The sequence below is a fragment of the Herbaspirillum sp. NPDC087042 genome, from assembly GCF_044745245.1.
GTDB lineage: Bacteria > Pseudomonadota > Gammaproteobacteria > Burkholderiales > Burkholderiaceae_D > Herbaspirillum.
Map to the genome: position 1 here is coordinate 501,341 of NZ_JBIUZW010000001.1, position 230,174 is coordinate 731,514.

Annotated in this window: 206 protein-coding genes, 2 tRNA genes, 1 pseudogene and 1 riboswitch (1 of these 210 cut by a window edge); of the genes and pseudogenes, 80 read left to right on the forward strand and 129 right to left on the reverse strand. The window is 64.3% G+C overall.

The window, feature by feature from the left end; all coding sequences use genetic code 11:
• The 6 genes from tig to ACIPHN_RS02255 all read right to left on the reverse strand — a co-directional run.
• Positions 1–1,082, reverse strand: a 1,082-nt coding sequence (gene tig, locus ACIPHN_RS02230; protein WP_400432094.1) for a trigger factor, incomplete at its 3' end; no start/stop codon positions are given.
• Between the two features lie 293 nt (positions 1,083–1,375).
• Positions 1,376–1,873: a CreA family protein gene (locus ACIPHN_RS02235; RefSeq protein WP_400432097.1), complete on the reverse strand. Its 498-nt coding sequence runs from the start codon at positions 1,871–1,873 to the stop codon at positions 1,376–1,378.
• Positions 1,874–2,030: 157 nt separating this feature from the next.
• The gene (locus ACIPHN_RS02240) at positions 2,031–3,341 is read right to left on the reverse strand and encodes an MFS transporter (RefSeq protein WP_400432100.1); all 1,311 of its coding nucleotides are present in this window, start codon (positions 3,339–3,341) and stop codon (positions 2,031–2,033) included.
• Positions 3,342–3,478: 137 nt separating this feature from the next.
• On the reverse strand, positions 3,479–4,897 hold the full coding sequence (pyk, locus tag ACIPHN_RS02245) for a pyruvate kinase (protein WP_400432103.1): 1,419 nt from the start codon (positions 4,895–4,897) through the stop codon (positions 3,479–3,481).
• Positions 4,881–6,221 carry a glycerate kinase gene (locus ACIPHN_RS02250; protein WP_400432106.1) on the reverse strand — a complete coding sequence of 447 codons (1,341 nt, stop codon included), beginning with the start codon at positions 6,219–6,221 and terminating at the stop codon, positions 4,881–4,883. The genes pyk and ACIPHN_RS02250 overlap by 17 nt, the downstream gene beginning before the upstream one ends.
• A 142-nt stretch (positions 6,222–6,363) precedes the next feature.
• Positions 6,364–7,455, reverse strand: coding sequence for a tartrate dehydrogenase (locus tag ACIPHN_RS02255; RefSeq protein ID WP_400432109.1), 1,092 nt, complete (start codon positions 7,453–7,455; stop codon positions 6,364–6,366).
• 110 nt (positions 7,456–7,565) lie between these two features.
• Here ACIPHN_RS02255 and ACIPHN_RS02260 point away from each other — a divergent pair, with 110 nt between their 5' ends.
• On the forward strand, positions 7,566–8,546 hold the full coding sequence (locus ACIPHN_RS02260) for a LysR family transcriptional regulator (protein WP_400432112.1): 981 nt from the start codon (positions 7,566–7,568) through the stop codon (positions 8,544–8,546).
• Between the two features lie 19 nt (positions 8,547–8,565).
• Here the strand turns inward: ACIPHN_RS02260 and ACIPHN_RS02265 are convergent, their stop codons facing one another.
• Positions 8,566–8,760, reverse strand: a complete 195-nt coding sequence (locus ACIPHN_RS02265; RefSeq protein ID WP_198980860.1) for a DUF1653 domain-containing protein — start codon at positions 8,758–8,760, stop codon at positions 8,566–8,568.
• A gap of 212 nt (positions 8,761–8,972) precedes the next feature.
• Here ACIPHN_RS02265 and ACIPHN_RS02270 point away from each other — a divergent pair.
• The 4 genes from ACIPHN_RS02270 (at position 8,973) to ACIPHN_RS02285 (ending at position 14,742) form a co-directional block, all read left to right on the forward strand.
• Positions 8,973–9,059: transfer RNA gene (locus tag ACIPHN_RS02270), tRNA-Leu, on the forward strand.
• 718 nt (positions 9,060–9,777) lie between these two features.
• Positions 9,778–11,961 (forward strand): type I secretion system permease/ATPase, encoded by a 2,184-nt coding sequence (locus tag ACIPHN_RS02275; RefSeq protein ID WP_400432115.1) that lies wholly within the window; start codon positions 9,778–9,780, stop codon positions 11,959–11,961.
• Positions 11,958–13,301 (forward strand): HlyD family type I secretion periplasmic adaptor subunit, encoded by a 1,344-nt coding sequence (locus ACIPHN_RS02280; protein WP_400432118.1) that lies wholly within the window; start codon positions 11,958–11,960, stop codon positions 13,299–13,301. The genes ACIPHN_RS02275 and ACIPHN_RS02280 overlap by 4 nt, the downstream gene beginning before the upstream one ends.
• On the forward strand, positions 13,291–14,742 hold the full coding sequence (locus tag ACIPHN_RS02285) for a TolC family protein (protein WP_400432121.1): 1,452 nt from the start codon (positions 13,291–13,293) through the stop codon (positions 14,740–14,742). Before ACIPHN_RS02280 ends, ACIPHN_RS02285 begins: the two co-directional genes overlap by 11 nt.
• A gap of 107 nt (positions 14,743–14,849) precedes the next feature.
• On the opposite strand, the gene ACIPHN_RS02290 is transcribed toward ACIPHN_RS02285, so the two are convergent.
• Positions 14,850–15,416 carry a hypothetical protein gene (locus ACIPHN_RS02290; protein ID WP_400432123.1) on the reverse strand — a complete coding sequence of 189 codons (567 nt, stop codon included), beginning with the start codon at positions 15,414–15,416 and terminating at the stop codon, positions 14,850–14,852.
• A gap of 28 nt (positions 15,417–15,444) precedes the next feature.
• Here ACIPHN_RS02290 and ACIPHN_RS02295 point away from each other — a divergent pair, with 28 nt between their 5' ends.
• Positions 15,445–16,956 carry a calcium-binding protein gene (locus ACIPHN_RS02295; RefSeq protein WP_400432126.1) on the forward strand — a complete coding sequence of 504 codons (1,512 nt, stop codon included), beginning with the start codon at positions 15,445–15,447 and terminating at the stop codon, positions 16,954–16,956.
• Here the strand turns inward: ACIPHN_RS02295 and ACIPHN_RS02300 are convergent.
• Positions 16,946–17,458 (reverse strand): hypothetical protein, encoded by a 513-nt coding sequence (locus ACIPHN_RS02300; RefSeq protein WP_400432129.1) that lies wholly within the window; start codon positions 17,456–17,458, stop codon positions 16,946–16,948. The two genes, ACIPHN_RS02295 and ACIPHN_RS02300, sit on opposite strands and share 11 nt — an antisense overlap.
• On the opposite strand from ACIPHN_RS02300, the gene ACIPHN_RS02305 reads away from it, so the two are divergent.
• The 3 genes from ACIPHN_RS02305 to hpnC all read left to right on the forward strand — a co-directional run bounded on the left by ACIPHN_RS02305 (position 17,406) and on the right by hpnC (position 20,582).
• Entirely contained in the window at positions 17,406–19,226 is a 1,821-nt protein-coding gene (locus ACIPHN_RS02305) for a calcium-binding protein (RefSeq protein ID WP_400432132.1), read from the forward strand. The genes ACIPHN_RS02300 and ACIPHN_RS02305 overlap by 53 nt on opposite strands.
• Positions 19,227–19,462: 236 nt before the next feature.
• On the forward strand, positions 19,463–19,747 hold the full coding sequence (locus ACIPHN_RS02310) for a hypothetical protein (protein WP_400432135.1): 285 nt from the start codon (positions 19,463–19,465) through the stop codon (positions 19,745–19,747).
• Between the two features lie 25 nt (positions 19,748–19,772).
• On the forward strand, positions 19,773–20,582 hold the full coding sequence (gene hpnC / locus ACIPHN_RS02315; protein WP_400432138.1) for a squalene synthase HpnC: 810 nt from the start codon (positions 19,773–19,775) through the stop codon (positions 20,580–20,582).
• Between the two features lie 54 nt (positions 20,583–20,636).
• Here the strand turns inward: hpnC and ACIPHN_RS02320 are convergent, their stop codons facing one another.
• Positions 20,637–21,473: an HDOD domain-containing protein gene (locus tag ACIPHN_RS02320; RefSeq protein ID WP_400432141.1), complete on the reverse strand. Its 837-nt coding sequence runs from the start codon at positions 21,471–21,473 to the stop codon at positions 20,637–20,639.
• A gap of 295 nt (positions 21,474–21,768) precedes the next feature.
• Here ACIPHN_RS02320 and hpnD point away from each other — a divergent pair, with 295 nt between their 5' ends.
• From hpnD to ACIPHN_RS02335, 3 genes are all read left to right on the forward strand, one after another.
• Complete coding sequence (gene hpnD / locus ACIPHN_RS02325; RefSeq protein ID WP_400432144.1) at positions 21,769–22,602, forward strand: presqualene diphosphate synthase HpnD; 834 nt, start codon at positions 21,769–21,771, stop codon at positions 22,600–22,602.
• Between the two features lie 40 nt (positions 22,603–22,642).
• A complete protein-coding gene (hpnE, locus tag ACIPHN_RS02330; RefSeq protein ID WP_400432147.1) occupies positions 22,643–23,986 on the forward strand; it encodes a hydroxysqualene dehydroxylase HpnE in 1,344 nt (447 codons plus the stop codon).
• A gap of 209 nt (positions 23,987–24,195) precedes the next feature.
• Positions 24,196–25,338 (forward strand): L-lactate dehydrogenase, encoded by a 1,143-nt coding sequence (locus ACIPHN_RS02335; protein WP_400432150.1) that lies wholly within the window; start codon positions 24,196–24,198, stop codon positions 25,336–25,338.
• 92 nt (positions 25,339–25,430) lie between these two features.
• On the opposite strand, the gene ACIPHN_RS02340 is transcribed toward ACIPHN_RS02335, so the two are convergent.
• The 4 genes from ACIPHN_RS02340 to ACIPHN_RS02355 form a co-directional block, all read right to left on the reverse strand.
• A complete protein-coding gene (locus ACIPHN_RS02340) occupies positions 25,431–26,102 on the reverse strand; it encodes an ankyrin repeat domain-containing protein (protein WP_400432153.1) in 672 nt (223 codons plus the stop codon).
• The gene (locus ACIPHN_RS02345; protein ID WP_400432156.1) at positions 26,099–26,878 is read right to left on the reverse strand and encodes a TatD family hydrolase; all 780 of its coding nucleotides are present in this window, start codon (positions 26,876–26,878) and stop codon (positions 26,099–26,101) included. The genes ACIPHN_RS02340 and ACIPHN_RS02345 overlap by 4 nt, the downstream gene beginning before the upstream one ends.
• Before the next feature lie 79 nt (positions 26,879–26,957).
• Positions 26,958–27,506: a response regulator transcription factor gene (locus tag ACIPHN_RS02350; RefSeq protein ID WP_400432159.1), complete on the reverse strand. Its 549-nt coding sequence runs from the start codon at positions 27,504–27,506 to the stop codon at positions 26,958–26,960.
• Between the two features lie 67 nt (positions 27,507–27,573).
• Entirely contained in the window at positions 27,574–28,887 is a 1,314-nt protein-coding gene (locus ACIPHN_RS02355; protein ID WP_400432161.1) for an ATP-binding protein, read from the reverse strand.
• A gap of 217 nt (positions 28,888–29,104) precedes the next feature.
• On the opposite strand from ACIPHN_RS02355, the gene ACIPHN_RS02360 reads away from it, so the two are divergent.
• Entirely contained in the window at positions 29,105–31,321 is a 2,217-nt protein-coding gene (locus ACIPHN_RS02360) for a TonB-dependent receptor (protein ID WP_400432164.1), read from the forward strand.
• Positions 31,322–31,434: 113 nt separating this feature from the next.
• Here ACIPHN_RS02360 and ACIPHN_RS02365 read toward each other — a convergent pair whose 3' ends face one another.
• The 3 genes from ACIPHN_RS02365 to mltG form a co-directional block, all read right to left on the reverse strand.
• Positions 31,435–32,472 (reverse strand): DNA polymerase III subunit delta', encoded by a 1,038-nt coding sequence (locus ACIPHN_RS02365; RefSeq protein WP_400432167.1) that lies wholly within the window; start codon positions 32,470–32,472, stop codon positions 31,435–31,437.
• 13 nt (positions 32,473–32,485) lie between these two features.
• Positions 32,486–33,094, reverse strand: a complete 609-nt coding sequence (gene tmk / locus ACIPHN_RS02370) for a dTMP kinase (RefSeq protein ID WP_400432170.1) — start codon at positions 33,092–33,094, stop codon at positions 32,486–32,488.
• Between the two features lie 66 nt (positions 33,095–33,160).
• Positions 33,161–34,141, reverse strand: a complete 981-nt coding sequence (gene mltG / locus ACIPHN_RS02375) for an endolytic transglycosylase MltG (protein ID WP_400432172.1) — start codon at positions 34,139–34,141, stop codon at positions 33,161–33,163.
• Positions 34,142–34,285: 144 nt separating this feature from the next.
• Here mltG and ACIPHN_RS02380 point away from each other — a divergent pair, with 144 nt between their 5' ends.
• From ACIPHN_RS02380 to ACIPHN_RS02390, 3 genes are read left to right on the forward strand one after another with little or no spacing between them, the layout of a single operon-like run.
• Positions 34,286–35,350: a YgfZ/GcvT domain-containing protein gene (locus ACIPHN_RS02380; protein WP_400432175.1), complete on the forward strand. Its 1,065-nt coding sequence runs from the start codon at positions 34,286–34,288 to the stop codon at positions 35,348–35,350.
• 32 nt (positions 35,351–35,382) lie between these two features.
• A complete protein-coding gene (locus tag ACIPHN_RS02385; protein WP_400432178.1) occupies positions 35,383–35,682 on the forward strand; it encodes a DUF4936 family protein in 300 nt (99 codons plus the stop codon).
• A complete protein-coding gene (locus tag ACIPHN_RS02390; RefSeq protein ID WP_400432181.1) occupies positions 35,673–36,521 on the forward strand; it encodes an NRDE family protein in 849 nt (282 codons plus the stop codon). The genes ACIPHN_RS02385 and ACIPHN_RS02390 overlap by 10 nt, the downstream gene beginning before the upstream one ends.
• Before the next feature lie 227 nt (positions 36,522–36,748).
• Here ACIPHN_RS02390 and ACIPHN_RS02395 read toward each other — a convergent pair whose 3' ends face one another.
• The gene (locus ACIPHN_RS02395; RefSeq protein WP_400432184.1) at positions 36,749–37,447 is read right to left on the reverse strand and encodes a type 1 glutamine amidotransferase domain-containing protein; all 699 of its coding nucleotides are present in this window, start codon (positions 37,445–37,447) and stop codon (positions 36,749–36,751) included.
• Positions 37,448–37,595: 148 nt separating this feature from the next.
• Here ACIPHN_RS02395 and ACIPHN_RS02400 point away from each other — a divergent pair.
• Positions 37,596–38,500 (forward strand): annotated as a pseudogene (locus ACIPHN_RS02400) (LysR family transcriptional regulator).
• Between the two features lie 83 nt (positions 38,501–38,583).
• Here ACIPHN_RS02400 and ACIPHN_RS02405 read toward each other — a convergent pair.
• A complete protein-coding gene (locus ACIPHN_RS02405; RefSeq protein ID WP_400432187.1) occupies positions 38,584–39,909 on the reverse strand; it encodes a dicarboxylate/amino acid:cation symporter in 1,326 nt (441 codons plus the stop codon).
• Between the two features lie 278 nt (positions 39,910–40,187).
• Here ACIPHN_RS02405 and ACIPHN_RS02410 point away from each other — a divergent pair, with 278 nt between their 5' ends.
• The gene (locus ACIPHN_RS02410) at positions 40,188–41,765 is read left to right on the forward strand and encodes a methyl-accepting chemotaxis protein (RefSeq protein ID WP_400432189.1); all 1,578 of its coding nucleotides are present in this window, start codon (positions 40,188–40,190) and stop codon (positions 41,763–41,765) included.
• Between the two features lie 57 nt (positions 41,766–41,822).
• Here the strand turns inward: ACIPHN_RS02410 and ACIPHN_RS02415 are convergent, their stop codons facing one another.
• The 4 genes from ACIPHN_RS02415 to ACIPHN_RS02430 all read right to left on the reverse strand — a co-directional run bounded on the left by ACIPHN_RS02415 (position 41,823) and on the right by ACIPHN_RS02430 (position 43,972).
• Complete coding sequence (locus ACIPHN_RS02415) at positions 41,823–42,242, reverse strand: GNAT family N-acetyltransferase (protein WP_400432192.1); 420 nt, start codon at positions 42,240–42,242, stop codon at positions 41,823–41,825.
• Between the two features lie 43 nt (positions 42,243–42,285).
• Positions 42,286–42,720 (reverse strand): PaaI family thioesterase, encoded by a 435-nt coding sequence (locus ACIPHN_RS02420; RefSeq protein WP_400432194.1) that lies wholly within the window; start codon positions 42,718–42,720, stop codon positions 42,286–42,288.
• A 10-nt stretch (positions 42,721–42,730) separates the two neighbouring features.
• On the reverse strand, positions 42,731–43,033 hold the full coding sequence (locus ACIPHN_RS02425) for a Dabb family protein (protein ID WP_198980825.1): 303 nt from the start codon (positions 43,031–43,033) through the stop codon (positions 42,731–42,733).
• Positions 43,034–43,111: 78 nt separating this feature from the next.
• A complete protein-coding gene (locus ACIPHN_RS02430; protein WP_400432197.1) occupies positions 43,112–43,972 on the reverse strand; it encodes a LysR substrate-binding domain-containing protein in 861 nt (286 codons plus the stop codon).
• Positions 43,973–44,162: 190 nt separating this feature from the next.
• On the opposite strand from ACIPHN_RS02430, the gene phnD reads away from it, so the two are divergent.
• The 5 genes from phnD to phnX are packed head-to-tail and all read left to right on the forward strand — an operon-like array spanning position 44,163 to position 48,722.
• Positions 44,163–45,038, forward strand: a complete 876-nt coding sequence (phnD, locus tag ACIPHN_RS02435; protein ID WP_400432200.1) for a phosphonate ABC transporter substrate-binding protein — start codon at positions 44,163–44,165, stop codon at positions 45,036–45,038.
• Positions 45,035–45,850, forward strand: a complete 816-nt coding sequence (gene phnC, locus ACIPHN_RS02440) for a phosphonate ABC transporter ATP-binding protein (protein ID WP_400432202.1) — start codon at positions 45,035–45,037, stop codon at positions 45,848–45,850. Before phnD ends, phnC begins: the two co-directional genes overlap by 4 nt.
• Positions 45,847–46,689, forward strand: a complete 843-nt coding sequence (gene phnE / locus ACIPHN_RS02445) for a phosphonate ABC transporter, permease protein PhnE (protein ID WP_400432204.1) — start codon at positions 45,847–45,849, stop codon at positions 46,687–46,689. The genes phnC and phnE overlap by 4 nt, the downstream gene beginning before the upstream one ends.
• Positions 46,690–46,734: 45 nt before the next feature.
• Entirely contained in the window at positions 46,735–47,844 is a 1,110-nt protein-coding gene (psrA, locus tag ACIPHN_RS02450; protein WP_400432207.1) for an iron-containing alcohol dehydrogenase PsrA, read from the forward strand.
• Positions 47,845–47,894: 50 nt separating this feature from the next.
• A complete protein-coding gene (gene phnX, locus ACIPHN_RS02455) occupies positions 47,895–48,722 on the forward strand; it encodes a phosphonoacetaldehyde hydrolase (protein ID WP_400432210.1) in 828 nt (275 codons plus the stop codon).
• Between the two features lie 20 nt (positions 48,723–48,742).
• Here the strand turns inward: phnX and ACIPHN_RS02460 are convergent, their stop codons facing one another.
• A complete protein-coding gene (locus ACIPHN_RS02460) occupies positions 48,743–51,226 on the reverse strand; it encodes a DUF3141 domain-containing protein (RefSeq protein ID WP_400432212.1) in 2,484 nt (827 codons plus the stop codon).
• Between the two features lie 139 nt (positions 51,227–51,365).
• On the opposite strand from ACIPHN_RS02460, the gene ACIPHN_RS02465 reads away from it, so the two are divergent.
• A complete protein-coding gene (locus tag ACIPHN_RS02465; protein WP_400432215.1) occupies positions 51,366–52,238 on the forward strand; it encodes an HDOD domain-containing protein in 873 nt (290 codons plus the stop codon).
• A gap of 7 nt (positions 52,239–52,245) precedes the next feature.
• Here ACIPHN_RS02465 and ACIPHN_RS02470 read toward each other — a convergent pair whose 3' ends face one another.
• From ACIPHN_RS02470 to urtA, 8 genes are all read right to left on the reverse strand, one after another.
• The gene (locus tag ACIPHN_RS02470) at positions 52,246–52,542 is read right to left on the reverse strand and encodes an FmdB family zinc ribbon protein (protein ID WP_400432218.1); all 297 of its coding nucleotides are present in this window, start codon (positions 52,540–52,542) and stop codon (positions 52,246–52,248) included.
• A gap of 80 nt (positions 52,543–52,622) precedes the next feature.
• Complete coding sequence (fmdA, locus tag ACIPHN_RS02475; RefSeq protein WP_400432220.1) at positions 52,623–53,801, reverse strand: formamidase; 1,179 nt, start codon at positions 53,799–53,801, stop codon at positions 52,623–52,625.
• Between the two features lie 58 nt (positions 53,802–53,859).
• The gene (locus tag ACIPHN_RS02480) at positions 53,860–54,891 is read right to left on the reverse strand and encodes an aliphatic amidase (protein WP_400432223.1); all 1,032 of its coding nucleotides are present in this window, start codon (positions 54,889–54,891) and stop codon (positions 53,860–53,862) included.
• A gap of 29 nt (positions 54,892–54,920) precedes the next feature.
• Positions 54,921–55,610, reverse strand: coding sequence for an urea ABC transporter ATP-binding subunit UrtE (urtE, locus tag ACIPHN_RS02485; RefSeq protein ID WP_400432226.1), 690 nt, complete (start codon positions 55,608–55,610; stop codon positions 54,921–54,923).
• A gap of 38 nt (positions 55,611–55,648) precedes the next feature.
• The gene (gene urtD, locus ACIPHN_RS02490; protein WP_400432229.1) at positions 55,649–56,416 is read right to left on the reverse strand and encodes an urea ABC transporter ATP-binding protein UrtD; all 768 of its coding nucleotides are present in this window, start codon (positions 56,414–56,416) and stop codon (positions 55,649–55,651) included.
• Positions 56,413–57,621: an urea ABC transporter permease subunit UrtC gene (urtC, locus tag ACIPHN_RS02495; protein ID WP_400433163.1), complete on the reverse strand. Its 1,209-nt coding sequence runs from the start codon at positions 57,619–57,621 to the stop codon at positions 56,413–56,415. The genes urtD and urtC overlap by 4 nt, the downstream gene beginning before the upstream one ends.
• Positions 57,622–57,664: 43 nt before the next feature.
• Positions 57,665–58,582 carry an urea ABC transporter permease subunit UrtB gene (urtB, locus tag ACIPHN_RS02500; RefSeq protein ID WP_400432232.1) on the reverse strand — a complete coding sequence of 306 codons (918 nt, stop codon included), beginning with the start codon at positions 58,580–58,582 and terminating at the stop codon, positions 57,665–57,667.
• 263 nt (positions 58,583–58,845) lie between these two features.
• A complete protein-coding gene (urtA, locus tag ACIPHN_RS02505) occupies positions 58,846–60,102 on the reverse strand; it encodes an urea ABC transporter substrate-binding protein (protein ID WP_400432235.1) in 1,257 nt (418 codons plus the stop codon).
• A gap of 476 nt (positions 60,103–60,578) precedes the next feature.
• On the opposite strand from urtA, the gene ACIPHN_RS02510 reads away from it, so the two are divergent.
• The 3 genes from ACIPHN_RS02510 to ACIPHN_RS02520 all read left to right on the forward strand — a co-directional run bounded on the left by ACIPHN_RS02510 (position 60,579) and on the right by ACIPHN_RS02520 (position 65,280).
• A complete protein-coding gene (locus ACIPHN_RS02510; protein ID WP_400432238.1) occupies positions 60,579–64,010 on the forward strand; it encodes an ATP-binding protein in 3,432 nt (1,143 codons plus the stop codon).
• Positions 63,988–64,980: a response regulator gene (locus tag ACIPHN_RS02515; RefSeq protein WP_400432241.1), complete on the forward strand. Its 993-nt coding sequence runs from the start codon at positions 63,988–63,990 to the stop codon at positions 64,978–64,980. The genes ACIPHN_RS02510 and ACIPHN_RS02515 overlap by 23 nt, the downstream gene beginning before the upstream one ends.
• A 102-nt stretch (positions 64,981–65,082) precedes the next feature.
• Entirely contained in the window at positions 65,083–65,280 is a 198-nt protein-coding gene (locus tag ACIPHN_RS02520; RefSeq protein WP_400432244.1) for a hypothetical protein, read from the forward strand.
• A gap of 48 nt (positions 65,281–65,328) precedes the next feature.
• Here the strand turns inward: ACIPHN_RS02520 and ACIPHN_RS02525 are convergent, their stop codons facing one another.
• The 26 genes from ACIPHN_RS02525 to ACIPHN_RS02650 all read right to left on the reverse strand — a co-directional run bounded on the left by ACIPHN_RS02525 (position 65,329) and on the right by ACIPHN_RS02650 (position 93,228).
• Complete coding sequence (locus ACIPHN_RS02525; protein ID WP_400432246.1) at positions 65,329–66,807, reverse strand: cobyric acid synthase; 1,479 nt, start codon at positions 66,805–66,807, stop codon at positions 65,329–65,331.
• A complete protein-coding gene (gene cobD / locus ACIPHN_RS02530; protein WP_400432248.1) occupies positions 66,800–67,810 on the reverse strand; it encodes a threonine-phosphate decarboxylase CobD in 1,011 nt (336 codons plus the stop codon). The genes ACIPHN_RS02525 and cobD overlap by 8 nt, the downstream gene beginning before the upstream one ends.
• Positions 67,803–68,750 carry an adenosylcobinamide-phosphate synthase CbiB gene (gene cbiB / locus ACIPHN_RS02535; RefSeq protein ID WP_400432251.1) on the reverse strand — a complete coding sequence of 316 codons (948 nt, stop codon included), beginning with the start codon at positions 68,748–68,750 and terminating at the stop codon, positions 67,803–67,805. Before cbiB ends, cobD begins: the two co-directional genes overlap by 8 nt.
• On the reverse strand, positions 68,744–69,349 hold the full coding sequence (cobU, locus tag ACIPHN_RS02540) for a bifunctional adenosylcobinamide kinase/adenosylcobinamide-phosphate guanylyltransferase (RefSeq protein ID WP_400432254.1): 606 nt from the start codon (positions 69,347–69,349) through the stop codon (positions 68,744–68,746). Before cobU ends, cbiB begins: the two co-directional genes overlap by 7 nt.
• Complete coding sequence (gene bluB / locus ACIPHN_RS02545; protein WP_400432257.1) at positions 69,346–70,017, reverse strand: 5,6-dimethylbenzimidazole synthase; 672 nt, start codon at positions 70,015–70,017, stop codon at positions 69,346–69,348. Before bluB ends, cobU begins: the two co-directional genes overlap by 4 nt.
• Positions 70,014–71,348, reverse strand: coding sequence for a cobyrinate a,c-diamide synthase (locus ACIPHN_RS02550; protein ID WP_400432260.1), 1,335 nt, complete (start codon positions 71,346–71,348; stop codon positions 70,014–70,016). Before ACIPHN_RS02550 ends, bluB begins: the two co-directional genes overlap by 4 nt.
• Positions 71,348–71,950 (reverse strand): cob(I)yrinic acid a,c-diamide adenosyltransferase, encoded by a 603-nt coding sequence (gene cobO / locus ACIPHN_RS02555; RefSeq protein ID WP_400432262.1) that lies wholly within the window; start codon positions 71,948–71,950, stop codon positions 71,348–71,350. Before cobO ends, ACIPHN_RS02550 begins: the two co-directional genes overlap by 1 nt.
• A gap of 22 nt (positions 71,951–71,972) precedes the next feature.
• Positions 71,973–73,106, reverse strand: a complete 1,134-nt coding sequence (locus ACIPHN_RS02560; RefSeq protein ID WP_400432265.1) for a CobW family GTP-binding protein — start codon at positions 73,104–73,106, stop codon at positions 71,973–71,975.
• 2 nt (positions 73,107–73,108) lie between these two features.
• On the reverse strand, positions 73,109–74,674 hold the full coding sequence (cobJ, locus tag ACIPHN_RS02565) for a precorrin-3B C(17)-methyltransferase (RefSeq protein ID WP_400432267.1): 1,566 nt from the start codon (positions 74,672–74,674) through the stop codon (positions 73,109–73,111).
• 178 nt (positions 74,675–74,852) lie between these two features.
• Positions 74,853–75,668, reverse strand: a complete 816-nt coding sequence (locus tag ACIPHN_RS02570) for a cobalamin biosynthesis protein (protein ID WP_400432269.1) — start codon at positions 75,666–75,668, stop codon at positions 74,853–74,855.
• A complete protein-coding gene (cobM, locus tag ACIPHN_RS02575) occupies positions 75,665–76,441 on the reverse strand; it encodes a precorrin-4 C(11)-methyltransferase (RefSeq protein WP_400432272.1) in 777 nt (258 codons plus the stop codon). The genes ACIPHN_RS02570 and cobM overlap by 4 nt, the downstream gene beginning before the upstream one ends.
• Entirely contained in the window at positions 76,438–77,205 is a 768-nt protein-coding gene (gene cobI / locus ACIPHN_RS02580) for a precorrin-2 C(20)-methyltransferase (protein WP_400432275.1), read from the reverse strand. The genes cobM and cobI overlap by 4 nt, the downstream gene beginning before the upstream one ends.
• Entirely contained in the window at positions 77,202–78,392 is a 1,191-nt protein-coding gene (gene cbiD / locus ACIPHN_RS02585; RefSeq protein WP_400432278.1) for a cobalt-precorrin-5B (C(1))-methyltransferase CbiD, read from the reverse strand. Before cbiD ends, cobI begins: the two co-directional genes overlap by 4 nt.
• The gene (locus ACIPHN_RS02590) at positions 78,392–79,987 is read right to left on the reverse strand and encodes a precorrin-8X methylmutase (protein ID WP_400432280.1); all 1,596 of its coding nucleotides are present in this window, start codon (positions 79,985–79,987) and stop codon (positions 78,392–78,394) included. The genes cbiD and ACIPHN_RS02590 overlap by 1 nt, the downstream gene beginning before the upstream one ends.
• Entirely contained in the window at positions 79,984–80,793 is an 810-nt protein-coding gene (locus ACIPHN_RS02595; protein WP_400432283.1) for a cobalt-precorrin-7 (C(5))-methyltransferase, read from the reverse strand. The genes ACIPHN_RS02590 and ACIPHN_RS02595 overlap by 4 nt, the downstream gene beginning before the upstream one ends.
• Positions 80,721–82,724, reverse strand: a complete 2,004-nt coding sequence (locus ACIPHN_RS02600) for a putative cobaltochelatase (RefSeq protein WP_400432286.1) — start codon at positions 82,722–82,724, stop codon at positions 80,721–80,723. Before ACIPHN_RS02600 ends, ACIPHN_RS02595 begins: the two co-directional genes overlap by 73 nt.
• The gene (locus tag ACIPHN_RS02605; protein ID WP_400432289.1) at positions 82,721–86,896 is read right to left on the reverse strand and encodes a cobaltochelatase subunit CobN; all 4,176 of its coding nucleotides are present in this window, start codon (positions 86,894–86,896) and stop codon (positions 82,721–82,723) included. Before ACIPHN_RS02605 ends, ACIPHN_RS02600 begins: the two co-directional genes overlap by 4 nt.
• The gene (locus ACIPHN_RS02610) at positions 86,889–87,230 is read right to left on the reverse strand and encodes a (2Fe-2S) ferredoxin domain-containing protein (RefSeq protein WP_400432292.1); all 342 of its coding nucleotides are present in this window, start codon (positions 87,228–87,230) and stop codon (positions 86,889–86,891) included. Before ACIPHN_RS02610 ends, ACIPHN_RS02605 begins: the two co-directional genes overlap by 8 nt.
• Before the next feature lie 35 nt (positions 87,231–87,265).
• On the reverse strand, positions 87,266–88,018 hold the full coding sequence (locus tag ACIPHN_RS02615; RefSeq protein ID WP_400432295.1) for a CbtA family protein: 753 nt from the start codon (positions 88,016–88,018) through the stop codon (positions 87,266–87,268).
• 11 nt (positions 88,019–88,029) lie between these two features.
• Positions 88,030–88,236: a CbtB domain-containing protein gene (locus ACIPHN_RS02620; RefSeq protein ID WP_400432298.1), complete on the reverse strand. Its 207-nt coding sequence runs from the start codon at positions 88,234–88,236 to the stop codon at positions 88,030–88,032.
• A 140-nt stretch (positions 88,237–88,376) separates the two neighbouring features.
• A riboswitch (cobalamin riboswitch) is annotated at positions 88,377–88,606 on the reverse strand.
• Between the two features lie 112 nt (positions 88,607–88,718).
• Positions 88,719–89,231, reverse strand: coding sequence for a hypothetical protein (locus tag ACIPHN_RS02625; protein WP_400432301.1), 513 nt, complete (start codon positions 89,229–89,231; stop codon positions 88,719–88,721).
• Positions 89,232–89,380: 149 nt separating this feature from the next.
• The gene (locus tag ACIPHN_RS02630) at positions 89,381–90,109 is read right to left on the reverse strand and encodes a hypothetical protein (RefSeq protein ID WP_400432304.1); all 729 of its coding nucleotides are present in this window, start codon (positions 90,107–90,109) and stop codon (positions 89,381–89,383) included.
• Between the two features lie 210 nt (positions 90,110–90,319).
• On the reverse strand, positions 90,320–90,472 hold the full coding sequence (locus ACIPHN_RS02635; protein ID WP_400432307.1) for a hypothetical protein: 153 nt from the start codon (positions 90,470–90,472) through the stop codon (positions 90,320–90,322).
• Between the two features lie 54 nt (positions 90,473–90,526).
• Entirely contained in the window at positions 90,527–90,811 is a 285-nt protein-coding gene (locus ACIPHN_RS02640) for a hypothetical protein (protein ID WP_400432310.1), read from the reverse strand.
• 176 nt (positions 90,812–90,987) lie between these two features.
• Complete coding sequence (gene pgm / locus ACIPHN_RS02645; RefSeq protein ID WP_400432313.1) at positions 90,988–92,637, reverse strand: phosphoglucomutase (alpha-D-glucose-1,6-bisphosphate-dependent); 1,650 nt, start codon at positions 92,635–92,637, stop codon at positions 90,988–90,990.
• A gap of 339 nt (positions 92,638–92,976) precedes the next feature.
• Positions 92,977–93,228 carry a GlsB/YeaQ/YmgE family stress response membrane protein gene (locus ACIPHN_RS02650; protein ID WP_198980782.1) on the reverse strand — a complete coding sequence of 84 codons (252 nt, stop codon included), beginning with the start codon at positions 93,226–93,228 and terminating at the stop codon, positions 92,977–92,979.
• A 380-nt stretch (positions 93,229–93,608) separates the two neighbouring features.
• On the opposite strand from ACIPHN_RS02650, the gene ACIPHN_RS02655 reads away from it, so the two are divergent.
• From ACIPHN_RS02655 to ACIPHN_RS02665, 3 genes are all read left to right on the forward strand, one after another.
• Complete coding sequence (locus ACIPHN_RS02655) at positions 93,609–93,974, forward strand: hypothetical protein (protein ID WP_400432316.1); 366 nt, start codon at positions 93,609–93,611, stop codon at positions 93,972–93,974.
• A 79-nt stretch (positions 93,975–94,053) separates the two neighbouring features.
• Complete coding sequence (galU, locus tag ACIPHN_RS02660) at positions 94,054–95,067, forward strand: UTP--glucose-1-phosphate uridylyltransferase GalU (protein WP_400432319.1); 1,014 nt, start codon at positions 94,054–94,056, stop codon at positions 95,065–95,067.
• 348 nt (positions 95,068–95,415) lie between these two features.
• Entirely contained in the window at positions 95,416–95,877 is a 462-nt protein-coding gene (locus ACIPHN_RS02665; RefSeq protein WP_400432322.1) for a hypothetical protein, read from the forward strand.
• Between the two features lie 75 nt (positions 95,878–95,952).
• On the opposite strand, the gene ACIPHN_RS02670 is transcribed toward ACIPHN_RS02665, so the two are convergent.
• Complete coding sequence (locus ACIPHN_RS02670) at positions 95,953–97,104, reverse strand: branched-chain amino acid ABC transporter substrate-binding protein (RefSeq protein ID WP_400432325.1); 1,152 nt, start codon at positions 97,102–97,104, stop codon at positions 95,953–95,955.
• A gap of 90 nt (positions 97,105–97,194) precedes the next feature.
• Complete coding sequence (locus ACIPHN_RS02675; RefSeq protein ID WP_400432328.1) at positions 97,195–98,049, reverse strand: MOSC domain-containing protein; 855 nt, start codon at positions 98,047–98,049, stop codon at positions 97,195–97,197.
• A 147-nt stretch (positions 98,050–98,196) separates the two neighbouring features.
• On the opposite strand from ACIPHN_RS02675, the gene ACIPHN_RS02680 reads away from it, so the two are divergent.
• Positions 98,197–98,643: a CopD family protein gene (locus ACIPHN_RS02680; protein WP_400432330.1), complete on the forward strand. Its 447-nt coding sequence runs from the start codon at positions 98,197–98,199 to the stop codon at positions 98,641–98,643.
• 31 nt (positions 98,644–98,674) lie between these two features.
• Positions 98,675–99,469 (forward strand): 2-keto-4-pentenoate hydratase, encoded by a 795-nt coding sequence (locus ACIPHN_RS02685; RefSeq protein WP_400432333.1) that lies wholly within the window; start codon positions 98,675–98,677, stop codon positions 99,467–99,469.
• 71 nt (positions 99,470–99,540) lie between these two features.
• Here the strand turns inward: ACIPHN_RS02685 and ACIPHN_RS02690 are convergent, their stop codons facing one another.
• From ACIPHN_RS02690 to dctP, 14 genes are all read right to left on the reverse strand, one after another.
• Positions 99,541–100,020, reverse strand: a complete 480-nt coding sequence (locus tag ACIPHN_RS02690) for an acyl-CoA thioesterase (protein WP_400432336.1) — start codon at positions 100,018–100,020, stop codon at positions 99,541–99,543.
• Positions 100,021–100,204: 184 nt separating this feature from the next.
• Positions 100,205–101,137 carry a 2-hydroxyacid dehydrogenase gene (locus tag ACIPHN_RS02695; RefSeq protein WP_400432339.1) on the reverse strand — a complete coding sequence of 311 codons (933 nt, stop codon included), beginning with the start codon at positions 101,135–101,137 and terminating at the stop codon, positions 100,205–100,207.
• A gap of 179 nt (positions 101,138–101,316) precedes the next feature.
• Positions 101,317–101,559 (reverse strand): hypothetical protein, encoded by a 243-nt coding sequence (locus ACIPHN_RS02700; RefSeq protein ID WP_400432342.1) that lies wholly within the window; start codon positions 101,557–101,559, stop codon positions 101,317–101,319.
• 50 nt (positions 101,560–101,609) lie between these two features.
• A complete protein-coding gene (locus tag ACIPHN_RS02705; protein ID WP_400432345.1) occupies positions 101,610–101,858 on the reverse strand; it encodes a DUF6139 family protein in 249 nt (82 codons plus the stop codon).
• Positions 101,859–102,083: 225 nt separating this feature from the next.
• Positions 102,084–103,028, reverse strand: coding sequence for an ACP S-malonyltransferase (locus ACIPHN_RS02710; RefSeq protein ID WP_400432348.1), 945 nt, complete (start codon positions 103,026–103,028; stop codon positions 102,084–102,086).
• A complete protein-coding gene (gene mdcB / locus ACIPHN_RS02715; RefSeq protein WP_400432351.1) occupies positions 103,025–103,960 on the reverse strand; it encodes a triphosphoribosyl-dephospho-CoA synthase MdcB in 936 nt (311 codons plus the stop codon). Before mdcB ends, ACIPHN_RS02710 begins: the two co-directional genes overlap by 4 nt.
• Entirely contained in the window at positions 103,948–104,655 is a 708-nt protein-coding gene (mdcG, locus tag ACIPHN_RS02720; protein WP_400432353.1) for a malonate decarboxylase holo-[acyl-carrier-protein] synthase, read from the reverse strand. The genes mdcB and mdcG overlap by 13 nt, the downstream gene beginning before the upstream one ends.
• On the reverse strand, positions 104,655–105,410 hold the full coding sequence (gene mdcE, locus ACIPHN_RS02725) for a biotin-independent malonate decarboxylase subunit gamma (protein ID WP_400432356.1): 756 nt from the start codon (positions 105,408–105,410) through the stop codon (positions 104,655–104,657). Before mdcE ends, mdcG begins: the two co-directional genes overlap by 1 nt.
• A gap of 9 nt (positions 105,411–105,419) precedes the next feature.
• Positions 105,420–106,316: a biotin-independent malonate decarboxylase subunit beta gene (locus ACIPHN_RS02730; protein WP_400432359.1), complete on the reverse strand. Its 897-nt coding sequence runs from the start codon at positions 106,314–106,316 to the stop codon at positions 105,420–105,422.
• Positions 106,313–106,627 carry a malonate decarboxylase acyl carrier protein gene (gene mdcC, locus ACIPHN_RS02735; protein ID WP_400432362.1) on the reverse strand — a complete coding sequence of 105 codons (315 nt, stop codon included), beginning with the start codon at positions 106,625–106,627 and terminating at the stop codon, positions 106,313–106,315. Before mdcC ends, ACIPHN_RS02730 begins: the two co-directional genes overlap by 4 nt.
• A 39-nt stretch (positions 106,628–106,666) precedes the next feature.
• Positions 106,667–108,334, reverse strand: coding sequence for a malonate decarboxylase subunit alpha (mdcA, locus tag ACIPHN_RS02740; protein WP_400432365.1), 1,668 nt, complete (start codon positions 108,332–108,334; stop codon positions 106,667–106,669).
• Positions 108,335–109,684, reverse strand: a complete 1,350-nt coding sequence (locus tag ACIPHN_RS02745) for a TRAP transporter large permease (RefSeq protein ID WP_198983455.1) — start codon at positions 109,682–109,684, stop codon at positions 108,335–108,337.
• The gene (locus ACIPHN_RS02750) at positions 109,681–110,262 is read right to left on the reverse strand and encodes a TRAP transporter small permease (RefSeq protein WP_400432369.1); all 582 of its coding nucleotides are present in this window, start codon (positions 110,260–110,262) and stop codon (positions 109,681–109,683) included. The genes ACIPHN_RS02745 and ACIPHN_RS02750 overlap by 4 nt, the downstream gene beginning before the upstream one ends.
• Positions 110,259–111,281, reverse strand: coding sequence for a TRAP transporter substrate-binding protein DctP (gene dctP, locus ACIPHN_RS02755; protein WP_400432372.1), 1,023 nt, complete (start codon positions 111,279–111,281; stop codon positions 110,259–110,261). Before dctP ends, ACIPHN_RS02750 begins: the two co-directional genes overlap by 4 nt.
• A 151-nt stretch (positions 111,282–111,432) precedes the next feature.
• Here dctP and ACIPHN_RS02760 point away from each other — a divergent pair, with 151 nt between their 5' ends.
• A complete protein-coding gene (locus tag ACIPHN_RS02760) occupies positions 111,433–112,101 on the forward strand; it encodes a GntR family transcriptional regulator (RefSeq protein WP_400432375.1) in 669 nt (222 codons plus the stop codon).
• A gap of 18 nt (positions 112,102–112,119) precedes the next feature.
• On the opposite strand, the gene ACIPHN_RS02765 is transcribed toward ACIPHN_RS02760, so the two are convergent.
• From ACIPHN_RS02765 to ACIPHN_RS02785, 5 genes are all read right to left on the reverse strand, one after another.
• Positions 112,120–113,016, reverse strand: a complete 897-nt coding sequence (locus ACIPHN_RS02765) for a LysR substrate-binding domain-containing protein (protein ID WP_400432378.1) — start codon at positions 113,014–113,016, stop codon at positions 112,120–112,122.
• 70 nt (positions 113,017–113,086) lie between these two features.
• A complete protein-coding gene (locus ACIPHN_RS02770; protein ID WP_400432380.1) occupies positions 113,087–113,986 on the reverse strand; it encodes a pseudouridine synthase in 900 nt (299 codons plus the stop codon).
• Positions 113,983–115,320, reverse strand: coding sequence for a type II toxin-antitoxin system HipA family toxin (locus tag ACIPHN_RS02775; RefSeq protein ID WP_400432383.1), 1,338 nt, complete (start codon positions 115,318–115,320; stop codon positions 113,983–113,985). The genes ACIPHN_RS02770 and ACIPHN_RS02775 overlap by 4 nt, the downstream gene beginning before the upstream one ends.
• The gene (locus ACIPHN_RS02780; RefSeq protein WP_400432386.1) at positions 115,317–115,619 is read right to left on the reverse strand and encodes a helix-turn-helix domain-containing protein; all 303 of its coding nucleotides are present in this window, start codon (positions 115,617–115,619) and stop codon (positions 115,317–115,319) included. The genes ACIPHN_RS02775 and ACIPHN_RS02780 overlap by 4 nt, the downstream gene beginning before the upstream one ends.
• A gap of 231 nt (positions 115,620–115,850) precedes the next feature.
• On the reverse strand, positions 115,851–116,042 hold the full coding sequence (locus ACIPHN_RS02785; protein ID WP_400432389.1) for a YjfB family protein: 192 nt from the start codon (positions 116,040–116,042) through the stop codon (positions 115,851–115,853).
• Positions 116,043–116,274: 232 nt separating this feature from the next.
• On the opposite strand from ACIPHN_RS02785, the gene ACIPHN_RS02790 reads away from it, so the two are divergent.
• A complete protein-coding gene (locus ACIPHN_RS02790) occupies positions 116,275–116,652 on the forward strand; it encodes a type II toxin-antitoxin system RelE/ParE family toxin (RefSeq protein WP_400432392.1) in 378 nt (125 codons plus the stop codon).
• Complete coding sequence (locus ACIPHN_RS02795; RefSeq protein WP_400432395.1) at positions 116,633–116,968, forward strand: helix-turn-helix domain-containing protein; 336 nt, start codon at positions 116,633–116,635, stop codon at positions 116,966–116,968. Before ACIPHN_RS02790 ends, ACIPHN_RS02795 begins: the two co-directional genes overlap by 20 nt.
• A gap of 99 nt (positions 116,969–117,067) precedes the next feature.
• Here the strand turns inward: ACIPHN_RS02795 and ACIPHN_RS02800 are convergent, their stop codons facing one another.
• The 9 genes from ACIPHN_RS02800 to ACIPHN_RS02840 all read right to left on the reverse strand — a co-directional run bounded on the left by ACIPHN_RS02800 (position 117,068) and on the right by ACIPHN_RS02840 (position 124,844).
• Positions 117,068–117,256, reverse strand: coding sequence for a hypothetical protein (locus tag ACIPHN_RS02800; RefSeq protein WP_400432398.1), 189 nt, complete (start codon positions 117,254–117,256; stop codon positions 117,068–117,070).
• A 258-nt stretch (positions 117,257–117,514) separates the two neighbouring features.
• Positions 117,515–118,399 (reverse strand): anti-sigma factor family protein, encoded by an 885-nt coding sequence (locus tag ACIPHN_RS02805; RefSeq protein WP_400432401.1) that lies wholly within the window; start codon positions 118,397–118,399, stop codon positions 117,515–117,517.
• Positions 118,396–118,953 carry an RNA polymerase sigma factor gene (locus ACIPHN_RS02810; protein ID WP_400432404.1) on the reverse strand — a complete coding sequence of 186 codons (558 nt, stop codon included), beginning with the start codon at positions 118,951–118,953 and terminating at the stop codon, positions 118,396–118,398. Before ACIPHN_RS02810 ends, ACIPHN_RS02805 begins: the two co-directional genes overlap by 4 nt.
• Positions 118,954–118,977: 24 nt before the next feature.
• Positions 118,978–119,349 (reverse strand): hypothetical protein, encoded by a 372-nt coding sequence (locus ACIPHN_RS02815; protein ID WP_400432407.1) that lies wholly within the window; start codon positions 119,347–119,349, stop codon positions 118,978–118,980.
• A 99-nt stretch (positions 119,350–119,448) separates the two neighbouring features.
• On the reverse strand, positions 119,449–119,904 hold the full coding sequence (locus tag ACIPHN_RS02820; RefSeq protein WP_400432410.1) for a group 1 truncated hemoglobin: 456 nt from the start codon (positions 119,902–119,904) through the stop codon (positions 119,449–119,451).
• A 10-nt stretch (positions 119,905–119,914) separates the two neighbouring features.
• Positions 119,915–120,922 carry a DUF3034 family protein gene (locus ACIPHN_RS02825; protein WP_400432413.1) on the reverse strand — a complete coding sequence of 336 codons (1,008 nt, stop codon included), beginning with the start codon at positions 120,920–120,922 and terminating at the stop codon, positions 119,915–119,917.
• Between the two features lie 40 nt (positions 120,923–120,962).
• Positions 120,963–123,353 (reverse strand): putative bifunctional diguanylate cyclase/phosphodiesterase, encoded by a 2,391-nt coding sequence (locus ACIPHN_RS02830; protein WP_400432416.1) that lies wholly within the window; start codon positions 123,351–123,353, stop codon positions 120,963–120,965.
• Positions 123,354–123,386: 33 nt separating this feature from the next.
• Positions 123,387–124,016, reverse strand: a complete 630-nt coding sequence (locus ACIPHN_RS02835; RefSeq protein ID WP_400432419.1) for a methylamine utilization protein — start codon at positions 124,014–124,016, stop codon at positions 123,387–123,389.
• 201 nt (positions 124,017–124,217) lie between these two features.
• Positions 124,218–124,844, reverse strand: a complete 627-nt coding sequence (locus ACIPHN_RS02840) for a TetR/AcrR family transcriptional regulator (RefSeq protein WP_198983437.1) — start codon at positions 124,842–124,844, stop codon at positions 124,218–124,220.
• A gap of 242 nt (positions 124,845–125,086) precedes the next feature.
• On the opposite strand from ACIPHN_RS02840, the gene ACIPHN_RS02845 reads away from it, so the two are divergent.
• The 3 genes from ACIPHN_RS02845 (at position 125,087) to ACIPHN_RS02855 (ending at position 129,551) form a co-directional block, all read left to right on the forward strand.
• Entirely contained in the window at positions 125,087–126,604 is a 1,518-nt protein-coding gene (locus tag ACIPHN_RS02845; RefSeq protein ID WP_400432422.1) for an efflux transporter outer membrane subunit, read from the forward strand.
• Positions 126,605–126,735: 131 nt separating this feature from the next.
• Entirely contained in the window at positions 126,736–127,953 is a 1,218-nt protein-coding gene (locus ACIPHN_RS02850) for an HlyD family efflux transporter periplasmic adaptor subunit (protein WP_400432424.1), read from the forward strand.
• A gap of 32 nt (positions 127,954–127,985) precedes the next feature.
• Positions 127,986–129,551: a DHA2 family efflux MFS transporter permease subunit gene (locus tag ACIPHN_RS02855; protein ID WP_400432427.1), complete on the forward strand. Its 1,566-nt coding sequence runs from the start codon at positions 127,986–127,988 to the stop codon at positions 129,549–129,551.
• Between the two features lie 15 nt (positions 129,552–129,566).
• On the opposite strand, the gene ACIPHN_RS02860 is transcribed toward ACIPHN_RS02855, so the two are convergent.
• Positions 129,567–130,484, reverse strand: a complete 918-nt coding sequence (locus ACIPHN_RS02860) for a LysR family transcriptional regulator (protein WP_400432430.1) — start codon at positions 130,482–130,484, stop codon at positions 129,567–129,569.
• Positions 130,485–130,608: 124 nt separating this feature from the next.
• On the opposite strand from ACIPHN_RS02860, the gene ACIPHN_RS02865 reads away from it, so the two are divergent.
• Together ACIPHN_RS02865 and ACIPHN_RS02870 are read left to right on the forward strand one after the other, a co-directional pair.
• Positions 130,609–131,598, forward strand: a complete 990-nt coding sequence (locus ACIPHN_RS02865; RefSeq protein ID WP_400432433.1) for an aldo/keto reductase — start codon at positions 130,609–130,611, stop codon at positions 131,596–131,598.
• A 44-nt stretch (positions 131,599–131,642) separates the two neighbouring features.
• Positions 131,643–132,566 carry a Gfo/Idh/MocA family protein gene (locus ACIPHN_RS02870; protein WP_400432436.1) on the forward strand — a complete coding sequence of 308 codons (924 nt, stop codon included), beginning with the start codon at positions 131,643–131,645 and terminating at the stop codon, positions 132,564–132,566.
• A gap of 63 nt (positions 132,567–132,629) precedes the next feature.
• On the opposite strand, the gene fghA is transcribed toward ACIPHN_RS02870, so the two are convergent.
• Together fghA and ACIPHN_RS02880 are read right to left on the reverse strand one after the other, a co-directional pair.
• Entirely contained in the window at positions 132,630–133,478 is an 849-nt protein-coding gene (gene fghA / locus ACIPHN_RS02875; protein ID WP_400432439.1) for an S-formylglutathione hydrolase, read from the reverse strand.
• Between the two features lie 10 nt (positions 133,479–133,488).
• Positions 133,489–134,595: an S-(hydroxymethyl)glutathione dehydrogenase/class III alcohol dehydrogenase gene (locus ACIPHN_RS02880; protein WP_400432442.1), complete on the reverse strand. Its 1,107-nt coding sequence runs from the start codon at positions 134,593–134,595 to the stop codon at positions 133,489–133,491.
• Between the two features lie 571 nt (positions 134,596–135,166).
• Here ACIPHN_RS02880 and ACIPHN_RS02885 point away from each other — a divergent pair.
• On the forward strand, positions 135,167–138,382 hold the full coding sequence (locus ACIPHN_RS02885) for an EAL domain-containing protein (protein WP_400432445.1): 3,216 nt from the start codon (positions 135,167–135,169) through the stop codon (positions 138,380–138,382).
• On the opposite strand, the gene ACIPHN_RS02890 is transcribed toward ACIPHN_RS02885, so the two are convergent.
• Complete coding sequence (locus tag ACIPHN_RS02890; RefSeq protein WP_400432448.1) at positions 138,369–139,637, reverse strand: MFS transporter; 1,269 nt, start codon at positions 139,635–139,637, stop codon at positions 138,369–138,371. The genes ACIPHN_RS02885 and ACIPHN_RS02890 overlap by 14 nt on opposite strands.
• A 158-nt stretch (positions 139,638–139,795) precedes the next feature.
• On the opposite strand from ACIPHN_RS02890, the gene ACIPHN_RS02895 reads away from it, so the two are divergent.
• Complete coding sequence (locus ACIPHN_RS02895) at positions 139,796–140,845, forward strand: NADP(H)-dependent aldo-keto reductase (RefSeq protein WP_400432451.1); 1,050 nt, start codon at positions 139,796–139,798, stop codon at positions 140,843–140,845.
• 69 nt (positions 140,846–140,914) lie between these two features.
• Here ACIPHN_RS02895 and ACIPHN_RS02900 read toward each other — a convergent pair whose 3' ends face one another.
• The 7 genes from ACIPHN_RS02900 to ACIPHN_RS02930 all read right to left on the reverse strand — a co-directional run bounded on the left by ACIPHN_RS02900 (position 140,915) and on the right by ACIPHN_RS02930 (position 147,683).
• Positions 140,915–141,922, reverse strand: coding sequence for a bile acid:sodium symporter family protein (locus ACIPHN_RS02900; RefSeq protein WP_400432454.1), 1,008 nt, complete (start codon positions 141,920–141,922; stop codon positions 140,915–140,917).
• A 124-nt stretch (positions 141,923–142,046) separates the two neighbouring features.
• A complete protein-coding gene (locus ACIPHN_RS02905; RefSeq protein WP_400432457.1) occupies positions 142,047–142,385 on the reverse strand; it encodes a zinc ribbon domain-containing protein YjdM in 339 nt (112 codons plus the stop codon).
• A 169-nt stretch (positions 142,386–142,554) separates the two neighbouring features.
• Positions 142,555–143,892: a 4Fe-4S binding protein gene (locus ACIPHN_RS02910; protein WP_400433166.1), complete on the reverse strand. Its 1,338-nt coding sequence runs from the start codon at positions 143,890–143,892 to the stop codon at positions 142,555–142,557.
• A 58-nt stretch (positions 143,893–143,950) separates the two neighbouring features.
• Positions 143,951–144,823 (reverse strand): FTR1 family protein, encoded by an 873-nt coding sequence (locus ACIPHN_RS02915; protein WP_400432460.1) that lies wholly within the window; start codon positions 144,821–144,823, stop codon positions 143,951–143,953.
• Between the two features lie 40 nt (positions 144,824–144,863).
• Positions 144,864–145,217: a cupredoxin domain-containing protein gene (locus tag ACIPHN_RS02920; RefSeq protein WP_400432463.1), complete on the reverse strand. Its 354-nt coding sequence runs from the start codon at positions 145,215–145,217 to the stop codon at positions 144,864–144,866.
• A gap of 82 nt (positions 145,218–145,299) precedes the next feature.
• A complete protein-coding gene (locus ACIPHN_RS02925) occupies positions 145,300–145,845 on the reverse strand; it encodes an iron transporter (protein WP_400432466.1) in 546 nt (181 codons plus the stop codon).
• 173 nt (positions 145,846–146,018) lie between these two features.
• Positions 146,019–147,683, reverse strand: a complete 1,665-nt coding sequence (locus ACIPHN_RS02930) for a methyl-accepting chemotaxis protein (RefSeq protein ID WP_400432469.1) — start codon at positions 147,681–147,683, stop codon at positions 146,019–146,021.
• 585 nt (positions 147,684–148,268) lie between these two features.
• On the opposite strand from ACIPHN_RS02930, the gene ACIPHN_RS02935 reads away from it, so the two are divergent.
• Both ACIPHN_RS02935 and ACIPHN_RS02940 read left to right on the forward strand, forming a co-directional pair.
• Positions 148,269–148,679: a response regulator gene (locus ACIPHN_RS02935; RefSeq protein ID WP_400432472.1), complete on the forward strand. Its 411-nt coding sequence runs from the start codon at positions 148,269–148,271 to the stop codon at positions 148,677–148,679.
• Between the two features lie 194 nt (positions 148,680–148,873).
• Complete coding sequence (locus ACIPHN_RS02940) at positions 148,874–150,631, forward strand: methyl-accepting chemotaxis protein (protein ID WP_400432474.1); 1,758 nt, start codon at positions 148,874–148,876, stop codon at positions 150,629–150,631.
• 131 nt (positions 150,632–150,762) lie between these two features.
• Here the strand turns inward: ACIPHN_RS02940 and ACIPHN_RS02945 are convergent, their stop codons facing one another.
• The 12 genes from ACIPHN_RS02945 to ACIPHN_RS03000 form a co-directional block, all read right to left on the reverse strand.
• Complete coding sequence (locus ACIPHN_RS02945; protein ID WP_400432477.1) at positions 150,763–151,722, reverse strand: collagen-binding domain-containing protein; 960 nt, start codon at positions 151,720–151,722, stop codon at positions 150,763–150,765.
• A 129-nt stretch (positions 151,723–151,851) separates the two neighbouring features.
• On the reverse strand, positions 151,852–152,676 hold the full coding sequence (locus ACIPHN_RS02950; protein ID WP_400432480.1) for a sterol desaturase family protein: 825 nt from the start codon (positions 152,674–152,676) through the stop codon (positions 151,852–151,854).
• Positions 152,677–152,740: 64 nt separating this feature from the next.
• Complete coding sequence (locus ACIPHN_RS02955) at positions 152,741–153,484, reverse strand: DUF642 domain-containing protein (protein WP_400432483.1); 744 nt, start codon at positions 153,482–153,484, stop codon at positions 152,741–152,743.
• Positions 153,485–153,808: 324 nt separating this feature from the next.
• On the reverse strand, positions 153,809–154,600 hold the full coding sequence (locus ACIPHN_RS02960; protein WP_400432486.1) for a serine protease: 792 nt from the start codon (positions 154,598–154,600) through the stop codon (positions 153,809–153,811).
• A 30-nt stretch (positions 154,601–154,630) separates the two neighbouring features.
• Positions 154,631–155,878 carry a hypothetical protein gene (locus ACIPHN_RS02965; RefSeq protein ID WP_400432489.1) on the reverse strand — a complete coding sequence of 416 codons (1,248 nt, stop codon included), beginning with the start codon at positions 155,876–155,878 and terminating at the stop codon, positions 154,631–154,633.
• Positions 155,879–155,892: 14 nt separating this feature from the next.
• Positions 155,893–157,446, reverse strand: coding sequence for an MBOAT family O-acyltransferase (locus ACIPHN_RS02970; protein ID WP_400432491.1), 1,554 nt, complete (start codon positions 157,444–157,446; stop codon positions 155,893–155,895).
• Positions 157,447–157,449: 3 nt separating this feature from the next.
• Positions 157,450–158,553 carry an acyltransferase family protein gene (locus ACIPHN_RS02975; RefSeq protein ID WP_400432494.1) on the reverse strand — a complete coding sequence of 368 codons (1,104 nt, stop codon included), beginning with the start codon at positions 158,551–158,553 and terminating at the stop codon, positions 157,450–157,452.
• On the reverse strand, positions 158,550–159,809 hold the full coding sequence (locus ACIPHN_RS02980; RefSeq protein ID WP_400432497.1) for a pyridoxal-dependent decarboxylase, exosortase A system-associated: 1,260 nt from the start codon (positions 159,807–159,809) through the stop codon (positions 158,550–158,552). Before ACIPHN_RS02980 ends, ACIPHN_RS02975 begins: the two co-directional genes overlap by 4 nt.
• A complete protein-coding gene (locus ACIPHN_RS02985) occupies positions 159,799–161,400 on the reverse strand; it encodes an acyl-CoA ligase (AMP-forming), exosortase A system-associated (protein ID WP_400432500.1) in 1,602 nt (533 codons plus the stop codon). Before ACIPHN_RS02985 ends, ACIPHN_RS02980 begins: the two co-directional genes overlap by 11 nt.
• A complete protein-coding gene (prsR, locus tag ACIPHN_RS02990; protein ID WP_400432503.1) occupies positions 161,397–162,749 on the reverse strand; it encodes a PEP-CTERM-box response regulator transcription factor in 1,353 nt (450 codons plus the stop codon). Before prsR ends, ACIPHN_RS02985 begins: the two co-directional genes overlap by 4 nt.
• Positions 162,730–164,847 (reverse strand): XrtA/PEP-CTERM system histidine kinase PrsK, encoded by a 2,118-nt coding sequence (gene prsK, locus ACIPHN_RS02995; RefSeq protein WP_400432506.1) that lies wholly within the window; start codon positions 164,845–164,847, stop codon positions 162,730–162,732. The genes prsR and prsK overlap by 20 nt, the downstream gene beginning before the upstream one ends.
• 10 nt (positions 164,848–164,857) lie before the next feature.
• The gene (locus ACIPHN_RS03000; protein ID WP_400432509.1) at positions 164,858–166,243 is read right to left on the reverse strand and encodes a TIGR03013 family XrtA/PEP-CTERM system glycosyltransferase; all 1,386 of its coding nucleotides are present in this window, start codon (positions 166,241–166,243) and stop codon (positions 164,858–164,860) included.
• A 560-nt stretch (positions 166,244–166,803) separates the two neighbouring features.
• On the opposite strand from ACIPHN_RS03000, the gene ACIPHN_RS03005 reads away from it, so the two are divergent.
• The 32 genes from ACIPHN_RS03005 (at position 166,804) to ACIPHN_RS03160 (ending at position 205,801) form a co-directional block, all read left to right on the forward strand.
• Positions 166,804–167,427: a PEP-CTERM sorting domain-containing protein gene (locus tag ACIPHN_RS03005; RefSeq protein WP_400432512.1), complete on the forward strand. Its 624-nt coding sequence runs from the start codon at positions 166,804–166,806 to the stop codon at positions 167,425–167,427.
• A 197-nt stretch (positions 167,428–167,624) separates the two neighbouring features.
• A complete protein-coding gene (locus ACIPHN_RS03010; protein ID WP_400432515.1) occupies positions 167,625–168,257 on the forward strand; it encodes a YdcF family protein in 633 nt (210 codons plus the stop codon).
• Between the two features lie 23 nt (positions 168,258–168,280).
• Positions 168,281–169,720 carry a right-handed parallel beta-helix repeat-containing protein gene (locus ACIPHN_RS03015; RefSeq protein WP_400432518.1) on the forward strand — a complete coding sequence of 480 codons (1,440 nt, stop codon included), beginning with the start codon at positions 168,281–168,283 and terminating at the stop codon, positions 169,718–169,720.
• 101 nt (positions 169,721–169,821) lie between these two features.
• Positions 169,822–171,102 (forward strand): nucleotide sugar dehydrogenase, encoded by a 1,281-nt coding sequence (locus ACIPHN_RS03020; protein WP_400432520.1) that lies wholly within the window; start codon positions 169,822–169,824, stop codon positions 171,100–171,102.
• 27 nt (positions 171,103–171,129) lie between these two features.
• Entirely contained in the window at positions 171,130–172,164 is a 1,035-nt protein-coding gene (locus ACIPHN_RS03025) for an SDR family oxidoreductase (protein WP_400432523.1), read from the forward strand.
• 24 nt (positions 172,165–172,188) lie between these two features.
• Complete coding sequence (locus ACIPHN_RS03030; RefSeq protein WP_400432526.1) at positions 172,189–173,304, forward strand: GNAT family N-acetyltransferase; 1,116 nt, start codon at positions 172,189–172,191, stop codon at positions 173,302–173,304.
• Positions 173,305–173,693: 389 nt separating this feature from the next.
• Positions 173,694–175,214 carry an XrtA system polysaccharide chain length determinant gene (locus ACIPHN_RS03035; protein WP_400432528.1) on the forward strand — a complete coding sequence of 507 codons (1,521 nt, stop codon included), beginning with the start codon at positions 173,694–173,696 and terminating at the stop codon, positions 175,212–175,214.
• 64 nt (positions 175,215–175,278) lie between these two features.
• Complete coding sequence (locus tag ACIPHN_RS03040) at positions 175,279–176,331, forward strand: XrtA-associated tyrosine autokinase (RefSeq protein ID WP_400432530.1); 1,053 nt, start codon at positions 175,279–175,281, stop codon at positions 176,329–176,331.
• On the forward strand, positions 176,315–177,859 hold the full coding sequence (locus tag ACIPHN_RS03045; protein WP_400432532.1) for a TIGR03016 family PEP-CTERM system-associated outer membrane protein: 1,545 nt from the start codon (positions 176,315–176,317) through the stop codon (positions 177,857–177,859). Before ACIPHN_RS03040 ends, ACIPHN_RS03045 begins: the two co-directional genes overlap by 17 nt.
• A 16-nt stretch (positions 177,860–177,875) precedes the next feature.
• Positions 177,876–178,883, forward strand: coding sequence for an XrtA/PEP-CTERM system-associated ATPase (locus ACIPHN_RS03050; RefSeq protein WP_400432534.1), 1,008 nt, complete (start codon positions 177,876–177,878; stop codon positions 178,881–178,883).
• Positions 178,880–180,034, forward strand: a complete 1,155-nt coding sequence (wecB, locus tag ACIPHN_RS03055) for a non-hydrolyzing UDP-N-acetylglucosamine 2-epimerase (protein ID WP_400432537.1) — start codon at positions 178,880–178,882, stop codon at positions 180,032–180,034. Before ACIPHN_RS03050 ends, wecB begins: the two co-directional genes overlap by 4 nt.
• A gap of 11 nt (positions 180,035–180,045) precedes the next feature.
• Positions 180,046–180,891: an XrtA system polysaccharide deacetylase gene (locus tag ACIPHN_RS03060; protein WP_400432539.1), complete on the forward strand. Its 846-nt coding sequence runs from the start codon at positions 180,046–180,048 to the stop codon at positions 180,889–180,891.
• Positions 180,888–181,973, forward strand: coding sequence for a FemAB family XrtA/PEP-CTERM system-associated protein (locus ACIPHN_RS03065; protein WP_400432541.1), 1,086 nt, complete (start codon positions 180,888–180,890; stop codon positions 181,971–181,973). Before ACIPHN_RS03060 ends, ACIPHN_RS03065 begins: the two co-directional genes overlap by 4 nt.
• 3 nt (positions 181,974–181,976) lie before the next feature.
• Positions 181,977–183,209: a TIGR03087 family PEP-CTERM/XrtA system glycosyltransferase gene (locus ACIPHN_RS03070; RefSeq protein ID WP_400432543.1), complete on the forward strand. Its 1,233-nt coding sequence runs from the start codon at positions 181,977–181,979 to the stop codon at positions 183,207–183,209.
• Positions 183,210–183,216: 7 nt separating this feature from the next.
• Complete coding sequence (gene xrtA / locus ACIPHN_RS03075; protein WP_400432546.1) at positions 183,217–184,782, forward strand: exosortase A; 1,566 nt, start codon at positions 183,217–183,219, stop codon at positions 184,780–184,782.
• Positions 184,783–184,807: 25 nt separating this feature from the next.
• The gene (locus ACIPHN_RS03080) at positions 184,808–185,947 is read left to right on the forward strand and encodes a TIGR03088 family PEP-CTERM/XrtA system glycosyltransferase (RefSeq protein WP_400432549.1); all 1,140 of its coding nucleotides are present in this window, start codon (positions 184,808–184,810) and stop codon (positions 185,945–185,947) included.
• 13 nt (positions 185,948–185,960) lie between these two features.
• Complete coding sequence (locus ACIPHN_RS03085) at positions 185,961–187,898, forward strand: XrtA/PEP-CTERM system amidotransferase (protein ID WP_400432552.1); 1,938 nt, start codon at positions 185,961–185,963, stop codon at positions 187,896–187,898.
• Positions 187,899–187,920: 22 nt separating this feature from the next.
• Entirely contained in the window at positions 187,921–189,123 is a 1,203-nt protein-coding gene (locus ACIPHN_RS03090) for a TIGR04063 family PEP-CTERM/XrtA system glycosyltransferase (protein ID WP_400432555.1), read from the forward strand.
• Positions 189,124–189,128: 5 nt separating this feature from the next.
• Positions 189,129–190,304 carry a glycosyltransferase family 4 protein gene (locus tag ACIPHN_RS03095; RefSeq protein ID WP_400433169.1) on the forward strand — a complete coding sequence of 392 codons (1,176 nt, stop codon included), beginning with the start codon at positions 189,129–189,131 and terminating at the stop codon, positions 190,302–190,304.
• 120 nt (positions 190,305–190,424) lie between these two features.
• Positions 190,425–191,423 carry a polysaccharide deacetylase family protein gene (locus ACIPHN_RS03100; RefSeq protein ID WP_400432557.1) on the forward strand — a complete coding sequence of 333 codons (999 nt, stop codon included), beginning with the start codon at positions 190,425–190,427 and terminating at the stop codon, positions 191,421–191,423.
• Between the two features lie 40 nt (positions 191,424–191,463).
• The gene (locus tag ACIPHN_RS03105) at positions 191,464–192,750 is read left to right on the forward strand and encodes a glycosyltransferase (protein ID WP_400432559.1); all 1,287 of its coding nucleotides are present in this window, start codon (positions 191,464–191,466) and stop codon (positions 192,748–192,750) included.
• 9 nt (positions 192,751–192,759) lie between these two features.
• Positions 192,760–194,262 carry a lipopolysaccharide biosynthesis protein gene (locus ACIPHN_RS03110; protein WP_400432562.1) on the forward strand — a complete coding sequence of 501 codons (1,503 nt, stop codon included), beginning with the start codon at positions 192,760–192,762 and terminating at the stop codon, positions 194,260–194,262.
• Positions 194,259–195,446: a carboxylate--amine ligase gene (locus tag ACIPHN_RS03115; protein ID WP_400432565.1), complete on the forward strand. Its 1,188-nt coding sequence runs from the start codon at positions 194,259–194,261 to the stop codon at positions 195,444–195,446. The genes ACIPHN_RS03110 and ACIPHN_RS03115 overlap by 4 nt, the downstream gene beginning before the upstream one ends.
• Positions 195,446–196,642 carry a DegT/DnrJ/EryC1/StrS family aminotransferase gene (locus ACIPHN_RS03120; RefSeq protein ID WP_400432567.1) on the forward strand — a complete coding sequence of 399 codons (1,197 nt, stop codon included), beginning with the start codon at positions 195,446–195,448 and terminating at the stop codon, positions 196,640–196,642. Before ACIPHN_RS03115 ends, ACIPHN_RS03120 begins: the two co-directional genes overlap by 1 nt.
• Positions 196,643–196,644: 2 nt before the next feature.
• On the forward strand, positions 196,645–197,793 hold the full coding sequence (locus ACIPHN_RS03125) for a hypothetical protein (protein WP_400432570.1): 1,149 nt from the start codon (positions 196,645–196,647) through the stop codon (positions 197,791–197,793).
• A 6-nt stretch (positions 197,794–197,799) separates the two neighbouring features.
• Complete coding sequence (locus ACIPHN_RS03130; RefSeq protein ID WP_400432573.1) at positions 197,800–198,747, forward strand: hypothetical protein; 948 nt, start codon at positions 197,800–197,802, stop codon at positions 198,745–198,747.
• 281 nt (positions 198,748–199,028) lie between these two features.
• On the forward strand, positions 199,029–201,803 hold the full coding sequence (prsT, locus tag ACIPHN_RS03135) for an XrtA/PEP-CTERM system TPR-repeat protein PrsT (protein WP_400432576.1): 2,775 nt from the start codon (positions 199,029–199,031) through the stop codon (positions 201,801–201,803).
• A gap of 10 nt (positions 201,804–201,813) precedes the next feature.
• Positions 201,814–202,068, forward strand: a complete 255-nt coding sequence (locus tag ACIPHN_RS03140; RefSeq protein ID WP_400432578.1) for an acyl carrier protein — start codon at positions 201,814–201,816, stop codon at positions 202,066–202,068.
• Positions 202,065–202,910: a hydrolase 2, exosortase A system-associated gene (locus ACIPHN_RS03145; RefSeq protein ID WP_400432581.1), complete on the forward strand. Its 846-nt coding sequence runs from the start codon at positions 202,065–202,067 to the stop codon at positions 202,908–202,910. The genes ACIPHN_RS03140 and ACIPHN_RS03145 overlap by 4 nt, the downstream gene beginning before the upstream one ends.
• 3 nt (positions 202,911–202,913) lie before the next feature.
• A complete protein-coding gene (locus ACIPHN_RS03150) occupies positions 202,914–203,798 on the forward strand; it encodes a hydrolase 1, exosortase A system-associated (protein ID WP_400432584.1) in 885 nt (294 codons plus the stop codon).
• 87 nt (positions 203,799–203,885) lie between these two features.
• Complete coding sequence (locus ACIPHN_RS03155; RefSeq protein WP_400432587.1) at positions 203,886–204,707, forward strand: GyrI-like domain-containing protein; 822 nt, start codon at positions 203,886–203,888, stop codon at positions 204,705–204,707.
• 80 nt (positions 204,708–204,787) lie between these two features.
• Positions 204,788–205,801, forward strand: a complete 1,014-nt coding sequence (locus tag ACIPHN_RS03160; protein WP_400432589.1) for an alpha/beta hydrolase family protein — start codon at positions 204,788–204,790, stop codon at positions 205,799–205,801.
• A 64-nt stretch (positions 205,802–205,865) separates the two neighbouring features.
• Here ACIPHN_RS03160 and ACIPHN_RS03165 read toward each other — a convergent pair whose 3' ends face one another.
• From ACIPHN_RS03165 to ACIPHN_RS03175, 3 genes are all read right to left on the reverse strand, one after another.
• The gene (locus ACIPHN_RS03165) at positions 205,866–206,546 is read right to left on the reverse strand and encodes a choice-of-anchor E domain-containing protein (RefSeq protein WP_400432591.1); all 681 of its coding nucleotides are present in this window, start codon (positions 206,544–206,546) and stop codon (positions 205,866–205,868) included.
• 309 nt (positions 206,547–206,855) lie between these two features.
• Positions 206,856–207,554, reverse strand: a complete 699-nt coding sequence (locus tag ACIPHN_RS03170; protein WP_400432594.1) for a PEP-CTERM sorting domain-containing protein — start codon at positions 207,552–207,554, stop codon at positions 206,856–206,858.
• 144 nt (positions 207,555–207,698) lie between these two features.
• A complete protein-coding gene (locus tag ACIPHN_RS03175) occupies positions 207,699–208,340 on the reverse strand; it encodes a choice-of-anchor E domain-containing protein (protein WP_400432597.1) in 642 nt (213 codons plus the stop codon).
• Between the two features lie 244 nt (positions 208,341–208,584).
• Between ACIPHN_RS03175 and ACIPHN_RS03180 the strand changes: the two genes are divergently transcribed.
• Positions 208,585–210,669 (forward strand): hypothetical protein, encoded by a 2,085-nt coding sequence (locus tag ACIPHN_RS03180; protein ID WP_400432600.1) that lies wholly within the window; start codon positions 208,585–208,587, stop codon positions 210,667–210,669.
• Between the two features lie 83 nt (positions 210,670–210,752).
• On the opposite strand, the gene ACIPHN_RS03185 is transcribed toward ACIPHN_RS03180, so the two are convergent.
• The 4 genes from ACIPHN_RS03185 to ACIPHN_RS03200 form a co-directional block, all read right to left on the reverse strand.
• Positions 210,753–211,373, reverse strand: a complete 621-nt coding sequence (locus tag ACIPHN_RS03185) for an XrtA/PEP-CTERM system exopolysaccharide export protein (RefSeq protein ID WP_400432603.1) — start codon at positions 211,371–211,373, stop codon at positions 210,753–210,755.
• 324 nt (positions 211,374–211,697) lie between these two features.
• Positions 211,698–211,774: transfer RNA gene (locus ACIPHN_RS03190), tRNA-Arg, on the reverse strand.
• Positions 211,775–211,845: 71 nt separating this feature from the next.
• Positions 211,846–212,865, reverse strand: a complete 1,020-nt coding sequence (locus ACIPHN_RS03195) for a hypothetical protein (protein ID WP_400432606.1) — start codon at positions 212,863–212,865, stop codon at positions 211,846–211,848.
• A complete protein-coding gene (locus ACIPHN_RS03200; RefSeq protein WP_400432609.1) occupies positions 212,862–214,178 on the reverse strand; it encodes a putative O-glycosylation ligase, exosortase A system-associated in 1,317 nt (438 codons plus the stop codon). Before ACIPHN_RS03200 ends, ACIPHN_RS03195 begins: the two co-directional genes overlap by 4 nt.
• Before the next feature lie 267 nt (positions 214,179–214,445).
• Here ACIPHN_RS03200 and ACIPHN_RS03205 point away from each other — a divergent pair, with 267 nt between their 5' ends.
• The 3 genes from ACIPHN_RS03205 to ACIPHN_RS03215 all read left to right on the forward strand — a co-directional run bounded on the left by ACIPHN_RS03205 (position 214,446) and on the right by ACIPHN_RS03215 (position 217,767).
• Entirely contained in the window at positions 214,446–215,138 is a 693-nt protein-coding gene (locus tag ACIPHN_RS03205; protein WP_400432612.1) for a sensor histidine kinase, read from the forward strand.
• An 86-nt stretch (positions 215,139–215,224) separates the two neighbouring features.
• Positions 215,225–215,878, forward strand: coding sequence for a response regulator (locus ACIPHN_RS03210; RefSeq protein WP_400432615.1), 654 nt, complete (start codon positions 215,225–215,227; stop codon positions 215,876–215,878).
• A gap of 269 nt (positions 215,879–216,147) precedes the next feature.
• Positions 216,148–217,767, forward strand: coding sequence for a GGDEF domain-containing protein (locus ACIPHN_RS03215; RefSeq protein ID WP_400432618.1), 1,620 nt, complete (start codon positions 216,148–216,150; stop codon positions 217,765–217,767).
• On the opposite strand, the gene pnuC is transcribed toward ACIPHN_RS03215, so the two are convergent.
• The 11 genes from pnuC to ACIPHN_RS03270 all read right to left on the reverse strand — a co-directional run.
• Positions 217,768–218,352: a nicotinamide riboside transporter PnuC gene (gene pnuC, locus ACIPHN_RS03220; protein ID WP_400432621.1), complete on the reverse strand. Its 585-nt coding sequence runs from the start codon at positions 218,350–218,352 to the stop codon at positions 217,768–217,770.
• Between the two features lie 42 nt (positions 218,353–218,394).
• A complete protein-coding gene (gene ftsB, locus ACIPHN_RS03225) occupies positions 218,395–218,781 on the reverse strand; it encodes a cell division protein FtsB (RefSeq protein WP_400432624.1) in 387 nt (128 codons plus the stop codon).
• A gap of 58 nt (positions 218,782–218,839) precedes the next feature.
• Positions 218,840–220,123: a phosphopyruvate hydratase gene (gene eno / locus ACIPHN_RS03230; RefSeq protein ID WP_102662077.1), complete on the reverse strand. Its 1,284-nt coding sequence runs from the start codon at positions 220,121–220,123 to the stop codon at positions 218,840–218,842.
• A gap of 124 nt (positions 220,124–220,247) precedes the next feature.
• Positions 220,248–221,099 (reverse strand): 3-deoxy-8-phosphooctulonate synthase, encoded by an 852-nt coding sequence (gene kdsA, locus ACIPHN_RS03235; RefSeq protein WP_400432627.1) that lies wholly within the window; start codon positions 221,097–221,099, stop codon positions 220,248–220,250.
• Complete coding sequence (locus tag ACIPHN_RS03240) at positions 221,096–222,766, reverse strand: CTP synthase (protein WP_400432630.1); 1,671 nt, start codon at positions 222,764–222,766, stop codon at positions 221,096–221,098. Before ACIPHN_RS03240 ends, kdsA begins: the two co-directional genes overlap by 4 nt.
• A gap of 184 nt (positions 222,767–222,950) precedes the next feature.
• Entirely contained in the window at positions 222,951–223,763 is an 813-nt protein-coding gene (locus ACIPHN_RS03245; RefSeq protein WP_400432633.1) for an alpha/beta fold hydrolase, read from the reverse strand.
• A gap of 127 nt (positions 223,764–223,890) precedes the next feature.
• The gene (locus ACIPHN_RS03250) at positions 223,891–226,380 is read right to left on the reverse strand and encodes a DNA internalization-related competence protein ComEC/Rec2 (protein ID WP_400432635.1); all 2,490 of its coding nucleotides are present in this window, start codon (positions 226,378–226,380) and stop codon (positions 223,891–223,893) included.
• Complete coding sequence (locus ACIPHN_RS03255) at positions 226,380–227,186, reverse strand: TatD family hydrolase (protein ID WP_400433172.1); 807 nt, start codon at positions 227,184–227,186, stop codon at positions 226,380–226,382. The genes ACIPHN_RS03250 and ACIPHN_RS03255 overlap by 1 nt, the downstream gene beginning before the upstream one ends.
• 293 nt (positions 227,187–227,479) lie before the next feature.
• A complete protein-coding gene (gene argE / locus ACIPHN_RS03260; RefSeq protein ID WP_400432638.1) occupies positions 227,480–228,652 on the reverse strand; it encodes an acetylornithine deacetylase in 1,173 nt (390 codons plus the stop codon).
• Between the two features lie 83 nt (positions 228,653–228,735).
• Complete coding sequence (lolD, locus tag ACIPHN_RS03265; RefSeq protein WP_400432641.1) at positions 228,736–229,431, reverse strand: lipoprotein-releasing ABC transporter ATP-binding protein LolD; 696 nt, start codon at positions 229,429–229,431, stop codon at positions 228,736–228,738.
• A gap of 4 nt (positions 229,432–229,435) precedes the next feature.
• On the reverse strand, positions 229,436–230,174 hold the 3' portion of the coding sequence (locus tag ACIPHN_RS03270) for a lipoprotein-releasing ABC transporter permease subunit (RefSeq protein WP_400432644.1). Its footprint extends 527 nt past the window's final position; the window shows 739 of its 1,266 coding nt (coding positions 528–1,266); its start codon lies off the right edge, out of view — the gene reads right to left on this strand; the stop codon is at positions 229,436–229,438.

Here is a 230,174-nt window from a genome sequence, read left to right on the forward strand (position 1 = left end):
CGCACGCGGCGCTCGGCCTGGGCGGTGAACAGTTCCTTGGGCAGTTGCATGCCCTTGGGGTCCATGCCGCGCTGTGCCATGTCCTGGCGAGCCATTTCGGCCAGGCGCTCGACGTCCTGCTCGATCAGGGCCTTGGGGACTTCCAGGTCGGATGCCTTGATCAGGGCATTCATGACGCTGTCCTTGGTCTTGGCCTTGGTGCGGGCGGTGACTTCGCGCTCCAGGTTCTTCTTGATGTCTTCGCGCATCTTGGCCAGATCGCCGTCTTCGATGCCCAGGGACTGAGCGAAGACTGCATCGACTTCAGGCATGTGCGCCCATTCGATCTTCTTGACGGTGATGGTGAACTCGGCGGTCTTGCCGGCCACATCCTTGCCGTGGTAATCCTCGGGGAAAGCCAGCGGGAAGGACTTGGACTCGCCCACCTTCAGGCCGATGGTCGCAGCTTCGAATTCCGGCAGCATGCGGCCTTCGCCCAATACGAACGGGAAGGCATCCGCCTTGCCGCCCTGGAATTCCACGCCGTCGATCTTGCCGACGAAGTCGACGGTCACGCGGTCGCCGTTCTGGGCCGACTGGTCAGCACCGCCGTCGCCGTGCGCGCCTTGCTCGCCCTTGACGTGGTAGTGCACGCGCTGCTTGCGCAGGATGTCGATGGTCTTGTCGATTTCAGCGTCGGAGACCGAGGCAACGGTCTTCTCGACGTCGGCACCGGCCAGCTCGCCCACGGCGACTTCCGGATAGATTTCGAAGGTCGCGTCGAAGGCCAGTTGACCTTCACCGGCTTCTTCGCTGGTCTTGGGTTCGATACGGGGGAAGCCTGCCACGCGCAGGTCGTTCTCGACGGCGGCGTCATTGAATGCGCGGCCGACCTTGTCGTTCAAGACTTCGGTTTCGACCTGGTAGCCGAACTGGGCGGCAACCATCTTCATCGGCACTTTACCCGGACGGAAACCCGGTGCCTTGGCGGTACGGGCGCGCACCTTCAGGCGCTTTTCCACTTCAGCCTGAACATCGGCCAGCGGGAAAGTCAGGGTCATACGACGTTCGAGTTTGCTCAGGGTTTCGACTGCAGTTGCCATTTAAATCGTCCAAATGTTAAGAATTCCGTAAGCCGGAGCATTTTTCCTGCGTCCCAATCAGACCTGATTGATGGATTGCAGACGTCAAGCGCCCTGCCCGGCCGCGCTAAAGCTCGCTATTCTATACGCAAAAAGCGCCGATAGTCCAAAATTGGCCTTGCCGCATTGCAAACAGCCGCAAAAGCCTGCAGAAGGCCGCCCAGCCAGGCCTGGCGCGGGCTGCGGGGGATTCAGCCCGCCCCCTTGATTGCCCGTCAGCAAAAGCAAACCGAAAAGAATTTAGTGAATTTCATTCATTTGACGGGAATCGGCGTGGCCGCGGACATGGGCACAGCTGTCACGGCGTTCATCGGGCTGCCATCGATGAGCTTGTCGGAATAGGTCAGGTAGACCAGGGTATTGCGTTTGGCATCGACCACCCGCACCACATGCAGGCGCTTGAAGAGGATAGACATGCGCTCGCTGAAGACGTCCTCCTGGACCGGCAGCTTTTCCTTGAACTGCACCGTGGGCGCCACCTGGCGGCAGGCGATGGAGGCCTCGGACTTGTCCTCGGCCAGCCCCACCGTGCCCTTGACGCCACCGGTACGCGCGCGGGAGACATAACAGGTCACCCCGGCGACCTTGGGATCGTCATAGGCCTCGATGACCACGCGGTCGTTCTTGCCCAGCCAGCGGAAGGCCGTACTGACCTCGGCCAGGTTCTCGGCCGCTGCCGCCTGCGGGAAAGTGGCGGCGACCGCGCTGGCCGCCAATATCGCGCCAACCAGGGCGCGTGCTGTATGAATCATGGGATACCTGTTGAGATAGAGGCGAATGATGAGCTGCCGGATGGGGTTGGGCGCATCGCACCGGGAAGTCCGGTGCCGCCACCTCCCCCTCCATTCGCGCAATTATCCAGTACCTTGGATGAATTGGCACCTCTTCAACAGCTACCCTGTCGCCCGATCAATGACCGTGGCTGGCCTTGACCACCCCGTCGTGGCGGCGCGTCTGGCGGCTCAGCATCAGGGTCACGACTGCGGACAGTGCCAGCGATGCGGCCACCACGTACAAGCCGGCCGTATAGCTGCCCGTCGTGTTCTTGAGCCAGCCGATGGCAAACGGCCCCACGAAACCGCCCAGGTTGCCCAGCGAGTTGATCATCGCAATGCCGGCAGCTGCGCCCGCACCGGAGAGGAAGGTGCTGGGCATGGCCCACAGGGGTGCCTTGGCCGAACTGATCCCCACGTTCACGATGACCAGCGACAGCACCACGAACAGCGCGGTCGAGGCATTGCCCGCCAGGAGGAAGCCGGCGCATGCCAACACGCAAGGCAAGACCACATGCCAGGTACGCTCGCCGGTACGGTCCGAATGACGCGCCCAAAGAACCATGGCGACCACCGCCACGACGCTTGGCACACCCGCCAGCAAACCGGTCTCAAACGGGCTGAAACCGAATTCGCGGATCATCAGCGGCGCCCACAGGCCCAGGGTGTAGAGGCCAGCGGAGGTACCGAAATAGATCAGCGCCAGGGCCAGGACGCGCAGGTCTTTCAATGCGCTCCAGGCGCTGGCCGTATGCCCATGACCGCCCTTCTTGGCATCGGACTCGACCTTCAGGCGCGCGATCAGCCACTCTCGCTCATCCTGCTGCAACCATTCGGCCTGCTCCGGCTTGTCGGTCATGTACTTCAACACCACGAAACCCAGGACGATGGCCGGTGCTGCCTCGATGATGTAGAGCATCTGCCAGTCCGCCAGACCAAAGACGCCTGGCAATTGCATGATGGCGCCCGACAGGGGCGAGCCCAGCGCAACGGAAATGGGGGCGGCGGCCATGAACCAGGCTGCCGCGACTGCCCGCTGCTTGGCCGGGAACCACAGCGACAGGTAGAGGATGATGCCCGGGAAGAAGCCCGCCTCCGCCACGCCCAGCATGAAGCGCAGGACATAGAAGCTGTTCGGACCGACGGCAAAGGCCGAAATGGCCGAGATCAGCCCCCAGGTCACCATCACCCGCGCGATCCAGATGCGCGCGCCGACCTTGTGCAGGATCAGGTTGGATGGCACTTCAAAGAGGAAATAGCCGATGAAGAACAGCCCTCCTCCCAGGCCGAAAGCGGTCGGCGACAGGCCCAGCTCCTTGTTCATCGTGATGGCGGCGAAGCCAACATTGACCCGGTCAAGAAAGCTGATGAAATAAAGCAGCATCACGAATGGGATGATGCGCCACATGAGTTTGCGGGAAACGCGTGTTTCGATATCGGTTGTCATTGTCTCCTCCTTCGAGCTTGAGTCCGGTTGCTAAATGGTGTTGTTCTGCCGGGGTTGTTCTGCCCTCTGGCCCCTTGCAAGGCGGCCGACGGCTTCTGTTCTGGTCCGGTACTGCCGTTTGACTGCCTGAGCCTGGCTCAGGCGATTTGTGCGAGTCGCAGCAAATTCGTTGTTCCTGGCGCGCCAAAAGGCATGCCAGCTGAAATGACCACCGTCTGGCCGCTGCTGCCAAAACCTTCGTCGCGGACGGTCCTGCAGGCCAGTTCACTGACCTCACCCGCATCCACGATCTCGTGACAGAGCACCGCATGCACGCCCCAGACAAGCGCCAGGCGCCGTGCGATATCGCGGCTGGGGGTCATGCCGAGGATAGGGGTGCCCGGACGCTCCCGCGCCATGCGCAGCGCCGAATAGCCGGAGGTCGTATAGGCCACCGTGGCCGCCGCGCTGAGCAGCGCCGCCACATGGCGCATGGCATAGCCGATGGCGTCGGAGAACTCGGCACGTGGCGCCGAATGCGATACGGCAATCGCTTCGCGGTAGTAAGGGTCGGCCTCGGTCCGGCCGATGATGAGGTCCATCGTACGCACGGCCTCGACCGGCCAGGCACCGCTGGCCGACTCGGCCGACAGCATCACGGCATCGGCACCGTCATAGATGGCCGTGGCAACGTCGGAGGCTTCAGCGCGCGTGGGGACCGGTGCGGTGACCATGGATTCCAGCATCTGCGTGGCCACGATCACCGGCTTTCCGGCCTTGCGGCAGGCACGTACGATGCGCTTTTGCAGCGCCGGCACCTGCTCGGCAGGGAGCTCCACGCCGAGGTCGCCGCGCGCCACCATCACGGCATCGGAGGCATCGACAATATCGTCCAGCAGCGCGATGGCGGCGGGCTTTTCAAGCTTGGCCACGATGGCCGCACGCTCCCCCACAATGGCGCGCACCTCGCGGATGTCTTCAGGCCGCTGCACGAAGGACAAGGCGACCCAGTCGATCCCCAGTTCCAGCCCGAAGTCGAGGTCGCGGCGGTCCTTGGCGGTCATGGCCGAGACGGGCAGCACCACGTCCGGCACATTCACACCCTTGCGTTCAGACAGCAACCCGCCTATCTCGACGATCGTCTCGGCGAAGTCCGCCCCGCAGCGCTGAACCCTGAGCCGAATGCGGCCATCGTCGAGCAGCAGGCAGGTACCCGGCTTCAGGGCGGCGAAGATTTCCGGATGCGGCAGCGCGACCCGCTTGACCGTTCCCGGCGTTGCCGCATCCAGGTCCAGGCCAAATGCCGCCCCTTCGTCTAGTCGTACCGGGCCTGCGGGAAACGTGGCGATACGCAGCTTCGGCCCCTGCAGATCGAGCAGCACGCCAATGGGCCGCTGCACTTCCGCTTCGATATCCCGGATCAACTGAAGACGTTTGCGATGGTCTTCATGGCTGCCATGGCTGAAATTCAGGCGGAACACATCGACGCCCGCTTCGAACAGCGCCTTGATGGTCGAGCGGTCGCTGCTGGCGGGGCCGAGGGTGGCGACGATCTTGGCGTTACGCAGACGGCGCATGGGGTTCTCCATTTCCTGTTGGTTGTTTGTTCTCGGAGGCGCCGATATAGATGGCGCGGAAGTCATTCACATTGGTCATCGTCGGGCCGGTGATGACGGAGTCACCCAGCACCTGGAAGAAGCCATGGGCGTCGTTGTTTTCCAGGCAGGTCATCGGCGGGCGGCCCTTGATACGCGCCCGCTCCAGGGTGTCCGGACGCAGCAGGGCGCCGGCGATTTCTTCCCGGCCATCGACGCCGTCGGTGTCACCGGCGAGCGCATGGACGCGTTTCTCGCCGTTCAAGGCGATGCCCAGGGAGAGGAGGAATTCCACGTTGCGTCCACCGCGCCCCGTGCCACGCACGGTCACGGTCGTTTCACCGCCGGAGAGGATGACGCAGGGCGCGCTGAATGGCTTGTCGCCCCGCGCCACCTGGCGCGCGATGGCGGCCATCACCTTGCCCACATCGCGGGCTTCGCCTTCCACTGCGTCGGAAAGGATGTGCGCCGGCACATCCAGCCTGGCCGCATAGTCAGCGGCGGCTTCCAGCGCCATCTGCGGCGTGGCGATCAGGTGCGTTTGCACCCGGGCCAGGCGCGGGTCGCCGGGCTTGGGGGTCTCGGTATGGCTATCCGAGAGAATGGCATGCGCCTGGGGTGGCAAGTCGATACCGTAGCGCGCCACGATCGCCAGCGCATCGGCACAGCTGGTCGGGTCGGCCACTGTGGGTCCGGATGCGATGTCATGGACGCCATCGGCAGGCACATCGGAAATGAGCAGGTTCACGACCCGCGCCGGGTAGCAGGCGGCGGCGAGCCGTCCGCCCTTGATCGCGGAAAGATGCCGGCGCACGCAATTCATCTCGGAAATGGAGGCGCCGCAATCCAGCAGCGCCTGGTTGATACGCTGCTTGTCGGCCAGCGTCAAACCGGCCATCGGCAAAGGCAGCAAAGCGGAACCGCCCCCTGAGATGAGGCACACCACCAGATCGTCTTCGGTGAGACCACGCACCATGTCCATGATGCGCGTGGCTGCCACCAGGCCATTCTCGTCAGGCACAGGGTGGGCCGCCTCGACAATCTCGATACGCTCGCACGGCACGGCATAGCCGTAGCGCGTCACGACCAGCCCCTCGATCCTGCCCGGCCAGTGGTCTTCGAACGCCCGCGCCATGGCGGCCGAGGCCTTGCCGGCGCCGATCACGATCAGGCGCCCGCGCGGCGGCTCAGGCAGGAATTGGGGAATGCGTGCAGCCGGCTGTGCGATGGCAATCGCTGCATCGAACATGCCCTTCAACAGGGCGTCGATGTCGAGCCGGTCCGACGGTGATTTTGCAATGGGCATTGCGTCTCCAGCAACGGCAGGGTTGATTACCCCGTCTTCGTCTATGTTTTTTTAGTGCGCAGCATCCCGACCAGCGCCCGAAACGGCGCTGGTGGAGAGCTGTGGTCTTGAATGCGGCCCCAGTGGGCCGCCAAGGAAGGGCTTAAGCCGCCTTCTGGGTGTTTGCCGCCTTGGTGACGAAGGCACAGACGGCATCGGTCACCTGGACCGTCGTAGCCTTGCCGCCCAGATCGCCGGTATGCAGCGACGGGTCTGCGGTCACGGCTTCCACGGCCTGCATCACCTGCGCGGCAGCTTCATGTTCGCCCAGGTGTTCCAGCATCATCACGACGGACCAGAAGGTGCCCACCGGATTGGCCAGACCCTTGCCCATGATGTCGAAGGCCGAACCGTGGATAGGCTCGAACATCGAGGGATAACGACGCTCGGGATCAATGTTGCCCGTGGGCGCGATGCCCAGGCTGCCTGCCAGGGCGGCGGCCAGGTCGGACAGGATGTCGGCATGCAAGTTGGTGGCGACGATGGTATCCAGCGTGGCCGGACGGTTGACCATGCGCGCGGTGGCGGCATCGACCAGTTCCTTGTCCCATTTCACGTCCGGGAATTCCTTGGAAATCTGGACGGCAATTTCATCCCACATCACCATCGCATGACGCTGGGCATTGCTCTTGGTGATCACGGTCAGCAGCTTGCGGGGGCGCGACTGGGCCAGCTTGAAGGCGAAGCGCATGATGCGCTCAACGCCGGCGCGGGTCATCATCGACACGTCCGTAGCAGCTTCAATCGGGTGCCCCTGGTGGACACGGCCGCCGACACCGGCGTATTCGCCTTCCGAGTTCTCGCGCACGATGACCCAGTTCAGGTCTTCCTGCTTGCAGCGCTTCAGGGGCGCATCGATGCCCGGCAGGATGCGGGTCGGGCGCACATTGGCGTATTGGTCGAAGCCCTGGCAGATCTTCAGGCGCAGGCCCCACAGCGTGATGTGGTCAGGGATGTGCGGGTCGCCAGCGGAGCCGAACAGGATGGCGTCCTTGTTGCGCAGCGCATCCAGGCCATCGGCCGGCATCATGGCGCCGGTCTTGCGGTAGTAGTCGCCACCCCAATCGAAATTCTCGAACTCGAACTTGAATTTACTGCTGGTGGCCGCCAGTGCTTCCAGCACCCGCTGGCCGGCAGGAACGACTTCCTTGCCGATGCCGTCACCCGGGATCGTTGCGATGCGATAAGTATTCATGTCTCCGCCTTTCAGAAAAATGTTGTGGTGGAGGCGTACTCTACGCAGTTTTTTTTACAAAAACCGGTGCTAAACTCAAAGCATCCTTAACTTGAATTCAACTATCGATCATGCAGGACGTCGTCCTTCCTTCCGATTTGCGCTTTTTCTCGGTCCTTGCCATGGCGGGCAGCCTCTCCGCTGCCGCGCGCGAACTGGGCCTGACGACCGCAGCGGTCAGCAAGCACCTGACCCAGATGGAGAGCCGTGCCGGCGTGCCGCTGATCAATCGCACGACGCGTCGCATGATGCTGACCCCGGAAGGTGAGCTCTACCTGGAGCACGCACGGCGCATCCTGGATGAAATCGACGAGCTGTCGGAGCTGCTGGGTAGCTCCAAGCGCCGCCCGGAAGGTTTGCTGCGCGTCAATGCCACGCTGGGCTTCGGGCGCAGCCACGTCGCCCCCATCATCTCGAAATTCGTCGCCGAATATCCGCAGGTGTCGGTACAGCTGCAGCTATCGGTCACGCCTCCGCCACTCACCGAAGACAGCTTCGATGTCTGCATCCGTTTTGGTGAGCCGCCCGACACCCGTGTCGTGGCCCGACGCCTGGCCTCGAACTCCCGGCTGCTCTGCGCCACGCCCGAGTACCTGGCGCGGCGGGGCATGCCGGTGACACCTCACGACCTGACCAAACACAATTGCGTGGGTATCCGCCAGGGCGACGAAGCCTATGGGGTATGGCGTCTGACTGCGGGGAGTGGTACGGCTCCCAAGACGGAGACCGTCAAGATTCGCGGCAACCTGACCACCAATGATGGCGAGATTGCCGTGAAGTGGGCCCTGGAGGGACATGGCATCCTGATGCGCGCGGAATGGGATGTCCGCCCCTATCTGCGGGATGGCCGCCTGGTCCAGGTCCTGCCTGGCTGGCAGACGCCCAATGCAGACATCTATGCCGTCTATTCGCAACGTCACCAGATGTCCAACCGGATACGGGCCTTTGTCGATTTCATTGCGGCGCAGCTGGCGGACATCTCTCCCGAGGCGACCGACAGCACACCGGCCGCTACGCGCCGGACGGGGCGTGGGCACAAGACCCGGGGCTAGGCAGCCGGTCTGGCTGGCCTCAGTCGTCGATCTTCTCGAAGCGCGGCACCTGCCTGCCGTCGACCTCGACCATCTCGAAGAAGACCGCACGCGGGCGCAGCCACAGGCGGCCATCGGCGGCGCGATAGACGATCATGGGCGTAAGGTCGGCCTCCAGGATGGCCTCGTCGACATAGTCATAGATGCCGCCCTTGTAGTGTCGATAGCGTGTCATGCAACCCCGATGTGTAGTGTGTGAAATGATCAAGGCCGCATGGTACTACCGATGCCGGGACACAGGAAAATAGCCCTGCAGAAAAACGCAGACACGGGCAACGGCTTGCAGTACAATTGCGGGCTTTGACAAAATGCTACCTGCATCGGTAGCGGCAACTCTGTAGCGTACCCGCTTCCAGACTGCTATCGCACCGATGCCCGACACCTTCAGCGAGGATGGCGAAATTGGTAGACGCACCAGGTTTAGGTCCTGACGCCAGCAATGGTGTGGGGGTTCGAGTCCCCCTCCTCGCACCAGACAATCCGTTTTAAATCAATCACTTATTGAAACAGGACTGTCATTGATCCGCAATTCGTCGGGAGGTGTTGGCACGACAGTGCCACTGCCCTGACGATATGCCCCTTCCAGACGGCCCACGCACCGACGGCCGGCGCGTCCCGGCAAGCTTCCTGGTATCGCCCCCCCCCTGAATGACGTGGGTGGGTGCAGTTTCTACCTTCAGGATGCAAGCACGACGCTGGGCGCATGAAGTTTTTTCTGCGCCGCCTATCTGCGCATTCGTTCACATAGAACGCTTCACCTCTCCCTCCCGCTACCTGTCACACCTTGCCAGCTAGCGATCCAGACGGCATCTCACGAACAAATCTTCACTTCCCGGCAAAACCAGCTTGCAGCGGCAAGCTCCCGGCCCCGGGCGGCCACCCCCATGGTGCAATTGCCCCCGTCTCCCGGCTTCGGTTCAATGACCGCGGGAAGAAACGGATTGGCTTCTGAACGAGACAAAAAGCGCCACTTGAAGCGCCCTCCTCGTCAAGGCCGATGCGTCGCAATGCTCAGGGAGTTTTTCATCGCTACCTCCATCCTCACCAAGGCGTCGCTCGGGCCAGTGCTGGCCGTGCGCCAGGCCTGTGCTCGCCTGCGTCTAACGCTGCGGGCAGCATGCTGAGGATGACGGGCCGGCAGCCGTTCCTTGTTCTCTCTTCCTACCCCTCTCCTCCACACAATCGGGAAAGTATGAGACCAGCTGACAAGGACACCGACCAGACAGACGTAGATAGCGGCCTGCTCTGCCTGATGATGATGGCCAGATTGCATGGCGTGGCCGCCGATGCCATGCAACTGCAACACCGCTACGGGAGCGCGCACTTCGGCGTGCAAACCATCCTGCTGGCGGCGCGCTCGCTGGGCATGAAGGCCAGATGCATCCGCCAGAAACCCACGCGACTGGAGCGCACTCCCTTGCCGGCCATCGGCATCGATCGCAGCGGGCGCTTCTTCATGCTCGCCAAGATCGATCAGGCCGGGAGCGATGCCCCCAGGGAATGGCGCATCCTGATCCAGCAAGCGGGACAGCCGCCGCAGGTCATGTCGCGTCAGGACTTCGCCTCCTTCTGGTCCGGACAGGTGATCCTGGTGACCAGCAAGGCCAGCTATGCCGGCGAGTCCTCGCGCTTCGACTTCACCTGGTTCATCCCGGCGGTGGTCAAGTACCGCAAGGTACTGGGTGAGGTCTTGCTGATCTCGCTGGTGCTGCAGATCATCGGGCTGATCACGCCGATGTTCTTCCAGGTCGTGATGGACAAGGTGCTGGTCAATCACGCCATGATGACCCTCGATGTGATCGCCATCGGCCTGATCGTGGCCACCGTGTTCGAGGCGCTGCTCTCGGGTATCCGCACCGCCATTTTCGCCAATGCCAGCAGCAAGATCGACGTCGAGCTGGGCTCGCGGCTCTTCGCCCACCTGCTCAGCCTGCCGTTGAGCTACTTCCAGGCACGCCGCGCAGGCGACTCCATCGCCCGGGTGCGCGAGCTGGAGAACATCCGCAGCTTCCTCACCAGCAATGCCATGACCCTGGTGCTGGATATCCTCTTCTCCTTCATCTTCCTGGCCGTGATGCTCTGGTACAGCGTCCCCCTGACCCTGATCGTGCTGGCCTCCATCCCGGTCTATCTGATGCTGTCGTTGATCTTTACGCCCGTGCTGCGCCAGCGCCTCAACGACAAGTTCAACAAGAGCGCCGAAAACCAGTCCTTCCTGGTCGAGACCCTGACCGGCATGGACACCGTCAAGGCCATGGCCGTGGAGCCGCGCTGGCAGCAGAAGTGGGACCAGCAACTGGCCGCCTATGTCGCCGCCGGCCTGACCACCACCAACATCAGCCTGGTGGCCAGCGGCGGCGTCACCCTGGTCAGCAAGCTGGTGACGGCAGGCATCATGTGGCTGGGTGCGCTGCAAGTGGTCAAGAACGAGATGTCGGTGGGCGAGCTGGTGGCCTTCGACATGCTGGCAGGCCAGGTGGCGGCCCCCATCCTGCGTCTGGCGCAACTGTGGAACGACTTCCAGCAAGTCGGCATTTCCATGAGCCGGCTGGCCGATGTGCTCGATGCCCGCACCGAAGTGGCCGGCAACCGTACCCGCCTGCCGCGCGTACGGGGCGCGATCGGCTTCGAGCGGGTGTCCTTCCGCTATCGACCGGACACCCCGGAAGTGATCCGCGACCTGACGCTGCAGATCCAGCCCGGCGAGATCATCGGCATCGTCGGCCGCTCGGGCTCAGGCAAGAGCACTCTGACCAAGCTGGTGCAACGGCTCTATCTGTGCGAGTCCGGGCGCGTCACCGTGGATGGCCAGGATCTCGCCATCATCGATACCGCTTCCCTGCGCCAGCAGATCGGTGTGGTGCTGCAGGAAAACACCCTCTTCTCGCGCTCGATCCGGGACAACATCGCCCTGGCCGACCCGGCCCTGCCCATCGAACCCATCATCGCCGCGGCCAAGCTGGCGGGCGCCCACGATTTCATCTGCGAACTGCCCGAAGGCTATGACACCCTGGTCGGTGAACAAGGCAGCGGCCTTTCCGGCGGCCAGCGCCAGCGCATCGCGATTGCCCGGGCATTGATCGGCAACCCCGGTGTGCTCATCTTCGACGAAGCCACCAGCGCCCTGGACTACGAATCGGAAAAGATCATCCAGGACAACATGCGCCAGATCTGCGCCGGCCGCACCGTGCTCATCATCGCCCACCGTCTTTCGGCGGTGCGCGACGCCGATCGCATCATCGTCATGGAGCGCGGTCGCGTGGCCGAAAGCGGTCGCCATGAGGAACTGCTCAAGCTGCCCGGCGGCATCTACGCGCACCTGCATCGACTGCAGGCCGGCCATGCGGGCGAACAAGCACTGCCGGAGGCATCATGAGTCTGCATCATCGTTCCATGGCCTGGATGGATCTGTGGCGCCGCTACCTGAAGGTGTTCCTGCACGCCTGGGGGAGTCGCAAGACGCTCAGGAGCGACTATTTCAACAAGGAGGAAGCCGAATTCCTGCCGGCCGCACTGTCGCTGCAAGAGGCGCCGGCGTCGCGTAGCCTGCGCTGGACTGCGCGCATCCTGGTGGCCATCGTGGTGTTTGCGCTGGCCTGGTCCCTGATCGGGCGCATGGACATCGTGGTCGGTGCCGCTGGCAAGATCATCGTGTCGTCGCACACCAAGACCATCGCCTCGGTGGATGTGGCCAGCGTCAAGACCATCCTGGTATCGGAGGGGCAATCGGTGAAGGCCGGCGATGTGCTGGTCGAACTGGATGCCAGCAGCAGCGACGCCGAACGCGACAAGGCCAGCGACGCCGTGGCCCAGGCGCGTCTGCAAGCCGCGCGCGCGGCCGCCATGATGCAGGCGCTGGACACCCTGCGTCCACCGGAACTGCCTCCGGTTGCCGACGTGTCGCCGGCACAGTGGCAATCGGTACGCAGCCAGTTGCTGGGCCAGTTCGAAGACCTGCGCGCCAGGCTGGGCCGCTTTGACGACGAGATCCTGCGCTACCGCAGCGCCCTGCAACTGGCCGCCCTGCGTGCCAGCGACTACCACGTGCTCATGGAAGACCATACCGTCTCGCGCCACGCCTGGATGGAGAAGGAACAGGCCAGGGTCGATCTGCAAGGACAGCTGGCCGATGCCCGCAACCAGCGCATCGGACTGATCGCACAAAGCCGCAAGGAGGCGCATGACAGCCGCGTCGAGGCCGAGAAGATCATCGAGGGCGCACAACAGGACCAGCGTCGCGCCACCGAACACAGCCGGCTGCTCAAGCTGGTCTCGCCGGTTGACGGGACGGTGCAGCAGTTGACGGTACACACCGTGGGTGGCGTGGTTCCGGCCGCCCAGCCACTGATGCAGATCGTGCCGCAAGACAGCGAAGTCGAGGTGGAGGCCATGCTGGAAAACAAGGACGTGGGATTCGTCGAGATCGGCCAGCAGGCCGAGGTCAAGATCGATGCCTTCGACTACAGCAAGTACGGCACCGTCCCCGCCAGGGTCGTCCACGTCTCGCGCGATGCCATCCAGGACGAGAAGAAGGGGCTGATCTATTCGGCCCGCATCGTGTTGAACAAGAACAGTCTCCAGGTCGATGGCAGGCAGGTAGCGCTGTCGCCCGGATTGTCGGTGAATGTCGAAATCAAGACCGGTAGCCGGCGCGTGATCGAGTATGTGCTCTCGCCGCTGATCCGGCACCAGAAGGAGGCCTTGCATGAGCGTTAAACGTCCGTCCCGCCAGCACTGTGGCGCCATCCTGCTGTACCTGGTCGCATCATGCGCGACGGCAGCCGGTCCCGGCAGGATTCTGGACGATCCCCTGCTGGCCCGTCCGCCGGAGCTGATCGATGGCAAGCTGCTGCCCGGTGACGAGCAGGTCCTGCCTTGCCAGCCAGCACCGGTGGCCGCGCTCAAGACCCTCTCGCTGGCCGAGGCAGTGGACCTGGCCTTGTGCCATCAGCCGCAGGTCCAGGTGGCCTGGGCCAATATCAAGATACAGGCAGCCCAGGTGGGCGAAGCGCGCGCAGCCAGCCTGCCCACCATCAATGCCAGTGTGGGCCGCCAGGATGCCAGCAGCCGCTCCGACCTGGGCAGCAGCCACAATGCCGTCAACACGCTCTACGCCACGCTGACCTGGCGCCTGCTGGATTTTGGCGGGCGCAGCGCCAACCAGCGCGCCGCCGATGCCCTGTTGCAGGCGGCCTCGGCCAGTCACGATGCCAGCGTGCAGAAAACCTTGTCCAAAGTGGTGGGCCAGTACTTCGAGGCGCTCAGTGCCCGCGCCAGCCAGCAGGCCCGTGAAAAAGCCGAAGCGCTGGCACGCCAGATGCTCGAGATCGCCATCCGGCGCGAGCGGCGTGGCGTGGGCTCGCAACCGGAGACCCTGCAGGCCCGCACCTTCCTGGCCAGGGCTGAAATGGAGCAGATCCGGGCCGCAGGCCAGTACAAGAAAGCCCTGGTCACCCTGGCGGTATCGCTGGGCTTGCAAGGAGAAGCAGGCGATGGCCCCGGCTTTGTCCTGACCACCGAACCCACCGAGGACCCCGGCGGACTGGCCAACAACCTGCCCGCCTGGCTGCTCGCAGCCAGGCAATACCACCCCGCCATCCTGGCCGCGCAGGCACAGCTGCAGGCAGCCCGCGAAAAGCTGCAGGTTGCCCGCTCCGAAGGCCGACCGACGCTGGACCTGAGCGTGAGCCAGTACGTCAACGGCAGCCCCAACCAGCCACCCGGCGCCCCTGGCCAGCGCGACCGCGTCGTCGGCCTGAACCTGAACATCCCCCTCTTCGAGGGCTTTGCGCGTACCTACAAGATCGATGGCGCGCAAGCCCAGATCGATCTCAAGGAGGCCGAGTTCCGGGATGTCCAGGCCCAGGTACTGGGCGAGATCGCAACCACCTACGTTGAGGCCAGCTCGGCACTGGCCAGCCTGTCTTCCTCGCGCCAGTTGCTGGAGGTGGCGCAGCAGGCAGTCGATACGATTCGCCGCAAATACGAAAGCGGCGTGGCCGACATCACCGAGTTGCTCAACATGCAAACGGCCTTGGGTGATGCCGAGCAGGAACGCATCCGCGCCATCTCCGAGTGGCGTTCTGCACGACTCAGGCTGCTGGCCGATGTGGGGAAAATGGGACGTTCGACGTTGAACGCCACCACGGTTCGATGAGCCCGCAGCAGGCAGCCTCGTCAGTTTGAACGACGTTCGGTTGCCTGATGTTGGCTTTCCAAAGAGTTTCACTGATTGTCAATGGATCAACGGCACTTTGGTTCGATTTACCGAAATATTTCAGTCCGGTTAAATCGACTCGGGATCAAAAAACGACAACACGCTGGCCGTGCATAGTGGCCAGTGACAGATCCCCGGGGGCAAGCGCCAAGTGCGATGACCTGCTCCCGCACACCATCGCCAATATCGGTGAATTTGAAAAGGGAAATCGAATCCATGTCTACTTCCAACCAAGCGCAATCCAAGTCCGCTTCCCGCGCCACCGTGCCGGTCATCAGGCGCATCGATGACCGCTTCGTGAGCATCCAGAACGACGGTGTCTTCACGGTCGCTTTCTCCCCCATCCGGCCGGACATCAGTCTGTTTGGAAACTCAGCACCGGTTCCCGTGACTGCGCCACTGTCCCACAAACCGGCGGTCACTTCCACGCCGGTGACCAGCACATCTGCCATTACAAAGCCTGTCAGTACCGCTACAGCCGTTCTGACTCCTGCGCACAGCATCAGCAAGCCCGTCAGCGTTACACCAACCAGCACACCTGCTGTGACGCCTGTCGTGACGACGGCCAGCCCCCCGACCAGCAATAAACCTGCCAGTACCGGTACAGCGGCCACCCTTCCGCCCCCTGCCGCCACCCCGTCCGTGGATCTGGTGGCCCAGGCCAATGCCGCGCGCTATCAGGATGCCTTCAATGCCCCGGCACCGTTCGGCGACGAACCGCCCAAGTCCAGGAACGGCAACGGAACCCCGGCCCGCAAGAACATCGCCCTGTATGAGAGCGCCCCGGACCTGGACCTGGGTAAGAGCCTCAACGGGATCGGCAATGCGCTGGCCAATCGCCTCACCGGCAATGACCAGAACAACATCCTCGATGGCATGGCCGGCGCCGACACCATGATCGGCGGCAAGGGGGACGACAGCTACTACGTGGATAATTCCGGCGACAAGGTCATCGAACAAGCCGATGAAGGCGTGGACACCGTGTACGCCACGGTCAGCAGCACGCTCTCGGCCAATGTGGAGAACCTGGTGCTGCTCGATTCCAGCAAACCGCAGACGGCGGTCGTCCATGGCGTCGATGTGCTGGTCTACGGCATGCCCCGTTCGTATCAGCTGGACTACGCCCAGGGCTACGGGGTCCCCGACTACTTGAACACCAGCGGCGAAACCAGCATCGCCAATCTGACCCTGATTGCGGGCCACCCGGTCTCCGAAAAGGAGGTGGTGGAACGTGCCATCAAGGAAGAACAGTGTGACACCATCAGCACCTCCCCCGACAATCCCGGCGGCACCAACGCCTTTCAGCGCCAGGCCTTGCTGCACGATTTCGGCCTGGACTCCACCATCGATCAAGGATTCGACGTCCAGGCCGTGGCCCAGAGCATCAAGGACGGCAAGGGCGTGATAGTCAGCGTGAGCGCCGGCAAGCTGTGGGGCATAGACATGAAGGACGACAACATCAGTGACCATGTGATCACGGTGACCGGCGTGGCCTGCTCGGCCGACCACGACAAGGTGGTCGGCTTCTATATCGCCGACTCGGGCCGCGGCACCGGTAACGACATATGCCGTTTCATGACGACACAGCAATTGATCGATGCCACCAACGTGCAGGGCGCCACCACCATCACCACCGACGACCCCATCAAGCTGCGCGACCAGAACCTCGACGCCACCGGTAACGAGCTGGACAACATCCTGGTCGGCAACCGTGGCGACAACGTCATCACCGGCGGCAAGGGCAACGATATGCTCATCGGCGGCGCCGGCAACGACACCTACCGCTTCGCCAGCGGCGATGGACAGGACGTGGTCTACGACCACGACGCCACCAAAGGCAACCTCGACACCCTGCAGTTCAGCGACGCCAAGCAGACCAACCTGTGGTTCAGCCAGGCCGGGGACGATCTCAAGATCAATGTCATGGGTTCCAAGGACCAGGTGACGGTCAAGGACTGGTATGTGGGCGGCGACAGCGGTACCGACAACCACATCGAACGCATCAAGACCGCCGACGGCAAGACTCTCTACGACACCGACGTCGCCAAACTGGTGCAGGCCATGGCCAGTTTCTCCACGCCGTCAGCGACGCAGACCAGTTGGCCCACGACGCCGGGCAGCAACGGCAAAGTCCTGTTGACCGTCACTCACTGACCGGCTCCACCCGATAGACCACGTCCGACGGGGCAGGTCGTTGCACACGATGACCTGCCCCGCACACCATCGCCGATATCGGTGAATTTGAAGGGGAAATCGAATCCATGTCTACTACCAACCAAGCGCCAACCGAGTCAGCTTCCCATACCACCGTGCCGGTCATCAGGCGCATCGATGACCGCTTCGTGAGCATCCAGAACGACGGCGTCTTCACGGTCGTTTTCTCGCCTATCCGGCCGGGCATCAAATTGTTCGACTCGCTCCCAAAGGTAATTGCCAGCGTGACTCCGGCCGCACCCAGCAAACCCGTCAGCCTGACTCCGGTCACGCCTAGCAAGCCCGTCAGTGTGACTCCGGTCTCGCCTAACAAACCTGCCAGCGTGACACCACCCGCACCCAGCAAGCCCGTCACCGTGACGCCGGTCTCACCCATCAAACCTGCCAGCGTGACGCCACCCGCACCCAGCAAGCCCATCACCGTGACGCCGGTCTCACCCATCAAACCTGCCAGCGTGACGCCACCCGCACCCAGCAAGCCCATCACCGTGACGCCGGTCTCACCCACCGAACCTGCCAGCGTGGCGCCGGCCACGCCCAGCAAGCCCGTCAACGTGACTCCGGTCTCGCCTGGCAAACCTGCCAGCGTGGCGCCGGACATCCTGTCCGTCCCTGCCGCCAACACGCCAGCCAAGACACCCCAGATCAGTGCCAGCACCCCTGAGGCCGTCGTCAAGCCCGCTGTCACCGCGCCGTCGGTGGATCTGGTGGCCCAGGCCAATGCGGCACGCTACAAGGAGGCCTTCGATGCGCCGGCCCCATTCGGCGACCAGGGAGACATGCCCAGGAACGGCAAGCAACCTCGTGTCCCGAAAAACCTCAGCCTGGACGACGACACCGCGGATCTGTCGCTCGGCACGAGCCTCAATGGCATCGGCAATGGTCTGGCCAATCGGCTCACCGGCAATGACCAGAACAATATCCTCGATGGCATGGGCGGCGCCGACACCCTGACCGGTGGCAAGGGGGACGACAGCTACTACGTGGATAATCCCGGCGACAAGGTCATCGAACAGGCCGGTGAAGGTGTGGACACGGTGTACGCCACGGTCAGCACCACACTCTCGGCCAACGTGGAAAACCTGGTTCTTCTCGACGCCAGCAAGCCCCAGAGTGCTGTCGTCAATGGTGTCGATGCGCTGGTCTACGGCATGCCACGGTCGTATCAGCTGAACTATGACCAGGGCGGCAAAGTCGATGGCTACTGGGGAACCTGCGGCGAAGCCAGCGTGGCCAACGTAACCATGCTGGGCGACCATCCCGTATCGGAAAAGGTGGTCGTGCAACGCGCCATCAAGGACAGTCTTTGCGATACCAGCAGCGATTCCGACGACATGCGGGGCGGCACCTCCGGCTACGACCAGCAGACCTTGCTGGAAGACTTCGGGTTCGAGTCGTCCATCGAGTCGGGGTTCGATGCCAAGTCCGTCGCCCAGAGCATCAAGGACGGCAAGGGAGTCCTCGTGAGCCTGAGTGCCGGCAACCTATGGGGCGAAGACCTGAACGATGACGCGGTCAGCGACCATGTGGTGACGGTCACTGGTGTAGCCTGTTCGGCTGCCAATGACAAGATCATCGGTTTCTACATCGCCGACTCGGGACGTGGCCGGGCCAGCGACATGTGTCGCTTCGTCACGGTGCAGCAAATGAACGATGCCACCGACGTGCTCGGCTCCGATACCGTCACCACCGACGATCCGATCAAGCTGCGCAACCAGGACCTCGACGCCACCGGCAACGAGCTCGACAACATCCTGGTCGGCAACGCCGGCGCCAATGTCCTGGACGGCGGCAAGGGCAACGACTTGCTCATCGGCGGTGCCGGCAACGACACCTACCGCTTCGCCAGCGGCGACGGACAGGATGTGGTGTACGACCACGACGCCACCAAGGACAACCTCGACACCCTCAAATTCAGCGACGCCAGCCAGACCAACCTGTGGTTCAGCCAGGCGGGGGACGATCTCAGGATCGATGTCATGGGTTCCAAGGACCAGGTCACGGTCAAGGACTGGTATGTCGGCGGCGATAGCGGTACCGACAACCATATCGAACGCATCAAGACCGCCGACGGCAAGACCCTCTACGACACCGACGTCGCCAAACTGGTGCAGGCCATGGCCGCCTTCTCCCCGCCCTCGGCCACGCAGACCAGCTGGACCAGTGGCCAGCGCAGCCACGGACAGGTGTTGCTGAGCGTGACGCACTAAGCCGCCATACGGCCGGTGGTGACGAAGCTGCCGCCACCGGCCCGGCGCCTGCCCCCCCTTCCTGCAGGGGGCGCAAGCCCCTCTATTGCTGCTACAATCCGCGCCTGCCAAGCCAGGACGAAAAAAACACCTTTCCTCCTGCCCGATCACTCCGTGCAGGCCGTTCGCATCCGCAAGTACGATTGCCTGGCGCTCCAGAGGGGCGCGGCCGGTCCGCACGCACACCAGGACTCACCATGCCCACCCAGGAAGAATTCGACGCCTTGAAGCAAAGCCACAACGCGCTCCTGAACAAGTTCATCGAAAACAACACCGCCGACCAGATCCTGTTTTCCACCCTCTTCACGGCCGCCGCCGTGCTGTCCAAGGATGGCCGGCAGTTCAGCGAAGGTGCCATGGGCATCGCCCGCTCGCTGGCCGCCCAGTTGAATGCCGGCGGCACCATGCCCCGGGCCCTGCTGGAGACGGTGGAAACGCGCATCGCCACCATCGAGGCGCTGCTCAAGGACAAGTTCGACTAAGTCCGGCACAGTCCGCTCCACTGCCATGGCCGTTGACCACTACGAGAATTTCCCGGTTGCCTCGCTGTTGCTGCCCGCCCACCTGCGGCCGGCCGTGGGCGCCATCTACGCCTTTGCCCGCAGCGCCGACGATATCGCCGACGAAGGCGATGCCCAGCCCGCCGAACGGCTGGCCGCCCTGCAGGCCTACGAAGCGCAGCTGGACCTGATCGAGGCCGGCCAGCCCAGCACCCACCCCCTCTTCCAGCGGCTGCGCCCCTACATCAGCGCCCATGCACTGCCGTTGCAGGCGTTTCGCGACCTGCTGTCAGCGTTCCGACAGGATGTGGTCACCACCCGCTATCCCCGCTACGACGCGCTGCTCGACTACTGCCGCCGCTCGGCCAATCCGGTCGGCACCTTGATGCTTCATCTGTACAAAGAGACAAGCGAAGAAAACCTGCGCGACTCGGATGCCATCTGCAGCGCGCTGCAATTGATCAATTTCTGGCAAGACGTTGCCATCGACTGGCAAAAAGCGCGTATCTACCTGCCGCTGGAAGACTTGCAGGCGCACGGCCTGGATGAGCAGGATATCGAAGATGCTTGCCGCGACCAGCGCTGGCAGCAGTTGATGCGCTTCGAGGTGGCACGTGCGCGCGCCCTGATGCTGTCCGGCGCGCCGCTGGCCCGGCGCCTGCCCGGCCGCATCGGCTGGGAGCTGCGCCTGGTGGTGCAAGGCGGGTTGCGCATCCTGGAGCGCATCGAGCAGGTAGAGGGGGATGTGTTCAGGCGGCGCCCGACACTGGGCAAGCGGGATTGGCTGGTCGTGGCCTGGCGCGGCCTGACCATGTAAGCGTTACCACTGCCACGCCTGGCCGGGCGCGACAGTGGACTTCGGGGGATGCGGTCAGACCAGCAAGGCCGCCGTCAGGGTGCGGATCTGTTCTTCGGAGTCGTCCAGCATCTCACGCAGGGACTGATCGCCGATGTAGTCGTCCACCAGGTTGTCGCCACCCACGCCGACCTCGGCTACCGTGCGATGCAGCGGTGAGGGGACGGGCGAGAGCTCCTTGGCCAGCAACAGCACGTCGCCGATGGTCTCTGGCGGCAACACCCGCACGCCATGCCAGAGCGACTCGATGGCGTCGCTGACCGCCTGCGGCACGCCCAGCTTCTTGAGCACGGCGCGGCCGATCATTTTCTCGCCATATTCCATCCAGTCCTCGGTACCGCCGTCGAGCAGGCCCGGATAGTCATCGGTACGCGAAAGCAGGTAAAAGCCCCCTACTTCATGGACGATGCCGGCAAACATGGCCGTTTCCGGGTCACCGTTGGTCAGCTTGGAGGTCAGGACATAGGCCGTCGCCGCCACGTGGGCGCAGTGCTCCCACAATTGCGCCGACTTGATGCGCATGCCGGGATTGTTGATGGTGCGCCCCAGCTGACGCACGATGACCGAGGTGGTGATGGTGTTGAGGGTGCGAAAACCCAGCCGCATCACCGCCGCGCGCACATTGTTGATCTCGCCGCCGGAACGGTTGTAGGCCGCCGAGTTGGCGATGGCCACCGTACGCGCCGCCACCAGCGGCTCGGCAGTCACCAGCTTGGCAGCCAGCTCCAGATGGCAATCGGGATCGGCCAGGGCTTTTTGCAGCTTGATCGATGCGCTGACGTTGGCGGGAAACACCAATTCCCCGCGTCCGGCCTGCGATGCGATGTTGCGAAAGATTTCAAGTCTGTCCATGATGTCTCCACACTCCTGTTGATCCCTGACTTCCCCGACGTTGTGCTGCCTCGCATCAAAACTGACGGCAAACTTCATCCGGTTTTGCTATTTTGCGCATTGGCGCATTTGTTTTCCCCGGACGACTGACTGCCCTGAGCTTAATGGACAACGCAGCGGCCCGCAATAACATCCGCGCGCCGCATTTGCCCTGATATTTGCTCTGGCGTGCGCACTCGGCTAGCATAGCGCCTTTGCCGGGACTTGCCCGTTCCGGCGCAGCACCGTAGACGTATCAACCGCCGCCACGCCACCCATGTCTCCAGACGAATACTGCCAGCAGAAGGCCGCCGCCAGCGGTTCCAGCTTTTATTACAGCTTCCTGTTCCTGCCGCCGCAACGCCGGCTGGCGATCACGGCGCTGTACGCCTTTTGCCGCGAAGTCGACGATACCGTCGATGAAATCGAGGATTCCATGGTGGCTCGCACCAAGCTGATGTGGTGGCGCAAGGAAATCGCCGCCATGCTGGAAGGCCAGCCGACCCACCCGGTCACCAAGGCCTTGCATCCGCACATGGCCACCTACCAGCTCAAGGGCGAGCACCTGCAGGCCATCATCGACGGCATGGAGATGGACCTCGACCAGAGCCGCTACCTCGACTATCCCGGCCTGCAGCGCTATTGCTGGCATGTCGCCGGCGTGGTGGGCGTGCTTTCGGCCAGCATCTTCGGCCATACCCAGCCGGCTACGCTGCAATTTGCCGAGAAGCTGGGGCTGGCTTTCCAGCTCACCAATATCATCCGCGACGTTGGCGAGGATGGCCGCAAGGGCCGTATCTACCTGCCCGTCAATGAATTGCAGCAATTCAATGTGACCGCCGCCGACATCCTCAATGCCCGCCATAGCGAGCGCTTCGAGGCCCTGATGAAGTTCCAGGTCGAACGCGCCCAGGCGGTCTATGAAGAAGCCTTTGCCCTGCTGCCCCGGGAAGACCGGCGCGCCCAGCGTCCGGGCCTGATGATGGCGGCCATCTACCGCACCCTGCTCGACGAGATCACCCGCGACGGCTACCACGTGCTCAACCAGCGCATCTCGCTCACACCCATCCGCAAGCTGTGGCTGGCGTGGAAGACCTACGTCTTCGGCTGATTTCCGGCTGATTTCGGCTCATTCCCCTACCCTGCCCGTCATGAAGAACGCTCCCCGCCACCATGCCGTGATCGGCGCCGGCTGGTCCGGTTGCGCTGCCGCCGTGACCCTGGCCGCCGCCGGCCACCGGGTCAGCCTGTTCGAGGCCGCACGTACCCTCGGAGGGCGGGCGCGCCGCATCGAACTGGATGGGCGCACGCTGGACAATGGCCAGCACATCCTGCTGGGCGCCTATCGCGCCACCCTGGCGCTGATGAAGCAGGTCGGCGTCGATCCGGCCAAGGCGCTGCTGCGACTGCCCCTGCAGATGCGCTATCCGCTACAGGCGGGCGCCGAGGGCATGGATTTCGTGGCACCGCGCCTGCCGGCCCCCTGGCATGTGGCCGTGGCCCTGCTACGGGCCAAGGGACTGGCGCGCGAGGACAAGCTGGCGCTGGCCCGCTTTTCGACCACGGCGCGCTGGATGGGCTGGCAGCTGCACCAGGATTGCAGCGTGGCCGAGCTGCTGGAGCGCTACGAACAGACCCCGCGCCTGATCCGGCTGATGTGGGTGCCACTGTGCATCGCCGCACTCAACACCCCGCCTGAACGCGCGTCGGCACAAGTTTTCCTGAATGTCTTGCGCGACAGCCTGGGCGCACGCCGCGCCGCCTCCGACATGCTGATCCCGCGCCTGGACCTGAGCGCCCTGCTGCCCGATGCCGCGGCCGACTATGTCACCCGACGCGGTGGACTGGTGCGGTCCGGTGTCGCCGTGGGTCGCCTGGTACCGGGCAATAACCCCGGCAACCACCCCGGCAGCTGGTCTCTGGAGAATCGCCAGGGCGAGCGCCTGGGTGAATTCTCCGGCGTGGTGCTGGCCACCGGTCCGGAGGCCGCCGCCCCGTTGCTGGAAGGCCTGCACGACACCAGTACGCTGCGCGCCCTGGACTACGAACCGATCACCACCTGCTACCTGCAGTATCCGCACCCGCTGCGCCTGCCCGCGCCCTTCTACGCGCTGGCCGATGCGCCCGAGCGCCAGGCCTGGGGCCAGTTCGTCTTCGACCGGGGCCAACTGGGCGGCGACGCCGGCCTGCTGGCTGTGGTGGTCAGCGCCGCCGGCCAGGCCATCGCCGACGGCCATGCGGCCCTGGCCGAGGGCATCACCCGCCAGCTGGCCGCCGACTTTGGCTTGCCGGCGCTGGCCAGCCCGCAGTGGACCCGGGTGGTCACCGAAAAGCGCGCCACCTTCTCCTGCACCCCGGGACTGGCACGGCCCGACAATACCGGCCTGCCCGCCGGGCTGGCGCTGGCCGGCGACTATGTGGCCGGCGACTATCCGGCCACCCTGGAGGGCGCCGTGCGCAGCGGACAGGCCGCGGCCAGGCTGCTGGCGGCCTGATCCGGCGGTCGCCACAGGGAGCCTATCGCTCTTGCCGATATAAAATTTTCATGGATACCGGCAAAGGGATTCACCCCATCCATCGCGGCGATGCACTAGGATAGCGAACCATCTGCAGTCCCCATTGAGCAGTCCCGATTCCGCTTCGTGTCTGCACCACCATCGCCCGGCGGCACAAAGCCGCGTTTGATACCTACGGAGAAAATAATATGCCGGTCATGACCTGTGTCGAAGACTTCCGCCTGCTGGCCAAGAAGCGCGTGCCCAAGGCCTTCTACGACTACGCCGACAGCGGTTCCTACACCGAAGGCACCTATCGCGCCAACACCAAGGATCTGGCCGCCCTGAAGCTGCGCCAGCGCGTCGCCATCAACGTCGACGAACGCAGCACCCGCACCACCATGATCGGCCATGACGTCACCATGCCGGTGGCCATCGCGCCCACCGGCCTGACCGGCATGCAGTGGGCCAATGGCGAGATGCTGGGCGCGATCGCGGCCGAGAAGTTCGGCATCCCCTTCACGCTCTCGACCATGAGCATCTGCTCCATCGAGGACGTGGCCAGCGTGACCACCAAGCCTTTCTGGTTCCAGCTCTACGTGATGCGCGACCGTGGCTTCGTGAAGTCGCTGATCGAACGCGCCAAGGCCGCCAAGTGCTCGGCGCTGGTGCTCACGCTGGACCTGCAGATCCTCGGCCAGCGCCACAAGGATCTCAAGAACGGCATGTCGGTGCCGCCCAAGCTGACCCTGGACACCCTGCTGGACCTCGCCAGCAAGCCCGGCTGGGCGCTGCGCGCACTGGGCGGACGCAAGACCTTCGGCAACCTGGCCGGCCACATCAAGGGCGGCGAAGGCGCCGGTGGCGTGCAGACCCTCTCCAAGTGGACCGCCAGCCAGTTCGACCCGACCCTGAACTGGGATGACGTGGCCTGGATCAAGCAACAATGGGGCGGCAAGCTGATCCTCAAGGGCATCCTCGATGTCGAAGATGCCAAGCTGGCCGTGCAGAGCGGCGCCGACGCCATCGTCGTCTCCAACCACGGCGGCCGCCAGCTCGATGGCGCCATGTCTTCCATCGAAGCCCTGCCGGCCATTGCCGAGGCGGTGGGTGACCAGATCGAGGTCTGGTTCGACGGCGGCATCCGCTCCGGCCAGGATGTGCTCAAGGCGGTGGCGCTGGGCGCCCGTGGCACCATGATCGGCCGCGCCTTCCTCTACAGCCTGGGTGCGCTGGGTGGCGATGGCGTCTCGCAGATGCTGGAAATCATGCGCAAGGAACTCGATGTCAGCATGGCCCTGACCGGTACCAAGGACATCAAGGACGTCGGCCGCCAGATCCTGGTGCCCTGAGCCCCATCCCGATCTCGCAGTCGCAAAAAATCCCGGCCCACCGCGAGGTGGCCGGGATTTTTTCCTGCTGGCAGCCCGTCGGGGCTTAAGGCTTACTGATGGGGCTTTTCCTTGAGCACATCGATGACCTCGTCCTGGCCATAGCGGCGCGCCAGGTCCATCGCGGTCAGGCCTTCCTTGTTCTTCAGGCTGAGATCGGCGCCGCCGTCGCGCAGCGCTGCCACCGCCGCTACCCGGCCACGCATGGCTGCCAGCATCACCGGCGTCATCTGCTCGTCGGGCGACTCCGCATCCACATACGCCGAGGCATCGAGCAGCAGCTTGACGATGTCCGAACTGCCGTTGATGGCGGCGTAATGCAGGGCCGTCCAGCCGGGACGGTTGACTTCCACCTCACGCCCCAGCAGCAGCTTGACCACCGGGACGTTGCCGTAGAAGGCCGCCAGCATCAGCGGCGTGTCGCCGTTGGTGGCCTGGGCTTCCAGGTTGACATCGGGGGCGTTGACCAGCAGGTCGAAGGCCTTCATCGAATCCTCGCGGATGGACAGCATCAGGCCGGTATAGCCGCGCTTGGGCTCGATCAGGTTGGGGCCCATGCCCCGCTGCATCAGTTGCTTGAGGAAATACACGTTATCCATGCGGATGGCCTGGAAGTATTCCTCGTAGGCACCGGCACGGGCGGCGCCCGGCAAGAGCAGCGACGTATAGAGCACGATGCGGCCGATACCGCCGAAGCGGGCGCGCAGCTTTTCCAGCAGGGTCATGGCTTGATTCCGAACAGCTTGAAGAAATTGTCAGAGGTCTGGCGCGCCACCTCGGCGGCCGGAATGCCGCGCAGGTCGGCGATGAACTCGCCCACATGGCGCACATAGCCGGGCTCGTTGGTCTTGCCCCGGAAGGGTACCGGCGCCAGGTAGGGAGAATCGGTTTCGATCAGCATGCGCTCCAGCGGGATGGTACGTGCCACCTGCTGCAGATCCTTGGCCGACTTGAAGGTGACGATGCCCGAGAAGGAGATGTAGAACCCCAGTTCGATGGCCGCATCGGCCACTTCCTGCGACTCGGTGAAGCAGTGCATGACACCGGCCACCCCGCCCGCGTCCGGGCTGGCGCCTTCCTCGCGCAGGATGCGGATGGTGTCCTCGGAGGCCGCGCGGGTATGGATGATGAGCGGCTTGCCGGTCGCGCGCGAGGCGCGGATATGGACACGGAAGCGCTCGCGCTGCCATTCCAGGTCGCCCTGCAGGCGGTAGTAGTCCAGACCGGTCTCGCCGATGGCGATGATGCGCGGATGGTCGGCCAGGCGGATCAGCTCATCCACGGAGGGTTCGGGCGTGTCCTCGTAGTCGGGATGCACACCCACCGAGGCGTAGACATTGGGATATTGCTCGGCCAGCGCCAACACTTGCGGGAAATCGGGCAGGTCCACCGACACGCACAGGGCGTGGCTGACCTGGTTTTCGGTCATCTTGCCGAAGATCTCGGGCAAACGCGCCGCCAGGTCGGGAAAATTGATGTGGCAATGGGAATCGATATACATGGGCGCTATTGTAAAGCGATGCGCCGAACGTGTCGCCCCTGCTTACCTTTGCTGACAGGCCCATCCATGACGCCATCCATCAGCGCGCCACCGGCCGCTTGGAAAGCTTGCGCTGCAGGGTACGCCGGTGCATGTTCAGCGCCCGCGCCGTCGAGGAAATATTGCCCTCGTGCTCGGCCAGCACGCGCTGGATATGCTCCCATTCCAGCCGTTCCAGCGACAGCGGCGAGGCCTCCTCCACCGGCAGCGCCGGTTCGCCCGCGGCGTCCCCCTCGCTGGCATGGGCCAGCGCCGAGAGGATGGAGTCGACATTGGCCGGCTTGGCCAGGTAATTGTCGGCCCCCGACTTGATCGCTTGCACCGTGGTGGCAATGCTGGCGTAGCCGGTCAGCACCAGCAGGCGCGCCCGGGGCAGCGCCTGGCGCAGCGGCGCCACCCATTGCAGGCCGGAATCCTTCTCCAGTTGCAGGTCGATGGTGGCGTAGTCGAAGCTCTGCCGGCGCGCCGCCTCCAGCGCCTCTTCGCCGCTATGCGCCACGGTCGGCCGGAAGCCGCGCCGCGCCAGCGACCTGGCCAGGGTGCCGGCAAAGACATCGTTGTCGTCGAGAATCAGGAAAGCTGCACTCATCGGGAAATCTGCAAATGAAATAAATCAGATAAATAAAATAAACGAAATGAAGCGGCCAATCCCCGGCTCAAGCCAGCGGGAACCACAGTTCGGCCTCGCTGCCCTGGCCCGGCGTGGAGCGCAGATGCAGCTTGCCTCCCAGGTGCGCGGCACTGGCGAAGGCCAGCATCAGGCCAATGCCGGAACCGCCGCTGCTACTGGCCACCGGCCCGCGTCCCAGGCGCTGCAACAGCTCGGGCGCAATGCCGCAACCATTATCGACAATGCCGATGATAGCGCGCGCACGACCATCCCTGGATGGCGCGTCAGCTGCCGTCAGGCTGATGCGGATCTCGCCCTGCTGACCGCGCTCCCGGACCGCATGGGCGGCATTGTCCAGCAGCGTCAGCACGATCTGCGAGAGGTCCTGCAACTGGCTGGCCCGCCATTGCGGCTGATGCACTTCGGCCACCAGCAGCACCGCCGGATGGCGCAGGCGCCAGCCTTCCAGCAGGCTCCTGAGCCAGGGCGCCAGCGGCGCGCTGCCCTCGTTGCGGGCCTGGGCATCGGCATCCAGGCGCATGCTCTCCAGGGCGGTCTTGCAGGCGGCGATCTGCTCTTCGACGATGCGCAAGTCCTCGTCATAGGGAGCCAGGGCAGGATTATCGGCCATCTCCCGACGCAGCTCCCCGGCGATCACCGCCACCGTCGACAGCGGCGTGTTGAGCGCATGGGCCGCGCCAGCTGCCTGCGTGCCCAGCGCCAGGATGCGCTGGCTTTGCAGCTGCCGCTCACGCGCCTGTGCCAGCTGGCCATCACGCGAGCGCACGGCAGCGGCGATACGGCTGACGAACCAGGTGATGAGCAAGGCCGAGATCGAGAAATTGATCCACATCCCCGCCAGGTGGTAGGCCATGGCCTGGTCATGGTCGTGGATGTGCAGCGGCTGGTAGAAATAGACCAGCCCCGAATACGCCCCCAGTGCGCAGGCCGCCAGCAGCAGCGCATAAGGCCAGGCCAGGCTGGCCGCACCCGCCGCCAGCGCCGGCAGGTAGAAGGACACGAAGGGATTGGTCGACCCGCCCGAAAAGTAGAGCAAGGCTGTCAGCACCGCCACATCCAGCAGCAGTTGCAGCAGCAGCTCGCCCTGCTCGGCCGGCCGCGGCCAGCGCATGCGCAGCCAGGTGGCGCCGTTGATCAGGGCCTGCAAGGCGATCAGGGCCACCAGCTCGGTCAGCGGCAGCGTGATATGCAACCAGGCCTGGGCCCCCGCCAACACCAGCAGCTCGCCCGCCACCATGGCCCAGCGCAGCCAGAACAGGCGCGACAGCAAGGGATGCTGGGGCAAGGAAGGGCCGGCCGGGGGCGGCGCCGGGCTGAGGCGGGAGGCAGCAGAAGTCATGGACGCGATTATACGGGCGATGCCAGCGGTAGCCCCGTCATCTCATGACCAGCATGAGCCGCCGAGCCGGTACCGTGGGCCACCAGATTCTCATTACAGATGCAAAATTCTCGAAATAAATGCAAATGCGAACGATTATTACTTATACTTACAGAAGTTTTTATCGCGGTTTCTCGCGGTTTCTCTATCTTTTACTGTAATTCCTGAAAGAATTCTCATGTCACCCCGCCCCACCCATCGCCTCACCCCGCTCGCCGCCGCACTCACCCTGGCCTTCCTGGCCCCCTTGCCGGCGCTGGCCCAGACCACCGGCAACAGTGCCGCCGTCGACCCGAAAGACGCCCAGGTGCTGCCCACCGTGACCGTCAATGCCTCCGCCGACGCCTCGGCCGATGGCTTGCCCAAGGAGTTTGCCGGTGGCCAGGTGGCGCGCGGCAGCCGCCTGGGGGTGCTGGGCAACGTCGACAACCTCGATAGCCCGGTGCGCTCGGTGGCCTATACCCAGCAGTTGATCGCCGACCAGCAGGCCCATGGCGTGGGCGACGTGCTCAAGAACGATCCGGTGGTGCGCACCACGCGCGGCTATGGCAACTTCCAGGAGTCGTACATGATCCGTGGCTTCATCGCCAACTCCGACGACCTGATGTACAACGGCCTGTTCGGCATCCTGCCGCGCCAGTATGTGGCCTCCGAGATGATGGAACGGGTCGAGGTGCTCTATGGCGCCAGCGCCTTCCTCAACGGCGCCACACCGGGCGATGCCGGCCTGGGCGGTACCATCAACATCCTGCCCAAGCGCGCCTCCAATGAGCCGCTGACCGAAGTCACGCTGGGTTACGAATCGGGCAACACCAAGTATGGCGCCATCGATTTCTCGCGCCGCCTGGGTCCGGAAGACCGTCTGGGCATCCGCATCAACGCGGCGCGCCATGCGGGCGGCACCGGTGTCTCGGGTGAAAAGCGCGAAACCAACGTGTTCTCGCTGGGCGCCGACTATCGCGGCAACAATTTCCGCCTCTCGGCCGATCTGGGCGTGCAGGAAAACAATCTCAACAACATTCGCTCCAGCGTATCGCTGGCCTCGGGCCTGACCTCGCTGCCGTCGGCGCCCAGCGGCTCGGCCAACTATTCCCAGCCCTGGTCCTACTCCAATGAGCGCGACATCTTCGGCACCGTCCGTGGCGAATGGGATCTCTCCGACACCACCACGGCCTGGGCCGCCTTCGGTGCCCGCCAGGGGACGGAAAACAACTCGCTCTCGGGCGTGCGCGTGAACAATGCCAGCACGGGCGACGCGTCCACCTACCGCTTCGACAATGCGCGCCAGGATGACGTCGCCACCGGCGAAGTGGGCGTGCGCACGCACCTCACTACCGGCCCGGTCTCGCACAAGCTGGTGGCGGCGGCCTCGCTGTACTCGCTGAACTCGCGCAACGCCTATGGCTATTCGTCCTTCTATGCGCTGGGCACCAACATCTACAGCCCGACCACCTATAGCCAGCCGGCCCTGAGCACGCTGGGCAACAGCCTCAGCGATCCGCAGACCACCACCCGCACCAACCTGGCCAGCGCGGTACTGTCCGACACCCTGGGCTTCTACGACGACCGTCTGCTGGTCACCGTGGGTGTGCGCCAGCAACAGCTCAAGTCCGACACCTACGCCTACAACACCCACCTCAACTCGGCCCACTACGACCAGAGCGCGACCTCGCCCATGGGCGGCGTGGTGTTCAAGCTGATGAAGAACCTGTCGCTGTATGGCAATTACATCGAGGGACTGCAGCAGGGCAAGCAGATCACCGACACCACCGCCGCCAACTACGGCCAGGTGCTGGCACCGTACAAGTCCAAGCAAAAGGAAGTGGGCGTGAAGTATGAGCTGGGCGGCCTGGGCCTGGGCGCGGCCTTCTTCACCACCGATCGGCCGCTGTCCTACAAGGATTCGGTCACCAATATCGAATCCACCAACGGCCTGCAGCGCAATCGCGGCGTGGAGCTGACCGCCTTTGGCGAACTGACGAAGAACATGCGCCTGCTCTCCGGCATCACCTTCCTCAACGCCAAGCAGCTGCAGACCAGCGGCAGCAGCAACAACGGCAACTACGCGATCGGGGTACCCAAGCTGCAAGCCAATGCCGGCCTGGAATACGATATCCCGGGTGTGCGTGGACTGACCGTCAATGGCCGTGCCACCTACACCTCGACCCAGTACGCCGATGCCGCCAACAAGCTGGAAGTACCGTCGTGGGTGCGCTATGACATCGGCGCCCGCTACCTGACCGATATCGGTGGCCGCGCCGTGACCTTCCGCGCGTCCATCGAGAACCTGGCCAACCGCAACTACTGGGAATCGGCGGGTGGGGCCTCCAACTCGGGCTACCTGGTCCTGGCCAATCCGCGCACCTTCAGCACCTCGGTGTCGGTGGCCTTCTAAGCCTGCTCCGCACGCAGCCTGCGCCCTGCAGGCTGCAACAAGCAAAACGCCTGCGTCCATCGATGGAAGCAGGCGTTTTTCATGCTGGCCAGGCCAGCAGCCACGACGGCCGGTCAGTCAAACAGGCCGGCGTAGGCGATCAGCATTTCCTCGATGAACAGCTTGGCCGACAGCGGATGGTCGGCAATGGCGCGACGTTCGCCCATGCCACGGATGGCCGCCGCAATCGCCAGGGCATCGACGCGCTCGGCCAGTCGTCCCAGCTCCTTGCCGTAGCGCGGGTAGTAGCGCACCACGCCGGCCGACTTCAGCGACAGCAAGTCGTAGAGCCAGCGCTGCAGCCAGCCGACCAGTTCCGGCACCGGCGTCTTCTGCAGCTTGTCGGCGGCGCGCAGGGCGCCGTCCACGCCAGGCTGGGCCAGATGGCGCAGCAATTCGTCCAGTGCCTCGCGGCCCTCGCCCTGGGCGGCTTCCTGCGCGGCCAGCGGGGCGCCGCCCTGCTCGGCCAGCCAGGCGTCGGCATCCTTGACGCCCTGCTGCTTGAGCCAGGCCAGGGCTTCGTCGTGTCCCGGTGCATTCAGGGCAAACTTGCGACAACGTGACAGGATGGTCGGCAAGAGCCGGTCCAGGCGGTTCGACAGCAGCAGGAACATGGTGCCTGGCGGCGGCTCTTCCAGCGTCTTGAGCAAGGCATTGGCGGCGGCCGTATTGAGCGCCTCGGCCGGATACAGCATCACCACCCGCAGGCCGGAGCGGTGGGTGGAGACGTTCATGAAATCGGCCAGGGCGCGGATCTGGTCGATCTTGATTTCCTTGGAGGGGGTCTTGCTGGCCTTGGCGCTCTTCTTTTCCTCGCCACTGTCGTCATCGGCGATCTCGTCTTCCAGTGCCTCCGGGCGCACGCGCCGATAGTCGGGGTGGTTGGATTGCGAGAACCAGTTGCAGGAGGCACAGACCCCGCAGGCATGCGCCTCGGGCGTGGGCGACTCGCACAGCAGCGACTTGGCAAAGGCTTCCACGAAGCGGGTCTTGCCGGTGCCGGCGGCGCCATAGAACAACAGCGCATGCGGCAGGCGCTCGCGCAATTGCTGGAGCTGGCGCCAGCTCTCGCCCTGCCAGGGCAACAAAACGTCGGCGGAAGAAACGCTCATCGCTGTGCCCCCATCACAAGGCCGCCACGATGGCGCGCAGTTCCTCCTGGATCACAGGAATCGGACGGGTCGAATCGACGATACGGAAGCGCTGCGGGAACTGCTGCGCCCGGCGCAGGTATTCGGCGCGGGTGTTGGCGAAGAAATCGGCCTTTTCCTGTTCGAACTTGTCCAGGGTGCGCTCGGCATCCAGGCGTGCGCGCGCCACTTCCAGCGGGACGTCGAAGAGCAGGGTCAGGTCCGGCTGCAAGTGCGGGTGGACCCAGTCTTCCAGGCGCTCCAGCTTGTCCAGTGCCAGCTTGCGACCACCGCCTTGGTAGGCGAAGGTGGCATCGGTGAAGCGGTCCGAGATCACCCAGTCGCCGCGTGCCAGGGCCGGCTCGATCACTTGCGCCAGGTGTTCGCGGCGCGAGGCGAACATCAGCAGGGCCTCGGTTTCCAGGTGCATCTTGTGGTGCAGGACCAGCTCGCGCAGGCGCTCGCCCAGTTCGGTGCCGCCCGGCTCGCGGGTGGCGACCACGGACAGGCCGCGTGCGCGCAAGAGCTCGGTGACGAAAGGAATATGGGTCGACTTGCCGGCGCCGTCGATGCCTTCGAAGGTGATGAATTTGCCTGATGCCATGAAGGGATCGCTACTCAAAGAAAACGGTGAAAAAACGGTAAATAAAAACGGTAAAAATCGCCAGGATCAACGCTGGTAGCGGTTGACGGCCTGGTTGTGCTCGGTCAGGCTGCTGGAAAAATGGCTGGTGCCATCTCCACGCGCCACGAAGTATAAGGCCTCGGTCTTGTCCGGGTTCAGCGCCGCTGCCAGCGAGGCTGCGCCGGGCAAGGCGATGGGCGTGGGCGGCAGGCCGGCCCGGGTATAGGTGTTGTAGGGCGTGTCGGTCAGCAGGTCGACCTTGCGGATCTTGCCCTGGTAGCGATCGCCCATGCCATAGATCACGGTCGGGTCGGTCTGCAGCAGCATGCCGGTGCGCAGGCGGTTCACGAAGACCCCGGCGACCATGCCACGCTCGGACTTCTGCCCGGTTTCCTTTTCGACGATGGAGGCCATGGTCAGCGCCTCGTAGGGCGTGCGGTAAGGCAGCGACAGGTCGCGCTGGGCCCAGGCTTCATTGAGTTTCTTGCTCATCAGCGCAAAGGCCTGGCGGTAGACCTGCATGTCGCTGGCGCCCTTGGCGAAGAGATAGGTATCGGGGAAGAACAGGCCTTCCGGATAGGTATATTCGGTGGTCAGTTTGGCCAGGATCTGCTGGTCGGTCCAGCCGGCGGTATCGTGCTTCAGGGCCGGCTGGTCGGCGATGGCGCGGCGCATCTGCCTGAAGGTCCAGCCCTCGATGACGGTCAGGGCTTCCTGGGCGAATTCGCCGCGCACCAGCTGCAGCAGCAGGCGCTGCGGCGTGTAGCCGGGCTTGATCTCGTAGCTGCCGGCCTTGATCCGGGTCCCCTCGCCCGACAGGCGTGCATACAGGGCGAACAGGTCCGGGTTGACCGGCACGCCAGCCGCGGCGATCTGCTGGGCAGCGCCGGACACACCGGCGCCAGGCGTAATGGTAAAGGCGATGACCTGGCCGCTCGGATCCACGATGGGCTGCTTGGACCAATAGACCCCGGCTGCTGCCACCAGCCCCGCCAGAATGATCAATGTCGCAAATAACTTCTTCATACCAGATGCAAAATCCCTGTTGCTCCGACGCGTTTTTTCGGAGATCACTATAATCGAGGCATCAATGATAATCGCTGGCACGACAGTTGCCTAATTTGCCGGGCAGAGATGCCCTGGCCAGCCGTAATCCGTAAAAGATTTCCTATGACAGAATTGACCGCATCGCCCTCCGTCTGGCGTGACTTCCTGGCGCAACAAGGCGCCCGTTTCGACGCCGATGGCACCGAGGTACTGGGTTTTGGCCCCGCCACGCCCTCACCGCAGAGCCTGGAAAGCTTCATGGCCCCGCTCACCGGCCTGGGCCTGATCGCCGCCAGCGGCGAAGAAGCCGCCACCTTCCTGCACGGCCAGCTCACCAATGATGTGCAAAAGCTCGACGAGAACAGTGCGCGCCTGGCCGGCTATTGCACGGCCAAGGGCCGCCTGCTGGCCACGCTCCTGATGTGGCGCGACGGGCAAACCGTCTTCCTGCAGCTGCCGCGCAGCCTGCAGCCGGCCATCCAGAAACGCCTGCAGATGTTCATCCTGCGCGCCAAGGCCAAGCTGGCCGACGCTGGCACCAGCCACGCCGCGCTGGGCCTGGCCGGTCCGGCCGCCGCCAATGCCCTGACCGAATGGTTCCCGGTGCTGCCGCAGCAAGCCTATGACAAGACCAGCAATGGCAACGGCACCCTGATCCGCCTGGCCGATGCCGCCGGCAGCCCCCGCTACCAGTGGATCGCTGCGCCCGAGACCCTGGTGGCAGCCTGGCCGCGTCTGGTCCAGCACCTTGCCCCGACGGCCTCGCAGGCCTGGCGCCTGACCGAGATCCGCGCCGGCGTGCCCAGCATCACCGCCAGCACGCAGGAGCAGTTCGTACCGCAGATGATCAATTTCGAGCTCATCGGTGGCGTCAATTTCAAGAAGGGTTGCTATCCCGGCCAGGAAATCGTGGCGCGCAGCCAGTACCTGGGCAAGCTCAAGCGCCGCACCCTGCTGGCCACCATCGACAGCGACACCGCGCAGGCGGGCAATGAAGTCTTTGCAGTGACCGATCCCGGCCAGCCCTGCGGCATGGTGGTCAATGCCGAACCCCTGGGTGAAGGCCGCGCACTGGCGCTGGTCGAGCTGAAACTGGCAGCCGCCGAAGAGGCCATCCACCTCGGTGCCGCCGACGGACCGGCGCTGCACTTCCACGACCTGCCCTACGAGCTGGCCGATCCGCAATAAGCGGATACCCGGGCATCAGGCAAGGACAGGCCATGGATCTCTACATTTATTATCGCGTCGCCCCCACCCAGGCCCAGGCGCTGCACGGCAGGCTCAAGGCCGTGCAGACGGTGCTGCAGGCCCGCTTCGGCATCGCCGGCGGCCTCAAGCGACGCCCCGGCGAGCAGGACGGCTTGCAGACCTGGATGGAAGTCTACGAACACATTGCCGCACCACGCGCGACCGAATTCACCCGCGCCCTGGAGCTTGCCCTGGAGGACGCCGGCATCCCGGCGCTCATCAGCGGGCCGCGTCATGTCGAACAGTTCGAGGATGTCGCCTCATGTGCCTGATCATCTTCGCCTGGAAAGTCATCCCCGGCATGCCATTGATCCTGGCGGCCAATCGCGACGAATTCTATGCCCGCCCGGCTGCCGATGCCGCCTGGTGGCGGGATCACGGACAAGTCTTTGCCGGACGCGACCTGCAAGGTGGTGGCACCTGGCTGGGCGTGACGCGCGAAGGCCGTTTCGCCGCGCTGACCAATGTACGTTCGCCCTCGGAGCGACGAGCGGAGGCCCCCAGTCGTGGGCAACTGGTGGCCGACTACCTGGGTGGCACGATGGATCCGGCTAGCTACCTGCGCCAGATCGCCCCGCGTGCGCAGGAATTCAACGGTTTCAACCTGCTGCTGGGCGACCGCGAGACCATGCTGTGGTACTCCAACCGGGGCGACGAGGACGCCCGCAACGGCCAGCCGCTGGACTACGGCGTCTATGGCCTCTCCAACGCCCTGCTGGACACGCCCTGGCCCAAGGTCACCCGCGCCAAGGCGCAGTTCGCCAGCCTGCTGTGCCAGGGAGCGCCGGAAGAGACCTTCTTCGAGATGCTCACCGACGCCACCCGCGCCAATGACTGCCGCCTGCCCGATACCGGCGTGGGCCTGGAAAGGGAGAGGATGCTCTCCCCCATCTTCATCCGCTCGCCCGACTATGGCACCCGCTGCTCGACGGTCCTGCGCGTGCCCATCGTTGGCGAGCCGGTCCTGACCGAACATGTGGTTGATCCTATGGCAATGCAATATTGCGCCGAGCCGGCGACCGACAAAGCTTGCAAGATCCCTTGCAAGCCCAAGGTGGAGGAAGCGCCACAGGACCCTCCCCTGCATGGCGGAGATGCCCGCCAGGCCTGAACTGGCGAGCAACAGGTCTGCTCGCATGAAATAACCAAAACGTATATCTGATATTTGGAAGATAAATTGGCCTGATTTGATGCGGAGCAGTAAAGTTACACCTGTCTCCTCCAATTTCCTCCTAAAGAATTGGATTCAAGCCCACGCCGCAAGGTCGTGGGCTTTTTTTTGCCTGTTTCAGGCCGCCATGCAGTACGGCCCGCATCCGGCAGGCCGTCCCTCACCCATCAGGCCTGGATACCCAGCGCCTCCAGCAGGATCTGTGCGACCCGCTCCGACGATTGCGGATTCTGGCCGGTAATCAACTGGCCATCGCGAATGCCAAATACCTGCCAGTTGCCCGCCCCTTCAAACACCCCGCCCAGCGCGCGCAAGCGGCTCTCCAGCAGGAATGGCACCACCTCGGCCAGGCCGACTTCGCGCTCTTCGGCATCGGTGAAGGAGTTCACGCGCTTGCCCTCGACCATCGGCTTGCCATCCGCACGCACTGCCGAGACCAGGCCGGCGGCACCGTGGCAGACCGAGGCGATGAACTTGCCCGCGCCGTAGGCCGCTTCAACAGTCGCTTTCACATTGGCATCGGTGGGCAAGTCCCACATGGTGCCGTGACCACCGGGGAAGAACACCGCGTCGAAACCCGCCACCTGTACGCCAGCCAGGGCCTGGGTGTGGGCGATGCGGTCCTGCAGGTCAACATCGGCCAGCATGCGCTCGACGATGGCATCGTTCTCGCCCACCGCCTTGATACTGCCGGGATCGATGGGGGCAGGTCCGCCGGCGGTGGAGGCAATCGTCACTGTGGCACCGGCATCGACCAGCGCGTAGTAAGGCGCGGCCAGTTCCTCGGCCCACAGGCCGGTGGGCTTGTCGGTGTCACCCATGCGGCTGCTGGAGGTGACGATCATCAGGATATTCGGTACGGTCATGGCGTTTCCTTTCATTCGGTGTGCGGGGTAGCGGCAAGCGGAAGGGATCGCGCCCCATCCGGTCAGCCGGCATGGACGACACTATATTCAGGATTAAAACGACGATAAACTGCCTCCGAATCAATTCATTCATTACATCATTGAACAAATGAGAAGCTTCGACCCCGTCCAGCTCGGTAGTATCGAACTCTTCTGCAAGGCCGCCGAACTGGGCGGCTTCACCGCCGCCGCCGAGGCCCTGGGCCTGACACCGGCCTCGGTAAGCCGCTCCATCAGCCGCCTGGAGTCGCGCCTGGGCGTGCGCCTGTTCGTGCGGACCACCCGCCAGATCCGGCTCACGCCCGAGGGCAGCCTGTACCACCAGCAATGCCAGCAGGCACTGGAGCAGATCGCCGACGCCGAGCGCATCCTCACCGGCCGCCAAAAGGCGCCGGCCGGCCCCTTGCGCATCAGCGTGGGGACGCCCTACGCCCATTTCCGGCTGCTACCGCTGCTGCCGCGCTTCCAGCAGGCCTATCCGCAGATCGAAGTGGAACTCAGCGTTGCCAACCGGGTGGTGGATTTCGTGGAAGAAGGCTTCGACCTGGCCATCCGCCTGGGTGTGCCACCGGATTCCCGGCTCATCGCCGTGCCGCTGGAGGATCCCACGCTGGGCGTCTTTGCCGCCCCGGCCTACCTGCAACGACGCGGCGCGCCGCAGACCGTGGCTGAGCTGGAGCAGCACGACTGCATCCAGTTCATCCTGCCCAGCAGCGGACGCGCCATGCCCTGGATCTTCAGGGATGCGATCTCGACTTTCATTTCCAGAGCCGCCAGCGCATCCATGACGACGTGCTGGGCTGCGTGAACTGGGCCATCGCCGGTGGCGGGCTGTTCCAGATCTATCACTTCGTGGCCGAGGCCGCCGTGCAGCGCGGAGAGCTGGTCGAGGTGCTGCAGGCCGCCGGTCACCGCACCCGACACTTTTCCCTGCTCTATCCGCATAACCGCCACCTGTCGGCGCGGGTGCGCGCTTTCGTCGACTTCCTCACCCAGGCCGTGCGCCAGCCCTGAAAAGCCATCGGCCCCATCGCCGGGCTGCGGGACAGCACGGGGATGGGGCCGATGAAAGCCTCAGGCAACAGCCAGGATTGGGCTTAGTGGTGCATCTTGGCGTCGGAACGGTCCAGGATGGCTTCCGGCGCTTGCGCGTCGTCCACGGTCTCGTTGTTGAGCACCTTGTGCAGGCGTTCGGTATCGAGCTCACCGCTCCACTTGGCCACGACCAGGGTCGCCACGCCGTTACCGATGGTATTGGTCAGGGCGCGTGCTTCGGACATGAAGCGGTCGATACCCAGGATCAGCGCCAGGCCCGCGACCGGCACGTGACCCACCGCCGACAGGGTCGCGGCCAGCACGATGAAGCCGGAACCGGTGATGCCGGCTGCGCCCTTGGAGGTCAGCAGCAGCACGCCCAGGAGCGTCAGTTCCTGCACGAAGGTCATGGGCGTGTTGGTCGCCTGGGCGATGAACACGGCGGCCATGGTCAGGTAGATCGCGGTGCCGTCCAGGTTGAACGAGTAGCCGGTAGGGATCACCAGGCCGACCACGGTCTTCTTGGCGCCGGCGTTTTCCATCTTGGCCAGCATGCGCGGCAGCACCGATTCCGAGGAGGAGGTGCCCAGCACGATCAGCAGTTCTTCCTTGATGTACTTGACGAACTTCCACACCGAGAAGCCGTGCAGGCGGGTGATGATACCCAGCACCACGAAGATGAACAGCAGGCAGGTCAGGTAGAAGGTACCCATCAGCTTGGCCAGGGAGAACAGCGAACCCACGCCGTACTTGCCGATGGTGAAGGACATGGCGCCGAAGGCACCGATCGGTGCGACCTTCATGATCGCGCCCACCACCGAGAACAGCACATGCGAGATCTTCTCGATGAAGTCGAACACCAGGGTGCCGCGGCCACCGAACTTGTGCAGCGCGAAGCCGAACAGTACCGCCACCAGCAGCACCTGCAGCACGTCACCCTTGGCAAACGCATCGAACATGCTCGAAGGGATGATGCTCATGACGAAGTCGGTGACCGAACCCAGCTTGCCAGGGGCGGTGTAAGAGGCGATGCTCTTGGTATCCAGCGTGGCCGGGTCGACGTTCATGCCCACGCCCGGTTGCAGGAAGTTCACCAGCAACAGGCCGATGATGAGCGCCACGGTGCTGACCACTTCGAAGTACAGCAGCGCCAGGCCGCCGGTCTTGCCGACCTTTTTCATGTCTTCCATACCGGCAATGCCGATGACGACGGTGCAGAAGATCACAGGCGCGATGATCATCTTGATCAGCTTGACGAAGCCTTCGCCCAGGGGCTTCATGGCTTCACCCGTGGAGGGATAGAAATGGCCCAGCGCGATGCCGATCACGATGGCAACCAGGACCTGGAAATACAGCGACTTATAGATGGGCGGTTTTTGTGCCGTCATGTTGGTTTCTCCTTAAACATCAAATACCAGCTGGTCCATGTGTACCAGCCGCCTGCCTTGGTCGGATCGTCGTCCGTTAGGGCCTTTTTGTTAGTCCGGGAGAACTCCCCCTCCCCGGTTCGGGCGCAAGTATCTCTCAGGCACCTGCGGGCTGGTATTGTGGGAAACCACATTCATGCAGCTTACAAAGCATAAATATGATCTGTATCGCATTCTGCGCAGCAACAAAATCCACGATATAGTGAACAGTTGGGGAAAGCAATGACAAGGAAAACATCGTGCAACGAAAACTGACGGTCACCGCCCGGCTGGGGATCCTGGTGGTGGTGCTGTGCGCCAGCGTGGTGCTGCTGGCCTGGCGGGACATGCTGGGCATGGCCTCCAGCAACGACAAGCTCAAGCATGTCTACGAAGACTGTACCATGGCCCTGATCGATCTCTCGCGCGTGCGCGACGCCCTCTATCTCAACCGGGATGTGATGGGACGGGCGCTGATGCTGGTCAATGTGCAGGCCGAGCCCGACAGCAGCGGCAATGAAGCCCAGGTGCGCCAGTGGCTGGGGCGCCTCAAGGAACTGGACGAGCGCTTCGAGCAAGGCTGGCTCGCCTACAAGGGCACCGTGCTGTCGCCGGCCGAACAGGTCGAGGCCAGCCGTTTCGAACAAAACTGGAAGTCTTACCTGAGCCAGCGCACCCAGGTCATCGAACTCATCAGCACCACCCAGGTCAGCCAGGCCAACCGCCTGTGGCCGCAGATCACCCCCCTGCTCTCCACCCTGGCCACGCAACTGGCCAGCCTGAGCAAGCTGCAGGAAACCCAGACCCGCCAGGTCTACGATGAAGCCCTGGGCGAGTATGAACAACTGCGCGCGCGCAACCTGCAGATCGCGGCCGTGGCCCTGGTGGTCGGGGTGGCGCTGGCCCTGTGGATCATCATCGGCCTGCGCCGCGAGCTGGGCGGTGAACCAGCCTATGCCGCCCATATCGTGCGCCAGATCGCCGACGGCAACCTGGGTATCGAGGTGCGCCTGCGCCGCAATGACCGCAGCAGTCTGCTCTACGCCATGCACACCATGCGCGAGCGCCTCACCGAGATCATGCGCAGCGTCACGCTGTCGACCCAGTCGCTGGGGGATTCATCCCGCCAGCTCAACTCCACCGCGTATGCACTGGCCCAGGCCTCCAGCGAACAGGCCGCCGCCGTGGAAGAAGTCCACAGCGCCATCGCCAGCATGAGCCAGGCCATCCAGGAAACCGGCGACCATGCCCGCCGCACCGACCAGATCGCCCTGGCCGCCGCCGCCGATGCCGACAAGAGCGGTGCGGCCGTCCAGAGCACGGTCTCGGCCATGCGCGGCATCGCCCGCCAGGTCGGCGTGATCGATGACATCGCCTACCAGACCAACCTGCTGGCCCTGAATGCCGCCATCGAGGCGGCCCGCGCGGGCGAACATGGCCGGGGGTTTTCGGTGGTGGCGGCAGAAATCCGCAAGCTGGCCGAGCGCAGTCAGGGCAGCGCGCACGAGATCAGCGTGATCGCCCAGCAAAGCGTGGAAACGGCCGAGCAGACCAGCCAGCGCCTGGTCGAAGGTACGCTGCAGGGGATCCGCCAGGCTTCCCGCCAGATCAACCAGATCACGCAATCCTCACGCATGCAGGAAGATGGCGTCCAGGAAATCGGCGCAGCCATGGCGCAATTGAACGAAACCACCCAGCGCAACGCGGCAGCCTCGGAAGAACTGGCGACCACCTCCCAGGCCGTAGCCGATCGTGCGCGCGAACTGGGTACCCAGCTCTGCTACTTCCGCCTGGAAGAAACAGCCCCCGACGATCCGACCCAAGCGGCCCGATCCTGAGGCTGAATCTGCGGCTGAATCTGCGGCTGAATCTGAAGCTGAATCTGAGGCTGAAGCTCAGACCAGGCTGGCACGCATGGTGATATGGGGGATGCCGGCCTCCATGAACTCCTCGCCTTCACGTACGAAACCGTGCCTGGCGTAGAAGGGAGCGGCGTGGGTCTGGGCGTTGAGGACAACTTCGCGATCACCACGCTCGCGCGCGGCCTGGATCAGGGCCTGCAAGACCGCCCCGCCGACACCCTGGCCGCGTCCCGCGCGGCGCACGGCCATGCGGCCGATATGGCCGTCGGGCAGCAGACGGCCGGTCGCCAGCGGCTGGCCGGCTTCGTCATAGGCCACGGCGTGGATGCATAGCGCGTCCATCTCGTCGAGCTCGATCTCGGCCGGCACCTTCTGCTCGTCGACAAAGACTTCGAAACGGATCGGTTGGGCATGGGCGCGCTGGGTCTCCCAGTTGCCGACGGTGATGTTCATGTGCATGTTCCTGCAGAAAAAGTGAAAGCGGGCCGCGCTGGCCTCATTCGTGATCCAGCTTCCTGGAGATATCCAGCCGGCGGATCAGCTTGAAGGTCCCCATGGCCTTGGCCACCAGGCGCTCGCCGTTCCAGAGTTCGGCCTGGCAAAAGCACATGGTGGTGGAGCGGTGATAGGTATGGCCGCGCGCCACGATGGTGTCGCCCGCATGGCCGGCCGGCTGCAGGAAGCTGGTACTCATCTCCACGGTGGCCGAGGACTTGGCGTCCGGCACGCCGGCGCGCGCCGACAGGCCCATGGCCACATCGAGCATGGTCATCGAGATGCCGCCCTGCGCCACCTGCCAGCTGTTCATGAACTCGGGCTTGAGCAGCAGGGACATGACGGCGCGGTTGTCGCCGTATTCCAGCACTTCCACACCCAGGGCCTGCAGGTAGGGGTTCCCCTGCGGGAAGACTTCAGTCAGCACCAGGCTCATTGCACCTGCCTCAGACTTCGTAGTCCATGCACTGGCGCGCTTCGCGCACGGCGCCGATGAAGGGCTTGATGGCAACGTGGTCGGGATGGTCCTGGTAGGCATCCAGGGCCGCGCGGGAGGCGAATTCGGAGTACAGCACCACGTCATAGGTGGCTTCCAGGCCGGGCTGCGCCAGCACCGCCTCGAACTTCAGGATGCCTGGCACGACGTTGGCGCAGCTATCCAGCAATTGCTTCATCTTTTGCAGGTTGGTGGCCTTGTCGGCGCCTTCTGCATGGTCCTTCAACTTCCACATCACGATATGCTTGATCACGGTTGCTCTCCACTACCCGGAAAATGGGCAAACCGTAATGATAAGCCAAAGCCCCGTTCCGGGTCGCAGACGCTCCCGTCACAGTCGCTGCGCGATCTTCATGAAGGAGCCGACCAGCCGCCCTTCACGGCGCTCGGCCAGGCAATACACATAGGTATGGGTGCTCACCGGATCGCCCTCGATGCGCACCATGCGGAAGCGTTCGTCGGGAATGAACTCGGCCTCCGACACCGTGCCCAGCCCCAAGCCACGCGCCACCGCCTCGCGCAGTGCCTCGCGGCTGCCGATCTCCATCACCACGCGCGGCGCGATGCCGGCCTGCTGCATCGCCTTTTCCAGCGCCAGGCGGGTGGTCGAGCCCTGTTCGCGCACCAGCATGGGCTGCTGGTCCAGCTCGGCCAGCGCCACCGACTCGCGCTGGTAGAAGGGATGATCGCGATGCACGAACAGCACCACCGCGTGATCGGCATAGGGCACCGCATGGAAACGCGCATCGTCGGTGACGCTGGCCAGCACGGCCACGTCGGTCACGTAGTTGTCCAGGTCCGCCAGGGACTGGGCCGAATTGCCCAGCTTGATCGACAGCTCCACCTTGGGATAGCGGGCGCGATAGGCATCCACCATCTCGATCACGTGGAACGGCCCGACCGCGCCAATGCGCAGGTGACCGACATGCAGCGCCCCCGAATTGACCAGCAGGTTCAGGGCATCGAGCTCCAGCTCGGCGATATTCTGGGCGATCGGCAAGAGGCGCTGCGCAGTCTCGGACAGGTCCACCCGCCGCCCGCGCCGGAAGAACAGCTCCACGTTGTGTTCGCGCTCCAGCGATTGCACCTGGGTGGTCAGGGTCGGCTGGCTCACGCCCAGCGCCCGGGCAGCGGCGGAAAAGCCGCGATGGCGGGCAACAGCCAGGAAGGCACGCAGTTGTGATGGGGTCATCTATAGATCCTATCAATAGATAATTCTATTTTTTGCGATTATATCGATAATAGGGCCGTCATAAAGTCTATTTAACCTGTGTCCTGTCAGTGCCCTGCGATGTGCGCCCACTGACCCGCAGCGCTGCCGGCCCCGCCGGCAGCCGCCTAACGCGCCCCGACCCGGGACGCCACTTCGACAAGGAATGGACATGCAACGACGTAGACTGCTCGCCCTCTGCCTGGGCGCCCTCGCCACCCTCGCCTCTCTCCCGCTCAGCCAGAGCGCCCTCGCGGCCCAGACGCTGACCGTGGGCCTGATCCCGGCCGAGGATTCGCAATCCATGCTGGAAAACAGCAAGGCTGTCATCGACACTCTGCAACGGCAGCTGGGCATGCCGGTCAAGCCCTTCATCGCCACTGACTACAACGGCATCATCGAGGCCCTGCGCGCGCGCAAGCTGGATGTCGCCTACCTCGGCCCCTTCTCCTATGTGCTGGCCAGTTCGGTGGCCAATGTCGAAGCCTTCGCCGTGGCCGAGACCAAGAAGAGCGGGCGCAGCTACTACAAGAGCCTCATCATCACCCGCCGCGACAGCGGACTGCAATCGCTGGAGCAGCTCAAGGGCCGTACCATGGCCTTCGTCGATCCCTCCTCCGCCTCCGGCCACCTGTTCCCCAGCGCCGGCCTGCAAAAGCTCAACATCGACCCCAACAAGTATTTTGCGCGGGTGATCTTCTCCGGTTCGCATGACGCCAGCATCCTGGCCGTCACCAACAAGAAGGTCGATGCTGCCGCCGTAGCGGACCGCATCCTGGCGGCTGCCGTCGCCAGGGGTGTGGTGCAGCAGGCCGATCTGAACGTGGTCTGGACCTCGCCCGACATTCCCGAGTCCCCCATGGTCTGGCGCCGCGACCTGGATCCGGCCCTGAAACAGAAGATCGCCGCCGCCTTCGCCAGCATCAAGGACGTGCAATGGGGCGACCAGGGCGTGCTGAACGGCTTCGTCCCCACCACCGACGCCGCCTATGACGTGGTGCGCGATACCGCCAAGATCCTCAAGCTGGATCTGAAGGCCATGAAATGATCCAGATCCGCGCCCTCTGCAAGCAGTACGGCAGCCAGGCCGTGCTGCGCGGGATCGACCTGGACGTCCCGGCCGGCCAGTTCCTGGTCGTGCTGGGCCCCTCCGGGGCAGGCAAGTCCACCTTGCTGCGCTGTATCAACGGCCTGGTGCAACCCAGCTCGGGCCAGTTGCAGGTGGCCGGCTTCGATGCCACCGATGGCCGCGCCCGGCACGTGCGCCAGTTGCGCCGTGAGGTGGCGATGATCTTCCAGCATCACAATGTGGTGCCGCGTCTGTCGGTGCTCAAGAACACCCTGACCGGTCGCCTGGGACAGGTATCCACGCTGACGTCGCTGCTGCAATTGTTTTCGCACCGGGATGTGGCCCTGGCCATGGAATGCCTGCGCCGGGTGGAACTGGATCACAAGGCCCACCAGCGTACCGATGCGCTCTCCGGTGGCCAGCGCCAGCGCGTGGGCATCGCCCGCGCCCTGGCCCAGCGACCCCAGGTGATCCTGGCCGACGAACCGGTGGCCAGCCTCGACCCCAAGACCTCGCGCCTGGTCCTGCACTACCTGCGGGCGGCCTCGCGCGAGCTGGGCATCACCGTGGTCTGCAACCTGCACCAGGTGGACTATGCCCGCGAATTCGGCGACCGCATCGTCGGCCTGGCCGGTGGCCGGCTGGTCTTCGATGGCAGCGGCGCTACGCTGGACGAGCATCACCTCAGCCGCATCTACGGCGACCCGGCGCAGGCGACTGTGCCAATGCCAGCGCCTGCCGCCGTCGCCGCGTCGGCACTGTCGCCATCCCTGCAAGGAGCCCTGACATGAATTCCCCCACCTCCTCCCCGGTCGTGCCAGGCGGCTATCTCTGGACCGGTCCGCGCCCGCTGACGCTGCGCGGCTGGCTGCAGTGCGTCGGCCTGGTCGTGATGCTGGGCTGGCTGCTGGCCTGGAGCGCCCGCGGCACCGAGCTGTCCTGGCACGAGCTGGCCGATGGCCTGCCGCAGATCGGCGACTTCCTGGCGCGCTCCTTCCCGCCCAACTGGGCTTTGCTGGGCGAGCTGGTCGCTCCGGCCATCGAGACCGTGCAGATCGCCCTGTGGGGGACCTTGCTGGGGGTGCTCGGGGCCATCCCCGTGGCCTTGCTGGCAGCACGCAATCTCAATTCCAGCCGCTGGCTGTATGGGGTGGTGCGCCAGGCCCTCAACGTCACGCGCAGCATCAATGAACTGATCCTGGCCCTGGTCTTCGTCTCGGCAGTCGGCCTGGGCCCCTTCCCCGGCGTACTGGCGCTGGCCGTGCATGGCGTAGGGATGATCGGCAAGTTCTTCGCCGAAAGCATCGAGGAAATCGACCAGGGCCCCCTGGAGGCCCTGCGCGCCACCGGCGCCCGGCCCTTGCAGGTGATCGTCTTTGGCGTGCTGCCGCAGGTGGCCACGGCCTGGATCGCCACCGTGCTCTACCGTTTCGAAGTCAACCTGCGCCAGGCGACCGTACTGGGCATGGTCGGCGCAGGCGGGCTGGGGTTCGAACTGGTCAACAGCCTCAAGCTGTTCAAATACCAGGACACCGCCACCTGCATCGTCGTGGTGACCCTGATGGTGGTGGCGGCAGACGCCCTCTCCAGCCGCCTGCGCCATCGCATCCAGGATGGCCGCACGCACTGATGCTGATGCCGATACCGCCTCCCCTTGAACAACGAGAACAGAACCATGTGGAATTTCCATAACCCGGTCGCCGTCCACGCCGGCACCGGCAGCCTGGCCCGTCTCCCGGACCTGCTGGCTGGCCGCCGTGCGTTGCTGATCACCTTTCCTGACGCCGCCGCACTGGGGATGGAGCAGGCAGTGGCCGAGCTGCTCGGCACGCAGCTGGCCGGCATCGAAAATGCCGTGCATCCCAATCCCGACGTCGCCTGGCTGGAAGCCATGTACGAGCGCGTATGGCAGCAGCATGCCGACGTCCCCTGCATCGTCGCCCTGGGCGGCGGCAGCGTCATCGATTGCGCCAAGGCCATGCTGGCCCCCACACCCACCGGACGGTTCGCGCCTGTGCTCGGGCATCTGCGCGACGGCACCGACTTCGCGCCTGATCGCGCCCGCCTGAAGTCTCTGATTGCCCTGCCGACCACCGCCGGCACCGGCAGCGAAGTCACGCCCTGGGCCACGATCTGGGATGCGGCAGCCGGTCGCAAATATTCGCTGCACCAAGCCTGGACCTGGCCCGAGGCGGCCATCATCGATGCCGCGCTGATGCGCGATCTGCCCGTGGCGGCCACCCTGGCCAGCGGCCTGGATGCGCTCTCGCACGCCTTCGAATCGATCTGGAACGTGAACCGCAATCCGGTCTCCTCGACCCTGGCGGCGGCGGCGGCCCGCAGCATCCTGGCCACCCTGCCGCAACTGCTGCGCGCACCGCGCGACATCGCGTTGCGCGAGCAGATGGCACTGGCCGCGCTACAGGCCGGGCTGGCGTTTTCCAACACCCGTACCGCGCTGGCGCATTCGCTGTCCTACGACATCACGCTGCAGGCCGGTGTGGCCCACGGCATCGCCTGTTCATTCTCGCTGCCCCACGTCCTGCAACTGGCCCTGGGTTGCGATGCCAGCGTCGACGCCCTGCTGCTGCAGATCCTCGATGCCACGCATGGCGAACAGGCCGTGACGCGACTGAGCATTTTTCTGGAATCGCTGGGCGTGTCGACCGACCCGGCGCACTACGGACTGGCAGACAGTTGGGAGGCTCGCCTGCAACTTGCCTTGCAAGGCCCCCGTGGCCGCAATTTCATTGCCGCCGGCGTTGCGCCCATGGCCCCACGTTGAAGCAATTGACGCGATTGAACACCGCAATACCTCACCCAAGGAGAAATACCATGACCACCCCCACCGTACCAGGCCGCCCGCTGCAAGCCGTCATCTTCGACTGGGCTGGCACCCTGGTCGATTTCGGCTCGCTGGCGCCGACCCAGATCTTCGTGGATGCCTTCGATAGCTTCGGCATCGAGATCAGCCTGCAACAGGCGCGCGGTCCGATGGGACTGTCCAAGTGGCAGCATATCCGCGTGCTGCTGGACACCCCCGAGATCGCCGCCCAATGGCAGCGCCATGCCGGCCGCGCCGCCAGCGATGCCGATGTCGACGCCATCTATGCCCGCTTCATGCCCATGCAGATTGCCAAGGTAGGCCAGTACTCGCAAGCCATCGAAGGGGCCGTCGAGGTATTGGCCTGGTTGCGCGAGCAAGGCTTGAAGATCGGCTCCTGCTCGGGCTATCCGCGCCAGGTCCTCGATGTGCTGCTGCCCATGGCCGCGCAGGCCGGCATCGCCCCGGATCACGTGGTCGCCGGTGACGAACTGGCCGCCGGTGGCCGCCCCGGCCCCTACATGGCACTGGCCAACATGCTGGCTCTGAAGATCGACGATGTGGCTGGCTGCATCAAGGTCGACGATACCGTTCCCGGCATCGAGGAAGGCATACGGGCGGGGATGTGGAGCGTGGGAGTCTCGCTGTCGGGCAATGAAGTCGGACATACCCGCGCCGCGCTGGACTGCCTGCCCACCGCCGAGGTAGCACAGCTCAAGGCCCAGGCCGAAGCGCGCCTGCGCGGCGCCGGCGCCCACTATGTCATCGACTCGGTGGCCGACCTGCCGCAGGTGGTGAACCAGATCCGCGCACGGCTGGCTGCGGGCGAGCGTCCCTGAGCACGCCCGCCGTGCGCAGGCTAGGCGTCTGTTGCCCGGCTACGCCGCTTGCGCGGCGCAGCCTCGGCGGCGGGCGCCTTTCCGGCAGGGCTCTTGCGCGCTGCCGGCTTGGCAGCAGCCGGCTTGGTGGACACAGACTTGGTGGGCGCGGGCTTGGCGGGCGCGGGCTTGAGCGCTGCCTTCCTGCCGACAGCCTTCTTCGCCGGAACGGCCCTGGCCGGCTCCGTCAGCGCGGCCGGCACCCGCACGTCATCGGATTGCTCGCCGATGGCGCGCGTGAGCTTGCGCGCCAGGGCGATCACCTTGTCGGGATCGACGTCCAGCGTGCCGATCAGCAATTCGATGATTTCCGACCGTGGATTGGCCAGCGTCGGCTCGATCATCATCACCGCCGCCGACAAGGCCAGCGCACGCTCACGACTGGCCTTGTCGGGCAACATGGACTCCAGGGCATTGAGCGCCTCCACCGGTGCCACGGCAGTGATGCGCGCCTGTTCCTTCAACAGTTGCACCCAGTTGGTCTGCGGCGAGACGCTGGCATGCATGTTGGGTAGCTGCGCCAGCAGGCGCGCCAGGCGCAGGCTGCGGCGCTCGAACACGCCCACCGAGACCATGCCGGCGATGACGATGCGGCACACTGCCTCGGCAAAACCACCCTCTGCTATCCCGCCCAGCACGGCATCGCGGTAGTGTCCCAGCTCCTGCTGCGCCCAGCGGTGGGCGACGTCGGCGTCCGGTTCGCGCGGCGGCAGCCAGCTACCCAGGCCGCTGGGGCCGAATACCTGGCGCGTCATGCGCACCGTGCGGGCATCGCGCTGGTCGCGCCAGGCATTGAGTTCATCGGTGATCTTCTGCGCCATGCGGCGCTCGTACTGCTTCAGCGGATGCTCGGGGTCCAGTTGCACCCGTTCGGCGCGCGCCCGGGCGGCCTGCTGGCGAATGAAGGCAGCCGCCGGATGGGTGTCGGAGAACATCTGCCGCTGCATGCGCATGGGATTCATGCGCATCAGCAGGTTGGCCCCCTCGCGGGTCGCGCCCATGCGCACCCACGGACGCAGCCAGGTCTTGTAGAGCTGGGCGTTGAGCTGCGACCACTGGCTGATGGTCGAGAAGATCGCTTCTTCCTCGCGTCCCTCGGGGTTGAGCCGGCGCAGATCATCCATGGTCCGGTGCTCGTAGTGGACGGTGTAGTCACCCGGTTCCAGCTCATCCCAGCGCAGGCTCTGCTGACCATCCTTGCGGTCCAGCTTCATCTCGTAGAGGCCCGGCGGCAGGCTCTCGATCACATCCAGGGAGCTGACCAGCTGGTCGTGCTCCTTCAGGGCCACCGAGCCGCCCACGAAGATGCCCAGGTGACCCACGCTCTCGTGCAGCACGTAGATGATGGTGCGACCGGCCGCCGCGATGGCGCGCTCGTCGCCCCAGGTATCGATGATCCAGTTCAGCGCCTGCGGTGGCGGCGTGATGTTGTCGCCCCAGGACGCAAAGACCACGATGGGCGCGCTGATGTCGCGCAAGCTAACCAGCTTGCCCTTGACCTCCAGTTCACCCCGCGCCAGCTTGTTGCCCACGAACAGGTTCTCGGTGATGGACTCGATCTCGGCGCCGGTCATGCGGAAGAAACCGCCCCACCAGCGTTCGAACTCCAGGAAGCGCGGCGCCTCCTGGTCGACCCCGGCCCACAGGTTGTAGTACTTGTTCCAGAAGGTATTGGCCGGATTGAGCTTCTCGAAATTCTCGACCAGGTAGGCGCCGTCGAAGCGGTCCGCTCCCAGGTCGGCCGCCAGCGAGGCCAGCCAGGTGCCGCCCAGGGTGGCGCCGCTATAGCGCATCGGATTCAGGGTCGAGCTGCCGGCCCAGTAGGACGCCGGCGCCCCCACCATCATGAGCGGCCCGAACAGTTCTGGACGGACCGCGTCCAGCGTCATCATGGCCCAGCCAGCCTGGCAATTGCCGATCACCACCGGCTTGGCCTGGCATTGCGGATGGCGACGCATGACTTCCTCCAGGAAGCCGGCCTCGGCGTCCATCACCGTGGTGAGGGTCTGGCCATCCTCGGGTTCGGGACGGAAAGTGACGAAATAGACGGTGTGGCCCGCCTTCATGGCCATGCCCACCTCGGAATCGAACTTGAAGCCGCCGATGCCCGGCCCGTGGCCGGCGCGCGGATCGACCACCACCACCGGCCGCGCCGCCGGATCGACCGGCAGGCCGGGTGGCGGTTGCAGGCGCAACAGCGCATAGTTGCAGGGCGTGGGCAGGTCATGGCCATCGAGCACGACTTCGTGCTCGAACTTGAGCAGGGGCGGCGTGCCCTGCTCCAGGTGTTCCAGGTAATCGTTGCCCCGCTCCAGCAGGGTATCGAGGAACAGGAAGCTGCGTTGCACGCAATCCTGGAGATACAGCGGGAGGTCACCCCAGGGCGGGTTCTCCGGCATGGTAGCGGCACCATCGGCGCCGGACGGGTTGTGAGAGACGCTTGCAGACTTGTGACGACTGACCATGAAGACACTCCAGTGGCAAGGATGCTCTCATGATACGGAGAAAGAGGACGGCAAATCGTCAGATCTCTGCGACAATGGAACCGCAATTCGCGGTATTGAATGTGAAACCCGCCAAAAACCATTGCACGGAGGAATTTTCATGGAGCTCAAGAGCCTGGTTGACCAGCCTGGCAAATTGCCCACCGTCCCCAAGGTCGTACAGCAATTGATCGCCAGCTTCAATGTCGAGGATATTTCTTCGCATGAGATCGCGCTGCAGATCGCAGCCGATCCGGCGCTGACCGCCAAGGTACTGCGCCTGGCCAATTCGGCCTTCTTCCACGTCTCGCGCACCATCGGCACCGTCGACGACGCATTGCGCATGCTGGGCTTCGTCATGGTGCGCAACCTGGTGCTGGGCAATGGCATGGTGGCGGCCTTCAAGAACACCCGCGGCATGGATCTGCACCAGTTCTGGCGCCACACCCTCTATACAGCCGTGGCGGCGCGCTGGCTGGCCATGCGCGAGGGCAGCAGCGGCGAAGACAATGGCGATGCCGTCTTCACCGTCGGCATGATGCACGGCATTGGCCAGCTGCAACTGCATGCCGTGGCCGCTGCCACGGTGACGCCGCTGGACCGGCAGGTCAACGTGCTCGATGCCGACCGCGCCCGCCAGGAAAAACTGGCCTGGGGTTTCCACTACGGCGAGGTCTCGGCCGAACTGGCCGGCATCTGGCATTTCCCCGATACCCTGGTGAGCGCCTTGCGCTCGGTCCCCGATCCACTGGCCAGCAGCCGCCTGGAACGAGCCGCCGGCTGGGTCCACCTGGGAGCCTGGGCGGCCCGCGTCGACGTGCTGGCGCTTGACGACGACACCGCACTGGCCACCTACCCGACGGCGTTGGCAAAGAAGCTGGGCCTGGATCCCGCCTGGCGCCCGCTGCTGGTCAAGCATGATCCCGACAAGGCCGATCGCGCCATGCCGCTGTTCGGCGAACTGGCGGCCGGGCTTGATGCGATGCTGGAGTAAGCGCTCCTCAGGTCGCGCAGATACTGCAGCTATGCCCCTTGCAGTTGTGCAGCACACTGCTGCGCCCTGCCCCTGCATGCGTGCCGGGGCCGGTCGCTCCCTGCCCCGCCAGTTGCTCGGCACCATTGCGCGGCTGCCAGCGATGCCGGACCTGCAAGCCCACATGCCCACCGGTGAGCATGGGCGCAGCCGCGGTCATGGCCTTGCAATAAGGGCAGGCGGTCTCGCCGTGCAAGGCCTGCAAGGTGATCAGCCGCTCGAAGATGCCGTCGCAATGGCGGCAGCGAATGTCGTACAAGGGCATGTCCCCTCCTGAACCAATCCTGATTAAAAGACCCGGCCGGCGTGGCACCGACCGGGAACACAGCACATCACATCAAACCGTTAGGCCTTGCGCCCCCAGTAGGACTTGTCGTTCAACATACCCTTGGGCGTGATGTCCTGATCGAAGATCGAGGTCGGCAAGGCCACCGTGCAGGCGCAGTTGGGGATATCGACGATGCCGCCGATGCGCCCTTCCACCGGGGCGGCGGTGAGCAGCATGTAGGCCTGGCTGCCGGTGTAGCCGAAGTGGGTCAGGTAGTCGATGGCCTTCAGGCAGGCCTGGCGGTAGGCCACGGTGGCGTCGAGGTAGTAGTTCACGCCGTTTTCCACGCTGATGCCCTCGAAGGTCAGCCACTGCTCGTAATGCGGCTTGACGATGCTGGGCATGAAGATGGGCGAGGTGATGTTGTACTTGGCCATGCCGCCCTTGATGAGGTCGAAGCCGACGTGGCTCACGCCATCCATCTCGATGGCGCCGCAGAAGCCGATCTCGCCATCCCCCTGCGAGAAGTGCAGGTCGCCCATCGAAAAACCGGCACCCTTCACATAGACCGGGAAGAAGATACGTGTACCCGCCGACAAGTCCTTGATGTCGGTATTGCCGCCATGCTCGCGCGGCGGCACGGTGCGCGCAGCGACCTTGGCCATCTCGTCGAACTTGGCGCCGGTCAGTCCGCGCAAAACAGCAGTGGTCGGGTTGGGTGGCTGCGCCAGGCCCTTGGCAGCCAGCGGCGCTTCGCGGCGGTTCCATTCGGCCAGCAGGTCGTGCGAGGGCAGGCAGCCCATCAGGCCCGGGTGGGTCAGGCCGGCGATACGCACCCCGGGGATGTGACGCGAGGTGGCATACAGGCCCTTGAGGTCCCAGATGGCCTTGTCGGCCTCGGGAAAGTAATCGGCCAGGAAGCCACCGCCATTTTCCTTGGCGAACACGCCCGAGAAACCCACCGGGGTGACCGGCTTGATGTCCAGCAGGTCGATCACCAGCAGGTCGCCCGGCTCGGCGCCTTCGACGTGGAAAGGACCGGTGAGCGGGTGGGCGCGGGTCAGGTCGACGTTCTTGACATCGTCGACCTCATCGGTGTCCTTGATCTGGGCGTCCAGGAAGTCCAGCGATTCGATCAGGATGGATTCACCGGGCTTGACCGAGGCCAGGAAAGGCAGGTCCGGGTGCCAGCGGTTGTGGCCCAGTTCAGGCTGCTCTGCCAGCGGGACGCCGGGCTTGATCTTGAAGTGTTGCATGCGATCTCCTTGGTGGTGGGTGCGTGATGAGCGTGATGAGGACCTTGGCCCCCTGGCCTCAGGGCGCCGGCTCGGTCGGAATCCCCGGCATCGGACATTCAGGCGTGCCGGCGCTGTTACGGGTGAGCGCCTCGACCTGGGCGCGCGCGGCCTGCGGGTCATTGACCCAGGTGCGGTAGAAGTCGAAGGGACAGGCCGCCACGCCAGCGGGCGATTCACCCGAATTGATCTTGCCGGTATAGCCCCGGTGCAGCAGCTTGTAGAGGTGGTTCTGCGACTGCCAGTTGCGCCGCGCATCGCGGATGGCGCCGATGGACAGCTCGGCATACTGGATGCCCATCTCCTCGGTGCCGCATTCGCCCAGCGTGCGGCCATCGAAGCCGACGATGGCCGAGTGGCCGAAATAGGAATACACGCCGTCAAAGCCGGCCGCATTGGCCACCGCCACATAGACGTTGTTCATCCAGGCCATGGCCTTGGAGACCAGGATCTGCTGCTCCTTGGCCGGGTACATATAGCCCTGGCAGCGCACCACCAGTTCCGCCCCCTTCATGGCGCAGTCGCGCCAGATCTCCGGGTAGTTGCCGTCGTCGCAGATGATGAGGCTGACCTTCAAGCCCTTGGGGCCGTCGCAGACATAGGTGGTGTCCCCCGGATACCAGCCCTCGATGGGCGTCCAGGGCATGATCTTGCGGTACTTCTGCACGATCTCGCCCTGGTCGTTGATCAGGATGAGGGTGTTGTAGGGGACCTTGCGCGGATGCTCTTCATGGCGCTCACCGGTGAGCGAGAAGACACCCCAGACGCCGGCGATGCGGCAGGCCTCCGAGAAGATGGCGGTCTCCTCGCCCGGGATGGTGGCGGCGGTCTCGAACATCTCGGCCCGGTCATACATGATGCCGTGGGTCGAATACTCCGGGAACACCACCAGGTCCAGCCCCGGCAAGCCCTGCTTCATGCCCACCAGCATGGCGGCGATCTTCCTGGCGTTCTCCAGCACCTCGCCACGGGTATGCAGGCGCGGCATCTTGTAGTTGACCACGGCCACGCCGACGGCGTCCTTGCTGCTTGAAATGTCTCCATGTCGCATCGGTTTGCTCCTCTGAAAAGACGGTCCGGTCAGACCGACAGATACTTGCTGATGGTGGGCGCATCGACATTGGCACGCGTGTCCTCATAGACGAAGCGGCCCTTGTCGATCACCAGGAAGCGGTCGGCGATCTCCAGCGTGAAGCTCAACACCTGTTCCGAGACGATGATGGTCAGCGCGCGGATCTTGCGGATCTCCTTCAGGCTCCTGGCGATGTCCTTGATGATGGAAGGCTGGATGCCCTCGGTCGGCTCGTCCAGCAGCAGCACGCGCGGATTGGTGGCCAGCGCGCGGGCAATGGCCAGTTGCTGCTGCTGGCCGCCGGAGAGGTTGCCGCCCTTGCGGGTGCGCATGTCGTAGAGCACCGGGAAGAGCGAGTACAGCTCGTCCGGCACCTTGCCCCGGGCTGAGGCCGGCAGGCCGGTCTGGATGTTTTCCAGCACCGTCATGTGCGAGAACACCATGCGCCCCTGCGGTACATAGGCCACGCCGCGCTCGACGCGCTGGTGGCTTTCCAGGGCGCCCAGCTCGACGCCATCGATGCTGATGCTGCCACCGCGCAGCGGCAGGATGCCCATCAGGGTCTTGAACAGCGTGGTCTTGCCCATGCCGTTGCGGCCCATGACGGCGACGATTTCTTCCTTGGCCACCGACAGGTTGACGTCGTGGATGACCTTGCTCTGGCCGTAGCCGGAGGCGAGTTGAGAGACAGTGAACATGGCAGGCTCCGCGTGTGGATGGGGATCAGTAGACGAATTCAGTGACCGAGATAGACATCGATCACCTTGGGATCGGACTGCACCTTCTCCATGCTGCCTTCGGCCAGGATCTTGCCCTGGTGCAGCACGGTGACCTTGTGGGCGATGCTCTTGACGAAATCCATGTCGTGCTCGATCACCACCACCGACCGTCCCTGGCTGATGCGGCCCAGCAGTTGCGCCGTCTTTTCGCGCTCGGAGACGCTCATGCCGGCCACCGGTTCGTCCAGCATCAGCAGCTCGGGCTCCTGCATCAACAGCATGCCGATCTCCAGCCACTGCTTCTGGCCGTGCGAGAGCAGGTCGGCCTGGGTATGCAAGTGCTCGTCGAGGAAGATCTCGGCAGCCACCGCCTCTACCCGCGCCACCACGTCCGGCGAACGCTGGAAGGTCAGCGCGCCGAACACCTTGCGGCCACGCGGGAAGGACATCTCCAGGTTCTCGAATACGGAGAGGTTTTCGTAGATGGACGGCGTCTGGAACTTGCGCCCCACCCCCACCCGCACGATGGCGTGCTCGCTCATCCTGGTGAGTTCATGGTTGTTGAACTTGATGCTGCCCGAGGTGGCGCGGGTCTTGCCGCAGATCAGGTCCAGCACGGTGGTCTTGCCGGCGCCGTTGGGGCCGATCACCACGCGCACCTCGTTGCGCTGCACGTAGAGATTGAGCTTGTCCACGGCCTTGAAACCATCGAAGGACACGGTCAGGTCTTCGATGGCCAGGACCGGGTGGGCGTCGGACTCGAATCCGATGGGGTTCTCGCTCATTTGCTGGCCTCCAGGGTGGCGCCGGGCTCGATGCCCTCGCGCTTGGGTTCAGGGGGAGATGTGCGTACCGGTGTTCTGGCTGGCTCCGGAGGCGTGGCTGTGGCCGATGTCTTGGTCGCGCCACGCAGCTTGTCCATCAGGCGCTTGCCCTGGGTCTGCCAGAGACCGGCCAGGCCATTGGGGAAGTACATCACCACCGCGATGAAGAGGCCGCCCATCAGGAACAGCCACAGCTCGGGGAAGGTCTCGGAAAAATAGGTCTTGCCGAAGTTCACCAGCAAGGTGCCGTAGACTGCCCCCAGCAGCGACATGCGGCCACCCACGGCGGCGAAGATCACCATCTCGATGGACGGCACGATGCCCACGAAGGATGGCGACATGAAGCCCACTTGCAGCGTGAACATGGCGCCGCCGATGGCCGAGAACATGGCCGCCACGCAGTACACGAAGACCTTGAAGCTGGCCACGTCATAGCCGGAGAAACGCACCCGTTCCTCCTTGTCGCGCATGGCCACCAGCAGGCGCCCCAGCTTGGAGCCAAGCACGTAGCGGCCGAACAGGATGCAGCCGAACAGCAAGGCGGCGTTGACGAAGTACAGCACCAGCTTGGCGTGGTCGGTACGGATGTCCCAGCCCATCAGGGTCTTCAGGTCGGTGATGCCGTTGACGCCGCCGGTCAGGCCCTGCTGGCCGATGATGAGGATGGAGAGGATGGCGGCGATGGCCTGGGTGACGATGGAAAAATACACGTCCCCCACGCGCCGCTTGAACATCGCCAGGCCGATCAGCATGGCCAGCAGCGTGGGCACCACCAGCACCGCCAGCACCGTGAAGGCAAAGCTGTGGAAGGGCTCCCACATGGCCGGCAAGGCGGTGATCTGGTTCCAGTCCATGAAGTCGGGAATGCCCGGTGTGGACTGGATCTTGGTGCTGATGGGGTCGGAGGCTTCGAGCTTGAGGAACATGGCCATGCAATAGCCGCCCAGGCCGAAGAACACGCCCTGGCCGAGGCTCAGGATGCCGCCATAGCCCCAGCACAGCACCAGCCCGACCGCCACGAAGGCATAGGACAGGTACTTGCCCACCAGGTTGAGGCGGAACATGTCCAGCGTCAGCGGGAACACCACCAGCAACAGCGCCGCCATCACCAGCAGGCCCACCGCTCCGGAGCGCCCGCCCAACAGTTTTTCATAGGCTGCATTCATCATCGGACCTCGCACGGATTGTTGGATTGAGAGAAGCCGGCCATCACTTGCGCACCTTGGCCGCGAACAGGCCCTGCGGACGCAGCATCAGGATCAGGATCACCGCCGAAAGCGTAAGCACCTTGGCCATCGAACCGGTCAGGAAGAACTCCGCCGTGGACTGCGTCTGGGCGATCGAGAAGGCCGAGGCGATGGTGCCAATCAGGCTTTGCGCGCCGCCGAAGACCACCACCAGGAAGGTATCGACGATGTAGAGCGAACCGCTGGTGGGACCGGTGGAACCGATGGTGGTGAAGGCCGCGCCGGCCACCCCGGCCACGCCGCAACCGAGTGCGAAGGTGGTGCGGTCGACCTTGCGGGTATTGATGCCCACGGCCCCGCTCATGACCCGGTTCTGCATCGTGGCGCGCACCTGCAGGCCCCAGCGCGAACGGAACAGCAACACGAAGATGGACCCCGTCAGCAGCACCGTGATGCCCATCATGAAGAGACCATTGATGGGAATGTCGATGGCGTCGGTCGGCTTGAAGGAACCCATCAGCCAGTCCGGCAAGGTGGCGCTAACTTCCTTGGCGCCGAAGATGGAACGGAAGGTCTGCTGCATCGCCAGCGACAGGCCCCAGGTCGCCAGGAGCGTGTCGAGCGGACGCTTGTAGAGGCGGCTGATCAGCAGCAGCTCGGTCAGGTAGCCCACGCCATAGGCCACCGCGAAGGACAGCACGATGGCGCCGAAGAAATAGAACGGCTGCAGGGCCGGCGCATAGGTCGTGGTGAGGTGCGAGAGCAGGTAGGTGATGTAGGCGCCGATGGTGAGGAATTCACCGTGGGCCATGTTGATCACGCCCATCTGCCCGAAGATGATGGCCAGGCCCAGCGCCATCAGCAGCAGGACGCAGAACACCGAGAGGCCATTGAAGCCCTGCATGGCGAAGATGGCGCCGAATTCGGATAGAGAAACCATGTTGACTCCCCGGGGGCATAGAAGGATGAGGGGGCGGCGACGCCCGCATGTCACTACAGACGCCGCCGCTTTGCTGCACTGAAGGATGAAGCACGCGCCACTGCACACTTTGCATCGCAAAACCACACTCTCACCGTTCGGACTGAGTAGCGGCGCAAGCCGCGTATCGAAGGCGAAAGAACAGAGCGCTCCTTCGATACGGCCCTACGGGCCTACTCAGGACGAACGGGGATGCGATGATTCAGCGTCGTGACTACACCGTCTTACTGATAGCCCTTGGGGAAGGGATTGGGCTCGATCAGGTCGGACTCGTAGATGACCTTGAACTGGCCGTCCTTCTGGGCTTCGCCGATACGGGTCTTGCTCCACAGGTGGTGGTTCTCGTGGACCTTGACGTAGCCTTCCGGCGCGGTCTTGAGCTCGATGCCCGGGGAAGCGGCCACCACCTTGTCGACGTCGAAGCTGCCGGCCTTCTCCACCGCCGCCTTCCACAGCCAGGGACCGAGATAGGCGGCCTGGGTGACGTCGCCAATGACCGAATTGGCACCGAACTTGGCCTTGAACTCGGCCACGAATTTCTTGTTGTTGGCGTTGTCCAGGCTCTGGAAATACTTCATCGAGGCAAAGAAGCCTTCCACGTTCTCGCCGCCGATGCCCAGCATTTCATCCTCGGTCACCGAGATGGTCAGCAGGTTCTGGGTCTTGGCGGTGACGCCGGCGGCCTTGAGCTGCTTGTAGAAAGCCACGTTGGAGCCACCCACCACGTCGGCGAAGATGACGTCCGGTTTCTTCAGCTTGATCTTGTTGATCAGCGAGCCGAACTGGGTGTTGCCCAGCGGGTAGTATTCCTCGCCGACCACCGAGCCCTTGAGCACGTTCTCGATGTGCTTGCGGGCGATCTTGTTGGAGGTGCGCGGCCAGATGTAGTCCGAGCCGACCAGGAAGAAGGTCTTGGCCTTCTTTTCCTTGGCCACCCAGTTCAGGCCTGCCAGCACCTGTTGCGTCGCCTCCTGGCCGGTATAGAAGACGTTCTTGGATTGCTCCAGGCCTTCATAGAAGGTCGGGTAGTAGAGCAAGCCGTTGTCCTTCTCGAACACCGGCAGCACGGCCTTGCGCGAGGCCGAGGTCCAGCAGCCGAAGACGGCTGCCACGCGGTCGTTCTCCAGCAGCTTCTTGGCCTTCTCGGCGAAGGTCGGCCAGTCGCTGGCGCCGTCTTCCTGGATGATCTTGATCTTGCGCCCGAGGATGCCGCCCATGGCATTGATCTGGTCGATGGCCAGGCGCTCGGCCTGGATCGAACCGGTCTCGCTGATGGCCATGGTGCCGGTGGCCGAGTGCAGCTGGCCCACGGTGACTTCGGTATCGGTGATGGCCAGCTTGGTGGTATTGACCTTGGCGGTCGGATACTGCTGCGCCGAGGCCATGCCCGGCAGCGCCGCCGCAGCCGCGCCGGCGGCCAGGCCGATCAGGATCTTGCGGCGGGACGACGAGGGCGGACGGGAAGACGAGGGATGCGACATGCGGTACTCCTTTCGGGCGTTGTTGTTGGACTCGGTGAAGTGCATTCGTGGCTGCCTGCAGACCGGAGGAACGCAGGCACCGGCGGCATCGCCCGCTGTTGGCGTTGGCGCTGGCGGGCCTGTCGTTCTGGGACGGAGAATAGATTTCGCTGTGCGGCGCAACAATACGTTGTTTGACGTAACACCCGACGGGCCACCGCCCTGCCCGCCTGCACGCTTTTTGCCCGCCGCACGCCTGCTCTTGGTGCGCGCTTTGGCGCACTACTCCTCCCGGGCGGGATGCGCCGCCGGGAGCGGGTGCTGCTTCGTGGTGAATTCGCGCCGCATGAGAGGCGCGATATACGTCATTTGACGTATGCCCAGCGCGCCGCAATGGTTTGAAAATTGCTTGCAACAAAACACGACAGGTTCCGCAGGACGGCGCACTGACAAGGCGCTGACAAGGAATCGCCCCTTTTTCATCAACGCGAGCCACCGTGAGCCATCCCGCCACCCAACGCATCGTCAAGGTCCGCCGCGACTACAACACCTGGGTCGCCAACGAGACCCTGGAAGACTACGCGCTGCGCTATACGCCGCTGTCCTTCCGCCGCTGGTCCGAGTTCCGCCTGGCCAACACCGCCCTGGGCGCGACCTCCTTCCTGGCGCTGGAAGCCATCAGCGGCGCCATCACGCTGAGCTATGGCTTCACCAATGCCTTCTGGGCCATTGCCTGCGTGGTGCTGCTGTTCTTCGCCACCGGCCTGCCCATCAGCTACTACGCGGCGCGCTACGGCGTGGACATGGACCTGCTCACGCGTGGCGCCGGCTTCGGCTATATCGGCTCGACCATCACCTCGCTGATCTACGCCAGCTTTACCTTCATCTTCTTCGCGCTGGAAGCGGCCATCATGGCCCAGGCCATCGAGATCTATTTCGGCCTGCCGCTGGTGTATGGCTATGTGCTCTGCTCGCTCATCATCATTCCCATGGTGGCCTACGGCATCACCCTCATCAACCGCCTGCAGATGTGGACCCAGCCGCTGTGGCTGGTGCTGCTGGTCTTGCCCTATGCCTGTGTGCTCTACAAGGAGCCCGATGCGCTGTCCAACCTGATGAGTTTTGCCGGCCGCGCCGAGGAAGGCAGTTCCTTCAACCTGACCCTGTTCGGTGCGGCGGCCACGGTAGCCTTTTCGCTCATCGCCCAGGTCGGCGAGCAGGTCGACTTCCTGCGCTTCCTGCCCGAGAAGACCGCCGCCAACCGGGGCCGCTGGTGGACCGCCCTACTGCTGGCCGGCCCCGGCTGGATCCTGCTGGGCGGGGCCAAGATGCTGGGCGGCGCCCTGCTGGCCTTCCTCGCCATCCAGCATGAAGTGCCGATGGCGCGCGCGGTGGAGCCGACCCAGATGTACCTGGTCGGCTACCAGTACGTGTTCGGCAACCCGGCGCTGGCACTGGGGGCGGTGGTGCTGTTCGTGGTGGTGTCGCAGATCAAGATCAATGTCACCAATGCCTATGCCGGTTCGCTGGCCTGGTCCAATTTCTTTGCGCGCCTGACCCATAGCCACCCGGGCCGGGTGGTGTGGCTGGTCTTCAATGTGCTGATCGCGGTGCTGCTGATGGAACTGGGCGTGTTCAATGCGCTGGAACATGTGCTGGCGCTCTACAGCCTGGTGGCGATCTCTTGGATCGGCGCGGTGGTGGCCGACCTGGTCATCAACAAGCCGCTGCGCCTGAGCCCGGCCCATATCGAGTTCAAGCGCGCCCACCTCTATGACGTCAATCCGGTGGGCGTGGGATCGATGGCGGTGGCCACCCTGCTCTCCACCATCGCCATGTCAGGCGTGCTGGGCAAGACGGTGGCGGCAATGGCGCCCTTCATCGCACTGGGCACGGCCCTGCTATGCGCGCCGCTGATCGCCGTGGCCACCGGCAGCCGCTACTACATTGCCCGGCGCGACACCCTCTCCGAACAGGCCTACCGGCCACACACCCCGGGCCAGGCACGCGGCCTGCTCGACTGCGTCATCTGCGGCAATGCCTTCGAGACCCCCGACATGGCCCATTGCCCGGCCTACCAGGGCGCGATCTGTTCGCTGTGCTGTTCGCTGGATGCGCGCTGCAAGGACCGCTGCAAGACGCCACGCGCACGCCTGCCCAACCAGATCCTGCACACCCTGCGCCAGCTGGTGCCGGCGCGCTTCACGCTCAAGCTCAATACCCGCATCGGCCACTACCTGACCGTCTTCGGCCTGCTCGCGGGCGGCCTGGCGATCGTGTTGTGGATGCTGTACTTCCAGCAGATGGCCGACCTCTCCGGCGCCACGCTGGAGGCGCCGCAGTCGGTGCGTAGCGTGTTCGTCAAGCTGTTCTGCCTGTTGCTGGTGGTGGTGGGCGTGGGCGCCTGGTGGCTGGTGCTGACCAACGAAAGCCGCGCCGTCGCCCAGGAAGAATCGGAGCGCCAGACCAATCTGCTGCTGGCCGAGATCGAAGCCCACAAGCGCACCGACGCCGAACTGCAACGCGCCAAGGAGGCCGCCGAATCGGCCAACCTGGCCAAGAGCCGCTTCGTGGCCGGCATGAGCCATGAATTGCGCACGCCCCTGAACAGCATCCTCGGCTACGCCCAGATCCTGCAGGTGGACGCCACCATCCCGCCGGCCCGCAAGGATGCCATCGCCGTCATCCGCCGCAGCGGCGAGCACCTGTTGAGCCTGATCGATGGCTTGCTGGACATCGCCAAGATCGAGGCCGGCAAGATGCGCCTGGCCTCCGACGAACTGGCCCTGCCCGAATTCCTGGAACAGATCGTCGGCATGTTCGCGCCCCAGGCTGAACAGAAAGGCCTGCACTTCCATTTCGAACCCAGCGGCCGCCTGCCCGCCATCGTCCACGCTGATCAGAAGCGCCTGCGCCAGATCCTCATCAACCTGCTCGGCAATGCGGTCAAGTTCACCGACCGTGGCGGCGTCACGCTGAAGGTGCGCTATGCCCGCGAGATCGCCTGGTTCGACGTGATCGATACCGGCATCGGCATTGCCGACGAAGACCGGGAACGCATCTTCCTGCCCTTCGAGCGCAGCAGCGCCGCCAACCTGCGCGAAGACATCGGCACCGGCCTGGGGCTGGCCATCAGTCGCATGCTGACCCACATCATGGGGGGCGAACTGGCGGTGCAAAGCGTGGTGGGCAGCGGCAGCAGCTTCCATCTCAAGATCTACCTGCCCGAGGTCCACGTGCCACGCCCGCGCCTGCCGCTGGAAGACCAGATGTCGGGCTATACCGGCCCCTCGCGCCGCATCCTGGTGGTGGACGACCAGGCTTCGCAACGCCGTCTCCTGAAGGACATGCTCATGCCGCTGGGCTTCGTGGTCAGCGAAGCCGACAGCGGGCTGGCCTGCATGGAGCGACTCTCGCTGGAACTGCCCGACCTGGTCCTGCTGGACATCGCCATGCCGCAGATGGATGGCTGGTCGGTGGCCCGCGCCATCCGCGCGCGCGGGCTGATGCAGTTGCCCATCATCCTGGTCTCGGCCAATGCCTTCGAGAACCTGCATGAGCGCAACGAGCCGCCGCTGGTCAACGACTTCGTGGTCAAGCCGGTGGCCTACAACGAACTGCTCAACAAGATCCGCCTGCAACTGCAGCTGGACTGGGTCGCCACCCAGGAAAGTGCCGAACAAGCCGCACCAGCGGCGCAAGCGCTCATGCTGGTGCCGGCCCAGAACAAGCTGCGTGCCTTACTGGAGCTGGGCAGTATCGGCTATGCCAAGGAGATCCTGCGCCAGCTGGATGCCATGGAACGCCAGAATCCGGCCTACCTGCCCTTCACCACCGAACTGCGGCAACTGGTCAGGCAATTCCGCCTCAACGAATATGTCACCCGCATCAAGGAGCTGATCCGCCATGATCTCAACGACGTTCGATAGGCATGTCGTACTCATCGTCGATGACGTGCCCGACAACCTCGCCATGCTCTCCGATTCCCTCGACGAGAGCGGCCACATCGTGCTGGTGGCCACCGATGGCCTCTCGGCGCTAGAGCGGCTGGACCACGTCACGCCCGACCTGATCCTGCTGGACGCGATGATGCCCGGCATCGACGGCTTCGAGACCTGCCGGCGCATCAAGCTCAACAAGGACCTGAGCCATGTGCCAGTGGTGTTCATGACCGGCCTGTCGGAGACCGAACATGTGGTGCGCGGCTTCGAGGTCGGCGGCATCGACTACGTGACCAAGCCGATCCGCCCGCAGGAAGTGGTGGCGCGCATCGGCGCCCACATCCGCACGGCGCGCATGATGTCGCAGACGCGCGGCATGCTGGAGCAGGCCGCGCATGCGGTGATCGTGCTGGGCGGCAATGGCCTGCCCTTGTGGCAGACCCGCAAGGCCTCGCTCTGGCTGGAGAAATATTTCGGCCCGGCCGCACCGGCCAGCCACAAGCTGCCGGCCCCGCTGCATGACTGGCTCAAGGAACAACTGCTGCGTCAGCGCCAGGGTGGGAGCCTGGACAACGTACCACCGCTGGTGATCAGCGGCAGCGGCGGCGGCGGCGAATTGCGCATCAGCCTGGCCGGCCCGGGCCAGGGCCATGGCGTGAGCCTGCTGCTGGAAGAGAAAGCCACCGGCATGAGCGCCACCACGTCCGGTGAGGAATCGGCCGGCGTGCCGGTATCCCTGGAAGGGTTCCGCCTGACCCCGCGCGAGAACGACGTGCTGCTGTGGCTGGGCAAGGGCAAGACCAACCGTGACATCGCCGACATCCTCGGCATGAGCCCGCGCACGGTCAACAAGCACCTGGAGCATATCTTCGTGAAACTGGGGGTGGAGACGAGATCGGCGGCGGCGGTGCTGGCCAGCGGCGTGGCAGCGGGAGGCAACGTACAACTGCTGCAATGATGTTGCAGCACAGATAGTCGGGCACATTCGGGCAGTTTGCCCTATGCTTGCAACGGGCACTCACGCCCGTCATCACCGTCATTACCCAAGCAAGGAAATATCATGCCCAAGAAAGAGAAACTGGACCCGGAAACCGAAGCCCTGATCCAATGGTGTACCGAAGTCGAGCAATTCCTGGTCGCGGGCGGCGCCACGCTGCAACAAGCGCAGGAACACATCGAGGAAGAGGTCGAGTGGTTCACCGACCTGTACTACGATGGCCTGACCCCGGAAGAAGCCGCCAAGGAAGCCCTGGCCTGACACGCCACCCTTCTCCCCTCCATCATCCCGGCCCGCAGGCCGGGATTTTCATTTCTGGCCGGTCTGGGTAAAGCGCGTCGACAGTCCCTGCAAGGCCACATACAGGGGCCGGGTGGCCTCGGCCAGGCGCTCCAGGCTGGCTTCGCGCAGGGCATCCAGGTCCACCGTCGCGCCACCCTGCATGCCCGCCCAGGCCAGCAGCGCGCCGCAGGCTTGCGGGGTGTCGAACATGCCATGCAGGTAGCTGCCCAGGATCTGGCCGTCGTCCGAGTGTGCGCCCTCCCCGCGCCCTTCGATGACGAAGGCCGGGCGCGCCAGTGCCGCCCCCGACGAGACCCCCATGTGGATCTCGTAGCCACGCACGGCGGGCTGGTCGGCACTGAAGCTGCCATGGCCGCTGACCTGCAGCAGACGCTTTTCACGCGTGAGTTCGGTGCGCATGGCCAGCAGTCCCAGGCCCGCGCTGCTGCCGGGCCGGCCTTCCACGCCGTGCGGATCGTCCACCGCCTCACCCAGCATCTGGAAGCCGCCGCAGATGCCAATGAGCTTGCCGCCATAGCGCAGGTGGCGGGCGATGGCGGCATCCCAGCCATGCTGGCGCAGCCAGTCCAGGTCGCCACGGGTGTTCTTGCTGCCGGGCAGGATGATGAGGTCGGCTGGTGGCACCGGCTGGCCCGGCCCGACGAAACGCAGATCCACGCCGGGATGGGCGCGCAAGGCATCGAAATCGGTATGGTTGCTGATGCGCGGGAACACCGGCACCACCACGCGGAAATCCCCCTTGACGTCCTGCGTGGCGGCCACCGCATCCTCGGCATCCAGGTGCAGGCCATGCAGGTAGGGCAAGACCGCCAGCACCGGCTTGCCGGTGCGCTCCTCCAGCCAGTCCAGGCCGGGTTGCAGCAGGCTGATGTCGCCACGGAAGCGATTGATGACAAAACCGACCACGCGATCCCGCTCGCTCTGCGACAGGCAGTCCAGCGTGCCGGTCAGGTGGGCGAAGACGCCACCACGATCGATATCGGCCACGAGGATGACGGGGCAATCGACCGCCTCCGCAAAGCCCATGTTGGCAATGTCGCGTGCGCGCAGGTTGATCTCGGCCGGGCTGCCCGCGCCTTCCACCACCACGCAGGCATATTGCGCGCGCAAGCGCTGGTACGAGGCCAGCACGGCCTGCATGGCTTCGGTCTTGTAGCGATGGTAGTCGCGTGCATTCATGTCGGCGCGCACCTTGCCATGCACGATCACCTGCGCGCCGGTATCGCTGGAGGGCTTGAGCAGCACCGGGTTCATGTCGGTATGCGGGGCGATGCCGGCGGCCTGCGCCTGCAGGGCCTGGGCGCGGCCGATCTCGCCACCGTCGGCGGTGACCGCGCTGTTCAGCGCCATGTTCTGCGGCTTGAAAGGCGCGACCGGAATGCCATCCTTCTTCAGCAGGCGGCACAGGGCGGCGGCCAGCGTACTCTTGCCGGCGTCCGAGGTGGTGCCCTGGATCATCAGGGTATGGAAGGCAAACTCAGCCATGCGCCCTCCAGTGCGCCAATGCCGCGTCCAGCCGCTGCCAGCCCGCCTCATCGGGGGGCAGGCCGATGCGGATGCCGCCCGCGCCGCGTGTGAACAGGCGCACCCACACCCCCTGGCTGGCCAGGCTGGCGTGGAAGTCGGCTGCGCGTGTCTCGGGCCACCACTGGAACAGCGCGCTGCCTGACGCGGCGATGCCGTGCCGCTGCAACAGCGCATGCAGGCGCTCGCCATCGGCCAGCAGGCGGGTCAGCGTGCGGTCTTGCCAGTGGCGGTCACGCAAGGCTGCCGTACCGATCTGCTGGGCCGGCCCGCTGATGGTCCAGGGACCCAGCCAGTCGGCCAGTGCCTCCAGCAGTGCTGGCGCAGCTGCCACGAAGCCCAGGCGCAGGCCCGCCAGGCCGAAGAACTTGCCCACCGAACGCAGCACGATCAGTCCCGGCGCTGCACTGTGCGCGGCCACGCTCTGGGCGGCCAGGGTATCGCCAAAGGCTTCATCGACCACCAGCCAGCCGCCGCGTGCGGCCAGCTGTTGCGCCCAGCGCAGCAGTTGCGCCGGTGCCACCAGTGCCCCGGTGGGATTGTTGGGGTTGCACAGTACCAGCACCTCGCAGCGCTGGGCCTGCACCTCCTCGTCCAGCGCCGCATACGGCACTTCGCGTACCAGGTGGCCGGTGCGCTGCCAGCAATGGGCATGCTCGGCATAGATGGGGGCCGCCACGACCACCCGCGCGGGCCGGCCATCCTGGCGCAGGCGCAACTGTGGCAAGGCCTGGATGGCTGCCTGCGTGCCGGCCACGGCCAGCATGCGCTGCGCACCGTAGTAGTCGCAGGCCGCGCGTTCCAGTGCATCGGAGGGTTCTGGCAGGCGGTGCCAGGCATCCATGCCTGGCGCCGGCGCCGGATAGGCCAGCGGATTGATACCGGTCGACAGGTCCAGCCACGCGCTGCGCGGCCGCCCGTAGTGACGCGCGGCGTCGTTGAGATTGCCGCCATGTTCAAGCATGGAGTCCTCCCAGGCACAGCAAGGCAATGGCGCATACCACCGCCATCCAGAGCGCGGCGCTCATCGCCACCAGGCGCCAGGCACGCACGATGTCGGCGCCCTGCGGGGGATGGCCGCGCCCCAGCGGCGGGCGCTGCTCCACCTCGCCGTCATAGATGGCCGCGCCGCCCAGAGCCAACCCCAGCGCACCGGCGCCGGCCGCCATCACCGGTCCGGCATTGGGGCTGCTCCAGGCGGGGGCCTGTTCTTTCCAGCAGGCCAGGGCCAGCTGGCGCTGGCCCAGCCAGGCATAGGACAAGGCGGTCAGGCGGGCCGGGCACCAGTTCAGCGCATCGTCGATGCGCGCCGCCGCCCAGCCGAAATAGTAGAAGCGCTCATTGCGGTAACCCCACATGGCGTCGAGCGTATTGGACAGCCGGAACAGCAAGGCCCCCGGCCCGCCCGCCACTAGGAACCAGAACAGGGTGCCGAAGACGGCATCGTTGCCGTTCTCCAGCAAGGACTCCACACCGGCCTTGGCCAGTTCTTCCTCGCTGGATTGGCGGGTGTCGCGGCTGACGATATACGAGGTCAGGCGTCGCGCCGTCGCCAGATCCGCCACGGCCAGGGCGCGGGCGATCGGCAGGGTATGCTCGCGCAGACTGCGCAGGCCGATGCAGAAGTACAGCAAGCCCGCATGCAGCAAGGCGGCCAGCCACCAGGGCGACCATGCGATCACCCAGGCCGCCGCCAGCACGGCCGGCACCACTGCCAGCGTCCAGGCCAGTACGCCGCGCAGACGCAGGCCCGATGCACGATTGAGCGCTGCCTCGATGCGCTTGGCCAGGTTCCCGAAGCCGACCAGCGGATGCCATTGCCGCGCCTCACCCAGCATGAGATCGGTCGCGATACCCAGGGCCATCAACACGGCCAGCCAGGGCCAGGACAGGCCGCTCAGCATGCCGGCTCCTTGAAACTCAGGGGCAAGCCTGCCGCCACCCATTGCACGCGTTCGCAGATGGCGGCCACGGCCTGGTTCAGGCGCCCGGCCTCGTCGACGAACCAGCGCGAAATGGCCCCCTGCGGCACGATGCCCATGCCCACTTCATTGGAGACCAGGATCACCGTGCCGGATGCCTCCTGCAAGGCCGCCAGGAAGTCGGCACGTTGCTGCAGGAAGGCAGCCGGCGGATCGATCGGTCCCACTTCCGGAAACGCGATGCCCTCGGCAAAGAGCAGGTTGGCCAGCCACACCGTGAGGCAATCGACCAGCACCACGTTGCCGGCGCGACCGTGGGTGCGCAATGCCGCGCCCAGCGCCAGCGGTGCCTCCACCGTGCGCCATGCGCCGCCCAGATCGAGACGACGCTGCTGATGATGGGCGATGCGTTGCTGCATCTCGGCGTCGTCGCGCGCGGCACTGCGGCTGGCGGTGGCGATGTAGACGATCTCGCCGGCGCCCTCCTGCGCGGCCTGCAGGGCCAGTCGCTCGGCGTGGGCACTCTTGCCCGAACGGGCGCCGCCAAAGACCAGACTACGTACTGTGACCGGTGTGCTCATGCGCTTGCGCCCTCTCCGTCTGGCCAGTGATTTTCGAATACCAGTTCATCCAGTGCGCGGCGCGCGGCCCACTGCTGCTGCTCCAGCATCGGCTTGTCATAGAAAGCCGGCACATGGCCCAGGCACAGCACCGCCACCGGTTCGGCACCGTCCGGCATGCCCAGCAACTGTGCCAGCGCCACCGGATCGAACAGCGACACCCAGCCCATGCCCAAGCCTTCGGCGCGGGCGGCCAGCCACATGTTCTGGAGCGCACAGGCCAGCGAGGCCAGGTCCATCTGCGGCATGGTGCGGCGACCGAAGACGTGCGGCTCGCGCCGGTCCATCAAGGCGGCCACCAGCACTTCGCCGCAATCGAGGATGCCTTCGACCTTCAGGCGCATGAATTCGTCTTCGCGCTGGCCCAGTGCATGTGCGGTGGCGATGCGCTCCTGCTCGACCAGTGCGTGGATGCGTTGCCGCAGCGCGCGGTCGCTGATGCGCAGGAAGCGCCAGGGTTGCATGAAGCCCACGCTGGGGGCGTGGTGGGCCGCCTGCAGCAGCCGTTCCAGCATGGCCGGATCGACCGCGTCGGGCAGGAAATGGCGCATGTCACGGCGCTCGCGGATGGCGCGATAGAGCGCATCGATCTGCGCCTGCGGATAGCGGTGCGGCAACGCCTGGCTCATGCCTGTCCCCCTCCGAACAAGGCTGCCACCGTGCGCGGCGCCGAGCGGAAATAGGCGTGCAGATAGCTGGCCGTGACCTGGCCGCGACGATAGACCACCTCGCCCTCGGAAGAGTCGAACAGGCGCTCGCCCCGCCCCACGAAGGGCGCGCCGACCACCGCGCGCGAATAGTGGAAGGTGTGGCAGCGCAGGTGTTCGCCGACGGCGCCGGGCAGGTTCAGCGACAGGGTCTGGTAACCCAGGCCCTGCAGGCGCTTCTGCACCGTGGCCTGGCCCGGCAGGATGCCGCACATGCGTCCGCTTTCGCCATCCTGGCCGACGATGGTCTCCAGTAGGAACAGCATGCCACCGCACTCCGCATAGAGCGCCCGGCCGGCATCGGCATGGGCGCGCAGGTCGGACTGGATGCGCTGCGCGGCTTGCAGCCGCGCCAGGTAGAGCTCGGGGTAGCCGCCCGGCAGCCACACGGCGTCACAAGCCGGCAAGGCCTCGTCGGCCAGCGGCGAGAAGAACACCACGCGCGCGCCCATCTGCTGCAACAGCTCGATATTGGCGGTGTAGATGAAGGAGAACGCCAGGTCGCGCGCCACGGCAATCGTGCGGCCCTCCAGCAGGCGCGCAAAGGCGCGTTCGGGTGGCGGCGCGCCAAACTCCACCGCTACCGGCAGGTTGGCTAGCGCGGTACTGGCCATGCGCTCGGCCACGGCATCCAGGCGCGCGTCGAGATCGGCGATCTCGGGGGCGGCCACCAGGCCCAGGTGGCGCTCCGGCAGGGCGAACTGCATGTCGCGCTGCAGCCCCGTCAGGAGCGGCACGGACGGACGGGCGTTGGCCAGGCCCTGGCGCAGCATCTGCGCATGGCGCGGACTGGCTACGCCATTGGCCAGCACGCCGGCAAATTTCAGTTCGGGACGATAGGCCATCAGGCCCTGCGCCAGCGCCCCCACCGTCTGGCCCATGCCGCGTGCATTGATCACGGCGATCACGGGGATGCCCAGCAACTGCGCCAGGTCGGCGCTGCTGGGTTCACCGTCGTAAAGACCCATGACGCCCTCCACCAGCAGCACGTCGGACTGGCTGGCGGCCAGGGCGACCTGGCGGCGGCAATGGTCTTCGCCGCCCATCCACAGGTCCAGGTTGGTCACCGGCTGGCCGCTGGCCTGTTCCAGCACCAGCGGATCGAGGAAGTCGGGGCCGGTCTTGAATACCCGCACGCGCTTGCCCTGGCGCCGGTACATGCGCGCCAGCGCGGCGGTGATGGTGGTCTTGCCGTGGCCCGAGGCAGGCGCCGAGATGAACAGCGCCGGACAGGCGTTGCGGGGGGCATCCATCAGAATTCCACGCCTTTCTGTGCCTTCACGCCCTGCTCCTTGTAGGGATGCTTGAGCGCTCGCATCTCGCTGACCAGGTCGGCCTGTTCGATCAGCGCTTCCGGCGCATGGCGACCGGTGACGACGATGTGCAGCATCTCGCGGCGGCCGGCAAAGGTGCGCAAGACCGCCTCCAGGTCGAGGTACTGGTACTTCAGCACGATGTTGAGTTCGTCCAGGATCACCATGTCGTAGGAGGGATCGTTGATCATCCGTACCGCCTCGGCCCAGCCGCGCGCGGCGGTGCGCATGTCGGCCTCGCGGTCCTGGGTGTCCCAGGTATAGCCTTCGCCGACGACGTGGAAGTCGCATTGGGCGTGGCCGCCCAGGAAATCACGCTCGGCACTGTAGAGCGCGCCCTTGATGAACTGCACCACGCCCAGCTTCATGCCGTGGCCGAGGATGCGCATGCCCATGCCGAAGGCGGCACTGGACTTGCCCTTGCCGTTGCCGGTATTGACGATCAGGAGACCCTTTTCCTGTTGCGCGGCAGCCTTCTTCTTTTCGAAGCCTTCCTTGTGACGCTGGGTCATGCGCTTGTGCGATTCGGGATCGGTTTTCACGGTTCGGTCTCTTTCTTGAGGATTACTTCCACTCGGTGGCAGTCAATTCGCTGAGCAGCCGGGCCACCCTGGCGCGGCTGGGATGGTAGCCGATGAAGACCAGCTCGGAACGCGCGCGCGCGCTATGGGCGGCCTCGCTCGCCTCGGCCATCACCACGCGGGCGCGCACGCCCTGCAGCAACTGTACCGGCGCGCCGTCGGTGGCCACGAAGCCCTTGGCGCGCAGGATGGGTTCGGCCAGGGCAGCCGCAGCAACGGCGCTGCGCACCACCTCGGCCTGCTGGGGGGACTCGCAGCGCAAGGTGAACGATTGCCAGCCCGGATCCTGTTCATGGAAATGCTTGTGGGTAGACAAGCCGTGGCTGTGCGCGCCCAGGCCGGAGTGTGCATGGCCGTTGAAACGCTGCTGGTCGGCGGCTACCACGGCACGCTCGCCGGGCATGGCCACCGGGGTGTAGTGATGATGCACGGCGGCGCCGGCCTGATGCAGCCGCAGGCCCAGCGCCAGGCGGATATCCAGCCGGGCGCCATAGGCCAGTTCGAGGAAGCGTACATTGGGCGCCAGCGCCCGCACGGTTTCCTCGGCCTGCAATAGCGGAGCTTCGTCCAGGCCATCGATCTTGTTCAGGACCACCACGTCGGCGCATTCAAGCTGCTGGCGAAACAGGTCTGCAGTGGCCGCCTGTGCCGTGTCGCCACTGGCGAAGGCCTGCTCCAGCAACAGCGGCGTATCGACCACCGCCAGGGTGGCGTCGAGCACGAAATGCGGGGCCAGCGCGTCGGACTGCAGCACTTCCATCACGGCGCTGGGCAGGGCCAGCCCGGAGGTTTCGATCAGCACATGATCGATCCGGGCGCGCCGCGCGGCCAGCGCCAGCATGGCTGGCACGAACTGGTCGTCATCACCGTAGGCGATCAGGCCGTGGGCGAAATCCTGGATCTGCACCTGGCCTTGCGCATCGCCATCGGCGCGCAACAGCTCACCGTCGATGGCGACTTCGCCGAATTCATTGATCAACAGCGCCAGGCGGCGCGACTGGCGACGCTGCACCAGGCCGCGCAGCAGCGTGGTCTTGCCGGCACCCAGGAAGCCCGTGACCACGGTCACCGGGATCGGTGGTAGCGGCGGCGGCAGGCCGGCGGCGGTACTGGACATGCTCATGCCCCCAGGAGCCGCGCCAGGCCCGCCTGGACCCCGGCGAAATCGCTGGCCGCTTCAGGGTAGTGCAGCGACGGACGGCGCACCGTCAGCAGGCGGATGCCCAGCGCGCGCGCGGCGGCCACCTTGGCGCGGTAGCCGCCGGCCTCGCCGGAATCCTTGGTGACCACGCAGTCGATGCCCCAGTCACGCCACAGGGCTTCGTTGAAGGCTTGCGAGAACGGCCCCTGCATCGCGCACAGGTGAGCGCGCGGCAAGCCCAGCTCCAGCGCTCGGCCGATGAAATCGGGATCGGCCGTGACGCGGGCGAACCATTGGCGATCCGATGCACCCGGCGCCTGCAGGAAGCTGGCCAGGTCCTTGGACCCGGTGGCGAGGAAGATGCGGCTGCCGCTCTCCACCGCCTTGCGGGCTGCCTCGTCCATGTCGGCGCAGCCATCCGGGTCGTCGGCGGCCAGCTCACCTGGGCGCTCGTAGCGCAGGTAGGGAATGCCCAGCTCCTGCGACAAGGTCATCAATTGCTGCGACATCAGGGTGGCATAGGGATGGGTAGCGTCCACCAGCACCTGGGCCTGGCTGTCGCGCAGGGCCTGGCGGCGGGCTTCCACACCCTGGCGGCCGGCCCAGACGACGGCCCCGGGACAATCCTCGCGCGCCAGTTCGCCCCCATAGCCGGTGGCCGCCGAGACCACCACGCTGCGCCCCTGCCCTGCCAGCTGCGCGGCCAGCGCATTGCCGTCGCTGGTGCCGGAGAACACCCACACCGCCTGCTGCGGCAGTTGCGCCACTTCCTGCGCCTGCGACTCTTCGCTCCAGTCGTTGTAACCGCGCGGGGTGAAGATCCAGTCGCGCTTGCGCTGGGTGAAGCGGTTGCCGATGACGATCGAGGTCAGCATGTCGAACTGCAGGCCCGGCAATTCGTCCAGACGGTGGATGGAGACCTGCTGGCCTGGCCGATAGGCATTGCGCACCACGCCGCACAGCGTGTGCGGGGCCTTGTGTTGCAGCATCAGCTGCAGGATGCGGTAGACGCCTTCCTGGCGGCCGGCGCTCTGCACGTTGTAGAGCACGCAGGCCAGGTCGGCCTGGGCGATGTGGCTGGCGCGCTGTTCGATCCACGACCACGGGCACAGCAGGTTAGACAGCGACAGCGTGGCGAAGTCATGCGACAGCGGCGAGCCCAGCAGCGAGGCGCAGGCATTGGCCGAGGTGACACCGGGGATGACGTTGACCTCATAGGTGTCGTCCTCGCGCATGTCGTCGAAGGCCAGCGCGGCCATGGCGTAGATGCCGATATCGCCGCTGGAGATCAGCGCCACGCGGCGCCCGGCGCGGGCGTGTTCGATCGCCAGCAAGGCGCGTTCGCGCTCCTGCGTCAGCGGCGGCGTATGGATCTCCTTGCCGGCGATATGCGGCGCGATCCAGCGCAGGTACAGCTCGTAGGCCACGATCACCTCGCTGTCGCGCAAGGCGGCGATGGCGCGGGGGATGATCATTTCCTCGAAACCGGGGCCGACCGAGACCAGGTTCAGTACACCTTTTTGATTGACGTTGACTGCTTCCATCCTGTTTTCCTGCAAACAATTGAGCGGTAACTACTAAAATTCTCACGCCCGTTCGGACTGAGTAGGCCCGGCAGGGCCGTATCGAAGACGCTCCCCAGCTTGCTCCCCTGCCATGGGCAGGAGCGCCTTCGATACGCGGCTTCGCCGCTACTCAGGACGAACGGTATGAAGTTCATCCCTAAACCGGGTCCTGCAAATTCTCAATAAAACTACGCCAGCCTTCGCCATCGTCCACGATCGCCACTGTCACGCCGTCCAGCGCGGTCTTGCCCAGCCGCAGACGTCCGCGCGGACTGGCGATCAGGGCCGCCGGTTCGCATACGCCGTCCACGCCGACGTTCTGGCGCACCCAGTCCGAGGGCTTGCCGACCCAGGCACGCTGGGCGATCTGGTCGCGGGCGATGACCCGCAAGGGCAGGCCATGCATGGCGCAGAAGGCCAGCAGGCCGGGTTCTCCGGCCTTGAGATCGATGGTGGCCACTTCGCGTACCTGGGCCAGCGTGGCGCCTTCGCATCGTGCCAGTGCCTGCGTCACCGCCGTGGCAATCTGTTCGGCCGAGGCCAGCTTGCGGCAACCGATGCCCAGCACCAGCGGCTTGACCGCCTCGGTGGCGGTGGTGACCACCGCTTGCGCGCCGGTCAGCTGCGCCACCCGGTAAGCCAGGCTGTTGGCGCCGCCTTCATGACCAGCCAGCAAGGCGATGGCAAACCGCGCCGCTTCATCGACCACCACCACCGCGGGGTCGCTGTGCTTGTCCTGCGGCAGGCCATCGAGAAAGCGCACGGCGATACCGGTGGCACCCAGCATGATCCACTGCCGGTGGCGGCGGTAGGCCAGCGCGAACTGCTGACGCTGCGACAGGGCCGCATCGGCCTGGAGCCAGGGTTGATACAGCTCGCCACCCAGCCTGTCCTGCAGGTGCATGGCCAGTGGCGCCGCTTCGGCGCGCACCGGCCAGATCCCCAGGTCAGCGTGGGCGGCGGCGGGATTCATGCGGCATCCTTCTGCTTCTTGACCACACGGAAGAGGTGGGTGAAGTCCTTGGAGTACAGGCTGGACTCGGCCACCTGCTGCTTGTCCAGCGCGGCACCGACCAGCATCATGGTGGTCAGGTTCCATTCACCGCGCTTGTTCTCTTCCAGCACCCGGTCCAGCTGCCCCTGGTAGACGCGCTGCTCCGGCCAGCTGGCGCGGTAGACCAGCGTCACTGGCGTCTCGGGCGGATAGTGTAACAACAGGTCGGTGACGATCTTCTTGAGGTGCGGGCCGGAGAGGAAGATGCACATCGTGGCGCGATGCGCCGCCAGCGAAGCGATCGACTCCGACTCCGGCACCGCCGAGGCGCGTCCGGAGACGCGGGTCAGGATCACGCTCTGCGAAACCTCGGGCTTGGTCAGCTCGGCCGACACGGCGGCGGCAGCGGCCGTAAAGGACGACACCCCCGGCACCACCTCGTAGGCGATGCCCAGTGCATCCAGGCGGCGCATCTGCTCGGCGGTGGCGCCATAGATGGCGGGGTCGCCCGAGTGCAGGCGTACCACGTCCATGCCCTGCTCCTGCGCCCGCACGTAGCAGGCCTGTTGTTGCTCCAGGTCCAGGGCGGCGGTGTCGATCAGTTCGGCATCGGCGCGGCAATGTTCCAGCATGGCGGTGGGGACCAGCGAACCGGCGTACAGCACCATGCGCACCTGACCCAGCAGGCGCGCGCCACGCAGGGTGATCAGGTCGGCGGCGCCGGGACCGGCCCCGATGAAATAGACTTTCATGGATTTCCTTTCGATTCTTCTTGCGGGCGATGGCGCTGCTCCTGGGCGCTCTTGCGGATCAGCAGCACGGCCAGGTAGCCGCTGGCCTCGGCCGCATCCAGCGATGTCAGGTCGCTGGCCAGCACCTCGCCTTCCAGGCCGATGCGACGGGCAAAGCCGCAGTGGCGGGCAATGCCCATTTCGCGCAGCAGCGCCAGCACCCAGGGCAGGCGCGCACCGACTTTCATCAGCACCACGATGTCATGGCTCTCGATCTCGGCGCGCAGCGTGGCTGCATCTTCCGGACAGGGCAGGATCAGGGTGCGCTCCTTGCCCACGCCCAGCGGCCATTCCAGGGCGGCAGCCGCCGCCGCATAGCTGGTGATGCCGGGCAGGGTCACGCAATCGCATTGCGGATACAGGTCGCGCACCGCCGCCAGCACATAGCCATAGGTCGAGTAGGTCAGCGCATCGCCGATGGTGAGGTAGACCACCTGCATGCCCTGGCGCAATTGCGCCACCAGTTGTGCGCCCAGTTGCGCATAGTGCGTCTGCAGCACCTGACGGTCCGGGTCCATGTTGAACTCGATCTCGCGCAGGCGGCTGCGGTCGAACTCCACGCCCTCCAGGCACTGCAGCGCCACCGACAGCTCGGCGCCACGGGCGCGCGGGATGTAGATCAGGTCGGCGCTGCGCAAGGCAGCCAGCGCCGCCAACGGCAAATAGCCGGCCGGGCCGGGGCCCACGCCGATGCCGGTCAGGCGGCCGGTCTTGGGGTCGGTCATGCCAGTGCTCCCAGGTGACGACCGTCGAGGTCGAACAGGCGCACTTCGATACGCGACACCGCCGGCACCCGGGCCTGCGCCAGCGCGGCGATGCGGGTTTCGATCTCGCTCCACAGGCGGCGCGAGAGCGCGGCGTCCTGCTGGCGGACCAGGTCTATGATTGCTTCCACCGTATTGGCTTCCTTCATCTGCTGCAACAGCGCCGGGTCGAACAGCTCGACCCCGCCTGCTGCGTTCATCTCTTGCGCCACGCGGGCCACGCCCTGCATGGCCATGTTGCTCTTGCTGGAATGGGTATCCCAGACCCCATCCAGTACCTTGGCCAGCTTGCCCGGGTGGCCGGCCAGCCACAGCAGCGGCAGCGTGCGCCCGGTCTCGGCCAGGGCCTGCTGGGTGAAATCGAGTGCATCGCCGAGGAAATTGGCGATCTGCACGCTGCACTTCTCCGGCAGCCCCAACTCCTGTGCCACGAAGACGCGGCCGATCTTGCCCGGCAGGTAGGCCAGCGCCTCGCCCGGCGCGCAGGCCGCCAGCGCCACGCGGATATAGACCTCGATGGAGGCGATCCAGGAGGCCATCGACATCGGTTCCACGATGCCCGAGGTACCGAGGATGGAAATGCCGCCCACGATGCCCAGCTTGGGGTTGAAGGTCTTGGGCGCGATGGCCCTGCCCTCGCGGCAGCCAATGTGCAGGTCGAAGCCGGGTGCTTCGGCCTGGCCGGGTTTCAGTTCGTCCAGCACCTCGGCGACGGCGGCGCGCATCATCGCGCGCGGCACCGGGTTGATGGCCGGTTCACCGACCGCCACGCGCAGGCCGGGCATGGTGGCTGTCCCGACGCCTTCGCCGGCGAAGAAGCGGACTTCGCCGACCGCGTTGCGCCGCACCTGGGCAACAATGGTGGCGCCATGGGTGTTGTCGGGATCGTCACCGCCGTCCTTCAGGACTTCGGCTTCGGCCATGCCCTCTTCCACCATGCGCACCGCCTTGATCGGTACGCACAGGTAATGCCGGCCATCGGGCAGGCTGACCTCCGTGTGCTGCAGCGTCACGCCGGCCAGCAGGCGGTACAGCGCCGCCCGCACCGCCGCCGTGGCACAGCTGCCGGTACTGCGGCCGCGTCGCAGGCCGTTGGGCGCGAGCACGGCCAGGTCATACTCGGCGCGCTGCAGCTCGGGCGCGGACATCAGCCGGCGCCCTCGGCCTGTCGTTCCTGCTCCACCAGCCAGGCGATGGCGTCGATCATCAGGGCATTGACCACCGTGGCCGCCCAGGGCGAGCCGCCACGGGTGCCGCTATTGGTGATGCGCGGCACCTGCAGGCAGCGGCGCAGTTCGTCCTTGCTCTCACGCGTACCGACAAAACCGACCGGCAGGCCGATCACCAGCTGCGGGCGCCAGCCATGCTCGCGGATCAGGCGCACGGCCTCGGTGATGGCGGTGGGCGCGTCGCCGATGGCCAGTACCATGTCGTTGCCGAACTTCTGCCAGGCGCGGCGGATGCCAGCAGCCGAGCGGGTCATGCCCAGGTTCTGCGCCATCAGGTGCGTCTCCGGGTCATGCACGCCGCACCAGGTCTGCACGCCCAGCTGTTCCAGCACGGCCCGTTTCAGGCCGGTCTGTACCATGGTCACATCGGTGACTACGCGCTTGCAGCGCAAGATCGCCTTCATGCCGGCCTGGACCGCCCCGGCCGAAAAATAGAGTTCATCGGCGGCGGCGAAGTCACCGCTGGTATGCACCAGGCGCTGCAAGACCGTCAGATGCTCTGGCGGGAAGACGCGCCAGTCGCGCCCGGCATCGATGATGCGCATGCTCTCGGCTTCGATGGGATGCGGCACGTAAGGCGTGGTCTGCAAGGCCACTGGTACGGCCTGCTCGCGCGCCGAGAGATCGCGCACCTGCAGGTGATGGGCGCGCTGCGGCTCGCCCACCTGCTGCTCGAAACCGACGATCTGGACGCGGTACTTGCACAGGCTGCAGTTCATCGCGGCACGGCCTTCGACGGCTTCGGCAGCACGCTCCAGCATGACGTCGGCGACATGGGCGTGCACGCCCAGGTAGGAGGCCTTGAGCACTTCCACACCCGGTTCGCGCTGGACCAGTTCGTCGGCGGCGGCATAGATGCGCTTGACCAGGACGCCATCGAAGAGGAAGAAGGGCAACACCACCAGGCGCTGCCAGCCCTGCCCGGCGGCCTGCGACAGGCCCTCGCGCACCAGGGGCGTGGCGGTGCCGGAAAAACAGACCTTCACGCCACCGAAGCCCATGCCTTCCTGCAGCATGCGCGCCAGCTTGGCGACTTCGCCATTGGCATCGGGATCGGTGGTGCCACGGCCGACCAGCACCAGGCAAGCATCCTGGCGGTGGATGATCTCTTCCGACTGCGCCTCGGCCTCGACCACACGTTGCTGTGCCAGTTGCAGCAGCAGCGGATGCAGGTCCATGGGCGCGCCGAAATGGAAATCGACCTGCGGATAGGCACGCGCCAGCGCCAGCAGTTCGGCGGGCATGTCGTTCTTGGCATGGCGCGCACCCAGCAGCACGCCCGGCACCACGGCCACTTCGGTGGCGCCCTCGGCCACGCAGGCGGCGGCCGCATCGGCGATGGTGGGGGCGGCGAATTCCAGGTAGCCATGGCGCACGATGCGCTGGCCGGCGCGCTCACGCACCAGTTCCACCAGCGCCTCGAACTCGCGCAGCGCGTCGGGGTCGCGACTGCCATGACCGGCAATGACGACCGCCGAGCGGCCCGGGCTGCTCAGCTTGTTTGTGGCAGTCATGCCGGCACTCCGCTGGCCGCCTTCTCCGGCGGCGGCTCGATCTGGCTATCCATGGGCGTGAGGGTGCGGATGAGCATGATGCTCATGTCGCTGAACTCGACATCGGCGCAGTCGGCCAGCTTGCCGTGCCATTCGGCGTCGCCCCGGGTGAGGTTTTCCCACACCTCGGTGGGATGGTCGGGATTGACGCCCTGCTGCAGCAGGTAGCTGGCGATATGGCGCGGCATGAAGGAGCGCGCCGCATCCCACGGACAGGGGATGACGATGGCGTTGCGGCCATCCTTCAACACATTGACCAGGTGGCGCTTGAAGGGCTCCAGGTCGCCACGGCGATGGAAGGTGATGAAGGTGGTCTCGTCGAAGCAGACACGGGCGCGCGAGGCCAGGATCTGCGCCGAGGAGATGCCCGGCAGGGTTTCCACGCGGTGGCCGCAGGCGCGCTCCACGCGTTCCAGGTACTGGAAGCCGCTGAAGTGGATGTCGCCCATGAAGACCACCACGCAACGCTTGCCGGCATGGTGCAGGGCTGCCACTTCGTCGAGCTTGGCGACCTGATCGCGATAACCCATGAGCACCACTTGCGCGGTCGTCGGGATCAGGTCCTTGACCACATCGACCACGGCATTGAAGCCGGCCACGACATCGGCGTTGCGGATCAGCTCGGCACCGCGCAGGGTCAGGTAGGAATGGTCGCCGGGGCCGGCGCCTATGCAGATAATCATCGTCAGTCCTTTCAGCGCGCGCCCAGTTGCGCGCGCACGGTCAACGCCAGGGCGTCGCCGGTCAATTGTTCCAGGGTCAGGCAACGCGCACCCAGCGCCTCGGCCAGTTGGGCCGCACGGCCCAGGCGCAGGTAGCCGGCTTCGGTGTCGAGCACCAGCGCCGGCACGCCTTGCGCGGCCAGTACGGCAGCCGCGTCCAGGGTCTGCTGCCAGGGGTCGCCCTGGCTGCCGGGCAAGCCGACGTTGGCGCGGCCATCCGAGAGGATGACCAGCAGCGGCGGCGCGTCCTGGGGCGCGGATTGTTGCAGCATCTGCGCGGCCAGTTGCAGCGCATGCGGCAAGGGTGTGCGCCCGCCGGTGGGCAGTTCGCGCAGGCCTTGCTCGGCCAGGTCGGCGCTGCGGGTCGGGGCCAGCAGCAATTCGGCCTGCTCGCCCCGGAAGGCGATCACGGCCAGCTGGTCGCGACGCTGGTAGGCGTCCGTCAGCAGGGCCAGCACTGCCCCCTTGACCGCTTCCATGCGGCGCTGTGCGGCCATCGAGCCGGAGGCATCGACCACGAAGACGATCAGGTTGGCGCCGCGCCCGTTGCGTACCTGGCGATGCAGGTCGGCGCGGGTCACCGTCAGCTGGGCGCTGTCCTCGCCGGCCAGGGCGCCCCGCAGGGCGGCGCTGCGCAGCGTGGCACCCACGGCCAGGCGGTCGGGATTGGCGTCGGGCACGGCGCGCAAGGCGCTGCCCCGGCTGGCATCGGCCACGGCGCTGCGGCGACCGCTGGCGCTGGAGGCGGAGGTATTGGGCATGGCGGCCACGCTGATCTTGCGGGCCGCGCCGGTGGCGGCGACGGCGAAGGTCTGTTGGCCGCCCTCGCCTTCTTCGTCTTGTTGCTCTTGTTGCTGCTCTTGTTGCTGTCCTTGCGGCTCGCCTTCCGGGGATTGCGGCGGCGCCGACTGGCTGCCGTCATCGCTGTCATCGCCGGCCTGTGGCGGTTGCGGCTGGCGCGCCTGATCGACCAGCTCGTCCAGCTTGTCCTGGTCCATGCCGGCCTGCTCGAAGGGCTTGCGGCGGCGGCGATGCGGCAGCACCAGCATAGCCGCCGCACGCACGTCGTCGGGGGTCACGCGCGCACGCGCCTCCAAGGCCGCCAGTGCGCGCGCCGTCTTGTGCATGACGATGTCGGCGCGCAGGCTGGCCACCTCGAATTCGCAGCACAGGTGGCTGATCAGTTCCAGCATGGCGTCATCCAGGACCACCTCGGGCAGCAGGCGCTGTGCCTGAGCCACCTGGGCGCGCAAGGTCTCCTGGGCGCCCTGCCATTGCGTCGCGAAGGCTGCCGTATCTGCTTCATAGGCGATGCGACGGCGCACCACCTCGGCGCGTACCGACTTGTCCGTGGGCGCGCTCACTTCCACCATCAGGCCGAAGCGGTCCAGCAATTGCGGACGCAGGTCGCCCTCTTCCAGGTTCATGGTGCCGATCAGGGTGAAGCGCGCCGGATGGCTGATCGACAGTCCTTCGCGCTGCACCGAGTTCACGCCCATGGCCGCGACATCGAGCAGCACGTCCACCAGGTGATCGGCCAGCAGGTTGACTTCATCGATATACAGGATGCCGCGATGGGCCGCCGCCAGCAGGCCCGGCTGGAAGGCACGCTGGCCGCCCTGCAGGGCTTGCTGCAGATCCAGCGCACCCAGCACGCGGTCTTCGGTGGCGCCCAGCGGCAGGGTCACGAATGGCACCTCGGCCTCGATGGGCAGGACGTCCTGCGCGGCCTGGCAGACCGCACAGGCCTCGGCCGGCTGGCCCGGGGCGCAGTTGAAGGCACAGCCGCCGACGCGGGCAATCGATGGCAGCACCTGGGTGAGTCCGCGCGCGGCGGTGCTCTTGGCCGTGCCCTTGTCGCCGCGCACCAGCACGCCACCGATGCCAGGATCGACCGCGCACAGCAGCAGCGCCTGCTTCAGCAGTGGCTGGCCGACGATGGCCGAAAACGGATAGCCGGTCACGGCATGGCTCATTGCAGGTCCTTGGTATGTTCGCTGCCGCGCACCGTCTCGCCACGGGCTTCCAGCAGGGTTTCGCTGTGCAGGTAAAGCTCACGCAGACGATCGAGCGTCTGCGCCTCGGGTTCTTGCCACATGCCACGGCTGGCGGCTTCCAGCAGGCGCTCGGCAATGGCGTTCTGGGCCCAGGGGTTGGACTCTTCCAGGAACTGGCACATGGCCGGGTCGAAGCCGTAGGTCTCGGCCAGTTGCTGGTACATCCAGTCGTCCAGCACCTGGGCGGTAGCGTCGTAACCGAACAGGTAATCGACGGTGGCGGTCAGTTCCAGCCCGCCCTTGTAGCCATGGCGGCGGATGCTGGCCAGCCACTTGGGATTGACCACCCGCGAGCGGAACACGCGCAGCGTCTCCTCCTTCAGGTCGCGCACGGCGGCGCGCTGGGGATCGTGGCTGTCGCCGAAATAGTGGCGCGGCTGCTGGCCGGACAAGGCACGGATGGTGGCAATCATGCCGCCATGATATTGCAGGTAGTCGTCGCTATCGAAAATGTCGTGCTCGTGGTTATCCTGGTTATGCAGGGCTACTTGCACGCCGGCAAGGCGCTGGCGGAAGGCCTCGCGCTGGTCGGCGCCCTGCACCTTGCGGCCATAGGCGAAGCCGCCCCAGTTGATATAGGCCTCGGCGAAGTCGGCCTGGTCTTGCCAGTTCTTTTCCTGGATCAGCGGCAGGATGCCGGCACCATAGCTGCCCGGCTTGGCGCCGAAGACCCGGTAGGATGCCTGGGCAGCAGCCTCGGCCTGGCCCAGGCCGGCTTGCAGGCCTTCTCCGATATCACGCAGGTAGTGCTTGCGCACGAAGTTCATGGTCTCCGGCTCGTCGGCGGCAATCGCCAGTTGCACGGCGTCATCGATCAGCTCGATCAGTTGTGGGAAGGCATCGCGGAAGAAGCCGCTGATGCGGGTGGTCACATCGATGCGCGGGCGCTGCAACTCGGCCAGCGGCACCAGCTCGACGCCGGCCACCTGGCGATTGCCCGCGCGCCAGATCGGGCGCGCGCCCATCAGCGAGAGGATCTGCGCGACGTCGTCGCCGTGCGTGCGCATGGCGCTGGTGCCCCAGATGCTGATGGCCACGCTCTCGGGATAGTCGCCGCTTTCGCGGTGATGGCGCTCCAGCACCTCGCGTGCCAGTTGCTGGCCGACGCGCCAGGCTGATTGCGAGGGCACGCTGCGCGGATCGACCGAGTAGAAATTGCGGCCCGTGGGCAGGATGTGCGCCATGCCCCGCGTGGGCGAGCCACTGGGGCCGGCCGGGATATAGCCGCCGCGCAGGCCACGCAGCAGGTTGCCGATCTCTTCGCTGGTCTGCGCAAGGCGTGGTACCAGTTGCTGGCAGGCGAAGGCCAGCACGCGGCGCAAGGCCGCGAAGTCGATATCCGGCGCGGCCTTGGCCGCTCTCACCACACGCTTGGGTGCCGACGACGCCAAGGCCGGACGCGCAGTACCACGCAGGCTACCCAGCACGCTGCCGACGGCCTTGACGGCCGCCGGTTGCAGGCGCGGGCGCTCGTCGGCCGGCGCCTGCGCCAGTGCAGCGAAGTGCTGTGCAACGACGCCCTCGATGGCAGCCTCGGCATAGTCCTGCGCTTGCAGGGCCTGCATCAGCGACAGGCACAGCGCGTCGATGGCCTCCAGCGCATCGGCGCGGGTGACGATGGCACGGCCGGCGGTGCGGGCCAGGGCATCGTCGATGTTGAGGCGACGGCCCTTGTGCTCCAGCAGCATGTCCATCGACAGGCCGAACAGCCGCGCCACCTCTTCCTGCAGGCCCGGCAGGTCCTGGTTGGGCAGGCGCGTCAGTGCCACCAGCATGTCGGGCAGCTGCTGCGCATCGGGCATGCGGCCCAGGATGTGCAGGCCGTCGCGGATCTGGGCCGCACCCAGTTCGCACAGGTAACCGTCCAGGTCTTCGATCAGGTGGGCCACGCCGGCGCCGTCCAGCTCGGCCAGGGCGTGCGGCAGTTCGCCTTCCTCGTGGGGGTGATCATGATCGTGGTCGTGACCATGGTCACCGTGGTGGTGATGGCCATGATGATGGTGGTGATGATCGTGGCCGTGGTCATGGTCATGGTCATGGTCGTGATCATGATGCAGCAGCTTGTATTGCAGGTCGGTATCGAGGTTGGTCTGGCGCACCAGCTCCCAGATCTGCTGTTGCAGCAGGGGCAGCTTGGCGGGATCCAGTACCTCGACCTGGTAGTACTCGTCCACCAGCTGGGTCAGCTGGGCCAGCGCGCCGTAGCTGTCGGCGGTGGTCATGGGCGGGGTCAGGTGATCCACCACCACCGCGTGGGCGCGGCGCTTGGCCTGCGAGCCCTCACCCGGGTCGTTGATGATGAAGGGATAGAACAGCGGCACATCGCCCAGCAACGCATCCGGGAAACATTCCTCGGAGAGCCCCACGCCCTTGCCCGGCAGCCACTCCAGGGTACCGTGCTTGCCGACGTGGACGATGGCGTCCGCGCCCCACTCTTCGTCCAGCCAGCGGTACAGCGCGTAGTAGTGATGGGTGGGCGGCAGGTCGGGCTGGTGGTAGATGGCGTCCGGGTCCATGCCGTAGCCGCGTGGCGGTTGCAGGGCGACAAAGGCGTTGCCCAGGTCGAGGCCGGCGATGACCAGGTGCTGGTCGTGCACATAGGCCTCACCGGGCGCGTCGCCCCACTGGCGCACCATCTTCGCCTGCAGGGCCGGCGGCAAGGCGGCGAACCATTGCGCATAGCGCGCCGCCGGGATGCGCGCGGCGGCGCGGCGCAACTGGTCTTCGGTGAGCAGGATGTCGTCGTAGGAGCAGCGATCCACCAGTTCATGGATCAGCGCCGTGCCACTGTCGGGCAAGTCGCCGATGCCGTAGCCATCGGCCGACAGCGCCCGCAGCACGGCCATCAGCGAGGCCGGTGCATCCAGGCCGACGGCGTTGCCGATCTGCGAGGCCTTGCTGTTGGAATTGGTGAAGATGAAGGCGATGCGCTTGCGGGCATTGGGTGTCTTGCGCAGCTTCACCAGCCGCTGCGCCAGGCCGGCGATGCGATGCACGCGATCCGGCAAGGCCTGGTAGCGCACGGCGCCGGATTCAGTGGCGGCCTTGAAGGACAGCGGCACGCCGATGATGCGGCCATCGAACTCGGGCAGCACCACGTTCATGGCGGCATCCAGCGGGTTCATGCCGCGTGTGGAGTGCTGCCACTGCGCCTGCGTCATGCCGCTGGTGATGGCTTGCAGGACCGGCAGGTCCAGTTGCTCCAGCACCGACACCGACCAGCCGGCCGGTGTGATGCCGCCAGCGGTGATCTCGCCCATGGCAAAGGAGGTGGTGTTGATCAGCAGATCGACGTGCGCGCCCTTCTCCGCCTCGCCGCCGAAGTATTGCAGGGCCGGTGGCAGGCCATGGGCCGCACCGGCGGACACCCGCAAGGACGAGGTGAAGACCGGCAGCACATCCATGCCGCGCGCTTCCAGCGCCGCCACCAGTGCATCGATGAAGGCGGTATTGCCCGAAAGCCAGTGAGCGCGATAGAAGATGATGCCCACCGCCGGCTTGCCCTCAGGCGCCGTGGCGCGCAGGGCAAGCCAGTCGGCCAGGGTGGCGTCCTGTTCCAGGTCGGGGTGATGGATGCCGTGTTCCGGCAGGGCTTGCGCGGGTTCGTAGCCGTAGCCGCTCAGCAGCAGGCGATCCGACAGGCAGCGCAGCAGCTGCGCCAGGTTGACGCTGCCGCCGCCATTGAAATAGGCCAATGCCTGCTGCTGCACGTCGGCCGGGGCGGTCGAGGCCGCCGCCAGTTCGGCATCGGGTTCGCCCGTGCCGGACAGCACGATCAGGTGCCGCCCCTCGTGGCGCGCCGTGCGCAGCAGTTCGGGGAAGCCGGCCACCGCGCCCAGCCGGCCCAGCACGCGCAGGACGATCACATCGGCCGCCGCCAGCTCATGGCGCAGCATGGCCCCCAGCGTGCGGCGCGGATTGCCCTGCTCGTCGGTATCGGCTTGCAGGCCTTGCAGGTCGTAGCCGGTGACCGCCGGGAAGTCGGCCGGCAATTGCGCCTGCGCGCTCTCCAGCATGGCCAGGTCGGTGGGGGCGTGCGTGAGCAGCGCAATACGTGGAGTGTGCGGAGTATGCAGAGTGTGCTCAGGCATCGCTGCTCTCCGGTTCGGGATGGACATCGCCGCTGCCCAGGCGATGGAAGATCAGCTCGCTGACTTCGCGGCCACCCTCCAGGTGCTCCACCACCACCCGTTCGATGGCGCTGGCATCTTCGCAGCGATACCAGACCCCCTCGGGATAGACCACCACCACCGGGGCCTGCGCCTTGCAGGCCACCATGCAATGGGTGCGGGTACGCTTGACGCGCAATTCGGGACGGGCGTCGATCTGTTCGCCCAGGACGGCGAACATCGATTCGGCCAGGACGCCGTTCTCGGTGCAGCGCGGCCCCACGCACATCAGTACGTGGCGGTGATGAGTTCTCATTGCTTCACTTTCAAAGGCGCCGCGACGCCGGACAGTCAGCCGAACCGGCGATAGAAGAAGCCGGTCAGGCCACCCAGGGCCAGCCAGAACACGGCATTGGCCAGGGCGGTGGCGTGGATGAAGGCCTGCGCCAGCTCTTCCGGGGCAACGCTGCCGTGGACCTCGGGCTGGGGTGCGCCCACAAGATGCGGCACCACCAGCAGCGCCAGGCCGGCCAGCTTCCACGGCCAGCCGCGTGTGAAGACGAACAGGCCCAGGCTGGCCGCCGTCATGGCCGCCGTCATCACCCACCACAGCTGGCGCGCATGCAGGGGCGCGGCCAGGGTGCCGGGGACTTCGGGCGGCAAGCCCAGCGAAGGCGCCACGAAGAACACGCCATAGCCAGCCAGGCCCCACAGCAGGCCGGTGCGCCAGCTGACGCGGCGACCGCTGATGGCCATCGCGGCCACCAGCATCAGGGCAAAGCCGACCGCCATGCTGACATTGGCCAGCACGGTGTAACCGGTACGCTCGGCGCCATCGGCGGGCTCCCAGGCATCGGCGTCATGGCTGTGCTCGTGGACACGTTCGGATGCCGATGCGGTGGCAGCGGCAGGCCCGTGTTCATGCTGGTGCTCCTCGGCATGGGGCGCGGCAGCTTCTGCGGCCTCGCCCGCCTTTTCATATTCCTCGGCCTTGAGGATGATCTTCTCGACCTGGAATTGCTGCACGCCAGAGAGCAGCACACCCGACAAGGCGCCGGCCACGACCACTGCCGACGCCATGCGCCGGAACACTGTCCAGTTCATCGTCGCCCCCCTCAGTGGCAGGGGAAGCCGGCCGAATGACGGCCGTCGTGGGCGGCGTTGTGCAGCTCGACCTTGGAGGCGAATCCAGCGCCATAGATCAGTGCCGCACCCAGCGCGAAGGCCAGCAGGGACGGGGCGATGCGATCGCGCCAGACGCTGCTGCCGGCGTGGGTGGAGTCGGTGGTACTGCGGGCATCGAGGCCGGAAGTGGTGGACATGGGCTGCTCCTTGGCTAGTGGATGGAAGGGAGAACGCCAATGCGCAAGCGCCCATGCAACATCCTGCCGCACGCGGGCGGCGCTGGAGTGAACCAACCGGAAATGATGGGAGCTGTCCGCATGATCGCCCTCCGCGAGTCATTCAAGAGGTCGCTCCTGGCCGGTCTCCGGGCTGGCGAGACGAAGCCTGGGCTTCGGGACAGGCACCTTCCCATGCACGTGGCACAGTGGCGTTTGCGTGTCCATCCTCGCTTACCGTTGCGGGGGCAGCGCCGGCTTTGGCCGCATTCCCGGAGGAGGGGCCGCACCGGCTTCCCGTTTCAACTGCCGGCGCGGCTGCGCAGGCAATACCAGAAGCAATGCTAATAAGTCCGGGAGTATAAAGGGGGCTGTCCCTGCGGGCAATACGAGAATGTTGCCCGCAGTCAGCGGAGGAAAAGCGGGGGGAACAGCGGGGGGATCATCGAATGATCAGCGCGTGGTCAGCCCGGCGAGACCGAACTGGCGTAGAACAGCCTGAGCTCCGTCCCCATCTGCGGCGGGATGCGGGCCACGAAGGCCGATCGCCATGGGGAATGGCCGGAGCCGCCGCGACGTTCCATCAGGCAGACATAGCGCCAGCCCTGGTAGCGCAACAGCGCAAAGGACGCATGGCGCAGGCCACGCACACTGTGCGGTACCGGCGTACCGAGGCTGACCGCCTGCGCCAGGTAGCCGCGATGGGAATTGACGAACAGGTAGTCGGCGCCATCGACGCTGGCACTGGCATAGCCGACCCGCCAGGTCTTGTTGTCTCCGTCAGGGAAGAACAGCCGGTACGCCGGGTGTGCGCCATTGTCCATGGCCTGCAAGCGGCCTTTGAGCGGCGCAATCACCACCGGATTGCCATCCAGCGGGCCAAAGGCCAGGCAGGTGTCGATCACCTCCTTCGGAGGCTGCTGCGCCACGCTGCACGAGGCATTGCAAACCAGCAGCACAGGCCAGACGGCGCGCATCGCGGGCATTGCCAGGCGGCGAAAAAGGGGGCACACATACATGGAGCTGGCACTTTCACGAACGACAACGGGGACCCGGGCGGGTCCCGGTCAAGTCATCGTTACAGAACCAGGTTGCGTGCGATATCAGAAAAGTCTGAATGTTTAGGTCAAAAATTGCTGTGCCAGTCCCTCCCGACCCGGTCGCCCTGCTTCCCGCCGACGCCGCCCAGTGCGACGAAATGCCATTGTGCCGCCTCGACATCGTAGAGGGCGACCTGGTTGACGTCCTCCCCGGCCGCCACGGTAGCGGGAATGCGGTCGATGGCGCGGCTCGCGTGCGCGGCGCGCTGACGATCGCTGCAGGCGAGGATCGCGCTCAGCGATTCGGCGTGGGCAAACAGACCGGCGCCTTCCCACAGGCGCTGATAGGACGTCAATTCGTCTTGCACAAGCTGCAGATGTACCGACTCGATCCCCGGCCATACCAAAGCCTGCCTGGCCAGCGACAGCCGTACCAGCGCCCCCTGGCGACGTACGGCCAGGGCGCCGTCACGCGCGCCCCAGGCCAGATGCAGGCAGTAGTGCAGCGGCCCCGTGCCACTGCCCAGCAATTCCCGCGGCTCGAAACCGGTTGCCGGGACCACCTGGTACTGCTCTGCTGACAGACCGCACCAGGCAGCGTCGAAACAGGCATCGAAGGGCGACAGATAGACCACCATGGCCGCCTGCGGCTGGCCATGCCGGTCAGCCCGCTGCTCGCACAGGACCTGGCAATCGCCCCATTGGCCCGACCGACCACCCTCCTGCCGTGTGCGCAGCACGACATGGAGCGATGCCGGCGCCTCGATCACATGCCGCGTGGGCAGGTGGTACATGTGTTTGGGCAGATGGGACAAGACCGGCTCTCCTCGCAAGATGACAACAATGACAACAATGACAACAATGGCAACAATAACAACAATGGCAACGACCCTGGAACACTCTCCAGCGCAAGTTCGCCATGTTTTCACATCTGCAGGCGTGCCGGTATCAGAAAAGTTCGAATATGTCAGTCAACTTGCAGGAACCAGATGGATTTGTTGTCCCGCCAAAAGGACCAGCGATCCTCACGACGACATGCGAATCGGCTTGTCCGAGGGACGCGGGTTCAGCGGCGGGTCCTCGACCGGAATGGGATCGTCATCGGGCAGCTCCGGCGGCGGCAGATGGGGATCATGGGTCGGCGGGTTTTCCTGGGGGGTATGCAGGGCAAAGCTCAAGTCAGCCTCCTCTCGGGCATCGGCCGATGGACCACACACGGATGGACCGTGCGCTCAGTCCTTGCCGATCGTGGTGCTAGGGTTCTGGTGTGGAATGGGGTCTTGCGACGGTGTCGGCTCCAGCGGTGGAACCTCCACCGGCGGCGTATCCTGGGGCTTGTGCATGTGCGTCTCCGGTGACGATGGATGAGGGCGCAGTGGCTGGTCTGCGGGACCGGGCAGCACGCCGTCGTCGGCATTGGCCCAGGGATCTTCGGTGCCGTCCGGCTCCAGTCCCCGCTCGGCGGCTGGCTTGGGCTGGCTGATGGCAACGCGGGATTGCGATCGTACGGGTTCCATGGCGCTCCTCCTTGGCCGGGTTGTGGCATGGAATATTCATTCTACGACGTTGCGCGACACGTCACAGCAGGACACCCGCCCATCCACCTGTAGGAGGGATGGAAAAAACGCCGCCAGCCTCGCGGCCAGCGGCGTTTCCGGTCTCCTCCATGCGGGCCTTGGCCCCGATGCCGATCTCAGGCGGCCTTGAGCGCCCGGCTGACGATGTCCTGCGCCTCGGCAAAGATCTTGTCGAGGTGCGTCTGGTCGCGGAAGCTCTCGCCGTAGATCTTGTAGATGCTTTCGGTACCGGACGGGCGTGCCGCGAACCAGCCATTGTCGGTGACGATCTTCAGTCCACCGAAGGCCTTGCCATTGGCGGGCGCCGTCGTCAGGACCTCGCGGATGGTGTCGCCCGCCAGCTCGGTGGAAGTGACGTCGTCCGGCGACAGCCTGGACAGGCGGGCCTTCTGCTCCGGAGTAGCGGCGGCTTCGATACGGCCATTGAGCGGCGCGCCCAGTTGCTGGGTCAGCTCCTGGTAGATGCGGCCCGGGTCGTTGCCGGTGCGCGCGGTCATCTCGGCGGCCAGCAGCGCGGCGGTGATGCCGTCCTTGTCGGTGCTCCAGGGCTGGCCGTCGAAGCGCACGAAGGACGCGCCGGCGCTCTCCTCGCAACCGAAGGCCAGGCTGCCGTCATACAGGCCGTCGACGAACCACTTGAAGCCCACCGGCATTTCCACCAGCTTGCGGCCCAGGTGGGCGGCGACCCGGTTGATCATCTGGCTCGATACCAGGGTCTTGCCCACGGCCGCATCGGCGCGCCAGGCGGGACGATGGCGGAACAGGTAATACACCGCCACCGACAGGTAGTCGTTGGCCGGCATCAGCCCGCTGCTGCTGGCGACGATGCCGTGGCGATCATGGTCGGTATCGCAGGCCATGGCCACGTCGAAGCGATCCTTCAGGGCAATGAGTTCGCTCATCGCATAGGGCGAGGACGGGTCCATGCGGATCTGCGCATCCCAGTCCAGCGGCACAAAGCGGAAAGTGGCATCGACGTCGGTATTGACCACTTCCAGGTTGAGCTTGTAGCGGTCAGCGATGGCCGACCAGTAATGCAGGCCGGCGCCGCCCAGCGGATCGACACCGATCCTGACATTGGCGCCGGCAATGGCGGCCAGGTCGATGATATTGGGCAGGTCGCCAACATAGCTGTCGAGGTAATCGTAGCGACGCGTGGTCTCGGCCTTGAGCGCCTGCTCGAAGCTGATCCGGCGCACGCCCTGCAGCTGCTGCTCCAGGTAGGCGTTGGCGCGCTTCTCGATCCAGCCGGTGACGTTGGAATCCGACGGGCCGCCATTGGGCATGTTGTACTTGAAACCGCCATTGTCGGGCGGGTTGTGCGAGGGCGTGACCACGATGCCATCGGCCAGCTTGTCGCGGTGCACGCGGTTATGCGTGAGGATGGCGTGCGACACGGCCGGGGTGGGCGCATACGGGCTGCCCTCGGCCAGCATGGTCACCACGTCGTTGGCGGCCAGCACTTCCAGCGCGCTATGCCAGGCCGGCTCGGACAACGCATGGGTATCGATGCCCAGGAACAGCGGCCCCTTGAAGCCCTGCTCGCGGCGGTAGTCGCAGATGGCCTGGGTAATGGCCAGCACGTGCCATTCGTTGAAACTGTGGGCGTTGGCGTTGCCACGATGGCCCGAGGTCCCGAAGGCCACGCGGTGGCTGGCTTCGGCCACGTCGGGACGCAGGCTGTAGTAGTTGGACAGCAGCACCGGCAGATTGACCAGTGCCGAAGGGGCGGCGCGCTTGCCGGCCAGGGGATTGACGCTACTCATGGTGGCTTTTCTTGATAGATGGAAACAGGACCGCATTGGGACCAGCCATGCCGGCGCAAAGTGCAGCGCCGGGACAGCCGATTCTCTTTCTCGCTATGTTGGCGGGCATTGTAACGGCAGCGCAGCATTTGCAGCGCAGCATCGTGCAATCTTGTAGAGGGGCTTGCCCTGGATCATTTTCACCCCGAGGGAGCCGCCCGCCCTGCCGGTCACGCCGACATGGAAAATGCGCCCGCGCGCAAAGGCGCGGACGCATCGTCCAGGGGCTGCCGCCGGCAATGGCATTCGTACCGATTTGTACCTGATTTGTACTTGGTTTTTGCCTGGCTACGGGGCTGCTCAGGCCCGCCTGAAGGCGCGCACGATCACCAGCAGTACGACCGCGCCCAGCGTAGCCGTGATGATGGAGGCCAGGATACCGCCACCCACGGCGATCCCCAGCAAGCCCGCCAGCCAGCCACCGATGACCGCGCCGACGATGCCGATCAGGATATCGGCCAGCAGCCCGAAGCCGCCGCCCTTGACCAGTACCCCGGCCAGCCAGCCGGCCACGGCACCGATGATCAGCCATGCGATGAGTCCATGTTCCATGATGTTCCCTTTCCATATCGTTATCGGGTGTCTTTGCTCGTTCCGCCGCATGCACTGCAACGGATGAGGTCATGGTAGGAAGACAGCTGCGTATGAGCTATCGGACAGCGGCCCATTTCCTTGTAGGACAAGCCCCGTAGACGCGCCCTTCCGCCCGCCGGGAGCGGCTGGCCCGGCAACATGCTGCTGGCCCGATGCAAAGGCGCGCGGCTTCCTGTTTTCCTACACATCAAAAGGCGGCATTCCTATAGTGCTGCGCCCCGAGTTTTCTTAATCTGGCGTCCAATCGGAGCAATGCAGTGCAGCATCCCATGCCAGCGGTCCGAGCAAACTGACAAACAGATAGACAGACAGGCAGCACCGACACGAAAGCCACCATCATGCCCACCACCGATTCCAGCCAGGAGCAAGCATCCAGGATTGCCGCTCCATCCTTCGCCCAGCAATATGCGCGCTATGCCCGTGAATCGGCCGACCTGATGCAACAGATTTCGACCAAGGCGCCGCAACTGGCCACGGTACTGGAACAGCTCAATGAAGGATGCAGCCACCGCCGCATCGAGCTGGGCTCGCCCGCACCTGTGCCCGTGCAGCGTCGACGCTACGCCGGGCGCCGGCCTGAGGGCAGCCTGCTGGATATCGCTGCTGGCCTGCTCAGTCATGCCTTCCCGGGTGTGGCACCGCTATTCCATGGTTGCCGGGCGTTCCTGCAACTGAAGATGATCAAGAACAACAAGCAGGCATGAGGTGCCAACGCGCCGCAGAGCCTGTCGTGCATGTGGGTGAGGATGCCACGTCCTTCAACTAAATCTACCTGGGCCTACCATGAAGAAAATCACCAAAGCAGTCTTTCCCGTCGCCGGTCTGGGCAGCCGTTTCCTACCCGCCACCAAGGCGCAACCCAAGGAAATGCTGCCCATCGTCGATAAGCCACTGATCCAGTACGCCGTCGAGGAAGCCGTCGAAGCCGGCATCACCGAAATGATCTTCATCACCGGCCGCAACAAGCGCGCCATCGAGGATCACTTCGACAAGGCCTACGAACTGGAGAGCGAACTGGAAGCCGCCGGCAAGGTCAAGCTGCTGGAAACCATCCGCCACGTCGTACCCAAGCACATCAACTGCGTCTACGTGCGCCAGGCCGAGCCCCTGGGCCTGGGCCACGCCGTGCTGCTGGCCAAGCCGCTGGTGGGTGACGAACCCTTCGCCGTGCTGCTGGCCGACGATTTCATGGATGTCGAGCCCGGCCAGAAGAATGTGATGGCGCAGATGACCGCCATGTACGAGCGCGAAGGCAAGAGCCTCTTGGCCGTGCAGGATGTGCCGCGTCCGGAAACCCGCCAGTACGGCATCGTCAGCGGCAGCGCCTACGGCGATCGCCTGGAACTGATGAGCGGCATCGTCGAAAAGCCGGCCCCGGAAGAGGCTCCCTCCACCCTGGCCGTGGTGGGCCGCTATGTGCTCACCCCGGCCATCTTCGAACGCCTGGAAAATATCGGCACCGGCGCCGGCGGCGAGATCCAGCTCACCGACGCCATCTCGGCCCTGTTGCAGCAGGAGCAGATCCTGGCCTATCGCTACGACGGCCAGCGCTTCGACTGCGGCTCCAAGCTCGGTTACCTCAAGGCTGCCGTGGCCATGGGCTTCAAGCACAAGGAAGTGGGCGGCGGCTTTGCCCAGTTCCTGCAGGAGTTCGCCGCCCAGCATGACCTGGCCCAAGCGGCCCAGCCCAAGGGCCCGGCCACCGTCACCCCGCTCAAGCCCAGCGGCAGCAACCACAACGCCACGTCCACGGGCCACACCGAAAAGCAGCCAGTAGCAGCCAGTAGCGTCATGTAAGTCCCCAGTAGAGAGTGTTGTTGATTGCAGTCCTGCCCTTCGGGCCGGACTGCTTTTTTTATGGGTGTATGCTTCGTGTAAATTGTTTTCCCGCGTTGTCACAGAGCTTTAACCTGGACTTGCTAGGATCGCGGCGGTGAATCTGGAGAAGTTCATTTCGCCGGGACGATGGAATCGTCGCATGAGGGTGCCGATGAGCGACAGTGTCTGTTTTTGGTCAGAGGAAACAGGCTGAAAACGTTTGCATATGTGAAATTTGTTATGAAATCGTTCACAACTTGCAAGCCCGATTGCGGCGAAGGCGCAAAAAATATATATTGTTTATATCAATTTTCAACAGGAGCGTTCATGGCCACCAGAGTTCAAGCCGCAGCAGCATCGACCGAAAAGAAGAAACCCGTCGCCAAGGCTGCACCGGCAGCCAAGCCGGCGGTGAAGAAAGCTGCCGTCAAGCCTGCAGCGCGTGCTGCGGCCAAGCCGGCGCCGGCGCCCAAGGCAGCTCCGGCAGCCAAGCCCGCTGCTGCTCCCAAGGCGGCCGAGCCGGTCAAGGCTGAAAAGAAATCCGAAAAGATCGAAAAGGCGCCCAAGGCCAAGAAGGTCAAGCAGGTGCGCGACAGCTTCACCATGCCCGAGAACGAATACGCGGTGCTGGCCCAGGTCAAGAAGTCCTGCCTGAAGGCTGGTGTCGAGATCAAGAAGAGTGACCTGCTGCGCATTGGCGTGTCGCTGATCAAGAACCTCAAGATCGCCGAGCTCAAGGATATCCTCGGCGGCCTCACGCCCCTGAAGGTGGGTCGTCCCAAGAAGTAATTCCCTGGCACCTGCCGCAAGGCGTGTCATCGTGATGCCGCCCGGTCCTGCGACCGGGCGGCATTGTTTTTGGGGTCAGTTCTTCTCGCCGATGATCTTCAGTACGCGCCAGCGCCCGTTGGCGACCTGGTACAGCGTAAAGACCGGATCCCGCAGATTGCCCTGCGCATCGAAGGCGATGTTGCCGGCAATGCCACGGTAGCGGATCTTGTGCAGCTCCGCCGTCACCTTGGCGGGCTCCACCGAATCGGCCTCGCGCATGGCCGCTGCGATGACGCGCACGGCATCATAGGCAAAGGGCGCGTAGAGGTAGATCTCGTCCTTGTAACGCGCCTTCCATGCGCTCTCGAAGTGGGTCCATTGCGGCCCCTTGTAGGCGGGCAGCCCGGGCTCCACCACGGTGGTCCCCTCGCCTGCCGGCCCGGCCAGCTTCAGGAAGGTCGGCCCCACCAGGCCACCGATGCCCACCAGTGGTGCCTTGATCTGCAGTCGCCGCAGGTCCTGCGCCAGTTGCGCCGCCTGGGCATCGATACCGGCAAAGAACACCACGTCGGGCGCGATGCTGCGGATGGCGCGCAGGATGCTGTTGAAGTCCGAGGTCTTGCTGCTGACCGAATAGCGGGCGGCGACCCGTCCCTTCAGGGTGGCCACCGACTTGCCGAATTCGTCGGCATAGGTGCTGCCGAACAGGGTGCGGTCATCGATGACGACGATGGACTTGGCCTTCAGGTCGTGCAGGACATACTCTGCCGTGTGCCTGGCGCCATCACCATCGTGTGGCACGATACGAAAGGCGGTAGCTGCGCCCTGCTGCGTATAGGCGGGAGCCGTCACCGCCGGCGACACATGGGGGATCCCTGCGGCGGCATAGATCTTCGAGGCAGGGATGCCCACGCCGCTGTTCCAGTGTCCGACCACGGCGGCCACCCGGCTCTTGACGAAGTATTCGGCGATCAGCTCGCCGGTGCGTGGGTCGGCGCGGTCGTCCTGCGGCAGCAGCTTGAAGAGCACTGGCTCGCCGCCGATGACCGGGCGGCTCTCGTTGAGATCGTCGATGGCCAGCTGTGCCGCCCGTTCCAGGCTGATTCCGGTACTGCCGGAAAGTCCGGTCATGGGGGCTGCCAGGCCAATGACCACGGTGCGCGGCGTCTGCGCCAGCGCGACCTGGTTCACGCTCCACGCCCCCGACATCACCAGCGCGGCGCCCAGCAGGATTGTTCTACGCATTACCTTGTTCGTCCTCGTTGTTTGCTGTATCGATGCTTGCCAGCCTACTGCCTAGCAGGTTTCGCGCCATGCGCGATCTGCCCCGTCCACTCAGAAATTGAATTCCCACTCGCACGCCTGACCAGCCTGCAGGGTGCCGCCTACGCCGGCGATGACGATGGCGTTCTGGCCAAAAGTCAGGCCGCCGTCCACGCGCGGGTTGGCGCGATAGGTCGCCAGGGTATCGAGCGGCTCGTCGGGCCATTGCGGGTCGCGCAGGCCGCTGGCCTGGTCGATGCCCGGCACCGGGCAGCGTGCACAGGGCTTGACCAGTTTCAGGCGCACCTGCTGCGCGCCTTCACCGAAGCTCAGGGTATCGATGTAGTCTTCTTCGTAGGCGTCCAGGCCGTCGATGACCAGATTCGGACGGAACCGGTCCATCGTCAGTACCGGTGCGCCCTTGGCCGCCAGGCGGGCATTGAGGTCATCCAGCGAGGACTGGCCGATCACCAGCAAGGGGTAGCCGTCGGAAAACTGCGTCGGCGCCCGGTACTCACCGGTCCAGCGGCTGTTGGCCAGGCGCTCCACGGCCGGATCGAAGCGCACCAGGCGCACCGCCTCACCCAGGTAGGCGGAGAACCAGTCTGCCGCCCTTGTCCCCTGGTCCAGGGCTGCCAGCGTGGATTTCCAGACCTGCACGGTCAGTACGGCACCATCCTCGCCACGCGCATCCAGCTGCAGCGGGCTCATGCCGGGGGCCTGCAACACCAGCGCCCCGCCCTCCAGTACCGGGCGGATGCATGCCATGGCCGGATGGCTGCGCTGGGTCAGAAAGCTGCCCTGGGCATCGACCACCATCCAGTGGCGGTCCAGTGCCAGACCCAGCGGGCCGATCTCGGCGTGTTGCAGGGCGATGCCGCCACACGACTTGACGGGATAGAAATAGATGGCGCTAAGCGTGGACATGATGCGAAATGGGCGTTTGCAAGATATAGTTTCGGCAAGACATTACCATAAGGCTGGCGTGGACTTGCAAGCGAAAACCGCATCGTCCCCATGTCATGCGACAATGCCAACAGATTTTTTCCTCCATCCTCACCATATGGGACAGACATGCTGGTCGCCAAATTCTTCCACCTGCTTGGCCTGACCCTCTGGGTAGGCGGCATGTTCTTTGCTCACATGGCCTTGCGTCCCGCGCTGGCAGTCTTGCAGCCGGAGCAGCGGCTCACGCTGATGGCGGCCGTGCTGGGCAACTTCTTCACCTGGGTATGGATCGCCATCGCCCTGCTGCTGGGTAGCGGCATGCACATGATGGCCCTGCTGGGCAGCGCCCATGCACCCTACCTGCATGCGATGGCCGGCATCGGTGTTGTGATGATGCTGATCTTCGGCCACATCTATTTCGCGCCGTTCCGCCGCCTCAAGCTGGCCGCCGCGCAGCAGGACTGGGATCGCGCCTCGCGCGCGCTGGGCCAGGTGCGCCTGCTGGTGAGCGTGAACCTGTGCCTGGGCCTGCTGACCATCGCCATCGGCGTACTGGGGCCGCTGGCGGCGTGAATCCACCACATCCAACACGACAAGAGGGGAAATGCCTGTGCTGACCGAATCACAACGACAAGAGGTAGCCGACCTGCTGTGGGATTGCTGGGCACATGGTCGCCGTGTCGCACAACTGCCGGCCCATCTGCAGCCAGGCAGCCGCCAGGAAGCCTATGACATCCAGGGCCACCTGGAGACCCGCAGCTTTGCGCCCCTGGCCGGCTGGAAGATCGGCGCCACCGGACCGGGTGGACAGCAACTGCTCAACATCACGGCGCCGCTGGCCGGGCGGCTGCTGGCCGAGCGTATCCATCGCAATGGCTCGCGCGTGGCCCTGGGCAACAGCCTCATGAGCGTGATTGAGGTGGAGGTGGCCTTTCGCATGCGCGAGTCGCTGCCGCCGCGTGCCACCCCCTATACCCAGGAAGAGGTGCTGGCCGCGGTCGGCTCGGTGCATCCCGCCATCGAGATCCCCGATAGCCGCTACGACAACTTCCGCCAGGTCGGCGCCGAACAACTGATCGCCGACAACAGCTGCGCCGACCAGTTCGTGCTGGGCGCCCCGGCCAATGTGGACTGGCGCTCGCTGGATCTGGCCGCACTGACCACCACGGCCATCCTGGACAACGGTGAAGAGCGTGCCGGCAGCGGTGCCCAGGTGCTGGGCGACCCGCGCGTGGCGCTCACCTGGCTGGCCAATGAATTGCGCCAGCATGGCTTGACGCTGGGCGCCGGCCATGTCGTGGCGACCGGCTCGACCATCGTCCCCATGCCGGTGCGTGCCGGCCTGACCGTGCGCGCCGAACTGGGTGTGCTGGGCTCGGTGACGGTGCATCTCGACTGAGATCCTTCCCTGCCACCATGAAAAAAGGATGAGCCGTGCTCATCCTTTTTTGTTTGCCACACCGGGGAGACTCAACCCGGCTTGACCTCATCGTAGCGGCGCGCCAGCTCCTGGCGCAGCGACTTGCGGATGACGGCGGCCTCGAAACGACGCTTTTCCTCTTGCGAGAAGGGGCGCAGCGGCGGCACCGGAATCGGCTTGCGCTGGTCGTCCACGGCCACCATGGTGAAGAAGCAGCTGTTGACGTGGCGCGTCTCCTGGGTGCGGATGTTCTCGGCCACCACCTTGATGCCGATTTCCATGGAGGACGTGCCGGTGTGGTTGACGCTGGCCAGGAAGGTCACCAGTTCGCCCACGTGGATGGGCTGGCGGAACATGACCTGGTCGACCGACAGGGTCACCACGTACTGGGCGGCGTAGCGGCTGCCGCAGGCATAGGCGACCTGGTCCAGCAGCTTCAGGATGGTGCCCCCGTGGACGTTGCCGGCGAAATTGGCCATGTCCGGCGTCATCAGGACCGTCATGGTGAGTTGGTGAGATGGCAGATCCATGATGCTTGGCTCTCTCTGTTGATTGTGGCGATGGTTGGAATGGTCATGCTTGCGCAGGCCGGCGCTGGGCGTCTGTCACGCCCATGCGCCGGCCCCGGGGGCGTTCGTGGAGGAAAGCACCCCGTATGCGGCCCGTATTATCTGCCAGTGCGGGCCGGCATGGCAAAAAAACTCGCGTTCAGGCTCAGGCCCGTACCACCGGCTCGGCTGCGGCAAAGTGCTCCTGGCAATTGCGCAGGAACTGCTGCACCGAGGCACTGATGGCTTCCGGCGACCAGCCGGCGATGTGCGGCGTGAGCACCACATTGGGCAGGCCGATGAGGGCCGCCGGCGGCTTGGGTTCGCCTTCGTAGACATCCAGTCCGGCGCCGGCCAGGCGGCCCGCCAACAGGGCCAGGGCCAGGGCCCCGGTATCGACCACGCTGCCGCGACCGATATTGACCAGATAGCCCCGGGGGCCCAGTTCCTCGATCACGCGGGCATTGATCAGGTGCTGCGTCTGGGCACCACCCGGAGCGGCCACGATGAGGCAATCAGCCCAAGCGGCCAGCTGGGCCACGTCCGGGAAGTAGTGGAAATCGACATCGTCGCGCTTCTTGCGGTTGCAGTAGCCGATCTCGGTATCGAAGGCGGCCGCGCGGCGGGCGATCTTCTTGCCGATATTGCCCATGCCGACGATGCCCACGCGCTTGCCCGTCAATTGCGGTTGCAAGGGGATGGCATCGCGCCAGCCGCCGTCGCGGGTATAGCGGTCCAGCACCGGGATATGGCGCATGGTGGCCAGCAGCAGTGCCAGCGCATGGTCAGCCACGCAATCCTCGTTGGTGCCGGCACCGGTGGCGATCTCGATGCCATGGGCCTGGGCGTGGGCGGCGTCGATGTTCTCGAATCCGGCGCCCAGCGCGCACACCAGTTGCAGATGCGGCAAGGCGCGCATCTCGTCGGCAGTCAGGCCGGTAGAACCATTGGTCAGCACCACCGCCACTTTCCTGGCCGGGCCGGCGATCATCTCGTCGCGCCGCGGGCGGTCAGGGGCGTACAGGATGTCGTAGTGGGCGGCGATGGTAGCGGTGCTCTCTTCGGAGAGGTGGATCAGGACGAGTAAGGGCGGTTTCATGGAGTCGGTCTGGTGGTGCAGTGAAGGAAAATACACAATGCCCGACATTCTATTGCGAATCCTGCATCTTGGCCGCAGAGGCGGGGCCGCTATCTCCATGCGAATTCCATGCCACCAATGACAAGGCCCGGTGCGCAAGGCAACCGGGCCCGGCTGGCGAGACGCCATCGCTGTCGGAGTCAGTGATGGACGTGCTGCTTGTCCAGCATGTCATGGGCGACCTGGCGGGCACCCTGTTCAGCCGATTTTTCATCGGCAAAGGTCTGTTCGGCCAGCACCCGCTGGGCGGGGAATACCGGATTGCGATGCATGGGATTGGTCGAATGCCCGAAGATGGCCACCTGCGCCACCCACTCCTCCCCGCCGATCACCCGTACACCGGAATACACAACCTCATAGTCACCTACATGTTCGGTTGGCATGGTCTGTCTCCTTTGCTCCTGTCTGGCTGGACATGGCGGCACTGCCGCGCTCAGGCAGCGCCGTCGCCGGCACGGTCACTCAGATGTGTGATGGCGTAGCCCTTTTCACCGATCTGCAGGAAGGCATCCTCGGCCTGCAGGGTGAAATGCCGCTTGCCATCGCGCTCGAAATCCACGTTGCGCTCGTGGATCACCCAGTCGGTATTGGTCACCTCTTCCGGCATGGCTCGCTGGTGGGGAAGGACGAGATAGGAAAACAATCCATCGGCATCCGGGCGCTTGTACACATCGACTTTCATCATTGGCCTCCTGGTCGGGTTGATCAATGGCGCAACGCCGTAGCGGGCGCATCCTGAGATGCGACTGGCCGTGCCGGCATAGGTTCACCGTGCGGACGGCCGGGGCTACAGAAAGCGGCATGCACTGTCGGCCTTGTCCGACAGCAAGCTCGCGTACGCCTCTCGTTTCACCATAGCACCTGCCAGGAGCGCTTGCCAGCGCTTCGGACGAAATGCCAGCATCGGTCAGTCCGCCTGGCGGCGCAGCCAGGAGAGCAAGCCCGTCAGGCTGCGAAAATCAGCCAGCGAACGGCACTGGATATGGGGATGCCGCTCACGCAGCATGCGCGAGAGCGCACTCCCCGGCCCCAGCTCCAGCGCGACGGTGACGCCACGCTCGACGCAGGCATCCATGCAGGCAGCCCACTGGATGGTCTCGGTCAACTGACGCGCCAGCAGCTGGCGCGCCTGCCCGCCGTCGGCAATGCCCTGCCCGCTTACGCCGGCCAGGAGCGGCATGGCGGGGGCATGGACGGCCATGGCGTCCAGCTCAGCCAGGAAGGGGGCTACCGCCTCGTGCATCAGGGGGGTGTGGGATGCCAGCCCGATCGGCAAGGCCGCACTGCGCACGCCTTGCCCGGCCAGCGCGGTGGCGGCGGCCTGCAAGGCAGCGTTCAGGCCGCCTGCAATCAGGGTATCGGCGCCGGTGACGATGGCGGCGTGGGCGCCCTGGGACTGCAGGCGGGCTTGCAAGGCATCCACCGCCATCCCGCCGAACGACATCAGGCCCTGGGCCGGCGCGGCGGCAGCGGCCTCGCTCATGAGCGCCGCACGGCGCGCCGCCAGCGTCACGGTGGCGCTTGCATCGAAGACACCGGCAATCGCATAGGCGGACAACTCGCCGACGCTATAGCCAGCCACTACCGCAGGCGCGCCGGCGATAGTCTCCAGCTCTGCACGCAAGGCCTGCCAGGTGGCCAGTTGGGCGGCCACGATCAGCGGCTGGGCGCAGATATTGGCAAACAACTGCGCCGGGTCGGCCAGTACCTGGGCCAGCGGCGCCTTGAGCAGACGGTCCAGGTCACAGCGGGACAGGAATCCGGCGGCCTGCGCATCCTCGCGCAGCAGATCGAACATGCCGGGATGCTGGCCGCCCTGCCCCGGGCAAAGAATCGCCAGGCGCATCGTCATGGCGGGCTGCGACTGTCCAGCTGGCTGGCCTGGTGCATCAGGCAGGCCGCTGCCAGCAGGTCGGCCGCGCCACCGGGTGACAGGCGACGCGCCACGAAGAGGCGATGACACGCCAGCGCCCGGGCTTCCCAGTCTGCACTGGCCGTGCCGCCCGCGGCCAGGAAGGCGGCGCTGCGCTGGAGCACCAGTGTCGCGCCATCGGCGCCCCCCCGGTGATAGACATTGGTATCGCTGATATGCGCCATCAGGGCGAACAGGGCATCGATCTTGGCATCGTGCCAGCGACGGCCCTGGGCCAGCGTCTGCTGCAATTGCGGCAAAGCCACCTCGAAGACGGCGGGAAAACCCAGCGCGCCCTCTTCGCGCGCACCGCCCACGGCGTGCTCCACGGCGACGCGTTGTCCATGGCTGCGAGCTCCGCTGGCGACGCTCGCGCCGCTATGTCGCGCCAGCGCATCGCCCCACTGGATCAGCAGCGTCGCGCGCACGGTGGCCGGCTGCAGCGGCATCTTGCGGCCACGGCAATAGGCCATGGCGGCGCATAGCATGCCCAGCGCAAAGATCGCACCGCGATGCGTATTGACGCCGCCGGTGGCGCGCAACATGCGCTCCTCGGCGCTGATGGCCAGGCGCTGCAGGCTGTGGAAGGGCGCGCCCTCCAGCCCGGCCAGGGCGATCCGGGCAAAGTAATGGCGCAGCGAAAAGAGGCTGCGCAGGAAGGTGGTCGCCGTCATGTCGGCATGACTGCCATTGTCCACCAGCGAGACCAGACCCGGCTTGGGATAGAGCACCAGCTCCTGGTGCAGGCTGCGCACCGCCAGGCGCGCCAGGGTGCGGCAGAATGCCTGGTTCTCGCGCGCCAGGCGGCGTTGCTGCATGTGATGCGGCGCGCTTGTTGCCAGCGTGGCGGGATGGGTGTTCAGGCGGCGCATGGCTGTCGTTCCTGCTCGGGCAGGCCGGCGACCAGGGCACCCACCGACTCCAGCGCGACGGCATGTAAGCGCTTGACCAGCACCCGGCCCGCCTCGTCGCCGCCCAGGACGGCCACCTGACGCCATTCCTTCCACGACACCGCGGCGCCATCGGGGAACACGATCTCGCCATCCAGCGGCAGGAACATTGCCTGCCAGGCCAGCAGGCGCACGCCCTCGCGCAATTGCGCCCGGCTGTGCGGCACGAACAGCAGGTCGATGTCGGAACTGCTGCGCACATAGGGCTGGGCCGTCACGGCTTGCCAGGCCAGCGAGCCGAACACCGCCATGGCGATGCCGGCGCGTTCCAGGTGCTGCTGCAACTCCGTCATGCCAGGCTGCCACGCAGCGGGCAGGCCGCTCAGATTGGCCGCCGCTATGTCGCGCAACAGGAAAGGCGCGCGACGGCCGGCGATCTCATCGGGCCGTACGCGCAAGGCGATGCGCGGCTTGTTGCCCTGCGCATCCGGCGGCAGGGCGATGCCTGCGCAAATGTCATCCACCCCGGCATCCGCATCGGCACGCCGCACGACCACCGGCCAGCGCATGCGCTGCCAGTGCAGCAGTGCGGCATGCTGGCGTTCATCGCCGGCCTCCTGTTGCAGACGCACCCAGCCGGCATCGCTGAGCCAGAGCAGGTGATGACGCGGCAACATCAGTTCAGCGGCGCGTCGTTGGCGACCGCCTCGATCACGCGCTGCGCCCATTTGCGACCACCACGCTGCTGGCCGACGGCGGCGCGCGTATCGGCGCTGCGGTCCACCGACAGCGCATCGCGCAGTGCCTGCGCCAGGTCGCCATTCCAGATCTCGGCCACGCCACCCATGCGCTGGTAGTTTTCCGGCCCCGGGGCGAAGACCGGATTGCTCCTGGCCAGTTCGGTCAGGCGTTCTTCCGGTACCTTGGTGATGCGTGCCATGGCCGGCAGGCCCATGACGCGGATGGTCGCCTCGGGCAAGGCGTAGCAGGCATCGGCAATGAGACCGCTGGTAATGAAGCCACCCGAGAGCGCCTGGTCATAGACCAGCCCGACCACGCGATGGCCCTGGCGGCGTGCCAGTTCCACACACTTGCCAAGATGCGCCATGTAGCTGTTGATGCCCAGCATCTCGTCGCGATGACGCAGGCGCTGGCCCTGGGTATCGACCAGGATCACGATGGCGCGGCCGGGATGCTCGCGCACGGTATCGAGAATGGCGGCGGCCTGCGCCAGCGCGATCTCGATGCCGATGGGGGTGTGGCCGGTGGTGCCGACCACGGTGACGGTGGCGCCATCGACCTGGGCGGTACCGGAAAGGAAATTGTCCTTCTCGCTGATCTGCTGGCCCTGCGGAAACAGGGTCTGCGCCAGCGCGCGCCAGTCCACCTGGCCGGGGGCAGCCTGGGCTGCGGAAGTTGCGGCTTGGGTCATGCTGTCCTCTCAGGCATTGAACGGGATGCGATGGCTCTCGGCCATGGCAGTGAAGGCCTCGGCCTCCAGCATCGGCACCGCTTGCGGTGCGGGCACGCCCAGTTCGGCCCAGATATCCATGGGGTCGTCGGCATCACCGAAGACGGCGATGCGCCGGCGCAGCGTCTCCTGCTCGGCCTGCAAGGCCGACAGCGTCAGCGGCGCCGGACCAGCATCGGCCAGGGCAGCAATGGCGGCCTGGCGGAAAGCCTCGGTATCATCGCCCACCAGTTGCTGGCAATCGCCGATCAGGTAGCGATGCTTGCCACCGGTGGTGCGCCAGACCAGGGCGCGGTCGCGCGAATCGAATTCCTCCACGCCGTTGGCCGTCTCGATCACCTCGGGACCGGACATGGCCAGCCGCCCTTCCTCGGACATGATGATGGTGTTGGCGCAGCGCGCCACGATGCCCATGCCGCCGAAGCAGCCATTGGCGCCGCCCACCAGCACGATCACGGGGATACCGGCGGCACGTGCCTCCAGTACCGCGCGCATCACTTCCGAGACGGCGATCAAGCCGGCATTGGCCTCATGCAGGCGCACGCCGCCGGTTTCCAGCAGCAGTACCACGCCAGCGGCCTGCTTGCGGATGGCGCGCTTGAGCAGGCCGACCAGCTTGGCGCCATGCACCTCGCCCACGGCACCGCCCATGAATCCGCCCTCTTGCGCCGCGGCCATGACGGCACGACCGCCGAGCTGGCCTTCGCCGATGATGACGCCGTCGTCAAAGGACACCGGCGCATCCAGCTGCCCCAGGTGGGGACTGACCACCCGCTGCGCGGGCGGCAGCAGTTCGGTGAAACTGCCGGCATCGAGCACGGCCAGGATGCGCTCGCGCGCGGTGGCTTCCAGATAGCTTGCGCTCATTGGCCCTCCTCCACCATGGCTTCCACGGCCTGGTCCAGCCGCAGGCTGACCACGGCGGGCGTGGCGCCCATGTCATTGATCGAAATGCGTGTATCGGCCAGATGCCAGCGCTGCTGGAAGTCGGTCATCACCGCTTCCCAGATGGCGCCGAAACCGCGCGCGGCGGTCTTGATCTCGATGGCGCAGGCGCCCTTGAGGTCGGCGTTCTCGATCAGCACTTCCAGGTTGCCGGAGCTGACCACACCCACCAGTTCGGGCGCGGCCTTGAGGCGGCGCTGGCCGTTTTCAAAGCGAAAAGTCAAAGTTTCCATCGTGTTCTTCCGATTGCTTATCGATTGCTTAGCCGTTGCCTACCAGTTACGGAAACGCTTTGGCGGGTTGTACAGCCCGCCGGAGGCGCGTACCAGGTCTTTCATGTTCTTGGCCGCCAGCAAGTCCCGCGTGGCCAGGCGCTTGTCGATGCCCATGTCCTCGGCGCGGCGGATGATGCCCCGGTCACGCAGGTTTTCCACCATGCGCTTGTCGCGGCCCAGGCCCACGGCGGTGTAGCCGGCTACGCCACGGATGGCTTGCTCGCGCTCTTCTTCGGTGCGGCACAGCAGCAGGTTGGCGATGCCTTCTTCGGTGAGGATATGGGTGACGTCGTCGCCATAGATCATCACCGGCGGGATCGGCATCTTGGCCTGTTCGCCCAGTTGCCAGGCATCGAGCTTCTCGACGAAGGCCGGCTGCATGTGCTCGCGGAAGGTTTCCACCGTCTGCACCACCAGCTTCTGGCCGCGCGGGATGGTATTGCGTCCGGCGCGCGCCTGCTGGCCGGCCTTGAGCCAGGCCTCGCTGGCATGGCGACGGCCGCGTGCATCGGCCCCCATGTTGGGCGCGCCGCCAAAGCCGGCGATGCGGCCCAGCGTGGCCGTGGAGGAATTGCCCTGCAGGTCGATCTGCAGCGTCGAACCGATGAACATGTCGCAGCCGTAGTGGCCGGCCGTCTGCGAGAAGGCACGGTTGCTGCGCATGGAGCCGTCGGGGCCGACGAAGAAGATATCGGGCCGGGCGCGGATGTAGTCTTCCATGCCCAGCTCGGAGCCAAACGAGTGGATCGATTCCACGAAGCCGGCCTCGATCGCCGGGATCAGTGCCGGGTGCGGGTTCAAGGCCCAGTGCTTGCAGATCTTGCCGCGCAGGCCCAGCGACTCGGCATAGGTCGGCAGGATCAGCTCGATGGCGGCGGTATCGAAACCGATGCCATGGTTCAGGCGCTGCACGCCGTACTCGGCATAGATGCCCTTGATGGCCATCATCGCCATCAGCACCTGGATCTCGGAGATCTGCGCCGGGTCGCGGGTGAACAGCGGTTCGATGTAGTGCGGCGTGGGCGCCTTGATGGCAAATCCCACCCAGTCGGCCGGGATATCCACGCGCGGCAGTTCATCGACGATCTCGTTGACCTGGGCGATGACGATGCCGCTGGAGAAGGCCGTCGCTTCGGCAATGGCGGGCGTATCTTCAGTATTCGGGCCGGTATAGAGATTGCCGTGCCGGTCGGCCGCCTGCGCGGCCACCAGCGCCACGCGGGGTGTGAGGTCGACGAAGTAGCGCCCGAACAGCTCCAGGTAGGTATGGATGGCGCCGATGTTGAGCTTGCCGGCCGAGGCCAGCTTGGCCAGGCGGCCGGCCTGCGGGCCGGAGAAGGAAAAATCCAGCCGGTCGGCGATGCCCTTCTCGAACACGTCCAGGTGTTCCGGCAAGGCCAGCACCGAGAACAGCATGTGCAAGCCGTTCACCCGCGCCGGGTCGAGTGCAGCCAGGCCCTTGGCCAGGAAGTCGGCCTGCTTCTGGTTGTTGCCCTCGACACAGACACGGTCACCGTTTTCCAGCACCGCATAGAGCAGCTCGGCCAGTTTTTCCGCAGGGGCGATCTTGCCCTGCAACTGGCTGCCCAGTGCGGCGGTGGCGCGTGCCAGCCGTTGCTCACGGTTCTTCTGGCGCGCGTTCCACACGCGTTCGTTACCACTCATTTACTTGGCTCCCATCAACAGGTCAGGCAATACGGTCGCGATGCCCGGGAACATGCACAAGAGCAGGACCGCGAGGAACATCAGCGCCAGGAAAGGAATCGTACCCTTGATCACGTCACCTAGCGCGATATCGGGTGCGATGTTCTTGATCACGAACAGGTTCAGCCCCACCGGCGGGTGAATCAGGCCCATCTCCATGACCACCGTCATGACGATGCCGAACCAGATCAGGTCGAAACCGGCCGCCTTCAGCGGTGGCAGGATGATGGGCGCGGTCATCAGGATGATCGACACCGGGGGCAGGAAGAAGCCCAGCACGATCACCATCGCCAGGATCACCGCCAGCAGCAGCCACTTCGACAGGTGCAGGTCCACCACCCACTGCGCCGCCGACTGGCTGATGTGCAGGTAGCTCATCACGTAGGAATACAGCAGCGACATGCCGATGATCAGCAGCAGCATGCCGGACTCCTTGATGGTCGAACTGAGGAAGGGAGCAATGTCACGCGGCTTGTAGATGCGATAGACGATGGCGATCAGCACCAGCGCCAGCAGCGCACCCAGGCCGGCGGTCTCGGAAGGCGTCGCTAGACCGCCATAGAGCGCCACCATCACACCGATCAGCAGGACCAGGAAGGGCAGCACGCGGGGCAGCATCTCGACCTTCTGCGCCAGCGTGAAATGCTCGTCATCCAGGTAGGCCGACTTGGCGCCACCGGCGCTGTAGACCGCATGCGCCAGCTTGTACTCCTTGCGGGCCCGGTAGACGGCATAGCCGGCAAACAGGATCACCAGCAGCACGCCCGGACCGATGCCGGCCAGGAACAGCCGGCCCAGCGACTGCTCGGCCGCCACCGCGTACAGGATCATGGTGATCGAGGGCGGCAGCAGGATGCCCAGCGTGCCACCGGCGGCGATGATGCCGGCCGCAAACCCGGGCGAGTAGCCGCGACGGCGCATCTCGGGAATGCCGGCCGAACCGATGGCCGAGCAGGTCGCCGGCGACGAACCCGCCATGGCGGCAAACAGCGCGCAGGCAAACACGTTGGCGATACCCAGGCCACCCGGGACCTTGTTGAGCCACGCGTGGATGGCCGAATACAGGTCCTTGCCGGCCGGTGACTTGCCGATCGCCGCCCCCTTCAGGATGAACAGCGGTATGGAGAGCAAGGTGATCGAGGCGATTTCCTCGTAGACGTTTTGCGTGATGGTATCGAGCGCGGATTCCGGCATGAAGAAGTACATGAAGCCGGTCGCCACCACGCCCAGGGCGAAGGCGATCGGCATGCCCGAACACATCACCAGGATGGTGACCACGCCATAGAGCACTCCCAGGGTCAGCGGACTCATTGCACACCTCCCTGTGCCTGTTGCGCCGGCACGGTACCAGTGATGCGCACCAGCACCTGCACCAGCAATTGCAGGGTCAGCATGGTCATGCCCAGCGCCATCAGCGAATACGGGATCCACAGCGGCGGTGCAAAGGTCGAGGAGGTGGTCTGGCCTTCAACCCAGGCTTCATGGAACAGCGTCCAGGATTTCCAGGTGAAGAAGGCGCAAAAGACTAACGACAGCAGGTCGACGATGAACATGCGGATGCGGTTGGCCAGCGGCGAGAGCAAACCCGCCAGGGCTTCGATGCCGATATGCCCGCGCAACGACTGCACATGCGCCGAGCACAGGAAGATCACCCCCACCAGCATGAACACCGAGGCCTCGTCCTGCCAGTCAGTGGGCTGATGGAAGAAGTAACGCACCACCACCGAATAGGTGAGGATGCAGGAAGTCACCAGCAAGGCGATCATGCCCAGGAACACCGCCACCCGGTGATAGCCCTGCAGGATGGCCGCCAGCCAGGCCACCGGGGCGCTGGCGGGCACCGCCGGACGCGCTGCGACCGCGCCGGGCATCTCGAAACCATGGCTCATAGGGTTTTCTCCGCCAGGGCCAGCAGCTTGGCGCAGCTGGCGTTGCGTGCAGCGAAGTCCTTCCAGGCGGTATTGCGGGCGATGTCCTGCCACTTCTTGACGACCTCGGCATTGAGGTCGACCACCTTGGCGCCGGCCTTCTGGTAGACCTGGGCCACGGCGATATCGTCGGCCTGGGCGGCCTTGGTGGCGAACTGCTCCATCTCGGCGCCGACGGCCATGATGACCGCTTGCTGATCCTTGGGCAGGCGCTCGAAGACGGCCTTGGACATCATCAGCGGCTCGAACATGTACCAGTAGGCTTTGTCGCGTCCGGTGGTCAAGGCCTTGGCCACTTCCTCCAGGCGGAAGGACATGAAGGAGGTCGACGAGGTCATCGCCGCATCCATCGCGCCGGTCTGCATGGCCGCGTAGATTTCATTGGAAGGCAGCGTCACCACGGCGGCACCGGCTTCCTTGAGGATCAGGTCCATCTCGCGCGAGCCGCCGCGCACCTTCATGCCCTTGGCATCGGCGGGATCGACGATGGGCTTGCCGCGCGAGGCCACGCCACCGGCCTGCCAGATCCAGCTGACGATGACCACGCCCTTCTCGCCCAGCACGCGGGCCAGTTCCTTGCCGACTTCGGCATTCTTCCAGGCCGCACCCTGCTGGTAGGACGTCACCAGGCCGGGCATCAGGCCGATATTGGTTTCCGGGACTTCGCCGCCGGCATAGTTCAGCGGCACCAGCGACATGTCCAGCGCACCCTTGCGCATGGCCGAGAACTGCGCATTGGTCTTCATCAGCGACGAGCCGGGATAGATCTCGAACTTCAGCGCGCCCTTGGTGCGCTCGCTGACCTGTTGGGCGAACAGGCGGACCAGACGGTCGCGGAAGTCACCCTCGGTGATCGTGCCACCCGGAAACTGGTGCGAGATCTTCAGGTTGGTGCTCTGCGCCCAGGCAGCCGGCATGCCGGTCACGAGCGGGGCTGCAGCCAGGGCGCCAAGGAAATGGCGGCGGGTCATTGCGGTCATGGTGGGGTCTCCTCCAGGGATTGATGGATGCTGCGTGTGTTTTTATGCTCTCATCGTGTATACAATTTCTTAGGAAACGCATACATTGTCAAGCATTAATCCCGTAAAGCGCACTCCCCTTTACAATGATTGCTTTAAAGGCAACATGACCATGGACACGCCAAAGACCCGTTCCGAAACCCTGCGCGAATCGATCGAAGAGCAGATCGCCGTCGGCAAGCTGGCCCCGGGCCAGCACCTGGATGAAACCTCGCTGGCCGAGGAATTCGGCGTCTCGCGCACGCCCATCCGCGAGGCCCTGATCCAGCTGGCCTCGATGGGTATCGTCGAGATGCGACCGCGACGCGGCGCCATCGTGGCCGAGATCGGCCCGGAGCAATTGATCGAGATGTTTGAAGTGATGGCCGAATTCGAGGCCATGTGTGGCCGCCTGGCGGCGCGGCGCATGACGCCGGCCGAGCATGCCGAGCTGCAGGCGGCGCACCAGGCCTGCCAGGCCGCGCGTGACGCCAGCGATCCGGATGCCTATTTCTATCTCAACGAGGCCTTCCACGACCACATCTACGCTGGCAGCCACAACCGCTTCCTGGCCGAGCAGGCCCGCGCCCTACATCGTCGCCTGCGGCCCTATCGCCGCCTGCAGCTGCGGGTGCGCGATCGCCTGAAGATGTCCTTCGATGAACACCAGGCCGCCGTCGAGGCCATCATCGCCGGTGATGCCGACAGGACCGTGGAGGTGCTGCGCCAGCACATCATGATCCAGGGCCAGCGCTTTGCCGACCTGGTGGCGTCGCTGCACCAGTTGAAATCGGCCGCCTGAGCCAGCGGATGAGCGAACTCAGGCCAGGATCGGCTGCGGCTGCCTGGCCTGTTCGATGAAGGCGCGCAGGTAGTCGATGCCGACATCGGATTCGCGCGCGCCCAGGAAGATGTGCTTGGCGATGCCCTGCTGACCCAGCCGCACCGGCACCACCGCCATCTTGGCGGCATATTCCAGTACCAGCCAGCGCGGCAAGGCTGCCACGCCGCGACCGCTGGCCACCATCTGCAGCATGATGTCGGTGGTCTCGATGGTCTTGTGGCGCCGCGGCGTGATACCGGCCGGGGCCAGGAACATGGTGTAGATGTCCAGGCGATCCACCGGCACCGGATAGGTCACCAGCACCTCGCTGCCCAGCTGCCGGGGCGTGACGTACTCCTGCTCCGCCAGCTTGTGGCCGGCGGCCACCACCAGCACCTGTTCGTAGTCGAAGACCGGTTCGAAGACCAGGCCCGGCTTGTCCAGCGGATCGGGCGTGACCAGCAGGTCGATCTCATAGCCGAACAGCGCACCGATGCCGCCGAACTGGAATTTCTGCTTCACATCCACATCCACGTCCGGCCACGCCGCCAGATAGGGCGACACCACCTTCAGCAGCCACTGGTAGCAGGGATGGCATTCCATGCCGATGCGCAGCGCGCCACGCTCACCCTGGGCGAACTGGCGCAGGCGCTCCTCGGCCAGGTTAAGTTGCGGCAGTACCCGGTTGGCCACGGCCAGCAGGTATTGGCCGGCTTGCGTGAGCCGCAGGCTGCGGCCTTCACGCAGCCAGATATCGGTGCCCAGCTGCTGCTCCAGCTTCTTCATGCTATGGCTGAGTGCCGATTGCGTCACGTGCAGCACGCCGGCCGCAGCGGTCAGGGAGCCCTGCTTTTCCACCTCCAGGACGATGGATAGATGTATGCGATCCAGCATGATCGATGAGCAAAGTTCATTGTTTATTGGAATAAACGAATTTTACTTCATTGGTCGCGCGCTTGATGACCTAGAGCTGGCGCTCGCTGGTGAAGTGGCGTTCGCTGCCATCGAGCGGATCGATGAAGAACAGCGAGCGCGCCAGCAGCTTCAGGGGGCGCTCCAGGTCATCGGCCACACCCACCGGCACCGCATCGGGATAGAACAGGTCGTTGACGATGGGTATTCCCAGCGCGGCCATATGCACCCGTAGCTGGTGACGGCGGCCGGTGACCGGTTCCAGCTGGTACAGGCCGAGCGCACCGCGCTGCTCCAGCAGCGAGATATGGGTTTCCGAATTGGGCGCGCCGGGCGCCTCGTACATCTTGAAGAACTGCTCCGGGATTTCCTCCACCCGGCTGCGATGCACGCGCGGCAGTGCCAGGTCGGCCCGCAGCGGCGCGATCGCCTCATACACCTTGAACATGCTGCGCTGCTGGAACATCGACTGGTACTTGCCCCGGCTGGCCGGCTGGTGCGAAAACACGATCACTCCGGCGGTCTCGCGGTCCAGGCGATGAATGGGGACCAGATCCTCCAGTCCGGTGGCTTTCTTCAGGCGCACCAGCAGGGTTTCCTGGACGAAGCGCCCGGTCGGGATCACCGGCAGGAAATGCGGCTTGTCAGCCACCAGCAGGTGGTCGTCAAGGTGCAGGATCCTTTCTTCGACGGGGATGCGCTCCTCGCCCTGCGGCAGTTCGCGATAGTAGAAGATGCAATCGCCGCTGCGATAAGGCGACTGTGGACGCAGCTCCTCGCCATGCTGGTTGCGTACTTCGCCGCGCACCAGGCGCTCGCGCCAGACCTCGGCGGATACGGCCGTGAAGCGCTCGGCCAGGAAGGACAGCATGTCGCGCCACGGCCCCGGCTGCAGCCACAGGTAGCTGGGCGAGAGCCCTTCGCGCATCGGCAGTGTGGGGGTGGGCCTCATGCGCCCTCCCCCTGGGCGGCCTGCTTGCGCGCCGCGCGTCGACGCCAGGCGACGACACTGGCATTGTCGTCCAGATGGGCCAGCAGGCGCTGGCGCTGGGCGTCCGTCAGGGGCAGCGTCTCGATCAGGGCCGGCCACTGCGTCATCGCCCGCTCCACCGTCTCCACCAGGACCGCCTGCAACTTGGGCTCCGGAATACGCCACAGGTTGGCCAGCTGGCGCAGGATGGCGGGCGTGAGCAACTGCTTGCCCTTCTGACCCGGCACAAAGGCCAGCGCATGCCCGTCGCCACCGACATAGGCGGCGTAGGCCACGATGTCATAGGCCGGCGACAGGATGGCCGCCTGCGGCGTGGGGTACAGCAGGCTGAAATTCTTCAGGTGGGCGTCGAAATTGCCCACCAGTTCGTTGACCTTGATCCGCCGCAGCAACTCGAACACATCGGCCACGCCACGCGTACTGCGCTCCAGCAGCACCACACCGATGGCCGCATAGGTACCGACGTACTTGGACCCCGGCGGCGTGCCGGTGACCTGGGCGAAATCCTCCATGTGCAGCCGACCGGTCTGGGTAGGCGCATCGCGGTCGAAACGCTGCACCAGCAGGAAGCGGCTGGCATCGTTGCGCAAGCCGAACGGCAGCTGCGCGGCGATGGCCGACAAGGGTTCCAGGCTGAAATGGCAGGTCGTGACCCCGGCGGCGGCGGCCAGCGTGAGCGCGCTGAATTCCACTTGCGGCATGTTGGGATAGTCGGTCGCCGGCAGCTTGGCGATGAAGTGGCTGCCCTGGCTGTCACGCGAGCGCATCACGTAGCGCCCACCCGCTTCGCGCACCAGCGCCAGCTTGGGCTGCACACCGGACAAGGACTCGCCACCCGGCACCGGCAACTGTCCCGAACTCATCTCGTAGCTGTCATGCCCCTGCCCCAGCAAGCGGCCCAGGCCGCGCTCGTCGAGCTCTTCGGCCAGGGCCGAGACGTCGCCAGGCAGGTCGCGACCACAATAGGCCAAGAGGCCGAATTCGTCATCCGGCGCCAGGCCGGCGCGCTGCACCAGGTGCTTGCGCAACTGCCCCTCGGGCAACAGGTTCTGGAAGAATGGCGGCAAGCCGCCCTGGCCGTTCCCCCGATTGACCGCCAGCGTGGGATCGAGCAGCTGGCTGCGCGTGCGCTCCTCAGTAGAGGCGCAATAAAGCTGCGAGAGGACAGGACGCGACTCGCCCTGCAGGGCATAGGCATCGTCGAAGCGGAAATAGCAACGGCCGTCATCCAGCGCAAACAGCGAGCCGACATCGCTTGTCCCCAGGCGGATACGCAGGGATCGCAACATGCTCATGGCTGCCCCTCCTGGCCCATCAGGGCTTGCAGGCGCTGGCCCAGTTCGGTCTGGCTGCCAGCCCCCTGGTGCTCGGCCGCGCGCAGCGCGGCGGCCTGGCGCGGCAGCAGCAGCAAGTCCAGGTCCAATTCGTTGCACAGGGACAGCAACTTGCCCAGTTCAATGTTGCCACGGCCGGTTTCCAGCGCCAGCAGCGTATTGCGATGCATGCCGGCCAGCCCGGCCAGTTCGATGGCAGTCAGGCCCCGGGCCTTGCGGGCCAGGCGGATGCGGTGGCCGATGTCTTGCAGGTTGGTCATGTCAGATCCAATTAAATGATCTTTTACTCATAAGAACATTATATTGAGCATCCATGACAGCACAAGAACAATAAAATGGATTTTTTATATTTCGACTAGTTAATTGTACTTTTTTGGAAGCCGGAAGCGGCTGGCTTGCCGCATCCGAGATGAATCCGGGATGGATTCGAGACGGACAGGCAAAAAAAATCGCAGTCCTGGGACTGCGATTTTCAATGATGAGACTGGCGCTCAGGCGGTCGTATTGATGTTGCGACCGATATTGGGATTGGCCGGCAGCGGTGGCGGCAGTGCCTGCAGCACGCCAATGGCCGCAGCGGCCTGGGTATTGAGCGCCTTCTTGAGCATCAGGACATTGACCTGGTCAGCCGTCTGCGACGTCGCCATGTCGGTGGCCAGCGATGCAATTTGCGTTACATCCATGGACTACTCCTTTAGGGGGAAACCAGGTAACAGGATTGATCACCCGGTCCCTCATTTACGGTATTGGACTCCGAATCTTTACAGGGATCAAGAAATTTATCGGCGTGAAGATCGAAAAATATGCGCTTTTTCGACAGAAAGTTGCCAGCCCGGCACCTGAATTGTGTTGAGAGAAATGGCATTTATATAAGCATCCGAACGTTGTTTACCTGAACAGGTATAACTTGCTACCATGTTCAGGGATCAAAAAACGCTCGAATGGATCGCGAGCAGTTACAAAGACTTGATGGCACTGCCGCCGCCAGTGCGTCAACGGTTCGGCTATGCATTGTCACTGGCGCAACTGGGCGATCGTGACGATGCGGCCAAGGTCCTGCGAGGCTTCGGCGGCGCCGGCGTACTTGAAGTCATCGAAGACTGGATGGGTGATACCTACCGCGCGGTCTATACGGTCCGGTTTGCAGAGGCCGTATTCGTCTTGCATTGCTTCCAGAAGAAGAGCAGGCGCGGCATCGCCACCCCGAAGATGGACATGGACATCATCCGTACCAGGATGAAAGTCGCCGAAGCACGGGCCAAGGAGTTACGAAATGAAAACCACGAGTATTGACGGCATCCAGATCCACCGCAGTTCGGACAATGTCTTTGCCGACCTCGACCTGCCCGATGCCGACAGACTGAAGATCAAGACCGGCCTGGTGGTCGAGATCAGGAAGGCGATGCGCCAGCTCGGCTTGACGCAGCAAGCTGCCGCCAAGCGCATGGGCATTCCTCAGCCCAAGGTATCGGGGATGATGCGGGGCGACTTCAGCAATCTTTCTGAACGCAAGCTGATGGATTGCCTGAACCGGCTGGGGTATGACATCGACATCAAGGTCAGTGCCTCAGCCAGATCCATCGGCCAATTGACGCTGTCCATCTCCTGAGCAGGATCGGCGCGGTTGCACCGGATGCACCAAGAAAAATCGCACCCCGAAGGGTGCGATCAGAACTGGCGCCGATACCGCGCGCCACATGCCATGCCTTCAGACGATGGTATTGATGATACGGCCGATATTCACATTGGCCGGCAGGCGTGCCACCGCAGCGGCGACCCCTACCACATCATCCACCGCCGTCTTGGCGACCTTGCCCAGGTCGATGCCGACGGACTGTGCCGCCTTGTCGGCCAACCAGGCCGTTGCCGCGCCAGTGGCGAGAGTTGCTAGCTCCATATGAAACTCCTTGTTTGAACTGCAACTGGGCCATGACGTCGTCCTGTCTACACATGTTTCAGTTTCCCCCTATCATGTGTGTGCAAGCTTTACGTCATGGGTAAATGTGTTAGCGGCAACAGTACACCCACTCTTAACGGTGATTGGCGCTTCCTTACCCGCTTTTGCACTTGTAAACGCAGCCAGCCATGGCCGGCGCTACAGGCTTGCAACGTGACTGTGATGCGGCAGTGATGCGGGAACGAAGAAGCAAGCGCCTCAGCGCGAAGAAGGAGAAGAAGGGGAAGTAGAAGGCGACGATGCCGCCGCCGGTGACGGCGCCAGTTGCTCGTAGACCGATCCGGCAATGCGGGCCAGTTGGGGGCGGCCCATGCTGGCTGAGAGCGCATAGCCGAACTGGCCATCGATCCAGTAGAACACGTTGACCCTGCCCTCCTGGGCGAAGCGGAATCCGGTATCGCGGTTCTGCACCTGGTCGCGCGAGACATAGAGTGTGAGCCGCTGTCCGGCCGCATCCTGATACATGAATTGCGCCACCGGCCCGCTCTGCCCCGGCAGCAGGCGGCCACCGATCAGCTCGTAGCCCAGCGGCGCCAGTTTGGGCGCGCGCACATTGGCGCCGATACGGCGCGACAGCCAGGTTACCAGGGCCTGTTCCTGGTCGGCCCCGACTTCCACCGGGCGCCGCAGGTCGCTGCTGTAGACCACATGGGCCACGGCAGCCTGGCGCGCCAGCACCAGCATGCCGCTGCCGTTGACGCGACCGTCGAAGAGGTCGTGCGCCAGCCAGCCGCCAGCGCCGGCCACCACGGTCAATACCAGCATCGCAGCCACGCGCCGCCAGGAGGATGCATTGGCAGCTTCAGCGGCGGTACCCACATGGTGGCGGGCTGCATAGTCCTGGCCGCTACCGCCGGCCAGCACCGCAGCAGCCAGGCGCGGCGGCAAGGGTTCTTCCAGTACCGGGGCATAGTGTGCGTGCAGGGCGCGGTTCTGCGCCCGCCAGGCACGTACTTGCCGCGAAAACTCGCCATGGGCGCCCTCCCGCTCCAGCCAGGACGCGATCTCGCCGGCACGCGCCGCCGGCAACAGGCCGTCGGCGTAGGCATGCAATTCGTCTTGATCAAATGCCGAAGTCTTCATTTCACCACCTTCAGGCTAGCGCCGGGCGCCGCCTCACCGCGGCCATCCGGCCCTTCCATGAGACGCCGCAAACGCTCGCGGCCACGCGACAGGCGCGACATCACGGTCCCCACCGGGATCCCCAGCGTGGTCGCCACCTCCTCATAGCGCATCTCTTCCAGCCCCACCAGCAGCAACACTTCCCGCTGCTCGGCCGGCAATAGCCGCAGCGCCGCCTCCAGATCCAGCGCCAGGCCATGATCGCGCGCCAGGTCGGCGGCGACCATCGCATCCCCGGCCAGCTCCAGCTCTACGGTGGCCAGGCCGGGCTTGCGATGCGCATCGGCATGCAGGTTGTGCATGATGGCAAACAGCCAGGGCCGCATGTCGCTGCCGCGTTGCCAGCTGTCCAGCTTTTGCCAGGCCCGCTCCAGGGTGTCCTGGACCAGGTCGTCGGCGCTCTCGCGCTCGCCGGTCAGGGCGCGGGCGTAACGGCGCAGCCGCGGCAGGCAAGCCAGCATGGCTTGCTCATCGGCCAGGCGGGCCTGCTCGGGGCCGGGCTTGCGTCGAAACATGGTCGGCGGCGCTGGCTGGCGGACTCAGGGCTTGACCACGTGCCAGATATCCTTGAAGTTGTCGCCATCGCGGTCACCCGCCTTGGCGTCTTTCTCGTAGCGATACAGCGGCTTGCCCTGGTAGGCCAGCTGGGCGCTGCCATCGTCGCGCGTCACGGTCGAGTACGGCGCCATCGGAGTTCCCATGGGGGCGACAGGCGGCCACAGCTTGGCGCAAGGGCCATTGCAGACGCTCTTGCCGCTGTTGGCGGTGTCCTTGTCGAAGGTATAGACGGTCATGCCCTGGGCATCGACCAGTACGCCGTCGACGGCCTTCACGCCCGCGCCCTGGGCTGCGGCGGTCATGGAAGTGGCGGCGCAAGCCAGCGCCAGCAGGGAGGTTGCGAGCAGTCTCATGTCATTTCCTTTCAGGATGGGTTGCGCAATGTGCCATACCCATGCCGACGTATACGGAAGCCAAGGCCTGATTATTCCCTCACCGGGAAAAAATGTTCGCTAACGGGTGACGGTATCGCGCTGCATCGGCGCCAGCAGGGCCAGCAAGCGGTTTTGCGTGCGACTGGCGATGCCATTCTTGTCCATGGCCAGCTGCAGGTCTTCCACCAGGGCATTGAAATCGGCATTGGTGAGCTTGAGACCCTGGTGGACTTCCTTCATCGGATCGCCCGTGTAGTCGCAGCCGCCGCCGCTCAACATGCAGAACTGCTCGACCAGCTTGTCTTCCACGCGCTTGAGATTGGCGCCATCGAAGGTATGCCTGATGCGCGGATCGGCCAGCATGGCGACCATGAAATCATGCACCGTCTGCCGGATCACCGGCAGTCCGCCCAGGTCATGGAACAACGAGGCATCGGCCTGTGCCTGTGCCTCTGCCTGCACCGGTGCCGTCGCACCCAGTGCACATGCCAATGACAGCCCGGCCAGCACTTGCGAGATCTTGCGCGTGTTCATCGTGTGCTCCTCAGAATCCGGCCTGCAGCGACAGATAGGTGCCGCGCTGCCGCGTCGGGTTGTAGACGGTGATGTCACCCAGCACCACGTAGGCCAGGGTCACCGACAGGTTCTTGCTGGGGAACCAGGCCAGGAAGGCATCGTAGTAATCCTTCTCGTTGTCGGCGGCGAGGTTGTTGGGCTTCATCCGGTACTCGGCGCCCACGGCCAGCTTGCGATTGATCAGGTAGGCCGCCGAGAATTCCCCCATGGCCTGGTAGTGGTCGCCCTTGTCGCCGCCAAAGCCCAGCAAACCCATCTGGTTGGCCTTGGTCAGGCGCAAGGTGGCGTTGAGCAGGAGGCTCTGGTCGAGCAGGATCTTGGTGGCCGACAGGTAGTAGTCGATACCGCTCTCGCTGGCCGCACCCAGTTGCTTCACGCTGGTGACCGCCCCCAGGCCGCCGATGCCATTGTTGCGCTTGAGCATCACACCGGCGGCGATCTGCGGCAGCCAGCGATCCTGGTCGTAGACGGCGTCACCGGCCAGCTTGACCTTGATACCGAAGATATCCTGGGTGATCTTGAGATTGTTCAGCGGTGCCAGGCTGCCATAGAACTCCTGCTTGGCCGCCGACAACTCGACCCGGTCCATGATGCCCACGGCCACGCCGTAGGATTTGAGGGTGTAGTCCTGGGTCGTCAGATAGGTGTAGTGGGCATTGGCGCCATAGCTGTCGCGCGTGCCATAGCCGGTGATCAGCGCCCAGGGGGTGAGCCCACCGCCACCGGCGCCCTCCACCTGGATCACGCCGCCGGTGGCCAAGAGCTTGCCCAGGTCGGGCATCCAGCGGTCGTTTGTACTCGCCGGTGCCGCATCGGCAGCAGCAGCGTCGGCCCCGCGCATGGCCTGCTCAGCCTTCTTCTCCTGGGCGGCGGTCCAGGCATCGCGCTGCGCCGGTGTCAACTGCACCTGCGCCAGCGCAGGTAAGGACAACAGCATCAACATTGCCCAAGCACCGCCCCTGATGGTCTTGTTCATTCTTCTCTCCCCCATTGTTCCCCTCCCCTTGCCCAGGATCTCAGACCGCCACGTTCTCCGACTGGTCCAGCGTGGCGGGTGCCCGCCATTGATGCAGCCACTCCAGGAAACGATCCACCGGCATCGGCTTGCCCATGAAGTAGCCCTGTCCCTGGTCGCAGCCCATCTGGCGCAGCAGGAACCAGACCGCCTCGCTCTCCACGCCCTCGGCCACCACCCGCAAACCCAGGTTATGGCCCAGGTCGATGGTGGAACGCACGATCTTGGCATCGTCCTGGTCCTGCGCCATCTTCATGACGAAGGACTTGTCGATCTTCAATTCGTCCACTGGCAAGCGCTTCAGGTAGGCCAGCGAGGAATAGCCGGTACCGAAATCGTCAATGCTCAGTGCAAAGCCCATGGCCGATAGCCGTTCCAGCGTATGCTGCGCCCGCGCCGGGTCATCCATGATGGCGCTCTCGGTGATCTCCAGGCACAGCGCCGAGGGCTTGAGCCGGTGCCGCTGCAGGATGGCCTCGAAGGTCATCGGCAATTCCTGGTCCAGCAGGTCGCGGGTGGACAGGTTCACCGAGAACTTCAGTGCCGTCCCTTGCGCCTGCAGCTCGGCCGACAGGCGCGCCACCTTTTCCATCATCCAGGTGGTCAGCATGCGGATGAAGCCGGTCGTCTCGGCAAAGGGAATGAAATTATCGGGGCCGATGAAGCCCTTCTCAGGATGGATCCAGCGCACCAGCGCCTCGCCACCGATGACGTCGCCCGACCCCAGGTCCAGCTTGGGCTGCAGGTAGAGCATGAATTCGTCGCGCTCCAATGCGCGGCGCAACTCGGAGAGCAGGGACAGGCTTTCCTGGCTGCTCTGGTCGATGGCCGGGTCGTAGACCAGCACGCCACTGCCCTTGCGCTTGGCAATGTACATCGCCACTTCGGCGCGACTGAGCAGCGTATCGCTGTTGTTGCCATGCGCCGGATAGCCGGAAATGCCGATGCCCGCCCCCAGATCCACGGTCTGCTCCTGCAGCGACAAGGGCTGCTCCAGCGCGCGCAGGATCTGCATGGCCTGGTTCAATGCGCCATCGAGATCGACATCGGGCAACAGGATGGCAAACTCGTCGCCACCCAGGCGCGCCACCTTGGCACCGGGATACAGCAACTGGTCCGCCAGGCGGGCCGCCACCTGGCACAGCAGGTCATCGCCAAAACTGTGGCCCAGCACGTCATTGACCTGCTGGAAGCGATCCAGGTCCATCATCAGGATGTGGCAACTGCCGCCAGACCTGGCCGCGGCTTGCGCAATCGCCTCGCGCAGCAGGTCGGCAAACTGCACCCGGTTGGGCAGGCCGGTGAGCTGGTCCTGGTAGGCCAGCCGGGTAATCTTGATCTCGCGCTGGGCGATTTCGCCGCGCATGGTTTCGAAGGCATTGCCCAGACGCCCGATCTCGTCGTGGCGACGGATGAACAGGCCTTCGCTGTAGTCCCCGGTCCCCAGGCGCTTGGCCACGCTGGCCAGTTCGCGCAGGGGACTGGTGATGCGACGCGCCATCACGGCGCTGGCGCCGGCGCCGCCCAGCACACCCAGCACGGTGATGCTCAAGAGGATCACCTGCAGGCGCTGGTAGGGGGCCACCGCCTCGCTGACCGAACGCTGCAGCACGGCCACCGCCTCCTGGCCATTGCTGGCACGCGCCAGCGGGAGCAGGCGCGCACGATACTGATTGCCATCGATCTGCAGGTCGGCCAGGGCAGCGGCGCGCACGGCCGGATTGGCGACCTCGTGGACCAGCATGGAGGCCTCCGGCGGCGCCAGCGTGGACACATCGGCCGTCCAGCCACGGGCACCACGCTGGCTGACCAGGATGGAGACCTGCAGCGACGACAGTTCACGCATGTCGCTGACCAGCTGACGATCGACCGGGAAGCCCATCACCACCCAGGCAATGGTCACCGGCGCCTTGATCGGCACGGCCACGATCTGGTACAGGCTGTCACCGATCACCACATTCTCGGAGGCGCCATTGCTGTCACCGGCCTTGCGCACCAGCTCCAGGCTGCTGCGTTGCAGGTCGGTATCGGGATATTCCACGGTGGAGGCGCGAATGCGGCCGTCGATGCCGATCAGCATGGCCTTGGAAGCGCCGATGCGGGCGCCGTGATTGGCCAGCACCGAGGCGATGGTCTCGCGGTCATCGGTACCGATGGCCTGGCGGAAGCCGAAGTCCGATGCCAGCAGGCGCGCGCCCTGGGTCAGCTTCTGGGCATTCTGTTCCAGCAGGCGCACGAACACGCGCTGGCCCAGCACCAGCTCCTCGCTGATGGCGCTGCGGGCATTGCGGTCGATGGCGGTACGGATAGCGACGAAGCCGGCCAGCTGCACCACCACGATCAGGATGATGAACAGCGCGACGATCTTGCTTTCCAGCCGGTATAAACGCACCCTAGCCCCCCGCTTGCGATGCAGCAGGCCGCCTCAGAGAGGCACTGCCTTGACGTTGAGTTTGATGGCCGCCTTGGCCTCCCCTTGCAGCTGCAGGGGCTGCTCCACGGCGGCCTCATTGGGGCCCATGCGGAAATACCAGGCCTTGAGCGTGTACTTGCCGTTGCCCATCCCCTCCAGGTGCACGGTACCGCTGCGGTCGGTCACGCCGAAGTACGGCGTATTGACCACCTGGACAAAGGCCACCATCTCGTCATGGATATTGCAGCCCAGCACCACGGTACCGGCCTTGTCGAAGACCACGGGGCTGCCAGGCACGCCGGAATAGAGCTTCAGCTCGAAGGTCTTGGCCGGTGAAAAGGAATAGACGTGATGCCTGACCGTATCGTGATTGGGAAAGAGGATGGGGGTGCCGGTCTGCACCACCGTCACCAGCGGGAAGAAGGTCTTGTTCTTCTGCTCGATCTCGACCTGGCGCAGCTTGGACGGCGTCGGCAAGGGTGTGGCCGGCTCGGCATAGACCACCGCATTGGGCACCGGCTGCCCGGCCGTATCCAGCACCTGCACCGCAAGCGCTGCTTGTGCCGGTGCCGCCGGCAAGGCCATGCCCAGCAGAGAAGCCAGCAACGGCAGGAGCGCCCCTGCGCCTCCAGCCCTGATCATGTTTGTTCGCCGCATTTTGATGTCGTTCAATAGTGTCGCGGAGGGTCTCCCGAGATGTATCCAGGAAGCATTTCCCTTCACTATACGGGAGCTACACCTGTTTGATATCGGGAAGTTTCTGAATTTCCCCACGGCACGCCCGCGCCCTCCCTCACGAGAGCCCCCGGACCTGCCTCTAGACGCATATCTACACCACAGCGATTATGCCTGTGAATCCTTGCGCGGAGCCGTCAGGTAACCGATCACCGCCGGCAGGATCTCCGGCCGCACGCTGCCCGGCGACAAGCCCCCCGGGCCGGTCAGCACCACCGCGTTGATCAGCGCCTTGAGCATGCGCTGCACCACGAAGGTGGCCACATCCAGGTCGGGCGTGGTCAGGCTGGCGCGATGCTTTTCCAGCACGCGGCGGATGGCATCGAAGAAGCGCTGGCGGATCTCGGTGGAGACCGGCAGGTTGTAGGCCGGGAATTCTTCTTCGAGGATGCGGTTCAGCTCCGGCTCCAGCAGATGGGCCGCCACCAGCGCGCCGATGAGGGCCTCGAAATCGCTGTGCAGGGAACCCGCTGCATCGATGTGCGCGGCCACATCCTCGAACAGGCCGAGCATGCGGGTGACATGACGTTCGCGCAGGGCGAAGATCAGGGCATCCTTGTTGGGAAAATACTGGTAAAGCGAACCGACACTGATGCCGGCCGATTCGGCCACGAGATTGGTATTGGTCTTGGCATAGCCGCGCTCGACGAGCACGCGCGACATGGCGTCAAGAATGGTATCGACCATCGCCCGCGAACGTGCCTGGCGAGGTTCTTTTCTGGGTTGCAGTTTCATTGTGAGCCTGGAGAAGGAATTTACGCGCCCCCGACGCAAATTCCCAACATGAGTGATTGTTCGTATCTCGAAGTATAATACGAAAAATGAGTTTTTACTCGCCGCCCCTCAACAGCCCACTCGCAAACCCACGCCATCGGCCTCTTAGGCCCGTACAGCCCGGCGCGCACGGCAGTCCAGGAAAGGCGGCGCGAACTCACACAAGAACTCGTATCGCCAAACACTTCATCGTGGAGAAACCTATGAAACGCTTCACCTCGCCCGCCACCAGGCCGCGGGCGATCGCGGCCGTTGCAGCGCTGGTCGGTGTGCTCGGATTGTCGGGCTGCGCCAGCTTCAGCGGCATCGGCAGCGACAAGCACCCGGCCCAGGCGTCCGACTTCGCGACGCAACGCAGCCTCTCGGATCCCGCTGGCGGCAGCGCCAACAGCGGCTGGCCCGGCAGCGACTGGGTCCGCCAGCTCGGCGACGCCCAGTTGACCGCCCTCATCGACGAAGCCCTGACCAGCAGCCCCAACCTGCAGCAGGCACGGGCACGCATCGCCGCCGCCGGCGCACTGGCCGAGTCGCGCGGCGCGCCGCTGCTGCCCAACGTGAATGCGGAAGCCTCGATCATCCGCAATCAGTTTTCCAGCACCACCATCTATCCCGAGCCCTATGGCGGGAACTGGTTCAATGAGAAAAAAGCCGGCGTCAATGTCGGCTACGAGCTGGACCTGTGGCACAAGAACCAGGCCGCCCTGGAGCAGGCCATTTCCAGCGAGAAAGCGGCCGAAGCCAGCGAGCAGGAAGCCCGCCTGGTCCTGACCACCTCCATCGTGGCCGCCTACAGCCAGCTGGCCGCACAATATGCGGTGCATGACATCCTGGCGCGCACGGTGCAGCAGCGCAGCTCCCTGGAAGGCATCACCGCCGAGCGCGTGCGTACTGGTCTGGATACCCAGATCGAGCGCAACCAGTCGCGTAGCAGCAGTGCCGACGCCCGCGCCCAGCTGGAGCAAAGCGAAGGCCAGATCGTGCTGCTGCGCCAGCAACTGGGCGCACTGAGCGGCCGTGGCCCTGACCGTGGCCTGCAGCTGGCCCCGCCGACCCTGCAGAACCTGGCCACGCCGGGCCTGCCGGCCGACCTGCCGCTGAACCTGCTGGGCCGCCGTCCCGATATCGTGGCTGCGCGCTGGCAGGTGGAAGCCGCCAGCCGTGGCGTGGACGTGGCCAAGGCGCGCTTCTATCCGGATATCAACCTGTCGGCCATGATCGGCTTCGATACGCTGACCAACACCAACCCCTTCACCTCGGCCAGCAAGAGCATCGCCTTCGGACCGGCGATCTCGCTGCCCATCTTCGAGGGTGGCGCCCTGCGTGCCGGCCTCAAGGGGGAATACGCCAACTACGACCTGGCCGTGGCGACCTACAACAAGGCGCTCAACGATGCCTATGCCGACGTGGCCCGCCAGATTGCGTCCATCCATTCGACCGAGCGCCAGTTGCCGATTCGCCGCGAAGCCCTGCAAGCCGCGCAGCGGGCCTACGAGCTGGCGCGCGAGCGTTACCGTATCGGCCTGGTGTCGCAGTTGACGATGCTCTCGGCCGAGACCTCGGTACTGGCACAGCGCCAATCGCTGGTGGCACTGGAAGCCATGCGGCGCGACCAGCAGGTGGCGCTCTACAAGGCCCTGGGCGGCGGTTTCGACGCCCAGCAGGCCGGACTGGCCCTGAACAGCCCGGCCAGCGGCGCTGCCCCTGCCAGCCAGCAACCCTGATGTCCTGAAGTCCTGAATTGAACCTGGCCCTGCCGTCGGTCTCTCCACTTTCCGACCGACGCCAGGGACGGACTGCCGCAGATGCGGCCAGTCCGATTGTCCGCCTACAAAAGAATTGAACGGAGTCATCCATGAGTGACAGCACCACCCAAACCAATCCCGGCACCAACGGTAACGGCAATGGCAATGGCAAACGCCGCCGCCAGCTGTTGCTGCTCACGCTGGTCCTGGTCATCATCGCCGCCGCCTGTTTCCTGTACTGGTTCCTGCACGCACGCTTCTTCGAGGAAACCGATGACGCCTATGTCAGCGGCAACGTCGTACAGATCTCCGCCCAGGTCGGCGGCACCGTCACCGGCGTCAAGGCCGACGACACCCAGATCGTCAAGGCCGGCCAGCCACTGGTCACGCTGGACGCCGCCGACACCCGCCTGGCCCTGGCCCAGAGCGAGGCCGCGCTGGCGCAAGCGGTGCGCCAGACGCGCCAGCTGTTCCTGAACAATGACACCCTGGCCGCCAACATCGACGCTGCCGAATCCAACCTGGCACGCGCCCGCGAAGACCAGCAACGTCGCCAGGCCGGCCTGTCCTCGGGTGCAGTCTCGCAGGAAGACGTCTCGCACGCCCGCGACGCCGTCAAGAGCGCCGTAGCTGCACTGGACCAGGCCCGCGCCGCGGCTGCCGCCAACCGCGCCCTGACCGACCACACCAGCGTCACCGAGCACCCCAACGTGCTGCAGGCCGCCACGGCGGTACGCAACGCCTACCTGAACTTCGCCCGCGTGAACATCGTGGCCCCGGTCGCGGGCTTCGTCTCCAAGCGTTCGGTGCAGGTCGGCCAGCGCATCGCCGCCGGCAATCCGCTGATGGCCATCGTGCCGCTGGAACAGATCTGGATCGACGCCAACTTCAAGGAAAGCCAGTTGAAGCACATCCGCATCGGCCAGCCGGTGGAAGTGATCGCTGACGTCTATGGTTCGGACGTCAAGTACAAGGGCACCGTGATCGGCTTCTCGGCCGGTACCGGTGGCGCCTTCTCGCTGCTGCCGGCGCAGAACGCCACCGGCAACTGGATCAAGGTGGTGCAGCGCATCCCGGTGCGCATTGCCCTGGACCCGGAGCAGGTACGCGCCCATCCGCTGCGCATCGGCCTGTCGACCACGGCGACGGTCGATATCCATGGCGATGGCCGGGCCCTGGAAGCCGCGCCCACCAACTACCAGACCAGCGTCTATGACGACCTGGGCAAGCAGGCTGACGCCATCGTCGATCGCATCATCAGCGACAACGCCAGTGGCTTGCCGCAGCCGCGCAAGAACAAGGCCGCTGCCACCGTACCGCATACCTGATCCGAACCCGCTGCACACAACTACGCAAGCTTATGGCTAACAGCCCTACTCCCTATACACCACCGCCACCGCTGACCGGCGCCAATCTGGTGCTGGGCACGTTGTCGGTGTCGTTGGCGGTGTTCATGAACGTGCTGGACTCCTCCATCGCCAACGTGGCCATCCCGACCATCTCGGGCAACCTGGGCGTTTCGGTGGATGAAGGTACCTGGGTCATCACCTCCTTCGCCGCCGCCAACGCCATCTCCATCCCCCTGACCGGCTGGCTCACGCAGCGCCTGGGCGCGGTGCGCCTGTTCGTCACCTCGGTGCTGCTGTTCGTGCTGGCCTCCTGGCTGTGCGGCCTGGCGCCCACCCTGCCCATCCTGCTGGCCGCACGGGTGCTGCAAGGCCTGGTGGCCGGCCCCATGGTGCCGCTGTCGCAATCGCTGCTGCTGGGGGCCTACCCCAAATCGAAATCCTCATTCGCGCTGGCGCTATGGGGCATGACGGCGGTGGTGGCGCCGGTGGCCGGGCCGGCGCTGGGCGGCTGGATCACCGACAGCTACACCTGGCCCTGGATCTTCTACATCAACATCCCGGTGGGCCTGATTGCGGCCGGGGTCACGCTGGCCATCTATCGCAGCCGCGAGACACCGATCCACAAGCTGCCCATCGACAAGATCGGCCTGGCGCTGCTGGTAACCTGGGTGGCGGCCTTCCAGATCATGCTCGACAAGGGCAAGGACCTGGACTGGTTCTCCTCGTCCACGATCGTCACGCTGGGCGTGGTGGCGGCCGTCGCCTTTGCCTACTTCGTGGTCTGGGAGCTCAACAACAAGCACCCGGTGGTGGACCTGCGCCTGTTCGGCCGGCGCAATTTCGCCGGCGGCACCATCGCCATCTCGATCGGCTATGGCGTCTTCTTCGGCAACCTGGTGATCCTGCCGCAGTGGCTGCAGCAATACCTGGGCTACCGCTCGATCGACTCGGGTCTGTCGACGGCGCCCATCGGCATCTTCGCGGTGATCCTGATGCCGCTGATCGGACGCTTCCTGCCGCTGGTGGATGCGCGCAAGGTGGCTACAGCCTCCTTCATCGGCTTTGCCTTCGTGTTCTGGCTGCGCTCGCACTACAACCTGCAGGTGGACCAGATGACGGTGGTGCTGCCCACGCTGCTGCAGGGCATCCCCACGGCGATGTTCTTCGTACCGCTCACCGTGCTGCTGCTGTCGGGCCTGCCACCGGAGCGCATCCCGGCCGCCGCCGGCCTGTCGTCCTTCGTGCGGGTGTTCTGTGGTGCGGTCGGCACCTCGATCTCGACCACCGCCTGGAACAACCGCAGCATCATGCACCATGCGCAGCTGACCGAACATGCCACGCCCTACAGCCCCTGGATGCAGGAAACGGTCAACAACATCAGCAGCACCCTGGGCCTGAACGCGGAGCAGACCGCCGGCATGCTGGAACGTACCATCACCTTCCAGGCCGCCATGCTGGGCATCAACGATATCTTCTATGTCTCGGCGCTGATCTTCATCGTCATCATCCCGCTGATCTGGATCATCAAGCCCTCCAAGGGCGGCGCGGGCGCAGCCGAAGCCTCGGCGGCGCACTAGACAGTCTTGTCCCGGCTAGCGCAGCCGGGACAAGCCGTTCTGCAAGCGGATGATGTCGATCAGCTTGCGCAAGGCCGGATGGGCATGGCGCCGGCTACTGTAGTACATGTGGAAGGGCTCGCTGGGCGCCGCCCATTCGTCCAGGATGACCTCCAGCGCGCCCTCCTCGATCTCCTTCCTGATTCTTCCCTCCAACAGATAGGCGATGCCGACCCCGGCCTTGGCCGCCGCGATGGTGGCGGCGGTATTGTTGATCGTCACCAGGCCCGGCACGCGGATGCGCTGCCGGTGCTTGCCCTTTCCGAATTCCCACTGGTAGCTGGAGTTGTCGCCCAGCAGCAGTTGCAGGCAGGTGTGCTGCGCCAGTTCGTCCAGCGTCAGCGGCCGTCCCTGCCTGTCCAGATAGGCCGGCGAGGCCGCCGCCACCCAGCGATGCACCCGCGTCAGGGGGGCGGCTACCATGCCTTCGGGCACATAGTGGCCGTAGCGTATGCCGGCGTCATAGCCTTCGCTGACGATATCGATGGGCTTGTCATCCACCACGATGGTCAGCTTGACCTTGGGACACTGCCGCACAAACTCGGGAATGGCCGGTTCGATCAGCAGATGGGCGGCATCGGCGAAGACGTTGATGCGCAGCTCACCCAGGCTGCCTGCTGCCGAGCTTTCCAGGTGACTCAGGGCCACCGCGATCTGCTCGAACCCCTCCTCCAGCCTGGCCGCCAGCTCGCTGCCCGCGGCCGTGGGCGAAACCGCCCGGCTGGAGCGATAGAGCAACTGCGTGGAGAGCCGTTCTTCCAGCCGCTTCATGGCGTGGCTGGTGGCCGAGGGGGTCAAGCCGAGCTGGATGGCGGCGGCCTTGAAACTGCCGGTGCGCAGAATGGTCACGAACACCCGCAGGTCGGAAAAATCGATATGGTCGAGCAGGGACATGGATGAATTTCAATCACTTCAAGAATTAATCTGACTCATCTTAAACCAGGCACCTGCGCGCGTGGCAAGCGGTATAAATAGCGCTTTAAATACAGCTTAAATACAGCGTAAAAGGAGCACAGACATGAAATCAAGAAGCTTTGGCCGCACCGGCGCCGACGTATCGGAAATCGGCTTCGGCGCCTGGGCCATCGGTGGCTCCTGGGGCGACGTCTCCGCCCAGGATGCCAAGGCCGCCCTGCACGCCGCGCTGGACGCGGGCGTGAGCTTCATCGACACGGCCGACGTGTATGGCGATGGCCGCTCCGAACAGTTGATTGCCCAGGTATTGAAGGAACGCGGCGGTGCCCGTCCCTTCGTCGCCACCAAGGCTGGCCGCCGCCTCTCGCCGCACGTCGCCAGCGGCTACAACAACCGGGACAATCTCACCGCCTTCGTCGACCGTTCGCTGCAGAACCTGGAGGTGGATTGCCTGGACCTGGTGCAACTGCATTGCCCGCCCACCGAGGTGTATTACCAGCAGGAAGTGTTCGGCCATCTGGATGCGCTGGTCGCGGCCGGCAAGATCCGTCACTACGGCGTGTCGGTGGAGAAGGTGGAGGAAGCGCTCAAGGCCATCGAATACCCGAACGTGAAATCGGTGCAGATCATCTTCAACATCTTCCGCCAGCGGCCGATGTCGCTGTTCCTGCAGGAAGCCCGGCGCCGCGACATCGCCGTCATCGCACGCGTGCCGCTGGCCTCCGGCCTGCTGACCGGCAAGATGTCGGCGCAGACTGCCTTTGCCGCTGACGACCATCGCCAGTTCAACCGCCATGGCGAAGCCTTCGATGTCGGCGAGACCTTCTCGGGCGTGCCTTACGACGTGGCCCTGGCCGCCGTGGAGAAGATCCGTGCGCTGGTGCCGGATGGGGTTCCCATGGCGCAATTCGCGCTGCGCTGGATCCTGATGGAAAGCGCCGTCACCACCGTCATCCCTGGCGCCCGCAACGTGCAGCAGGCGCAATCCAACAGCGCCGCCAGCGACTTGCCAGCCATTGCACCGGAGCTGATGCAGGCCTTGCGTGAACTCTATCTCCACGACATCGCGCCGCATGTGCATCAACGCTGGTAATCTATGGCGCCCCCTTCATGCAATCAACAATAACCAAGGACACCATGACACCTATCCAACTCGCCATCGCCGGCGTCGGCAAGATCGTCTACGACCAGCACGCCCCTGCCATCCGCGGCAATCCGGATTTCCAGTTGCTGGCGACCGCCAGCCGCAACCACAGCATCGATGGCGTGACCGCCTACAAGAGCATGGCCGAGATGCTGGCCGGCGCACCCGCCATCGAGGCCATCTCCCTGTGCATGCCGCCGCAGTACCGCTATGAAGCCGCCCGCGAAGCCCTGCGCGCAGGCAAGCATGTCTTCCTCGAAAAGCCGCCCGGCGCCACCCTCTCCGAGGTGGAGTCCTTGAAGAGTCTGGCCATTGAACAGGGCGTGACGCTGTTCGCCAGCTGGCACTCGCGGCATGCGCCGGCGGTGCAGGTGGTCAAGCGCCATCTGCAGCAACATGCGCCGCGCCAGGTCAGGGTGATCTGGCGCGAAGACGTGCGTCACTGGCATCCCGACCAGGAATGGATCTGGCAGCCCGGTGGCCTGGGCGTGTTCGATCCGGGCATCAATGCCCTCTCCATCGTCACCGAGATCCTGCCGCAGGCCATGTTCCTGACCCAGGCGGCATTGGAAGTGCCGTCCAACCGGCAGACGCCGATTGCCGCGCGCCTGGCCTTCACCGATGCGCTCGGCACCGATATACAGGCCGACTTCGACTGGCGCCAGACCGGCGAGCAGACCTGGGACATCATCATCGAGACCGACAGCAGCCATGTCCATCTGAAAAAAGGCGGACATGAACTATGGATCAACGAGGTGCAGTCCGAACTGCCGGTCGAAGGCGAGTATCCCTCGCTGTATGCGCACTTCTGCCAGTTGATCCGCACCCGCGCCTCCGATGTGGACGTGGCGCCGCTGCGGCATGTGGCCGATGCCTTCATGCTTGGCGCGCATATCGTCACGGATGCCTTTGTCTAAAAAGCAAACGGGGTTGATGACTTTCATCATCAACCCCGTCAGCGGCACACCTTGCCGTTGCCCCTAGCCCACCAGTACCCGGTGATGGAAGCGCAAATGGTCTTCCATGAAGCTGGCAATGAAGTAATACCCGTGGTCATATCCCTCATGCCGGCGCAAGGTCAACGGTTGCGAGGCCGCCTTGCAGGCCGCCTCGAACTGTTCCGGCAGCAACTGCTCGGCGAGGAATTTGTCGGCCAGGCCCTGGTCGATCAGGATGCCTTGCGGATAGGGTGAGCGCAGGCCGCGCATGAGCTCGCTGGCATCATGCGCTTGCCACGCCTGCCCCTGCTCGCCCAGGTAGTTGCCGAAGGCCTTCTGTCCCCACGGACATTGCGAGGGCGCGGCAATGGGCGCGAAGGCCGACACCGAGCGATAGATGTCGCGATGGCGCAAGGCCAGCGTCAGGGCGCCATGCCCTCCCATCGAATGGCCGAAGATGCCCACACGCTGCGCATCGGCCGGGAAATGCGCCAGCACGGCCGCGCGCAGATCCTCGACCACATAGGACTCCATCCGGTAGTGCTGGCGCCACGGCGCCTGCGTGGCGTCGAGATAGAAGCCGGCTCCCACGCCGAAGTCCCAGCTGTTGCTCTCGCCGACAATGCCGGCACCGCGCGGGCTGGTGTCGCATGCCACCAGGATCATGCCCAGCTCGGCCGCCACACGCTGGGCGCCGGCCTTGATCATGAAGGTTTCCTCGGTGCAGGTCAGCCCGGCCAGGTAGAACAGCACCGGCAACTTGCCGCCGGCGCTGGCCTGGGGTGGAACGAAGACCGAGAAGCGCATGTCCAGCCCGATGGCCGGCGAGGCATGGCGATAGTAGCCCTGCACGCCGCCAAAACAGCCGTGTTCGGAGAGCGTCTCCAGCATCGCGTCCTCCTCAGAACTCGACCACCGAGCGGATCGACTCACCGCTCTTCATCAGGTCGAAGCCCTCGTTGATGCGCTCCAGCGGCAGCTTGTGGGTGATCAGGTCATCGATGTTGAGCTTGCCTTCCATGTACCAGTCGACGATCTTGGGGACATCGGTACGGCCACGCGCGCCACCGAAGGCCGAGCCCTTCCAGACGCGGCCGGTCACCAGCTGGAACGGACGGGTCGAGATTTCCTGGCCGGCCGCGGCCACGCCGATGATGATGGACTGGCCCCAGCCCTTGTGGCAGCACTCCAGCGACTGACGCATGGTGGTGGTGTTGCCGATGCACTCGAAACTGTAGTCGGCGCCGCCGTCGGTCATGCCGATGATGGCATCGACCACGTTGGGGACGTCCTTGGGATTGATGAAGTCGGTCATGCCGAACTTGCGTGCCATCGCTTCGCGGCCCGGGTTCAGGTCGACACCGATGATCTTGTTGGCGCCGACCATCTTGGCCGCCTGGATCACGTTCAGGCCAATGCCGCCCAGGCCGAACACCACCACGTTGGCGCCCGCTTCCACCTTGGCGGTAAACAGCACCGCGCCCACGCCGGTGGTCACGCCACAGCCGATGTAGCAGACCTTGTCGAAAGGCGCATCGGAGCGGATCTTGGCCAGGGCGATTTCCGGCACGACGATGTAGTTGGAGAAGGTCGAGGTGCCCATGTAGTGGAACAGGGGCTTGCCGTCCAGCGAGAAGCGGCTGGTGGCATCGGGCATCAGGCCACGGCCCTGGGTGGCGCGGATGGCCTGGCACAGGTTGGTTTTCTGCGACAGGCAGAACTTGCACTCGCGGCATTCCGGCGTGTACAGAGGGATGACGTGGTCGTCTTTCTTGAGCGACTTCACGCCCGGACCGACGTCAACCACCACACCCGCGCCTTCATGACCCAGGATCGCCGGGAAGATGCCTTCCGGATCGGCGCCCGAGAGCGTGTAATAGTCGGTGTGGCAAATGCCGGTGGCCTTGATCTCGACCAGCACCTCGCCGGCCTTGGGGCCACCGAGTTCGACTTCCTCGATGGTCAAGGGCTTGCCGGCCTGCCATGCTACTGCTGCTCTTGTCTTCATTGGGAGGATCCTTTGTCTGCTGAATTGATAGTGTAGGAAAAGCGCTCAGGCCCTGAATTCCCCCGTACTGTCCGCCACGTAACCGGCAGCAGAAGGTGTCAGGAGATTTCAGGCAATATTGCCAGGAGGGACGTATTATCGCATTGCAAGTGAAATTGGTTTGACGACGCTGAAACAGGGCCTGTTTCATCTGCCAAGCCACAGCGCCGTTAGACAACGGCAGCGGCTTGCGGTAAGGTTCAGACAGACATGCGGACAGGGCGATGCGAATCATTGCCGGGTGTCATGATGCCCAGTCAATGGCATTCAGATGACCAAGAGCAAACAATAACGATCTGATTGAACGAATTGCAAAAGAGGGTGGCATACTGTCACCTTGCGTATCACGCAGTGGGGGCATCCGCGTAATTCTGGCGTAAGCATGAGGCACTATCAATATCACCTGCATGGTGAGCTAGTGTCCAGGCGCCAATTGCGTGCGAGAGCTGTCGAGACAGGTGTACGGCATCAGCCGGACAGCAGCAAACGCAGCATCAAACTACCTAACGACAGATGGTGTGATATTCGTCACATGGGAAAACACAACAAATCGGCGGGACGGGGCGGGTATACGCTGAAGACCTTGTTGCTGTTCGTCGCCTTCGTCGGCTCGTTCATCGTGGTCCAGACCTGGTGGGAGATCCGCCAGGATCGCCAGCTGACCATCGATGCCGAGCGCGCCAGTTCGATGGCGGCGGTACGCAGCGTGCAAGAGCACGCCGAGCGCGTGTTCCATGACCTGGACAGCACGCTGTGGGGCGCTGCCCAGCGCATCCAGAACGCCGACCACAATATCCTGGACGACGAGCAGGGCCTCTACCAGCTGCTCAGCCAGGCACAGCAATCCATGCCGTCGGTGATGGTGCTGCGCTACGTGGACCGCAACGGCAACAATCGCGCCAGCTCCCTGCGCGCACAAGATACGGCGAGTATCCCGGACGACCACAAGCTGACCAATGTGGACAACAATCCCGCACGCCCCCAGCTGTTCGTCGGGCAACTGATGCATAGCCGCTACAACCGCGAGCTGGTGGTGCCGGTGGCCATGAACCTGTACGACCGCAGCGCCCGTCCGGTGGGCCTGCTGGTGGCGGAGTTGCGGGCATCGGTCTTCTTCGACTTCTACCAGCGCATCACCAATTTCGAGGCCATCGTTTCGCTGCGCACCGAGAGCGGCTCCATGATGATCCGCTCGCCCTTCGAAGAGCGCTGGCTCAACACCAACATCGGTGACGCCGAAAGCATGAAGCGCATCCGCAGCGGGCCCGACGAAGGCACCTTCGAAGAGCACTCCTTCCTCACCGGCGAAGCGCTGCTGTTCAGCTACAAGCGGCTGCCGGGCTGGCCCCTGGTGGTGGTCTATGCGCGACGCATGGAGGACGTGCTGGCGCCCTGGCGCAGCCGTACCGAGAATCGCATCCTGCTGACCACCGGCATCCTCGGCTTCATCCTGATCGCGCTGATTTCCTTCCTGGTCTACTACCGCTATCAGCGGCGCCTGGACAATGCCCTCTCGGCCAGCGAATACCGCTATCGCAAGCTCTATGACGAGGGCAGCGATCCCATCGTGCTGATCTCCTCCGAGCTGCGCTACCTGGACTGCAATGGCGCCGCCCTGCGCTTCTTTGGCGTCCCCGACAAGGAACGCATCATCGGCCGCAAGGTGGGTCTGTTCTCGCGCCAGAAATCGCGTCACGTCGAGCAACCGGATATCGACGAACTGGTCAGCCGCGTGCTGGCCGGGCAACCGCAGCAATTCGAATGGGTGACGGTACGCCGCAACAGGATCATCCATACCGATGTGACCCTGAACCGGGCCGAGTTCGAGCGCGGCTATGCGATCTTCGCCATCCTGCGCGACATCAGCGCCCGCAAGCGTGCCGAACTGCTGCAGACCGAACAGAACCGGGTGCTGCACATGGTCATGGCCGACGATGATCTGGATACCATTCTGGATGAAATCGTCGGCTTTGCCGACGCCCAGATCCCCTATGGCGCCAGTTGCGTCATGCTGGTCAACGAACAGGCCTCGCACTTCACCTCGGTCTTGAGTCGCCGCTATCCTTCGCGCCTGGTGCGCGCCCTGCAAGGCATGCCCATCCGTCATGGTTGCGGCGTGGGCGCCGAGGCCGCCTTGCGGCGCGGCCCCTGCATCGTCACCGATATCGCCAGGGATCCGGTCTCCGAACAACTGCGCCCGCTCATCGACATGGAGGCCTACCCTTCCTGCGGTGCCTGGCCCATCATCGGCAAGGAAGGCCAATTGCTGGGCGTGTTCGCCGCCCTGCTCAAGGAAAACCAGGCCCCCAGCAACGAGTACCTGCAACTGGCCAACATCGCCGCCGACCTGGCCAGCGTGGCCATCGAAAGCCGCCGCGCCGACGACCGCATCCGCCACCTGGCGCACTACGATGAACTGACCGGCCTGCCCAACCGCTTCCTGTGTACCCAGCACGTTTCCAACGCGATTGCCCACGCCGAGCACCGCAGCGGCATGGTTGCCGTCCTGCTGCTGGACCTGGACCGCTTCAAGAACATCAACGACACCTTCGGCCACGAGACCGGCGAAGCCGTGCTGCAGGAGATCGCCCAGCGCTTCCGCAACAGCCTGCGCGAACTCGATATCCTGGCCCGCGTGGGGGGCGATGAATTCATCGTGCTGGTGGACGACTTCGATGATCCCCTGCAGCTGGGGGAAATCGCCCAGAAGCTGCTGACCGAGGCGCGCAAGCCGTTCATCATCGATGGACAGGAAGCCACGCTCTCGGTGAGCATCGGCATCGCCACCTATCCCGGCGACGGCGAGAACGCGCAGACCCTGATCAAGAATGCCGACATCGCCATGTACCGGGCCAAGCACCACGGCAAGGACGACTATCGCTTCTTCTCCGACGAGATCAACACCAATACGGTCGAGCGTATCGCCCTGGAGTCCGAACTGCGCCGCGCCATCGAGCGCGCCGAATTCGTGGTGCACTATCAGCCCAAGGTGGACCTGGCGCAAAGCCGCATCGTCGGTGCCGAAGCGCTGGTACGCTGGCAGCATCCGGTGCGCGGGCTGTTGCCGCCGGGCGAATTCATTCCGCTGGCGGAAGAAACCCGCCTGATCGAGCAGATCGGCCTGGTGGTGCTGGATGTGGCTTGCCGCGATATCGGCCAGTTGCTGGCCCAGGGACTGGAGTGCGGACGTATCTCCATCAACCTGACCGGCAGCCAGTTCGGGGACGAGCATCTGCTGGACGACATCAGGATCGTCGTGGCGCAACACGGCACGCCTCCCAGCTGCCTGGAATTCGAGATCACCGAAAGCATGGTGATGCACAACCGCGACCGCGCCATCGCCATCATGGATGACATCCGCGCCGAGGGTTTCACGATCTCCATCGACGACTTCGGCACCGGCTATTCCTCGCTGGCTTACCTCAAGCGCTTCCCGGTCAATACGCTGAAGATCGACAAGTCCTTCATCAACGATATCCCTGACGATCCCAACAGCAGCGCCATCGTCCAGGCCATCATCGCCATGAGCCACGCACTGAACCTGAAGGTGGTCACCGAAGGGGTGGAAACCGAAAAGCAATTGCAGGCGCTCAGGGAATTCGGCTCCGACGAATACCAGGGCTATTACTTCAGCAGGCCCGTCCCCTACGCCCAGTTCATCGACATGCTGCTGGCACAGCAACAGCCAGCACGCCGGGCGGCCCAGCAGCTGATTACCGCCGCTGGCGCCAACGCTAACGCGAACTGAGCCGGTCGACCTGGTACAGCGAGGGGAACAGGCGTATCCACAGCAACACGATCACCAGCGTGCCGATGCCACCGATGAGCACGGCCGGCATGGCCCCGAACCAGGCGGCCGTCAGGCCGGACTCGAACTCGCCCAGCTGATTGGACGTACCGATGAAGACGGAATTGACGGCCGACACGCGGCCGCGCATCTCGTCCGGCGTTTCCAGCTGCACGAAGGACGACCGCACCACCATGCTGATCATGTCAGCCCCACCCAGGATCATCAGGGCCAGCAGCGACAGCGGGAAGGAGCGCGACAGCCCGAAGACGATCGTGGCCACCCCGAACACGGCCACCGCGATGAACATGGTGCGCCCCACGCGCGCGCCCAGCGGGCTGCGCGCCAGCAACACCGCCACCAGCAAGGCACCGGCTGCCGGTGCCGAACGCAGCAGGCCCAGGCCGACTGCGCCGGTATGCAGGATGTCATTGGCATAGACCGGCAACAGGGCCGTGGCCCCGCCCAGCAACACGGCAAACATGTCCAGCGAGATCGCACCGAACACGGCCGGCTTGCTGCGGATATAGCTCAACCCCGCAAACACCGAGGATAGGCTGGCGCCGGTCGGCTTGCCTGGCGTGGCGGTGGATGCGGCCTGCGGCGCGCGCTTGATCAGCGACAGCAGCACGCTGCACAGCGCGAAGAGCACGAAGCTGCTGGCATACACCACGGCAGGACCGGCCACATACAGGAAGCCACCCACGGCCGGTCCGATGATGATGGCGAACTGGGTCGCCGAGGCCGAACCGGCCACCGCGCGAGGCAGCAAGGCCGGAGGCATCAGGCTGGGCAACAGGGCCGACATGGTGGGCTTGGAGAAGGCCCGGCCCGCACCGATGACCACCACGATAGCAAAGATCATCTCGCGATTGAGCCAGCCACCCAGGCTGCCCAGCGCCAGCGCTGCCGCCGCCATGGCCTCGACCAGCGAGCTGATGCGCGCCACGTTACGGCGATCATGGCGATCGGCCACATGCCCGACCACGAAGACCAGGATCAGCGAGGGAATGAATTGCACCAGCCCGACGATGCCCAGGTCGAAGGCGCTGTGGGTGAGCTGGTAGACCTGCCAGCCGACCGCCACGATCTGCATCTGCAGTGCGATGGTAGAGGCCACGCTGGCGCACCAGAACAATTTGAAGGGCGTGTGGTGGCGCAGCGGTCGCTGGTCGCCGGCCTGACCGGGCAGGCTGGTAGTGGAAGTGGATGACATGTGGTGAGGGTATTTGCTGATGCGTTTTATGGTGTTGGCGCGTTCTCTGGCCCGCCCTGCAAGGCAGGACCGGCGCGGCTATACTACCCGATCCCGCAGCCGCCGGCAGGGCGCCCTCCCCTGCCTCGCCCTGCGTGCGCAACCACAAGGAGAACACCATGCAGTATCGCCAACTCGGCCGCACCGATCTCAAGGTCAGCCTGATCACGCTGGGCACCATGACCTGGGGCGAACAGAACAGCGAAGCCGACGCCCACTCGCAACTGGATTACGCGGTGGAACGCGGCATCAACCTGATCGATGCCGCCGAAATGTATCCGGTGCCCCCCAAGCCGGAAACGCAGGGCCTGACCGAGCGCTATCTCGGCACCTGGCTGAAGAAGTCGGGCAAGCGCGACCAGCTGCTGATCGCCACCAAGTGCACCGGCCCGGCCCGCAAGCCGCACAATCCGCGTCATATCCGCGGCGGCAACAACGAGCTCGACCGCAAGGGCTTGACCGACGCCCTGCATGGCAGCCTGGAGCGCCTGCAACTGGATCACGTCGACCTGTACCAGCTGCACTGGCCCGATCGCAGCGTCAACAGCTTTGGTCAGCTGGGCTACCAGCATGTGGCCGACGAAACCACGGTCCCCATCGAGGAAACCCTGTCGGTGCTGAGCGAATTCGTGAAGGCCGGCAAGATCCGCACCATCGGCCTGTCCAACGAGACGGCCTGGGGCGTGGGGCAATTCCTGCGTGCGGCCGAGCAGCACGGACTGGAGCGCATCGTCACCATCCAGAATCCGTACAACCTGCTCAACCGCAGCTTCGAGGTCAACCTGGCCGAATTCGCCCATCGCGACAACGTCGGCCTGCTGGCCTACTCGCCGCTGGCCTTCGGCATGTTGAGCGGCAAGTACCTCAACGGCGCGCGCCCGGCCGGTGGCCGCCTGACGCTGTTCGAACGCTTCGTGCGCTATACCAATCCCCAAGCCGAACGTGCCACCGCCGAGTATGTGGCGCTGGCCCGCCAGCACGGACTGGATCCGGCGCAGATGGCGCTGGCCTATGTCAACAGCCGTTCCTTCCTCACCTCCAACATCATCGGCGCGACGTCGCTGGAGCAGTTGCGCAGCAACATCGACAGCGCGCAGCTGCAGTTGAGCGAGGACGTGCTGGCCGGCATCGAGGCTATCCATCGCAACCAGCCCAATCCGGCGCCGTGATCCATTAACAGATCATCTGCCATAAAAAAACCGGCTTCGCGCCGGTTTTTTTATGCTGCAGGGACAAGCTCAGTCGCCACCGCTCTCGCTGGCGATCGCTGCCTCCACCTCGTCCTGCCGCGCCCCATAGCGTGCCGCCATGACCGCGCAGACCATCAGCTGCAACTGGTGGAACAGCATCACCGGCAGCAATACCATGCCGATGGCGCCGCTGGAGAACAATACCTTGGCCATGGGCACGCCCGAGGCCAGGCTCTTCTTGGAACCGCAGAAGACGATGGTGATTTCATCTTCCTTGTTGAAGCCCATGCGCCGGCTGCCCATCGTGGTGATGAACATGATGATGGCCAGCAGCACCGCATTGATCACCAGCAGCGCCAGCAGCATGCTCACCGGCACCTGGTGCCACAGGCCCTGCACCACTGCCTCGCTGAAGGCGACATAGACCACCAGCAGGATGGAACTCTGGTCAACGAACTTGAGCCAGGACTTGTTGCGCTCGATCCAGCGACCGATCCAGGGACGGGCGATCTGGCCGGCGACGAAGGGCAGCAATAATTGATAAACGATTTTCAGGATGGACTGCAGCGACGACTGGCCGCCGCCATCATGCGCCACCACCAGGATGCCCACCAGCAGCGGCGTGAGGAAGATCCCCAGCAGGTTGGAGGCCGAGGCCGCGCAGATCGCCGCCGGCACGTTGCCGCGCGCCACCGAGGTAAAGGCGATCGAGGACTGCACCGTGGAGGGCAGCACGCACAGGAACAGCAGGCCCAGGTAGAGCTCGGGAGTGATGAAGTGGGTCAGCAACGGCTTCAACGCCAGGCCGATCAGGGGGAACAGTGCGAAGGTACACAGCAGCACCGTGACATGCAGCTTCCAGTGCGTGAACCCGGCCACCACCGCCTCGCGCGAGAGCTTGGCACCGTGCATGAAGAACAGCAGGCCGATCATGAAGGTCGTGAGGCCATCGAAGGCCACGGCCACCTGGCCGGTACAGGGAAGGATGGATGCTGTCACCACCACGGCGAGCAGCAGCAAGGTCATGTTGTCGGGCAGGAAGCGGGGACGGGCCATGGCAATCGGTTTTCTTGGAGATGGGTCTGGCGCGCGCAGCATGCCGACGCGCGCAAAAACCGCCATTTTACGTGAGAGGCGCCGCTCCTTGCAGCGTTGCCCTCCCCGTTTGCCCTGGAAACACTCAGGCCTTGCGCACGAACTCGGTCTTCAGGCCCATGGAACCGAAGCCGTCGATCTTGCAATCGATGTCGTGGTCGCCATCGACCAGGCGGATATTCTTGACCTTGGTGCCCATCTTGACCACGCCACCACCGCCCTTGAGCTTGAGGTCCTTGATGACGGTGACGGTATCGCCATCCTGCAGCACGTTGCCGGAGGCATCACGCCACACGCGGGCCTGTTCGCCGGCGGGTGCGGACTGGGCGCTCCACTCATGGGCGCATTCGGGGCAGACGAACATGCCGCCATCCTCATAGGTGAATTCGGACTGGCATTGGGGACAGGAAGGCAGGCTGCTCATGGAAACTCCGGGATAAAAGTGCGAAAAGGCAGCGATTGTAAGCCCATCCGCCTCCATCGACCATGATCTTGCGCAGCTTCATGCCGAAAAGCAGCGCTGGCGAGGCAGCAATGAAAAACGGCAGGCCTGGTCTGCAGGTCCTGCCGTCGTCAGCCGCGTCCGAAGTGGCCTACCAGCCCCAGAACATCAGCCACCATGCCGCGTTGACCAGGGCCAGCCCGCCCATCAAGGGCAGCATGGCCACCAGGCGCTGTGTCCAGTGGGTCGCATGGCGTGCCACGACCTTCCAGGCCAGCAGCAGGCTCCACAGTGTCATGGCCGCCAGCAGGCTGGCACGCACGTCATTGGCCCAGTCCACCGGCCAGTGCTCGGCGCGCAGCAGGGTGATGGTGGTGGCCGACAGGCCCACGAACACGCCGCAGCCCGCCAGCGGGATCAGCGCCTGCACCAGGTGATTGAAGCGTCCCCAGTCCCATTTGCCCAGCACGCGTGTGGCCAGCGCAAACATCAGCGCCACGCCGCTGCCCAGCACCAGGCCGGTGGTGAGGATATAGCCCACCACCATGGCGCCATCGAGCCAGGTGAAGACATCGTTCTGCTGCGGGTAGTTGGTCAGCAGCCACCACGGTGCCTGGGTACCGAAGGGCCACATGATGTCACGGTCGATCAGCCAGGTCGCGATGTCCTGCTTGATGGCGATGAACCAGGGGCTGGCGGTCCAGTGGAAGGCGCCGATGGCAATGCCCAGCAGGCCATACAGCACCAGCGCGCTTTCCCAGAGGCTGTTGTGGGTCTTGCCGAATTGCACCACTTCCACCGTCGGCGCACGCAAGCTCAGGGTGATGGCGTCACGATGGCCGCTGCAGCGACCGCACATGTGGCAATCCGAGGCGCCCTTCATGTTGCGCAGGGGGACCAGCGGCGCGCAATTGATGGGGATGATCTTGTGCTGCGGATGGTAGGACGCGCGCCAGGCATCTTCATTGACCTTGTAATGCAGCGGTGCCAGCTTGGCCAGCAGCCCGAAGACGCCATTGACCGGGCACAGGTACTTGCACCACACGCGCTTGTCGCGGCCATACAGGTAGCCGACCACCATGGCCCCCAGGGTGGAGCCGCCCAGCACCAGCAGCACCGCCTTGGGATACTGGTAGACGCTGACCATCTGGCCATAGACCGTGGTCAGGGCAAAGGCGACGAAGGGCCAGCCACCCCAGCGCATCCATTTCGGGATGGCCCGGCCGCGCCCATGCTTGCTGGCGAATTCGGTCAGCGCCCCTTCGGGGCAGAGCACGCCGCACCACACGCGCCCCATGAGCACCATGCTCACCAATACGAAAGGCCACCAGATGCCCCAGAAGGCGAACTGGGCCATCACCGTCAGGTTGGACCAGAGGTGGGCGGTTTCATCAGGCAGGGGGAGGAACACCGGGACCAGGATCAGGATGGCGTAGACCGCCACCACGATCCATTGCAGGCCGCGGATGAATGCGCCGTTGCGGCGCATCCACTCTCCGGTACGCGAGAGCAGGTTCGGCGATTGCGTACAGGTATTCATGCAGGAATCAGACGGCTTCTTGCCGCTTGGGTGCGGGCTTGGGTTTCCGATAGAGGGCCGAGCATACCACGATCCAGTAGAGCGCATAGACGATCACCGACAGCAGCGCCGGACGGGCGCGATAGCCGGTCAGGGTCGAGATCAGGCTGCCGATCGTGGTGGAGTCATCCAGCAGCGCCGAGGTATCCCAGAGGGGCGCGGTCAGGGTCATGGTCCAGTCGGCCGAGGCCAGCGCATCCGAACTCTCCAGCAGCACGTCGAAGAGCTTTTCCACGCCCGTCACCAGCAGGCCTGCGGCCAGCAGCAAGAGGATCACTTCGGTGACCTGGAAGAAACGGCGCCACGAGAAGATCTTGCCGCCCAGTTGCAGCAGATAGAAGGTCAGGAAGGCCAGGCCGAAACCGATCGCGCCGGCCAGCACCAGGGAGGCCGTGCTGGCGTCCTGCTGACCCAGGCCGATACCGTACAGGAACACCGCCGTCTCGCTACCCTCGCGGGCGATGGCCAGCATCACCAGCACGAACACGCCCCACCAGTTGCCACTGTCGTAGCTGGACTGCATGGAGCTTTCCATGTCCTTCTTGAGGGTGCGGCCATGCTTGCGCATCCAGAACACCATCTGCACGATCAGCGCAGCGGCGATCAGGACGATGGCAATCTGGAAGTAGGTCTGGGCGTCGCCCGAGAGCAGTTCCGAGAATCCCAGCAGTGCCGCGCCCAGGGCCGCGGCCAGTACCACGCCGGCCACCACGCCACCCCACAGATAGGGAATGCCGCGCCGCGCGCCGGCATCGCCGTTCTGCAACCAGGCATAGAGAATACCGACCACCAGAAGCGCCTCGACGCTCTCGCGCCAGACGATGAACATGACCTGACCCATGAAGCTATCCTTCCTTGCTAGAACCCGGACTTCCCGCCGCCTACTTGGCGACGATCACGCCTTGCGGCATGTTGAGGTGGAAGTCATCGAAAAACTTGTATTCGCCCGGACGCAACGGGGCGATCACCACGAAGGACTGCGCACCTGGCGCCAGCACCTTCTCCTTGCGCAATTCCACACTCTCGAACTCGGCGGCGGACTTGCCGATGTTGTGGACCTCGATCTTGATGCGCTGCCCGGCCGGTACTTCGATGCGCGGCGGGATCAGCTTGCCGTCCTGCATCTCCAGCTTGAAGGTCGGCAGGTCGGACGCCATCGCCGGCGCGCCCGCGCCCAGCCATGCGGCCGCAGCGAGGGCCAGGACCGGGGCCAGGCGGACTATTCTCTGGAACATGAAACTCCCTTCCGTACAAATGGGAAACCGGCCCACCGGAAACTCCGGTGCGCCGGCGTCGAATCACTGATCTGACCCAGGCTTAGTAGCCGCCCTTCTTGCCGATGCCGGCGAAGGTGAAGTCATAGTTCAGTTCGAAGGTCTTGAACCACGGACCCACGCCGGTTTCCTTGTCGACGTGGCGGCCGAAGTGGGCATGTTCGTTGGCCTGCGGCGAAGAGATGGTCAGCTTGAGCTTGTACTTGCCCGGGCCTTCCAGCTTGACGTTGTCGCCGTAGTGCGGACCGTCATTGGCCACCATCGGCATCATGTCGCCCTTGACGGTCTTGGTGGAACCGACCTTGGTCAGTTCATACTTGATCACCAGGTAGGGCATCCAGTCACCCTCGGCGAAACCGTTGGGGTTCTTGGCCACGGCACGGATGTCGGCTTCCAGGTGGATATCGGATTCCTCGGCCTTGCGCATCATGCCGTCCGGTTCCATCTTCACCGGCTGCAGGTAGACGGCGTTGACTTCGAAACCGTTCTGGATCTGCGGCTTGCCGATCGGATACTCGGCGGCCGAGGCAGCACCGGCAACACAGACGCTCAGTGCAGCGGCGACGGCAAGTTTCTTGATACCCATCATTGCGTATTCTCCTGGTGGTCAAATGATAATGATTAGCATTAAGTATATCATTGTTTGAGGCAACATGAGTTGCCCGCTTGTGTCACACGCCACTGCAATGCTGACCACGAAAAAAAACCATCCGGCCTGGGCCGGATGGTTTGACCGGGAAAGCCAAACAGCAGGGCTGTCGACTAGAACACTTCCATTTCCGCTTCCACGCCGCGGGCGCCGCCCTGGGCCGTCAGGCGCGCGGCCTGCGGCGTGACATCCACCGGGCGCGAAGGCGTGGCCACGGGCGCTGTCGCGACACGGCGGCCGTCCAGCTTGAAGGCGCTGACCACGCTCTCCAGGGTCTCGGCCTGCTGCTGCAGCGCTTGCGCAGCGGCAGCGGCTTCCTCGACCAGCGCCGCGTTCTGCTGGGTACCCTGATCCATCTGCGCGATCGCCTGGTTAACCTGGGAGATGCCGGCACTCTGCTCTTCGCTGGCGTCGGCGATATCGCCAACGATCTGGGTCACGTGGCGCACGCTGTCGACGATCTCGCTCATGGTGTTACCGGCCTGCTCGACCAGCTTGCTGCCGCTGCCGACCTTGTCCACGGAGTCATCGATGAGCTCCTTGATCTCCTTGGCGGCGGCGGCCGAACGCTGCGCCAGCGAGCGCACCTCGGAGGCCACCACCGCAAAGCCGCGACCCTGCTCGCCCGCACGGGCGGCCTCCACGGCCGCATTCAGGGCCAGGATATTGGTCTGGAAAGCGATGCCATCGATGACCGCGATGATGTCCACGATCTTGCGCGAAGACGCATGGATGGAATTCATCGTATCGACCACCTGGCGCACCACATCGCCGCCCTGGGAAGCAATCGAAGAAGCGGATTGCGCCAGCTGGTTGGCCTGGCGCGCATTGGCGCTGTTCTGCTGCACCACCGAGGTCAGCTGTTCCAGGCTGGAGGCGCTTTCTTCCAGCGCCGCCGCCTGCTGTTCGGTACGGGCCGACAGGTCGGCATTGCCGGCGGCGATCTGGCGCGCGGCCACGGTCACCGAATCGGTGGAGCTGCGGGTGGTGGCGACGACTTCAACAATGCGCGCCAGCAGCTTGTTGAAGGCTGCCGCGGTATGGCCGATTTCATCCATGCGGTCCACCGGCGCCTTGCGCGACAGGTCCAGGGTCTGGCTCACATGCTCGAAGGTATGCTGGATCTTGCCCAGGCTGCCGATCACGCCGCGCAAGACCTGGATACCCAGCATGGCGGTCAGCAGCACGGCCACCACGATCACCGCCACCATGGTACGCAGGGCGAAGGCATAGGCATCGTCGCTTTCCTGCTTGATGGTGTCGATCATCGTGCGGCCGATCAGGATATGGTCGTCGAAGCCCTTCTTGGCCGCTGCCGCCGACACCGCCAGGGGAGTGCCGGCCTGCAGGGTGGCGCGGACCCCGTCCATGTCATCGGCATAGGCGGCGGCAAAGAACGGCACCAGCGCCTTGCGATAGGCCTCGATATTGGCCTTGTCGGCCTGGATCAGGCCACGGTCCTTGTCATCGAAGACCAGCGCACGCTCATAGTGGGCGAACTCATCGTCGAGCAGCTTGTTGGCGGTATCGACCGCCTTTTGCAAGCCACTCTTGTCGGACAGGTTGGCAAAGACCGACAGGCGGTAGCCGGCCAGGCGCGAATCGGCCAGGTAGCCCTTGAGCAGGTTCAGGCTATCCATGGCGGGCATGATGCGGTTCTGGATCAATTCCAGGCGTTGCTGGGAGCGTTGCAGTTGCCACAGGCCGTCGGCGCCGACGAACAGCAAGGCCAGCAAGGCTGTCGACAGCGTGATGATGAGGCGTTTGGTAATGGTCATGGTCGAGGCTCTGTCGATGAAAAGAAAGAAGGCGGCCAGACACATTAACGTGCCTGTCCCGGTGCAGGTGACTCGCGTTTGTCGTCGCGGCGTTGCAACGGCCGGCATGATCGCCCAACCTGAATCCGGAAACCGGGCCTGGCATCCCCATGCCATGGCCTGACCCACCGTCCCGGGATAACCCGGTCATTCGCATCTTTCCCCGGATAGTCTCCACACAAACAGGAAACCATCGTTGCCCCGCCACGTAACTATCGTGTACGTGGCGAATATAGCCGAGCCACGGGACCGCAATGCCACGGCACGAGATTTAATTCCCGTATATCAGCCATTCATGAATTGAATGAATCAATACGGGCAAGGCCGGGCATGCCGTGTGCCACCAATATCTGGCATAGTGATCACACCTGTAATCATGTCGTAAGAATAATTCGCTAGCCGTACTGGTATGACTTCTGGTGAGTGAGCAATTTGCAATAGATTTCTGTAACTTGCTATGTCACACTTGCCGGGTATCATCGCCAAATTCCCATAAAAACAGCGCATCATCCGGTCATTACACGCATGTCCTGCCCCAGCATATTGATGGTCGATCCCAGCCCGGAGTCGGTTGAGCTGGCGCGCTTCAGCCTCTGGCGCAGCAAGCTCGACTGCGCCTTCGGCTGGTTCGAGGATGCCGAGCGGGCCGCCGAATCGCTGTTCACCCCCGAAGCCCAGGCCCATCCCGACGCCCTGCCCTGCCTGATCCTGCTGGAGCCACGCCTGCCGCGCATGGAGGGTCTGGAATTGCTGCACCTGCTGCGCAACCATGCCCATACGCGTGAACTGCCGGTAGTGATGTTCGCCACCTCCCATGACGACAACGATGCCCGCCGCTGCCGCGCCGCCGGCGCCAACGACTACCTCGTCAAGCCGGTCGATGCGCGCGAGTTCATGCAGCTCGTGAGCCAGACCGTATCGCGCTGGCTGCCGTCCCATCTGCAACAGGACGACTGAGGCTCCCCGCCCTGCCTGCCAGCGCCGCCCTATCAGGAAAATCCTGATGCCCCTCGCCAGCGGCCGTTCTTAAGATCATTGCAACATCCCCAAGTCCCGATGCCACCGACTCGTCCTTGCATTGGATTGCTTTGTTTGCAATATTGATGACAGAACCTGCCGCCATGCAGGCAGACCCAACCAGGAGCGACGCCATGAAATGGTTCTACGATCTGAAGATCTCCCGGAAGCTGATCACGACTTTCCTGCTGGTGGTTGCGATGGTGGCGGCCCTGGGCGTATTCGCGATCAGGCAGCTGGACAAGGTCAACAGCGCCTCGACCGAGATTTCCACCAACTGGCTGCCCAGCATCCGCTCCCTGAGTACGCTGCAACTGACGATGTCGCGCATCCGCAGTCTCGAACTGCAACACATCCTCTCCCACGATCCCAAGGAGCATGCGGACATCGACGCCAGCACGCAACTACAGATCGACACGCTCAAGAAGACCCAGGCCACCTACGTCACGGAGATTTCCGAGCCCGAGGAAAAGGCCATCTACCCCGAGGTAGAGAAACTGATCACCCAGTTCCTGGGCGAACATGACAAGATCGTTGCGCTATCCCGCCAGGGCAAGGATGACGACGCCCGCGCATTGCAACGGGGCGACTCCACCAAGGCCTATCGCACCGTGCTGCAAGACCTGGAGAAGCTGGCCGCCGTCAACAACGACGGTGCCGACCGCTCCAACAAGATGTCTGACAGTACCTATACCGAGGCGCGCCTGTGGATCATCGGCACTGTCATCGTCTGCATCACGCTGGCCATGCTGATGGCGGTCTGGGTCTCGCGCCTGATCGCTCGTCCGCTGCAGGAGGCGGTATCGGTGGCGCAACGGGTGGCCGGGGGCGACCTGACCACTGCCATCGTCCCCAGCGGCAAGGATGAAACCGGGCAACTGCTGGGCGCCCTCAAGAGCATGAACGACAGCCTGGTGGAGATCGTCACCAAGGTACGCCAGGGCACCGGCACCATCACCACGGCCTCCACCGAGATCGCCTCCGGCAACCTGGACCTCTCCTCACGTACCGAGGAACAGGCCAGCTCGCTGGAAGAAACCGCCTCGGCCATGGAAGAACTGACCTCCACCGTCAAGCAGAACGCCGACAATGCCCGCCAGGCCAACCAGCTGGCGGCTTCGGCCTCGGAGGTCGCCAGTGCCGGGGGGACCGTGGTCAACCAGGTGGTCGATACCATGGGCGCCATCAATGCCTCGTCGCGCAAGATCTCCGACATCATCGGTGTCATCGATGGCATCGCCTTCCAGACCAATATCCTGGCCTTGAATGCGGCCGTGGAAGCGGCACGGGCCGGCGAGCAGGGGCGCGGCTTTGCCGTGGTGGCCTCCGAAGTGCGTTCGCTGGCGCAGCGCTCGGCGGCCGCCGCCAAGGAAATCAAGGAACTCATCGAAGACTCGGTCAGCCAGGTGAACATGGGCAGCCAACTGGTCGAGAAGGCGGGCAATACCATGAACGAAGTGGTCGACAGCGTGCGCCGGGTGACCGATATCGTGGCCGAGATCAGCTCGGCCAGCCAGGAGCAGAGCGACGGCATCGAGCAGGTCAACATTGCCATCTCGCAGATGGATGAAACCACCCAGCAAAATGCCGCGCTGGTGGAACAGGCTGCCGCCGCCGCGCAATCGCTGCAGGAACAGGCCGAAACCCTGACCGAAACGGTCGACTTCTTCAGGCTCGATCAGCAAGCGGCGGTCACGACGATGCGCAAGACCAAGCCGGCGCCGTCCACCCACAGCTTCGCCGCCCGCCCTGCTGCCCGGCCAGCCGTGGCCGCCCCTGAGCCAGCGGCGGTTGCCGCCGCCCCGCGCAAGGTAGAAGCACCGGCCAAGGCCGCCACGGGCTCGCGCCTGCTCGGCGGCTCCGACGACGGCGGCTCGTGGGAGCAGTTCTAGGCGCCCCGCTCCCCGCAGCGCCTGGGCGGCAAGCCATCTGCCAGCCGCCGCATCATCACACCGCAGCATGAAAAAAAGAGGGGCGCATCCTGGATGCGCCCCTCTTTCATTGGCCCTGCTTGTTGTTGGCGTCAGCGCGCCCCAGCCACCTCGGGCAGCTGACGCTGGCCGCGACGGCGCAGTGCCGCCATGCCCAGCAAGCCCAGTGCCCCCGTCAGGAACAGGGCCAGCACACCCGGCTCGGGTACCTGTGCGGCAGGCGTGGCAGGCGTCAGAACGGTCGGCAGCGTGCCGGCGAAACCATAGTCATGCAGCTCGCCATTGCCGGTGAAGCTGTTGGCGTACAGGAAGCCTTCCATCGCCGAGGAATTGGTCACGGCGGCATTGCCGGCCAGGACCGCACCGTGCCAACCCGTGAAGGAGAGGCTGGTGGCGTTCTCGAAGTTCCAGATGATGTGCGTGTTCAGGAAGCTGTTGGCATTGAAGTTGGTGGTATCGATGAAGCTGGTACCGGTGACATTGATGATGATGGTCTGTGCCGTGCCGCTGAAGACGATATTGCGCGAGGCCGACAGTTGCGCGGTGGTCAGGTTGAAGACCGCCGTGCCGGTGGAATCCGGCGTGACGTTGAAGGTGAAATTGTTCGGATCATTGGCGTTGACGGTGCTGTTGGCCGACAGCTGTGCCAGTTGCAAGGCCAGTGCATTGAGCGGGGTGGTGAAATCGCTCATCGCGAACGGCGTGCTCTGGTAGCTGGCGCTGCCGCCACCATTGAAGTTGAAGTGCGCCGCGTCGCTGGTCTGGTAGTTCACGCTGCCGCCATTGTTGATGTTGGCGTTGAAGCTGTCGATCTTGATGGCGTTGATGGCGGCATAGGACGAGGCCGCGCCGCGCGGATTGTTGTAGAAGGTCGCGCCACCGGTGATCTCGCCGGCGACCACACGGCCTTCGATGTCATGACCCGAGGTCAGCGTGGTGGTGGCCACGACGTTGAACTGCGACAGGATCTGGCTGGCCGTCAGGGCAGCAGCAGAGGACATGCCCGAGGCCAGCGAGGCCGCGACAAAGGCAAGGATTTTCAACGAGCGCATAGTCTTTTCCAATCGATCAGCAATAGTCAGGATTGTAGCGAAGCGGCGCTTGCGCCGATCGACACAGTCCCGCCCGGTAATAAAGCAATTCACAAAAACAAAAAATACAACGCCCGCAACACCACAAGCTTACCGTGAGTCAACTGTATTTACCTTGGTTACTTCAACCGCGCCCTCTTCCGGCAGGTCCGATGCCACCCCGTAATCGGCCGGCCAGGCCTGCGGCAGGTAATACGTGCCGAACAGGCGGTCCAGCAAGGGGAAGGTCGAGGCATAGTTGCGATTGATATGATCAACCCGGCTGTGGTGCCAGTGATGGAACACCGGTGTTGCCAGTACCCACTCCAGCGGCCGGAAACGGAACCGCACATTGGAATGGATGAAGAAACCCCACACCGTACCAATCAGGATCACCGCCACCGGCGTGGCGGTGCCGGCCGCACCCGGTCCGGCCAGGCCAAACAGGTACAGGGGCGTCAAGCCGAACAGGCGGGTCAGCACCAGGTCCACCGGATGGGCGCGGGTATTGACCAGGTAATACATCTGTTGCGGCCGATGATGCACGGCATGGAAACGCCACAGCCACGGGATCTCGTGGCTGAGCCGGTGTCCCCAGTAGAAGCCGACTTCACCGATCACGAAGGCCAGCAACAGGCGCGGCAGCAGCGGCAGCGATGCAGTGGTCTGCAACACAGCGGCCGGCAGGATGCCACGGCCCAGCTCGGCGATCAGGGCCAGGGGAAAGCCCATGACCAGCGCCGGCGTGAGACTGCTCAGAAAATAGAAGCCCAGATCCTGCACCAGCGCGCGCTTGTCCAGCTTCTGGTCGCGCACCGCGAACCAGCGCTCCAGGGGCGCGAACAAGGCCGTCAGCAAGACCAGCCAGAGACACAGGCGAAACACGTCCGTGGCGAAGCCAGGCAGATGCGACAGGATGGATTGCAACAGGCTCATGGCCACTATTCTCTCAAACTAACGAAACGGGGAGCAGATGCTCCCCGCCTGACTACCGTATTGCTTAACGCTGCGATTGACGACGACGACGCGCCACCACGGCGGCCAGCGCCAGGGCGCCAATGGCCATCATCGGCACGCTGCCCGGTTCCGGAACGGCGACCAGGGAGACGCTGTCGAGCAGCGAGAACGGCGGCAGGCCGTTCGGGCTACCCGTTGCCAGGAAGGACAGCATTTCGCTGACGCCGGTGGCGGTGAAGGTGAAGGTCTGGTTGCGCCAGCCGGTGAAACCGTGGTTCACGTTGCTGATGGTCGGGGTGTTGAAGGTCTGCGAACCCAGGCTCACTTGCCAGCCTTCGGTGGTGGGACCGGTGAAGTTGTACTGCTGGGCGCCGGCCCAGTCGAAGCTGAGCTGGTAGGTCTGGCCGGCCACCAGGCCGTTGATCATCTGTTGGATGGCACCGATCTGGTACACGCCATCGGAGGCCAGGAAGTTGCCACCGGTCGGGCTGGTGGTCAGGCCGTTGTTGGAACCATCGTTGGGGCCCCACAGCTTCAGGCCGGAAGGACCAGCACCCGTGGTGTCGGCCGAGCCCGGGGTGAAGATGAAGGCATAGCCGGACGAGGTCCAGCCGGTAGCGACCGTGGTGCCACGCAGGTTGGAGGCGCTGGCGTTGTTGAACTTGCCGGCACCGTTGGTGACATTTTCAAAACCACCGTTGACGACCAGATTGGTCGACGTGGCGAAAGCGGAAGTGGCGATCAGGCTGACTGCGGAAACTGCAAGCGTGGCGAAGAATTTTTTCATGATATGAACGTGATCTTTTTGACAATAACAATCGATAGGTAGCAAAGAGCGTGCCAATGATAAATGTCAAATAGAGAAAAAATAATTCCCTTCAAAATCAATAGCTTAAAATTATCAAGGCAAAAATATTAACATGCTGTTACGCAACATCCAAAGCCTTGTAAATTTCATCGACAAGCTTGACACCACTTGTTCTATTGACATCACTTTGCGCGCCAGGCAAAGCGCCCCGCAAACCCAGTAGTTATCGAATAAACAATAAATTTCGCGGGCCAATGCCGCGCTGTCAAATTTACCGACACCCGCTCCTGGCTGCCCTCGCCCCTACTTGCCCAGCAGATCCCGGATGAAATTGCCCGGGATGGCATAGGTGATGCCGCTGGGTGCGGTGATGGCCGATTCCTTGGTGCTATTGAGCACCTTGTTGATGACGCCCAGCACGACACCGGTCTCGGGGTCGTACAGGGGGCTGCCGCTGAAGCCCGGATAGGCGGTGCCATCGAGCTGGAACACCTCGTAGGCATTGCGCTGCAGTTGCACGATGGCCTTGGCATCCAGGGTGCGCGAATTGGGGGCCGGGGTCGCGACCACGGTAATGGCCGACACCATGCCGCGATGCGTGACCGGATGGAAGCCGAGGATGGAGGTCAGCGGAAAACCGGTAAAGGCCAGCATCTGCCCCTCCCTGGCCGACGCCGAATCCCCCAGCCGCAAGGCCGGCAAGGGCGGGCCGCTCATCTTCAGCACGGCCAGGTCATGCAGCTTGTCCAGGCTCACCAGCACCGCCTCGCGCGGCTCGGCCGCACCGCCGCCCTTGGGAACCAGCACGCGCAGGCTCTCCTTGCGCTCGTCGTCGATCACGGCCGGCACCACGTGGGCGTTGGTGACCACGGTCAAGCCGTCACCAATGACGAATCCGGTCCCCACAAAACTGACCGCCGGGCTGCGCAAGGCCAGGTAGGTGCCGATACCGACGATGGAAGGCTTGACGGTCTGGATGGTCTGCACCAGGTCGGCCGCACTGGCCGCACCGGCCGCCCCTGTGGCCAGCAGGCCCAGGATGGGCAGCAGCAGGCGACGCCAGCCGCTTGCCAGGGAGTAACGGGGGATTTTCATGATAGCGACGTTCCTTGTTGCTGCGGGATATCAGGGACCGGCCTTGGCCGCACGCGCCGCCAGCGCCTGTGCCTCGGCGAAGATGGCCGGCTGCGCCTGCAGGCAGGTGGCGCGCTCCTCGGCGATGCGCTGGCGATCCTGCTGCAGGTTCGCCGGTGTCAGCAAGACCCCGGGGAATTGCGCCGGCGCCTGCGGATCGACCAGGCCCAGGTTCAGGCGCTCCAGCACCCGCTGGCCCAGGGCATTCTTGAAATGCCCTGCCTCCCAATACCAGCGTGTGCTGGTACGGCGGTCGCCCTTGGCGGGAATCGGTTCGCACTGGTAGCTCGAAAAGCCGCTGAAATCCCACAGGCTGATCTGGCTATCCGGGTAATCGCGCTGGGCTTGTGCGACTTCCTCGGCCAGTCGTTGCTTCCACTGCTCGAACAGCGGCCACAGGCCGGTCTGCTCGAACAGGGCCAGCATCTGGGCATGGTAGGGATAGATCACCAGTTGCATCACGCGCTTGTCCTTGCCCGCCAAGGCCAGGATGGCGCGCAGGTCGTCCCAGGCCGGCGAGGTGCCGCTGGCGCGATAGGCCAGCTGGCGTGGCCGGCGCTGGAAGGTGGCGGCATACTCCTCGGCACGCTGGCGGAAGATGGCGTAGTAGCCTTCGTCGCGGGCGTACTTGGCGTATTCCAGCATGGGATTGAAGCCGTTGGCCGTGACCAGCGGCGCCTCCAGCCCGCGTTGCACGCGAATGGCAGTGAGGCTGTCGGCCAGGGCCGTCATCGAGAACAGGGTATCGAAACGCCACTTGACGCCGTCGATGGGGAAGCCTTCCTTGACCTGTGCCGGCGGCTTGGCACCACCGTCGACCGGGAAATCGAGGAACTCCATGCCCATGACCACCCGCTGCGGCATGGCCTGCACGGAACGCAGGTAAGCCAGTTCGCTGCGCGAGGTATGGATGCCACTGCCGGAGATCGCCAGGTTGTACGGCACCACACCGTCCTTGCCGGGGCCGGTCGCCAGATGGGATGGATCAAAGCCCCACTCGGCACGCGAATTGCCCAGCACCACCACATTGGCCTGCAGCTTGCGGGCCAGCGTGAGCTTGATCTCCTCCTGGAAATGCTCGGGCGCCGGGCGCAGCGGCGACCAGCCCGGCAACTGCACCACCTGGTAGAGGCGATAGGGGTCGATGGCCACGACTGTGGCCACCACCAGCGCGCTGCCCAGCAGCACCGCCGCCAGCAGCCAGATCAGGAAACGCGAAAAGCGACGGCTCTCATTCATGCCGGCATCCATCCTCAAAACTGGAAGTAAAGAAACTCGGCCGGCCGGTTCAGCGACAGCAGGCTCAGCACCAGCAACACGCCTATCCACAACGCCCAGCGCACTTGGGGTTGCCAGCCGCTGCGCGCCATCGGCACGACCCGTCCGGCGGCAAGATCAACGCCCTTCTCGGCCAGCGCCGGCTCGAAGTGACGCATGATCTGCTGGGTATTGGGGCAGCAGAACACCAGCAAGGCGCCCGCCCCCACCCACAGCCAGGTCTGCACGAAGCGCGCGCCGCCGCCCAGGTAGAACACCACGCCATGCTGCTCCAGCCAGCCGCGCAGGCCATCGCCCAGGCGCAGGCCGATGGCGTCGGGCAAGCCGATACCCGACATCAGCAGCATGCCGCGCAGGATCTCCAGCGCGCGCGTGAGATCGGTGGCGCGGAAGAACACCCAGGCCACGCACACCGCCACGAAGGTCAGTGCCACGCCGGCCACCTGGCCCAGCCGGCCGCCCCGCCCCTTGCCATGCGATCCCCACAATGCCTGCCAGCCATGATTGATCATCAGGTAGCCGCCATGCAGCGCGCCCCAGATGACGAAATTCCAGCCGGCGCCATGCCACAGCCCGCCCAAGACCATGGTGATCATCAGGTTCAGGTAGCGGCGCGCGGGGCCCTTGCGACCGCCGCCCAGGGGGATGTAGAGGTAGTCACGCAGGAAGCGCGACAGCGTCATGTGCCAATGGCGCCAGAACACGATGATGTTGGGCGACTTGTAGGGCGAGTGGAAATTCAGCGGCAGCTTGACCCCGAACAGCCGCGACAAGCCGATGGCCATGTCTGAATAGCCGGAAAAGTCGAAGTAGAGCTGGAAGGCGTAGGCCAGCACGCCGCCCCAGGCCACCAGCAGCCCCGGCGAGCCGCCCTGGTTGAAGACCGCATTGGCATACTCGGACAGGTTGTCGGCTATCAGCACCTTCTTGGCCAGGCCAATGGCGAAGATGGACAGGCCGACCGCCCAGTTGCGCCCCGAGAGGCGATAGTTCTGCGCATCGGCGAACTGCGGCATCATCTCCTTGTGATGCAATACCGGCCCCGCGATCAGGTGCGGGAAGTAGGTCACGAAGAGCATGTAGTGGATGAAATTGACTTCCTTGACTTCACCCCGGTAGGTATCGACCAGGAAGGCGATCTGCGTGAAGGTGAAGAAGGAAATGCCGATCGGCAGCACCACTGCCAGCAGCGGGTAGTGGCTCCCCAGCAGCGCATTGATGCTGCCGATGGCAAAGGCCGCGTACTTGTAATAGGCCAGCAGCGCCAGGTTGACCACCACGGCCAGGGTCAGCCAGCGCAAGCGCGCCGCGCCCACGCCCTGGCTGATCAGCCGCCCGGCCAGGTAGTTCAGGCAGATCGAGCCCAGCAGCAGCGGCAGGTAGCGTACATCCCACCAGCCATAAAAGAACAGCGAGGCCAGCGCCAGCCAGGCGGCCGCCCAGTCGCGCCGGATTCGCGCCAGCGCGAAGAACCCCAGCACCACGGCCGGCATGAAGAGGAACAGGAAACCGAAGGAATTGAAGAGCATCTGTTATTTTCCAAGCCAGCCACGCACGCCACCCCCGGCCTCGCACAGCCCCTGCCAGAGGGCCAGCAGGGAGCGCTCCAGGGCGGTACGCAAGGGTCGCGACAATTGTCCGAACAGCCAGGTCGCCAGCACGATGGCCGCGATGACCAGCACTTCTTCGCCGCCGCCCTGGGCAGAGGGCCGCAAGGCCAGCCAGGAAGACATCACCAGACTATGCGCCAGGTAAAGCGGAAACGTGTAGAACGCCAGCACACGCCCGACCTGCACCAGCCACTCGGGCGTGGACAGGCGCGCATGCAGGGCGCAGTAGAAATTGAGCAAGACCAGCAAGCCGATCAGGTAGTCCCCGAGCACGCGGTCGGCGCTGCCCAGCGGCCATGCCGGCCAGGGCCAGTACGCCTCGGCCAGCGCACGCAAGACCATCTCACCCTGCCAATGGAGATAGAAGAACAGCAAGACCGGCGCCAGCAGCATGCCGGCACGGGCCAGGCCGGCCGTGATCGGCCAGCGGCCATACCAGCGCCACAGCAGCACGCCCGAATACCACACCGGCAACAGCAGCCAGAGCTTGTAGCCCATCACCAGCAGGATCAGCGCCAAGGCCACCAGGCGGGTACGGCCACGCAGGAAATACAGCACGCCGAAGAAAGCGTAGTACCACGCCTCGTAACCCAGTGACCAATAGGCGCCCAGCCAGACGGGGGTCTCCGAGAAGCGCCACAGCTCACCCAGATAGAGGGCATGGAAAGGCAGGTAGACAAACCATTTCTGTACCTGATAGGCATCGTGCATCGGCACGGCCAGGTGCGCTTGCACCAGGTAGGCTGCACCGAACGCCAGCACCAGCGCCGGCAAGGCCACCGAATAGAGCCGCGCCGCCCGCGCGGCGGCATATTGCGCCAGGCTCTGCTGGCGCGACTGGGCGGCATGGGCGATGACAAAACCGGAGAGCACGAAGAAGGTCACCACGGCCTCCCGGCCCCACTGCGGCAACCACTGCGCCTGTGCCGGCGAGACGATGCGATAGGCCACGAAATGATCCATCACCACCAGCAGCGCGGCCAGGAAACGCACCAGGTCCAGATAGCAGGAAAACGCCTTCTTCACACCAGCACCTCGACCGGCGCAGGGTGGCCGAGGAAAGCCGTCGGACTGGCGCTCAAGCCATAGGCGCCGGACTGGAACACCACCACCAGGTCACCCACATCAGCGTGCGGCAATTCCATCTGCGCGGCCAGGATATCCAGCGGCGTGCACAGCGGACCGACCACCGACACCACTTCACGCGGCAAGCTTGTCCCTGCGGCCGGGGCTTGCCGTGGCACCACGGTGACCGGATAGTTCTTGCGGATCACCTGGCCGAAATTGCCGGAGGCCGCCAAATGGTGATGCAAGCCGCCATCAACCACCAGGAACACCTGCCCGCGCGAGAGCTTGCGATCGACCACGCGGGTGACATAGATGCCGGCCTCGCCGACCAGGTAGCGTCCCATCTCCATGACCACCTGCACCGACGGCAGGGCCGCCTTCAGGCGCGGCAGCCGTTGCGCCAGGTGGGCGCCGATGGGGGCGATGTCCAGCGCCCGCTCCCCCGGGAAATAAGGGATCCCGAAGGCGCCGCCAATGTTGAGGATGCGCAGGTCGATCCCGGATTGCTGCGCCAGCGTGATGGCCAGTTCGAAGCTGCTGGCCTGGGCCTGCATGATGGCCTGGGCATCCAGGCTTTGCGAACCGCAGAAGATCTGCAAGCCGCGCACGTCGGCGCCCTGCCCGACCAGATGGCGCAACAGCCCGACTGCGCGCTCGGCATCCACGCCAAAGGGCTTGGCACCACCGCCCATGCGCATGCCCGAGGACTTCAGTTCGAATTCAGGATTGATGCGCAAGCTGACCACCGCCTGCACGCCCAGCTCGGCGGACATGGCCAGTACCGTCTCGGCTTCGCGTTCGGATTCGATGTGCAGCATCACGCCGGCCGCCAGCGCCCGGCGCAGCTCGGCCTGCGACTTGCCGGGTCCGGCGAAGCTGATGTCCTGGACCGCCATGGGCGTATCCAGCGCAATGCTCAATTCACCGCCCGAGGCCACGTCGAAGCCATCGACCAGTTGCGCCATCCACTGCACCAGCGCCGGCATGGGATTGGCCTTGATGGAGTAATGCAGCACGATCTCCGGTGGCAACGCCGCGCGCAGATGCGCCACCCGCGCCGACAGCCGGGCCCGGTCATAGGCGTAGAAAGGTGTGCTGCCGACGCGTTCGGCCAGGCGCGTGAGCGCCATGCCGCCCACCTGCAACATGCCATCGATCAGGGGAAAGGCGCGCTGCTCGGCGTGCACTGGCTTGGCGGGACGTTCAGCGTTCATCGGCGGTCTGGAAAAAATGTCCTGCCAGCGTCTGCTGCAGGAGCTTGCGATCGAGCTTGCCGTTGGGCGAGCGGGGCAAGGCATCGGGCCAGGCATGCACTGCGGCCGGCACCATGTAGGACGGCAAGTCCTGGCGGCAAGCCTGCACCAGTGCCTGCGGCGACACCTGCGCCGTACCTGGCACCACCACCAGCACAGCCTGCCCGGTCTGCGGATGCGGCAGGCCGATGGCCGCCGCCTCTTCCACCAGTCCGGTGGCGTAGACCACTTCTTCGACCTCGTGCGGACTGATGCGATAGCCGGAGACCTTGATCATGTCATCCTCGCGGCCGACGAAATAGAGATAGCCCTCTTCATCCATGCGCACCGAGTCGCCCGACCAGACCGCCAGTTCCCCCACGGTCAGGCCGGGATCGCGGCCCGGCGTGGGGCGAAAGCGCTGGGCGGTCTTCTCGGGGTCGTTCCAGTAGCCCTGGGCCACCAGCGCGCCACGATGCACCAGCTCGCCCACCTCGCCCGGCGCGCAGGGACTGCCATCGGGATGCACCACCATGATCTCGGCATTGGGAATGGCGCGGCCCATGGAATCGGGCCGGCGATCCAGCTCCTCCGGTGGCAGGTAGGTCGAGCGAAACGCTTCGGTCAGGCCATACATCAGGAACACCTGGGCGTGCGGCAAGGCACTGCGCAATTGCGCCAGCACCGGACGCGGCATGGCGCCGCCGGAATTGGTGAGATAGCGCAGCGTGGTCTGCTCGGGCCATGGCAACTGCGCCAGCTGCTGCCACAGCGGCGGCACGCCAGCCAGGCCGGTGATGCCCTCGGCCACCACGGCATGGAGGATGTCGCGCGGCAGCAGGTAGTTCAGCAACACCACCGAGGCGCCGCTGAGGAAAGCCGTGGTCAGCTGGCTCAGGCCATAGTCGAAGCTCAGGGGCAATACCGACAGCAAGCGGTCCCCGGCATGATTGCCCAGGTAACTGGCCACGCTCACGGCGCCCGCCACCAGGTTGCGATGGGACAGCACCACGCCCTTGGGGCGGCCGGTACTGCCGGAAGTATAGAGAATGGCGGCGACGTCGCTATCGATGCGACGATGGCCACGATGCTGGCCCGGCAGGCCCGCCAGTTGCAGGAACGGCGTCCAGCCGATCTGGCGCGCGCTGTCCAGGGCGAGGTCGGTGGCGGCGTCGCCATCGACCAGCACCACGGTCTGCAGTTGCGGGCATTGCGCCAGGCTCTCGGCCAGCACCTGAGCGCGCTGCGCCGAAGTGACCAGCACCCGCACGCCGCAATCATTGAGGATGTGTGCCACCTGGGCCGGCTTGAGCAAGGGATTGACCGGCACGAAGACCGCCCCTGCCGCCGCCGCGCCGAACAGCGCCAGCACCGTCTCCATGCGCTTTTCGAGGTAGACCGCGACCCGCTCGCCAGACCCGATGCCCAGCGCCAGCAAGGCCGACGCCACCTGCTCCATGCCGCCGCAAAGGCCGGCGTAGTCCAGTTGCTGGCTGCGATAGCGCAAGGCCACGGCGGTTGGCCGCGTCTGCGCGGCCGAACTCACCAGCTCATGGATCAGCGTGATGCTCACTTGATATCGTGCCGGCTCATCAAGTCATACAGCGTCGGACGGCTGATGCCCAGCAGTTCGGCCGCCTTGAGGATGTTGCCGTCGACCCGCGTGATGGCCTTGACCACCGCCCGGCGCTCGGCCTCGTCACGCACCTGGCGCAGGTTCAGCGGCTCGGCCTCGCGGCCCTCCACCGACAGGCCCAGATCGTCGGCGGTGATGTGCTGACCATCGGCCATGATGACGGCGCGCATGATGTAGTTTTCCATCTCGCGGATGTTGCCCGGCCAGTCATAGGCTTCGATGGCGTCCAGCGCTTCCTGGCTCAGGTGCAGCGTGGCGCGGCCTTCCTTGGCGCAGAACTTCTGCACGAAGTGGCGGGCCAGCAGCACGGCGTCGCCGTTGCGGTCCTTCAACGCCGGAATCTTGATGACGATCTCGCAGAGGCGGTAGTACAAGTCCTCGCGGAAGGCTCCGGTGGTGGTCAGTTCCTTGAGGTTCTGGTGGGTCGCGCAGATCACCCGCACGTCCACCGGAATCTCGGTATGGCCGCCGACCCGCTCAATGACACGCTCCTGCAGGAAGCGCAGCAGCTTGGCCTGCAGGGGCATGGGCAGGTCGCCCACTTCATCGAGGAAGAAAGTGCCGCCATTGGCCAGTTCGACCTTGCCGATGGTCTGCTTGGCCGCGCCGGTGAAGGCACCCTTCTCGTAGCCGAACAGTTCGCTTTCCAGCAGGTTCTCGGGGATGGCTGCACAGTTGATGGCCATGAAGCGCTTCTCGCTGCGCGGGCTCAACTGGTGCAGCGCACGCGCCAGCACTTCCTTGCCGGTGCCGCTGTTGCCCAGCAACATGACCGAGGCCGAGGAAGGCGCCACTTTTTCGATGCTGCGGCAGACGCCCAGCATGCCGGCATCGCGCGTGATGAGGCCATTGAGCGGCGAACTGCCGGTGCCCTGCTGCATGCGGCGATGCTCGCGCTGCAGGGCGTGCAGGTAGAAGGCACGCTCCACCACCAGGCGCAAGGTCTCGTCGTTGCAGGGTTTCTGGTGGAAATCATAGGCCCCCAGGCTGATAGCCTTGACTGCGTGGGCGTGGTCCTGGTTGCCGGTCAGCATGATGACCTTGGTATCGGGCGCCAGCGCCAGCACCTGCTGCAGCGTGGCAAAACCTTCGGTGGCACCATCCGGATCGGGCGGCAGGCCCAGGTCCATGGTCACCACCGCGGGCTCGTGCCGGCGCACCATCGCCAATGCACTTTCGCGATCCCCCGCGACCAGCACTTCGTAGGCATCGAGGCTCCAGCGCAACTGCTTCTGCAGGCCTGGATCATCCTCCACAATCAAAATCTTAGGCTTGTTTTGACTCACTGGTTTCCTCTTGTATTTGTCGCGACGCTGCGGCCGTGGCCGCATGCAGGGGCAGCCTGATGCAAAAACGCGTGCCCACCCCCTCGGTACTTTCCACCTGCAGCACGCCCCCCAGCGCGTGCAGGTATTCTCGACTTTCGAATACACCGATGCCCATCCCGGCCGACTTGGTCGTCTCGAAGGGCTTGAACAAGCGATCACGGATGAATTCTTCGCTCATCCCGTGACCGTTGTCGATGATCTCGATCACGGCCTGCTCGCCCGCGCGGTCCAGTCGCACATCGACCTGGCCGCTGGTGGGCGAGACCGCCTCGATGGCATTTTGCACCAGATGGCCGGTCACGCGCTCCAGGCGTTCCCAGTCGGCCTCCACCTGCAGGCCGCTGGCGGCCACGATCAGGCGCGGCTTGGGGCCGCCGGCCGACTTGGCGCGCAGGGTCCGCTGCAGCAATTCGTCCAGGTCGATGATCTCGTTCTGCTCGGCCGAATCCTTGCGACTGAGCTTGTGCAGCAACAGGCGCATCTTCTGTACCGAGAAGTCGATAGTATCGATCATGTCGCGCTGGAATTCAGGATTATCCTTGTGGCGCTCAGCGTTGGCCATCAGCAACGACAGCTGCGCCACCAGGTTCTTGAGATCATGCACCACGAAGGTGGACATGCGATTGAACGACTCGAACTGGCGCGCCACCATCAGGTCATTGGCGAACTGCTGCTGCATCATGTAGCTGCCAGCCTGGGTGCCGGCGATCTTGAGCAGGTCGATGACTTCCCAGTTGAGCTTGAGCGGACTGCGCGGCTGCGCCAGCACCACGAAACCGACCAGGCTGCCATGCACATGCAGGGGGACCACCAGCCAGGCGCGCGGCGTATCGCGCAGCCACTGCGGCAGGGGCAGGTGATGGTAATGCGCGGGGTCGGTCTTGTGCTGCAGCAGGTCGATCACCCAGTGCTTCTCGCCCAGGTAGCGCAGCAGTTCGGCATTGGCGGCATCGGGGCCGGCCACCACGGCCATGTTCCAGCAGGCCACTGTCTCGATGTTGCCCTCGCGCACCACGAAGGCTGCGCCGCCCGGACTCTCGACCAGGCGCGCCAGGGCTTCCACCACGCGCTGCTCCAGATCCGGCCCCTTGGCCGAGAGCGAACCGGTGAAGGCCAGCCAGACCTCGCGATAGTCGTAGTTGTAGTTGTAGAAATGCTTGCTGATGAAGACCCGCAGGCGCGCCCGGAAGCCACCCGAGAACAGCACCCCGACCAGCAACACCATCGCGCCGCACAGGAAGGCCAGTTGCGCCACCGACCCCCAGCTGCCGCCGAAGATGCGCACGTAGTAACCGGTGGAAGCCATGGCCAGCAGGTAGGCGGCACTGCCAAAGAGCGCGGCCGAATGGAACAGCACATGGCGCGACACCTTGATCCCCAGCGACCAGCGCGGATTGCGCAAGGCCGAGATGGCAATGAGCGGCACCGCCAGCGCATTGACGAAACCACGCGCGACCCAGGTATCGGGATTGAAGTGACGGAACAGCAGCGCATCGCTGTACATGTAGAAGTCGTAGGCGAAGATCACGCCCATGCCCAGGCAGGCGAACTTGATGCCCCAGCGCTGCGCCTCAAGGGTATTGCGATAGAGCTGCTCCACCAGGAACAGGCCGAGAATGGCCGTGCCGGTGCGCAACAGGGTCATCACGGTGAACTGCCCCACACGCACCGGATAGCCCTGCTGCCAAGACACTGTCAGGGTACATGCCAGGGTCACCGCGTAGAACAGCACCACCACCACCAGCCAGCGGTTGGCATTGGAGAGCGTGGCACGGCGCTCGCGGTTGAACGCCCCCACCAGCAGCAGCAGGAACAGGTTCCAGGCCACATTGCGCGCCACCTCCAGCAGCGCGCCGGCCATCGGCCAGGGCGTCGGCGCCCACAGTTGCAGCGCCAGCAGCAAGGCCCATACGGCATTGATGGCGCACGTCAGGCCCAGAACGATACGACGCGGCTGGCCCTTGTTGCGCAGGACCAGGAAGCCCCCCAACAGGAAGAAGGTCAATGCCGCGACCAGGTAACTGAGCAGGGCGACTTCCATCAGCATGCCGAACATGGGAAGGACCTCAGGTGCCTGCGCCGAACAGGACGACACTCAAGGTGTCGATGAGGATCAGCATGTCCAGGAACAGGCTGTTGTTCTTGACGTAGTAGAGATCGTATTGCAGCTTCTGCACGGCATCGTCCTTGGATGCGCCGTACTTGTAGCGCACCTGGGCCCAGCCGGTGATGCCCGGCTTGACGCTGTGACGCACGTTGTAGAAAGTGATTTCGTTGGCGAACTGCTCGACGAAATAAGGACGCTCCGGACGCGGACCGACGAAGCTCATGTCGCCGCGCAGGACATTGAAGAGCTGCGGCAATTCGTCGATACGGTACTTGCGCATCACGTTGCCCACGCGCGTGATGCGCGGATCGTCCGCCTGCGCCCACTGCGGCTTGCCGGCCTTCTCGGCATCCACGCGCATGCTGCGGAACTTGAGCACCATGAAGCTTTCGTTGTTCTTGCCCACGCGCTCCTGGCGATACAGGATGGGACCGCGATCCTCCAGCCAGATGCAGATGGCCGCACCCAGCATCACCGGCGACAGCAAGGGCAGCATGATGAGGCTGCAGAACAGGTCGAAGCTGCGCTTCATGAAGGTACGGATGATGCTCTGGTCGAAACCGTTACCGAACACCAGCCAACTGGGATGCAGCGAGTCGAGCCGGATCTGGCATGCCTCGCGCTCGAAGAAACCGGCAGCATCGGTCACGCGCACGCCCTTCATCTTGCACTCCAGCAATTCCTGGATGCGCAGCGCACCGCCGCGACGGTTCTGCACCGCCACCACGATCTCTTCGGCCTTGTACTTGCGCGCCGTCTCCAGCAGGGTACCGGCCGGCTCCAGCAGCTTGGTGATGGTGCTCTCCTCGCCGGCCACCGCAATGGCGCCCACGATGCTGTACTTGTGATTGCGCAGGTTCTGGCGCGAGGTCTCGATGCAGTCACGCACCAGGTCGCTGCTGCCCAGGAAGAGAATGGGCGACACCAGCAGGCGTGACTTGACCACATGGAAGAAGATCGTGCGTACCAGCAACACCGATACCGCCGACAGCACCAGTGCAATGGCCAGAACACTGCGCTCCAGGTATAGAGCCGGCACAACATAAAAGATCACCAGCATCGGCACCAGCGCGATACCCAACGAAGGAATCAGACGCACCAGCGTCCAGCGTACGCTCTGCTCAATATTGCGCTGATACATGCCCACCGCACTCATGCCCAGCACAATGCACACCGCCATGGTCGCCGTAGGCCACAAGAACTGGTGAAAATCCCGCATATCCTCGGGCTTGCCAAGAAAACGCAGGTTAACCCCAAGATAGCCGGCTACAAACAGCATGGCCAGTTCGATCATCAGCAAAAACGCCACTACCTTGGACACATAGTGGTTGGCAATTCTAAACATTCTTTCCCCCAACTTCCCAGACTACCTTGCTGCGACCCTAGCCTCTTCGACCATGCGACACGACCAGTCCCTCCCGCAGACCCGACTCGCGACGACACACTTTTTTTGCCCGAAACCCCTCACCGGGGTCACGTGAATTTTCTCTGTGCAAGCTTTTACATTCACTAACGCAATCCCGCACCTTCACAGCGCTGAAGAATGAACTTTTTTGGTCATATTTGCAACATGATTTGTAAGTTTTTTGGACATTTCCGGGCGGCATTCATTTCGCAAAAATCCTTTACCCATAAGGCTTGCAGGGCAATTAAGCATTTTCACGGCATAAAAATTTACCTGATTTTGAATTGGCCCTCCCATGAAAAATCAGGTCAAATAGTGACGTGAAGAAAATTTAAGCCATGTCGGAAAAACTTACATTCCTCAAGACAACAACGGCGACGGAAAACGCAAGCACTTGAAAATAAAGTGCTTTTATGTGCAGGCACAACAATTGCTATAACGACAATTAATTTGATGGGTACTGCTTCATCACCCAGACATCACCACATAAGGCCATCCTGATGAAAAAATTCCTGCTTGCCGCACTGTTCGCCCTGGCCAACATCGGCTCCGGCGCGGCCAATGCGACCACGCTGTCGACCACCATCAATGCTGACAATGTCTTCCAGGTCTACGTCAGCACCAACAACAACACGCTGGGCACCCTGGTGGGCAACGCCAACGACTGGACCACCACCTACAACTTCAGCACCCTGCTGACTGCCGGCGTCACCAACTTCCTGCACATCGTCGTGGCCAACCAGGGCGGTCCTGGCGGCCTGCTGGGCGCCTTCGTGCTGTCGGATGCCAACCTGGTGTTCGCCAACGGCAGCAACACCCTGCTCACCGGCGACGCCGGCCTGACCCAGAACCTGACCGGCTTTGGCCACACCACCAGCGCCACCGTCTCCGAAGGCGCCAACGGCACCTCGCCCTGGGGCCTGCGCAGCGGCTATGGCGCGCTGGCACCGCAGTGGGTCTGGAACTACTACAGCAACAATGCCAGCGACTTCAATACCGTCTACTTCACCGCTGCCATCGAGGTCCCCAACGCCGTGCCGGAACCCGGCTCGATCGCCCTGCTCGGCCTGGGCCTGTTGGCCCTGCTGGCATGGCGCAAGCGCAAGGACAACCTGGCGATCTGAACCATGATGATGTGCCGACCCTCGCGGCGCGTCCCTGAGTATCGATGAGCGCGTCGCTCTGGCTTTCGGCAGCAGCAAGATGCTTGCTGCTGCCCCCAATGAACCTGCTACTGTTCACAGTGGCAGGTTTTGTGCTTTGTCGGTGGCATCTACGCTGTGGCCGGGCGATGGTCACCATAGGGATCGTACTACTCGGCTTGCTGTGCATCCCCGCGGTGTCCAACCTGCTGGTGCAACCACTGGAAAACCAGACCACCGTGCTCACCCCCGCCGCGCGCAGCCAGGGGCAGGCCATCGTGGTGCTGGCCGCCGGCAGCGAGGACCACGCTCCAGAATACGACGGCATGGATATCCCGGATTACGTGGCGCTGGCACGCCTGCGCTACGCGGCACGATTGCAGCACCAGACCAAGCTGCCGATCCTGGTGTCGGGCGGCAACGCACCAGCCGACGCGCCGCAGCGCTCCAAGGCCGAGGCCATGGCGCGCGCCCTGCGCGAAGACTTTGCCACGCCGGTGCGCTGGATCGAAGGGCGCTCGGAAAATACAGAGCAGAACGCCAGCTATTCGGCAGCTCTGCTACGCGAAGACGGGGTCGAACGCGTCCTGCTTGTAACCGACGCCATGCACATGCCGCGCGCAGTCATGGCCTTCGAGCACGCGGGATTGCACGCCATTGCTGCTCCCACCATGTTCTTCCGCCTGGATCACCTGGAACCACAATCGCTCCTCCCAAGCGCCGAGGGCTTGCGCCGCGCCTACTACGCCAGCTATGAATGGCTGGGCCTGCTGTGGTATCGACTGCGAATGAATGCCAACCACCCGAGCTAAGCACGTCTAACCCGATTGCAACCATGACCACTTCAATCAAGCGACTCAAGCTTCTCCTCTGGCTGCTGCTGGCCGCCATCGTGCTGGCCCTCGTGACTGCGGCGGTGGCGCTATCGCGCCTGAACATTCCGCCACGCCAGCTTGCCCCCTATCTGGAACGCCGTGCCGAGGGGCATCAGGAGGCACTGACCAATCTGGTCATGCAAGCGGCCGAACTCCTGCAGCGCCTGGATCGCGGCCAGCGCAACATCCATACACCACAACAATGGACCATCGGCGCCCAGCCCGGTGCCTTTACGCCTGCCCCGACGGGGGTGGTGGTGCCGGTGGGCAACACGGTCGAACTGGCCCAGTCGCTGGCGCAAGCCCGACCCGGCCAGATCATCACCCTGCAGCCCGGCCACTATCGCATCGACGGCGACGGTTCGCTCGTCGTGCGCCAGGCCGGCAAGGCCGAATCGCCCATCGTGGTGCGGGCCGCGCGCCCCGACACCGTCTTCATCGAGCTCAATGCCGGCGAAGGCTTCAAGATCGATGCCCCCTGGTGGATCTTTGAAAACCTCAACATCGAAGGCGTCTGCAAGAGCCAGGAGTTCTGCGAGCATGCCTTCCACGTGGTGGGCCGCGGAGCGCACTTCATTGCCCGCAACAACCGCATCGTCAATTTCAACGCCCATTTCAAGATCAATGGTGACGAAGGCGGCTTCCCCGATGGCGGCACCATCGAAGGCAATACCCTGACCAACACCGCACCACGCCAGACCATGGGACCGGTCACGCCGATCGACCTGGTGGCCGCCAGCAACTGGCGCATCGTGCGCAACCAGATCAGCGACTTCATCAAGGCCAGCGGCGACCGCATCAGCTATGGCGCCTTCGTCAAGGGCGCCGGCAGCGGCAACCGTATCGAGCAGAACATCGTGCTGTGCGAATACTTGCTGCAGGGACACACCGGCCAGCAGGTCGGCCTGTCGCTGGGTGGCGGCGGTACCGGCCTGCCCTACTGTCGCGACAAGCGTTGCATCACCGAGCAGGATGGTGGCGTGATCGCCGGCAACCTGATTGCCTCCTGTTCCGACGACGGCATCTATCTCAATCGTGCCGCGGCCAGCAAGATCTTGCACAACACGCTGGTCGATACCGGTGGGATTACGGTACGCTTCGCCGAAAGCACGGCCGATGTCGAAGGCAACCTGATCGACAGCGTGGTGCGCGCCCGCGATGATGGCCTGGTGCGCACCGCCGAGAACGAGGTGACGGGCGCGCTGAACCTGTACCTGGGGCGTCATCCGGTACGCAATCTGTTCCAGTCGCCGCAGATGCTGGACATGCGCTGGAAGGACAAGCCGCCTGTGCGAGAAAACATGCAGGAACAAGTGCCTGATTTATGCAAAGGAATGCGCAGCGGACGTGTATCCTATGGCGCGTTCGAGGATTTTGCTGCCTGTCGCAGGCAGCCCTGATTGCGGCACGGAAAGAGTAGCCGCGCAGCAACATCAGCAATACCAATTAGCGGGCATGGGACGTGCCCGATCATTTGTCTTTATTTTTGGGGATGGAAAACATGAGTATCGTTGCAGTCGTAGGCTTGGGTTATGTGGGTCTTCCGCTGGCAGTGGAGTTTGGCAAGAAGCGTCCCACCGTAGGTTTCGACCTCTCCAAGAGCAAGATCGAGAGCTACCGCAAGTTCGTTGACCCCACCGGCGAACTGAGCACCGAGGAACTGCGTGCCTCCACGCAACTGAGCGTAAGCACCGACCCGGCCATCCTGGCTGATGCCGACTACATCGTGGTGGCCGTGCCCACCCCGGTCGATGAAGCGCACAACCCCGACTTCGGTCCGCTGGCCGGCGCCAGCATCACCGTGGGCAAGCACATGAAGCGCGGCGCCATCGTGGTGTTCGAGTCCACCGTCTACCCCGGTGCCACCGAGGAAGTCTGCGTTCCCCTGCTGGAACAGCATTCCGGCCTGAAGTGGGGCCAGGACTTCCACGTCGGCTTCTCGCCCGAGCGTATCAACCCGGGCGACAAGCAGCACACCCTGACCACCATCCTCAAGATCGTCTCCGGCGACGACCCGGACACCCTGGAAAAGATCGCCCAGCTCTACGAATCCGTCATCACCGCCGGCGTGCATCGTGCCTCCAGCATCAAGGTGGCCGAAGCCGCCAAGGTGATCGAGAACACCCAGCGCGACCTCAACATCGCGCTGATGAATGAACTCTCCATCATCTTCGACAAGATCGGTATCGACACCCTGGAAGTGCTGCAGGCCGCCGGCACCAAGTGGAACTTCCTGCCCTTCCGTCCGGGCCTGGTCGGCGGCCACTGCATCGGCGTGGACCCGTACTACCTGACCCACAAGGCCGAGATGCTGGGCTACCATCCGCAAGTGATCCTGGCCGGTCGCCGCATCAACGACGGCATGGCCAAGTTCGTGGCCGAGAAGACGGTCAAGTCCATGATCGCCGCCGGCTTCCACATCAAGGGCTCAAAGGTCAACGTGCTGGGCCTGACCTTCAAGGAAAACTGCCCCGACCTGCGCAACTCCAAGGTGGTCGATATCGTGACCGAACTGCAATCCTATGGCGTGGAAGTGCACGTCTACGACCCGGTCGCCGCCAGCGAGGATGCCGAACACGAATACGGCATCAAGCTGGAGAACTGGTCCGACCTGCCGCGCGCCGATGCCGTGGTGGCGGCGGTGTCGCACAAGGAACTGCTGGCGCGCCCGCTGGCCGAGATCCTGACCAAGCTCAACGACAATGGCTGCTTCATCGACGTCAAGTCGCAGTTCGACCAGAACGCCCTGAGCGCGGCCGGCTACAGCGTCTGGCGCCTCTGATCGGCACGTCGCCAGAAACGCTACACCATGACTAGATACGACGCGATTTGCGCGCAACTCACGCAAGAACCCAAGCGCTGGCTCATCACCGGCGTGGCCGGCTTCATCGGCTCCAACCTGCTGGCCCGGCTGCTCTCGCTGGGTCAGCAGGTGACCGGCCTGGACAACTTCAGCACCGGCCGCCAGGCCAACCTGGACGAAGTCCGCGCCGAGGTCGGCGAGGCCGCCTGGGCCAACTTCAGCTTCATCGAAGGCGACATCTGCAACAACGATGACTGCGCGCGCGCCTGCGCCGGTGCGGACTACGTGCTGCACCAGGCGGCGCTGGGTTCGGTGTCGCGCTCCATCGAGGATCCGCTGCGCACCAACCTGAACAACGTCAACGGCTTCCTCAACATGCTGGTCGCCGCCCGCGATGCCAAGGTGGCGCGCTTCGTCTACGCCGCCTCCAGCTCGACCTACGGCGACCACCCGGGCCTGCCCAAGGTGGAAGACGTGATCGGCAAGCCGCTCTCGCCCTACGCGGTGACCAAGTACGTCAACGAGCTGTACGCCGACGTCTTCGGCCGCTGCTATGGCCTGCAAAGCATCGGCTTGCGCTACTTCAATGTGTTCGGCCGCCGCCAGGATCCGCACGGCGCCTACGCCGCCGTGATCCCGCAATGGGTGACGGCGATGATCCGCAACGATGCACTGCGCATCAATGGCGATGGCGAGACCACCCGCGACTTCTGCTACATCGACAACGTGGTGCAGGCCAATCTGCTGGCCGCCACCGCTGCACCCGAAGCCGCCAACCATGTCTACAACATCGCGCTCAACGATCGCACCAGCCTCAACGAGCTCTACGAGGTCATGCGCGGCTTGCTGGTGGAGCGCTTCCCGCACCTGCAGCAGCATCGCCCGACCTACGTGGGCTTCCGTGCCGGCGACATCCGTGATTCCCAGGCCGATATCAGCAAGGCCCGCGAGGGCCTGGGCTATGCGCCCACGCATCGCATCCATGCCGGTCTGCAGGAAGCCATGAACTGGTACATCGAGCATCTGGGAGCATCCGCCTGAGCACTGCCTGGGCGGGCAGCTGACATGGTCGCCATCGAGCGCTACGACAGTTTCGCGCAGATGCCCCAGGCGGTACTGGCGTGCTTCGAGCAAGCCGGGCAACAGGCCGATTTCTGCCTCACGCCCGGCTGGCTGCAGCACCTGGCCAGCACCACCGGCTCGGCCGGGCAATCGCTGCAGCTGTATTGCCTGCTGCGTGATGGCGCCGCCCGCATCCTGCTGCCGATGATGAGCAACCCGCGCGCCGGCTGGCCGGGCGCGCGCCGGCTGGAGATGCAGGCCAACTACTATTCGGCCCTGGCCGGCCCCCTGATGGTCGACCCTGGCGAAGACCTCCGTGAACTGCCGGCACTGATGGCCGCCATCGTCGCCGAACGCCCACGCTGGAGCCGCATCGACCTGCATCCACTGGCCCGCGACGAAGCTGGCTTCACGGCACTGCAACAGGCGCTGCAGGCCTGCGGCATGGCAGTGCGCCCCTACTTCTGCTTTGGCAACTGGACCCTGGAGCTTGCCGGACGCAGCTATCAGCAATACCACGCCACCCTGCCCTCGCGCCTGCGCAATACCCTGGCGCGCAAGTCGCAGCAACTGCGCTCTGCCGGCGACGTCGACATCAGCATCATCCAGCAAGGCAGCGAGCAACTCGAACGCGGCATCGCCGACTACCAGTCGGTCTACCAGGCCAGCTGGAAACAGGCCGAACCCCATCCCGACTTCATCCCTGGCCTGATCCGCCTGTGCGCCCGCCAGGGCAAGTTGCGCCTGGGCATCGTGCGCATCGATGGCCAGGCTGCCGCCGCCCAGCTGTGGATCGTCCACCAGGGTGTGGCCGCCATCTACAAGCTCGCCTATGACGAACGCTTTGCCGCGCTCTCGGTGGGCTCGGTGCTGACCGCGCGCATGATGGAACACGTCATCGACGTCGACGGCGTGCGCGAAGTCGACTACCTGATGGGCGACGATGGCTACAAGCGCGACTGGATGTCGCACCGCCGCGAAAGATGGGGTCTGGCTGCCTTCAATCCACGCACCGCAGACGGCTTGGCGGGCATGTTGCGGCATGACATCGGACGGCTGTGGCGTCGCTTGTCATCAGTTCTTGTGACAAGCTTGCATTTCAGCAAGAAAAACCAGTAGTGGCGCGGCTTTCTAGCAAATAATAACGCACAGAAATAGTGTAAATTTTGGCCTAATTTATGTCTTATTCCGCACTGGAAATGTGAAGCAGGATGGTATGATTCTGCGATTGTCAAAAAGTCACTATTACTACTGCTTAAACGATATCTCACAGGGGGATATCCATCGGGGATGACCCGATTTGCCAGGAGGGGGATCTTTCCAGGGAAATCATTCACCACGAAGATGTTGCAAACAGGCTACAGCGGACCCGCTCAAGGAGGCTGGTACATGGCCTGTCGGTGTCGGCTCGCTTTACACAGTGGGGCCGCCATCGGTACCCCGACATTGCAGGCTGGCTGTCAAATAACTCAATTTGTTGAATCTCGATCGCAGGGGAAGCGGCTCACATGGCGGATTTACTATCGCAACTCTTATCGCTCTTGAAGGGCGCCTGGAAGTATCGCTGGCTGGCCATCTCGGTGGCCTGGGTGCTGCTGCTGGTAGGCAGTGTCGTGGTGTTCCGGCTGCCCAATGATTTCCAGGCCTCGGCACGTGTCTATGTGGATACGCAAAGCATCCTCAAGCCCCTGCTGGCGGGCATGACCACGGTACCCAACATCGAGCAGCAGGTCTCCATCATGAGCCGCACCCTGCTCAGCCGCCCCAATCTGGAGCGTGTCACGCGCATGGCCGACCTGGACATCAAGGCCCAGACCGTGGCCGACAAGGACAAGCTGGTCGATGAGCTGGCGCAACGCATCAAGATCATCCAGACCGGGCGCGACGACATCTACACCATCACCTACAACAACGAGAACCCCAAACTGGGCAAGGATGTGGTGCAGTCGCTGCTGACCATCTTCGTCGAGGGCAGCGTCGGTGACAAGAAGGAAGACTCGGACAAGGCGGTGCGCTTCATCGGCGACCAGATCAAGAGCTACGAAGAAAAGCTGACCAATGCTGAAAACGCGCTCAAGGAATTCAAGCAGAAGAACGCCGAGCTGCTGCCGCGCCAGGGTAGCGACTATGGCTCCAAACTGCAGGATGCCGCCGACCAGCTCAGCCAGGCGCGCCTGGAACTGGCCGAGGCCGAGCAAGCCCGCAACGCCATCCAGAAACAGCTCACCGGTGGCAGTGGCAACAGCGAGGACATGCCGCGCATGCCCACACCGGAAATCGATTCCCGCCTGGAAGCCGCCGTCAAGCAGCTCGATGACCTGCGTACCAAGTACACCGAAAACCACCCCGACGTGGTCGGCACACGTCGCCTGATCGCCGAACTGGAAAAGCGCAAGCGCGACGAAGCCAAGAATCGCCAGCCGGGTGCCGATCCGGGTGCCAACTACAGCCCCATGATGCAACAGCTGAGCGTGTCGCTCTCGGATGCACGCGCCAAGGCGGCCAGCCTGCGCGCGCGGGTGGATGAGTATGCGGCCCGCTATGCCCGCCTGAAGGCGCAGAGCATTGCCGCCCCCGACGTCGAAGCCCAGTTCACCCAGCTCAACCGCGACTACCAGATCAACAAGGACAACTACGAGAAGCTGGTGGCCCGCCGCGATGCCGCCAAGCTCTCCGGCGACCTCAGTTCGGCCACCGACCTGATGACCTTCCGCGTGATCGATCCGCCGATCGTGCCGCGTCTGCCGGTGGGTCCGAATCGCCTGCGCCTGCTGTCGCTGCTGTTCGTCGCCGCCATTGCGGCCGGCTTCGGCGTGACGGTGGTGTTGAGCCAGGTCCGTCCCTCCTTCATCACCCAGCACCAGCTGCAGCAGGTCACCGGCCTGCCCGTGCTGGGTGCGGTGGCCATGAACTGGACCGATGCCGAAGTCGCCAAGCGCAAGGGCAGCGTGCGCAAGTTCATTGCCCTGGTGGTCGCCTTCTTTGTGGCCTATGTTGTGATGATGGCCTTCCTGTTCCTGAGGTATTGATGATGCGCCTTTCCCTTCATTCCAGTTTGCCTCGCCGCACCAGCGGCGTATCAGGAGAGCACGCATGAGCATCATCGAACGCGCCGCCAGCCGCCTCAAGACCCACGCCTCGCAACGCCCGGCTGGTGCGAGCGAGATCCTGTCGCCGGCCGAACAGGCCGCCCAGGCTGACGCCCAGGCCGCAGCCGCCGCGACCACACCGGTGAGCAGCGAGGCTGCTGCACCGGTGGTGCCGACTGCCCCTGCCCCTGCTGCTGCACCGGCGGCATCGGCTGCCACAGCCGCACCGGGCGCACCCGCAAGCACACCTGCGGCGCCTGCTGCCAGCACCGCAACGCCGGCAGCACCGGCGGCAGCAGAGCCTGCACCGGCCCGCTCCACGCCGGCCAAGCGCATCGACATCAATCTGGAACGCCTGGCCGGCATGGGCTTCCTGACACCGGGCAGCCGTTCGCTGATCTCCGAGCAGTTCCGCATGATCAAGCGCTCGCTGCTGCGCCAGGCCTTCGCGCCGCGCGAGGCGGGCTCCAATCCGGGCAACCTGATCATGGTGACCAGCTCGCTGCCCAACGAAGGCAAGACCTTCTGCTCGATCAACCTGGCCCTGTCGATCGCCATGGAGCTGGACCACACCGTGCTGCTGGTGGACGCCGATGTGGCACGTCCCTCGGTGCTGCGCACCTTCGACGTGGCCGAGGAAGGCGCCGGCATGATGAACCTGCTGCTCGACGACAAGGTCGACATGGCCGACGTGCTGCTCAAGACCAACGTCGATACGCTCAGCGTGCTGCCGGTGGGTCCGCGTCACAGCCACTCCTCGGAATTGCTGGCCAGCCAGTCCATGCACCTGCTGCTGGAAGAAATCGCCAGCCGCTATCCCGACCGTATCGTGATCTTCGATTCGCCACCGCTGCTGGTGACCAGCGAAGCCAACGTGCTGGCCACCAAGATGGGCCAGATTGCCATGGTGGTGGCCGCCGAAAGTACCTCGCAACAAGCCGTCAAGACCTCGCTCAATCAGCTCAAGGGCTGCCAGAACGTCAGCCTCATCTATAACAAGAGCATGGCCTTTGCCGGCTCCCCGGAGTATGGATACGGATATGGCTATGGCTACTGAGAACCTGCGTCACGCAATCGCCCCCACCTCCCTGCCGCGCCACGCGCTCGCCATTGCCGCCACACTGCTGGTGGCATCGGGCGCCCAGGCGGCTGAATGGACGATCACGCCCTCGGTCAACCTCACCCAGACCTATACCGACAACGTGAACCTGCAACCGCAGGGCAAGAGCGACTTCGTCACCCAGGTCACGCCGTCGCTGACGGTGGTCTCCAAAGGTCCGAACCTGACGCTCAATGCCAACTACGGCCTGCAGGAAACCTATTACGCCAACCACAACGCCGGTTCGTCGCTGACCAACCTGTTGAATGCCAATGCCAACGCCAGGTTCATCGACAACCTGCTGTACCTGGATAGCGCGGCCTCGATCACCGAGCAGAACATCTCGGCCTTCGGCGCCCAGCCCGTGGACAACACCAATGGCAGCGGCAACCGCACCACGGTGCGCACCACCCGCATCAGCCCTTACCTGGCGCGCACCTTCGGCTCGGATGCCACGGGCGAGTTGCGCTATGCCCGCGACACCGTCTCGGCCAGCAACGGCGGCCTGTCCAACAGCAATACCGACACCGTCTCGATGAGGGTCGACAGCGGTCCGGCCTACCACCTGATCGGCTGGGGCATGAAGTACAGCGATGCCAACACCCAATACGCTGGCCAGAGCAATGTCAAGCTGCAGAATATCGTGGGACGTCTGTCCTACCTGCTGGACGAGCACTTCCGCCTGGTCGGCACGGTCGGTTACGATCGCAACGATTATTCGCTCACGGCCAATTCCAGCTCCGGCTATTCCTGGACCAGTGGCTTCGAATGGAAGCTCAACCAGCGCACCAGCCTGAACGCAGCGATCGGCCACAAGTACTATGGCAGCACCTTCTCGCTGTCGGCGGCCACGCGCAGCCGGGTCGCCAACTGGATGCTCAGCTATAACGAGGACGTGACCACCACGCCGGCGCAGTTCTCGCAGCCGACCACGGTCAATACCGCGACCTTCCTGGACCAGTTGCTGTCCTCCTCGATCAGCGATGCCACCGCCCGTGCAGCGGCCGTGCAGCAACTGATCCAGCAAGGCAACCTGCCCAGCACCCTGACCACGTCGGTCAACTCCTTTACCAACACGGTGTTCCTGCAGAAGCAGTTGCAGGGCTCGGTACTGCTCAGTGGTGCGCGCACGACGCTGCTGATCTCGATCTTCGATACCGAACGCGAACCGCTCTCCAATAACAGCCAGGGCACCCTGGTGGGCAACGGCAACGATCGCACCGAACAGGTCGGCGCCAGCGCCGTGCTCTCGCGCCGCCTCAATGAACGGGTGCGCGCCAACGCCGCGCTGGTGGCCACGCGCGTGAAGTCGATCACCACCGGCCGGGTCGACAACACCCAGAGCCTGCGCCTGGGCGTGTCGCGCCAGCTGACCCCGGACGTGCTGGGCACCGTGGAAGTGCGCCGCAACCAGGGCCAGTCGACCCAATCCGACGTGTCCTACCGCGAAAACGCGGTGAGCGCCTATCTGAACATGAAGCTCTAAGAGCATCGAGCCCGCTATGTACGAATCATTCTACGGTCTGCGCGACAAGCCCTTCCGCCTGCGTCCGGACCCCAGCTTCTTCTTCGGCAGCAAGGGCCACAAGCGGGCCATGAGCTATCTGGAGTATGGCCTGTCGCAAGGCGAAGGCTTCATCATCATCACCGGCGAAGTGGGTGCCGGCAAGACCACCCTGGTCAGGAAGCTGCTGGGCAAGATCAATCCCATGCAGATCATCTCGGCCCATATCGTCAACACCCACCTGGATCCGGACAACACCCTGCGCATGGTCGCGGCCGCCTTCGGCCTGCCCAGCGAGGATGCCAGCAAGGCCACCCTGCTGACTCGCCTGGAGCAGTTCTTCCTGCATTGCGAGCAAAAGGGCATCCGTGCCCTGCTGGTGGTGGACGAGGCACAGAACCTGTCGCCGACCACGCTGGAAGAATTGCGCATGCTGTCCAACTTCCAGAGCGGCGACCGCTCGCTCCTACAGACCTTCCTGCTGGGCCAGCCCGAGTTCCGCATCACGCTGCATAGCGATGCGATGTTGCAATTGCGCCAGCGCGTCATCGCCACCTATCACCTCGGGCCGATGGACGAGGAAGAGACCATCACCTACATCCAGCATCGCCTGCGCACGGTGGGCTGGGAAAACGATCCGTCCTTCGACGCCTCGGCCTACTCGGCCATCCACAACTACACCGGCGGCATCCCGCGCAAGATCAATTCGCTGTGCGACCGCCTGCTGTTGATGGGCTACCTGGAAGAACTGCGCGCCTTCAGCGCCGAGCATGTCGCCGCCGTCATCAGCGACATCCAGGAAGAGTTCGAGCAGCCCCTGCCCGACCAGGAACAACAGACCATGGCCGAACTGCGTTCGGTCGAACGCCAGTTCAACGACGATGCGCTGGAAGAGCTGCAACAGCGCGTAGGCAAGCTGGAGAACGCGACCGCGTCCATCCTCAAGATCCTGCGCGACCTCACCTCGCACTCGTCCAAATACAATCTCCAGGAACCCAAGTCATGAGCACCACCGCGACCGCAGCACCGCACCGCATCCTTTGCATCGTCGGCGCCCGTCCCAATTTCATGAAGATCGCGCCGATCATGTCGGCCTTCGCCCGGATGGGTGAGCAGGTGCAAGCCACCCTGCTGCATACCGGCCAGCACTACGACGTGGCGATGAACCACCAGTACTTCGAGGCGCTGGGCATTCCCTCGCCGGACATCAACCTGGAGATCGGTTCCGGCAGCCATGCCGTGCAGACCGCCGCCGTGATGACCCATTTCGAGCCGGCGCTGGACGCCGCCCAGGCCTCGGCCGTGCTGGTGGTGGGTGACGTCAACTCGACCCTGGCCTGCGCCCTGGTGGCCACCAAGAAGGGCATCCCGGTGATCCACGTGGAAGCCGGCCTGCGCAGCTATGACCGCGCCATGCCCGAAGAAATCAACCGCATCCTGACCGACCAGATCTCGGACCTGCTCTACACCACCGAGGCCAGCGCCCTGGGCAACCTGACGCGCGAAGGCATTGCCGCCGAACGCGTGCGCTTCGTCGGCAACGTGATGATCGACACGCTGCGCAGCAACCTGCCGCGCGCCATCAATCTGCCGCAGATCCTGGAGGCCCACGGCCGCAGCGACTTCCAGCACGCGCAAGGCTATGCCGTGCTGACCCTGCACCGCCCCTCCAACGTCGATGATCCGGACGTATTGCGCCGCCTGCTGGAAACGGTACGCACCATCAGCACCACGCTGCCGGTGGTGTTCCCGCTGCATCCGCGCACGCGCGGCATGATCGAGAAGTTCGGCCTGGCCGAGCTGATCGACATCCCGCAAGTCCTGCAACTGCCGCCCATGGGCTATCTGGAAATGCTGGGCCTGATGCAGAATGCCCGCCTGGTACTGACCGACTCCGGCGGCATCCAGGAAGAAACCACGGCCCTGGGCGTGCCCTGCGTGACCCTGCGCAACAATACCGAGCGCCCCATCACCGTGGAGCAAGGCACCAACACCATCGCCGGCAACGATCCCGAGAAGATCCTGGCGATCTTCCGCGACGTGATCGAGCATGGTGGCAAGGGTGGCCGCGTCCCCGAGTTCTGGGATGGCCACGCCGCCGACCGTATCGCCCAGGACCTGTGCGCCTGGCTGGACCAGCGCCGCGCCGCGGCTTGAGGGGAACTGGCATGGGCTCGCCTATCCGCAATGCCATGACGGTGGATGTAGAAGACTACTTCCAGGTATCGGCCTTCGCCAACACCATCTCGCGCGACAGCTGGGAAAACCAGCCTTGCCGGGTCGAACGCAACATGGACAGGATCCTGGCCATCTTCGCGGAACACGGCATCCACGCCACCTTCTTCACCCTGGGCTGGATCGCCGAACGCTATCCGGCCGTGGTACGCCGTATCGTCGAGCAGGGCCATGAACTGGCCAGCCACGGTTACGGCCACCTGCGCGCCAGCGACCAGGATCGCGCCCAGTTTGCCGAGGACATCGGCCGCGCCAAGGCCCTGCTGGAAGATATCGGTGGCCAGGAGGTCAAGGGCTACCGTGCGCCCAGCTTCTCCATCGGCAAGGACAACATGTGGGCACTGGATGTGCTGCAGGAAGCCGGCTATCGCTACAGCTCCAGCATCTATCCGGTCAAGCACGACCACTACGGCGTGCCCGATGCGCCGCGTTTCGCCTACTACCCCAATGGCCCGGAGGGCCTGCTGGAAGTGCCGGTGAGCACGGTACGCTTCGGTGAAAAGAATTATCCGGCCGGTGGCGGCGGCTTCTTCCGCTTCTTCCCGTATGCGCTGTCGCGCTGGCTGTTGCGCCGGGTCAACCAGCGCGATGGCGAAGCGGCCATCTTCTATTTCCACCCCTGGGAAATCGATCCCGGGCAACCACGCCAGAGCGGCATCAGCGCCAAGACGCGCTTCCGCCATTACATCAACCTGCATCGCACGGAAGACCGCATCAAGGAGCTGGCCTCCGACTTCCAGTGGGATCGCATGGATCGCATTTATCTGGGTGCCCAATGAACGCCACGACGTCGGTTTCCGAACACCAGGCCACCTCCGCTGCGGTCGCAGCGGGTGAGCTCACCGTACACTCGCTGCAAGCCGCCGATGTGCAGCGCTGGGACGAGTTCGTCCTGCAATGCCCGCAAGCCACCTTCTTCCACCGTGCCGGCTGGAAGGAAGTGATGGAGCGCTCCTTCGGCCATCGTGCCTATTTCATGTATGCCCAGCGTGCCGGCCAGATCGTGGCCGTGCTGCCGCTGGCCCACATCAGAAGCCGCCTGTTCGGCAGCTGGCTGGGCTCGCTGCCCTTCTGCGTCTATGGTGGCGTGGCGGGCGAGGATGCCCAGGCGCGGGCCCTGCTGGACGGCGCCGCCATCGAGCTGGCGCGCAAGCTCAATGCGGAACACCTGGAATACCGCAACATCGCGCCCCAGCACACCGACTGGCCGACCAAGGCACTCTACGTGACCTTCCGCAAGGAAATCTCGACCGACGACGAAGAGAACATGCAGGCCATCCCGCGCAAGCAGCGCGCCATGGTCCGCAAGGGCATCAAGTTCGAGCTGCAAAGCGAGATCGACAGCAACACCGACCGTTTCTTCGACGCCTACTCGGCCAGCGTGCATCGCCTGGGTACGCCGGTGTTCTCGCGCAAGCACTTCAGGGTCCTGGCCGAGGTGTTCGGCAAGGATTGCGAAGTGCTCACCATCACCAAGGATGGCCAGACCATCAGCAGCGTGATGAGCTTCTACTTCCGCGACGAGGTACTGCCCTACTACGGCGGCGGCAACGAGCGCGCCCGCGACCTGGCCGCCAACGACTTCATGTACTGGGAACTGATGCGACGCTCGGCCGCGCGCGGCATCCGCGTCTTCGACTTCGGTCGCAGCAAGCAGGGCACCGGCTCCTTCGACTTCAAGAAGAACTGGGGCTTCACGCCCGAGCCGCTGCACTACGAATACCAGCTCCTGCGCGGACAGGACGTGCCGGACACCAACCCGCTGAACCCCAAGTACCAGCTGATGATCAAGACCTGGAAGCGCCTGCCGCTGTGGGCAGCCAACATGATCGGCCCGCACATCGTCCGGCAACTGGGGTGATCTGTGGAACACCTGCTTTTCCTGGCGCACCGCATTCCGTATCCGCCCAACAAGGGCGACAAGATACGTTCCTTCCATCTGCTCAAGCATCTGGCGCAGCGCTATCACGTCCATCTCGGTACCTTCGTCGATGATCCGGCTGACTGGCAGCACGTAGACACCGTCAAGGCCTATTGCCAGTCCAGCCACTTTGCCCGCCTGGATGGCTTGCAGGCACGCCTGCGCAGCCTGCCGGCCCTGGCCACCACGCGTGCACTGAGCCTGGACTACTACCGTAACGCCGGCCTGCGCCAGTGGGTGGCCGCGCAGCTGGATGCGGCACCGATCTCGCGCGTGCTGGTGTTTTCCTCGGTGATGGCGCAGTACGCGCAGGATCCGCGCCTCACCCGCAGCGTGGTCGACTTCGTCGATGTCGACTCCGACAAGTGGGCCCAGTACGCCGCCAAGAAATCCTGGCCCATGAGCTGGCTGTACCGCCGTGAAGGCCGTTGCCTGCTGGACTTCGAACGCCAGGTGGCCGCCGCGGCCGATGTCTCGCTGTTCGTCTCGCAGGCCGAAGCCGCCTTGTTCCGCCAGCTGGCACCGGCCAGCGCACACAAGACCGGCTTCCTCAACAACGGCGTCGATATCGATTACTTCTCGCCGGCGCACCGCCTGGACAATCCCTATGCAGCCGATGCCCAGGTGATGGTCTTCACCGGCGCCATGGATTACTGGCCCAACATCGACGCGGTGCAGTGGTTCGCCCGCGAGATCCTGCCACTGGTGCGTGCGCGCCTGCCGCAGGCGCAGTTCTACATCGTCGGCTCGCGCCCCACGCCGCAGGTGCAGGCACTGGCCGAATTGCCGGGCGTGACCGTCACCGGTACCGTGCCCGACATCCGGCCCTACCTGGCCCATGCCCATTGCGCCGTAGCGCCGCTGCGGGTGGCCCGTGGCATCCAGAACAAGGTGCTCGAAGCCATGTCCATGCGCATGCCGGTACTGGCCTCGCCGCAAGCCTTCGAAGGCATCTCGGCCACGCCGGGTCGCGACCTGCTGGTGGCCGATGGCGCCCAAGCCCTGGCGCAGGCAGCCATCGGACTGTTGCAGGACGTGCAGCCGGACGGCCCGCGCCAGCGCCTGGCCACCAGCGCCCGCGCGCTCATCGAGCAGGACTACGGCTGGGAGCGGCAATTGTCGCTGCTCGATACCCTGCTGGAAAGTTCCGACGAACTCCATTTCACTCCCGCCTGAGGCTGCCATGCGCCCCGCCGATCTACCCCTCGCCCAACGCCTGTCCCCGGCCACCATCGTGTTGCTGGTACTGGCGCTGGTCTTGCCCATGCTGGTCTACCGCGACACCCTGATGTCCATGGTGGAGATCTGGGACCGTTCCGAGACCTTCACCCACCAGTACCTGATCCTCCCCATCAGCCTGTGGCTGATCTGGCGCCAGCGCGATGAACTGCGCGCACTGGCGCCGCAGCCCTTCCTGCCCGGACTGGTGGTGCTGGCCCTGTGCAGCCTGGGCTGGTTGCTGGGCGAACTGGCCGACGTGCAGGTGGTCAAGCATTTCGCGCTGGTGACCATCATGATCAGCGCGGTCATCACCGTGCTGGGCCTGCGCATGTCGCGGGTGATCGCCTTCCCGCTGCTGTTCCTGATCTTTGCGGTGCCGGCCGGCGAGGTGCTGATCGAACCGCTGATCGAATTCACTGCCGACTTCACCATCACCGCCCTGCAATTGACCGGCATCCCGGTCTGGCGCGAAGGCAATACCTTTGTCATCCCCTCCGGCCGCTGGTCGGTGGTGGAGGCTTGCAGCGGGGTGCGCTACCTGATCGCCTCGCTCACGCTGGGCGTGCTGTATGCCCACCTGAGCTACCGCTCGCGCTGGCGTCAGGCCGGCTTCGTGCTGCTCTCCGGCGTGGTGCCGGTGATCGCCAACGGACTGCGTGCCTACATGATCGTGATGATCGGCCACCTGAGCAGCATGCAACTGGCCGTGGGCGTGGACCACCTGATCTACGGCTGGCTGTTCTTCGGCCTGGTGATGTTCCTGATGTTCTGGATCGGCGGCTTCTGGATCGACTCGAAGAAGCAGCGCACCGACACCCCGGGCGCGGCGCCTGCCGCCCCCGGTGCCAGCGCTGTCAGCGCGGCACCCCGCCTGGCGGGTGCCACGCCGGCAAGGCTGGTGCTGGCGGCGCTGCTGACGGTGGCCGCCATTGGCGTGGGCCCCACTTATGCGATCTATATGCACCGCTTCGATGCCAGCGGCGCCCCGGTCGACCTCACCACCCTGCGCAGCAACTGGAATGACAGCGCCGCCTTCAGCAACTGGGCGCCGGACTTCCATCCGGGTGTGGCAAACCTCTCGCGTTTCTACGGTCACGATGGCATGCAGGTCGGCCTGTACGTGCGCTATTACCGCGGCCAGCATCCGGGTGCTACCCTGGTCAGCTCGGTGAACCGCGTGCTGCCCGAAAAGAACAGTCCCTGGATCCGTACCGGCAACAGCGTACGCACTGAAACGGTGGCCGGACGCCCGCTGGCGCTGCGCGAGGAAATCATCAGCGCCCCGGCCGGACGCATGATGATCTGGCGCTGGTACTGGATCGACCGTCGCTTCGTGGAGAACGACTACCTGGCCAAGCTGCTGCAAACCAAGAGCCAGCTGGAAATGCAGGGCGACGACGGTGCCGCACTGTTCGTCTTCACCAACATCGATGAGCAACCGGAGAAGGCGCGCCAGGTGCTGCGCCGCTACCTGGGCGAGAACCTGGCCGGCATCGAGAGCACCCTGAACAACAACGGCAAGCGGTAGGCATAGCGTGGATCAAGATATTCCTTTGGTCGTACACCTGATCTACCGGCTCGACTTCGGTGGACTGGAGACCTTGTTGGTGGACTGCATCAATGGCATGCCGGCCGAGCGCTATCGCCATGCCATCGTGTGCCTGACCGACTACACCGATTTCGCCAGCAAGATCAAGAAGCCCAACGTGGCGGTGTATGCCCTGCACAAGCCGCCAGGCCTGGCACCGCAGACCCATTGGCACCTGTGGCGCCTGCTGCGCCGCCTGCGTCCGGCGGTACTGCACACCTACAACCTGCCGGCCATCGAATATGCGCCCGCCGCCGCCCTGGCCGGCGTCCCCGTGCGCGTGCACGGCGAACACGGCCGCGACGCGCGCGACCCGCAAGGTACCAACCCGCGCCACAACCTGTTGCGCCGCCTGGTTCTGCCCTTCTATGACTGCTACTACGCGGTCTCGGCCGACCTGCGCGACTGGCTGCGTGACACCATCGGCGTGCCCGACCGCAAGAACCTGCTGCTGGCCAATGGCGTGGATACGCGCAAGTTCCATCCGCCCGTGGGCGCGACCCGCGACACCAGCGACGAGCTGCCCGAGGGCTGCTTCGTGTTCGGCACGGTCGGCCGCATCCAGGACGTCAAGGACCACGCCATGCTGGTGGATGCCTTCATCGCCCTGCTGGCGCTGCTGCCCGAACAGCGTTCCCGGCTGCGCCTGGCCATCGTCGGCGACGGTCCCCTGCTGCCGGGCCTGCGCGAGAAGGTCGCCGCCGCCGGCATCGCCGACCTGGTCTGGCTGCCCGGAGCACGCATGGATATCGACGTGATGATGCGGCGCTTCTCGGTCTTTACGCTGTCCTCGATTGCCGAGGGCATCCCGGTCACCATCCTGGAGGCCATGGCCAGCGGCTTGCCGGTCATCTCCACGGCCGTGGGCGGTGTACCCGAGGTCGTGCAGGAAGGGCAGACCGGCGCGCTGGTACCGGCCCGCGATGCGCATGCCATGGCCCAGGCGATGGCGCGCTACGTCGCCGACCCTGCACTGGTGGCGCGCCATGGGGCCGCCGGCCTGGAGAGCAGCCTGCGCCAGTACAGCATGCAAGCCATGTTGCAAGCCTATGCCGGCATGTATGACCGCATGCTGGAGGCCAAGCTAGGCCGACGTACCGTTTAAGGAAAAGACAATCATGTGTGGAATCACTGGCATCTTCGCCCTGCATGGCAACCCGGACATCGATCGCGCCCTGCTCGACCGGATGAACGAGACCCAGCACCATCGTGGCCCCGACGAGGGCGGCATGCACCTGGAGCCGGGGATCGGCCTGGGCCATCGGCGCCTGTCCATCGTTGACCTGTCCACCGGCCAGCAGCCTCTGTTCAACGAGGATGAGAGCGTGGTGGTGGTGTTCAACGGCATGATCTACAACTACCGCGAACTGATGACCGAGCTGACCGCCCTGGGCCACCAGTTCCGTTCGCGCTGCGACACCGAAGTCATCGTGCATGCCTGGGAACAATGGGGCGAGGATTGCGTCACGCGCCTGCGCGGCATGTTCGCCTTCGCCCTGTGGGACCGCAACCGCCAGACCCTGTTCATGGCGCGTGACCGCCTGGGCATCAAGCCGCTGTTCTATGCCCTGCTGCCGGATGGCCGCTTCCTGTTCGGCTCCGAGCTGAAGTCGCTGCTGGCCGATCCGGCCCTGCCGCGCGCGCTCGATCCCTGCGCCGTGGAAGAATACTTTGCCTATGGCTATGTACCCGAGCCGCGCACCATCCTCAGTGGCGTGCACAAGCTCAATCCCGGTCACACCCTGCTGATGCAACGGGGTGTCACCGTCGGCGAACCCCAGCAAAAGAAATACTGGGATGTCCCCTTCAAGCAAGGCAGCGAACGCCCGGCCGACGAAGTCGCCGCCGAACTGCTGGAGCGCCTGCGCGAAGTGGTCGGCAGCCATCTAGTCACCGATGTGACGCTGGGTGGTTTCCTCTCCGGCGGGGTCGACTCCAGCGCGGTGGTGGCGATGATGGCCAAGCTGACCGGCGAATCGGTCAACACCTGCTCGATCGCCTTCAACGACCCGGCCTATGACGAGTCCAAGTATGCCGCCCAGGTGGCCGAGCAGTTCCACACCCGCCATCATGTGCGTACCGTGGACAAGGACGACTATGGCCTGATCGACCAGTTGGCCAATCTCTATGACGAGCCCTATGCCGACAGCTCGGCCATCCCGACCTATCGCGTCTGCCAGCTGGCCAAGGAGCGCGTGACGGTAGCCCTGTCGGGCGACGGTGGCGACGAGAACTTCGCCGGCTACCGCCGCTACCGCTACGCCATGAACGAAGAAAAGGTGCGCGCCCGCCTGCCAGACGGCCTACGCAAGCCGCTCTTCGGCTTCCTCGGCCGTCACTATCCCAAAGCCGACTGGGCACCGCGCGTGCTGCGCGCCAAGACCACCTTCGAAGCGCTGGCGCGCGATACCGTGGAAGGTTACTTCCATGGCGTCTCCATCATGCCGGACCGCGTACGCAACCGCCTCTTCAGCCCGGCCATGCGCACCCAGCTGCAGGGCTACCATGCCATCGAGGTCATGCGCGGCCATGCGGCGCAATCGCCCACCGACGATCCGCTGTCGCTGCTGCAATACCTGGACCTGAAGACCTACCTGCCCGGCGACATCCTGACCAAGGTCGATCGCGCCAGCATGGCGCATGCCCTGGAGGTACGGGTGCCGCTGCTGGACCACGAATTCGTGGAGTGGGTGTCCTGCCTGCCGCCGTCGCTGAAGCTGCATGAGGGTGAGGGCAAGTACATCTTCAAGAAGTCGCTCGAAGGAACCCTGAGCGAGGACATCCTCTATCGCAAGAAGATGGGCTTCTCCATCCCGCTGTCCAGCTGGTTCCGTGGCCCGCTGCGCCAGACCGTGCAGGACAGCCTGCTGGGGCCGCTGCTGCGCGAGACCGGCCTGTTCGACATGGTCTTCGTGGAAGAGATGGTCGAACAGCACCAGTCCGGCCGGCGCGACTACGCCGCGCCGCTGTGGGCGCTGCTGATGTTTGCCTCCTTCCTGCGCAACGTGCTGCACGCCGGCTCTGGCGCCACCCAACCGACGGCCCGCGCGGCCTGAACTGCTGAACCGACCGAACACCATGCATATCCTGCACATCCTCGACCACTCCATCCCGCTGCATAGCGGCTATACCTTCCGCACCCTGTCCATCCTGAAGCAGCAACGGGCGCTGGGCTGGCAGACCTCGCACATCACCAGCGCCAAGCAGGGCGCCAGCGCGGCCGCCGAAGAGGATGTCGATGGCTGGCACTTCTACCGCACGCCGCCCTCCTCCGGCCCCCTGGCCAAGCTGCCGGTGCTGAACCAGCTGGCCGTCATCAATGGCCTGGCGACCCGCCTGGAAGAAGTGGCCCGCAAGATCCGTCCCGATGTGCTGCATGCCCATTCGCCGGCCTTGAACGCCATTGCCGCGCTGCGCGTGGGTCGTCGCCTGGGCATCCCGGTGGTCTATGAGGTGCGCGCCTTTTGGGAAGACGCCGCCGTCGACCACGGCACCAGCAGCGAAGGCGGCCTGCGCTATCGCCTCACCCGCGCCATGGAAACCTATGCCCTCAAGCGCGCCGATGCCGTCACCACCATCTGCGAGGGTCTGCGCGCCGATATCGCCGCGCGCGGCGTGCCGCTATCGAAGATGACGGTGATCCCCAATGCGGTCAACATCGAGGACTTCACCCAGGGCCAGCCGGCAGACCCTGAACTGGCGCGCGAACTCGGCCTGGAAGGCAAGACCCTGCTCGGCTTCATCGGCTCCTTCTATGCCTACGAGGGCTTGCCGGTACTGATGAAGGCACTGCCGGCGCTGCTGGCGGGCAACCCCGACGTGCGCCTGCTGCTGGTGGGCGGTGGTCCGCAGGACAAGGAATTGCGCGCCCTGGCCACGCAACTGGGCGTGGCCGACAAGGTGGTCTTTACCGGTCGCGTGCCGCACGACCAGGTGCAGCGCTACTACAACCTGATCGACGTGCTGGTCTATCCGCGCCTGAAGATGCGCCTGACCGATCTGGTCACGCCCCTGAAACCGCTCGAAGCCATGGCCCAGGGCCGGCTGGTGGTGGCCTCCGACGTCGGCGGTCATCGCGAGCTGATCGCCGATGGCCAGACCGGCGTGCTCTTCACCGCCGGCTCCCCGGAGGCGCTGGCGCAGAAGGTGCTGGCCCTGCTGGCCGCGCCCCAGCAATGGCCGCAACTGAAGGCCGCCGGTCGCCACTTCGTCGAAACCGAACGCAACTGGGCCGCCAGCGTGGCGCGCTACCAGCAGATCTATCCGCGCCTGCTTGCCTGACCATGATGAAGCTGCTCACCTTCTCCACGCTGTTCCCCAACCTCGAACGTCCCGGTCACGGGATCTTCGTGGAAACCCGCCTGCGCCACCTGGTGGCCAGTGGCCGGGTGGAGTCGCGCGTGGTGGCGCCGGTGCCGTGGTTCCCGCTGCGCCATGCGCGCTTCGGCACCTATGGACGCTTTGCGCGGGTGCCGCAGACCGAAGTGCGCAGTGGCATCGAGGTGCGCCATCCGCGCTATGCGCTGCTGCCCAAGATCGGCATGACACCGGCGCCGCTGCTCATGGCCATGGCGGTCAAGCCGGTGCTGCACCGCCTGATCGCGGAAGGTTTCGACTTCGACGCCATCGACGCCCATTACTTCTATCCCGATGGTGTGGCTGCGGCCATGCTGGGCAAGGAATTCGGCAAGCCCGTGGTGATTACCGCGCGCGGCTCCGATATCACGCTGCTGCCGCAATACCGCTGGCCCGGCAAGATGATCCGCTGGGCGGCCAACCAGGCCGCCGGCATCATCACGGTCTGCAATGCCCTGCGCGATGAACTGATCGTGCTGGGCGCCGATCCCGCCAAGGTGGTATCGCTGCGCAATGGCGTGGACCTGGAACTGTTCCGGCCGGTGGATCGCGACGCCGTGCGCAAGGACCTAGGCATCGATGGTTTCACCCTGCTGTCGGTGGGCAACCTGGTGCCGGTGAAGGGGCATGAACTGACCATCGGCGCCCTCACCGAACTGCCCGAGGCCCGCCTGATGATCGCCGGCAGCGGCCCCGAGCGCGAGCGCCTGGAGGCACTGGCGGTGCAATTGCAGGTGGCCGACCGGGTCCGCTTCCTGGGGCCGCAGCCGCAAACCAAGCTGCGCGAGTATTACAACGCCGCCGATGCCATGGTGCTGTCGTCGAGCCGCGAAGGCTGGGCCAACGTGCTGCTCGAATCCATGGCCTGCGGTACACCGGTGGTGGCCAGCAAGGTCTGGGGCACGCCCGAAGTGGTGGCCCATGCGGATGCGGGCGTGCTGATGCAGGAGCGCAGCGTAAGCGGCGTGGCCGCCGCCGTGCGCGCGTTGCAGGCCGCCTATCCGTCCCGCGTGGCCACGCGCCGCTATGCCGAAGGCTTCAGCTGGGATGCCACCACCCAGGGCCAGCTGCAATTGTTCGGCCGCATTCTCGGCAGGGAGCACTGAGACCATGCGCGACATACTGGTCTTCGTCCTGGTCATGGCGACCCTGCCCTACATCATCAAGCGCCCGGCTGCTGTGCCAATGTGGACCAGCATGTTTCGCCTAACACGGACGCCTGCGCCATGACGTCCCTGCATCCGCTGCTGGGCCTGCTGCTGCGCCTGGGGGGTAACCTGATCGCCCTGGGCGGGCGTCGTCGCCTGTGCATCCTGACCTATCACCGGGTGCTGCAGCAACCCGATCCCCTGCTCGATTCCGAGATCGACCTGGCGAGCTTTCGCTGGCAGATGCAACTGCTGGCCGAGCATTTCAATGTGCTGCCGCTGCCGGAAGCGCTGCAGCGCATGTGGCAAGGCACGCTGCCGCCTCGTGCCGTCTGCCTGAGCTTTGACGATGGCTATCGCTCGGTCTATGAACTGGCCCTGCCGGTATTGCAGGAATTCGGCCTGAGCGCGACCGTCTTCACCACCACCGCCTTCCTCGAAACCGGCAGCATGTGGAACGACCGTATCCTGGAAGCGGTGCGCCGCCTGCCCGAAGGCGCGCTGGACTGGCAGGCGCTGGGCTTGCCGCGCGCCTTGCTGCCGGCCACGCCCGACATGACGCACGATCCCGATTATCGTGCCCACCTGGCGACCATCCTCAACGACCACGTCAAGTACCTGCCGCCGGTCGAGCGCCATCGTGTCATCGATGCGCTGGAACGCTATGCCGGCCAGGTCCAGGACACCGACCTCATGCTGGATCACGCCATGACCGTCGAACTGGCGCGTGCCGGCGTGGAGATCGGCGGCCATACCGTGACCCACCCCATCCTCAGCCGCCTGGCCGACGAACAGGCCAGCCATGAGATCGTCGACAACAAGCGTGCGCTGGAGCAGCTGGTCGGGCGTCCGCTGCAGCTGTTCGCCTACCCCAACGGCAAGCCCGGCTTCGACTTCGACCAGCGTCATGTGGCCATGGTCAGGGAGGCCGGCTACATCGCCGCCTTCACCACGGCCAGTGGCTCGGCCGGTCCGGAGCACGAGCACTACCAGATTCCGCGCGGCCGTCCCTGGGACCGCAATCCCCTGATGTTCGGCCTGCGCCTGTTGCGCTGGCTGGCACGGCCAGGAGCCTGAATCCATGACCGATCAACACCCAATACCCCCCCACGGCGCCATGAAAAACCGAGCCTTGCTGATCGCCTTCCACTTTCCGCCACAGTCGGAGAGCAGCGGCATCCAGCGCACCCTGAGCTTTGCCAAGCACCTCGACAGCTTCGGCTGGACCCCGATGGTGGTCTCGGCCGCGCCCATGGCCTATGAGCGCAAGAACTCCTCGCAACTGGCCAGCGTACCGGCCGAACTGGTGGTACGCCGCCCGTTGGCGCTGGACGCCAAGCGTCACCTGGGCCTGCGTGGCCGCTATCCGCAGCTCATCGCCCTGCCCGACCGCTGGTCCAGCTGGTGGCTGTTCGCCGTGCCGGCGGCACTGGCCATGGTGCGCAAGCACAAGCCGGAGGTGATCTGGTCGACCTTCCCGATCGCCACCGCCCACCTGATCGGCATGACCGTGCAGCGCCTCACCGGCCTGCCCTGGGTAGCGGATTTCCGCGACCCGATGCTGCAGGTCGACTTCCCCAGCAACCCGCTGCAGCGCAAGGTATTTGCCTGGATCGAGCGGCAAGCCATCCAGCGCTGCACCCGCGCCACCTTCACCACGCAGGGCGCGCTGGCTTCCTACAAGGCACGCTTCCCGGCCGAGCTGCACCACAAGTTCGAGGTGATCGAGAACGGCTACGACGAGCAATCGTTCGCGCAGGCCCCGACCGAGACCACGCCGCCCGTTGCGGCAGGCCAGCCGCGCCGCATCACCCTGGTCCACAGTGGCGTGCTCTACACCGAAGGGCGCGACCCGACCGCCTTCCTCAAGGCCATTGCGCTGCTGCGCCAGCAGGGCCGCGTCGACGCCGCCGGCCTGCACGTGATCCTGCGCGCGCCCAGCGAGATCCCCTACTTCAAGGAACTGGTGCAAACCTGCGGCGTGGCCGATATCGTCTCGGTGGAGCCCCCGGTGCCCTACCGCGAAGCCCTGCGCGAGATGCTGGAGGCCGATGGCCTGCTGGTGTTCCAGGGCACGCCCTTCAACCGCCAGGTGCCGGCCAAGATCTACGAGTATTTCCGCGCCCGCAAACCCGTGCTGGGCCTGCTCGATCCCGCCGGCGAAACAGCCGGCATGTTGCTGGCCGCCGGTTTCGAGGACGTGGCCAGCATGACCTCCACCGACGCCATCGCGCCGGTACTGGAACGCTTCGTGAAGGCCATTGCCGACGGCACTGCCCATGTCGCCAGCGAGGAGCTGGTGGCAGCCTCCTCGCGCACCCATCGCGCGCGCCAGCTGGCGCAACTGTTTGATCAAAGCCGGGGCCAGGCGCTTGCCAGCCAGCCCGGCGTGTCGTCGCACTGAGTCCCAGGTATGCAAAACGATCTTCGCTCCAAGACCATCAAGGCCATCAGCCATCTCGGGCTGGGCAGCGCCCTGGGCAAGCTGATCTCGCTGGGCTCCACGCTGCTGCTGGCGCGGCTGCTGAGCCCGGCTGACTATGGCCTCATGGAAATCGCCATGATGTTCATCAGCTTCGTGAGCTTCTTCAACGAAATTGGTATGGGCGCTGCTATTGTCCAGAAATCCAATCTCACCCAAGAAGAGGTCAACGGCTGCTTTGCCATTGCCGTGGCATCCAGCATAGTCCTGCTGATCATCACGCTCGTGGCGAGCGGACCGATTGCCGTGTTCTTCAAGCACACCGAATTACGCGCCATGATCTCGACCCTGGCGGTAGGCTTCGTGATCGGCTCCTTCGGCGCCATTCCGGAAGCCTTCCTGCGCAAGGAAATGCAGTTCAAGGCCATCGCCGGCGTGACCATCCTGTCCATCCTCCTGCAGAGCATCACCAGCGTCACCCTGGCCTTGCTGGGCTATGGCGTATGGTCGCTGGTATGGGGCTCGCTGGTGGCAGCGGCGGTCTGCAGCATCGGCTTCTACCTGCTCTCGCCCTGGCGCCCCTATGGCCGCTATGGCATTCGTGAGGCGATCGACCTGGCCTTGTTTGGCATGCACGTGACGACCACTCGTGTGTTCTGGTTCCTCTACAGCAATGCCGACCGTGCCGTGGTGGGCCGGATACTGGGACCAGCCTCGCTGGGCATCTATGGCATGGCCTTTTCACTGGCGACACTGCCCAGCAGCCAGATCACCTCGCTGGTGATCAATGTGGCCTCGCCACTGTTTTCCAAGCTGCAGCACGAGCGCGAGCGTCTCAATTCGGTGGTGATTCACATGACCCGCGGAATAGCCTATGTGGTCTATCCAGCCCTAATCGGCATGCTGGCATGCTCGCATGAACTGATCCTGGTGGTGCTGGGCCCCAAGTGGATCGATTGTCAGATTCCCTTCGCTGCGCTTTGCATCATGGGGCTGGTCAAGTCGGTCGACCCGCTGCTATCGCAAGTACTTACCAGCATTGGCAACGTCAAGCGCCTGGCGGCCTACACTGCATTGTGCGCGGTGGTCATGTCACTGGCCTTCGTGGCGGGTGCATGGCTAGATGGTTTGCGCGGTGTCTCCGCCGCCTGGGTGCTCGTCTATCCGCTGTTGTCGGTGAAGCTGCTGCGCGATGTAAGCCGGCTGACCGGGCTGTCCATGCGTGCTTACTATCGCTGCCTGCTGCCTATCCTGGCCGGTACCCTCACCATGGCCATTGTCGTGCTGCTGGTACGCCAGTTGATGTTTACGCTGGGCCTGCAGGTACCAGTAATCCTGGCGGTCGAGGTGCTGTCCGGTGCCCTGGCCTACCTTGCCTGGATCATCTTCGTGGATCGCAATGCCGTGCAGGAAATCCGCCAGATTCTCATTGACCTCGGGGCTCCCGCTGCGCGTTTCGAGCGCTGGCCCTTCGTGCGTGCGAGCCGCTCATGAATCAACAAGCCACTCCTTCTCTTGCCGTACATGCCGTCGTCGTGGGCGGTGGGCTCAATGCATTGGGCATCGTGCGCAGCCTGGCCGCCGCCGGCGTCCCCCTGACCGTGGTGGATGACCATGCCGATTCGCCGGCCATGCGCTCCCGCCACGGCCGCAAGCGCCTGGCCAGTGCGCTGGAAGGCGAGGCGCTGGTCAAGGTGCTGCTGGACCTGGCCGGGCAATACCGCCAGCCGGTCATGCTGTTCGTCACCGAAGAAAAGGGCGTCAACACCATTTCCGCCGAGCGCGACCGCCTGGCGCAAGCCTGCCTGCTGCGCCTGCCCGAGCACGCGCGGCTGATGCAGCTGATGCACAAGCAGGGCTTTGCCGAACTGGCCGAGGCCCATGATGCTCCCGTCCCCAAGACCGTCTACATCAGCAGCCAGGCGGACCTGGAGCGGCTGGCGGCACTGCGCTTCCCCTGCGTATTCAAGCCGGCCTACAAGCACTATGGCTATGGCGCGCAATTCAAGAAGGCCTATCGGGTCGAGGATGTCGCCCAGGTGCATGCCCTGTATGCGCAGATCGCACCGGTCATGCCTGACATGGTGGCGCAGGAGTGGATCGAGGGCGACGACGACGAGATCTACTTCTGCCTGCAATACCTGGGCCGCGAGGGCGAGCTGGTCGCTTCCTTCAGCGGTCGCAAGATCCGCTCTTGGCCCCTGCACATCGGCGGCACCGCCAGCTGCACCGCGGCCTGGGAGCATCACGAACTCCTGAGCGCCTTGACCCATGACTTCTTCCTGCGCACCGGCTTCGTCGGCATGGGCAGCATGGAATACAAGCGCGATCGCCGCGATGGTCATTTCTACATGGTCGAACCCACCGCCGGGCGCACCGACTACCAGGAAGAAGTCGCCACCCTCAATGGCGTCAACATTCCCCTGGCCGCCTATCGCTACGAGGCTGGCCTGGCACCGCTGCCCTTGCCTGAGCGCGCCAGTCCGGCGCGTATCTGGCGCGATCCGCAGGCTGACAAGTGGTCCTTGCAGGAAAACGGCGGCAAGCCCGATGCCCGCTCGGCTGGCGACAAGGTGATGGATGCCTACCTGCGCTGGAACGATCCGCGCCCCTGGACCGACCTGATGTGCCAGCGCGTGGCCACGCTGCTGCGCGCCCGTCTGGGACGGAGCAGCTGATGACACGCCACGCGCTCTCCTATGCCGACTGGTCCGGCGCCGAATACCGCAGCGTGGCGCGCAGCCTGCTGGGTGGGCGCGTGCGCCAGGGACGGGCGAGTGCACAACTGGCGCTGCGCCTGGACGCCGACTACGCGCCGTCGCGTGCCTATGCACTGAACTACGCCCACACCGGCCTGGCACTGGCCCTGGCGGCATTCAAGCGCCGTCGCCCGCAACGCAATGTGGTGCTGGTGCCGGCCTACATCTGCCCCAGTGTGGTCAGCACGATCAGCGCCTGCGGTTTGCAAGCGCAGCCAGTGGCCGTGGGTGACGATCTCAACCTGGACATGCGCGCGCTGCGCGAGGCACTCGGACAGGCACCGCTGGCACTGGTGGCGCCGCACATGTTTGCCTGCCCCTTGCCCATCGACGAGATCGAAACCCAATGCCGCGCCGCGGAGGTGTTCCTGGTCGACGATGCGGCCCAGGTCGCCGGCGTGCGCCATCAGGGTCGCCTCCTGGGGACCTTCGGCGATGTCGGCCTGCTCAGTTTTGCACAATCCAAGACCATCGTGACCGGCATCCGTGGCTCGGGGGGCGTGTTGCTGGTCAATGAGCCATCCCTCGATGATGAGCTGGGTGCAGCCTGCGCCGCGCTGCCGCCATCACCGGGTCGGCTGGCGGCGTTGCTGGAGTTCTGCTGGAACTATCTGTGGGCCGACCGCACCGGCGCCAGCGGCGACCACCTGGAGCGCTTGCTTGATACTCTGGGGCTGCGGCCCGCCGATGCCGGCGAAGTCCAGGCCAGGATCAGCAATCTCGATGCCGGCATCGCGCTGGCCCAGTGGCCGCGCCTGGAAGGCATCATCGCGGCGCGACGTACCGTGGCGGCGCACTACCACGCGGCGCTGCAGGAGCAAGATGCCATCCGCTTCCCGCAATTTGCGCCGGGGCGCTATCTGGCCCGGGTGATGCTGCTGCTGCCGGAAGGCAGCGACCTGGCCGCCTGCAGGACGCAATTGCGCCGGCAAGGCATACAAAGCCGGCTGGGCTATCGAATCCCCTTTCCCGATCAAGCCGCAACCCGTCACGCTCAAGCCCTGGCCTCACGTCTTCTGGGCATGCCCAGCGGCGCCGACATCAGTGCCGAAGACACTCGCGACATCTGCCAACACTTGAGCCAGGCCTTATCCGATTTCCACTCGAAAGTCTAATCGTGCAACATCTCCAACAACTCTTCAAAGACAAACTGGGCCTGAGCCGGCAGCCTGTACAGGCCATCGACATTCACCTCAAAGCCGCCGCCGACTGGCTGCTGCAGGCCCAGCGCGGCACGCCCGACGATGGCGTGGCGCATAGCTTCGACATCCGCCGTGGCAAGTGGAATGCCTCCTATCCGGAAACCACCGGCTATGTGATCCCCACCCTGTACGACTATGCGCGCCACTACCAGGCGCCGGCGTATGCCCAGGCGGCCACCCGGATGACGCGCTGGGAATGCGAGATCCAGCTGGAGGACGGCGGCGTGCGTGCCGGCACCATGGATGCCGAGATCGTCGCCCCGACCATCTTCAATACCGGACAGGCGCTGTTCGGCTGGGCCAGTGCCTACCTCAACACCGGCGAGGAAGATTTCCGCCAGGCCCTGGTGCGTGCCTCGGACTGGCTGCTGGCGGCGCAGGACGAGGATGGCGCCTGGCGCCGTTTCTCCTCGCCCTTCACCACCTCCAAGCTCAACAGCTACAACACCCGCACCGCCTTTGGCCTGGTGCGCGCCGCCCAGGCCCTGGGCGACGACCGCTACCTGCAGGCGGCCATCGCCAACGCGGACTGGGCGCTCTCGCGCAAGGCCGACAATGGCTGGCTGCCCGACAATTGCCTGTTGCAGCGTCCGGACAATTCGGCGCTCACCCACACCATTGCCTACTCCATCCGTGGTCTCCTGGAAGTGGGCCTGGCCGGCCAGCGCGAAGATCACATCGCCCATGCCCTGCTGATGGCACGCAAGGTAGCCCAGCACCAGCGCGACGACGGCGCCCTGCCGGCGCTTTATACTCCCGGCTGGGATACTCGCGTAGACTGGACCTGCGTGACCGGCAATTCGCAGATGGCCATCAACTGGTTGCGCCTGGCGCGCATCACCGGTGACACCGGCCTGATCGAACACGCCCGTCGCGCCAATCGCTTCAACATGAGCATCCAGGACCTGCGCACGGGTGACCTCAACGTGCGCGGCGCGCTCAAGGGCTCGCACCCGGTCAATGGTGAATACATGACTTACCGCTACCCCAACTGGGCCACCAAGTTCTTCATGGATGGCCTGATGCTGGAGCAGCTTTACGACAAGATCGACAACATCGGTTGATCCATCATGCTTAACGTCTTCTTCACTGTCGATGTCGAAATCTGGTGCAATGGCTGGCACGATATCGACACGCGTTTCCCGACCGCCTTCCACAACTACGTGTATGGCGAAGCGGCGCTGCGCCACAAGCTGCAGCAGTTCCAGGAACATGGCCTGCATGGCGTGTTCTTTGTGGAACCGCTCTTTGCGACGCGCTTCGGCCTGGGTCCGCTGCAGGAGATCGTCGGTCTCATCCGCGAGCATGGACAGGAGGTACAGCAGCACCTGCACACCGAATGGGTGGCCGAGTCGCATACCCCCCTGATCGCCCAGGCCAAGCCGCGCCGCCCCTACCTGCGCCAGTTCTCGCTGGAAGAGCAGACCACCCTCATCGGCGCCGGCAAGAGCCTGCTGGAACAGGCCGGCGGTGGCGTCATCAATGCCTTCCGGGCTGGCAGTTTCGGCTTCAACCGCACCACGCTCACCGCGCTGGCAGCCAATGGCATCGGCTACGACAGCAGCTACAACTGCACCATGTTCGGCCTGGACAGCGGGGTCAGCCCGCAAGAGCCGCTGCTCGATGTGGTGCAGTGTGATGGCGTGTTCGAGTATCCGATGACGGTCTTCAATGACGGCACCAGCAAGCCGCGCCATGTGCAACTGGGCGCCTGCTCCAACTATGAGCTGGAAGGCCTGATGTGGCAGGCGCTGGAACAGGGACGCCAGTCCTTCATGATGCTCTCGCACAACTTCGAGCTGCTCAATGCGGCGCGCAACCGGCCCGACCCCATCATGGTGAAACGCTTTGCCCGCTTCTGCCGCTTCATGGCGGACCAGCGCGAGCACTTCGCGCTGCGGGGCTTCCATGACCTGGCGGTGCAGCCCGTGGACGTGCAACCGGCCATGCTGCACTCGCCGGTGTGGAAGACCGCCCATCGCCTGGCGCAACAGGCGCTGCGTCGTCGTTATGACTAAGGGAACAGGACATGCGTGACCAGCGGCTCGGATCGAACGAACCAGGGGCCGTCAGCCCGCATCTCTGGCTGACGCAGAACCGACAGGCGATGACTTTTCTTCGAGCAAGCTTTCCCCGGGGAATTTAATTCGTAGCTGCGTTGGCAGCACACGGCAAAGACCGGGAAAGTCACGAAATTGCAGCAAAAAAAGTTAGTAAATGGGCTATAGTTGCGCACGTTAGATGTTATCCGAAATGCAATATCAGACAGCGATCCAGGGGATCAGAAATGGGATGGACGATGGTAGATACAAAACGCAAGTGGCGCTTCTCGGCAACGGTCTGCGCTGTCATTCTGGTGTGCTCGGGCGTGACCGCCTGCGGACGTTTCCAGTCGGCTGACTCCCTGGTCTCCGAAGCCAAGCAGTACCAGCAGAAGGGCGACAACGCCGCTGCCGAGATCCAGCTCAAGAATGCCCTGCAGAAGGATGCCGACAACGCCGAAGCGCGCCTGCTGCTGGGCAAGATCTATGCGGAAACCGGCAATGCCGCCTCCGCCGACAAGGAACTGCGCCGCGCCCTGGCGCTGGGCGTGAAGCCCGAACAGGTCCTGCCCTCGCTGGCCCGCGCCCTGCTGATGGAAGGGCAGTTCGACAAGGTGCTGGAAGAAACCCGTTCCCTGCCGGTGCAGGGTGATATCGCCGCCCTGCGCGGCAATGCCTACCTGGGCCTGGGCAAATCCGACGAAGCCAAGGCGTCCTTCGAGGCCGCCCTGCAAAGTGATCCCAAGATGCCGCAGGCGCTCATCGGACTGGCGCGCAGCGCACTGCTGGCGCGTGACGTCGATGGCGCCAACCGTCTCACCGACGAGGCCCTGGCCAAGAACCCCGAGAACACCGATGTGATGATGTTCAAGGCCAACCTGCTGCGCGTCCAGGGTGCCCAGGACAAGGCACTGGAAGTGCTGGACCAGGTCATCAAGCTCAAGCCCGATAGCCTGGAAGCACGCCTGGCGCGCGCCGACATCGGCATCCGCAGCAACAAGTTCGACCAGGCCAAGGAAGACATCCAGGCAGCCCAGAAGGCCTCGCCCAAGAACCTCCTGCCGACCTACATGCAGGCGGTGCTCGATTTCAGCCAGGCCAAGAACGCCGATGCCCTGACCGATATCCAGAAGGTGCTGGCCGCAGCGCCCGAGTACATGCCGGCGGTCCTCCTGGCTGGCGCCATCCAGTACGCGCTGGGGTCGATGCCGCAGGTGGAGCTGAACCTCAACAAGTACCTCGACAAGAATCCCAACGACGTCTACGCCCGCAAGCTGCTGGCGTCGGCACAACTCAAGAGTGGCCAGAAGGCCAAGGCGGCAGCATCGCTGGAGCCGGCGCTCAAGGTAGCTCCGCAAGACCCGGAACTGCTGGCCCTGGCAGGCGAGATCGCCATCGAGAACAAGGACTTTGCCAAGGCCTCGGAATACTATGAAAAGGCCAGCATACTGGCCCCGCAGACCGCGCGCTATCACACGGGTCTGGGCCTGAGCAACCTGGGTCGCGGCCAGAACGACAGCGCCGTGTCGCAGTTCCAGACCGCTGCCAGCCTCGACACCAAGTCGCCCCAGGCCGACATCCTGCTGATCATGACGCAGATCCGCCTGAAGGAGTACGACAAGGCGCTGCTCGCCGCCAAGAACGCCGAGAAGGACCTGCCCGACAACCCGATCGTGCAAAACCTCAAGGGCGGCATCTACATGGCCAAGAATGACCCGGCCAATGCCCGTGCCGCCTTCGAGAAGGCACTCACCATCGATCCCGCCTTCTTCGCGCCGACCGCCAACCTGGCCCAGCTCGACCTGAAGGACAACAAGCCCGACGCTGCCAAGAAACGTTTCGAAGCCGTGCTGGCCAAGGACAAGAAGAGCATCCCCGCCATGAGCGCGCTGGCCAGCCTGGCCGACCGCGAGAAGCGCACGCAGGACGCTACCCAGTGGCTGGAGCGTTCGGTCAACGAAAACCCGGATTCGATCCAGGCCAACAGCCAGTTGATCGGCCGCTACCTGCAAGTGGGTGAAAAGACCAAGGCGCTGAACATGGCCCGCAAGCTGCAGACCGGCAATCCTACCGATGCCGGGGCGCTGGAGATGCTGGCCCAGGCCCAGTTCGCCAACGACGACAAGCAGGGTGCGCTGGCCAGCTATCAGCGCCTGGTGCAGCTGGTGCCGGATTCGGCGCCGGCGCAACTGCGCCTGGGTTCGCTCTACCTGGCCAACAACAACCCGCAGGGTGCTGCCGAAGCAGCCCGCAAGGCGCTCGAGATCCAGCCTGACTTCACCGATGCCGAGGTCTTCCGCGCCACCATGTACTCGCAGGCCGGCGACGCTGCCCGTGCCCTGGCGGTGGCCCAGCAGATGCAGAAGAAGCCCAACCAGGCCATGGTGGGCTACGAGCTGGAAGGCAATATCCAGGCCTTCCAGAAAAAGCCCGACCTGGCCGCTGCTGCCTTTGCCCAGGCCTTCGCGATGGACAAGCAGAACGTGCGCCTGCTCATGAAGGAGCATGGCGCCCTGCTGCTGGCCGGCAAGAACCAGGAAGCGGCCGCCGTGGCCGCCCAGTGGTTCAAGAGCCATCCCAACGACGTGGCCTTCCACCTCTACCTGGGTGAAAGCGCGCTGGCGCAGAAGCAGAACAAGGTCGCCATCGACCACTACCAGCAAGTGCTGCGCCAGCAGCCCAACAATGTCGGCGCGCTCAACAACCTGGCCTGGGCCTATGACCAGGAACATGATCCGCGCGCCATCGACACCGCCGAGAAGGCCTATGCCGCTGCCAGCGACAGCGGTCCGGTGATCGATACGCTGGGCTGGATGCTGGTCCAGAAGGGCAATACCGACCGTGGCCTGACCCTGCTGAAGAAGGCCGCCTCGCTCTCGCCGGACGCCCTGGACATCCGCTACCACCTGGTGCTGGCACTGGTGCAGTCGGGCGACAAGGCCGCTGCCCGCAGCGAGCTGGAAAAGATCCTGGCCACCAACAAGCCCTTCCCTCAGAGCGATGAGGCCAAGGCGCTGCTGGGCAAGCTCTGAAAGCGTGACCATGACCACGGCCATCCTGGACGACATCAAGGCCCTGCTGGGCGAGGCCCTGGGCCTGGCCCAGCGCAGCCGTGACTGGCAGCGCGATACGCCGCTGCTGGGCAGCGTCGCCGAGCTCGACTCGGCGGCGGTGATCCACATCATCGCCTCGCTGGAGGAGCGTTACGGCATCCAGTTCGACGACGACGACATCGACGCCAGCCTCTTCGAGACGGTGGGCAGCCTGGTGGCCTTCGTCGAGGGCAAGCTCTCGTGACGAGCCCGGGGACCGCCAGCGCGTCGGTCCTGCCCTTCTTCCTGCCGGCGACACAGGGCTCGCGCCTGTGCCTGTACCATGCTCCCGCCCCCGGCCAGCCATGCCGTGGCGGCATGGTCTTGGTCGCCCCCTTTGCCGAAGAAATGAACCGCAGCCGCCGCATGGCAGCCCTGCAGGCTGCGGCCATGGCGCGTGCCGGTATCGGCGTGCTCATCATCGACCTGTACGGCTGCGGCGACAGTGCCGGCGAACTGGCCGATGCCCAGTGGTCGCTCTGGCATGACGATATCGGGCTGGCGCTGGACTGGCTGCGCGCGCGCCTGCAGGCGCCGGTCGGCCTGCTGGGCCTGCGCCTGGGCGCGTTGCTGGCCCTGGATGTGGCGCGCACCCGCACCGACGACATCGGCGCCCTGCTCTTTTGCAATCCGGTACTGGATGGCCAGGCCTACATGACGCAGTTCCTGCGGCTGCGACTGGCCGCCGGCCTGCTCAGTGCGCAAGAGTCGGGCGGACCGACCAGCGTTCAGGAGATGCGTGCGCTGCTGCAAGAAGGAGAATTGCTGGAAGTGGCCGGCTACGAACTCAGCGGCGCGCTGCTGGCCGCCATCGATGGCTTGCATGCCAAGGTCCACCTGCCTGTCGGGGTGACGGTCCACTGGCTGGAAGTCGTGCGCGATGCCAGCGCACTGCTGTCGCCTGCCATCGACAAGGTCGCCCGGGCCTGGTCACTCACGCCGCATGTGGTAGAGGGTCCGGCCTTCTGGTCCACCCCCGAGCTCAGCACCTGCCCGGCCCTGATCGAACTGGCGACGACCTTGACCCTCTCTGCGCTGGGAACCTAGCCCATGGACTATGAAGAACGTGCCTGCAGCCTGGATTGCGCGGGCCAGCAACTGATCGGCATCCTCACCCTGCCATTGCCCGAGAGTGAGGCCGAGGCCGAGGTCGCAGCCGCCGCCGCAACACCGGCAGCACCGGGCATCCTGATGCTGGTGGGTGGCGCGCAATACCGCAGCGGCAGCCACCGCCAGTTCACCTTGCTGGCGCGCAGCTTTGCGGCGGCCGGCTTTCCGGTGATGCGTCTGGATTTCCACGGCATGGGCGACAGCCAGGGCGATAGCGCCGATTTCGAAACCTTCGGACCCGATATCGACTGCGCCCTGACCGCCTTCGGCCAGGCCGTTCCGACGCTCGCCGGCGTGGTCCTGTGGGGCTTGTGCGACGGCGCCTCGGCGGCGCTCCTGCATGCTCATGCCGATGCCCGCGTACAGGGCATGGTGCTGGTCAATCCCTGGGCCAGGACCGAGAGCGGCCAGGCCCAGGCCTATCTGAAGCACTACTACCGCGCGCGCCTGTGGAGTCCGGACTTGTGGAGCAAGATCCTGCGCGGACGGTTCGACGCCAGGGCAGCGTTACGTTCGCTGTGGGAGCAGATGCGACGCGCCGGCCGCAGCGCTGGCCCGGCCGCGCAGGCCAGCCTGCCGGACCGCCTGCAGCAAGGCTATGAAAGCTTTGCCGGACCGGTCCTGCTGGTCCTCTCTGGCCAGGACCTGACCGCGCGCGAATTCGCCGACCTCGCCACCCCGGGCAGCCGCTGGGAAGCCCTGCTGCAGGACCAGCGCACCACCCGGCTGGACTTGCCCGAGGCCAATCACACCTTCTCGACCCGTACCTGGCGCCAGGAAGTGGCCCAGGGAACGCTGCAATGGCTGGCACGCTGGCGTAGCTGAGGCGGATCCCGCCCCCGGCCTCCTGCAACGGTGCAAATGCGCAATTGCGGCTAAGTAATCCGCAATCAGGGCGACTACACTGGCTCCATGAAACCGGCCAACTCCGAACAACTCTACCGTGACAGGATGGCGCGCGTGGTCGCGCTGCTGGTCGCCGATCCGATGGCCCAGCACCGCCTGGAGGATCTGGCGGCGGCGGCCGCTTTTTCGCCCTTCCATTTCCATCGTCTCTATCACAGCCTGATGGGCGAAACCGTCACCGAGACCTTGCGACGCCTGCGCCTGGCCCAGGCCTCATCGTATCTGTCGCAAGGGCGCGGCAGCGTCACCGAGATCGCCCTGGCCTGCGGCTACGACAGCCCGCAAGCCTTCAGCCGGGCTTTCCAGCGTTTCGCCGGTCACTCGCCGCGGGCCTTCCAGCGCCGCATCGCCGAGCTGGGCGACCATCAGGCCGGCTCCCCGATGGTCGAACTGAAGGAAGTCGGCCCCCTGCAACTGCAGGGGCTGCAGCATCACGGCCCCACGGCGACGATCCCGCATACCCACCGCCACCTGCGACGACTGGTCGGTCCGCATGCCGTCAGCCAATGGCTGGGTCTGTGCCAGGGCGATCCCGCAGAAGAGGATTTCCGCTACTTCGCGGCCACCCGGCTGGCCAGCGGCAAGCTGGAGGATGCGCGCCTGCAGGCCATCGAACTGCCGGCGGGGCTGTACGCCAGCCATACCCTGTTCGGTCCCTACAGCCAGATCAATGCCACCATCGAAGCCCTGTATGCCAGCTGGCTACCCGGTAGCGGCTTTGAACCGGACCACCGGCCCCTGCTGGAGTTCTACCATCCCCATGCGCACGACGCTGCCCCGTCGGACAGGCGCACCGACCTGCTCATTCCCGTGCGGCCGCTGCAATAGCCTGTGCATCAGTACCTGGCCGGTACGCCACCTTCCCTGCACGACCCGTTGATCGTCTTCACTTCCTGTCGAGGCTCACCATGACCATTGTCCGCAAGCTGTGCCTGTTGCTGATGTACTCCCTGCTGCTCCTGCCGGCCTTATGCTACTTGCCCGCCCAGGCTGGCAATGTCGGTTTCCAGCGGCAGATCGCCCCTGATCCCGATGGCGCTCCGCTGGAAGTGGCGATCTGGTATCCCAGCCAGGCAGCGGCGGCGCCCCTCGCGACGGGGGCGATTTCACAGACCGTGGCGCTGGATGGCCCCATTGCGGGAAGCAAGCTGCCCCTGATCGTGATCTCCCACGGCACCGGCGGGTCCTACCTGTCGCACTACGACACCGCCCTGGCGCTGGCGCAGGCCGGCTTTATCGTGGTTGCGCCCAGCCACACCGGTGACACCTACCAGGACCAGCGTCGCAGCCTCTACATCCTGGAGCGTCCGCGCCACATCAGCCGTGTGCTGGACTACATGCTCTCAGGCTGGCAGCAAAGCGCGGCCATCGACCCCGGGCGCATCGGCATGTTCGGTTTTTCGGCGGGTGGATTCACGACGCTGGTAAGCATTGGTGGACAGCCCGACATGCGCACCATCGCGCCGTTCTGTAGCGAGCATGCCAGCCACTTTGCCTGCCAGTTGCTGGCACGCAGCCAGGCCGCTGCCCAACAGCCGCCCGCCCCCGGTACGCAAGGCGCGGCGGATCCGCGCATCAAGGCTGCCGTGGTGGCCGCCCCGGCCCTGGGCTTCAGCTTTGCCCAGGGCGGGCTAGATCGCGTCAGCGTCCCGGTGCAGCTATGGCGCGCCGAAGACGACACCATCCTGCCTGCGCCCTGGTATGCGGAACCGGTACGGGCGGCGCTGCCCCACCCGCCGGAGTATGAAGTCGTCGCGCACGCCGGCCATTTCGACTTTCTCGCGCCGTGCAGCGCCTTGCTGGCGGCACGGGCGCCCGAGATCTGCCGCAGTGCCCCGGGCTTTGACCGGCAGGCCTTCCACCAGCGCTTCAATGGCGAGGTGCTGCGCTTCTTCCACGAACAACTGGGCGGCACCCAATGAAAAACGCCGTTCAGTGCAGCACTGAACGGCGTCGCAAATTGCCTGACTGGATGGACCGGGCAGATCAGCCCTGGCGACGGCGCCAGGTCGTGGCGGTCAGCATCAGCAGACCCAGGGCGAACAATGCCAGCATGGTCGGCTCGGGGATCGCGTAGATGTACTGCAGGTAGACGATGCCGTTGGCCGAACCATTGTAGCCAGTCATCACGCTGGGCGAGAGCGAACCGCTCTGGGTGCCCACACCGGTGACCGCGATGGTGACGGAGTTGCTACCGCCGATATAGGCACCCAGGGTGCTCATGTTGCCGTTGAGCTGGGTCGGGCCGACCATGTAGTTGCTCAGGGTGGCGGTGCCGATGGTGCTCAGGCCGGTCGTCACCGAGCCGCTGTAGGGCGTGGTGGTCAGCTGGTTCACCGTCGTCAGGCCCAGGGGACCGGAGGCAGTGATAGTCGAGGTAGCCGACACCTTCACCGGATTACCGACGGTCAATGCCGAATTGCCCATGTTGAAGGCGAGATCGTTCAGGGTTTCGTTCAGGCTGAACTTGATGACCACACCCAGCAAGGTACCCAGGCTGGCGTCGAAGCCATCGAAGCTCAGGTTGGTGCTGGCATTGACAGTCGAGAAATTGAACGACTGCGATTGCCAGCCGGATGTCACGATGGTCGCCGATGCCGGGGCCGGGCCCAGCAGTGCAAGCGTCGCGACGAATGCGGAGAACAGGGAGAGGAGGTGCTTTTTCATGAATTATTTCCTTGCTTCACTTATAGGTAGCCGAAATGGCTTTATCAACGCTTATAAGCAAGTACCAGGCCAAGGAATGAATCCATTTAAAATCATATAGTTAGAATTATTCCTAACAAGAATATCGGACTCTTGTAAAAAATACTGACAATGATTCACTCCAATCATCACACCCGCCAATAGATGGCACAAATGACAAGGGCGCTGTCATCGCGACAGCGCCCTTGCTCTTGTCGATTGCGCCTGGCGCAATCCCCTCCTCCTCCAACAACGACCCGGCCGGACCGGCCAGCCAGGTCGCCCTGCAGATCAGACCGCAGTGCCGTCTTTGCGACGACGACGGCTCAAGGCCAGCAGGCCTGCGCCCAGCAGTGCAATAGAAGCCGGCTCGGGGACCTGGTTACTCGGCTGGGTCGGGCTGACCACCGGAGTGGCAGCATCCACAACGATGTTGTCGAACTGGCTCACAGCATGGGTAATCGCATTCCCTTGTGCCCAGCTCACGGACACCACGTTCTCGAATCCGCTAAATACCACCGTTTGGAAACTGGTGTTATTTAGCAACAACGCGCTCTGGGTTACCGTGCTGCCATCAGCCAAAGTACCGGTAAAGACGACGTATTCGTTGTCATAGAAGGTCCACGTGTGATTCAACGCAGAGATCTCCATCGAGATCAACGAGAAAGCACCGCCACCCAACTTGGTCAGGGTCGTCAAGCCACCATTGGTGTCATCGTTGAACAGACTGGTGGATCCGAAGTAATAATCAGCTTCTCCAGTGTGTGCAGAACCGAAACCGGACTGGCCCGGGGTATTCCCAGTTGCACTAAGCACAAAACCGCTTTCCGTATAGGTCGACAGCGACGGGCCGGCGTTGAACTGGATGCTGGTAAAGCCTGTGCCGGATTGGGTCAGCGAATCAAATCCGATCGTCACCGGCGTCGCCGCTGCACCAGCGGAGTAGAAGGCGGCTGCCAACGACAAGAGGCCAAGAGATAGTCGTTTCATTTTGTTGTCTCTTTAATAAAAATTGACGCGGATGCGAAAATGGCAAACCCGGTCGGAGCCGGATTTGCCATACCAACTACGATGCTGCCAAATCAACAGTGTTGTCTGTTAAAAAATCTGACATGACTGCCTCCAACAGGATGATCAGGACTTACGGCGACGCAGTTGCGTCAATGCCAGCAGACCCACTGCGAACAGGGCGATGGAAGCCGGCTCGGGGATGTCATAGATGTATTGCAGATAGACAACGCCATTCGAGCTACCCGAATAGCTGTTGAATACGCCCGGGGGCAGCGAACCGGATTGGCTACCGACACCTTTGACGCCGATGGTCACGGTGTTGGAGGCGCCCAGGTAGCTGGCCAGGGTGGTCGGGTTGCCGGTGATGGTGTTGACCGGCGAAGCGATACCAGTGACGGTGTTGGTGGCAACGACGGCAGCCTGGTTGTTGTTGTCAGCGAGGCTTCCCACGTTACCCGCATACAAGGGGGAGGTGGTCAGCTGGCTGACGGTGGTCAGGCCCAGGGGACCGGTGACGGTGATCGTCGAGGTCGCCGACAGACCAACCGGGTTACCGACGGTTACCGCATAGTTGTTCGAGTTGTAGACGAGATCGCTCAGGGTTTCATTGACGATGTACTTGATCGTCACACCCACCAGGGTACCCAGGGAAGAGTCGAAGCCAGCAAAGTTGACTTGAGCTGTGCCATCGACCGAGGCCAGGCTGAAGTTAGCCGACTGCCAGGAGGTGGTGAGGGTCGTCGCCGAAGCAGGTGCTGCTGCCACGAAGCTTAAAGCCGCCGCGCAAGAGACCAACAGTGAAGCAAGTTTCTTCATAATCGTTATTTTTCATGTAAGTTAACCGGTACGTTGTTCAAAGCAAACGGCATGCCAGAAATAAACACCCATATATTTCAATGACTTAGAATCATCAATGAGAATCTTTACGAGTTTCTGTCAAATTTTCCGTCAGCGTCTGAGTGTTCAGGCGCTGCGTTCGCGGGTTCGGCCACTGACACGCGGGAGTGCCGTGTTGCTGGCCTGCTACGCTGCCTGCACCGCCAGCCTGGCGCAGCCCGGTCCGGCGACGGGACTGACGACCGTTCGGCTGGAAAACCCCGGGCAGATGGCCCAGAGCGCCGTTCCCGTTACGTTCGGGCAAGTCTTTGCAGCCGGCGACCTGCCGGCGGGTAGTCGCTTGCTGGCACGCACGGAGGATGGACAGGATGTGCCGCTGCAGGTCGATATCAAGGCCAGGCATCCGGACGGATCGGTACGGCATGCCCTTCTGTCGACAATTTTGCCAGTGCTTGCAGCCGGCAAGACGCAAACCCTGAGCTTGCAGGCCGGTCCTGCTGGCACCAGCGCCGGCGCCGCGCCCGCCCGCCATACCCCCTCGGCCCTGCTGGCCGGGAATTTCGATGCCGTGGTGAGAATTATGCTCGATGACCAGGTCTATACGGCGGCCGCCCGCCCGGCGCTGACCAACGGGCGCTACCGCAGCTGGATCGACGGCCCGCTGGTGAGTGAATGGCTGATCAGTGCCCCGCTGCTGGATCCCCACGGGAAGGTGCACCCGCATCTGCAGGTGCGCTACGCCATCCGTGACTACGCCGATGGCCGTGGCACCCGGGTCGACGTCACGCTGGAGAACGACTGGGCCTACGAACCTGCACCGCGCAACTACACCTATGACGTGCTCATCGACATCGCCGGCCAGAATGTCTACAGCAAAATGGCCCTGACGCAGTACCACCATACCCGCTGGCGCAAGGTGTTCTGGCGCGGTACGGCGCCGCAGGTCAATGTGCGCAGCGATACCACCTACCTGATTGCCTCGCGGGCCGTCCCCAACTATGACCGCCGCACCTTCATCTCGGAGTGGACGCTGCGCGACATGGGCGTGGCCTGGCACGGCCCCAGGACCGAACCGATGGCCACCGGACTGGCCAATCCGGGCATGCCGACCACGGGTGGACGACCGGATATCGGCCTGATCCCGGCCTGGGGCGTAACCTGGCTGCTGAGCATGGATCATCGCGCCCGCGAGGCCACCTTGGGCACAGCAGACCTCGCTGGCAGCTGGTCGATCCACTATCGGGACCAGAAGACCGACCGGCCAATCTCGGTAGAAAACTATCCCTACATGACGCTACTGGGCCACGCTGGCGATACCATCAATCCCAAGACGAAGAAATCCGAGGCCTTCCCGGACTGCATCGATTGCAGCAATCCCAATGTGGCCGATTCTGCCCACATGCCTGCCTTCAACTACCTGCCCTACCTGCTCACGGGCGACTACTACCAGCTGGAGGAACTGCAGTTCTGGACCATGTGGAGCGTGTTCAAGTCCAATCCTGGCTATCGCGGCGACGCGCAGGGCCTGCTCTACCGTCGCCAGGTACGAGATCAAGCATGGAGCCTGCGCAACGTCGCCGATGCCGCCTACATCACCCCCGACGACGACGCACTCAAGCCACAACTGCTGCGACTGGTAGCAAACAACTTGCAGTGGTACAACGCCAACTACACCAACAACCCGGCCGCAAACCGCCTGGGAGTTAACGTCGACAATGCCATCGAGTACAACAACAAGTTGGGTATTGCCCCATGGATGGATGACTTCTTCACTTCCGCTATCGGCCGACTTTTTGAACTGGGCTTCGAGCGCGCATTACCGCTATTGCGCTACAAGGCGAGCTTCCCCATCTCGAGGATGACCCACAACAACTATTGTTGGATCTTCGGCTCGATCTACAGCATCAATGTGCGCGCCTCAATCAATGAGGCCCTGTACACCGATATCGGCCAGACTTTACTGCCCTCGCTGCGCTCCACGTACGGAGAACAGGCAGACGCGCTATCCAAAATGCCCTGTGGCGGCACCGCCATGGCCATCGCACTGAAACTGCGCAATGGAGAAATGGTGGGCTACTCATCCGAAGCCGCTGGCTTCCCCTCCAACATGCAGCCGGCCCTGGCCTATAGTGTCGACAGCGGAGCCCCTGACGCACTACAGGCATGGGATATCTTCATGAAGCGCTCGGTCAAGCCTGACTACAGCCGCGGTGCGCAATTTAATATCCTGCCGCGCACCGATAGGAAATCCGACTAACCTCCGGCCGGCAAAGACGTAGAGATGAGACGAAAAAAAACGCCACATTGACTGTGGCGTTTTTTATTGGCAAGCCAAAAAGATCAGAAAATACTTTCCGGAATCACCAGGATGTCACCCGGACGCATGGCCATGTTGGCCGAGATGTCACCGTCCTTCATCAGGTCATCCAGACGCACGGCGATCTTCTTCTGCTTGCCGTCGACATAGCGGATCACGCTGGCACGGTTGCCGGCGGCGAACTCGGTGGTACCACCCACGGCGATGATCACGTCCAGCAGCGACATTTCCTTGCGGTACGGCAGCGCCTGCGGCTTGGCGGCCTGGCCGATCACGCGGATCTGGTCGCTATAGACGCCCGAGAAGCTGGTGACGACCACGGTGACCACCGGATCCTGGATATAGGTGCCCAGGGCCTTGCCGATTTCCTCGCCCAGTTGCGTGGCCGTCTTGCCGCTGGCTTCGATGTCATTGACCAAGGGCGTGGAGAACTTGCCATCAGGACGCACAGGCACCACTTGCGAGACTTCCGGATTGCGCCAGACGATGATGTTGAGGGTGTCGCCTGGTCCGATACGGTAGTCGTGCGTCGCCGGTTCAGGCGAATTGTCGGCGGTCACGGCCGGGCCGCGGCTGGCGCAACCGGACAGGAACAGGGCTGACGCCAGCAGAATGGAGGCGTATCGCGCAAGCTGAGGCCACATAGTCTTTCCTTTTTGTTTTAATGGATGATGAGTGAAGAAATCCCCGAACCAAACGTCACAAAAAATGCACGTCAGGTGATGGAAAGGGAGCATAAGCAAGGGTTTATATTTCGTCAACAAGCATCACACCAAATGTGGCGCGAGCGCGATAAAGACAGATGCCACCTGTTGCCGCACGCCAAGAAGACAGCTTGGTGCGCGGCTTGGTGCAGGACAGCTAACTTGATGATAGCCCCCGGCATGCTGCGCAAAGAGGCGAATAGAAGAGGAAAAACGCGAGATGAAAAGAAAAAAGGGCCCATCTTGCGATGGACCCTTTATATCTGGTGCGGCTGGCAGGAATCGAACCCACGACCCCTTGGTTCGTAGCCAAGTACTCTATCCAGCTGAGCTACAGCCGCGAAAGAAATGAATTATACAGTACTTTTGCAAAAAGAAAACAATTTTCTTCGGGAAAAATGAATAAAGCCTGTCATATCCGTCCAACCAAGGTATTCACGTCTTTGGGGAAGCAGAAACGTCTCACCACCCCAATGTGCATTACAACTCTCGCGATACCAACGCTCAACAAGACAGTAAGCACCATTGAGATGCAAAACTTCACCATCAGACCAGCATCCGGCAACATCTTCTCGCAAACCTTGTAAATCACCAACGCAACAAACGGATGGATCAAATACGTCGGCAAGGTCTGCGCACCAAACCATCCCAGAAAATCCAGCAGGCGCAACCTGGATAGCTGAAACAACATGAGCGCACCCGTGATCGACTCAAGATCGTTGACGACCAAGGCAGGAAGATTGGAATAATCGCTGACCAAAGCAAAACCCAGCTCCTGGCTCAAACCGAGTTTCATCTGCAGACATTTGACCGCGAGAAAGATCCCGCTACTCAACAAGGCCCCCTGCACATTGCTGAGTCGCTCACAACACTGCCGATTGAAAAACGCAAGCAAATAGCATAGAGGGACGCTGTAGATAGCGGGCAGCAAACCTAGTGGCAAATAGCTGCGAATTGACTCCGCAAGCGGGCCGACAAAAAGATGAGCGATTGTCATCGCACCCAGGAGGAAAATCTTCCCTCCGGGGGAACAGCCATCTACGAGAGCCTTTAGCAGAAGCACCGATATCAGGGACGGCAAGAACCATAGCAGCGCCATCTGAGTTGCCGTTTTAAGGGAATCGTTGTTGCCACTGTAAAAAGCCAGCAACAGCCGCTTCAAGCTCTCGATGGAAAAACCGCTCACGGTAAGCATCGTGACGACACCCATTGCTGACACAATCAGAAAAAATGGATAGTAGTAACGAATCAAGGTCTTCTGGAAGTAATCCCAACTCAAGGCAACGGATGGGCGCAAAAATGGCAATGCAAGGAATCCGAGTACGTGAAAGGCAAAGCCAGTGAGAAACAACGGGTAGAGTTGATGTGCGTACTCGTTGTGATCGAACATCACCAGCAGGATCAACACTCCCTTGACAACATCCTGGTTCATGGTAGCCCCGCCTTTTGCGGCATATACGCCGGCACGATGCGCTTCTCCAGAACGACCACCAATGCACACAGAGTGTATGTCATATCAAAATAAGCAAAACTCAATGCCGCTGCACCGACAGCGTAGGCGAACAAGGAAAGTCGCAAGGTAGTTGCCAAATTAACAATCCATTCGGGTCCCCCGGAATTGCTCACGACATCAGCCACCCGCCCCGCCTTGCGAAACGCAGTAACCAGAATGCAGACGAAAAGTACAAGGCCTACGAAACCGTGCTCCCCCAGCACCTGGAAATAGATGCTGTGTGCCGCGTGGGATCCTTTGGGATCCGGGAACGCATTGCCGGTCGGGAAGAACGGCAAGGTATTGAAGTCCATGGAAAGCAAAGTCCAGACTGGCCAGTATTCGAGAGACTTGAAGCCACCACCGACGAACGGGTGCTGCAATGCCAGGATTGAAGACAACTTCCAGGCCACGACACGTCCCATGAATGAGCCATCGTCTCCGATGTTTTCCATGGTATTCATCCGACTGAACCAGTCCGGCGGTATAAATCCGTAGACAAAGAAACCTGCGACCACCGCCGAAACGAATAACCAAATCTTGCGCTTGCTCTTGAGAAACAGATAGCCCGCCACAACAGACAGGGCAATTGCGCCTCCACGCGACTGCGTCCCGATGATAGATACCACCAACAAGATAATCACGCCCGTCAGCGCAAACCTTAGCAGCTTAGACTTCCGTCCGCTTTCGGCCAGCAAGTAAAAACTGATCGGCAACATCATCGAAAACGCTACAGCCAATTCATTGCGATCCCCGAGGGTATGTCCGTCAAAACCCTCGATCATATGCCCGCCCCCGCTGGCAATGAACTTAAGCCCTTCCAGGACAGCATAAAAACCAATTGAAAGAACCAGGCACCACAAGATGAATTCGATCTGTTCTTTTTTCGATACTGCCAAGGTAATGAAAACGAACAAAATTACTGTCTTGAGGAACTCATTCCAGAAATTCCATACGGTTTCCGGTCTTGCCATCGCAAAAAAGGATGTCACTGTTGTCCATGCAAAAAACAACAGAATAAATGTGCCAACATTGCTAACGTCGAACTTGCCTTTTTCTCTCGAGAACAGGTAGGAGAGTATGGCTGCTACAGAAATGAGAAGGTTGTATCGGATACCGGCGGCAATCCCGTATACCCAGGCATTGGGAAAGAACATTGCGGTCCATATCCACAGACCCAGGCCGATGAAAGGCTTCCTGAAACTTGTGTAAAGAAGAATTGGCAAGACGCAAAGCAAAGCGATGTCCCGCATGACGAGCCCTTCTGTAAAAATGCGGTATTACTTTTCCGCCGTGTCGTTTTTGAGCGCTCGCACACACAGGTAGGCAACTGCCAATAGATCCAAGAACCACAAGATACTTTCCACTAGAATCCCCTGACGAAGTTTACTTGTTTGCTTTGCCGACAGTATGTACTGACAAACGCCGTCTTACACCTCGCCGCATTATACTTAAGACAACTTAAAAATTGTGAATGCCGCCTTCTCTTTGTGGATGCCAACGACAGCCGCAGACTTCCTATGAAGCAACCCAGCGCCGCCCATCATATATCGCCAGACGACATTGCCCCGCCAAATGCCTTGGAACAGAGGATCCGCGAAATCGAAAGAGCACGTATCGCCCGCGACCTCCATGATGAACTGGGTGCTCAGTTAACCGGACTTGGCATGGTGTTAGCTCAACTCCGCGAAAACCTTGAAAAAGATCGAGTGACAATACTTGCTCAGACCGAGTACGCCCAGCAATTGATATCCCAAGCCCATGACAGTCTGCACTCCGTCATCGATGACCTGTACCCCCCGGTGGTGGAATTCGGTCTGCCTGATGCACTGGCGTGGCAGTGCGCTGCCTTCAACCGCCAGAGTGGCCTGGCATGCACTTTCTCCCCTCCTCTGCAGCACTTGCCCCAGAGCTTGGGCAGCGACGATTTCCTCACCGTCAGCCTGCTTCGCATCTTGCGTGAAGCGCTCAACAATAGCTTACGACATGCCGTCGCACGCCACCTGCGGGTAGATCTGCTCATCGACGACCAGCAATTGCAACTTACCATCGCCGATGATGGCCAGGGCTTCGACCCCACCACGGCCAGCGGCCAGGGCCACGGTCTGCGCAGCATGCGCCAGCGCGCACATCTGCTGGGCGGCCAGCTGCAGCTCGATAGCGTTCCCGGCGGTCCGACCGTGGTCCGTGTCACCCTGCCTGTCGCTCCCTGAATGAACACTATAGAATACGCCCTCTCCCTGCCCGCTGGCAGGGACACCGGAAGCATAGAAGCACACAGGAATCCCGCATCCCGCCCATGAGCAAGAAAGCCACTGCCGCCATCAAGGTCCTCATCGCCGATGACCATGCCATCGTGCGCGAAGGCCTGCGCCAGATCTGCGCCGGCAGCAAGGATATCGTCGTGGCCGGCAACGCCGCCAATGGCCTGGAGGCGATCAAGCTGGCGCGCGAAGGCAATGGCGACGTCATGCTGCTCGATATCGTGCTGCCCGATCGCAGCGGCATCGACATCCTCAAGCAGATCCGCAAGGAGCATCCGGCCTTGCCGGTCCTGATCCTGTCGATCCATCGCGAAGACCAGTACGCCATCCGCGCCCTGAAGGCCGGCGCGGCCGGCTTCCTCAACAAGCAGGCGGCGCCGGCCGAATTGCTGGCGGCCATCCGCCAGGCCGCCTCCGGACGCAAGTATGTCAGCCCGTCGCTGGCCCAGGAACTGGCCAACCAGATCGGCTTCGATCATGAGACGCCCTTGCACGAGACCCTCTCCGACCGCGAGTACCAGACCATGATCATGATCGCCTCCGGCAAGACCGTCAGCGATATCGCGACCGAACTGCTGCTCTCGGTCAAGACCATCAGCATGTACCGCTCCCGCGTGCTAGCCAAGATGAAGATGCGCCATAACGCCGAACTGACCCACTATGCACTCAAGAACGACCTGGTGGAATAAAAGCCACACCAGGTCTGCATCGGCTGATGCGGGCTTTTTCTCCCCTTATTAAAGGCATCCAAGGAAATTCCGCTGACGTAAAATAAGTTGTCATTCTGTCGTGCCGGCCAGTAGCGGCACGAACCGGCCTACATCGCTCCGGGACAGCGATGTGGTCGACGCAGGCAAGCGCGAGCCATGAGGGCTCAAGCAAATTGCCCCATGCGCCGATACCGGTAGAGCAATTCCCTGTCGCATCAAGACGAACATCAACAATACAGTCAGCCGGCATGTCCAAGAAACCGTCCACGCTCACGCCCGTCGAGATCGCCCGCGAGGCTTTCCAGCGACTCGGGTCCAGGCGCATTGCGCCCACTCCCGAGGCCTATCGCATCGCCTATGAAGAAATCCTGGGCGACCAGCCGGGACTGAGCGCAGACGCCCTGCTGGCCAATCTGGCCAGCAAGCTGGCCAGGCAGCCGGGAGAAAGCGGCCTGATCGGCACCCGCCTGGTACGGGCCAAGGACAGCGGCGACCTGGCCGAATTCGAACGCCATCTCAACGAACTGGTCGAGAAGAACTGGCACAACCGCCCCATCGTACCGGTCGTACCGGTGGGCGAGCTCGTGCCGGTCGACCTGGAGCGGCAGTTCATCCGCGATAGCAAAAAGGAAAAGATGCTGCGCGAGATGCTGGCGCGGGTCCTGGTCTTCAACCTGCCGTCGCTGCTCTCCACCGCTCCCGAACTGGCGGGCGAGGCGCGCAACAGCGGTCAGGAAATCAAGACGGCCTTTTCGGAACAGGCGATGAACGAGATCATCGCCCGCGTCAAGCAGTTGAGCTTCCAGATCGAACTCAAGACCGACGACATGGCGCAGCAACAGGAGCTGCTGATGCGCCTGTTCCAGTTGCTGCTGGAAAACATCAACGGCCTGCTGGAACAAGGATCCTGGCTGTCCAGCCAGATCGAGACGGTGCAAAGCCTCATCGCCGGCCCCTTGAGCAGCACCTCGCTGTCGGACGCCACCAAGAACCTCAAGGAAGTGATCTACAAGCAGGGTCTGCTGAAGAACACCCTGTCCGAAGAGAAGGTGGTGGTCAAGAACATGATGCTGACCTTCGTGGACCGCCTCTCGGCCATGGTCTCCACCACCGACAACTACCAGCGCACCATCCGCGGCTTCTCGCAGCAGATCAGCCAGGCGGGCAACATCAGCGATCTCAACAGCGTGCTCGGCGAGATCATGCGCGAGACGCAGAACGCCCAGGAAGAAGCCACCCGCTCGCGCGACGCCATGGAAGATGCGCGCCAGGAAGTGGAGAAGGCGGAAGAACGCATCCATACGCTGGAGCAGCAACTGGTGCAGATGGGTGAGCTGGTGCGCGAAGACCAGTTGACCGGCAGCCTGAACCGGCGCGGCATGGATGAATCGCTGGACCGCGAGATCACCAATGCGCAGCGCCGCGAAACGCCGCTGTGCGTGGCCCTGCTGGACCTGGACGACTTCAAGCGCATCAACGATACCCACGGCCACGCCACCGGCGACGAGGTGCTGGTGCATTTGGTGCAGGTGATCCGTGAAACCTTGCGCAAGCTGGATGTGATCGCCCGTTTCGGCGGCGAGGAATTCCTGGTGCTGATGCCGGAGACCGCTCCCCAGGACGCCGTGCAGATCATCACCCGCGTGCAGCGCGAGCTGACCAAGCGCATCTTCATGCATGAAAGCCAGCGCCTGCTGATCACCTTCAGCGCCGGCGTGGCCGTCTACTATCCCGGCGAAAACCAGGCCGATCTCTTGAAGCGCGCCGACGTGGCGCTCTACCGGGCCAAGAACGCCGGCAAGAACCGCATCGTCTTTGCCGATCCGCCGGCAGCCGACGTGCCGGCCACGGCGCCCGACGGCAACTGATCAGCCGCGCCAGCGGCGCCAGCCGGCCACGGCCATCACCACGAACAGGGCATAGAGCATGGCCGTCAGGGCCAGGTGCTTGTACACGTACAGGCCCACGTAGAGCACATCCACCGCGATCCAGACCAGCCAGTTCTCGCGCTTCTTGCGCGAGAGCAGGAATTGGCCGACCAGGCTGCCGGCGGTCAGGAAGCCATCCATGTGCGGCACATCGGTGTCGGTGAAACGCTGCAGGAACCAGGACAGCAGCCCCCATCCCGCCAGCCAGGCCGCCAGCATCATGGCCCAGCCCTGGCGTGCCAGCGATGAGACCTGCAAGGGACGATGCTGCTCACCGCCGCGCAGCCACTGGTACCAGCCCCAGACGGACACGGCCACGAAGACGAACTGCAAGCCGGCATCACCATACAGGCGGGCATCGGCAAAGACGGCCGCATAGAGCAGCGAAGAGGTAATGGAAAACAGCCAGGCCCAATGGTTCTGGCGGATATTGAGCCAGACGGTGAGCACCGCCAGCACGAAGGAAACCAGTTCCAGCGGCGTGGTGGACAGGCCGAACAGGGTCAGCGGGGTATCAGGACTCATGCAGCCGGAAACGACGGTTCAATGACAGGACAAATCAGGCCATCAACGCTCGGCGGTACGACCGGCCGGTGCCACGGCGGGCACGGAAACGCTGTTGGGCTGCCCCGAACCGGGCATATAGGGATTGGGATTGAGTGCAGTGGCGGGCTTGCCGGAACTGCCATCGAGCAGCTGGATGAAGATCTCGTTCTGCTTGATCATGCCCAGCTCGAAACGCGCACGCTCTTCGACGGCACCCTTGGACTGCTTCAGGTCGTCCACTTCGGAGGCCAGCTTGTCGTTGCGCTCCTTGAGTTCGTCGTTCTTCTTGTGCGCTTGCTGGACCTGACGGTCGAGCTCCCAGACCTTGAACCAGCCGCCCTTGCCAAGCCAAAGCGGATACTGGATCAGCACCAGCAGGAAAGACAGGCAAAGGATGATCAGGCGCATAGCCGGGAGCTCTCGTTGCGGCGCCTGTCCTGCAGGAGGAGCAGGCGCCGCGGGCTTCTTACTTCAGGTTGTAGAACGCAGCGCGGCCCGGATAGCTGGCGATGTCGCCCAGGTCTTCCTCGATACGCAGCAGCTGGTTGTACTTGGCCATGCGATCCGAACGCGACATGGAGCCGGTCTTGATCTGCAGGGCGTTCATGCCAACGGCGATATCGGCGATGGTCGAGTCTTCGGTTTCGCCCGAACGGTGCGAGATCACGGCGGTGTAGCCGGCGCGCTTGGCCATTTCGATGGCGGCGAAGGTCTCGGTCAGGGTACCGATCTGGTTGATCTTGATCAGGATCGAGTTGGCGATTTCCTTGTCGATGCCTTCCTTCAGGATCTTGGTGTTGGTGACGAACAGGTCGTCGCCCACCAGCTGCACCTTCTTGCCCAGGGTTTCGGTCAGGAGCTTCCAGCCAGCCCAGTCGTTCTCGGCCATGCCGTCTTCGATGCTGATGATGGGGTACTTGTCGCACCACGACGCCAGCAGACCCGTCTTCTGGGCCGGGGTCAGCACCATGTTTTCACCGGCCAGGTGGTAGTTGCCGTCCTTGTAGTACTCGGAGGCGGCGCAGTCCAGGCCCAGGGCGATCTGGGTACCCGGCTCGTAGCCAGCCTTCTCGATGGCTTCGATGATCAGCTTGATGGCTTCTTCGTGGCTGGAGACGTTGGGAGCGAAGCCGCCTTCGTCGCCGACCGACGTGGCCAGGCCGCGGTCGTGCAGGATCTTCTTCAGGGTGTGGAACACCTCGGCGCCGTAGCGCAGGGCTTCACGGAAGCTCGGTGCACCCACGGGGATGATCATGAATTCCTGGATGTCCAGGTTGTTGTCGGCGTGGGCGCCGCCGTTGATGACGTTCATCATCGGCACCGGCATCTGCATGGAACCGCTGCCACCGAAGTAGCGATACAGCGGCAGGCCCGACTCTTCGGCGGCGGCCTTGGCCACGGCCATGGAGACGGCCAGCATGGCGTTGGCGCCCAGGCGGCTCTTGTTCTCGGTACCGTCCAGGTCGATCAGGGTGCGATCCAGGAAGGCTTGCTCATTGGCGTCCAGGCCCATGATGGCTTCCGAGATTTCGGTGTTGATGTTTTCGCAGGCTTGCAGCACGCCCTTGCCGAAGTAACGGCTCTTGTCGCCGTCACGCAGTTCGATCGCTTCGCGCGAACCGGTGGACGCGCCCGAAGGCACGGCAGCGCGACCCAGCACGCCGGATTCCAGCAGCACATCGCATTCCACGGTGGGATTGCCGCGCGAGTCGATCACTTCGCGGCCGATAATATCAACGATTGCACTCATTCCACATCTCCATCGAGGTTTTAAAAATTGTTGGCGGGTGCAGGCCCGGTGGCCGGGGCATCAGTCCAGACCGATGCGCCCATGATGAAACGGCCGCCGGGCGGCAGCCGTTTCATGCACGCGCTCAGGAAAAGTTATTTTCCAGGAAGCCCGCCTTCTTCACGATGCGATCCAGGTCGATCATCGTGCCCAGCAGATCCTTCATGCGTGCCAGCGGCACGGCATTGGGACCATCCGACTTGGCCTCGGCCGGGTTCGGGTGGGTTTCCATGAACACGCCCGAAATACCCGCGGCGATGGCCGCGCGGGCCAGCACCGGCACGAACTCGCGCTGGCCGCCCGAGGACGTGCCCTGCCCGCCCGGCAATTGCACCGAGTGGGTGGCATCGAACACCACCGGAGCACCGGTCTCGCGCATGATGGCCAGGCTGCGCATGTCCGACACCAGGTTGTTGTAACCGAAGGAGACACCGCGCTCGCAGGCCATGAACTGGTCCGGCAGGCCGACTTCCTTGGCAGCGGCACGGGCCTTGTCGATCACGTTGACCATGTCGTGCGGCGCCAGGAACTGGCCCTTCTTGATGTTGACCGGCTTGCCCGACTGCGCGCAGGCGCGGATGAAGTCGGTCTGGCGGCACAGGAAGGCCGGCGTCTGCAGCACGTCCACCACCGCCGCCACGGGCTTGATCTCGTCGATCTCGTGGATGTCGGTGAGGACCGGCACGCCGATCTCTTTCTTCACCTTGGCCAGGATCTCCAGGCCCTTCTCCATGCCCAGGCCGCGGAAGGACGAACCCGAGGAGCGGTTGGCCTTGTCGAAGGAGGACTTGTAGATGAAGGGGATGCCCAGCTCGCCCGTGATTTCCTTCAGGGTGCCGGCGGTATCGAGTGCCATCTGCTCGGACTCGATCACGCAGGTACCAGCGATGAGGAAGAACGGCTGGTCCAGACCTACTTCAAAACCGCACAGTTTCATGCTTTACCCTTTGCCGCCGCGTCCTGCTGGACCTGGGCATGATGTGCCAGTGCCGCGCGGATGTACGAAATGAACAGGGGATGGCCGTCACGCGGAGTGGACTTGAACTCCGGGTGATACTGCACGCCGATGTAGAACGGGTGAGCGTTCTCGCCGGTGCGCGGCAATTCCATGATTTCGCACAGATCCTCGGACGGGGTACGAGCCGAGACCACCATGCCGGCCTCTTCCACGCGGCCGAGATAGAAATTGTTTGCTTCATAGCGATGGCGGTGACGTTCGGTCACGCTGTCGCCGTAGATTTCCGCTGCCAGCGTACCCGGCTTGACCGCGCAGGTCTGCGCGCCCAGGCGCATGGTGCCGCCCAGGTCGGAGTTGGCATCGCGGCGCTCGACCTTGCCGTCGTGGTTCTGCCATTCGTCGATCAGCGCCACCACCGGTTGCTCGGTGTCGGGGTCGAACTCGGTCGAGTTGGCCTTGGCCAGGCCGGCCTTGTTGCGTGCGTACTCCAGCAGCGCCACTTGCATGCCCAGGCAGATGCCCAGGTAAGGCACCTTGTTTTCGCGGGCATAGCGGGCAGCGGCGATCTTGCCTTCCACGCCGCGCTTGCCGAAGCCGCCCGGCACCAGGATGGCATCGTACTTGTCGAGAGTGTCGGTGCCGTTGGCTTCGATTTCTTCCGAATCCAGGTACTCGATGTTGACGCGGCTGCCGGTATGGATGCCGGCGTGGCGCAGCGCCTCGGTCAGCGACTTGTAGGACTCGGTCAGGTCGACATACTTGCCCACCATGCCGATGGTGACTTCGTGCGAAGGATTGTTCTGCGCATCGATCAGCTTGTCCCACATCGACAGGTCGGCCGCCTTCGGCGACAGGCCCAGCTTTTCGCAGATGATGGTATCCAAACCCTGGTCATGCAGCATCTGCGGAATCTTATAGATGGTATCGGCATCCCAGACCGAGATGACGGCATCGACGGCGACGTTGGAGAACAGCGAGATCTTGTCGCGTTCGTCGTCGGGGATGCGGCGGTCGGCGCGGCACAGCAGCGCGTCGGGCGAGATACCGATCTCGCGCAGCTTCTGCACGCTGTGCTGGGTCGGCTTGGTCTTCAGTTCGCCGGCCGAGGCCAGGAACGGCACCAGGGTCAGGTGCACGAAGGCAGTGGCGTTGCGACCCGAGCGCAGGCTCAGCTGGCGCGCGGCTTCCAGGAAGGGCAGCGACTCGATGTCACCGACGGTGCCGCCGATTTCCACCAGCGCCACGTCGTAGCCTTCGGCGCCACGGTGGATGAATTCCTGGATCTCGTTGGTGATGTGCGGGATCACCTGGACGGTCTTGCCCAGGTATTCGCCACGGCGCTCCTTGCGGATGACCGATTCATACACCTGGCCGGTGGTGAAGTTATTCACCTTCTTCATCTTGGCCGAGATGAAACGCTCGTAGTGGCCCAGGTCAAGGTCGGTCTCGGCGCCGTCGTCGGTGACGAAGACTTCACCGTGCTGCAACGGACTCATGGTGCCGGGGTCGACGTTGATGTAGGGATCGAGCTTGAGGAGGGTGACTTTGAGGCCACGCGATTCGAGGATCGCAGCCAGGGACGCGGCGGCAATCCCTTTACCCAGGGAAGACACGACGCCGCCAGTGACAAATACAAACTTGGTCATTACAGATGAGTGCCGAACGGCACATGCGGGAAATTCAAATTATACCCCAAAACGCGCTCGTTTTTTAATCCCCCACTCGATAAGTGTCTCGCCTTCGCGAAACTTGCAGGAAGAAAACATGCGCGTCAGGATCGTCACTCTTGACCACCCGCCAACTGTTTGGTTCTGCGCGACCTGCGCCAGGCTAGACCACCGCCCTGCCCTGCAACAGCTCGCCTATCATCTGGTGGGTGGCCTGGGCCGCCGGCGCCGGGCTTTCCATGGGGAACAGATGGCCACCCGGAATCTGCCGGAAGTGTGGCCCGACCAGACGCCGGGTCGCCTCCAGCCCAGCCAGGCGGCACTCGACCGAATCGGCACCGCCCACGAAACCGACCGGTACCGGATAGGTCTGCCGCACCAGCCGCCCCAGATGATGGGGAATGGTGCGATAGACCGCCGTCTCGGTCTCGCGCGAAAAGCGCAGGCGCACGCCGCCACCTGCGCCGGGCACCAGACCGTGTTGCACGTAATCGCGCAAGACCTGCTGCGGCCAGGCGGCAAAGAGCGCCTTGGCGGCGTAATGCTGGTAGGCCGCTTCCAGGTCGGGCCAATGGTCACGACGGCGCGCCGACGCCACTGATGGCGAATAGCGGCTCTCGTACTTGAAGAACTTCGACAGCCGCAAGACATGGGCGCGCCAGCCGGCCACGATGGGCGAATCCAGCAGCACCACGCAGCGCACCAGCTCGGGACGACGGCGCGCGGCCATCAGCGAGAGGATGCCGCCCATGGAATGTCCGACCAGGATCACCGGCTCGGTATAGCTGCGCTCGATTTCCTCGCGCAGTTCGCGTGCCAGCTTGCGCCAGCCATCGTCGACCGGAAAACGCGGATTGTGGGCATGGACCGGCAAGGCACGCACGTCATAGTGCTGGCGCAATTGTTCAAAGAAGACGCCATAGGTGCCGGCCGGATAGCTGTTGGCATGGGCGAAATGCAGGATGGGAAGGCTCATGGAGCGACTCGCTGGACTCGATGGCGGCAGCATAGCAAAACCGCTCACGCCGCGAGCGTGCTATTTTCCCGCATCGCGAAATGCGGACAGGATTGCCCTTCTCCCCCGCTGTTTCAGCCTTCAGCCTTCAGCGGCCGTACCAGTAGCGCGCGTGCTCCTTGCGATATTGCTCGGTGTGCAACTGGTCGCCCAGCGTCATGGTCAGCGCACCCGATTCGTCGGTCCGCAAGGCGCGGATACCCAGGCGCTGGTAGCGCGCCAGCACGTCCGCCTTGGGATGGTTGAAGCGATTGCGATAGCCGACCTGGAACACCGCCAGCTCCGGATGCACGGCCCGCAGGAAGGGCTCGGTGGAGGACGTGCCACTGCCATGATGCGGCGCCATCAGTACCGTCGACGGCAGCCGCTCGGCCATGGGGCCGTTGACCAGTTCATCTTCTTGCACCGCCTCGATGTCACCGGCCAGCAGCAGTGACTGGCGGCCGATTTGCACCTTCAGCACGCAACTGCGTGCATTGGGGCGCCATTTGTCGCTGTCGTAGCTATCCGGGGTCGGATGCAGCATGGTGAAGCCGATGCCATCCCAGTTCCACGACTGTCCGGCCTCGCAGCGCTGGTGGAGGGGTGCGACCTTCAAGATGGGGCTGGCCGGCGACAGCGACGAGTACACGCTATCGACGGCGATGTTCTTGAAGATAGACACGGTGCCACCCGAGTGGTCATTGTCATTGTGCGAGATCACCACGCGGTCCAGGTGATCGATGCCACGCTCGCGCAGGTAAGGCAGGATGACCCGGGTCGCGCCGTCGGACGCCGAAGTGAAGTAAGGCCCGGTGTCATAGAGCAGGCGATGGCCGGGGGTTTCCACCAGCACCGCCATACCCTGGCCGACGTCGAAGGCGGTCACGCGCATGCTGCCTTCCACCGGCCCCAACGGGGCATTGACGATCAGGGGCAGCCAGCCGAACAGGCCCAGCCAGCGCGCCGGCCAGCCACGCGGCGCCAGCAGCAGCACGGTGCCGCCCAGCGCCAGCACAAACATCCACCAGCTCGGGCGGGGCGTCTCCCAGACCGCCCAGGGCATGGCATTGAGTTCGCGCAGGAAATCAGCCAGCCAGACCAGCAGCAGATGCGGCAACTGCAGCACGAACTGGGCCACCACCGTCGGCAGCAGACTGCCCAGCAGCGCCAGCGGCGTGATCACCAGCGACACCAGCGGAATGGCGATGGCATTGGCAATCGGGCTGACCAGCGAATACTGCCCGAACAGCAGCACCGTCAGCGGCACCAGCCCCAGCGTGACAATGTACTGGGCATGCGCGGCCTGGCCTAGCTGCTGCACCAGTGCCGGCCACCAGTGCTTGCGCGATGCCGCCGAGGCCATGGCATGGCGCGGCTGCATGCGCCCCACGGTGCCGTACATCAGCAAACCCACCGCACCGAAGGAAAGCCAGAAGCCCGGCCACAGCAAGGACCAGGGGTCGGCCAGCAGGACCAGCCCCAGGGCCAGGCACAGCACCACCGACACGCGCACGATGCGTGCGCGCCAGAAGGCGATACCGACCACCACCAGCATATAGAGGGTGCGCTGGGCCGGCACCCCAAAACCAGCCAGCAGGACATAGAGCAGCGCCGTCGCCATCCCCACCAGCACGGCCACCTTTTGCGCCGGCATGCGCAGGGGCAACTGCGCGCCGGTGAAGAAGGAGCGCCGCCACAGCCAGCTCGCCAGGCCGCCGAACAGGGCCGCCAGCATGGTGATATGCAAACCCGAGATGGCCATCAGGTGGCCGATGCCGGTGCGATTGAAGATGCTCCAGTCGGACTGGCTGATGCCGCGCTGATCTCCCATGACCAGTGCCGCGATCACGCCGGCATACTGCTCGCCCGGCAAGGCCGCGTAGATGCGGTCGCGCAGCCAGCCACGCACGGTGTCGATGACATGGCCGGGCGTCCAGACGAAGTCGTCGATGCGCCGGTTGATGGCCGTGACGGGTGCCCCGGCCGGTGCCGGCGCCCCCACCACATAACCGGTAGCGCGCACATCATCCTGCAGCAGCCACACTTCATAATCGAAACCACCGGGATTGGCATTGCCATGCGGACGCTTCAGGCGCACCTTCAGCCGCCAGCGCTCGCCGGGACGCATGTCGGGCACAGCCATGCGCGCCGGCGCGGCCGCTTCGCCATCTTCTACCGGCATCTGGTAACGCTGGTTGCCGTACCAGGCCAGTGCCAGGCGCGGCGGCACGGGGGGCTTGACGTCTCCCTGCATGACCACCTGCTCGACCTCGAAGCGCATGCGCAGGCCCTGCTCGGTATGGTCAGGCAGGTCGGCGACAGTGCCGATGACGGTGATGTCGTGACCTTCCCAGGCCGCAGGCAACTCCTGATCCAGGTAGTAGAGCGCAAACGAGGCCGCCCACAGGAAGCCCAGCCAGGCTCCGCAAGTCAGCAGCAAGGGCAGGCGCAGGAAAGGTTGCCAGAACTTCCAGGCGGTGAAGGCCAGCAAGGCCGCCATCACCCCGCCCACCGCATACCACTCCACGCCGGGCAACTGCCCCTGGACCTGGAGCAGGCCCACGCCGATGGCAAAGCCGATGATCAGGGCGCGCATCAGTGCCCCACTCCCGACGCGACCAGCCGTGGCAGTGCGGCGCGGGCGTTGGCGCTGGTGGCGGCGGCGATCTCTTGCGGCGGCAGGCTACGCAATCCGGCCAGCACCTCGCCGATACGCGGGATCTGGTCGGGGGTATTGATGTCGGGATGACGCCAGGCCGGCGAAATATCCGGCGCGTCGGTCTCCAGCACGATGGACGACAGCGGCAATTCGGCTGCCAGACGACGGATCTGCAGCGAGCGAGGGAAGGTCATGGCACCGCCAAAACCCAGGTGCAGGCCCAGTTCGATGAAGGTCTCGGCCTGCTGGAAGCTGCCATTGAAGGCATGGGCGATGCCGCCCGGCACGCGGATGCGACGCAGGTACTTGAGGATGATGTCCTGCGAGCGGCGCACGTGCAGCAATACCGGCAAGTCGAACTCGCGGGCCAGCTTGAGCTGCTCGGCGAAGAAGAATTCCTGCTTCTCACGCAGCGGCGGCTCCTTCAGGGCCGGCACGAAGAAGTCCAGACCGATCTCGCCGATACCCACGAACAGGGGATCAGCCATGGCCGCGCCGACCGCCTCGCGCAGGCTCACCAGATCACCCTCGCTGGCCGTCGGCACGTACAGCGGATGGATGCCCAGCGCATAGACGGCATTGCCGACCCGGCGCGCCAGTTGCGCCACTTCGCTGAAATTGACACGGGCAATGGCCGGGATGACGATGACCCGCACGCCCGCCTGCGCTGCCTCATCGGCAAGGCTGGCGGAACGGTCGCCGAATTCTCCGGCGTCGAGATGGCAGTGCGTATCGACCCACATGTGCTGGCTGGTATGGCGAAAATCGGAAGACCGGATCATCACAGCGCCGGTTCCGGATGACGACGCACGCAACGGAGGACCTACCCTGGCTCAGCCTGGCGTGCTTCCCCCGAAGCGTCTTGTTCTTTTGTACAGCTTTTGGACAGCATATCCGGTTTGGACCGGATTCGAACGTGGCAGTTTACAGTCTAACCGGCCCTTGCAACTATTAACAAACGTAAAGATTGTCATTACAAGGCCAAAAAAAAGGACGCATGCGATGCGTCCTTTTTCATGAGGGCCGGAACCAGGGTTCAGGCGACCTGCAGCGACTTGCCCAGCTTGCGCAGGAACTGCTCGCAGCGCTCCATCTGCGCCAGCGTCACGAACTCGTTGGGCTTGTGGGCGTTGCCGATGTCGCCGGGACCGCAGACGATGGTGGGGATGCCGATCTGCTGGAACAGGCCGGCCTCGGTGCCATAGGCCACCTTACGGGTCTCGCGGTCACCGGTGAGGGCGCGCACCAGCTCGGTCACGGCGGCCTGCTCGGCCGCTTCCAGCGCCGGGCTGCCGGCGAAGTTGTCGATCTCGATACGGGCTTCGGGGAATTCGGTGCGCATCTTCGGCAACAGGATCTCGGCAATGTACTTGTCGATCTGCGCCTGGATGTCGGCCACGCTCATGCCCGGCAGGTTGCGGAATTCATAGGTGAACTCGCACAGCTCGGGGATGGTGTTGACCGCGATGCCGCCACGGATCTGGTTAGTGGTCATGGTGCTGAAAGGCACATCGAAGAACTGGTCGTAAGGACCATTGGCCTTGTAACCATCGGCGAAGTCGCGGATGGCGCAGATCAGGCGGGCGGCATGCTCAATGGCATTGCAGCCCTGCGGGGTCAGCGAGGAGTGGGCCGACTTGCCATGCACCTTGCAGGCGAACACGTTGATGCCCTTGTGAGCCACCACCACGTTCATGCTGGTGGGTTCACCCACCACGCAGCCATCGACCTTGATGCCGCGCTTGACGATTTCTTCCAGCATCACCGGCGCGCCGATGCAGCCGATTTCCTCGTCGTAGGAAAAAGCCAGGTGGATGGGCTTGGCACGCGGCATGGCCAGGAATTCCGGCACCAGCGCCAGCGAGGTGGCGATGAAGCCCTTCATGTCGCAGGTACCACGACCGTACAGGCTGCCATCCTTCTCGGTGATCTTGAAGGGATCGGTATCCCACTTCTGGCCGTCCACCGGTACCACGTCGGTGTGACCGGAGAGGACGATGCCGCCCTCGGTGCTGCCAGCATTGGGGCCGGCCGTGGCCGGCAGGGTGGCAAACAGGTTGGCCTTGGTCTTTTCCTTGTTGTGGGCGAGCCAGGAGGAGATGCCCTGCTTTTCCAGGCTGTCGCGCACTGTGGCGATCAGCTCCAGGTTGGAATTGCGGCTGGTGGTATCAAAGGCGACCAGGGTCTCTAGCCATTGGCGGGTGTTCATGTTCTCGTACTCCGTTGTTCAAAGGCACGCCGCCGTCCCTTCTGGAGACGGCGGCGAGAAACTGCAAGCTTACCCGGATTGCGTCAGTCCTGCTGCAAGCCCTGTTCGGACAAGCGCAGGAGCCGGCCGCAACGGCCGGCCAGCTCGCTATCGTGGGTGACGATGACAAAAGCCGTGCCCAGGGTGCGGGACAGCTCGATCATCAGTTCGAAGGTCTTGTCGGCGGTGCCGCGATCGAGGTTGCCGGTGGGCTCGTCGGCCAGCACACAGGCCGGACGCGTGACCAGCGCGCGCGCCAGCGCCACGCGCTGGCGTTCACCACCCGAGAGTTCGCCCGGCACGTGCGTCACGCGCTGCGCCAGGCCGACCTTCTCCAGCATCTCGCGCGCCTGCGCCTGTGCCTCGGCACGCTTGACGCGACGGATCATCAGCGGCATGGCCACGTTGTCCAGCGCCGAAAATTCCGGCAACAGGTGGTGGAACTGGTAGACGAAGCCCAGCGACTGGTTGCGCAAGTTGCCGCGTTCGCGCTCGCCCAGGTTGGCGAAATCCTTGCCCAGCAGGGTCACGGTGCCGGAACTGGGGGTATCCAGCCCACCCAGCAGGTGCAGCAGCGTGGACTTGCCGGAGCCGGAAGCGCCGACGATGGCGACCTGCTCACCGGGATGGACGTCGATATCGATATTGCCCAGCACCTTCACCGAATACTTGCCTTGCGTGAAGGTCTTGCCCAGGCCGCGCGCGGCCAGCACGATTTTCTTGTCGCTCATTGTGTTCATGGCATCACTCATAGCGCAGCGCCTCCGCCGGTTTGACGCGGGCGGCCGACCAGCTCGGGTAGAGCGTCGCCAGGAAGGCCAGCACCACGGCCACGCCACCGATGGTATAGACGTCGGACCAGATCAGGTCGGACGGCAGCTCGGAAATCACATACACGCTCTTGGGCAGGAACTGCACATGGAACAGGCGCTCGATGGCCGGCACCACCACATCGATGTTCAGCGCCACCAGCACGCCCAGGCCGATGCCGATGGCCGTGCCGATCAAGCCCACCAGGGCGCCCTGGATCACGAAGATCTTCATGATCGACCCCGGCGATGCCCCCAGGGTACGCAGGATGGCAATGTCGGCCTGCTTGTCGGTGACCGTCATGACCAGCGTGGAGACCAGGTTGAAGGCCGCCACGGCGATGATCAGGGTCAAGATGATGAACATCATGCGCTTCTCGGTCTTCACGGCGGCGAACCAGTTGCTGTTCTGCTGCGACCAGTCGCGCAGGTAAAGATCACCGGTCAGGGTACTGGCCAGCTGCTGGGTCACCTGCGGCGCCTGCAGCATGTCGCGGATGCGCAGGCGCACGCCGGTGGGCGCGTCCTGGCGGAACAGGGTTTCCGCATCCTGCATCTGGATGAAGGCCAGCGTGGAATCGAACTCGTAATGGCCAGCCTCGAAGATGCCCGACACGGTGAACTGCTTCAGGCGCGGCAATACGCCCGCCGGCGTTACCTGCCCTTGCGGCGCG

Bases quoted from the DNA above. Each gene is read 5' to 3' on its own strand.
- ACIPHN_RS02465 (WP_400432215.1), top strand. From the start codon at position 51,366: ATGGAGCTCAAGAGCCTGGTTGACCAGCCTGGCAAATTGCCCACCGTC.
- ACIPHN_RS03210 (WP_400432615.1), top strand. From the start codon at position 215,225: ATGAGCAAGAAAGCCACTGCCGCCATCAAGGTCCTCATCGCCGATGAC.
- lolD (WP_400432641.1), bottom strand. From the start codon at position 229,431: ATGAACACAATGAGCGACAAGAAAATCGTGCTGGCCGCGCGCGGCCTG.
- ACIPHN_RS02335 (WP_400432150.1), top strand. From the start codon at position 24,196: ATGCCGGTCATGACCTGTGTCGAAGACTTCCGCCTGCTGGCCAAGAAG.
- hpnD (WP_400432144.1), top strand. From the start codon at position 21,769: ATGTCTCCAGACGAATACTGCCAGCAGAAGGCCGCCGCCAGCGGTTCC.
- ACIPHN_RS02760 (WP_400432375.1), top strand. From the start codon at position 111,433: ATGGACACGCCAAAGACCCGTTCCGAAACCCTGCGCGAATCGATCGAA.
- ACIPHN_RS02615 (WP_400432295.1), bottom strand. From the start codon at position 88,018: ATGAACTGGACAGTGTTCCGGCGCATGGCGTCGGCAGTGGTCGTGGCC.
- ACIPHN_RS02790 (WP_400432392.1), top strand. From the start codon at position 116,275: ATGTTCAGGGATCAAAAAACGCTCGAATGGATCGCGAGCAGTTACAAA.
- kdsA (WP_400432627.1), bottom strand. From the start codon at position 221,099: ATGAAACTGTGCGGTTTTGAAGTAGGTCTGGACCAGCCGTTCTTCCTC.
- ACIPHN_RS02815 (WP_400432407.1), bottom strand. From the start codon at position 119,349: ATGAGACTGCTCGCAACCTCCCTGCTGGCGCTGGCTTGCGCCGCCACT.
- ACIPHN_RS02775 (WP_400432383.1), bottom strand. From the start codon at position 115,320: ATGAGCATGTTGCGATCCCTGCGTATCCGCCTGGGGACAAGCGATGTC.
- ACIPHN_RS02710 (WP_400432348.1), bottom strand. From the start codon at position 103,028: ATGACGATGCGCCTGGCGATTCTTTGCCCGGGGCAGGGCGGCCAGCAT.
- ACIPHN_RS02850 (WP_400432424.1), top strand. From the start codon at position 126,736: ATGAGTGACAGCACCACCCAAACCAATCCCGGCACCAACGGTAACGGC.
- pgm (WP_400432313.1), bottom strand. From the start codon at position 92,637: ATGAGTAGCGTCAATCCCCTGGCCGGCAAGCGCGCCGCCCCTTCGGCA.
- phnD (WP_400432200.1), top strand. From the start codon at position 44,163: ATGCAACGACGTAGACTGCTCGCCCTCTGCCTGGGCGCCCTCGCCACC.
- ACIPHN_RS02345 (WP_400432156.1), bottom strand. From the start codon at position 26,878: ATGTATATCGATTCCCATTGCCACATCAATTTTCCCGACCTGGCGGCG.
- cobU (WP_400432254.1), bottom strand. From the start codon at position 69,349: ATGAGCACACCGGTCACAGTACGTAGTCTGGTCTTTGGCGGCGCCCGT.
- bluB (WP_400432257.1), bottom strand. From the start codon at position 70,017: ATGAGCCAGGCGTTGCCGCACCGCTATCCGCAGGCGCAGATCGATGCG.
- ACIPHN_RS02675 (WP_400432328.1), bottom strand. From the start codon at position 98,049: ATGTCCACGCTTAGCGCCATCTATTTCTATCCCGTCAAGTCGTGTGGC.
- ACIPHN_RS02460 (WP_400432212.1), bottom strand. From the start codon at position 51,226: ATGGTCAGTCGTCACAAGTCTGCAAGCGTCTCTCACAACCCGTCCGGC.
- ACIPHN_RS02805 (WP_400432401.1), bottom strand. From the start codon at position 118,399: ATGAAGACTTCGGCATTTGATCAAGACGAATTGCATGCCTACGCCGAC.
- ACIPHN_RS03095 (WP_400433169.1), top strand. From the start codon at position 189,129: ATGAAGCTGCTCACCTTCTCCACGCTGTTCCCCAACCTCGAACGTCCC.
- ACIPHN_RS03000 (WP_400432509.1), bottom strand. From the start codon at position 166,243: ATGTTTAGAATTGCCAACCACTATGTGTCCAAGGTAGTGGCGTTTTTG.
- cobM (WP_400432272.1), bottom strand. From the start codon at position 76,441: ATGAAAGTCTATTTCATCGGGGCCGGTCCCGGCGCCGCCGACCTGATC.
- ACIPHN_RS03045 (WP_400432532.1), top strand. From the start codon at position 176,315: ATGGCTATGGCTACTGAGAACCTGCGTCACGCAATCGCCCCCACCTCC.
- ACIPHN_RS02240 (WP_400432100.1), bottom strand. From the start codon at position 3,341: ATGACAACCGATATCGAAACACGCGTTTCCCGCAAACTCATGTGGCGC.
- mdcG (WP_400432353.1), bottom strand. From the start codon at position 104,655: ATGTTGCCGCGTCATCACCTGCTCTGGCTCAGCGATGCCGGCTGGGTG.
- ACIPHN_RS03020 (WP_400432520.1), top strand. From the start codon at position 169,822: ATGAGTATCGTTGCAGTCGTAGGCTTGGGTTATGTGGGTCTTCCGCTG.
- ACIPHN_RS03160 (WP_400432589.1), top strand. From the start codon at position 204,788: ATGACCATTGTCCGCAAGCTGTGCCTGTTGCTGATGTACTCCCTGCTG.
- ACIPHN_RS02730 (WP_400432359.1), bottom strand. From the start codon at position 106,316: ATGAGCGCAAGCTATCTGGAAGCCACCGCGCGCGAGCGCATCCTGGCC.
- tmk (WP_400432170.1), bottom strand. From the start codon at position 33,094: ATGGCATCAGGCAAATTCATCACCTTCGAAGGCATCGACGGCGCCGGC.
- ACIPHN_RS02665 (WP_400432322.1), top strand. From the start codon at position 95,416: ATGGCCACCAGAGTTCAAGCCGCAGCAGCATCGACCGAAAAGAAGAAA.
- ACIPHN_RS02795 (WP_400432395.1), top strand. From the start codon at position 116,633: ATGAAAACCACGAGTATTGACGGCATCCAGATCCACCGCAGTTCGGAC.
- dctP (WP_400432372.1), bottom strand. From the start codon at position 111,281: ATGACCGCAATGACCCGCCGCCATTTCCTTGGCGCCCTGGCTGCAGCC.
- ACIPHN_RS02690 (WP_400432336.1), bottom strand. From the start codon at position 100,020: ATGGATCTGCCATCTCACCAACTCACCATGACGGTCCTGATGACGCCG.
- cobI (WP_400432275.1), bottom strand. From the start codon at position 77,205: ATGACCGACCCCAAGACCGGCCGCCTGACCGGCATCGGCGTGGGCCCC.
- ACIPHN_RS02235 (WP_400432097.1), bottom strand. From the start codon at position 1,873: ATGATTCATACAGCACGCGCCCTGGTTGGCGCGATATTGGCGGCCAGC.
- psrA (WP_400432207.1), top strand. From the start codon at position 46,735: ATGTGGAATTTCCATAACCCGGTCGCCGTCCACGCCGGCACCGGCAGC.
- ACIPHN_RS02605 (WP_400432289.1), bottom strand. From the start codon at position 86,896: ATGCCTGAGCACACTCTGCATACTCCGCACACTCCACGTATTGCGCTG.
- ACIPHN_RS03115 (WP_400432565.1), top strand. From the start codon at position 194,259: ATGAATCAACAAGCCACTCCTTCTCTTGCCGTACATGCCGTCGTCGTG.
- ACIPHN_RS02945 (WP_400432477.1), bottom strand. From the start codon at position 151,722: ATGCGCTCGTTGAAAATCCTTGCCTTTGTCGCGGCCTCGCTGGCCTCG.
- ACIPHN_RS03250 (WP_400432635.1), bottom strand. From the start codon at position 226,380: ATGCGCGCCCTGATCATCGGCTTTGCCATCGGCGTGGGCCTGCTCCAG.
- ACIPHN_RS02285 (WP_400432121.1), top strand. From the start codon at position 13,291: ATGAGCGTTAAACGTCCGTCCCGCCAGCACTGTGGCGCCATCCTGCTG.
- ACIPHN_RS03100 (WP_400432557.1), top strand. From the start codon at position 190,425: ATGACGTCCCTGCATCCGCTGCTGGGCCTGCTGCTGCGCCTGGGGGGT.
- cobD (WP_400432248.1), bottom strand. From the start codon at position 67,810: ATGCTTGAACATGGCGGCAATCTCAACGACGCCGCGCGTCACTACGGG.
- mltG (WP_400432172.1), bottom strand. From the start codon at position 34,141: ATGAAGAAGTTATTTGCGACATTGATCATTCTGGCGGGGCTGGTGGCA.
- ACIPHN_RS02255 (WP_400432109.1), bottom strand. From the start codon at position 7,455: ATGAATACTTATCGCATCGCAACGATCCCGGGTGACGGCATCGGCAAG.
- ACIPHN_RS02840 (WP_198983437.1), bottom strand. From the start codon at position 124,844: ATGAAACTGCAACCCAGAAAAGAACCTCGCCAGGCACGTTCGCGGGCG.
- ACIPHN_RS02750 (WP_400432369.1), bottom strand. From the start codon at position 110,262: ATGAGCCATGGTTTCGAGATGCCCGGCGCGGTCGCAGCGCGTCCGGCG.
- ACIPHN_RS02590 (WP_400432280.1), bottom strand. From the start codon at position 79,987: ATGACTGCCACAAACAAGCTGAGCAGCCCGGGCCGCTCGGCGGTCGTC.
- ACIPHN_RS02570 (WP_400432269.1), bottom strand. From the start codon at position 75,668: ATGAATCCCGCCGCCGCCCACGCTGACCTGGGGATCTGGCCGGTGCGC.
- ACIPHN_RS02700 (WP_400432342.1), bottom strand. From the start codon at position 101,559: ATGCCAACCGAACATGTAGGTGACTATGAGGTTGTGTATTCCGGTGTA.
- ACIPHN_RS03065 (WP_400432541.1), top strand. From the start codon at position 180,888: ATGAACGCCACGACGTCGGTTTCCGAACACCAGGCCACCTCCGCTGCG.
- mdcB (WP_400432351.1), bottom strand. From the start codon at position 103,960: ATGCGCCGCCTGAACACCCATCCCGCCACGCTGGCAACAAGCGCGCCG.
- ACIPHN_RS02560 (WP_400432265.1), bottom strand. From the start codon at position 73,106: ATGTCCAGTACCGCCGCCGGCCTGCCGCCGCCGCTACCACCGATCCCG.
- ACIPHN_RS03030 (WP_400432526.1), top strand. From the start codon at position 172,189: ATGGTCGCCATCGAGCGCTACGACAGTTTCGCGCAGATGCCCCAGGCG.
- ACIPHN_RS03200 (WP_400432609.1), bottom strand. From the start codon at position 214,178: ATGCGGGACATCGCTTTGCTTTGCGTCTTGCCAATTCTTCTTTACACA.
- ACIPHN_RS02915 (WP_400432460.1), bottom strand. From the start codon at position 144,823: ATGGGTCAGGTCATGTTCATCGTCTGGCGCGAGAGCGTCGAGGCGCTT.
- galU (WP_400432319.1), top strand. From the start codon at position 94,054: ATGAAGAAAATCACCAAAGCAGTCTTTCCCGTCGCCGGTCTGGGCAGC.
- ACIPHN_RS03240 (WP_400432630.1), bottom strand. From the start codon at position 222,766: ATGACCAAGTTTGTATTTGTCACTGGCGGCGTCGTGTCTTCCCTGGGT.
- ACIPHN_RS02520 (WP_400432244.1), top strand. From the start codon at position 65,083: ATGCCCAAGAAAGAGAAACTGGACCCGGAAACCGAAGCCCTGATCCAA.
- ACIPHN_RS02695 (WP_400432339.1), bottom strand. From the start codon at position 101,137: ATGAAACCGCCCTTACTCGTCCTGATCCACCTCTCCGAAGAGAGCACC.
- hpnC (WP_400432138.1), top strand. From the start codon at position 19,773: ATGGCCGTTGACCACTACGAGAATTTCCCGGTTGCCTCGCTGTTGCTG.
- urtE (WP_400432226.1), bottom strand. From the start codon at position 55,610: ATGTTCACTGTCTCTCAACTCGCCTCCGGCTACGGCCAGAGCAAGGTC.
- ACIPHN_RS02670 (WP_400432325.1), bottom strand. From the start codon at position 97,104: ATGCGTAGAACAATCCTGCTGGGCGCCGCGCTGGTGATGTCGGGGGCG.
- ACIPHN_RS02885 (WP_400432445.1), top strand. From the start codon at position 135,167: ATGGGAAAACACAACAAATCGGCGGGACGGGGCGGGTATACGCTGAAG.
- ACIPHN_RS02745 (WP_198983455.1), bottom strand. From the start codon at position 109,684: ATGAGTCCGCTGACCCTGGGAGTGCTCTATGGCGTGGTCACCATCCTG.
- ACIPHN_RS03025 (WP_400432523.1), top strand. From the start codon at position 171,130: ATGACTAGATACGACGCGATTTGCGCGCAACTCACGCAAGAACCCAAG.
- ACIPHN_RS02275 (WP_400432115.1), top strand. From the start codon at position 9,778: ATGAGACCAGCTGACAAGGACACCGACCAGACAGACGTAGATAGCGGC.
- ACIPHN_RS02940 (WP_400432474.1), top strand. From the start codon at position 148,874: ATGAAATGGTTCTACGATCTGAAGATCTCCCGGAAGCTGATCACGACT.
- ACIPHN_RS02480 (WP_400432223.1), bottom strand. From the start codon at position 54,891: ATGCGACATGGAGACATTTCAAGCAGCAAGGACGCCGTCGGCGTGGCC.
- ACIPHN_RS02705 (WP_400432345.1), bottom strand. From the start codon at position 101,858: ATGAAAGTCGATGTGTACAAGCGCCCGGATGCCGATGGATTGTTTTCC.
- ACIPHN_RS02820 (WP_400432410.1), bottom strand. From the start codon at position 119,904: ATGAACACGCGCAAGATCTCGCAAGTGCTGGCCGGGCTGTCATTGGCA.
- ACIPHN_RS03245 (WP_400432633.1), bottom strand. From the start codon at position 223,763: ATGAGCCTTCCCATCCTGCATTTCGCCCATGCCAACAGCTATCCGGCC.
- ACIPHN_RS02515 (WP_400432241.1), top strand. From the start codon at position 63,988: ATGATCTCAACGACGTTCGATAGGCATGTCGTACTCATCGTCGATGAC.
- mdcE (WP_400432356.1), bottom strand. From the start codon at position 105,410: ATGACCCAAGCCGCAACTTCCGCAGCCCAGGCTGCCCCCGGCCAGGTG.
- cobJ (WP_400432267.1), bottom strand. From the start codon at position 74,674: ATGGAAGCAGTCAACGTCAATCAAAAAGGTGTACTGAACCTGGTCTCG.
- mdcC (WP_400432362.1), bottom strand. From the start codon at position 106,627: ATGGAAACTTTGACTTTTCGCTTTGAAAACGGCCAGCGCCGCCTCAAG.
- ACIPHN_RS02890 (WP_400432448.1), bottom strand. From the start codon at position 139,637: ATGTCATCCACTTCCACTACCAGCCTGCCCGGTCAGGCCGGCGACCAG.
- ACIPHN_RS02405 (WP_400432187.1), bottom strand. From the start codon at position 39,909: ATGACGGCACAAAAACCGCCCATCTATAAGTCGCTGTATTTCCAGGTC.
- ACIPHN_RS03105 (WP_400432559.1), top strand. From the start codon at position 191,464: ATGAAAAACCGAGCCTTGCTGATCGCCTTCCACTTTCCGCCACAGTCG.
- urtA (WP_400432235.1), bottom strand. From the start codon at position 60,102: ATGTCGCATCCCTCGTCTTCCCGTCCGCCCTCGTCGTCCCGCCGCAAG.
- ACIPHN_RS02680 (WP_400432330.1), top strand. From the start codon at position 98,197: ATGCTGGTCGCCAAATTCTTCCACCTGCTTGGCCTGACCCTCTGGGTA.
- ACIPHN_RS02855 (WP_400432427.1), top strand. From the start codon at position 127,986: ATGGCTAACAGCCCTACTCCCTATACACCACCGCCACCGCTGACCGGC.
- ACIPHN_RS02415 (WP_400432192.1), bottom strand. From the start codon at position 42,242: ATGAACATCACCGTCGGCAACTGGGAGACCCAGCGCGCCCATGCCCAA.
- ftsB (WP_400432624.1), bottom strand. From the start codon at position 218,781: ATGCGCCTGATCATCCTTTGCCTGTCTTTCCTGCTGGTGCTGATCCAG.
- ACIPHN_RS02470 (WP_400432218.1), bottom strand. From the start codon at position 52,542: ATGCCCTTGTACGACATTCGCTGCCGCCATTGCGACGGCATCTTCGAG.
- ACIPHN_RS03215 (WP_400432618.1), top strand. From the start codon at position 216,148: ATGTCCAAGAAACCGTCCACGCTCACGCCCGTCGAGATCGCCCGCGAG.
- xrtA (WP_400432546.1), top strand. From the start codon at position 183,217: ATGCGCCCCGCCGATCTACCCCTCGCCCAACGCCTGTCCCCGGCCACC.
- ACIPHN_RS02650 (WP_198980782.1), bottom strand. From the start codon at position 93,228: ATGGAACATGGACTCATCGCATGGCTGATCATCGGTGCCGTGGCCGGC.
- ACIPHN_RS02280 (WP_400432118.1), top strand. From the start codon at position 11,958: ATGAGTCTGCATCATCGTTCCATGGCCTGGATGGATCTGTGGCGCCGC.
- ACIPHN_RS03060 (WP_400432539.1), top strand. From the start codon at position 180,046: ATGGGCTCGCCTATCCGCAATGCCATGACGGTGGATGTAGAAGACTAC.
- ACIPHN_RS02960 (WP_400432486.1), bottom strand. From the start codon at position 154,600: ATGAAAATCCCCCGTTACTCCCTGGCAAGCGGCTGGCGTCGCCTGCTG.
- ACIPHN_RS02390 (WP_400432181.1), top strand. From the start codon at position 35,673: ATGTGCCTGATCATCTTCGCCTGGAAAGTCATCCCCGGCATGCCATTG.
- ACIPHN_RS02300 (WP_400432129.1), bottom strand. From the start codon at position 17,458: ATGGGTGAGACCGGCGTCACGGTGATGGGCTTGCTGGGTGCGGGTGGC.
- ACIPHN_RS02980 (WP_400432497.1), bottom strand. From the start codon at position 159,809: ATGAACGCTGAACGTCCCGCCAAGCCAGTGCACGCCGAGCAGCGCGCC.
- urtD (WP_400432229.1), bottom strand. From the start codon at position 56,416: ATGAGCGAGAACCCCATCGGATTCGAGTCCGACGCCCACCCGGTCCTG.
- ACIPHN_RS02905 (WP_400432457.1), bottom strand. From the start codon at position 142,385: ATGAGCAGCCTGCCTTCCTGTCCCCAATGCCAGTCCGAATTCACCTAT.
- ACIPHN_RS02420 (WP_400432194.1), bottom strand. From the start codon at position 42,720: ATGAGCCTGGTGCTGACTGAAGTCTTCCCGCAGGGGAACCCCTACCTG.
- ACIPHN_RS02355 (WP_400432161.1), bottom strand. From the start codon at position 28,887: ATGACTTCTGCTGCCTCCCGCCTCAGCCCGGCGCCGCCCCCGGCCGGC.
- ACIPHN_RS02870 (WP_400432436.1), top strand. From the start codon at position 131,643: ATGACACCTATCCAACTCGCCATCGCCGGCGTCGGCAAGATCGTCTAC.
- ACIPHN_RS03120 (WP_400432567.1), top strand. From the start codon at position 195,446: ATGACACGCCACGCGCTCTCCTATGCCGACTGGTCCGGCGCCGAATAC.
- ACIPHN_RS02600 (WP_400432286.1), bottom strand. From the start codon at position 82,724: ATGAGCCATGCCGTGACCGGCTATCCGTTTTCGGCCATCGTCGGCCAG.
- ACIPHN_RS03205 (WP_400432612.1), top strand. From the start codon at position 214,446: ATGAAGCAACCCAGCGCCGCCCATCATATATCGCCAGACGACATTGCC.
- ACIPHN_RS02955 (WP_400432483.1), bottom strand. From the start codon at position 153,484: ATGAAAAAATTCTTCGCCACGCTTGCAGTTTCCGCAGTCAGCCTGATC.
- ACIPHN_RS03085 (WP_400432552.1), top strand. From the start codon at position 185,961: ATGTGTGGAATCACTGGCATCTTCGCCCTGCATGGCAACCCGGACATC.
- ACIPHN_RS03165 (WP_400432591.1), bottom strand. From the start codon at position 206,546: ATGAAAAAGCACCTCCTCTCCCTGTTCTCCGCATTCGTCGCGACGCTT.
- fmdA (WP_400432220.1), bottom strand. From the start codon at position 53,801: ATGCAACACTTCAAGATCAAGCCCGGCGTCCCGCTGGCAGAGCAGCCT.
- ACIPHN_RS02950 (WP_400432480.1), bottom strand. From the start codon at position 152,676: ATGAGCCTGTTGCAATCCATCCTGTCGCATCTGCCTGGCTTCGCCACG.
- cbiB (WP_400432251.1), bottom strand. From the start codon at position 68,750: ATGCTGAGCGGCCTGTCCTGGCCCTGGCTGGCCGTGTTGATGGCCCTG.
- ACIPHN_RS02430 (WP_400432197.1), bottom strand. From the start codon at position 43,972: ATGACCCCATCACAACTGCGTGCCTTCCTGGCTGTTGCCCGCCATCGC.
- ACIPHN_RS02360 (WP_400432164.1), top strand. From the start codon at position 29,105: ATGTCACCCCGCCCCACCCATCGCCTCACCCCGCTCGCCGCCGCACTC.
- ACIPHN_RS02770 (WP_400432380.1), bottom strand. From the start codon at position 113,986: ATGAGGCCCACCCCCACACTGCCGATGCGCGAAGGGCTCTCGCCCAGC.
- ACIPHN_RS02865 (WP_400432433.1), top strand. From the start codon at position 130,609: ATGAAATCAAGAAGCTTTGGCCGCACCGGCGCCGACGTATCGGAAATC.
- ACIPHN_RS03195 (WP_400432606.1), bottom strand. From the start codon at position 212,865: ATGAACCAGGATGTTGTCAAGGGAGTGTTGATCCTGCTGGTGATGTTC.
- ACIPHN_RS03015 (WP_400432518.1), top strand. From the start codon at position 168,281: ATGACCACTTCAATCAAGCGACTCAAGCTTCTCCTCTGGCTGCTGCTG.
- ACIPHN_RS02935 (WP_400432472.1), top strand. From the start codon at position 148,269: ATGGTCGATCCCAGCCCGGAGTCGGTTGAGCTGGCGCGCTTCAGCCTC.
- eno (WP_102662077.1), bottom strand. From the start codon at position 220,123: ATGAGTGCAATCGTTGATATTATCGGCCGCGAAGTGATCGACTCGCGC.
- ACIPHN_RS02785 (WP_400432389.1), bottom strand. From the start codon at position 116,042: ATGGATGTAACGCAAATTGCATCGCTGGCCACCGACATGGCGACGTCG.
- pyk (WP_400432103.1), bottom strand. From the start codon at position 4,897: ATGCGCCGTCTGCGTAACGCCAAGATCGTCGCCACCCTCGGCCCCGCC.
- ACIPHN_RS02930 (WP_400432469.1), bottom strand. From the start codon at position 147,683: ATGACCATTACCAAACGCCTCATCATCACGCTGTCGACAGCCTTGCTG.
- ACIPHN_RS02800 (WP_400432398.1), bottom strand. From the start codon at position 117,256: ATGGAGCTAGCAACTCTCGCCACTGGCGCGGCAACGGCCTGGTTGGCC.
- ACIPHN_RS02765 (WP_400432378.1), bottom strand. From the start codon at position 113,016: ATGCTGGATCGCATACATCTATCCATCGTCCTGGAGGTGGAAAAGCAG.
- ACIPHN_RS03140 (WP_400432578.1), top strand. From the start codon at position 201,814: ATGACCACGGCCATCCTGGACGACATCAAGGCCCTGCTGGGCGAGGCC.
- ACIPHN_RS03130 (WP_400432573.1), top strand. From the start codon at position 197,800: ATGCTTAACGTCTTCTTCACTGTCGATGTCGAAATCTGGTGCAATGGC.
- ACIPHN_RS02895 (WP_400432451.1), top strand. From the start codon at position 139,796: ATGCAGTATCGCCAACTCGGCCGCACCGATCTCAAGGTCAGCCTGATC.
- ACIPHN_RS03035 (WP_400432528.1), top strand. From the start codon at position 173,694: ATGGCGGATTTACTATCGCAACTCTTATCGCTCTTGAAGGGCGCCTGG.
- phnC (WP_400432202.1), top strand. From the start codon at position 45,035: ATGATCCAGATCCGCGCCCTCTGCAAGCAGTACGGCAGCCAGGCCGTG.
- ACIPHN_RS02340 (WP_400432153.1), bottom strand. From the start codon at position 26,102: ATGACCCTGCTGGAAAAGCTGCGCGCCCGCTTCGGCGGTATCGGCCGC.
- ACIPHN_RS02965 (WP_400432489.1), bottom strand. From the start codon at position 155,878: ATGAATGAGAGCCGTCGCTTTTCGCGTTTCCTGATCTGGCTGCTGGCG.
- ACIPHN_RS02395 (WP_400432184.1), bottom strand. From the start codon at position 37,447: ATGACCGTACCGAATATCCTGATGATCGTCACCTCCAGCAGCCGCATG.
- ACIPHN_RS02655 (WP_400432316.1), top strand. From the start codon at position 93,609: ATGCCCACCACCGATTCCAGCCAGGAGCAAGCATCCAGGATTGCCGCT.
- ACIPHN_RS02970 (WP_400432491.1), bottom strand. From the start codon at position 157,446: ATGCTCTTCAATTCCTTCGGTTTCCTGTTCCTCTTCATGCCGGCCGTG.
- ACIPHN_RS03050 (WP_400432534.1), top strand. From the start codon at position 177,876: ATGTACGAATCATTCTACGGTCTGCGCGACAAGCCCTTCCGCCTGCGT.
- argE (WP_400432638.1), bottom strand. From the start codon at position 228,652: ATGAACACCCGCCAATGGCTAGAGACCCTGGTCGCCTTTGATACCACC.
- ACIPHN_RS02260 (WP_400432112.1), top strand. From the start codon at position 7,566: ATGCAGGACGTCGTCCTTCCTTCCGATTTGCGCTTTTTCTCGGTCCTT.
- ACIPHN_RS03255 (WP_400433172.1), bottom strand. From the start codon at position 227,186: ATGTGGGTCGATACGCACTGCCATCTCGACGCCGGAGAATTCGGCGAC.
- ACIPHN_RS02550 (WP_400432260.1), bottom strand. From the start codon at position 71,348: ATGGATGCCCCCCGCAACGCCTGTCCGGCGCTGTTCATCTCGGCGCCT.
- ACIPHN_RS02620 (WP_400432298.1), bottom strand. From the start codon at position 88,236: ATGTCCACCACTTCCGGCCTCGATGCCCGCAGTACCACCGACTCCACC.
- ACIPHN_RS02845 (WP_400432422.1), top strand. From the start codon at position 125,087: ATGAAACGCTTCACCTCGCCCGCCACCAGGCCGCGGGCGATCGCGGCC.
- ACIPHN_RS02380 (WP_400432175.1), top strand. From the start codon at position 34,286: ATGACAGAATTGACCGCATCGCCCTCCGTCTGGCGTGACTTCCTGGCG.
- cbiD (WP_400432278.1), bottom strand. From the start codon at position 78,392: ATGTCCGCGCCCGAGCTGCAGCGCGCCGAGTATGACCTGGCCGTGCTC.
- ACIPHN_RS02880 (WP_400432442.1), bottom strand. From the start codon at position 134,595: ATGAAGACAAGAGCAGCAGTAGCATGGCAGGCCGGCAAGCCCTTGACC.
- ACIPHN_RS02250 (WP_400432106.1), bottom strand. From the start codon at position 6,221: ATGCCCATTGCAAAATCACCGTCGGACCGGCTCGACATCGACGCCCTG.
- ACIPHN_RS02525 (WP_400432246.1), bottom strand. From the start codon at position 66,807: ATGGCTGAGTTTGCCTTCCATACCCTGATGATCCAGGGCACCACCTCG.
- ACIPHN_RS02685 (WP_400432333.1), top strand. From the start codon at position 98,675: ATGCCTGTGCTGACCGAATCACAACGACAAGAGGTAGCCGACCTGCTG.
- prsT (WP_400432576.1), top strand. From the start codon at position 199,029: ATGGTAGATACAAAACGCAAGTGGCGCTTCTCGGCAACGGTCTGCGCT.
- ACIPHN_RS02920 (WP_400432463.1), bottom strand. From the start codon at position 145,217: ATGTTCCAGAGAATAGTCCGCCTGGCCCCGGTCCTGGCCCTCGCTGCG.
- ACIPHN_RS02625 (WP_400432301.1), bottom strand. From the start codon at position 89,231: ATGCGCGCCGTCTGGCCTGTGCTGCTGGTTTGCAATGCCTCGTGCAGC.
- ACIPHN_RS02780 (WP_400432386.1), bottom strand. From the start codon at position 115,619: ATGACCAACCTGCAAGACATCGGCCACCGCATCCGCCTGGCCCGCAAG.
- ACIPHN_RS02320 (WP_400432141.1), bottom strand. From the start codon at position 21,473: ATGGACAGACTTGAAATCTTTCGCAACATCGCATCGCAGGCCGGACGC.
- prsK (WP_400432506.1), bottom strand. From the start codon at position 164,847: ATGTTCGGCATGCTGATGGAAGTCGCCCTGCTCAGTTACCTGGTCGCG.
- ACIPHN_RS03150 (WP_400432584.1), top strand. From the start codon at position 202,914: ATGGACTATGAAGAACGTGCCTGCAGCCTGGATTGCGCGGGCCAGCAA.
- ACIPHN_RS02860 (WP_400432430.1), bottom strand. From the start codon at position 130,484: ATGTCCCTGCTCGACCATATCGATTTTTCCGACCTGCGGGTGTTCGTG.
- ACIPHN_RS02385 (WP_400432178.1), top strand. From the start codon at position 35,383: ATGGATCTCTACATTTATTATCGCGTCGCCCCCACCCAGGCCCAGGCG.
- ACIPHN_RS02810 (WP_400432404.1), bottom strand. From the start codon at position 118,953: ATGTTTCGACGCAAGCCCGGCCCCGAGCAGGCCCGCCTGGCCGATGAG.
- ACIPHN_RS02365 (WP_400432167.1), bottom strand. From the start codon at position 32,472: ATGAGCGTTTCTTCCGCCGACGTTTTGTTGCCCTGGCAGGGCGAGAGC.
- fghA (WP_400432439.1), bottom strand. From the start codon at position 133,478: ATGCTGGAGACGCTCTCCGAACACGGCTGTTTTGGCGGCGTGCAGGGC.
- wecB (WP_400432537.1), top strand. From the start codon at position 178,880: ATGAGCACCACCGCGACCGCAGCACCGCACCGCATCCTTTGCATCGTC.
- ACIPHN_RS02910 (WP_400433166.1), bottom strand. From the start codon at position 143,892: ATGCGCCGCAACGGCGCATTCATCCGCGGCCTGCAATGGATCGTGGTG.
- ACIPHN_RS02925 (WP_400432466.1), bottom strand. From the start codon at position 145,845: ATGATGGGTATCAAGAAACTTGCCGTCGCCGCTGCACTGAGCGTCTGT.
- ACIPHN_RS03040 (WP_400432530.1), top strand. From the start codon at position 175,279: ATGAGCATCATCGAACGCGCCGCCAGCCGCCTCAAGACCCACGCCTCG.
- ACIPHN_RS03185 (WP_400432603.1), bottom strand. From the start codon at position 211,373: ATGTGGCCTCAGCTTGCGCGATACGCCTCCATTCTGCTGGCGTCAGCC.
- ACIPHN_RS02825 (WP_400432413.1), bottom strand. From the start codon at position 120,922: ATGAACAAGACCATCAGGGGCGGTGCTTGGGCAATGTTGATGCTGTTG.
- ACIPHN_RS03155 (WP_400432587.1), top strand. From the start codon at position 203,886: ATGAAACCGGCCAACTCCGAACAACTCTACCGTGACAGGATGGCGCGC.
- ACIPHN_RS02640 (WP_400432310.1), bottom strand. From the start codon at position 90,811: ATGGAACCCGTACGATCGCAATCCCGCGTTGCCATCAGCCAGCCCAAG.
- ACIPHN_RS02900 (WP_400432454.1), bottom strand. From the start codon at position 141,922: ATGGCCCGTCCCCGCTTCCTGCCCGACAACATGACCTTGCTGCTGCTC.
- ACIPHN_RS03170 (WP_400432594.1), bottom strand. From the start codon at position 207,554: ATGAAACGACTATCTCTTGGCCTCTTGTCGTTGGCAGCCGCCTTCTAC.
- urtB (WP_400432232.1), bottom strand. From the start codon at position 58,582: ATGGTTTCTCTATCCGAATTCGGCGCCATCTTCGCCATGCAGGGCTTC.
- mdcA (WP_400432365.1), bottom strand. From the start codon at position 108,334: ATGAGTGGTAACGAACGCGTGTGGAACGCGCGCCAGAAGAACCGTGAG.
- ACIPHN_RS03090 (WP_400432555.1), top strand. From the start codon at position 187,921: ATGCATATCCTGCACATCCTCGACCACTCCATCCCGCTGCATAGCGGC.
- ACIPHN_RS03005 (WP_400432512.1), top strand. From the start codon at position 166,804: ATGAAAAAATTCCTGCTTGCCGCACTGTTCGCCCTGGCCAACATCGGC.
- urtC (WP_400433163.1), bottom strand. From the start codon at position 57,621: ATGAATGCAGCCTATGAAAAACTGTTGGGCGGGCGCTCCGGAGCGGTG.
- ACIPHN_RS02265 (WP_198980860.1), bottom strand. From the start codon at position 8,760: ATGACACGCTATCGACACTACAAGGGCGGCATCTATGACTATGTCGAC.
- hpnE (WP_400432147.1), top strand. From the start codon at position 22,643: ATGAAGAACGCTCCCCGCCACCATGCCGTGATCGGCGCCGGCTGGTCC.
- phnX (WP_400432210.1), top strand. From the start codon at position 47,895: ATGACCACCCCCACCGTACCAGGCCGCCCGCTGCAAGCCGTCATCTTC.
- pnuC (WP_400432621.1), bottom strand. From the start codon at position 218,352: ATGAGTCCTGATACCCCGCTGACCCTGTTCGGCCTGTCCACCACGCCG.
- ACIPHN_RS02835 (WP_400432419.1), bottom strand. From the start codon at position 124,016: ATGATCAGGGCTGGAGGCGCAGGGGCGCTCCTGCCGTTGCTGGCTTCT.
- ACIPHN_RS02310 (WP_400432135.1), top strand. From the start codon at position 19,463: ATGCCCACCCAGGAAGAATTCGACGCCTTGAAGCAAAGCCACAACGCG.
- phnE (WP_400432204.1), top strand. From the start codon at position 45,847: ATGAATTCCCCCACCTCCTCCCCGGTCGTGCCAGGCGGCTATCTCTGG.
- ACIPHN_RS02350 (WP_400432159.1), bottom strand. From the start codon at position 27,506: ATGAGTGCAGCTTTCCTGATTCTCGACGACAACGATGTCTTTGCCGGC.
- ACIPHN_RS02610 (WP_400432292.1), bottom strand. From the start codon at position 87,230: ATGAGAACTCATCACCGCCACGTACTGATGTGCGTGGGGCCGCGCTGC.
- ACIPHN_RS03110 (WP_400432562.1), top strand. From the start codon at position 192,760: ATGCAAAACGATCTTCGCTCCAAGACCATCAAGGCCATCAGCCATCTC.